Raw genomic sequence first — 230,686 nt, forward strand, 5'->3', positions numbered from 1 at the left:
GGAGCAATAATAGCACAACGAGGTAGTAATCAGAAAAGAACTCAGGGACACCCAAAGCATCGTTCTGGAGGTCACGCGCCAAGTGCGGTCTGGGTAAATAAGTTGTTTGTGTTGAGCATAATCTAAGGATTGTAAGAATGCGGTTTACGGATATTTTTATTAGAAGACCTGTACTGGCTACAGTGATTAGTTTGATGCTTTTAGCAATGGGCTTGCGCTCGATCAACTCTTTACCTGTAATGCAGTATCCGTTTACGCAAAATGCCATAGTAACTGTTACTACAACTTATACTGGTGCAGATCCTGATGTCATTGCCGGTTTTATTACTACTCCTTTAGAGAACTCAATAGCGCAGGCTAATGGTATTGACTATATGACGTCTATCAGTACTTCAAGTACAAGTACGATAACCGTAAATCTCCTCTTAAATTATGACCCCTTGAAAGCTTTGTCCGATATAACCACCAAAGTGAATGCAGTTTTGAATCAGCTCCCTGAAAACTCACAGCAACCAGTAATTACTGTTACGGTTGGGCAAACAATTGATTCGATGTACATAGGATTTTATAGTGATGAGTTACCCATTAATAAAATTACCGATTATCTGATTCGGGTAGTGCAACCGAAACTGCAGGCAGTTAATGGAGTACAAAAAGCAGAAATACTTGGAAATCAAACGTTTGCCTTGCGCGCATGGTTAGATCCGGTGAAACTGGCTGGATACGGTATTTCTGCAGCAGAAATCGGAGCTGCACTTGCAAATAATAATTTTATTTCAGCGGTAGGCCGTACCGATGGACAGATGTTTGTCCAAAATCTTACGGCAAGTACCGATCTAACCAATGTCAATCAATTTAAGAAGATGATTATTAAAGCTCAAAATGGAGCAATCATTCGCTTGGAAGATGTGGCTACTGTAGATCTAGGAGCACAAAATTATAATTCTTCAGTCAGTTTTGATGGGCGAACAGCAGTTTATATCGGTATTGTTGTGGCACCTTCGGCTAATCTTTTGACGGTAATTTCTGAAATTAAGAAAATATTTCCATCAATTCAGGAGCAATTGCCTCAAGGTTTGCGAGGACAAATTGTATATGATGCCAGTTTATTTGTTAATTCTTCCATCCAGGAAGTAATCCTATCTTTATTAGAAGCATTCTTTATTGTAACAGTCGTTATTTTCCTCTTTCTCGGATCTATTCGCTCCGTTGTTATTCCAATTATTGCTATTCCTTTATCTCTTGTTGGCGCTTTTTGGATTATGCTCATTCTAGGTTTTTCAATTAACCTGTTAACTCTATTAGCTATGGTGCTTGCGATTGGTTTGGTAGTTGATGATGCGATTATTGTGGTAGAAAATGTGCAACGCCACATAGAGGAAGGAAAAACACGATTAAAAGCTGCGATATTGGGGGCACGTGAACTGGCAAATCCAATTATTGCAATTACAGTCGTTCTGATTGCTGTTTATTTGCCTGTAGGTTTTATGGGGGGCTTGACTGGAGCTTTATTTACCGAATTTGCTTTTTCACTTGCGGGTGCCGTGACCGTTTCGGCAGTAATTGCATTAACTTTATCGCCGATGATGTGTTCCAAATTCCTTAAATTAGGGGATGGGGAGAACAAGGGACGTTTTATGACTTATGTCGATAATTCATTTGCAAAACTTGAAAAATCTTATGAACGAATTTTGTCAGCAACATTAAATCATTTGCCAGTTGTTATTGTTTTTGCTGCGATTATCCTTTTTAGTAATTATTTTCTTTTTATTACCTCAGATTCAGAGTTGGCACCACAAGAGGATCAAGGGATTATTATTGCCCAGGTTACGACCTCGGCCAATTCATCACTGGCCCAAACACAACTTTATGCAAACGCTGTGAATGAAATTTTTAAGAAATATCCTGAAACGGATCATATTTTTCAAGTTGATGGTGTTCAAGGATTAAATACATCCATAGTCGGCATGGTTTTAAAACCTTGGGATCAACGTCAACGCACATCGAATCAATTACAGCCTTTAGTTCAAAAGGAACTTGATAAGATTGCCGGGGCTAAAGTAGCTGCGTTTCAACTACCTTCATTACCAGGCGGTGGAAGTGGGCTTCCTATTCAATTTGTGATTAATACCACTGAAACTTTTGATAAATTGAATGAGGTGTTACAGCGTATTTTAGAGAAAGCTTATGCTACAGGTATGTTTGCTTATATTGATCCCGATCTCAAAATCGATAAAATTCAGACTAAGGTTAATTTAGATCGCGACAAAATATCCCAGTTTGGTCTCACCATGCAGGATATTGGTAATTTATTTGGGTCTGCATTGAGTGAGGGGTATATTAACTATTTCAATTTTGCGGGCCGCTCCTATCAGGTTATTCCGCAAGTAAAGAGGAAGACGCGTTTAAATGCGGATCAATTATTGAATTATTATATGAGGACCGCTGCCGGAGATTCAATCCCTCTTTCTACAGTTGCTACTTTGCAGCGACAAGTTGTTCCTCAATCTTTAAATCATTTTCAACAACTCAATTCTGCAACAATTTCAGCAGTTGCTTTCCCTGGAGTATCTATGGGGCAAGCCTTGGGTACTTTTGCTAATATTGCCAAAGAGATTTTGCCTCAAGGCTACTACATCGATTATGCGTCCCAATCAAGGCAATTTATTCAAGAAGGGGCCAGTCTTATTATCACGTTTTTCTTTGCCCTCATTATTATCTTTTTGTCATTAGCTGCTTTGTTTGAAAGTTTTCGTGATCCCCTTATTGTTTTGATTAGTGTACCTATGTCGATTTGTGGGGCAATGATTTTTGTAAGTTTGGGTGTTGGTAATGCTAATCTTAATATTTATAGTGAAGTTGGTTTGGTTACATTAATTGGTCTTATTAGTAAACATGGTATTTTGATCGTGCAATTTGCCAATGATTTACAAGCGAACGGGCAAAAAAAGTTAGATGCAATTAAAGCTGCTGCTGCAATTCGCTTGCGCCCTATTTTAATGACCACAGCAGCCATGGTTTTAGGGGTGATACCACTAATCATTGCTACAGGCGCTGGGGCTGAGAGTCGTTATAATATTGGTTTAGTGATTGCAATGGGTATTTCAATTGGTACTTTGTTTACTCTTTTTGTTGTTCCCGCAATGTATTTGTGGTTAGCTGAAGATCATTCCAAAAAAGCCGCAGCGGAGCATTTAGAAGATGAAGAATCTTTAGGTTAGTGATTTATCGTCTCATATAAAAGTGGAACTCTGAATTGATGACGTTTCGCTGCACTCATCTTACCGTTCAAACTTAGGGAGTTGCTATAGGCATAGTGGGCGCGTCATACCTTTTAGTTTCTACTTCTTTAGAGGTGGTGGCAAACAGACCGAAACGTTTGGTGAGCTCCCCAAGTGGAGGGGGATTTTTTAAAGCATCGTTGATTTCATTAAGAAGTTTTTGTCGGGAGGGGGTAAACAATCCCAATGCTTCAAGCAGCGAAAAAAAGCACATTTTTAAGTAAGCGAAGCTAAAAGTATTGACTTGTTTGTGAGCCAGAATAATTTGTGCATTTTTAGTAAAAAGAGGATCTTGAAATTCTTTTCCTATCTTGTCTAAACGTTCTTGAATTTTCAATGTCTTATCGTTAGCAATTTTATCCAATTTGTTAATAAGTTTTGATTTTTTATTTAAAGTTTTTTCATTTTCAAAGAAGGAAGTTTTTTTACTAAAATAAATTTTAAATCGCGCTAAGGCGACTTGTACTGCATCGAGATGATAATATTCTGCATAGTATTTTTTTTCAAATTTACTGATTTCTTTTTTCAACAGTTTTTTGATGTTCTGATCAATATCTTCCGCTGTTTTGGATTGAGCAATAATGTCATTTTTGAGTTTTAGTAAATAAACTTTAAGATCGGCCCTATATTCTTTATCTGTATATTGCAAGCCTATGGGACGATTACGCATTACTTTCTGATGTTTATCGAATGATTCAATAGTATATTTTTCGATAAAAGCGAGTTTCTCTTGTTCCTGGATTGGAACCAGGCTCTCTAGATAACCTAATTTTTCTTTTGCAGTGTCTAACCGCATTTGATGGGTTGCTTTTACGCCCAGGTAGTAATGATGACTTGCGACGATTAACGCTTCGATCTCAGTAAAATGAGGATCATAGCCTTTAAGTCCAGAGTTACATAGTTTATCAAGTTTATGATCTTCAGGATATTTACTGGGGGCGATCTCGATTTTTTTATCTTGCTTAAGTTTTGCCAGCTTAGGTAATGCTTTTTTATAAGCAGCACATAGCTCAATTTTTGCTTGCTCCAAAGGAACTCTTGGCCGGTAAGTTGCAGAAATATCAAACAGGTCAAAAGGCGTTGTCACTTCAAGATACCAGTAGTATAGGTTTTCAATAGTTTTGAAACTTTTATCTATTTGTTTTAAATATCTTTTTGTGCCCCCGATCTGTTTTCTGGTAAGTTCGATCCTTGTCTCCAGAGGTTCATTGTCACAAACTAACCGTATATGCGTGGCAGAATTCAAGTCCAGAGGATGTAGTAATCCTTTAAAGAATTCATCTATGATTTGTCTTAATGGCCCTGAGAATGTTCCTGGGACAAGTCCTAATCTGTTTTCCCAGCGATCTCCTTCAAGAAGCATTGGAGTAAATATTTTAGATCGCATCATCTCTAGATTATCCATTATTCCATCATGAGAAGTGCTCATAAATTCATTGAGTTTTGTTGTAAGTTCCTGATATAGGTAAATCATATTTGGTGTTTGCAGGAACAATTTAAAATAAGAACCAGAGTTCTTAATTAGAGCTTCTATAATCAAGGTTGCTTTTTTTGCACGCAGATGTAATTCGTTCAACTCTTCGGTTGTTAGATAATTCGTATTTTTTAAAGCTCTAATGTGTTTTGGGCCAATATAAAAAGCATTAAGAACATACCAAAGTGGATTGTACTCTACTTTTGTTGATCCATATGGAACTTGTTCGGGGGCAACCTGGTAGGCATCAGAATGTTCCTGGAAGGTTGCATAAAGATTTTGAGCTTTACCAATCAAATCACGCGCCATGAATCCTAAATGGGGGTCTGCAGCCAAACGTTTGGCTGACTTAATAATTTCATTAAGATGTCCATAGGCTTGTAACAAATAGTAAACATAACGACTTTTTGCACTTTGATTATTTAAATTCTCTAGTTCAAGGACTATCCCTTCTAAATGGAACATACTGTTAAATATGTCTTTTAAAGCACATACTTGTCTGCTTTGAGTCAATCGCTGGTTATTATCTTCCATCTCAGGGAATGGAGGTATGGAGGGAGGTATAACAACGTTTTTCAAACCGGTAACTATTTCTTTTATCGGAATTACCTCTATCACTTCAGGTTGTGGTCTGTCTGAATAAGGAGTTAACTCCCTTTTCATTGCATGATTAAACAGTTTAGTTACCTCAAATAAGGATTGCCTAAACTCATGAATGCATTTTGAATAGTTTTTGTGTTGGATGACGTAGTGTTCTCTACCCGTTTTGGGAGATGATTCTAGAACTGCTGTATTATTTTCAAGGGTAAATTTTTCTTGAGCCAAGTCATAAAAGCGTTGCGCTCTTCGATTCCACTCATCCGTGATGTGAGAAAAGAATTCTTGGAAATGTCCATCTAAATCTAAGAACATTCGAACTGAAGGGGCATCTTTTCTGTTCATTTTTCTGTTTGATAAGAGGGCAACTAAATATTTATCAAACTTCAACGCATCCTCTTTCATTTCAGGGGGGACAGCGCAAATGAAATAGGGTTGAAAAATACTATATAAATTACGACATTGAGCTTTTACTTTGGGATCTAGACGATCCAAAAGTAACATATTCCTATTAATCTGAGGCCTTGCTTGTATTTCCTTTCTGAGCAAGGTAATAAATTGAACATAAGCATTTTGCACCACCAGAAATTTGTTATGCTTATTTCTATACCATTGATAGATCTCAAGAGTTTGATCTGCAGTTAATTGCTCGGGATTTTGCAGTAATTTATCACCTTCTATTATCTTAAAATGCAGCTTTGCATCTTTTTCGCGTTTAGCCGCCAGAGCTTGGGACTCTTTTTCGTCTAGAAATTTGTTTTTGGCAAAATTATAATATGCTTGGCTTTTGTCTTCCCATTTGGCAAAAAACTCCTGAGCATGTTTGTCCAGCTGCAAAAACAAAGATGCCGGAGGTGCTTCTAAAATTTCTATTGGCCTATTTTCAAGTAACGCAGCTAAATATTTCTCAAAATTTTGAACACAATCTTTGAATTCACCCGGTATTACATATTTTAAATAGGATTGAAAAACAGGAAATAAATTACGACATTCTTCTTTTGCTTTCTCATCAAGACTTGTTAGCAGCAAGTTATTTGCGTAAAGCTGTGGTTTGTCCTCAATTTGTTTTTTTATTATTTGAGCAAATCGAGTATAGGCCCCCATTATTTTTTGAAACTCATTTTTACTAATCCACTCAAAATTGATATGGCCAAGGAAATCTTGGATATTTTTATCTAATCCCTGAAAAAGCTCTATCGATGGGATGTTGGTGATTTGTTTTTTTGCAAATAAATCGGATAAATAGTGTTCCAAACTTTTTGTTGAATCCTTAAATTCAGATGAGGCAATTGAACTTAAGTAAGGTTGGAATACCTTGAATAATTGATGGCACTCATTTTTGACTTTATCGTCAAGATTGTTTAGATTCAGACTCTTTTCATAGAGATCTGGTTTTGCTGCTAGGTGAGACTTTACTAAAAGTGTAAAACGCAAATAAGCATCTTGAACTTGTTGAAATTCTGATTTTGTGAGTCTGGCTTTTCTATCTTTATTGTGCTCGACTTGCAGGGGTATTGATTCATCAAGGGTATACGTATTCGTTTTTTCACTATATGGGAATAAAACTAGATTTGCCTTTTTATGAACTGAATCAATTAAGTCTTTATTTAAATTAATGTGAAAAAGCTGGCTATTCTCATCTTTGGTGATTAAATCAGCGAGTACTTTTTCTTTTGCTAAAACGAAACTTATATGGTCTGCAGGAAGCTGTCTCCTTATGAAACGCACAGGTCTTCCCATAAAAGAGTACCAGTCTTCTTTTTCAGGTCCTGTCAATCTTGAGATGATAAGTTCATTTAAATCGATATCAAGTTGGGTCATATAAGGCTTGAGAAGCTTATAGTATTTTGTTAGTTCTTTCTTGATTTCGGGGGGGAGTTGATACAAACGAAGGTTGTTATAACCTATGTCTTTTAATAGGGTAAAAAATTGCGTGCATGCGATAGATGCTTTTTGAATCTTGTGCAGTTTTTTATTGGCTTTATCAATCCTTTTATAAGTCATTTCCAATCTTAATTCGATAAATCGAGAGTCTTCTATCTCAAGTAACTCTTCCCCTTTTGCCTTAAAATCAATTGCTTTTTTAGGTAAATAGAGTATTTTATCATACAGGGATTTGATCTTCTCCATAAGAGGAACAGACAAAGTACCAGGCTTAAGCATGGCGTAATCTTCGATTTTATCGACTAAACCAAATAAAGTAGGTAACACCTCATATTTAAGTTGTGCTAATTTTACACGGACTAAATCTTGAGATGATTCACTAAGCTCTCCTATCTGCTCCAAAGAACTCATCGATAAAGTGATTATATTGCTAATTATATGAATGTAATTTAAAAACTTAAGTGAAACAAAAACACTGTTTCCTTTTAAGTTTTCTATATCATTCAATAAGTTAAGTGCGGCTTTTTGTAGCTTATCCAGCTTTTCTTGATTTAGCTTGGGTTCAGACTCTTTAATTTGCGAAGAAAATTGTTCTATGTAATGGGTTAATTTATCAATGTAGCTTGGTAGGACGGCACTGAATTGAGTAAGAAAATTATAATCTACATCTCCACTAAGGGGGCGTAGCTGATCTACTGCGATTCCAGCTACTTCACCTACTTTATAGGCTAGCGGCATAGGTTCAAGTGCTTTTACTATAGCTTCTTTCTCATTCGCATGTTTTTCTGCAAAAGATTGTATTTGGCTGAATATAGGCAGAAGAAGGGATAATTCCTCTTGAAACATGTCTCTGAGATCCACATCTAAATGAGTCAGCAGATAACTTGCTTTGTAAGCCAGGTCTATGGTTTTACCGTAGAGTAATTTGAGATCAGAACCGCTTCGCTTTATGTTTCTGACATCTATGTTTTCCAAATCTAAAAAGGTCAGGCGTGCATAGTAAAGCGCATTGATGAGCTTTTTAATTTGAGAAATATTATCAGGATCGAGAGAGTAATTAGAAAAAGGGGCCCACGATATATGGCCTTTTCTTGAAGTGGCTGACAGAATTCGTGCTTTAAAAGCATCCACTACAAAAGGGAATGTATGATTTCTTTTTGATGTAACCTCAAAAATCTCGGGGATAAAAGGCTCTAAGTCTTTAGGAGAAAATCCCGGGTTTAAATTAATTTTGAGTTCTTCGTTTTGGATTACAGCAGTGACTAATTTACCCGTGGGATCGAAAACTGTGTATTCAAGACCTGCTTTGACTCTACGTACATAAAAGGAGCCTTTTTCCAGTTTTTCGCCCTCAGTCATCAAAACAATTTTGTAGGTAAATGGCGATGGGGCGTCAAGCTCTTCTAAAATGGCATCTTTGATCGTTTTTTTGTCTGGCGTGATGACTGAATAGGCTATTTTTCCCAGTTGTTCCCTTATGTATATCTTTCCGGGTTTTAACTCTGTTTCATCGGACATGAAGCAAAATTCATAGCGAGGAAAATAAGGAATTATGCGAGGATTAACGTGCTTGCTGTATAGAATGTCGAAAATTTTAGTGTCAATTCTCTCCAGTAATTTAGATATCTGGTTCTGCTTAAATGACTCTAATAATTTTATATATTCTTCAAATATCATTACAGATAGCCTAATGAAGTCATAAGTTGTATGCTGTTAATATTCGCCGGCATTAAGAATATCACAGTTTGGTGATATTTTCGCCTGTTATTCTCGATAAATCAATGACTGATTTTTGGATATTTCCAGTGTGTTTTAAAAAAATCGAGTTAAGCTAAGAGATTATTTTTACTGACAATTCTAAAATAAATTCTGCTACCACTTCTGTCATGCCAGGGTAATCTGTATAAGCCTTGATCTGAATAGGTCGCGTCACTCGCTCTCCAGTTTTTTGAGACTCCTCTAACATGGTTTTGACTTTTGCTCCTTCATGACAAACGAAATAAACATCAGATTCAGGCCTACGTAAAAATTGTGCTTGAAAAGATTTAAAAACAAGGGAGACTCTAAGATGTTTTTGTGACGCATGATAAAAAGCATGTAAACCTCCTGCTAAGTCAGCGCCAGCACATAAGGCTCCGAAATACATGGAATGTAAATGATTGCGACTTCGTCTTTTTAAGGGCAGACAAACAATAATGTCAGTATCCGTGAGTTGGAGGAGTCGTGGCCGTAAATAACCGAGCATGGGTACTTTAAAATGGCTAAATGTCCAGAGAAAAAATTTAAAACGAGTTAAGGTATTCATGAATTTTCCTTTTTACCCATAGATACATTTTATTGTTACTTTATCTATCAAGAGTAAGTGGAGGTATGAAAAATATGAGCCATAACAGAATCCTTGTAAAAAACTTCATATTAAAGTCCGATTAATTTTTTAAAAAGAATAAATTAAGGTTTTCATTGTAGTATATATTTTGTAGTAAAAATATGTCTCTAACAACTTTTGTAAGGTAAAAGTTTGAAGGTTGAAATAGATTTGAATGTGATTTTTTATTTTTTTGCGTATAATTATATAGTTTTGTAGCCGCGAAATATAAAATCAAGCTCAGTTGTTTAAACCAAAATATCGAATTTTATGCAAACTATCACCATACGTGGTGCAAGAACCCACAATCTTAAAAATCTCGACTTGGATTTGCCACGTGATCAATTAATTGTAATTACGGGTTTATCTGGTTCAGGAAAGTCTTCTTTAGCCTTTGATACTTTATATGCAGAAGGGCAGCGTCGTTATGTGGAGTCATTATCCGCTTATGCGCGGCAATTTCTAGCAATGATGGAAAAACCTGACGTTGATTCAATAGAGGGCTTATCTCCGGCAATTTCTATTGAGCAAAAAGCCACTTCCCACAATCCTCGTTCCACAGTGGGTACTATTACCGAAATTTATGATTATTTACGTTTACTTTATGCTCGTGTAGGTGAGCCTCGTTGCCCTACACACCACGTTAGCTTGCATGCGCAAACGATTAGTCAGATGGTGGATCACGTTTTAGCTTTACCTACTGACAGTAAAGTGATGATTTTGGCTCCAGTTGTACGTGAACGCAAAGGAGAGCAGGTCCAGTTGTTGCAGCAATTGCAAGCTCAAGGTTATGTACGTGCGCGTATTGATGGCACGCTTTATGAGTTGGATTCTCCCCCTAAGCTTGGTTTACGCACGAAACATACCATTGAAGTCGTTGTGGACCGTTTTAAAGTCAGACCTGATATTGCTCAGCGTTTAAGTGAGTCATTTGAAAATGCTTTAAATTTGGCAGAAGGCCTTGCAATAGTGGCTTCCATGGATGAGCAATTTGACGATCTCGTTTTTTCTTCCAAATTTGCTTGTCCTGAATGTGGATACAGCCTTAGTGAGTTAGAACCCAGGCTTTTTTCTTTTAACAATCCTGTAGGAGCTTGTCCTGCTTGCGATGGGTTAGGGGTTGATCAGTTTTTTGATCCCGAACGGGTCATCCTTGATCCAACTGTGAGTTTGGCCGAGGGTGCTATCCGCGGGTGGGATAAAAAAACTACTTATTATTTTTCGATGCTTGAGTCGCTCGCGCAACATTATGGCTTTGAGACCCATACAGCATTTTGTGATTTGCCGGAAGAAGTGCGCCAAATTGTTCTATATGGTAGTGGACGTGAAATTATAGACTTTCATTACCATCGACCCAATGGCGGTTATATGGTAAAGCGACATGCATTCGAAGGAATTATTCCGAATATGCAGCGGCGTTATCGTGAGTCTGATTCGGGAATGATTCGTGAAGAGCTTGCTAAATATTTATCATCGCGTCCTTGTCAGAGTTGTCATGGTACACGATTACGCGAAGAGGCAAGACACGTATTTATTGATGATAAAAATTTGCCTGAAATTACTGCATATCCCATTGAAAGAGCTTATGTATTTTTTAAAAATTTACGGATGACAGGATATAAAGGTGAAATTGCGACAAAAATTAATAAGGAAATTGTTGAGCGATTAGGATTTTTGGTCAATGTAGGTCTGGACTACCTATCATTAACTCGTAGTGCTGAAACTCTATCCGGCGGGGAAGCGCAGCGTATTCGTTTAGCCAGTCAGATTGGCTCAGGCCTGGTTGGTGTCATGTATATCTTGGATGAACCCTCTATTGGATTGCATCAACGAGATAATGATCGGTTATTAAAAACATTGATGCATTTACGGAATCTGGGAAATACGGTCATCGTTGTAGAACATGATGAGGATGCGATTCGAAGTGCTGATTATGTCCTGGATATAGGGCCGGGGGCGGGGGTACATGGTGGTGAAATTGTTGCTCACGGCACGCCACAAGAAATTATGCAATCGCCAATTTCATTGACAGGGCAATATTTATCCGGGAAACAATCCATAGCGATACCAGACACGCGGTTAGCCGTTAATACCGAAAAAATGATTCATTTGAAAGGAGTCGTTTGTAATAATTTACTTGATGTCGATGTCAGTATTCCTTTGGGTTTGCTTACCTGCATTACGGGCGTTTCGGGGTCAGGTAAATCGAGCCTGATCAATGATACTTTATATCCCAGCGCTGCGAATCTGTTAAATAGGGCAAGTTTATTTACTCCTGGCTCAGTCAAGGAGATTACTGGTTTAAATTTATGCGATAAAGTAATTGATATTGATCAAAGCCCGATTGGCAGAACTCCTCGTTCCAATCCTGCTACATATACCGGTATCTTTACTCATATCCGAGAATTATTTGCAGCAACTCCTGAATCCAGAGCACGTGGTTATCAGCCTGGACGTTTTAGCTTTAATGTCCGTGGTGGACGCTGTGAAGCCTGTCAGGGGGATGGCCTTATTAAAGTTGAAATGCACTTTTTGCCTGATATTTATGTATCATGTGATGTATGCAAGGGAAAGCGTTACAATCGAGAAACTCTTGATATTCATTATAAAGGTAAAAATATTCACGAAGTTTTAGAAATGACTGTTGAGGATGCAAGTCATTTTTTTGCAGCGATTCCAGCATTAGCCAGAAAGTGTCAGACTTTGATGGATGTTGGTTTGTCTTATATTAAATTGGGACAAAGTGCGACTACTCTTTCCGGAGGTGAAGCCCAGAGAATTAAGTTATCCCGTGAGCTATCAAAAAGGGATACAGGAAGTACTTTATATATTCTCGATGAGCCTACGACAGGATTGCATTTTCATGATACCAAGCAGTTATTGGCAGTATTATTCCGTTTGCGGTCGCAAGGGAATACGATTGTAATTATTGAACATAATTTGGATGTGATCAAGACAGCAGATTGGATTATTGATCTGGGACCTGAAGGCGGCAGCAAAGGTGGGCGTATTGTGGCAACAGGGACGCCAGAGCAAGTTGCTCAATGCGCTGGATCTTATACGGGACAATTTTTGAAACCTATTTTGAATGCGCGATAATTTTTCGGCCTGGAATTGACGATACTATTGTCTTGACCAATGGTGCGATTTTATGTGCCTCGCTAATTAGATACTTCATTGTCTGCTTTTCGGTGCTCTAAAACCAGTTTAGCTTAATCAAGTGGATTGTCGACGGATTTTAGATGCGCGCGTTCATGATATTGCATTTCTTTAAATAGTTGTATGCATAAAAGCAAGCTGGTAAGAGTAATGCCCAAGTAATTCCCACCAAAAAATAGAATGGATAGGCGTTTTCGATAACTACTATATTGCATGCCTCGCCAATTTTATAGGCAAATGGCATTAAAAAAAGGATAAGCAGGAACCAAATAAAATAGTAATGTATCAATTTTTCATTAAGAAAAATAAGATTCAATCCGAAACTTAACCATATGCAAATCATCCATGGCGCTGTAAAATAAGAACTAAAAGGATTTGCTTTAAAATAAATATAGTTTTGATGCAGCCAAATCATATCAGTAATTGAGCCAATAAAGCCGATAAGAAGTGCAAAATATAAAGCATTTAGGTAAGGCAATCGATTAATTGACTGCCAGGCGATTTGTACAGCAATAAATAAGAACCCACTTATTGGTCCAAGATATACATTATTTTGTGCTGCGAAATAGAAACAAGCTATCCAGCATAAATAGTAAGATATAAAATGGATACACCATCCAACTTTATTTTTACTCATCGCGCTCACTCTTCCGGTTTACTTCAACAAAATCCTCAGAAATTCCCCTGTTTTTTTTATCATTTTCGATCTATAACTAAATTGTAGAAAATTTTACATAGGAAGAAAAATGAGTACTTTTTTTATTGCCCTTATCATTATTGTAGTACTTATATTTTTATGGGCTATTAGCATCTACAATACCCTAATTCAATTAATTGAGGCGATTAATAACGACAAAAAACAAATAGATATCCAACTGGATCGTCGCTTTAAGGTATTTGAGTCTTTAATCGAAGCTGTAAAAAAATACATGGATTATGAGCAGACCACCTTAAAGGATGTAGTGGCTTTGCGTAATCAAGCTCAAGCAGCTAAAGCTTCAGGGGATGAACAGGGGCGCATTGCTGCAGAAAACCAAATTTCACAGATTGCATCTGGGCTTAATTTAGTATTTGAAAATTATCCTGATTTGAAAGCAAGTCAAAATGTCATGCAATTGCAGGAAGAAATCGTCAATACCGAAAATAAATTGGCTTATTCTAAGCAGGCTTATAACGATGGTGTAGAACGTTATTACGCTAAAAAGAAATCGTTCTTTGAGTCCATGGTGGTGTCCATGTTTGCTTCTGCTCTTGATAAAGACTTTGTTTACTGGGGGCTCCCTGAAGAACAGATTCAAGCGAAAGAAGACTATACCGTAAAATTTTGAGTTTAGAATATGAGTCTTGAAGACTATCATGGCGGCGTAGCGGATTGGCGTGCGCAAATAAAATTGAATCAACGCAAGACACGTGCGGTCATCGCCTTTTTTGTTGCCATTTTTTTTGCTGTGGGTTTCGTTGCTGATTTATTTGTTTTGCAATCGACCTACCCACAGGTCCCTTTACAGCAAATTTTTCTGGCTTTGATTCGGCTGCAGGTCACTCCCTATGCGACTCTTCTTATGGTTGGTTTCGCCGTAGTATCATTGTTAATAACATATGCATTTTACGATCGCATTATGTTATTAGGTACCGAATATCGTGAGATTACACCCCAAACAGCCAAAGATTTGCAGGAACAACAATTATATAATGTAGTCGAGGAAATGAAGGTCGCTGCCGGTTTGCAGTATATACCCAAAGTTTATATTATCGAAGCAGATTATATGAATGCGTTTGCAAGCGGGTATAGTGAAAAATCAGCAATGGTTGCAATTACTAGAGGCTTAATAGAAAAGTTGAATAGGGCAGAATTGCAAGCAGTAATGGCGCATGAGTTAAGTCATATCCGTCACTATGATATTAAGCTAACCCTAATGGTTGCGGTATTGAGTAATATTCTTTTGATTGCGGTGGATATACTGTTTTATTCTGCAGTATTTAAGCGAGATGGAAGACGTGGAGACAATCGATTATTGATGGTTATTATTGTTCTTCGTTATGTCTTGCCTTTAATTACTATTTTGTTGACCTTATTCTTAAGTCGAACACGTGAATATATGGCTGATGCGGGTTGCGTAGAGTTAATGCGTGATAATGAACCTTTAGCTCGGGCGTTACTGAAAATTAGCGACGATCATCAGCAAAATGCGGAGCATTATTCAGCGGAATACGGTAATACGCCTCATGAGCAGGTAAGGCAGGCATCATATCTATTTAACCCATCGGATATTGATCCTGTGAAATCTTTAAGCAATGCTTTTGCAACACATCCTTCGATTGAGCAACGCTTAGGGGCTTTAGGATTTAAGCGTAAATGAAAAACTCTAAAATAAAACAATGATTAGAGAATCTGTGTGACTCTGTTCTTGTATAATCGTATCTTTTAAGTTTATGATTATACCCCAAAAGTGAATACCTTCTCTGAAAAGGAATTTAGATGTGATGAAAATACAATCCTTAATTTTATCAGTTTTTTTCATATGCAATGGATTCTGCGTTAATGCAAATACCTTATCAAAAGATGAAACAACAAATAACACAAAGATTGCGGAGTATCTGAAGAAAATAACACCAGAATTTCTCTATGGATATACCGATTTTAATTTTGATTCAACCTCAGGTGCAAATTTTAACCGGTATAACGGACATTCAAATCTTTATTCTGCAGGAGCTGACCACATTTCCTTGGGTCAGACTATGATGGCAGGTATTTATTATTTTAGAGTTAATAGTGCGCTTAGCTCTGAGTTTTTATTAAACCCAGGATTTGTAACAACCTCAGACCAGACCATACATAACAATACAATTTTCGGCCATATATTTAAAGTGTTCACTCCTCATATTTATGCTGATGTATCAGGAGGTTATGGTTACAATAAATTTAATACGGTAACCGAAATTGTGATGGCTCCAACCCCGTTAATCGCTCAAGCAACTAATAATAATGACAACTGGTTTATCAGCGTAAATGGAATTTATAGAAAAACGTGGAAACAGTTGCTCATGAGAGCTAATCTCGGGGTGTTGTACAGTGAAATTAATACTGGAAGGTATAATTATTTTTTCCCATCTACTGCTATATTTCAAGTGATTGAGCCATTAACAAATAAAGCTACTTTAATTTTGGAAAATATAGAGTTGGGTTATTTTGTTAAGCCCTCAGTAATGCCTTTCATTAGCGGTGGATTAATTCAAGTAGCCCAATTTTCAAATAGTCGTCCACTTATCGATCCTGCAAGCATAATAAACGGTTCTCTTCCTCAATTGAACATGGATAAAAGCGGGTTTCGTGTAGGCGGGGGTATTGCCATAACTTATAAAAATGCAACCATTCGTGTTGAGGAAAAATATTATAATGCCAGTGGAATTTTTCAGAGTTATCAAACTTTAGCTGCATTAGAATATAAGTTTGCTTAAGTCCCCCTTTAGACGATTAAGGGCCTCGCAACTCAACCTGTTGAATTGTCAACGAGGCACCTCGGTGTAATTTATCTTTGCCCACTTTTTGAGGTTTTGTTAAGGAAAGTATTTAAGGACAATATTTAGTGAAGAAGGATCATTATTTCTCACCAAGATCATTAAAATCTAAAGGGACACAAGTTCTTCTAGGCTTTTTCTGGGCAGTACTTATCTTTTTTGTTGATGTAATTCATATTCCTCTACTCAGTTCATCCATTACCCAGCTAGACTATCGAATTTATGATTACATCGTCCAATTAAACTGGCGTCCACATCAAACGATTCCTCGAATTGTTATCATTGATATTGATAATAAGTCAGTGGAACAAGAAGGACGATGGCCTTGGCCCAGAAATAAAATCGCTACTTTGATTAATAAATTAAAGCATAATGGTGTTGTGACCATAGCAACAGATATCGTTATGGCTGAGGCAGAAGTAAATTATGCAATAGGCCTCAAAAATGAGTTGCAGAAATTAATGCCTCAATTATCCCAAGGACAAAAACAGTTGCCTGATTTACTTGAGCAAATTGCCCCCAAAGTGGATAACGATCGTATTTTGGCTCAATCATTATTGGAGCAAAATGTTGTTTTGGGTTTTTTATTTCATAATGATAAAGAAATCAAGAGGGGAGAGTTACCTTCGCCTTTAACTAATCCTGAAGATAAATATTTATACAGAGATGATCTCCCTCTTTATCAATTTTCCGGATATAACGGTTGTTTGCCATTATTTCTAAAAGCGTCGACACAAGCCGGAGCAGTTACGAACGTACCAGATTTGGACGGAACGATACGACATGGGCTTATGTTAGCAAGCTATGACAACAAACTCTACGCTACGTTGGCGCTTGCAACAGCTATGAATTATTTGATGGTTAAACACGTTACCCTTAAAAAACGCCATCATCAATTGTATGGAATTCAAATGGGTAATGTATTTATACCTACAAACGCATATGGACAGATTCTTATTCCCTTCTGGGGGCAGATTGGCGCACAAAATTATTATTCTGCGACAGATATTATCCAAGACAAAATTAATCCAGAACTATTGCAAGGTGCAATTGCCATTATTGGGTCAACAATAATCCTTTTGGCTGATCTGCACCAATCTCCGGTTGCACAATCGTATCCTGGAGTTGAGATGGTAGGAAATATGGTTCAAGGTATTGTCGGGCAGCAATTAGTATCAGAATATGATTGGCGGACTCCCAAAGCTCGATTGTATTTAATACTAATCGGAGTATTTTTTACTTTTTTATTTTCTATTTTGAGTGTTTCCAGAATTTTGATCCTCGCAGTAATAAGTATTATCGGTATCCAGGCCTTATCTATTTATTTGTTCGTCTATCAAAGTTTATATCTACCTATAGCACTGATTTTAACCTTAATCGTACTTCAGACTATAACAAATTATGGCTATTTATTTATTATCGAAAGAAGACAAAAAAAGAAAATAAATCAGCTGTTTGGTCATTACGTTCCAGAGGATTATGTTAAAGAACTTATAGAGTCTCCTCAGCAGTACAGCATGGAAGGACAAGAGCGAAATATGACAGTTCTATTTAGTGATATTCGCAATTTTACAAGCATTAGTGAGAACTTGGAGGCTTCTAATGTGAAGCGCCTGTTAAATGCTTTTTTCACACCTATTACTGAAATAATTTTTAGCTTTAGAGGTACGATTGATAAATATGTGGGCGATATGATTGTTGCGTTTTGGGGGGCGCCTATGGTTGATGAAGAGCATGCAACTCATGCTATTATGTGCTCGCTTACGATGGTAAAGCAAACACCTGAAATCAATGAAAAAATACAGGAAAAAGACTTACCTGCCGTTAGTTTTGGCATTGGCCTGGCAACAGGATTGATGAATGTTGGTGACATGGGTTCAGAGTTCCGCCGTGCATATACAGTCATTGGCGATACAGTGAATCTTGCTTCCCGTTTGCAAGATCTAACGAAATTTTACCAAGTCACTATTTTAGTGAGTGATAAAACACAGGCAGGACAACATCAGTTTGTTTGGAGAACCATAGATAAAATTACGGTTAAGGGACGAAAAAGCGGATTGACTATATATCAACCTCTCGGTAAGGTTGGTGATATTTCTGAAGAGGTTCTAACTCAGTTGGAAGAGTACCATAAAGCTTTAGAGGATTATTATACTCAGAATTGGTCGTCCGCAGAAAAAAAATTTGCTATGCTAAAAACCAAATTTCCAAATGTTTTTTTATATCAGATGTACCTTGAACGCATTAAAGCATTTATGGAAACACCTCCACCTGGAAACTGGGATGGAATTTATATGCATCAGCATAAGTGATCTTTCATTATTTTATCGGAAGATTCTTAATGACAAAGGATTGTAACTACTTTGTAATGGAAAAATTGTACAGGAATATATATGAAAAAAATAATATTTACAGGATTATTCATGCTAGCAAGCCAGCTATTTGCTCAAACTGCAGCCACTGTTTTATTCACCCAGAAAAAAGTCGTAGCACGTCATAATGGTGCTGAACGAGTGATCACTCGCGGCTCCAGCGTAGGAGTCGGTGATGAAGTTGTGACTGGTGATGGTGCTGCGGCGAATCTACAATATTCAAATGGCGCATTGGTTAGTATGGGAGAAAATTCGAACTACAAAATTTTGGCTTATGCTCCTAAGGAGGCGGTACAAATTAAGGCAGAGTTAAGTAAGGGTAAACTGGAAATAAAAACACCAGAAAAAATAAAAGAATCACTTAAAACTCCAATTTTATCACTTGCCATACTTGGAACAGAAATACGTGTTTATGTAGTTGGAAACGTGACTAACATTCAAGTGATTGATGGACTTGTTTTGGCGAGGGGAGAATATCTTCGAGCAGGCGCAAGTGTACGTGTTACCGCTGATGGCATGGTAAATGCTCCTTTCCCTAAAGAGGGTGTGATTAAAAGGACGGCTATAGCTCCTCCCGTAATCGAAGCTAGGACTTACGGCATGGCTGCTAATACAGGAAGTGGTAGTGGTGCTGATAGCGTGTCATTTGTTTCTACCGTTGAGGTCACGAGTACATCAACGAGTACAGCAACAGACGCTGCTCAGGTTGCTGCTATAGCCGATATCTCATTAGTTTGTCAGACTCCTGCGACGCTTTAAGGGGTTACAGCGGCGCTAAGTAAGGCCCAATCCACAGCAAGTGTACAGCCAGGAGTTCCCTGGAATCGTATCCAATAGTTCCTGGCTGCCAAGCAGTCAGGGTACATGTATTGATAATGGTAGAGTCCTTGAAGCAAGTAGAAGGGTAGCCTGGTTGTTTGCAAAGTAGCGCCTGGGATTAAACCTGGTATTGTATTGTTCACTTTATCTTCGGTTTTAATCATTTGAATTATGATTATTCACGAAACCCTACTCCTTTTTTTAATAAAACCATATTGATGGATGTGAGTAACGCTAACATAAGAAAAATAATTCCCATGGCTAACCCGAGATCGACCTCACTTTGACCAATCATTGCTTGTCTCAGTGCGTTAACCATATATAAAATGGGATTCAACCATGATATTTTTTGCCAAAACTCTGGAAGCATATTAATGCTGTAAAATACGCCACCTAAATAAGTGAGTGGAGTGAGTATAAAGGTTGGAATAATCATAATATCATCAAAATTTCGAGCAACCATTGCATTCGTAAAACCTGCTAGTGAAAATACAGCAGAGACGAGCAATACAACCAATAGGGTCATTGGTAAGTGACTTAATTCAATGGTTAAGAAAAAACATGCAATAAGATAAACTAAAATAGCAACGATTAGCCCTCTAAAAACCCCGCCTAAAACATAGCCTAGTAGTAAGAGGCTGTTATGCATTGGACTGACAAGCATTTCTTCTATACTTTTTTGGAAGCGGACACTGTAAAGCGAAGAAGATACGTTACCATAAGAATTAACAATGACCGACATCATAATCAATCCGGGAGCAATGAACATTGGATAGCTGACTCCATCAATGGAGCCGATACGCGGTCCGATTAAACTACCGAAGATGAGAAAGTACAGCGTTGTTGTAATTACTGGGGGTAAAAAAACCTGGCTTGCAATGCGAAACATACGCACAAGCTCGCGTCTTACCAAAGTGTATAATGCAATAACTTGTTTATTGGCCATTTTTTATAAGATCCAAAAAGAGTTCTTCCAAACGATTGGTTTTATTTCGCATACTGTGAATTTTTATTCCGTGCTGGCTAAACAAGGCAAATGCATCATTTAAGTCCAAATTGTTATCGACACGGAGTTCTATAGTTGTGCTATCAATCAAAGTGGGTTTAAAGGGGTATAAATCGGGTAAAATTTCGATACGATTTTCTGTGTTAAAGATGAACGTTTGATGACGGAGTGTTTGTAGTAAAGTCTTCATCGAGGAATTCTTTATGATTTCTCCTTTATCAATGATGGCAATGTTTTTGCATAACTGCTCTGCTTCTTCCAGATAGTGGGTTGTGAGAATGATGGTTGTTCCTTCTGCATTAGTTCGAGCGAGGAATTCCCACATACTGTGTCTTATTTCTATATCTACGCCAGCTGTAGGCTCATCAAGAATGAGTACCTTGGGTTGATGAACTAATGCTCTGGCGATCATGAGCCGACGTTTCATTCCACCAGACAAGTGTCGTGCTATAGAATCCCTTTTCTCCCAAAGACCTAATTGGTGCAGGAGAGAGTTAACTCGTGGTTGTGCATTTTTTCGTGAAATTCCATAATATCCTGCTTGATTTAACAGGATCTGTACGCAGTTTTCAAAAATATTAAGGTTAATTTCTTGAGGTACAAGGCCTAAACAGGATTTGGCTTTCTCAGGTTCTTTTTCCAAATCATAACCATGAATATTGATACTGCCTGATGTTTTATTGAGTAAAGTAGAAATTAAGCCAATGGTTGTCGATTTTCCCGCACCGTTAGCACCCAATAATGCAAAAAAATCACCTTTTTGTATGGTTAAATCAATGCCTTTTAATGCTTGTACACCATTCGTATAAGTTTTATATAATTGTTTAATGTCTAAGGCATGCATAGAAGCTTAAGTGTGAAAGTAAAAGATATCATTATACACAATAATGATATTGTCGCGAGCCTGCTTTTGGTTCAATTTGATTATAAGCAGAGCGAATTGGAAAAAACACCGCGATCCAGCAAAAAATGAGAATGAGTTTTCATCCATCCAGTAATACTGTATCGAGGCTGATGAGTGGTACTCACTTCATGGGGTAATTCACTATTAAAGCAAATGAAACGATTTTCTAATGGCAAAACAGTTTCAATTAACTGATCCTGGGCGTTGTAAAGTTTTAATTCGCCTCCAAATTCAGCTTCCCAGTGTTTGTTTAAATAATATACACATGAAATTTTTCTTGTTTTTTGCGCAGCGAATTGGTCGAGATGTTTTTTATAATAAGTACCCGGTTGATATGCGGCAAAGTGCGATTCAAATTCATGCAAACCCAAAAAAAGTGATTGATTCAATATTTGAGCTAACTGCTTTATTCGTTCTAAAAAGTTTTGTATTGCCGGATTTGTTTCCTTTTCATCCAACCAAAAAATTTCATCAGTGCGGATGACTTCATTCTGATGCGATTCAAGTTTAAGGCCTATTTTAGCACTGCGAAACAATCTTTGTTCATACAATTGGCTTGCCATTGCCTGTAATGATTGACATTGAGATGATTCAAGAAAACCATCGATAATATAGAATCCCTGGTTACAAAGCTTTTGAATAAATTGGTCGGAATCAATCAAAGCACACGTCCTTCAAGCTGATATTCATATTCACGCCATTGTGGCATAAATTTACTCATTAACCCATAAAAACGTTTATTATGGCTTGGTTCCAATAAATGGATTAATTCGTGAACAAGAACATACTCAAGACAAATGGAAGATTTTTTGATTAAGTTGAGGTTTAACCAGATACGCGCAGCTTTAGTATTACATGATCCCCAACGTGTTTTCATTTTTCTTATTCCCCATTCAGCTACTTTGACCCCGATTACTGCTTCCCAGTGTTGAATGAGCTCAGGCAATAATGCCTGCATTTGCTGTTTATACCAACGCTCAAGAATGGTTTGTATTTGAGCTGGTGAACTATTCAGTTGAGTATAACAATATATCAATTCATTATTGATTTTAATTTTTGTGGGGCCGTGATGTTCTTCAATAATTAATAAATACTTTTTCCCCTGGAATGCCACGGTAGATCCCGTTTGAAAGGTGCAATCTTCCTCAATAGGACGATTACGAATCCGTTCTCTTTGCTGATGAATCCATGCAATTTTAGATTCAAGGCTTTGCCTGATAAGCTGTTCACTAAATCGAAGAGGAGCGCTTACCTTAACTAAACCATCAGGGGGGTAAATGCGTAGGTGCATATTTTTGATTTTTTTTCTTGATATTTCTATGGGAATACCATCGAACTCAATGATCATCTCATTAATCTACTTGTAGCCAGGGTGCAGCGCAGCAAAACCCCGATAGCTAAGCTTCATAAAAACCCGGGCTTCGCTGCACTGCGCCCAGGCGTTAGTGACTCCCGAAAAGTTAATTAGGGATCAAATCAAAGCTATTGTACTATCTCTGTGCTCCGATACAAGGACTGTCTATGTATTCGCCATTAATATCCAAAACCATATTCACATTGGCACGTTGATATCGAGCCAGTATGTCGTACTGCTGCTTCGTGATGTAGCCGTAGGAGTTTCCACAATATACCAGTGATGTGGCTCCAGGTTTAGGTTTAACTTGTACCGGTAAATCACATTCCCAACGAAATTGGGTTAAATCGCAATTTGCAAAGGCTAAATTAAAGGGTAAAAGAGATACAGCAAAAGTAACATACCATTTCCTTTTCATAGTGTGCACCATTTGCATGTTTATGTTTTTTAAGTATAGGATAAGATTCAAAAAAAGCATTAAAGGATCGTTATGTTCTCTTCCAGTTCTGAATACATTCAAGCCCTGCGTGAAGGCAAATATCTTCAACTCTTAGGATGGACTGATTTTCTTACCCATACTTATGCGCTTAAGGATGCAGATGACACTATCAATTTTTTGATTTTTGAATGGTTAAACAATGGTTATTTAGAAGAAGATGCTAAAAAATTGGCGGTCTTACATGCAGTATTTGATTTAGAGTCTAGACCTTTGCAAGGAAAATTAGATTATTCCTTTAAAGCAATTACCATTGCTTTGTTTGTTTGCATGGTTTTTCAGAAATCTGGCGTGGATATGATGTTGTTGCCAGAAAAAAAAGTAATGCGAAGTACAGTAAACCAGTTAATTGAAAAAACACTTGATGAGCTGAATGCGTTTACTTATAAGGAGCGATTAGAAGGGATGCAAACCCAGTTTTATCAATGGGTAGAACATGTCGATGCAAGGGAAGTGATGGACGTTTTTCAAAAAATTGATGCCATTACGAGACCGAGATATCTTCTTGAGGATTATATTTTGCACTTGGAACGCATCAAACTAAAAGACGATGAACTGTATGCTACGCGATTAAGTATGGCTAGACGTTTTCTTGGTTATTTATATGAACAAACTGAATTGACACCAGAAGTAGAGGAGGTCATTGCTACTTACGTGAACTCACTTCGTGAATTGCATCCAGGTAAAGGAGAAGTGGAATGTTTGGATGAAATTTCACCTCCTTCAACTCTGGTCCATACCTGGAGGTGGGTAGCTGGCATAGGAATTAGTTTTTTTAGTATTATTTTACGTGAAAAATCAATAAGCGAGTTAATTTCCGGAACAAATCTAACTGTTAATTCAGTTGACACAACTGAACTAAAAAAATAAATCGACGAGAATGGTTGTATGAAAATTTAGTTAAAATTCGGTAATTTTTTAATCTGGTCCCTTGGTATTTGGTGCCGTGCTGTTCATTTCTGCTACACTTAAACGTATATTTATATCTGATAATGATATGAGGAGGGGTTTATTGTGTGTGCTGGAGTTGTTTTGGATATAAAAACCACGTTTCCATTGTTTCATGGAATGTATGTGAATCCACTCATTCTAACTCGATATACAGACTCTTACCTACCTTATCTATTCACAAAGTATTGTTTTCATGTGTTTCAAAGAGGTAAAAATGAAGCTCAAATCACTAATGTTCTCCATACAGGGATGGTTTGATACCAGTTTAAAAGAAAAAAATTTAAAGCAAGGAACAATCCATTGGGCTCGCGTTTATATTTTTATACTGGTCCATTTAAGTTGTTTGGCAGTTTTTTGGGTTGGATGGAGTTACACCGCTGTTTTTACCGCTATACTTCTATTCTATCTCAGAATGTTTGCAATTACAGGTTTTTATCATCGCTATTTTTCACATAAGACTTTTAAAATGAATCGCTTTTGGCAATTTATTTTCGCCGTATTAGGTAATTCAGCTTCTCAACGCGGCCCACTTTGGTGGGCAGGGCATCATCGTCTCCACCATCGCTATACAGAAGAACAAAAAGATCCGCACTCTCCAATCCAACACGGTTTATTATGGAGTCATGTTGGCTGGATTTTTTATTCAGATAATTTTAAAACGGATTACGAATCAGTACGGGATTTTGCGAAATATCCGGAATTACTTTGGTTAAATCGACACGATAATATTGTGCCAATTTGTTTAATATTAATTCTATTTGCTGTGGGAACTCTATTAGAAAGTTATCATCCAGACCTACATACTAGTGGAATGCAGTTAGTGATTTGGGGGTTTTTTATTTCAACTGTGGCTCTATTTCATGTTACTTTTTCTATTAACTCCCTGTCACACTTATGGGGTACGCAACCATTTAAAACGGAAGATAAGAGCCGTAATAACCTTTTTCTTGCTCTGCTTACTATGGGTGAGGGATGGCACAATAACCATCACTACTATCCACGATCTGCCAGCCAAGGCTTTCGTTGGTGGCAAATAGATATAACTTATTATTTATTATGCTTCTTGGAAAAGATTAACGTTATTTATGAAATGAACAAGGTGCCATTAGATTTAAAAAAGAGCAAGTTACACGATCAAAAAATCAACTGATGGAATCGTTTGATGAAGTCAAATAAAAAAATAGTCATCCTGGTTAAACAGCTTATTTATAAAGACCAATTCGCGTCCTAATCTATAAGATCAAGAATAATTCTACATGCTTCACCAATAATAAGGCTATCGAGGTAATGCTTTAATAATCACCACATCGATAGCGTTTCAGGGGAGTTTGAATATCTATTCTTTTCGTGTCCGTATTGTTGCAAGATTAAGGGATTCGAGTTTCTTGATATAAAACCAGCCAAGATCAAATTCATCATTTCTAAAAGAAAATCGGGCGCTTGTAGGATTGGCATGGTGATTATTATGCAACTCTTCGCCGCAAGCAAAGACACCCCATCGAGTAACATTTTTGGAGGTATTATTCACTTCAAAATTAGTATACCCTTTACTATGAGCAATGCCGTTAACATAAAATGTTGCAATTAATGTTTCCATAATTAGCTGAGCACTCCATACGGGTACAGCCCAGATGCCTATGGCTAAAAACTCCAGGAAGAAATAAACAAATGGGCCTTTCTTTGCATGTTTTTCATATAAGTGTTTCTCTAAAAAGTCATTATTACGAATGTCATTGAAGTTTCGAACCATGTCATTACTCCTTGATAAATGAGTAATTTCTATGCCATAAAAAAACATATTTTTGAGTCCAAAAATAACAGGTGAATGGGGATCTTTTTCAGTATCAGTGTATTTATGATGAAGATGATGCGTTGCTACCCATTTTCTTCTTGAGATGCCTGTCGTTAACCACATCCAGAATCTAAAAAAATGGGTTACACAAGGATGAAATTTTACTGCCCTGTGCGACTCTCCTCGATGTAAGTAAATTGTCGTGATAATCTCAGTTAAGTGTAATGAAAATAAAAAGAATATTGCAATATATAACCAATTTATTCCTAAAATACCTTCTCTCAATGAAGGATATATTATGGCCAATATCCACGTACTCCCTAATACAATAATAGAGAGAAGAATTGATTCAATTAGAGCTGAATTAGATTTTTTCATGACAAACACCTTATACAACGTATAAATTTTGACAGTACCTAAAAAATTCAAGAAATTCCCTTCCTAGGCACTCTTGAGATAAACTTTAGAAATTACATATATCCAGTAGTTACCAACATATTTTTTCAGATGAACCCTCACGTTGAAATCATAATTTTTAAGTATAGTTTATTTTTGAACAATTAAAGGAAGAAAGTTGTCATTTGCCCCTGTAAGGACAGGGTAGAGGATAAATAGGTACTAGAGTTGGCTGGATCGATGCTAATTGTTCATGTCAACTACGGTGATTAATTAAGAACAAAATGAACTTATCTGGGAGATATTTTAATAAATTGGTTATATTGGCCAATAGCGGGGGGATTTTGATTTCTGCTTTTTGTCGTTCAATCCCATTTAAGATTTTTTTAGCGGCTTTTGTTGTATTGTAAAGAAAGAATTGGGGAATTTTAAGCTTTTCTGTTAATGGGGTTTTTATAAAGGTAGGCAAAATCGTTGATACAGCTATTTTTTCCTTTGCCAATTCAATTCTTAATCCTTGAAAAAAATTACGAACCGCAGCTTTACTTGCTCCATATGCTTCTGCTCTTGGCAAACAAATATTGGACATGGCGCTGCTCATGCCTACAAGATGTGGACGTTTACTTGCTCGTAAAAGAGGAAGGGCGGCTTCAACACCATAAATCATACTTAAGAAATTGGCTTGTATAATTTCTTCAACAATCATGCTGTCAAAATTTTTAACATCAACCGCTTCGTATTTACCTGCATTAAGAAAAACAACATCAACATAACCGTATTTCTCTTGTATTTTCATTCCTATTTTTAAATTTTGATTTCTTTTTCTTACATCCAACACAAAAAAATCAGCTTGAGTGCTAGAAGCTACCTGTTTCAAGGCTGTTTGATTACAGTCAGAAAGAATGAGCTGATAACCGCGAGCAAACATTTCTTTGGCTACCGCTTCACCGATGCCGGAAGCAGCACCAGTAATCCAGGCAATGGGTTTCATTTGCAAACCTATGGATAATACTGTTGATTAAAAGAAAACGAAAAAACTATAATTTAAAATTATAGATTAATAATAAGAAATTGCTTTTTGAAGTGATCGTTCTAGATAAGTTATTTATATGCACTTTGCATAACAAGGGAAGCAAATTATACATTAACCTGTTGCGGAGTATTCCACCATCCGCCTCCCAAGGACTGAAAAAGCGCTGCAGTATCATTATAACGTGCCGCTTCTGCTTTAATTACATCTAAATGAGCATGCAGATAAGCCTCCTTTGCTCTTAAAACGGATATATAATTTGTTTTTCCCAGCTGATATTGATTAGTGATGAGATTTAGTTGTTCTTTGGTATTTTGTTCGGCGGCCACTTGCGCTTGTAGAAGCTCAGCATCAAACTCAAGTGCATGCAATACATCCGCGACGTTAAGAAATGCTTCAAGAAGAATTTTTTTATATCTGGCACAAGCGTATTCATATTCTGCGATTGCCATTTTTCTTTTTGCACGTAAAGCTCCTCCTTTGAGTAAGGTGTGTGCAATTTGTCCTCCATAACTCCATACATTATTCATAGGATTAAATAAAGTACTTAATGTGGTTGAGAACCATCCATAATTAGCCAATATATTAAATTTAGGGAATAGATCTGCTGTTGCAATACCTATCTCAGCACTTGCTTTATGCAATATCGATTCTGCACTACGTATATCAGGGCGTTGCTTTACAAGTTGAGAGGGGAGACTTACTGGTAGCTCTGTAGGTAAGTGAAAACTTCGCAGATTAAAATGAGCCAGATGACTCTCGCCCGGTAATGTTCCAACAAGTACAGCAAGAGCATTGTATTTTTTGGCCAAATTACTTTTAATAGGGGGGAGCGTTGCTATAGTTTTTTTAAGACGATTTTCACGATTCAGCACATCAAGCCGAGAAATATGTCCTAAACGATAATTACTTAGTGTCATGCTCAATAATTTTTTTTGACAGTGAATGAGGGCTTGTGTCGTTTTTAACTGGTCGTTCAGCGATGCTATCGTGATACTTGTGGTGACAATATTTGCTGTTAAAGTTAAATAAGCTGCCTGTAATTCAAAAATTTCATAATCAATCGCAGCACGCAAAGCCTCCACTTGCCGCTGATTGCCGCCAAATAAGTCCAAATTATAAGATACACTAACGGACGCGTTATAAAGGTCAAATTGATTTTTAATGGAAAATGGGAGTTTTTGCCCAGGAAGAGGAGTAAGATTTATTCCTGTAGCAAGCAAAGTATTCCTCTCACGACTTCCAAAAAATTGGGTATCGGCGGTAGGTAGCAATTTAGGACCAGCAACAACGCGTAAGTTGGCTTGAGCTTTTCGTATATTTGCTTTACTCATTGCTACTGTAGGGTTGTTTCTTAATCCTTGCTTGATAAGAGCGTTTAATTCTTGAGAGTGAAACAGAGTCCACCAGGAATTGGCAATATCACGATTGTAATGCAAGTGCTGCGATTTTCCTGCTGGATTGGCGGCGCTCACGGTTTTTTTGATTATTGGGCCATTATTATAACGAATCGTCTTTGGTGCTTCAGGAGAATGAAAATTAGGCCCAACCTTACAGCCTGTAAGCAGTAGTATGGTGCATAAAAATAAAGGAGTTTTTTGCATTTGCTCTTCTTATAAAATAAGTTTCATTCATACACCAGCGAAACAGTTATACTGATTCAGTTTAAATATGTGCTGAATCATGATTCAAATAAATACTAACAGGTTGGCCAGGGTGTAGATATTTAATTGCCGAAATGACTGGCTTTGCTTCGATGCGATAAACAAATTTTGTTCTTGAGGTTTCGCTAAATATATAAGGTGGCGTGTATTCTGTTTTAGAGGATATATAACTTACAGTAGCGGAATAAGTTTCTCTACATCCATCACAACTGAGTATGACCTGATTTTTTAACTTTAGTTTTGCTAATAAAGGTTCTGGTACATAAAAAATAACTTTGAGGTTTTCAGGAGCAAGAATTGATAAAACAGGACGTTCTTTTCCCACCAGTTCGCCAACTGTAAAATAGGTATCGAATATATATCCTGAAATGGAAGAGTATATTTTTTTATTGGACTTACTCCATTGAGCTTGTGTCAATTCTGCCATAGAAGACTCAACGGCTGCTTCTTGAGCTATCAATGATGCTTTGGCATGGTGGTAATTGTTCTTTACTTCTTCAAGTTGCTCTCGACTTACTCCCCCTGATGCTATTAATTTTTGATATCTTTTTAATAAATTATTTTGATAATCAAGAGTAGTTTGTTTTAATTCACTGAGCACCCTTGCTTGTGTAAGATTTGCTTTGGCTTTTTTGAGCTGGGATTCTTGGGGTTGCACATCCAGCGTAAATAAAAGATCCCCTTTGTGCACTAAAGTTCCTTTTGTGATATCTAAGCTAATGAGATTTCCTGAAAAATTACTTGAGATGTAGGTGTAATCTGCATCAACGTATCCTTGCAGCGAGTTTTTTTCCTCTTTACAAGCAATAAGGGGTATGCATAAAATCAAAACAATCAACCATCCTGGGACGAACTTTTGCATGTTATCTCATTGTTAATGAAAGTATTCCAATTAGTAAGATTAGAAAATTATCATCAAATGATGATAATTGACAATAATCTAAACGATAAAGTATCTCATCTTCAAGGTAAATACATAAGCTTTCGCCATAATCAACAATTGTCAGTACGGTTACTATTAAGATAGGATATTCATACTGAATTCTTCTTGCTTTTGCGCAGCAAAATCAATTTTTCTTGTTTGAAGCTGAATAAAAGAATTGAACTGATCTCAGCATAATAATTTTCATAAAGTGGCTTATCATGTTGAGTTAATTTGGATGTTTTTTTATGTTCGGGATTAAGGAAAATTAATGATAGCAGATAAGTTTCTTCGAGTTTGGTCCATTGCAAAAAAAGAATTTATTCAAATTCGGAGGGATAGAGTAGTTTTTTTATGGCTATTGTTTGCTCCTGCAATACAAATTCTTTTATTTGGTTTTATCATCAATACGGATCCGAAAAATTTACCGACAGCAATTATTTCTTCAGAAGATACTCCCTTTACGCGCAGTTTATTGGAGGGATTGAAAAACACCCATTATTTTTCAATTGACACAGCAGCGAAAGATGAAAAAACAGCAGAGCGGTTGTTACTTAGTGGTAAGTCATTATTTATTATTAATATTCCACCAAATTTTTCTCGAAACCTCATTCGAGAAAAATACCCTCATGTATTAATTGAAGCAGATGCCTCAGATCCACTTACTGTGGCTAATGCATTCCGCGCTGCATCTGAACTTCCTACAAGAGTATTTCAGCATGATTTGCATGGCGCCCTTGAATATCTTGCTCCTAAGGATATGCCTTTTGACTTTGAAATCCATGCTAAATTCAATTCTGAAAATATTCCTCAGTATAATACGATCCCGGGATTAATCGCCTATTTAATTTTTGCAACATTTACTGTTCTAACTGCGGTATCCATTAACTCCGAATTTGAACGAGGCACCTTTGAAACGTTATTAATTACCCCTTTAACTCCCGGAAATATTATCTTTGGAAAAGTGATACCTCATTTTATTTTAGCCTATTTGCTTTTTTTCGTGCTCTTGGCGATTGCTTATTTTATTTTTTCAATTCCTTTTTATGGCAGTTTACCTCTTTATTTGTTGTTATTAGCACCTTATTCAATATCCAATATAGGCACTGGGCTTGCTATTTCTGCGCTAACCAAATCGCAATTTACTGCGGTCAGTTTATCAAATGCTTATATTCTTATTGCGACTTTAATTTCTGGATTTTTATTCCCCTTCAATGGAATACCTCATTGGGCACAATATTTTAGTCAAATTATGCCGCTGACTCATTTTTTAAGAATAACGCGAAACAGCATGTTAAAAGGGGCTGAGTTAGATATTTTATGGCCAGACGCTTGGCCAATAATTCTTTTTACGGTATTCATTATATTTTTAGCAATCCTGCTGTTTAGAAGAACATTAGATTAACGAGCAACGATGTTAAAACATCCGAATTTTAAAGGTACGGGTATCTATGAGGAACAATTCAGAAAATTATGAAAATCTTATTTTAAATCATCCGCTTTTTTGCCTGCTTGATTATGAGAGTGCCCATCAGTTGCTACAGTACTCGAAACCTGAATTTATGGAGGCAGGACCTATTGTTGTTGATGGAGATCCCATTGATTGTATTTACCTTATTGTCTCTGGAAGAGCAGAAGTAACGAGATCAGTTCATACCTTGGGAAAACATAGGGAAATGCGTATTGCTGAATTGAAGAAAGGGAAGATCGTTGGCTTATCTTCGGAGGGTTTTGCATCAAGTACGGGTCTGCATGCTGCCTCAGTAAAAGCGCTTACCACGATGCATTTACTTAAAATCAGTCTTTATGATTTTCTGCAATTTTTAAAAAAGCCTCAAATAAGATATCCCAATTTAAAAAAAATGAGTGAAGAGTTCCTTTTGATTCAATTTATTCGTGCCCATCATGCTTTTCAAAATCTTTCCCATGAAAAAATACAGACTATGGTAAAAACAGCGCGCAATATTAAGATTCCTGCAGGAACATGTTTGTATAAAGAAGGAGATATAGCAGATACCTGTTATTATCTCCTAAATGGTAAAGTCGTTCTTTTAAATTTAAAAGAGAGTAGTTCTACTGTTGTTCAAATAAATCAAATGTTTGGTGACAGTGAGTTTTTAACCAATATGAAAAGAAAAGAAAGTGCCTATGCGCAACATGATAGCGAGGTATTACTTATGGAAGCTGAGATTGTTAAGAAGTTGTTCGCTGTTGAGCCATCATCGCTCTTTCAAAAAATAGTTTCTAAAGTTAGAAAAAACAAATAGGATTTTTATGGATAAAAGCAATTATATCATTGACGTAAGACATCTTGCCAAAAAATTTAATAAAAATTACGCAGTTAATGATCTTGAACTGAAAGTGGAATATGGTGATATCTTTGGTTTTATTGGTCCAAATGGAGCAGGCAAAACTACTTCAATAAGGATGTTATGTGGTCTTATTACTCCTGATTCAGGGATAGGCCAATGTGTTGGTTTTGATATTTTAACTGAATCACGACAGATCAAAACTTTGGTTGGTTATATGTCACAAAATTTTGGTTTATACAAAGATCTTACTGTTTACGAAAATATGCTTTTTTTTGCGGAAATATATGGAGTCCTCGATAGAAAAAACCAGATTGAGAAATATTTGCACAAATTCGATCTATACAAACATAAACATCAAATCGCAGGTACATTATCAGGAGGTTGGAAGCAACGTCTCTCACTTGCAGTGTCTTTGCTGCATGATCCTTTGTTGTTGTTATTGGATGAACCTACAGCGAATATTGATCCTAAAGCCAGGCGTGAATTTTGGGAGCTTATGCATCAGTTATCAAGAGAAGGGATTACAATTTTATTGAGCTCACACAATTTGGATGAAGTCGATAAGTGTGACAAGATTGCATACATGTATTATGGACGAACTCTGCTGTCTGGAACTATTGAAGAAATCTTAAGAACGGTCAATTTGACTACTTGGGCCATAAAGGGGGTCAATTTACCCATGTTGGCTCATCAATTAGAAGCAACAGAGGGTGTAGATCAAGTTTTACGATTTCATAATACGTTGCATGTGAGTGGCAAAAATCGCGAAGTATTATCCCAGGCTATAAAACCTTATATTAATAATGACTTTTTTCATGGAAACGAAATTGATTCAACGTTGGAAGATGCTTTTGTTTGGCTCGCAACATTTGGTGCACAGAGATTATAAATGATAAAAATGGAACTATGGCGAGTTTTCTCAGTAGCTAAAAAAGAATTTATTCAGATTAAACGAAATATTCCTACTTTTTTATTATTATTCTTAATTCCAGTAATGCAAATACTATTATTTGGATTCATGATTAATACGAATCCTAAGCATTTACCTACTGCAGTACTCTCTACCGAAGAGAGCTCATTTACGCGCACGTTGCTTGAGGGGCTTAAACATACAGATTATTTCTCACTGAATTTTATGGTGCAATCAGAAAAAGCTGCAGATAAATTATTGCTTAGTGGAAAAGGACTTTTTGTGATTAACATTCCTCCTAATTTTTCAAGGGATTTAATACGAGGGAAAAAACCACATGTATTGATTGAAGCAGATGCATCAGATCCAATTTCGATATCCAATGCGTTTCGTGCTGCATCTGAGCTACCCTCTAAGGTATTTGAAGATAATTTGCGCGGTTCTTTAGATTATCTTGCTCCGAAGCAAACACCTTTTGTATTTGATATTCATGCTAAATTTAATCCTGAAGGCATTTCACAATATAATATTGTGCCTGGTCTCATTTCTGTATTAATTTTTACGACACTTACTCTGCTTACAGCAATGTCAATTACCTCTGAGTATGAAATTGGAACCTTCGAAACACTATTAATCACGCCGCTTAGTGCAACAAATATCATTTTTGGAAAAGTAATTCCTCATTTTATTGCGGGTTATTTTATTTTATTTATTTTACTCATGATATCTTTTTTTGTTTTCGCAGTTCCATTTTATGGGAGTATATCCCTTTATCTGTTCATCATGGCATTTTATGCTATTAGTAATTTGTCCTTGGGGCTTGTTATCTCAGCATTTGCAAAAACACAATTTCAAGTAGTTGCAGCAATTAGTGCGTGCATATTAGTTGCGGTGATGACTTCCGGCTTTTTATTCCCTTTTAGTGGAATGCCAATTTGGGCACAATACCTCGGTCAAATACTCCCATTGACTCATTTTATTAGAATTACCCGCAATATTATGTTGAAAGGCGCTGATTTTAATATTTTATGGCCCGATGTGTGGCCAATTATCTTATTTACAGTACTGATTGTAATTTTAGGTACTTTGATTTTTAGAAAGACCCTGGATTAATACTGCTCTGTTAACATTTCTACTACTTCGCCCCAAGCTAGCGAAATATAAACAGGACTTTATGAAATAGTGCACAAAATAAATCCCCGCGAGCGGGGATAAATTGAATTCAGAGCAAAGGGGAAGTAAATGTTAATCTGCTTTTTTAACGGTTAATTTTTCTTTGATACGTGCTGCACGGCCAGCCAAATTACGTAGGTAATAAAGTTTAGCACGACGTACATCACCACGTCTTTTTACAGTAATACTGTCAACAATAGGACTGTAAGTTTGGAATACACGCTCAACACCAACGCCGTGTGAAATTTTACGAACAGTGAATGCAGAGTTTAAACCGCGATTACGCTTCGCTATGACAACGCCTTCAAAAGCTTGCAAACGCTCACGGGTACCTTCAATTACTTTCACTTGAACCAAAACAGTATCACCAGAATTGAATTCAGGAATTTCCTTGCCTTGCATCTGCTCAGCGTTCAGTTGGTCAATTATATTAGTCATGGACTACTCCTCAAATTGGTTCATCCTCTAGGAATCACCGTGTTCATACTTAAACTCAGCAAGCAATTGCTTGTCTGTTTCACTTAACTGTATTTTTTCAAGTAAATCTGGACGCTTAAGCCAGGTTTTACCCAGAGATTGCTTTCTTCGCCACAGTTCTATATCTCTATGATTACCACCCAGCAAAACAGATGGCACATCTAACTCATCAACGGTTGCTGGTCGCGTATAATGAGGGCAATCCAGTAAACCATTCATGAATGAATCTTGCTCTGCTGAACCAAGATGCCCTAAGCTACCTGGTATCAAGCGAATAATTGCATCGATAAATACCGTAGCTGCCAGCTCACCACCGCTTAAAACAAAATCTCCAAGAGACCATTCTTCATCCACATAATGCTGAAGAACACGCTCATCAATTCCTTCATATCGTCCAGAAATAAAAAGCAGGGGTTGTTTGTCATTTACCACTTGATTCAAGTCATTTTGTCGAATTATCCTTCCCTGAGGACTTAGATAAATCGTTTTACAATGACTTGGCATTTGACTACGTGCCTGCGTAATAGCCCCTTTTAAGGGCTCATACATCATAACCATTCCTGGACCGCCCCCATAAGGCTTGTCATCAACCTGCCTGTAGGGCCTGGAAGACCAATCTCTGGGATTCCAACAATCAATTTTTACTAATCCCTGCTCAATTGCTCTTCCTGTAATGCCATAATTCAGGGCATTAAGTATTTCAGGGATTAAGCTGATAACGCCAAGATGCAGTCCCACTTAAAATTCCATGTCCCAATCAGCAGTAATGATTTGCTGTTTGGTATCGATATCTAATATAACTTTGCTTGGTAAATAAGGTATTAAATGCCTTTTGCTACCCTCGACAACCAGCACATCATTGGCACCTGTAGGTATTATTTCAATGACTTTTCCAAAAGGTTCACCTTGTTGGTTGATCACATTCATACCTATGAGCTGATGCCAGTAATATTCACCAGGTTCTAATTTTTCAAGTTGTTCCTGTTGAACTGCAATTTCTATATTAGTAAGGTGTGCTACATGTTCGCGTTCAGGATAACCTTCAATTTGGACAATGATGTACTTATTTTGTACTTCAGCTCGCAATAATTTGATTTGTTGCCATTTATTGTTAATAAAGGCATGCCAATCTGCGTACTTTAGAACATTGTCACGAGGCTCTGTGAAGGAATGAACCGTAACAAAACCTTTAACACCATGAGGCCGCCCAAAACGAGCAACTACTATCCAGCTTTCCTGATTATTCACGTTATTAAGCAGCTTCGCCTTTTTTATTAAATTCTTTAATTAAAGCACTGACGCGATCAGACAATTGGGCGCCTACCTTTTGCCAGTGACTTAATTTTTCTGTATCAATATGCAGACGTACTTCTTGCCCACGCGCTACAGGGTTAAAATAACCGATGCGCTCAATGTAACTGCCATCGCGGCGTTTGCGGCTGTCAGTAACGACCATATGATAAAACGGACGCTTTTTGGCGCCACCTCTTGATAAACGTATAACGACCATTGCTTTCCTCTACTTTAGAGTGGTTACGTAAAAATGCCGTGTATTGTACGAAAATTAATTCAGCATGTGAAGTAATTCTTTCGAATTATTTAAAATCATCGGGTAATATGCCTTTTAATCCAGCCATACCGCCAATTCCACGCATCATTTTTTGCATCCCACCAGGTTTTGTAAATTTTTTCATCATCTTTTGCATTTGTTCAAATTGCTTTAATAACTTATTCACGTCTTGTATTTGTGTTCCTGAACCCAAGGCAATCCGTTTCTTGCGCGAACCCACGATAAGTTTGGGGATACGGCGTTCTTTGGGAGTCATGGAGTTAATAATGGCAATAGTTTGTGCCATGGCTTTATCACTGACTTGTTTCATTGCCTGTTGCGGCATCATTTGGCTGACACCAGGTAGTTTGCTCATCATACCTGCAATACCACCCATATTATTCATTTGCAGCAATTGCTGTTTGAAGTCTTCCAAATCAAAACCTTTGCCTTTTTTCAGTTTTTTAGCCAGTTTTTCACTAGCTTGTTTGTCTGCTTTTCGTTCGACTTCTTCGATAAGGGTGAGAATATCACCCATACCAAGAATTCTCGAGGCAATTCGCTCAGGATGAAATGGTTCTAAAGCCTCTACTTTCTCGCCGCTACCTATAAATTTGATTGGTTTCCCTGTAATCTGTCTTACAGACAAGGCAGCCCCCCCGCGAGCATCACCATCGGTTTTAGTCAGAATGACCCCTGTTAATGGTAATGTTTCATGAAAGGCTTTTGCTGTATTTGCAGCATCCTGACCGGTCATGCTGTCTACAACAAATAGGGTTTCAATCGGATGGAGTGCCTGGTGTAAGCCTTTAATTTCGTTCATCATATCGGTATCGATATGTAACCGTCCGGCTGTATCGACCAACAGTACATCCATATATTGTTTTTTTGCAGTATCGAGTGCTTTTTTTGCAATAGCGAGCGGCTCTTCATTCACTTCGGCGGGGAAGAAAGCGACATCTATTTGCTCTGCTAATACTTTAAGCTGCTGAATTGCAGCGGGACGATAAACATCGACGCTGACTACCATTACTTTTTTATTTTCAGATTCTTTTAAAAAACGGGCGAGTTTTGCAGTACTGGTTGTTTTTCCCGAACCTTGCAATCCAGCCATCAGAAATACTGCAGGAGGTTGGGTTTTAAAGTTAAGTTCAGCACGTTCATCACCCATGATATGGATTAACTCATCATGGACGATTTTAATAAAGACTTGATCGGGATTTAATTCAGTTAATACTTCCTGGCCTAAAGCCTTTTGTTTTACTTGCTCAATAAATTCTTTAATAACAGGTAAGGCAACATCTGCTTCAAGCAGTGAAAGCCTGACCTCACGCAATGCGTGTTGTACATTCTCTTCAGTTAATCGGCCCTGCCCCCGTAGATTTTTAAAGGTGCGGGTCAAACGTTCGGTTAAGGTTTCAAACATGGTATGTTGCCCGAAAAAAATAGAAACTATAGCACAGAGAAGCTACGATATGAAACTGTCCAGCCCAAGGATTAAGTCCATTGCTTTTAGTATAATGGAATTTAAAAAAATTTCTGATCTCAAACGTGTTTTTTACATGACTTTTTCAGTGTGAGTTTTGATTAATTTGTTTGCAGTAAAAGTGACGCAGCTAATCAGATTTTTTCTATTTCAAACTGAAGTGAGTAGGTCTATATCTAAAAGTTTTAATTTTTTAGTAAGAAGTTTTCGATGTTGCTTACTTCTCTGATGTGAGCCAATGATTTTGTGCATAAAGACAGGAAAAAAGGCAGAGATTTTCTGATTAAATCATGTTATTTTACAGTGCACGCTAAAAGCTTGTGGGTTGATAAATAAAAATTAAGGAACATTTTGTTTAATTGTTACCCTATTATTAAGGGTTTCTTAAGCTAATTTCTATATAATTATGCTTCTGCACGCCCAAAATGCACTGAAGGAATGCGATGAGCGATAAAAAACATTCACTGACAATTTTCAGTCTGACTATGATAACGGTTGGTTCTGTAGATAGCATACGCAATCTGCCTGCAACAGCCCTATTTGGTAGTCAATTAATCTTTTATTTTGTTTTAGGTGCTTTATTTTTTCTAATCCCTACAGCCTTGGTTTCAGCAGAGCTGGCTTCAGGGTGGGCAAAACAGGGAGGTATTTACATTTGGGTGAAACAGGCTTTTGGCAAAAAAATGGGCTTTTTAGCCATTTGGCTTCAGTGGATAGAAAATGTAATTTGGTATCCCACGATTTTATCTTTTGTCGCAGGAACGATCGGCTACTTAATTAATCCGGCACTGACAAGTAATCCTTATTTTCTCTGGGCGATAATCGTGAGTTCATTTTGGGGAGCTACGATATTGAATTTGCGTGGAATGAAATCCTCGGCCACATTCAGTAACCTATGCTCTCTTGCAGGTTTGTTGTTGCCTATGTCGTTGATTATCGGTCTCGGAGTCGTTTGGGTTACTCAAGGCAATCCTTTGCAAATCCAATTTGATATTCCGAGTATCGTGCCGCATTTAGATGATAAATCAATGTGGGTTTCCCTAACCGCAATCATTATGTCTTTTTGTGGTATCGAAATTGCGACAGTTCATGCTAATGATGTCAACAATCCGCAGCATGCTTTTCCTAAAGTCTTAATTTATTCAGTAGGAATTATTTTAAGTACCTTAATCCTGGGGTCTTTGGCTATAGCGATTGTTTTACCCGGAAAGGACATCAATTTGGTAGCAGGAATTATGCAGGCATTCGAAGCCTTCTTTTCCAGTTATCACATGTTTTGGATGATGCCTGTGGTTGCTGTAATGCTCGTTTTAGGGGGGCTTGGAGGGGTGAGTAATTGGATTATTGCACCGACAAAAGGATTATTGGTTGCTGCGGAAGATGGTAATTTACCTGAATATTTCCAACGTACTAATGCAAAAGGTGCGCCTGTTATTATGCTTTATACTCAGGCAAGTGTTGTTACTATACTTTCAGGTTTATTCTTATTTATGCCTAGCGTAAATGGATCTTATTGGTTGCTGACCGCCTTAGCGGCACAATTGTACATGTTGATGTATTTCATTATGTTTGCAGCAGCAATTAAATTAAGGCTTTCCGAACCGCATCATCATCGGCCTTTTCAAATCCCCGGCGGTTTATTTGGTATGTTATTTGTTGCAGGTGTAGGCATTATTGGTGTATGCGCTACCTTAGTCGTGAGTTTTATCCCTCCAGAAGGAATTAATGTAGGCAGTTTGACGCGTTATGAATTGACTTTAATTTTTGGTTTAATTTTAATGTGTTTGCCGCCATTCATAAGTACTTGGTCACAAGGAAAAGCACCTGTATTGGACGCTGCTCTTCCAGATTAATCCGAGTAAGAAGGGTAACGCATGGCTAAACCAGAAGCATCGAATGAATTACTAAGTCAGTTAATGGAGCGCTTACCAGAATTGGAATGGAAAATTAGCGAGCTCGGTTCACTTTTTTCAAGCCACCAGTTACCTAAAGGGCTATTTCGTTTCGCTGCAGACGTTAGCGGTTCTGCCTGCGTTGCAGAAATTAAAGCAGACATCCATACGTTATCTAAACAACAAAACATGCATAGCGCTTTTTATTTGGCAGAGCGAATCAGACAGAAAATTAATGTCTTGGTTGTTTTATGCCAAATGCATCAAGGCAAAAATAAACCCAAGGAAAAAGTTTACTTTGGCATAAAGACGTTAACTACCAGGCAAAAATGGATAAACGATCTTGAATTGGAAGTTCATACGCTTATAGAACAACAGCAGGCAATGATTAAGACCTTGGAGCATTTAAAATATAATCGTAACTCAAGTGCAATTTTGCATTTGAAAGCAGAATTAGGGGAGGTTGAGCGTCGCCTAACTTTAGCACAGGAAACATTAAATCGTGCTGTTTCTTAATCAATAATCTTTTTCTAAACAAAGTAATGAGGTAAATTTAGGAACCTGTTTGTATTTCGCAAGTTTTGCAGGCAGTAGAAATGTAAATAGGCCCGAGGAGTGATTTCTCGGTATTTATAACAATAATTACTCAAACCAAACCATTTACTTGTTGTCTTAAGAATAACAAGAAAGATGAAATATAAATAAGTGGTTTTAAAAGGAGCTTTCTTAAATGTCAGATAAATTTTCTCGGATCACTAAAGATATTAGTACCCAATTAGCTAAAATGCGTAAGGAAATGCCAGAGGTAATGTCTGGATTTTCAGCGATAGCCCAAGCAGCGAGTAAAGACGGTGTATTAGATAAAAAAACCAAAGAATTAATTGCTATGGCATTAGCTGTAGCCAAACAATGCCCTGGCTGCATCGGATTTCATTCTCAAACATTAATCAAGTTAGAAACAACACGCGAAGAACTTTTAGAAACCCTGGGTATGGCTGTATATATGGGGGGGGGGCCATCTTTAATGTATGCCGCTGAAGCTTTAGAAGCTTTTGAAGAATTTAGTAAATAAATTGACTTAATGTGGTATAGCCTGGAGGTGTTAGCGAAGTAGAGTCCAGGCTATGACTCAGAATGTTCCAATTTTAACGCAAGATGTGAAAATAAAGCCTACATGACGATCAATGTTGTCCTGAAGCTGGTCCAAATGCCGCAGAAACATGTGATAGCACATTTTTATTTTGTTGGCAGGGGTAATGTTTATTCGCACCTAACCAGGCTACTTGTGAAACAGTCATGGAATCTTTATCGCTTTGTTGGCTTGATAATTCCTTATAAGTTTGCTGAATCAACTCGCAAAGGGTGGCGGCGTTGAGCTGTACTCCTGCTGGCAAGCAAAACATAGGATTACCTTGATTTTTTGCCATTTCATTTGCATGAATCATTGTTTCTGCAATACTTTCGCAAGTTATGGTTAAAACATGGCGGGCTGAGCGTGCCCATGCTTGTGCCTGATGATCTGCTTTAACTTCCATCTGTGGAATATTATCGGCAATATTCATATAGTTCTTTATCGTGTCAGCATGTATCCAATTACAGAAAAATAGAAAACTGATTAACAAGATACGCATATTATATCCTTAAAGTCAGGGTAAATTATAATGTATCCCGTATAAAATGCTTCGCATATTTACGGGATAACGTTCGTTTAGCAAAATAAAAAGTAAAAACTTTTTATTTCGAACTTACGTTAATTAAATGCCATGTGGTTTAATTAGACCCAGTTTAAAAGCAATTAATAAAAATATAAATAAACTCAGTGAAATAGTTATTCTTATAGTTAAGGCTTTAACAGTGCGTTTGGAGTCGCCTGAGTCTCGAATAAGAAAAAAAAGACCGCTTGCTAAAGAGCCGGCGATGATAATCATGACACAGATGATGATAATTTTAGTGATCATTTGTTATACTCCTCAAATTGCTGTCTTATCATGACTAACATTTGAACAATTAATAATGATGCCTAGTTTAACCTGTTTTAAATTTCGTTTCACCCCAAGCTGGCCAATGTTGATGCTCGCGGTCTTATTTTTTGCCCTATTTGTGCGTCTTGGCTTTTGGCAAATTTATCGTGCTGATGAAAAAACAAAAATGATTGTTGCACAAAAGACACAAGAGATGCAAAAACCAGTTCCTTGGACTACAAAGGAAAAATTGCCTTTGCAATATGAACGCATTGTACTCAAAGGTAGGTATTTACCTCAGGTTTTTTTACTGGATAACCAGCATCATAATCATCAATTTGGTTACAATGTATTATCACCTTTGGAGTTATCTGATGGCTCTATCATTATTATAGACAGAGGCTGGGTTCCCGGAGAGTTGACACGTCGCGTTCTCCCAAACATCCAGTTTCCCAAAGGAATGCTAGAATTGCAGGGCTCAGTATACTTTCCAAGTAAAAATCAATGGGTCTTGGGGCCTGCTTTAGAAGAAAGAGGGAATAAAATAATTATTGTGGAACGTGTGGATGATCAATTGATAAGTCAAATTTTGCAAAAATCGGTCTCTCCGTTTATTATGCGCCTCGACAAGCAAGATGCAAATGGATTTGTGCGTGAGTGGGAAACGGTATCCATGCCGCCACAGCGGCATTTAGCTTATGCTTTGCAGTGGTTTGTTATGGCATTGGTGGTACTAATTATATTTGTAGTATTAAATCTGAAGAAAAAAAATGAGAAAACAAGCTAGTAAATATTATATTTTATTGTTGTTGGTTATAATATTTCTCACTCCTGGAATAGCTGCATATCTATTTTACCAGCATCCTTCCTGGTTGGGATCTTCACGGGTCAATAAGGGGGATTTGCTGAATCCACCAATAATGCTGGATGTTTTGGATGACAAGCCCAAGTGGCGGCTCATTTTTTGGAGTCCAGTCGCTTGTGACCAAGTATGTTTGAAACATCTGGATGTCCTAGCTCGAATCCGCCTGGCATTAGGGCGTAAATTGTATCAGGTAGACCAGTGGCTTCTTCTGAGCGATAAAGCACCTCCTTTATCGCAAGAACAACAAGCCTTTTTAAAAGAAGTCGATTTTAAAGTGGCGAAATTACCTGCGGACTTTATTGCTAAAGATACTTTATTGTCTGAAGCCAAAGTATTCATCGCTGATCCAGGTAATTATTTAATTCTTAGTTATGCATCTCAGGCTAACCCTGAGGATGTGTACAAAGATTTGAAGTTGTTGCTCAATACAACCGAAAACAAGAGTGATTAGTCTGATGCAGAATAAATTATTACGCTACGCAGTATCATTTGCTGTGCTTTTATCTTTATTTGTTGTCATGCTGGGCGCTTATACGCGCTTGACGGATGCGGGCTTGGGTTGTCCTGATTGGCCTGGTTGTTATGGCCAGATGGTCCTTCCCAGCGCCAAAGAAAAATTGCAGGCTGCACAGACTCAATATCCCCAAATTCCTATTGAGTCTAGAAAAGCATGGACGGAGATGGTTCATCGTTATGCTGCCGGTTCTTTAGCATTGTTAATCTTTTTTATTTGTTTTTATGTGGTGCGTAAGCGGGTACAGGGTAATGATTTGCCTTGGCATTTGCCTGTAGCATTAATCATACTGGTTTTGTTTCAAGCCGCTTTGGGTATGTGGACAGTAACCTTAAAACTCTTGCCGGTTGTCGTTATGGGACATCTTTTAGGTGGGATGCTTATCGTTTCCTGTTTGAGCCGTTTTCGCTTGCAAATCAGTTCACTCAAACGGGAAGAGTTACCACAATGGCGTTTTTGGTTGCGACTTGGGGTGATTATCGTTTTTCTGCAAATTGCTTTAGGCGGTTGGGTAAGCTCTAACTATGCAGGAATTTCATGCATTGGTTTTCCTATGTGCAATGGAGTATGGCTGCCGGATTTGCATTTTGCACAAGGATTTAATTTATTTTCACCGGTAGGAGCTAATTATCAAGGTGGTTTACTTGATCATGAGGTCCGAGTAACGATTCAATTCATTCACCGATTGGGAGCAATAATCACAGCAGTTTATATGCTTATACTCACGTTATCGATCTTATTAAGAAGCAATTTTAATTATCTTAAAACCGCAGCAGCAGTGCTGTTATTACTCGTGTTGGTTCAATTTACTTTAGGTATCTTGAATGTAGTTTATTTACTCCCAATTGGTGTCGCTGTAGCTCATAATGGGATTGCTGCTCTATTATTAGCAACACTATTTAGTACACTGCATTTTACGCGTAAGGGGCAAAATGATGCACGCTGATCAGGTAGTTCAATCTTCTTCAGCTGCTTGGCGTGATTACCTTCAGTTATGTAAGCCGCGAGTAGTATTACTCATGTTATTGACTGTAGTTGTCGGAATGTATTTGGCAACACCAGGTTGGGTTAGGCTGTCTTTATTGCTTTTTTCATTAATCGGAATCGGATTATGCGCAGGAAGTGCTGCTGCAATTAATCATTTGGTGGATAAACGAATCGATGCCATTATGGCCAGAACCAAAAAAAGACCTGTTGCCAGTGGCCAGGTTTCCGTGCGTCAAGCTTTATTGTTTGCTTTAATTATAGGAACTCTGGGACTTACTGTTTTAGTCGTTTTTGTTAATCAATTAACTGCGGTGCTGACTTTCGTTACATTGATCGGCTATGCAGGTATTTATACAGGCTATTTAAAAAGAGCTACGTCACAAAATATAGTCATAGGTGGCTTGGCCGGGGCTGCACCCCCATTGCTTGGTTGGACCGCGGTGACTAATCAGTTGGATCCTCAAGCTTTATTGCTGGTATTAATTATCTTTATTTGGACGCCACCTCATTTTTGGGCTTTGGCTATTTATCGCTACGAAGAGTATCAGCATGCACAAATTCCAATGTTGCCCGTAACCCATGGTATTGCGTTTACTAAATTGAATATTTATTTATATACCATTCTATTACTGGTAGTCAGTGTATTGCCGTTTGTTATCGGTATGAGTGGTTTATTTTATTTAATTGGTGCGTTAGTGCTTGGTACCAGATTTTTATTTTGGTCGCATAAGCTCTATCGGACAGACAAGCCTGTGGTTGCAATGCAAACATTCAGATTTTCAATAGTGTATTTGATGTTATTGTTTGTTTTTTTATTGATTGATCATTATTTATAAGGAATCGGTATCGAATAAGCTCACAGGAACAATGTGAGTCGATATTCTTGCGAAAAACGATTTGTGAGACTTATTTCATATCCGTTCCTCTGAGGAGGCTAAATGAGTTTAAAGGCTAAAAGCGTTACCTTTACAGTGGTTATTTTGTTAGCTCTTGCGGGATTATTTTCGGGAATTTTTGTAGGACAACATGTCCATTTTAAGAAAAAAATCGATGATTCGACTTTTCATGGTACCTATCTTGAAAATCCACGGCCGGTTAATCAATTCAGTTTGACAGGAATTGATGCCAAATCATTTGATAACAAGAGCTTAAAAGGAAAATGGACTGTACTCTTTTTTGGTTTTACGAGCTGTGGTTATGTTTGCCCAACTACCATGGCAGAGTTAACAAAAATGTATCACCTCCTTGAAGATAAAGGTGTAAAGAATTTACCTCGCGTCGTGATGATATCAATCGATCCAGAACGGGATAACCAGGAGAAATTAAGCAGTTATGTAACTTCATTCCACCCTGATTTTTACGGAGCCCGAGGAGATGAAGAATCCATTAAATTGATGACTCGGGAGATGGGTATTGCTTATGCTAAGGTAATTGAGAAAGGCAATGATTCAAAAAATTATGATATCCAGCATAGCGGTGCTTTAATGCTATTTAACCCTCAAGGGGAGCTAAATGCATTTTTTACTACTCCACATCATGCTGATTTATTAGCGAAGGATTACCTGTTATTGGTTTCTTGATGCAGAGGATTATTTATAAATATATTTTCGTTTTTTCCAATGTGATTTTCCATTTTTTAGACTAGGCTTTATTTATAAGAACCAGTTGTAAATAAGGTTTTCGTTGTCCAGGAATTTCTAATAATAAAAATAAAAAAGTTGAGGAATGCGTTTTTCATGAAAATTGCAATTTTGGCCACCAACCCACATTTGTACTCTCACAAGCGTCTTAAAGAAGAGGGGGAGGCTGCTGGTCATGAAATTAGAATTATTAATCATTTATATTGTTATATGAACGTCGCTGCCTCTTGCCCTAAAGTTCATTATCGGGGTGGAGCCCCTTTGCCTCATTTCGATGCCGTAATTCCAAGAATTGGTGCCTCAAATACTTATTATGGAACCGCAGTGTTACGCCATATGGAAACGATGGGCATGTATCCTTTAAATGAATCTTTAGCGATTGCCCGTTCTCGAGATAAATTCCGTTCTTTGCAGCTCTTAGCCCGCAAAGGCATTCCGATGCCTTTAACCAGCTTTGCTCAATCACCTGATGATACTGAGGATTTGGTACGCATGGTTGGAGGTGCGCCTTTAGTCATTAAGTTACTGGAAGGAACACAAGGCAAAGGGGTAATTCTTGCAGATAGTCATCAATCAGCGGTGAGTATTATTAACGCGTTTAAAGAAATGCATGCCAATATTTTAGTGCAGGAATTTATTGAGGAATCTCGCGGAGTCGATATCCGTTGCTTTGTTGTGGGGGATAAGGTAGTGGCTGCCGTGAAACGTCAAGCAAAAGAAGGAGAATTTCGAGCCAATGTCCACCAGGGTGGAAGGGCACTTAAAGTAAAACTATCGCCACAAGAGCGTGCCATTGCTATAAGTGCTGCTAAAACAATGGGCTTAAGGGTTGCTGGTGTGGATTTAATTCGCTCGAATCATGGGCCTTTGGTTTTGGAAATTAATTCTTCACCTGGACTTGAAGGGGTTGAAAAGGCTACTGGTATTAATATCGCTGGAAAAATTATTGAATATATTGAGAAGCATGCTAAACCGATTAGCGTCAATGATCGATTCCATGGTTAATGCAAAAAGCCCAAATAATAGTCTAACTTAAGACACATGTACCCCTGTTGTTTGCAACCGGGAAAAAGAGTTTAGCCTGGTTTCAAGTAACCAGGCTAAAATTGATTAAGCGATGGAACCATTGCGCTTAACATTGTTAAGTGTATTTACTTGAATTCTGCTTTCGGCACGTTTACCTCGCCAAACTACTACGAAAGCAATGAGCGAAGAAATAAATAAAAACCCCATCACCCCAATAAAACCATTCATGAATATTTTATTAAACAATTGATGAGTTAAATCATTTTCGGGAAGTTGTAGTGAATGAGTAGGATTAGCGATGAAATCCATTAAAGTTGATGTTTGTGTTTCATTTAATCCTATTGATTTGGAGAGTACATTATCAGTTATAAAATTATAAATAATAATCGCAAGTGTTAAGCCTATAGAGCCGCCGATATTAAATAAAGTAACCATAGAACCTGTTGCTGCGCTTGCACGCGCGGGACCTACAGCTGTTTGGGCAGCAATAATGGAGACGGTGTTACCCATTGCCCACATGCTTCCAAGACAAATAAAAGCGAAAATGACATAATAGATGGAGATGTTGCTAGTAAAAAACACTTGTAATAACGCGGCGAAACAAGCCAAGAACAACCCTAATAGGATAGTACGTAATAACCCTAGACGACTAATCAGTTTTCCTACAAAGAATGCCATTAGAAAGACAGAGACGGGGATGGCGAATAAAACAAAACCAGATAATTCTGCGGATTGGCCTTTGATAATTTGTAAATATTGGGGATCAAAAAATAAAGTAACCGCACTTAGTATTCCCGCTAAAAAGCAGAGAATAGCTCCTGATGAAAAGAGTAGGATCGAATAATCTTTAAAATCAATAAGTGGATTTGGATGATTCTCTTCGGCTTTAATCAATAAGATAGCTGTGATAATGGCTATTGCAAAACAGATTAAAGTCAAAGGTGCAGTCCAGCCATAGCTTTGGCTATAAATTAAACCAAGGACTATGCCGCCCATGGTGAATGCAAGTAAAAACATACCTCTTATATCCAAAGAGAGCTTTTGGGTATTGGTTTGTGATTCGGAAATGGATTTGAAGCAAAATATATAGCCCAATAAGCAGATAGGAATATTAATGAAAAAAATCCATCTCCATCCCAGATAAGTAACAATGAGTCCGCCTAAAAGAGGGCCTAAGGCCAAGGCAATACCACCTATGCTACCAAACCATGCTACAGCTTTGCCCCGTTCTTCTTCTGGAAAAAATTGCGGTAGTAACGAAAGACCTAGAGGGAAGATAATTGCAGCTCCGACTCCTTGAAGCAACCGACCCAAAATTAACCAATGGATATCGGAAGAAATGCCCGCGATAATGGACGCAATAACAAAAATGCCCCCACCTAGATATAAGCAGCGTCGGCGGCCATATAAATCACCAATGCCTCCCATAACTGTCGCTAAAACGCATAGCGCTAGAAAGTAAATATTCATCACCCATTGCATTGAGACTAGATTTGCTTGCAGTTCATGTTGTATTGTGGGGAGGGCAACATTCACGACGGTATAGTCGAGATAACATCCAAAAGAAAGGAGGGCGATTCCAATAAAAGCATACCATTTGTGTTGATAATTATTGACTTTACTCGTTATAGACACGTTTCATCCTAGTGATTATGTTTAAAAAAAAGCTATAAAAGATAAAATTTAGCCAAAATATGCCGAAAAATTGTAAAGTAATATCTATTTTAAAACAAGAAATAAAATCCTTTTGATAATAAAATACACACAACATCCTTGTTGTATGCAATTTTATCCTGGATAACCTAAAAAGCTAGGAAATGTATGCTTAATTTGAGGGGTGTTTAACCAAATCCTTAGTAAATAACGAATGGTTTTATTTTCAGGGTGGTCAAAAGTCGTTCTTCCATGGAGAATTTCCTCATTATTAATTAAAATAATGCTGCCTGGCTTTACTTTAGTTTCAAATGCAATGTCTTCGCGCAGTGAAATCTGATCAAATAATTCCAGGGCTTCAATTTGTTGCGGAGTAAAACGTGGAAGCTCCGGGAATTTTTTTTGTGCATCATTATAAAATGGTTGATGATATTGGCAGCGCAATTCTTTGCCATGCATGGCAAAGACAGGACTCAAGTCATAAGGCGGAGTACCCGCAGCCTCATTTCCTCGGCGATCAGCATAGAACGGTCGATACAATACCTCAAGAAGATCGGGTCTTATTTTTTGGATTTCATCATGAACGGTTCGAGAGCTAGCAAGAATTGTATGGCCTCCAACATCAGCAGAGGCAAGACAATACATACCTAGAATGGCTCCTGCATCGGTATGCATGGGTAAAGCCTCTTTCACATAAGGGCCCCGTGAGTCTCTAGCATCTAAAGTCATTCCTTCAATACTTTTGACATCAAAGATAAGATCGTCATTTTTATTTTGAATTAAAGGCGAACCAAAATTCGAGCAAAAGGCTAAGAGAAATTTTTTAATTGCATCTGTGCTGTATTTATCATGCGCAGTGGGCAAACCGTTTAACGTGATAAATCCGCGAACATAGATTAATGCATGCATGATTTCATCAAATAACGGGCGTAACTTATCCCTTAACTTATTTTTTAGGGTGCTGTCATCCCAAGCGACATCACTATTTTCCAATAAGTCCAGAATCTGCAGGATTATTTGTTGTTCAGGTGCAGACAGCTCACGTGAGTTTGCTGGTCCTTCTTTAATCTCCTTGCTGTACCATTTTAACGGATTATTCATCTGCTGAGTCATTTTTGTTCCTGATATGTATAGCACTTAAGTTAATCGTTTATTTCGGGCTCATTAAAAACAAATTTATTGAATTAGTAAATACCAAAATGAATATTTTTAATGTTTAGTGAAAAAAAAATAGTGAAATAGTTCTTATAATTGATATAATCATGCGCACTCTCAAGTAGTAGACGATTTTATTTATTAAAATTAAAGAGTTAACGAATTTGAGTTGTTTCAACATACATTTTTTCAAGAGGAAGCTATAGATGTTTTCTGTCGAGCATAAAATTGAGGAACAGTGGATTCCACTCAACACGGAGGAGTTAAACACACATAAAGCGTCATTTAGATATTCCGATCTGGATATCGAAAGTGAAAATAAGAAAATGAATTTTGAAGGGAAAAAAGCGCTGTTATTTATTAGTGTTGGACAGGCGTATCATGAAAAAGGGAAGTTTCTAGCAACAATTGAATTAGTAAATAAACACCCGTTTGCACGCTGTGACATTGTATTAGCTGATACACTGCAAAAGCATAATCATTATGGCAGACTGGGTGAGGAAAAGGCTTATGTCTTTGCTAAAGAAGCAGGTGACCTCTGGTTGGAACGAAGTGCTTATGCACTGAGTAAACTTACTATTCCGCATAGTATTATTCGTTGGGACGATTTTCTATTTCATGAAGAATATGCAGAACTCAAAGAACAAATCCTTGCTGCCTACCATGAAAATGAGGAATATAAAGCTGCTCTTCATACTAATGTGTTGACTTATATTGATCGTTTAACTTTGATTAATCCTTCTACAGATACAAGTACGCTATTTAATCATGGACTGAATTATCTTATAGAGGAATGTCCTATTGTAATGCCGCTCTGGGCAAAAATGGGGTATGACTATATTATTTATCCTAAACCTTTGACTCCGGGCATGGGCAAAACGCGAGAATTATTTGTTACAGATGAATATTCTGATAAATGTCAGTGGATTTATCTGCGCTTTAAAAAGAAATAATCACATCAGGAGGCATCCTTTTAGGATGCCAAAATGCTAGGAATGCTTTTTTTACAAAAATTATTTTTGCCCTGGATCATTAAGGAATTTTTATGATAAAAGTTAGCCAAGTCCCAGTAATTGATGTTTCAGCGTTATTTACTGCTCGTTCAGTACATGATTTACGTGCATTAGCTCAGCAGTTCGAAGAAGTATATACTAATATTGGCTTCGCATATATTGTTAATCATGGCATTTCTCCGTATATGTTTGATGTGATTTTTGAACAGTCAAAACTGTTCCATCATTTACCTGAAGAAGAAAAATTAAAGATAAAGCAAAATCAATTCTTCCGCGGTTACATGGCTATTAAAGGATCTCGATTTAAATTATCCACTTTAGGTGAAACCATTATACCCAATCAAAGTGCCGCTTTTATTTTAGGCCATGAAGTATTGGAAACCGATCCAGATTATAAATCCGGTATTAACCTTGCAGGACCTAATCAATGGCCTTCAGAGCATTTATTACCGGATTTTAAACATATATTGCTACATTATCGTGAAAACCTTTCCCTTCTAATACGTAATTTAATTCGTGTTTTTGCGTTATCATTGAATCAGGATTATTATGCTTTAGATAAATTTTTTATCAACCCCACTACTTTTTTACGTCTTCAGTATTATCCTCCTCAACCCGAAGTAATACCTGAGCATCAATATGGAATTGCTCCCCATACTGATTGGGGGGCGTTGACTTTGTTGGCCCAAGACTCGGTTGGTGGCTTACAAGTCAAGCAATGTGATGATACTTGGTTAGATGTTCCCCCGTTAGATGGAGCCTTTATTTTAAATACTGGGGATATGATGCATCGTATTAGTAATGGTAAATATATTTCAACTCCTCATCGAGTTATTAATATTTCAGGAAAAGAAAGATATTCCATTCCATTCTTCTTTGAACCCGATCCTCATGCGGTTATTGCACCAGTTAATACTGAGGAAGAACCAATGTTTGCACCTATGGAATATGCTGATTTCTTAATGATGCAAATCAAAAATAATTACAGTATAGGCGCCAAGGATAAAGAAGCATTAGCAACGGTGTAGATAAAAATGTTGAATGTTTCAATGGAACAAGGAGGTTATTTATTCAATTTTTTGAGGTTAATATGTCGAGTTTATTTTTAAATCAAAATGATCAAACTGTATTGTGTAATCGATTTAATGAATTGATTCAATACGTAAAGGAAAATTTTGAATTTTATAAAAACGCCTATAAGAATCTTCCTGCTGAAATTACTGACTTAAATGATTTGCATCATTATCCAGCGATTGATAAAAAGTATCAGGGAATTTCTGTTCTCGTTGACGAAGCTCTTGCTAAAAGACCTCCTGCATATTTTGAAACGAGCGGGACTTCAGGTAATCCCTTTCCTGTGATTCCTGATTTAGGAGCAGATCGTAGTCGTGAATTTGCGAATTTTATTTATGAATGGCTTGGTTTGGATAAAACTGAAGTTAAGAGTGCGGTCATTGCGTTACCTTTTGAGATGAATCCTATTGGCTTAAAATATTTTGCAGCATTAAATCAATTAGGGATTATGGCCATTCCAACGGGAGTTAAAACTCATTTATGCTCACCTAGAAAAATGTTGGACATTTTTGCTCGCATGAAGCCTGAGTTATTAATTGCTCGTCCACTGGAAACACTTCGCTATGCAGAGGCGATGCGCGCTCAAGGTATTGATCCAGTAACTTCCTCAATTAAAAAAATTATTTTAACTGGGGAAATCATCTCTAAAGCTAAATTTGCCCGTATTAGTAAAATGTATGGTGGAGCAACAGTGCATGGAGTTTATGGCCTAACAGAACTTGATAGTGGCGGTTTAGTGTCATGCAGTAAGCATCAATATCATTTACCTTCAAAACCTTATTTAGTTATTGAATTATTAGAAGATGATTTTAAGACCCCCATAAAAAATGAGGGAGAGTTAGGCAATATCGTTTTAACCAACACACATCAAAACTATATGCCGCTGTTACGTTATAAAACCGGCGATTTTGGTAAACTTCAGCATGGCTGTGGTTGTGAATACGATACTCCTGTTATCAATGCTATGGGGCGAGCTGCTGATTTAATTCAATGTCAAACTACAGGAAATACAGCTTTTCCAATAGAAATTGAAAATATTTTATTTCAAAACGATGACATTGCTTGTGATTATCAAATTATTACAAGAAATGGTGCCGTTGAGTTGAGAATTGAATTATTAAACAATTTGGATTCAGAACAAGTTGCAGTATTAACTCAACAATTAAAAACAGAAATTTTAAAGCAATTATCTATTGCTGTAGAACATATACATGTCTTTATGCCAGGTCAATTAGCCAATAAATTAGGGATTGCGAAAACTAAAGCTGGGACTCTTTATGTGTTGGATGGTATGAGTGAAGAAGAGGCTCAAGACCGCCTAGAGTTAAATTATTGTTGTGAAGAAGGGTTATAAAGAATGATAAATTGGGAAAAATACAGAGAATTGTTTCCTGTTGTAAATCAGCAAACCTATTTTATGACTGCTGGGGGTGGTGCTTTATCAAAGCCAGCACTTAATGCGGTTAATGAGCGTTATCAATCGTTGGCCTCCAATGGGGGAAGGATTTTTGGTGATAACATTCAGTTGATGGAAACATGTCGAGAAAAAATTGCTCGATTAATTAATGCAGAAAAGGAACATATTGCATTTATTCCCAGTGTTTCATTTGGTATGAATGCACTAGCACATTCCTTGCCCCGTAACGATTCAACTTTGCTTGTGAAAAATGATTTTTCTTCTTCTATTTTACCTTGGGGAAATGCTGGGCATTCAATAAAATGGGCTGATGCAGCTGCAGATATTGCCGAGCAATTACAACAAAGCGATGAAAAATTTTCTTCAATCGTAGCGAGTTATGTCCACTATGCTAATGGCTATAAACTTAATTTGGAGCAAATTAAGGAACTAAAAAAAGATGCTCGCCTTATTGTTAATGGAACCCAAGGTATCGGTGCATTCCCTATAGATGTGGAAAAACAAGGAATTGATGCATTAGTTTGCTCATGTTATAAGTGGATGGGCTGTGGTGAAGGAATAGCATTTATCTATATTCATCCAGATTTTTTTAAAAAATTAACACCCGCTTTAATTGGTTGGAGAAGTGTCCAATCTGCGATGAGTTTTGATGGCAAGTGTCAATTTTACCAGTCTGCTCGTGTTTTTGAATTAGGCTGGGATAATATGACTATTTTTTCAGGTTTTAATGCAGCGCTTGATTTAATCGAAGAAATCGGCATTACGAACATTGCAGAACGGATTATTTCTCTCACAGATTATTTGCTTGAACGATTGCGCCAGCTAAATGTTCCCATTGTCTCTAATACTGAGAAACAATATCGATCTGGCATTATCCAGCTGGGGCCTTTCCAGGAATTGGATAGAGTAATGAAAATTTTGGAAAGTCATGACGTTTGGGTCACTCAACGCGATGGTGGTATCAGGGTTTCCCTACATTATTATAATAATGAAACGGATATAAATAATTTAGTAAAAGCACTTCAGGATTTATAATAAATCCTGAAGTTTTCCAGAAGAAATGGTTTTAGGTCGTTGGACATGCCCCAGTGCCTTCTTCATCTTGGTCGCCCAATTCTTCATTGGAATCCTTATTTATAGCTTGGTTATATTTACTTTTAAAGATCGAAGAAGTATCTGCAAGACTTACATAATAAATTGGGGTGTTCTCAATAGAAGAAGCAGCTTTATCTAGAGCAGCTGTAAATTCATCTAATGCTCTTACTGTTTTTTTAGTAAAAATGTTTTGCCATGTATCTCCAAGTTCTTCTTTTAAAAATAGAATTTGATTTTCAATATCATGTTTCATTTTCTGTATGTCATCATAATTTCCTAATTTCTCCGCTGGAAATTGAGCGAGTTTTTCTAATAAACCAAGTCTTGCGTCTAGATAACGAAGGCGTTCTTCATCACGTGGCTCTTGCATCATTGTTTTCTCTATTTTTTTATGACATGCCCCAATTCTTTCTACAACCATATTTTTTGCTATGGCAAAGTCTAGGTGGGCAGAGGTTGCAATTAGAGTTTGGGAATTTAATTTACAATAGTCGAGCAGATCAGGTTTGTGTTGTAATTTTTCCCATTGCTTAAAAAGGCCCTCAGGGAATAAACGTACACCCTCATCGCCTTGTTCTGCGGCAACCCAGTTTCCTGGTTGCGTGGGGTCGGGTTTTAGCAGGATCAAATCATTGGTTATTATCATGTGGAGGTTGTCTTTACTGTGTTTCTTAAACCAAGCTTCTGCACTTTTTGATCCACTGTCACCGAAGGAAAATCCAAAACCGTTATACTCTTTGGACTCTGCTAGTCCCTTTTTATTCAAATCTAAGTCTTGAGGGTCAAAGTCTTTTGTTTTCCAAGCTCTTCTGGAGCCCATAAAGGAAACAACTTTTCGAAAATTATCGGGGTCATTGCCATCTACACGCGTAAAAATCTGTTTTGTATTCTCCAGCAGCTCAATTTTTTTCATTAAACCTTTAATGTTGCTCAGCGGATTATTCCATTGGGAAAATGTCTCTGGAATCACTACCCCTAAGTCTGGGGTTAGGAAAGCTGCTTTACGCACCCTTTTTTTAACTTTTTCCAAAATTTTACACTCATCATGTAAATCTTTTATCCCGGTATATCCCTGATTATTAGCTAATTGAATAACGAGCTTGCGCATTTGTGACACTTCGCGGATAACTCCTCCATCAGCTGCAACAACATAATTTCCACTGAGATCATTAGAGTTAACTGATAAAAATTGATTCGCTTTGTCCACTGCTGCTTTAGCAGCATATGATTTACCAGATCCTGATGGGCCGGCAACGATGACTACAGGACGCTCTTCCCATTTAGGGCCATCAAAATGAGAGGTTGATTGAATAACGACCGCATCCCTGAATTCTTTGCTATACATTTCTTCTTCCAAAGCCAAATGAAATAATTCAAGGCCTTGTTTACCAAGAAATTTTAGCATATTTGTGGTGGCTTCTTCCGGATGGGTTGCTCGTACCTCAGGGTCTCCTTCGTATTCAGGGCAAGGATGCGTCTGAATATATTCTATGAACTTTTTTCTAAAAAATTGCGAATCGATGGAGTCAAAAAAACTGTCTTCTTCCTTATAGGTTAATTTATAGTTTCTAACTTTCTTCTGATGCACGTCGTCATAATCATTTATGCCTTTATATAGCTCGTGCTCTGCTTCGAAGCCAATACGAAATGGTCCTTCAGAATCGTATTTTCCAATTTGTTGCTGTAATGAAGTTACGGTTGAAGAATCTATTAGTGCTTGCATAATACAATATCCCATAAATTACTGCTATTTTTGATTTAATTATAGTCAATATATATATTATGCGAGTGCTAACAGCATATTTATTAATGTGATGAATCGCTTTTATCGCTTTTACCAACTAACCAATCAGCACTGACTTCGAATTCTTGTGCTAATGCGTTGAGCAGCTTTTCATCTGGGCTTGTTGCACCATTAAGTAATGCTTCTGCTTTAAATTTGGGAATTTTAACAAGCTTTGACAAGACTTCAATGCGCTCCGTGCTCGATTCTGGTGCTCCAATATTATCAAGCTCTTTATTAAGTCTTTCTGAAAATCTCTTATTAAGCATCTGCTTCTCCTAATAATGATTTAGTTAAGGTAAGTACATACAAATTACTCATCTAAGTCATCGCTCCACAGCAAAGCCATTGGATATCAGGCAGAAGCGAACGGCTATCTTATTATTTCATATAGCATAAAAAAAAGGTTTTGCAATGATCACCCTTAAAATTGAGTACATTAAACGTGTTCATGCAAATTGCGCTTCTCAATAATTTGATTGGTGTTGATCTGTACTGTCTTTCAATTTAGTATTGACCTCAAAAGATGATTGTTTAGGAGAAACATGATCGAAGATGTAACTGTAAAGTATCCTTGTGATTTAATTATATTCGGTGCTTTAGGAGATCTATCCTGTCGTAAATTATTTCCTGCCCTGTATCAGCTAGAACGTTCTCATTTGCTTCACGCCAATACACGTATTATTGGATGTGCACGTGACCTATTGACATTAACGGACTGCGCTGGGTTCATAAAATCTAAAATACAAACGTTTATTGGTGAGGAGCTGGAAGAGCAAGTTTGGTTACGTCTTGTGCAAAGGATGACCTATTGCCCGATCGATCTTGCAAATCCTGAAGAATATGCAAAATTAATGGATTATGTAAATGGTGCGGAGCGAACTACGATTTCATATTTTGCGATTCCTCCTTCATTGTATGCGCAAACCTGCCAGGGTCTTTCAAGCATTGGTTTAACCAAGCAGCCGTCACGTGTCGTTTTAGAAAAACCAATTGGTCATGATTTGCCTTCATCTATTGCAATTAATAATGAGGTTGCTCACTTTTTTGCTGAAGATCAGATTTATCGAATTGATCATTATTTGGGTAAGGAAACCGTATTGAATCTTCTAGTGCTGCGTTTTGCTAATGCGATTTTTTCCTCAAATTGGGATAATCAGGCAATTGATAAGGTTGAAATTACTGTTGCAGAAGAGGTAGGCGTTGAGGGAAGGTGGGCTTATTATGATAAATCAGGCCAAGTAAGGGATATGCTGCAAAATCATTTATTACAAATATTGTCTCTTTTGGCAATGGAACCGCCAATGAGCTTATCTGCTGAATGTATTCGTAGTGAAAAGTTAAAAGTATTAAAGTCATTACGGCCTATTTCTGATACTCATATTCATGAACACACCGTGCGCGCTCAATATGTGGGAAGTATGATTAAAGGCCAACAAATACCTGGATATCTAAATGAAGAGGGCGCACAAAAAGGGTCAACCACGGAAACTTTTGTGGCAATTAAAGCATATATAGATAATTGGCGCTGGTCTGGAGTTCCCTTTTATTTATTAACAGGGAAGCGATTATCAAAAAAACAAAGTGAGGTGGTCATTTACTTTAAGTCCCAACCTTACAATATTTTTAAACAATTTAAACAAGAACTCTCGCCTAACCAGCTCATCATCCGTTTGCAACCCGATGAAGGCGTTGAACTGCGAATGATGAATAAAATTCCTGGTCTTAGTGAAAGCATGCAATTAAGAGACAGTAAGTTGGATTTAAATTTCAATCATCTGTTCAATTCACAGCGAATTGCTGATGCATATGAGCGCTTATTGCTGGAGGTGATGTTAGGTCATCAATATCTCTTTGTCAGCCGCGAAGAAGTAGAGCAAGCGTGGAAATGGATCGATGAAATTGAGCAGGCATGGGAAAGACAAGATACTCCTCTATATACTTATCCATCAGGCACTTGGGGACCTTTGGAATTAATGCGTTTGTATAATGGCAAAGCACACGTTTGGGGTGAGCAAAATGCTGTTACGTAGTTTTAGTGAAGCCCCTTTATTAACCGATGACCTGGTTAGTCAGCTAAAGCAGATTCTTTGTGCGGCGATAGAACATCGTGATCATGCTTATCTGGCCGTTTCAGGTGGAAAAACTCCTATTGAGTTATTCAAGGCTCTTGCAAATACGCCTATCCCCTGGGATAAAATTACTGTAACTTTAACTGATGAGCGTTGTGTCCCTATTGATGATCCGGATAGAAATGAACGGTTAGTTCGACATTTTTTACTCCAGCATCATGCATCTAAAGCTCATTTTTTGAGTTTATATAAAGAAGGTCATACTCTGGAGCAGACAGAACATACAATTGCTTCTTTACCTACTTTTGATGCGGTTGTTTTAGGGATGGGGGAGGATGGACATATTGCATCTTTATTTCCTTGCGCTGACGAGCTTGCAATAGGTATGGATGATCATGCTGCGGCAGTAGTTCTCGTCAGTCCGAAGACTGCTCCCCATCAGCGAATAAGTTTGTCCAAAAAAAGACTGTTAAAAAGCCACAAGATTTTTTTTCATTTATTAGGTCAGAAAAAATTGTCGGTATTGCATCGAGCAATGGCAGAGCACGATCCTATGATTATGCCAGTTAGTGCTTTTTTAAATAACTTTAGTACTAACGTTCAGGTGATGTATGCACCTTAAGGAAATAATATGCACCCGGTTGTAGCTCAGGTTACAGATCGTATCCGTGAGCGTAGCGCGCATAGCAGAGATTCATACTTGAAACATCTAGAGAAATTGCGCATGGATGGCCCTCAGCGTAGTATGCTGCACTGCGGTAATTTAGCACATGGCTTTGCTGCGTGTACGAAGCTGGAGAAAGCAAATCTGAGCGGTATGACCAAAGCAAATATAGCTATTATTTCTGCCTATAACGACATGCTTTCGGCACATCAGCCTTATAGGGATTACCCTTCCTTAATTAAAGAAGCTATTTCTGCTGCTGGAGGTGTAGCACAATTTGCAGGAGGTGTTCCTGCAATGTGTGATGGCATTACTCAAGGCCAAATAGGAATGGAGTTAAGCTTGTTAAGCCGAGATGTAATTGCCATGTCAGCGGCTATAGGTTTGTCGCATAATATGTTTGATGGCGGTCTCATGCTGGGGATTTGCGATAAAATTGTTCCCGGTTTATTGATGGCGGCTTTGAGCTTTGGGCATTTACCGTTTATTTTTATTCCCGCAGGTCCCATGCCATCGGGTATATCAAATCAGGAAAAAGCACGTATCCGACAATTGTATGCCGAAGGAAAAGCAGATAAAAAAGCATTGCTCGCGGCAGAAGCTGCCTCATACCATTCTCCGGGTACATGTACTTTTTATGGTACGGCGAATTCCAATCAGTTAATTATTGAAACTATGGGGTTACAACTTCCTGGTTCCTCGTTTATCAATCCCGACACACCGTTGCGCGATGCACTAACTCGGGCTGCGGCACAACAAATCCTTTCTTTAACTGCTTTGGGTGAAGAGCATCTACCCATTGGTCAGCTGATGGATGTTAAAAATATTGTTAATGGGATTGTCGCATTGCTGGCATCGGGTGGTTCAACCAACCATACAATGCACCTAATTGCAGTCGCAGCCATGGCGGGTTATTCGATCAATTGGGATGATTTTGCTCAATTGTCTGCAGTAACTCCTTTAATCGCCAAAATTTATCCCAATGGATATGCAGACATTAATCAGTTTCAACGAGCGGGAGGAATGGCATATTTTATTCACGCGCTTCTGGATGCTCAATTAGTTCATGAGGACGTGCATACAGTGATAGGCTATGGTTTGCAACGATATACGCAACAACCCTTATTGGATAATGAGCGACTACTATGGATTTCTGGACCCTCTGTTTCAAGTGATGAGGGGGTATTAACTTCAACCAAAACCCCTTTTAAGGCTCAAGGTGGTTTGCAAGTATTAAGCGGAAATATAGGGCGTGCAGTGATCAAAACCTCAGGCCTTGCTGCAGGAAAAAGTAAGATTAAGGCTCCAGCGGTAGTTTGTTCCAGCCAAGAAGAATTTGAGCAGCTTTTTCAAAAAGGTATTTTGAATCAAGATTGTGTGGTTGTACTTCGTTTTCAGGGACCTAAAGCCTGTGGAATGCCTGAGTTACATCAACTAACCCCCAAACTCGGGGTTCTGATGGATAAAGGCTACCAGGTAGCTTTAGTAACGGATGGACGTATGTCCGGTGCTTCAGGTAAGGTTCCTGCAGCGATTCATGTTACGCCTGAGGCAATAGATAATGAAGTGCTATGCCGTATTGAAAGTGGAGATATGATTTTAATTGATGCGGAGCAAGGCGTATTGCAATTGTTAGTCACTGATTATGAATTAGGGCTAAGACGCAGCGCTGTTTTAAATGAAATGGAGTTTCATCTGGGGGTTGGCCGAGAACTGTTTACCAGTTTAAGATCACAGTTTACGGGAGCTGAGCAGGGAGCGTGTAGCTTGTTTCGGGGAAAAGAGTCTTGCTATGATTTTTGATGATTTAAAATCTTATGCAATCGTTGCTGATATTGGCGGAACTTTTGCACGATTCAGTCGTGTTAATTTAGAAAATTTGGTAACGGATAAAATTGAAGTTTATTCATGTGCCGCATATGACAGTCTTGAATCAGTTTTATTAGTTTATAAGGTTCAACACGGATTAGACGCAATAAAGCAAGTCGCTTTGGCTATTGCATGCCCAGTGCTTGATGATGTTATTTGTATGACTAACGCACATTGGCGCTTTTCTACTAGTGAATTAAAGCATAAATTAGGGTTGACTGAACTTAAGGTTTTGAATGACTTTAATGCGATTGCTATGAGCTTGCCTGTCTTATCCGACCAACAACTGCTCCAGATAGGAGGCGGTACTGCAGATAAAAATGGTGCAAGGGCAGTATTGGGGGCTGGAACAGGGCTAGGGGTTGCATTCCTTGCCTCAAATCAGGAAGGATATTATGCCCAGGCAGGGGAAGGTGGGCATATGAGCTGGGGTGCGAAAACAGAGCAGGAGTGGTTTATTTATTGTCATCTGAAAAAAAAATATGATCATGTATCCTATGAGCGCTTGTTGTCAGGCCATGGTTTGGAAAATTTATATCAGGCACTGGGCGCTTTCCATCAGCAAGAAAAAATGTATGCACCTGCGTCACAAATTATTACTTTGGCCTTAACACAACAATGTACTATCGCCGAAGCAACAGTGGCCCAATTTCTTGCAATTCTGGGATCTTATGCCGGGGATTTGGCATTGGTTTTTGCAGCTTTTGGTGGGGTGTATATTGCTGGTGGTATTGTGCCTCGGCTCGTTACATTGCTGGAGTGTAGTGATTTTAGATCGCGTTTTGAAGAAAAAGGTCGTTTTAAAGGGTTTAATGCAAAAATCCCGACTTATGTGATTACTGCCGAGCAGCCAGGGATATTAGGAGCTGCAGTTTATTTAAAACAATCGTGGTCTAGATAAAAATAAAGGATACCCGCTATTAGCTAGCTAATTGGGTTAGACTTTTATCCAGACTGCAGTTGACGAGAAGGAGAGGTATATGTCTTTTCCAAACTGGATGGTGCAACCGGAAATCGTATTTAGTACATCACCTGTAATTCCGGTAGTTGTAATTAAAGAAATAGAGCATGCTGTGCCTTTGGCTACTGCGTTGTTTGCAGGAGGTATTCATGTAATCGAAGTTGCACTGAGAACACCAATCGCTTTAGATGCGGTTAAATTACTGATAAAAACCTTCCCTGATGCTTTAATTGGGGTGGGTACTGTAACTACTCCAGAGCAATTAAAACAGGTTGCGGATCTAGGTGCAAAATTCGCACTAAGTCCTGGCAAAACACAGGATTTACTGACTGCTGGACTTACTTCCAGCATTCCTTTAATCCCAGGTATAGCCAGTGTTTCTGAGTTAATGGAAGGATTAATTATGGGATATACCCATTTTAAGTTTTTCCCTGCAGCAGCAGTAGGGGGAGTCAATATGTTGCGCGCAATGCATGGACCATTTCCCCAAGCAAAATTTTGTCCAACTGGCGGTATTAATGAAGTGAATTTTTCTGATTACTTGACCCTTCCGAATGTTTCTTGTGTAGGTGGATCTTGGATTGTACCCGAAGAAGCCGCTAAAAAAGGGAATTGGTCATTAATTACTGATTTATCTTTTGCTGTGCGTCAAAGTGTAAGAGGATGGGATTAGATGAGTTTCTGAAACACTGAAATCGAAGCACAGTATACAAAGTGAAAAAATACACTGCATAGCTCACAGAAATGTGTGTTTTATGTCGAGTTCGAGCAAGGAGAGTCAAAATATGACATGGATTGTTGCAATTATTGGGTCGATTGCTGGTTTTTTGTTTGGTTATGATGAGGGAATCATTGCTGGCTCTTTGGAATTAGTTAAAAATTATTTTAATTTAACTGCGACACATATTGGTGTAATGGCATCAGCTTTACCATTTGGTGCGCTTTTTGGCTCCATGCTGATTGGTGCAGTTACGGCATCAAAGGGAGCCAAACGTTTTGGCCGCCGAACATTATTGTCTTTTTCTGGAATATTGTTCTTTTTTGGTGCATTAGGAGCTGGGTTCGCGGATTCTATTGCTGTACTCGTAATCTCACGATTAGTTCTTGGCCTTGCAATTGGTATGGCTTCAGTCATGGCGCCCTTATATTTGGCTGAAACGGCAACTTATGAAACAAGAGGAGCTGTGGTTGCTATTTATCAATTGGCAATGACTGTAGGAATCGTCTGTTCTTATTCAGTCAATTATTTGTTTCTTGAGAATAATGATTGGCGTGCCATGTTTGCTTCAAGTGCCATCCCAGCTCTGGTTTTAAGTATTGGAATTTTACTCATGCCAGAATCCCCGAGATGGTTGTGCAGTGTCGGTCGTCGTGATGCGGCATCTAAAGCTTTAAAAAAACTCCGTAAAAGTCATTTGATTCAACATGAGTTAACGGATATTGAAATGACATTGGCAAATGAGCCCAGAAAGGGGACTTGGCTGTTGTTATTTAAGAGTCCTTTATTGCCAGTTTTGATGTTGGGTACTATGTTATTTTGTTTACAACAATTAAGTGGAATTAATGTAATTATCTACTTTGCTCCTGAAATTTTTAAAAACTTAGGGATGGACAGTATTACAGGGCAAATATTGGCAACGATTGGCATTGGTGTGGTTAATTTACTGGTGACTGTCATTGCAATACTTAGTGTTGATAAAGTAGGGCGTCGTAAGCTATTGCTGTATGGTTTTTCCGGTATGTTTTTCAGCTTGCTGGCTCTATGTATGTTTTCAATATATCAAGTTGCTTGGCTTCCTTTTTTGTCAGTTGCATGTTTAATTCTTTATATTTTTTCTTTCGCAGTGAGTGTAGGCCCAATACCGCATATTGCAATGGCAGAAATATTTCCTTTGCATGTGCGTGGCGCTGGAATGGGGTTCTCTGCAATGAGTAACTGGACTTTTAATACTGTAGTCATTTTTAGTTTCCCGCTTTTGGAGAACATGATGGGTATTGAATATACTTTTGCTTTATATGCAGTGATTTGTCTTTTAGGACTCATGTATACTTATTTTTATATGCCAGAGACAAAAGGCATTAGTCTGGAACAAATAGAGAACTACATTATGTCTGGTAAATCGTTACGGTTATTAGGACGTGAAGAGCTACCCTCTGCTGAAGACATTGGTAAAAAAGAATCATCCTGTTTAGCTTCTACCTAAGATGTAATGGACTGCATAAACCTCTCCAAGTACCGCGTTTTATACTCGGTATCCAGTAACTTTTGCCTCATAATAGACTACAGATAGTACATCAAGCCCCTTTCTGGATACCGCGCATAAAGCGCGGTAAGAAATTCGTTAGGCTCTATCTTGCTTTGCTCGAGGGATCATCAAATCACATATCAGTCGGCATGTAGGAGGGAGCTTAGCTATCAATTTCCATTGAAGAATGTCTCAATTTACTTGTTAGTTTATCTCTTAGCTCAATAGCACGTAAAACAGCTACATAACTCCAAGTAAGTGAAGGAGCTCCTTGTAGTATTCCAGTATTTAAATTAATTTGTTCGCTTAATTTCATATCCGGAGCATATTTTTTTACAAGTTTTAAGTAATTATCTCCAGCTTGAAGGTTTTTTGCGATCTCGCTTTGGTTTATTGAAGGTAAATTATTAGCGAGTGTGTAGTAATATTCAGCCATAGTGGCAGTTAAAATAAACCAAGGGTTGCCTATACTGTTGGTTTGATATCCATCATAAGTATCCCCCGGATAGCGCCCAAACAAAATTTCCCCCGAATGCTTATTGTTGATCGGGAACATTGAATCAAACTGCTCATATAAGGCTTTTACTGTGTTTTGGACGTAGGTACTGTTCGGAGACAAATCTCCATTCTTTTGTGGGTTAAGTAAAATGCCTAAAACGACTGAGGAATCAAGTTCTAAAGTTTTTTGGGGACCAGGATGGGGTAAAAGGGTTGCTAGAATTGTCTTATGAGCTGGATCTAAATGCAGATTCAGGCGAGTATTGATTAGCCTTGCTTGTTGTTCATAATAAACTGCAGCCTCATTATCATTGAGACGACGAGCAAGAGCTGCACCTTCAAAAAGTGCTTTCTGTTGTGCCATGGCAGTAAAAAAATGATGTCCAAAAACCTCTTCCCAAAGATCATAATTTTTATCAGACCAATGGTGCGCAGTGTATTCCAAATCCATTTTAATTACACCCATTGAATGCGGATCCAGATTGTTATTATATAGATTGTCTTGAACATATTCTGTTTCATTATTATCTAACAATTGCTGGGCAAAATGGATAAGAACAGAGGCTCTTAAGGCTGGACCGTCATTTTGAGGTCTTCCCCAAGGACCTTCAAAAGGATAGCCATCAATATAAAATTTGGGCTCTCCTAATATATCTTGACCTGGCGATGGAGCATGCTGGTGTTGAAGCTTTTGGGTCCAGGCAACATAGCTAAGTAACCGTTCTTTATATCCAAATGCCTGAGAGGATTCATACCATGTTTCAATCAAACCCATGGCAATTGCAGAGTCACGAATCCAATCATAATAATAATCTGGATTTTGTTTGGAGGGAGCGGCAACTATTGCGCCATTCGATTGAATATTTGCAAAAAAATTCTGTCTCAGTTTTTGGACATCCTCAAGACTAAATACAGAACTTATTGCTTGAGAAACAAAAAAAATCATTAAAAAACATATCCTTTTCAAAATAATCTCCCTAGTAAAAACAAACTTTTTCATAGTACCTTAAAATAGCTGAGCAGAGTATAGGAAAATTCAAGGAGTACTTATTGGGAGCAGTTCACTTGGATATAGCGAGACCGAATCTGGAATTTAACTGATCTTTTTCTAATATAATTTTAAAAATCAGGGGCCTTAGCCTGCGTCAATAACATTCACCCAAAGTAAAAACAAGATGTAAATTTGTAGAAAATTTGATTGGTTTCTTGTATCACTTAAGGGGTATATTTTGGTTGTGTAAGCAAATAGTTAATAGATCTTCAGGCTGCTTCGCCAGATAAGTTGGCTGGTGTTTTAATAGGATGTTCTCTGAGTTATAACCCCAAGTAACAGCAATTGACTGAATATTATTTCTCTTTGCGGCTTCAATATCTCGAGTTTCGTCACCTATGTAAAAAACATTGCTTTTATCAATTTTGTATTTTTTTAATGTCTTTTTTAGTAAATGTCGTTTAGAAAAACAATTCGATTCGTCATGGATAAAACTGAAAAAATGATGAATTTGATACATCTCTAGCCATATAAGAACATTATCAGTCGAATTAGAGGTTAGAATACCTAAGGGACACCCAGACTTATAAAAAATCTCTAATATTGCGGCAATATGGGCAACTGGTTTCATATTTGCCATTTGATCGTGTAAAAGATGTCTAATTTGTCGAATTAGTGATGGTATTTTGTAAAAGGATACCCCTAAAAAATTGATTAACTCTCTTGAAGAAAGATTGCGCAGATGCTCCATTTCATGTTCTTTGATCTTCCTATAGTTAAATTGTTCAGCTAATAAATTAGTTGCTTCAATGACGCAATCATAACTGTCTACTATTGTTCCATCAAAATCAAAAAGTAAATGCATGGTCAAATATCCTGAATCATCGAATCGATGAGTTTAATTTTGACATGGTAAACCGATCTGACCATACATCACAATGATTATCATTATCTTATTCCCTCTCAGTTTTTTTAATTATTTTTGAGATCATGAAGTAAACGGCAGGAAGTATAAATAAAGTAAACAATGTACCTATGCATAAGCCCCCAATAAGCACGGTACCTATGGCATGTCTGGCTTCGGCTCCCGCATCATGAGACAGTACCAAGGGGATGGCACCAAAAACCATGGCACCAGTAGTCATGAGGATAGGACGTAACCTTAATGAGCATGATTTTTTTATCGCCTCTGCTAAGCTAAAGCCTTCCTTTTGTAATTGATTAGCAAATTCAACTATCAAAATACCATGCTTACTGATTAATCCTACTAAAGTAACTAGCCCAATTTGGGTAAAAATGTTTAGGGATTGGCCAAATAAGTAAGCAAAAAGCAAAGCACCAAAACAGGCTAAGGGCACGGTGAACAGGATAATGAATGGATAAACAAAGTTCTCGAATTGTGCTGTAAGAATGGCGTAAATAAAGAGTATAGCTAAAGCGAATAACAAAACCATAGTATGCGATGATTCATTATATGCTTTCGCAGCGCCTGCCCAACTCAATTTATATTGGTTGGGAAGGTTTTCCTTTGCCTGTTTCATGAGTTTATTCATTCCTTTCTTAAATGATTGATTTTCAGGTAATTGGGCATATAAAGTTGTAGAGCGCATTTGGTTAACATGCTCCAATGCAGTTGGTTGTGCACGTCTTTTCATTTGGGCTACTGCGCCTAAAGAAACGCGTTTTCCTAAAGGAGTGGTAAGATAAAGCTCGTTTAAAGTCCAGGGTTTAGAAGATCCTTCTAAAGTGAGGTTATAAGATATGCCGTCTTTTTGAAAAGACATGGATTTATCACCACTGAAAAAAACTTCGATTGTTTTAGCCAATTGCGCCGGAGTTAATCCAAGCTGAGCTAAGGCATTTTTATCTATATTTACAGAGTATCCCATGGAGTCAAGGCGTAAGTCATAGCGAGTAGAGGCAAATTCTTTGCTTTGATCCAGTATTTTTTTAAAATGTTCTGTTGCGTTAAATAATTGACGGAAATTTTCAGTAGTAGAAATAATAAGTTCCAATTCCGAGTTATTGCGGGCATCCTCTACCCCAGGTAATCCAGAATCCCAGCTCCATACGGAGGCATCGACTGAAGGTAATTGTTCTGTTTTGGATTTTAAGGAATTTACAATTTGCTCTGCAGAACGATTTCTTTGTTTATGAGCCTCTAAAGGCATGACGATACTACTACCCCAACTTCCTAGAAAGGTTAACGTATTTTTTGCTTCGGGGACTTTACCTATGGACTGTTGCAATCGTTTTGTATTGGCTTCTAGCGTATCTAAGTTATCTCCAGATACAGGAGGAGTATAAATTCCTACTAAACCGCGATCTTCTTTTGGTGTCGTTTCACCAGGCATCACTTTATAAAAGAGCAGACTTAGGCTTAGTGATAGGGTAAGTATGAGAAGTGCGGTTTTTTTTCGATAAATAATGATACTCAGCAACTTATAGTAATACTGAGCTAGTTTACTCAGGAATCTATCTATTGCGGGCCATAAATTTTTTGTATTTTTATGGAGAAATGTTGCACACATCAAAGGGGAAAGCGTCAGAGCAACTATTCCTGAAATGAATACACTACCTGCCAGAGCAACTGCAAACTCGATAAACAATTGACCGATCATGCCATCGATTAAAGCGATAGGCACATAAACGCTAGTTAACGTTAAGGTCATGGCAACAATAGCAAAACCGATTTGCTTTGATCCTTTAAGTGCCGCATCCATAGGAGATAAATCATCTTCAATATGACGCCATATATTTTCAAGAACAATAATAGCATCATCTACAACTAGACCAACGGCCAATACCATCGCTAGGAGAGTCATTTGATTTATAGTAAAGCCTGCAAATTTTAAAAATAATAAAGAACCTAAAAGTGAAATCGGAATAGCAATTAAGGGAATTATTGTGGCGCGTATATTCCGCAAAAAGATAAAAATAATGACTAAGACTAAGAAAATAGATTCAAGAATAGAAGATTGAATGTTTTTAAGAGATGCTTTAATAAATTCGGATTGGTCAATAATGATTTTAGTTTTAATGTCGTCGGGCAGGCCTTTTTTTAAGGCATCCAACTCCTTGCGTACATTTTGGGATACTTCGATGGGATTTGCGTCGTTTGCACGGTTAATAGCAAGCACCAAACCGGAATGACCATTGACCTTTACGCGGAATTGATTATTGTCTGTAGTTAATTGAATTCGAGCTAAAGATTTAAGAAAGACAGGATAATGGTTTTGGGTTTTGATAATCAGATTTTCATAGTCTTCAGGGGTTTTTAATTCAAAATCAAGTGTAGTAGGGATTTTGTTTTGATAATTACCCGCAGGCAGAGATAAGCGGTTATTGACAATTGCATTGGCTACTTCATCGACATTAATTCCAAATGCATATAATTTCTTTTGATCTAATTGGATGGAATAAGTAAAAGGCTGTCCCCATACATCAACTGAGGCAACTCCTTTAAGACTCCGGAACACGTTTTTTAGATTCAAATTGGCATAATGTGTCAGTTCGCCAAAATTTAAAGAAGACGATTCTAGAGCAATACCTATAAATGGTAAACCATCTGTTTGTCTTTGACGCTCGATTATTGGTGCTTTTACTGTGGTAGGCAGTTGTGCTTGCGCCAAGCGTGTTGCCTCATGGGTGGCATTTAGCGCTTTGTCCATGGAAGAACCTGGACGAAAACGTAAGGTAATGTGTGATTTTTCTGCTTTAGAACGTGAAGTCATTAACTCCAATCCTTCTACGCCAGCAAGTTGGTCCTCGAGCACATTAGTAACCACAGACTCCACTAATTCTGGACTGGCATTAGGATAATGAGTATTCACAGTAATGACCGGAAAACTGATATCGGGATATTCTCTCAGGGATAATGAATGAAAACATAATATTCCCAAGAGCAGGATCATGCTATTAAGAATAATGGCAATCACTGGATGTTTTAAAAAATAGCTTGTAAATTTCATAAGAGGCTAGCTAACCTTTATAAATTGACACTTCCAGTCCTGGATATAATCGCTCCGGGCTCTTACTTACTATGTTTTCCCCTGATTTTAATCCCGAAATAATTTCTACCTGATCTTTTTCCTGTATCCCTGTTTTGACAGGAACAAGTTCTATTTTTTTATTAACAACCTTATAAACGTGTGTTTTTCCTTGTTTGAGAAATAATGCTTGTGTTGGAATGACTAATACTCCTGTTTTTTTATTCACTACGAGCCGGCCGGATACGCTGGCACCAACCAGACAGTCAGTGCATTGAATATCGACGTCTGCGGGGCACATATGTGTTTCATCATCTATCATTTTTTGTACATGGGTTAAATGATAAAGTTTGTTTAATATATAAATTGGTTGGTTTTCTTTAATTGAGTGATTATTCGTACAGGGAATATCAATTTCAACGGTTAATGAGTTAGGATCATAAATGGTGACTACCGGTGCACCTTCGGTGACTTGTGCTCCTTCCTTAATTTTAAATGCTCCAATAATGCCGTCAAATGGTGCATAAAAACGCATGTTTTTGAGCTCGATTTTGGTTCTTGCCTTTTCCTTTTGTGAGTCGATCCAGATTCTTTTTTTCTCTTCGACTTCTCTTGTACTCACAAATCCTGGTTTTTGCAAATTTTTAAAGCGTTGATATTGTGTGTTTTCCAGTTGTTCTGTTTCTTTAGAGAGTTTGTAGCTTCTTTCAATGTCTGGATTAATTATTTTAGCAATTAAATCCCCTTTTTCGACTGTTTGTCCTGAACTTATGAGTGTATCCAGCATACCCGATCCTTTGGCAACAAGAACAGTCGCATGTTTAGGACGAATAGTTCCTATGAGCCTTATTGTTTTTTCAATTGTAGTCGGTGCTACAGTCACTGTTTCGACTATTTTCGGGGCTGGGGGAGGTGAGGTTTGTGCGTGATAATAAAATAGATAATATATACTTAAGACGGTAAAAAGTATGCTCGATAAACCAATTACCTTATATTTGGAGGATAGGCTATTTCTTATTATGAGGGTGATTAAGTTCAGACTCACGAAATACTCCTCAATTGGGAGTCGGGTTGCAGTTGGGCCATTGTGATTATGGCTTTTATCCATGCAGGATCACTATTCATGCTAGGAACGATAGTTAATTCTTCCCCACCAAGTGTTATCCATTGTTTTTTAAGACGTATACCTATTTCTTCCAGTGTTTCCAAACAGTCAGCAACAAAAGAAGGACAAACAATAACCAGTCTTTTAATCCCTTTAGCAACCAATTCAGCAAGAATGTGATCCGTATAAGGCCTTATCCATGGTGTTTTACCCAATCTTGATTGAAAGGCGGTACTGTAATTATTCGTAGATAAGCCCAATTCGCTTGCTAATAGACGACTGCTCTGATGACATCGGGCTCTATAACATCCCTGGATGTTATCTGTTAAATCAGGACAGGGTTCAATGCAAATTGATGTACAACTTCTTTTTGTAATTTGGCGCTCTGGAATTCCGTGATAACTAAAAAGAACATGCGTTTGCTCTTGAAGATAAGTTTTAATGGTTTGAGCTTGTGCTTTAAGGTAGGCTGGATGTTGAAAAAAATCCCTTATTATTTTGATTGATGGGACAAAATCCCAGGAGCTGAGAATACGCATGGTTTCAGCAATGGATGAGCCATTAGCTGCTGATGAATATTGTGGATATAAAGGCAGAATAGTGATGGATTCGCAATGCTTTAACTGATTTAAAGCGTGGGCGATAGACGGGCTCCCATAACGCATTCCAAGAGCAATTACGCTTTCTGAACCCACTTCCTTTTGTACCTCGGTCACTAAATTTTGGCTATGGAAAAGTAAGGGAGAACCTTGTTCAGTCCATATGGATTGATAAGCACGGGCAGAACGTTTTGAGCGGAAAGGTAAAATAAACAGATAAACCAAGATATATCGAAGCAAGGCAGGGAGATCGATGACTCGCTTATCGGTAAGAAATTCGCGCAAATAGCTCCTGACAGATGAGGTATCTGAATTTTTAGGGGTGCCAAGATTTATAAGTAATAAACCATGCTTCATCAGCAATTTTCCGACCTTAAAGAGAATAAGGCCATCATACATGAAGACGGTTTTTAATTCATTATTTGTTCAAAATTTACTCTTATGTGGCTTATGGACGCAGCACCTCGATGATACTGCGTTAAATTTATTAAGCCGTTTCAACCTCAGCATTTTCATTTAGCACCATTACATTAGCTGCGTGTAGACCTTTGTCACCTTGTTCTACATCATAATTGACTATTTGTCCGGGAACTAATGTTTTATAACCTGTACCATGAATCGATGAGAAATGAACAAAAATATCATCGCCACCATTTTCTGGAATAATAAATCCCCAACCTTTGGCATTATTAAACCATTTCACTTCACCTTTAGCCATATATCCTCCTTTTCCGGAGTCACAGACCTAGACTCCATCGTTTCTCAATTGCTCTGACTCTTTCTGTCAGGTGAGCAATTGCATTCATCCATAAATGACAATTGAACCTATTTTCTTATAGGCAGTTTTAACATAACGTAAAATAGACTCACTACTCAATAGTATTTTTTATAAAAAAAATAATTGTGTTAATAATTCCTTAAGTTGTTTATGCTAATTTACTAGTATAGGTGTAATAAGAGGAGTTCAGATGAGTCAATACAGTACTTCTAAAATGTTAGGAAAACTGGCTGCTGGACAGAGTAATTCCCGTCATAAGGATGTCTCGCAGGAAATAGAGGAAGTTGCACAAGAATTTGCTGTACCTCAATTAACCCCCTCTGCAAAGCCATCTGAGGAATTAGAAATGAAAAAAGTCCTAAACAACATTTTAGGTCCGTCCTTTTCAAAGGGATATACTCCGATGGATAAAAAGTAATTTGTGGTCATCCGTATTAAAAATAAGCAATCATCCGTAGTCATTAAGCCCTCTTCCTATCGGGGAGGGCTATTTTTTGAATGTTAGTTCTTAGCATAATATTTAAAAATCGTTGTAAAAAATATTATTAATTTTACTAAAAACAACGATGCTAAAGCCCACATTTAGGTATATACTTTTTAGAAAGAGTATTATTTTTTTGAGGCTTGCATATGGCAGGATTTGCTGAAACTGCACATTGGCGGGATTCCGCTCGAAGCGCTCGTTTTTTTATAGTTGATGCCCGAGCCGCGTTTCCAATTTTTTTATTTCTAATGCATATCAGGGTTTGGACAGGGATACTGGTTTTAATCTCTGCAGTTTTTTTTGGCATCATTGAACATTACGGTTTTACAGTCCCGGTTTTTTTAAGGTGGATAAGGAGTACTTTGGCAGGGTCGATTAAGTCTTCAAAACCGTGGTGGCGATAGTATGGAACGTGATATTAGTAAATGCATGTCAGTTATAGCCGCAAGTTTAAATGCAAAATTTTATCTTAATGATAGATTTGTGAGTTATGAGGAGGTTTTTGCAGATACGGGTTTGTTGCCAGCAATTGCGAAAAGAGCCGATCAATTGTGTTCTCTATGCCTTGGGTATGGCTTGGGAGCTACATTTGATGAGGCAGAAGGAGCTTTGTTAGGGCTCAGAGTCGTTTTTGATGAAGTTACACCTAATGTTTTACGGTTGTTGTGTATGACTGATGTATTAAATGAGTTGATTCAAGGTGGTCCAAGCCGTGATTATACCCCTTTGGATGAATTAATGTATGACTAGGTGTGTTTTATTAAAATATATTGTAAAGAAATCGTAAGTAATGGTAGTTTTGGGTGCATTTGTAATTAATTTTGATAGACTTAGGTTAACTAAAGTTTTTATGGTTTAGGGGTAACGTTATGGGATTTTTTAAACACGATCGTACTGGTGAACAAGGAGATCCTGTTCGCGAAGTTGAGGCCCAGGTTAAAGCTGGATGCACAGGACCCATTGAGAAAATGGAACTAGTGATGTCAACCCGAGGGGTCGATACATCAGCTCTTAATGAGGCTACTGAAACACTAAAAATTATAAATAAGGTTATAGCTGAAGGCCCAGAGGCATTGCCAAAAGAGGCTCTGCAAACAATCCAAACAAACCAAGCAGACAAGCCACAGTTTAAAGAAACATTCCAACAAATGAAGGAAACTCAAGAGGTAGCTCAAGGGGTAACTCAAGAAGAAGATAACAGTACTAATTTAAAAATATAAGTACGGGTTCGAAACTTAAATTTTAATCATTCTTTTTTAAATATTCACAAAGAGCGTCTAAGCTCTTTGTGGATATTATTTTTTTATATAATCGAAATTACTGTTATACTCCATAGTACTGCACTGATTTTTTGCAGACGTTTTATTCTTAAAATTAATCTGGATTTATGGAAAAAAATAATTTCACTAAAGAGCATAATGAAGCAATTCTGAAAGCATTAGATTATGCGATTGAAAACGGACCTTGGGATAAGTCAAACTTTCTAAGGTCAATTGGTAATCGATTGATTGGAATTCGCGATAATTTTGCAAAAAAAATTAGTGCGCGCAGTCAAGCACAAATTCGAGCGGATACTCATTTAGCGAACCGTCTTGCTTTAAGGAGTGGCCAGCAAGAGGTTTTTGTTTCTTTATATTCTTCAGATGGCTCTAATCTTCAGTCTTGGGAAAGAATAATTGCCAATTTGCCTCGACAAATGATTTCTCGCCCCATTTATGCAAATGAAGATCAAGTAAAAGCTTTAATCAAATCAAAAGAAAACAAACAGAATGAGGCTTATGTCGGTATCTACATCAATCAAAATGATATTATTCGTCTTTCTGCGGATAAAACTTTGATTGACAAATTAGGCAGCCCTTTACTTACGTTAAAAGATAGGGCTTTAGATGTCGAGAACATTACCCGTTTTGTTCATCTAAGCGGTAATTATAAGTATTCACGCGGGCGTTTGAGCAAAGAACAGTGATTCTGTTTTTCCCTATTCTTTGTAGTTATCAAAAGTATTACTTGCGAATCTCTCGCAAAAATATCCTAGAGCAGTATATACTTAAAAGAAACAAACTATTTTTAAAGTAATCGCCAATGGCACAACAACCGCAACAACAAGGTCAAGATAGTGGCATGGGCCCAATATGGGTGATGGTACTATTATTCATTACTGTGTTTTTTATTTGGAAAATGGGACATCAGTACATTGTAATGTTTGTTTTTCAAATTAACATCTGGCAAGCAAAACTTGTTAATTTTTTTGTTCATAGTGAGCAACTGGCGAGTTTGATTCAAATTATGCAAACAATTGATCCCAATGCAGTAAATTGGGAGCAGCTTTTAGATACAACACGTGCTGTTGGCGACTTCATGCGTTATCCTGTAGTTCTTGTCCTACTGGTTATGGCAGTTGTTTTGTATCAGTCAAATATTACCCTGAAATTCCGTAAAACTTATGATATGAAAAAATTGCGCGAACAGGAGCAATTTAATTGGCCTGCAATTATGCCTGTAGTTAAAGAAGATTTAGTAGACCAAGATATAAATCAAGGTCCTTGGGCAATGGCACTGACGCCAATGGAATTTGCGCGTAAGTACAATTTATTAAAAAAAGAAGATGTGCTACTCGACGATCCAGTACCCGGACAAGAGATGACAGCCGGAATACGAAGAGGAGATGCAAAACGAGTTTTTACCTTGCAACTAGGTCCTTACTGGGATGGATTTGAGCATTGTTCACCCCAGGCTTATGCATTGGCGGCTGTGTTTCTTGCCCGTATTAACCGAGACAGGGATGCGGCTAACACTATTTTATCAACGTTAGACAAATCGTATGTTGCCGGAAAGCCTGATTATAGTATCGCTAGGCCTACCATAGAAAAGTATAAAAATACCGAGCTTATCCAGGAAGTTGTTACAAAACATGCCTATACTTTAAGTGTAATGGCTTCTTTGCTTGAAAAAGCCCGGATGGATGGGGTTGTTCCAAGTTCTGAATTTTTATGGTTAAGACCTGTTGATAGGCGGTTATGGTATATGCTTAATTGTGTTGGTAGACAAACACCATTTTCAGAAGTTGCAGGACCTTTCGCTCACTGGAAAGCAGAGAAAGAAATGGGACGACGCTCTTTGGTGCCTATGATAGATGAGGCGATTAAGGCTTTGGAAATTGCTATAAAAGAAGTTAAGTTATCACCTCGACAAATGCAGGAGTTAGAGCCATGATGCGCGGTATTGATTCACGTCATGAGTTAGATCCTACCCTCTTACTTAGAGATACGCGGACTTTGACACAGAGATTGGCTGATTTCTTCGCTGATCCAACGAATATTTCGATTATACTTTTCACTTTGTCAGCAATGTCCTATTATTTCTCCGAGGCAGCAACGCTCCTGATGCTTGTAGGTGCTGGAAGCTTTCTTTATAGTTATACGCGGAAACAAAAATTACCTTTCCGTCTTCCTCTAATATCTCGTGTAAAAGATTACAACGATATGAAGCCAGGCGTTAACAAGCCTAATATGGCTCGTGGAATCGCTTTTTTTGGTAATGATCGTAAAACAGGACATGAATTATGGTTTGCCAATGATGATATGCGTACCCATGCGTTAATCTTTGGCTCAACCGGTAGCGGTAAAACAGAATGTTTGGTTTCCCTTGCTTTTAATGCTTTAGTACAAGGCAGTGGTTTTATTTATGTGGACGGTAAAGGTGATAACTCACTCTATGCTAAAGTTTTTTCCATGGTCAGGAGCATGGGGCGTGAAGACGATTTGCTTTTGATTAACTTTATGACTGGTGCACGAGATATTATTGGTCCACAAGAAAGAAGACTGTCTAATACGTTTAACCCCTTTTCTCAAGGTTCTTCCAGTATGTTAACCCAGCTTGTAGTGAGTTTGATGGGTGATTCAAAAGGAGGCGGAGATGGTGATATGTGGAAGGGTCGTGCTATCGCTTTCGTAGAAGCCTTGATGCGTCTTCTAGTTTATATGCGTGATGAGGGAGCAATACTTTTGGATGCTGATACCATCCGTAACTATTTTGATTTAACGCGCTTAGAAATCATTGTTGTTGATAAAATTTTTCCGCGTGATAATCAAGAAAGTGTTAATATCGAACAGATTCCAAAATTGGTTACAGACCCTTTACGTAACTACTTAGGTACTTTGCCAGGTTACAACAAAGAGAAAAAAGGAAAGCAAGTATCACAGGTTTTGGAGCAACACGGTTTTATTACCATGCAGCTGGTAAGGGCGTTTTCATCCTTGGCTGATACCTATGGACATATCGTTCGTACTAACCTCGCAGAGGTAGATTTTAAGGACGTAGTATTGAATCGAAGGATTTTGGTCGTACTATTACCTGCTTTAGAAAAATCTCCTGATGAGTTATCTAACCTTGGTAAAATTATTGTTTCTTCATTGAAAGCAATGATGGCGGCAGGTTTGGGGGAAGACGTTGAAGGGGATTATCGAGATGTAATCTTGCGAAAACCGACAAATGCACCTACACCCTATATGTGTATTCTTGATGAGTATGGATATTATGCGGTTCAAGGGTTTGCAGTGGTTCCTGCGCAAGCGCGTTCTCTTGGCTTCTCAGCAATTTTTGCAGGGCAAGATTTACCTGCATTCCAAAAAGCATCTAAAGAAGAAGCGGCATCTATCGGTGCAAACACAAACATTAAAATATGTATGAAATTAGAAGATCCTACAGAAACCTGGGATTTCTTCACCAAAACAGCAGGTGAGGCTTATGTAACTAAAGTGGATTCATTTCAAGCTAAAGACACTAGTATGGCCAATACGTATATGGACAGTAAAAGTTCTTCGTTTGAAAAGAGGGCTCGCGTTGACTTATTGGATCTCAAAGAACAAACAGAAGGTGAAGCACATATATTCTTCAAGTCAAAAATTGTTCGTGCCCGCATGTTTTATGCGAATCCTAAACCGGTTAAGAAATTAAAGTTAAATCAGTTCTTAAAAGTAGAAGCTCCACCAGACGATTATTTAATGAGGTTACAAAAGCAATTGGCCTCATTTCAGAAAATTTTGGAAAGTGGCGATTTATCAATTAATAAAACAGCAGAAAGCGAAGAAATTACGCTTATTTCCAAATTATTGCGTGAATCACCTATAGAAGAGCCTATAGAACGTGGTGTTTCTGCTTTAATTGCGTTCCATGGCCATAATGAACCAGAACCTGTTGAGGATTTAATTGAAGAAGAAGTTGAAGGTGCGTTAACAATATTTAGTCCTTTACGAGAACGCCCAGGAGATCCTCCGGTTTTAGTTAGTGATAAGGCCGCATTTTCTGAGTCCTTGCTTCCTATTAATGACACACGTAATCAGATGATGAATATTGAACGTTTAGCTGGAGCAAAAGATAAATATGCTGGCACGGTTGCAAATGAACTTATTAAGGACTTCCAGTTGGCAACCAGTTACCCTCCTGAAGAGCGAGATTTTATTGCTCCAGATGAGTTAACTGATTTGGTAAGAACCTTGTCAGGAAAAATTGCAAGCGAACGTGAAAATGCAAAGAACAAAGGTGAAGAATAATCTATAACTTCATTGTATGTTTTTATCGTCAACACCATATACCTCAAAAGAAGTTTAGCCATGTGTATTCATGGCTAATATCTCTTCATTCCGACGTCGAGAAAAACTCACCTTTGCGCAAGACAAGACTCTTGAAATTGGCAAATTAAACACGTTGTTTTCTTAGAACCTTTTGTGAAAAAATAAATCTGAGCGATTTGTTTTTATTCAAAAGAATGTAAAGCAATAAATAAATTTTTAAAAAAATAGCTATTTTATTGAATTCATTGTAACGTAATGATTTGTATGTTTTTCTTAAAGATGGAACACACAATAAAACTACAGTCAGAATCATTTTAATTGGTCATTTGAAATATGAGGAATGTGAGTGAGATCAGTACATATTAATCTAATTCAGGCTGTTGGATTGATTGCCTTATTGACGCTGACCGCCTGTAATGGTGATTATTGGGCAATGGAGAAAGACGAGCCCAAATATCCATGTAAAGTTCTTGGTGCCTGTGATGCTACCATCATGAAGCTTGCTAAAAAATTAAATGGAAAAGGGGTTAAAGTAATTACAATAGGTCAGGATTATATGATCAGCATTCCTGCGAGCTATTTGTTTGAGCCAGAAACACCGCGCCTAAAATGGAAGTCTTATCCATTATTAAATGAAGTTGCCGCATTTCTAATACAATTTCGTAAAATTGCCATAAATGTAGCCAGTTACAGTAACAAATATGTATCGCCAAGAAGAGAGCATGCATTGACTTTAGCCAGATCGCGAGTCGTTAGCGAATACCTATGGTCTCAAGGAGTAGATAGCCGTTTTATCTTTACACAAGGATTAGGTAGTGATAAACCTATTATTGGGTACACTAAAGGTGGTGATAATTCAATAAATGCACGAGTAGAAATTACTTTCAGAAGAGCTGTGGCATAGGGGAAAGAATGAGTCGTGAAACGTGGGAAGTCATAAAAAGCAGTAAGAATTTCTATGTTAACTCATACAGGCGTGGACTAATTGCGTTAATTATTTCTCTGTTACTGAATTGCATTTTTGGACTATTAATCGTCTACATTCATTTAACAGAGCCTGAGCGAGTTTTTTATGCAACAAGTGGGGTAGCCCCCCCTATCCAGTTGCAGCCTCTTATGGCTCCGAATTATTCATCGAACGCGTTACTTCCTCCTGATCCACCCGCAGAGAATGAGGAAGATAAATTGATACCACAATAAGCAATAAATAGAGGATATTATGGCTGAAGACGCCTTAACAGTTGTTGCACTAAGAAACAAATTTTATAAAGACAGTCAGCGTAAAGTAATACTTGCGTTGTTAATTGCTCTTATTGTCAATATAGTCCTGGCAGCACTATTAGTGTACATGATTACCCATCCTCCAGCGCCTAAATATTTTGCAACTAGTATTAATGGTCGGATCACCCCACTGTTTCCTTTGAATGAGCCAAACCAATCAGATTCTGCGGTATTGCAATGGGCAAATCAGGCTGCTATTGCTGCATTTACCTATAATTTCGTTAACTATCGAGATGAATTGCAGGCTTCATCTGGGTTTTTTACACCCGAAGGTTGGGATCAATTTCTAAGTGCTTTACAACAATCAAATAATCTGGATGCAGTGAAGGCTAAAAAACTGATCGTTTCTGCTGTAGCAACACGAGCCCCTATTATCTTGCAAAAAGGCGTATTAAACGGAAGTTTTTCATGGCGAGTACAAATGCCTATATTGGTAACATACCAGAGTGCAAGTGAATTTACTCAGCAAAATAATGTGGTTACTATGTTAATCACCCGTGTTTCCACTTTAAATTCGCCAAGGGGAATAGGTATATCGCAATTTGTTGTAGGACCTGCCGCAGGTGGAGTGTCTTAATGAAAAAGCTGAACTGGTTTTTAAAGTTTTGTGTGATGTATGGAATAGCCTATTGGATTCCTGTTGCTTCTTATGCCCAGGAACAAAACGATAGTGCCCAACAAGCCTTACAACAGTTACGCTTATTGCAGCAACGTTTATCACAAAATCAACCAGCAGGACAAAATCAGCCACCAGGACAAATTCCAGCTCCCGCTCCTGGTCAAGCTCCTCCACCTGCACAAAATCAAGGGCAAAATATTCCTATCCCTCTTGCAAATAATATTTATAAACAACCTGCTCCGGCTCAAACTCCTCCACCGGCTGCAGCACCTAATCCTAATGCACCAATAACCCAAAATGATGAAGAGATTATTGACAATAAAGCATTTAAAGATATGACAAGAAATATCTATCCATTGAGTACGGAGCAAATTGTTCATTTAAGACAAATAAGTGAGACTATGGAATATGCCAAGGCTTCGCCCGCCGGTACCCCGCCAAAGCCTACAGCAACTTCTCAATTTGTGAATTTGTCCCCTGGCTCAACTCCGCCCGTCATTCGTTTGGCCCAGGGGTTTGTTTCTTCACTGGTTTTTCTTGATTCATCCGGAGCACCATGGCCTATTGCGGCTTATGATTTAGGGGATCCAAACTCATTTAATATCCAATGGGATAAAACAAGTAATACAATAATGATTCAAGCAATGAAATTATACAATTATGGTAATTTAGCTGTCCGTTTGAGAGGTTTAAATACCCCGGTAATGCTAACGCTTATACCAGGACAAAAAGCAGTAGATTACCGAGTTGATTTGCGTGTTCAAGGTTTTGGACCAAATGCTAAAACCATGCCTCTGGAAACAGGCATTCCTCCCTCAGCGAGTGAATTGCTTCTTCATGTTTTAGATGGTGTGCCTCCTCCTGGAAGTAAACGATTAAGCATTACTGGAGGAGATGCACGTGCATGGTTAGCTAACGACAGGATGTATGTTAGAACCAATCTGACAATATTGTCGCCGGGCTGGTTGGCAAGTATGACCAGCGCAGATGGGACGCATGCTTATGAAATGCAAAAATCACCGGTGTTATTAGTTTCCTGGCATGGGAAGGTCATGCAGCTCAAGGTAGAAGGGTTATAAATGGCTGGCAGAAAAGAAAATATAAAGTCGCTTTTTTCCAATACTCGGACACGGGTTATTATTATTTTTACTATGGTACTGATAGTAATCGCTATAGTGGTAGGGTATATAAAATTAAGATCGATTGGTACAGGACCCTCAGCAGTTGCAACTGTTGGGCGTACTCCGGGTGCTATCCAATCCATTCCAGGTGTTCTTAACCCAACTGCCCAATATGCTAAATTACAAGAAGAGCAAAATGTTAGCCAGGCAGCAAAAGCAGAGCAAACAGGTGGAAGCGCTATTCCAACAATTATCAGAACTCAAGCATTGGGTGAGGGTGTTGGTGTCATTGGTTCCCAAGGTGGGCAAACTGGAGTGGGTTTTGCAACACTAGCTCGTGAAAATGAGGAGGGAGCACAAAAAAGTCTTTGGCTACAAACATTACAAAACGCAGGTTGTTCCAAGACTGCAGTGAATCAAGTTGTTAGCCAAGGGGCGCAATTGGTTGATTTAAAGGGGGCATGTAGCTGCGTACAATTAAAAGATAGTGGTTATACTTTAAGGGAACTAAATCAAGTTTGTCCCTGTAAAGAATTAAAAGCTGCAGGATTTAATGCCAGGCAACTTAAAGATGCAGGATATACAGCTTCAAGACTAAGAGAGTGTGGTTTTAATGCTTGTGAATTACGTAATGCAGGCTTTACTGCGCAAGAAATGAAAGATGCTGGCTTTTCTGATGATGAATTGAAAGGAGCTGGTTATACTCCAGAGGAGATAGCGAGAGCCAGTGGTTTACCGGCCGGAATGACTGCTGCGGATGTATTAAAAGCTGGGTGTAATGTTGATGCATTAGTTAAATTACGTAAGGCGGGAGTCTCTGCTTCGGCAATTCGACGAATCAGTGGATGCAGTGCAGCACAGCTAAAAGCAGCTGGTTTTACCGCTAAAGAATTGCGTGATGCAGGATTTAGTGCAGCAGATTTAAAAAGAGCGGGTTTTACTCCTGAAGAATTAAAAGCGGCGGGGTATACAGCCAGAGATTTATTAAATGCTGGATTCACACCAGATGATCTTGCTAAGGCAGGCTATTCTGCAGCAGATATAAAAGCGGCCGAAAATGAATTGCCGCCGGGCATCACTCCTGATGATGTAAAAAAAGCGGGTTGTGATGTTGATGCATTAAAAAAAGAAAGAGCAGCAGGTGTTAGTGCCACTCTAATTAAAAGATACGCTGGATGCAGTGCTCAAGCATTAAAAGCCGCTGGTTTTACTGACGCAGAATTAGCAAACGCTGGTTTTACGCCACAGCAAATTGCTGCTGCAACTCCGCTTACTGATGCACAAATCAAAGCTGCTGGTTGTAATCCAGAGAATCTGAAAAAGCTATTCGCATTAGGTGTTTCTGCTAAGCGTATTAAAGAATTAAACGGATGTAGCGCTGAAGCATTAAAAAATGCAGGTTATAATGCACAGTCTTTACTTGATGCCGGATATACCCCAGCACAGTTGTTGGCTGCTGGGTTTAGTCCCCAGGACTTGCAAAATGCTGGACTAACTCCGGCAGATATAATTGCAGCAGGACGTGTTGCCGATTGCAGTGTTGAGTCATTGAAGAAAGCACGGGCGGCAGGAGTTAGCGCACTGACAATTAAGAAAACACTTGGATGTTCTGCAAAGGCACTAAAGGATGCCGGTTATACAGCTAAAGAGCTCAAAGATGCCGGGTTTACAGCTGCTGAACTCAAAGCGGCAGGTTTTAGTGCTAAAGATTTAAAAGATGCAGGGTTTAGTGCCAAAGAGTTAAAAGATGCTGGTTTTAGCGCCAAAGAGCTAAAGGACGCCGGCTTTAGTGCTAAAGACTTAAAAGATGCTGGCTTTAGTGCTAAGGATTTGAAAGATGCAGGTTTTACAGCTGCGCAGCTAAAAGCAGCAGGATTTAGTGCTAAAGATTTAAAAGATGCTGGTTTTAGCGCCAAGGAATTAAAAGCAGCAGGATTTAGTGCTAAAGACTTAAAAGATGCTGGTTTTAGCGCCAAAGACTTAAAAGATGCTGGCTTTAATGCAAAAGAATTGAAAGATGCAGGATTTAGTGCCAAAGAGCTAAAAGATGCAGGATTTACAGCGGCAGAAATGAAGGCAGCGGGTTTTAGTGCTAAAGAGTTGGCTGATGCAGGGTTTAGCGCCGCTGATTTAAGAAATGCTGGATATAGCGCAGCAGAATTGCAAAATATTCAGGCTGCTCCTGATGGCTCACAAGTAGCAGGCTTGGGAGCGCCGAATATTCAGCAAGGTGCATTTAACATTGGTGGAGTGCCCACATTAGGCCAGGGATCAGGTGGAGATGCTGTAACCCTCCCTGGCTCTGCTGCGAGTAATCAACAGTTGCAAGCCATTATCAACAGACAAAATCAGCAGCAAGCTGAACAAAAATACCAACAAAAAATCCAGCAAAAAACTTCTGATATGCTAACGGCTGCGAATCAATTAATTGCAGATTGGAAAAATGTACCTTCACAAAGTTATACCGCAGGAAATAAGGAAGATGAGAAAGTGGTGGCTGCCGGAGCTGGTCCTGGAGGGCCAGGTGGTGCTCAGTCTACAACGACTACTGAATCTACAACGCAAGTAAATATGATTAGAACAGGCGACGTGCTTTTCGCTGTAATTGATACTGCAGTGAATAGTGATGAGCCAGGTCCTATTCTTGCGAGTATCGTTTCAGGAAGACTTAAGGGTACCAAGCTCATCGGTAGTTTTAACTTACCGTCGAACGCCAATAAAATGGTTATTACGTTTAATACGATGTCAATTCCAGGCGCTCCAAAAACAATTCCAATCTCTGCTTATGCAATTGATCCAAATACGGCAAGAACCGCCCTTTCCAGCAAAACAAATAACCATTATTTACTGAGATATGGTTCATTGTTTGCCTCTTCGTTTCTGGAGGGCTTTGGTAATGCATTTCAGTCTGCGAATACCACGGTCACCATTGGAGGAACAGGTGGCGGCAATAATGTAACCGTTGCTAATGGTGTTGGTCGTTCTACACTAGAAAATGCTGTGATTGGTTTGGCTACCGTTGGTAAGACATGGGGGCAGCAAGCACAAGTATTATTTAATACACCTACAACTGTTGAGGTCTATGCAGGAACTCCTGTGGGGGTTTTATTTACTCAGGATGTAAAATCTATTTAATTTGATGGTAGGTAAAAATGGCAGATAATGATCAAAATGATGAGTATAAGTTCGCTGAATTAGATTCTCTTGAGAACGAACCGCTTGAGAGTTCAGAGTTTGATTCAACAAGCTCTACCTCTGTGGGATCAGGGGGGAGGGAGCCTCCCAAAAATATCAAACGCAATGCTTTAATTGCGGTGGGTATAATTATTTTTGCGATGTTGATGTATAAATTTATCGGCGGGATGTTTTCCAAGTCGACTCCTATCCCTAAAGAGACCGAAACTCCTGCTCCTATAGCGGAAATATCACCACAGCCGAAGGAAGCCGAAATTCCACCTGCACCAATTCAGCAACAACCGGAAATTCAACAACCAGTAGTCCAACAGACACCTCCGCCAGTGGTTCAAGAGAGTACGGCGTTACAACAGAAAGTAGCGTCTATTGAGTCGAGCCAACAAACAGTTCAATCTGAGGTAAGCTCAATGAATCAGCAAGTAAGCAACATCAATAATAATGTAAACACATTAAATGCACAGATTACAAAACTCAATCAGGTGATTAGTGATTTGAATAATCAGGTTGTGAAGCAATCAGAAGTAATTAATATATTAATAGAGCGGACAAAACCTAAACCTGTTAAGCGAGTAATTCATATAAAACCAGCATCTCCACAAGTAATTTACTATATAAATGCAGTAATTCCTGGTCGGGCTTGGCTAATTGGCTCAAATGGTTCTACACTTACAGTAAGAGAAGGATCAAAAATCGCAGGGTATGGGTTAGTTAAGCTTATTGACTCTATACAGGGTCGGGTTTTAACCAGCTCAGGGCGAGTAATTAGATTTAGTCAAGAAGATAGTTGAGGTGTTTGTATGGCTGATACATGTACGGGCGGAACAGTTGCTTGCTGGATATCGGGTCAGGTTAATATATTAACTAATGTCGCAAATTCGTTGATTCCTGTAGAACGTATGATTACAGGCGGCGCATACCTAATCGGCTGTGCATTTTTATTTAAAGCAGTCTATAGTTTAAAGACATATGGTGAAGCCCGGACTATGATGTCAAGTAATACGAGTATGAAAGAACCCATTGTATATTTGCTGGTTGGTGCGATATTTATTTATTTTCCATCGGCGTTTTCATCATTAATGGTAAGTACCTTTGGGTATCAAAATGTCCTCCAGTATGCTCCAGTTAACAGCAGTAATGCGGCACTTGATACATTATTTGGTACTGGAAGCGTGGTGGGGAGGCCTTTGACAATTATTATTCAGGTCATCGGTTTAATTGCCTTCGTAAGAGGATGGGTGTTGATTGCGCGCTCTGCTTCACAAGGACAACCACCAGGAGGAACGGGAAAAGGCTTAATGCATGTTTTTGGAGGAATATTGGCAATCAACATTGTAGGTACAATTGAGATGATTAATAACACTTTATATGGGACATCGTGAGACAAGGCAGGGCACGATTTTAATTTTAGTTAATTTTTTTGTAATTTAAATTGGGGAGAAAAAGGTGAAGAGTAAAGTCATTAGTAAATCTAGTTACAAATATTGGTTAAGCAGTTTCATTTGCTTAAGTTTGTTGGCATTGGTTAGTCAAGATGCTGCTGCAGGAGCATCGATAGGGACTATGGCATCAACGATTACCTCGTCATTTACAAACTTGACAAAATTAATAACTGCGGGTTCTTACCTGGCCGGATTGGGTTTCTCAATTGGTGCTATTATGAAATTTAAACAGCACAAAGATAACCCGACCCAAATTCCAATAGGTACACCAATTGCTTTAGTTTTTATCGCTGCGGCCTTATTGTTCCTACCTTCTATTTTAGGAGTAACCGGGGTAACAATGTTCGGAGGCAGTGGTGGTACAACTGCTGGACCTACAGGAACAGTTTATACAAGTGGTAGCTAATAACTAGTAGCTGCTTTTATAATAAAAATGGTAAGATTCATTTCTGATCCTCTCCCTGCTAAAGGGCAGAGGATCTTTTAGTAGGTACTAAATAAATAATTGCCAATAAAGTTTATTGTAAATGTGAGCCAATGTGAGCCAAGAAGATGGCAGTTAATCAACAACAACACAAATTAAAATTAATGGCTACGCCAGGGTCATGGCGTTTATATTCTGCCAGGAAGGTTGACGAACGATTTAAAGCGTTTGAGCAAAAAGTATTTCAAAGAGATAGATATACTTGCAGATTTTGTGGATTTCAAGCGCGCTTATTTCAAGAGGTGATTAACCTAGATAATAATTATGCCAATAATAAATTGGATAACTTAGCAACCTCTTGTTGTTTTTGCGCACAGTGCTTTTTTATTGAGTCCGTTGGTGTTGGTGGTTATGGTGGAGGAACATTGATTTATCTTCCAGAGCTAACTCAACCTGAATTAAATAGCATATGTCACGTATTATTTTGTGCGATCACTAACGATACTGGATATAAATCCAGTGCACAAAATATTTATAGAGCATTCAAGTTTCGTTCACAACTTGTGGAGGAAAAATTTGGAGAGGGAACCAGTGATCCTGCAATATTTGGTCAGCTAATGATCGATGCAGGTGTTAGTGACGAAGAGAGAAGTGCTCAATTGTTTAAAGATATACTTCTATTGCCATCGCGTGCCAAATTTCGTAAACAAATTGAAAAATGGGCTGCTAGTGCATTAGAGGAAATTTCAAGTTAGTTATTAGTTAATGTGAGGAAAGGAATGGCGCATTGGTCAGAATCATTTTTTGAAGGAATAGATACCTTCTTTGCCTGGCTAAGTACTTCGCTCAAGCAAACAACAGAATCTTATATCGATTTGGAATCAGCAGATAGTCCAACAGTATTGGTTAATCATGATGGTTCTTTAGTATCTATTTTGAAAATTGACGGGGTCTCAGCCCTTGTAGGAAGTGTAGAGTTCGACAATTTGGTTGCAGGTATCACCAACTCATTTCAAGGTGCTATGGGACGTCCAGGGCATGCTCTACAGGTTTATTTTAGCCACGATAAACAAAACATAAGGAAATTGATCCAAGATACGTACGAACCAGCAACATCCACTGCAAGACGACTTGAACTTAATTTAACGGACTTGTTTGAGGAGCGAGTCAATTATATGGCACAGTATTGCGCGGAGGAACGTGCCTATTTCGTGCTAATTACTCGGCCATTTAATTTGCCTTCTGAGCAGTTAAAGGCAGCAACTAAAGCTAAAATGAAAATGATCAAAGATATGAAGGCTCCTCCTTTCAAAAACAGCCAGACTATCTATGCAGCAATTCCAGAGTTACGTGATACCCATGATGCGTACGTACGTTCTGTTATGAATGATTTAGGTTCACTTAATGTTTTTGCTAAATTACTGGAAGTTCATGATGCAGTACATGCAATTCGCATGACCGCAGACCCAGATTATACAGCAGATGATTGGCGGGCAAGCCTACCAGGGGATAAGGTTACAGTTCGCGAAATTAATAGTTTTGAAGGCGATGCTTCAGATTTATTATGGCCTTCATTGGCAAAACAAGTATTTCCTCGTGATGCAGAAGTATTGGATTTACGTACGGTTAGGGTTGGAGATAAGATTTATTCATCAACCTACATTGATTTGTTTCCTAAAGATATAAGACCTTTTATTCAGCTATTCACACGTATATTACCCGCTCATATTCCTTGGAGAATCTCTTTTTTAATTGAAAGTGAAGGACTATCAACCATTAAGCTTAAAGGGCTTCTGGCGGCGATTCTAACTTTTAGTTCAGCACAAAATCGTTTGATCAGTGATTCGGTAAATTTATTAAAATACATCCAACTTAATACTGATGAAGCAATAGTCCGTTTGCGTGTTGTTGCCACAACTTGGGCGCCTGAAGACCGATTGTCCTTATTACGTCAAAGAAGTTCTGAACTAGTAAAAGCAATTGAAGGTTGGGGATCAACCGATGTTTCTGAAATTTGTGGTGATCCTTTTGGGGGGTTTGTTTCCAGTATGTTAGGCGCTACTCTTAACAGCATGGCAGTCCCTACAGTTGCTCCACTAAGCTCAATAGTTTCGATATTGCCTATTACACGTCCTGCATCACCTTGGACAAAAGGAGCATTACTCTTTAGAACACCTGACGGCAAACCTTGGCCTTTCCAGCCAGGATCGACAGAGCAAACTACGTGGATTGATTTGGTCTATGCGCGTCCAGGTTCTGGTAAATCAGTTTTATCTAATGCGATTAACTTAGCTTTATGCTTATCGGGGGGGTTATTACGATTACCGCGTATTGCGATTATTGATATTGGACCATCAAGTAGTGGTCTTATCTCATTATTAAAAGAAGCGCTTCCAGCATCAAAACGCCATCTGGTTGCTTATCACCGTTTACGAATGACTCCTGAGTATTCAATCAATCCTTTTGATACACAATTAGGATGTCGCTATCCCACGGCATTAGAGCGTGCATTTTTAGTTAATTTTGTAACATTGCTAACTACCCCCCTTGGAGCAGAGAGACCCTATGATGGTATGCCGGATCTGGCGGGTATGGTAGTAGATGAACTATATAAAAGTTTGGCTGATGAATTTAATCCTGCACCTTACTCCCCTGGAGTAGAAGAATTTCTTGACAGTATTTTAGAGGAAATTGGGTTTGTTCGTGATTCAAAATCAACTTGGTGGGAGGTAACAGACTCACTTTATTCTGCAGGTTTTGTGCATGAAGCGATGCTTGCACAACGTTATGCAATGCCTTTATTAGCTGATGCTGCATCAATTTGCCGTACTCCATCTATTGAAGATTTATACGAAAGAATAACAGCACCAACAGGTGAATCATTAATTAATGCGTTTTCACGAATGATCTCTGCAGCAGTTCGTGAATATCCTATTTTATCTCGCGTGAGTAGTTTTGATATTGGTGACGCGCGTGTTGTATCGCTTGACCTTGATGAGGTAGCTAAAAGTGGTGGAGATGCTGCAGACAGACAGACAGCTGTTATGTATATGCTGGCTCGTTATGTACTAGCAAGGCACTATTATTTAACTGAAGAGAGCTTAAACAATATACCGGAACAATACAAAGAATATCATCAGGAACGAGTGCGAGAAATTCGAGAAGATCACAAACGTATTGTTTATGATGAGTTCCACCGTACTTCAAAATCAGCCGCAGTGCGTGAGCAGGTTATTATCGATATGCGTGAAGGCCGTAAGTGGAAAGTACAAATTGCATTATTATCACAATCAGTTGATGACTTTGATGCTGTAATGATCGATTTTGCTACTGCAATTTATATTATGGATGCAGGACCTTCACAAGCGATTGAAAAAACCACTTCAATATTTGGACTATCCGATACTGCAAAAACTGCTTTACGCACTCGGGTGCATGGCCCAAGGCAAGGGGGAGGAACTTTTCTGGCACAATACGCTACTAAAACTGGAGTGAATGTGCAGTTACTTACCTTGACTTTAGGACCGGTTGAACTATGGGCTTTCAGCACTACGGCTGAAGATGCTACAGTGAGAAACCACTTGTATCGTCACCTTGGTCCCGGGGAAGCAAGACGCCTTTTAGCAGCATTATTCCCTAATGGTTCAGTCGCCAAAGAACTAGAAACTCGTTTAAATAGTATGAAAGAAAAAGTTGGTTTGATTGAAGATGAGCTGAAAGAAAGTATTGTTGAACAATTAATTAACGAAATTCTTGAGGCTTATTCAAAAAATCCTGATGTTAAGAGCCTACCAGCTAAATTAACGTAAGTTTCGACTAAAAGGTATAAAATAACTTATACTTTTTAGTCACTCACTACAAGTTATCCCGTAAGGATCTGAAGCATTTGATATGGGATCCATTCAAACCAACATTAAATGACATTTAATACTTCCTTAAGAGTACTTCCATATAATCGGCCTTGTTCTGAATCAGAAATCGATTTTCCTATCCAATTCATTTCTGAAAAGAATAAATACATACAACGGAATATTTATTTAGAATGAGGTCTATATGAAAAAAGTAATTGCCATTTTGTTTTCATCCTTAATTACGATCAATACGAGTTTTGCCCTTGGTAACACAGAAATTCCTGATGAGATGTACATTAAAGAACATTGGATCAGTTTAACAACGAGCTATGATATTGAAACGAAAACACGAAAACTAGGCACTTTATATAGAAAATTTCTAAGTCTCATGTTGACCTATGAGTTTTTTGATCCATTCGATAATAAATTGGCATATGCTCGGTCAAAATTTTTTTCACTGACTGCTCATTTCGATGTTTACGATAATTATGAAAATTTTCTTGGATCGGCTGATGAAAAATTATTTGCCTTTTTTCCTACGTTTGATATTTATGGGCAAGATGGCTACACAAAATTAGCTAAAGCGAGTATGAATTTTTGGGGTACAACCTTCACAATCTATGATCCTGTAACCGATAAAGAAATGGCAACCTTGTATCGACCATTTTTTAGACTGAAAAATGATTGGACTTTTAATATTACCAATAGAGCATTATTCAATCGAAAAGAAATTGATTCCCGCGTGTTGATGACTGTAATTGCATTCCAGGGAGATAGAGAATATTGGGAAAGTAATAATCAAAATTATCTAAGAGGCGTTACGAAAAAGTCTACTCAAGCGAATGAAGTTACTTCTGGACAGGTAAATGAGCTTTTGGAAAAAATTGGCGCCATCAGCAAGCAAGAAGGACTAGAAAATATAGGAAATCCTAATCCAAAAACAATTGATGCTATTGCGAGCGAGCTGGAAGAGAGTTATAAAGAATTGCATGCCCCTGATGAATCAATACAAACAAGTAAAGAAAAACTTGCTGCGTTTAGCGAATATTGTTTGAGTTTGGCACAATCAAATGCTCTTACCCGTGAGAAAAAGAAAGCGATTCTTTTCTTACTTAAGGCACGTTTGGAAGGTGCTGTAAACTTAATGTAACAGTATGTCCTATGTTAGGTGAATCGTATGGCAACCGTAGCTTGGATGATGTGATATTTCTTCACCCCAGGCTACAATGGAGTATACCCTGTTTTTTTGATTATTTTTGGAGTGCGATTTTCGCTCAAAATGTGCCAAATTAAACTTTCCTTAGAAGGTGGCCAATTAATCAGTTTTTCATCAACGTTTTAACGGACATAGCTTTGTAATGAAAAGTCATTGATTTTCTGGAACATGCCTTGCTTTTACAGTTGGATTTTTGAACAGTGTTAAGAAGATCTAAGAGGTAACGTTACAATTACCTTTAACCCACCTTGTAAATTATTAGTCAATGAAATGTCGCCTTGATGCATCTGAATAATTTCCCTGGCAATTGTTAATCCAAGTCCTGTACCTCCTGTACTACGCGAGCGGGAGCTTTCGCCACGATAAAAAGGCAAGAAAACATGTTCTAGATCAGATTCTGCTAATCCTGGTCCTTGATCGGTAATGGTAATTTCCACTTTATTTTGTAGGCAAATTAGATGAATCATTGCTTTATAGCCATAATGCACTGCGTTATTGATCAAATTATTAAAGGCGCGTTTAAGTAAATTTACCGTTCCATAACAAACCAGTTTGGGGCTTTCGCTCGTAAAACTCACATCATAATTCAATTCACTAGCATCATCCTTTAATGATGAAAGCAGTGCCACCAAATCAAATAGTTGAGGTTTTTCTTCAACATTCACATCTCTAAAATAATCCAGGGTTTCTCGGATCATAAGTTCCATTTCATTAATGTCCGTCATTATTTTGAAGTAATTGGGATCATCTTCCAAATATTCTGCGCGTAATTTTAAACGAGTTAAGGGCGTACGCAGATCATGCGAAATCGCGGTGACTACTCGAGTGCGATTTGCTAAAAGCTTATTTACTTTTTCCTGCAGATCATTAATTTTCTTAAAAATAGTTTTTTGATCTTGATTACCTGTTACTGGTATAGGTAACCAATTGTCTTGATGCTCACTGTAATGAAGACTTTGGATTAATGTATGTATTGGTTGATTTAATGATCTAACGGCCCAATAATTAATGAAAAGCAAAGCGCCTACTAAGATAAGAAACAGACTGACTATTGAGTTAGCTTGCCGCGGGAAAAAAGAAATCACTTTAATATTTAACCAATTATTTTCTTTTAGAAATACCGAAAACTCCAATTTTTTATTTTGTTTAATTAAATTAAAAAGCACAGGGGCTTTTAAGGTTAACAATGCATTTTTATTGTATAATGGTTGTGGAGATAAGGTTATTTCTGCCCAAGAAATACTTTGATTTCTGAGGATTAAAGGCCACATCGATTGAGGATTTTTTTGTAACAGTAGAACAAGATGGGTCAATGAGCGTACTGCTTTGGGAGGAAGGGGGCTACGTATGTTTTCATAATAATATTTTCCCAGCTGTATCAGTGAAAAAATTATTAATAGATTGCCTAGTATCAGTCCCACCAGTGTTTTTTTTGCCGTTTTGGTTAATTGACTCATACCAAATCAACCTTAGTTTTGAATTGATAGCCACCTCCGCGAATCGTTAACAATAATCGGGGATTACGTGGATCAAGCTCAATTTTTTTACGCAAGCGACCGATGAGGACATCAATTGTTCTATCTTGTGAATCACAGTCTTTTTCATATAACAAATCCATTAATTGATCGCGGCTCAAAATACGTCCAGGATGCTCCAAAAAAATAACCAACAATTCGTATTCTCGTTGGCTTAATGGGATAGCGACAGAATCTTTATCAATCAAAGAATGGGTATTGCGATCGAGAATCCAATTATCGAAATGTATTTGTTGTAATGGAGTGAGCTTTTTACGATCATGTTCCAGTTCGCCCTGAGTCCGTCGTATTTGTGCTTTTACTCGTGCCAGTAATTCACGAGAACTGAATGGCTTAGAAATGTAATCATCTGCCCCTAATTCCAAGCCAGCCACTCGGTCAGCAATGCTGTTTGCTGCACTGAGCATAATAATAGGCATACTGTGAGTTTGACGAATCATTTGGCATAAATTTAATCCATCAATTCCTGGAAGCATAATATCTAAGATAATTAAATCAAAGTTATTTTCTCTTAATAATTGTTTGATGTTTAGACCATTCAAAGTCCAGGTGGTTCGAAAACCATTTTTAAGCAAGTAATCATTAATCAAGTGCGTAATTTCTTGATCATCATCAATAATCAATATGTGACTTTTTCTTGTACTCATGAATCACCTGGTAAAATAATATACGCAGGCCACATTATAACAGTAAACCTCTCTATGTTGCGCATTGTAACAATGTTGTTACAATAATCACCGCATTTGTCATATTCCTATTACATTGTCTTATTACACTTACCAATGAAACCTAATAGGAGAGTAAAATGAATATTAAACGGTTCATATTAATTAGTAGCTTGGTCTTGGGTGCTTCAATTGCTACAGCGCAAACATCTGACCCTGGCGCGACGGTGGTTTCTGTAAACCAAACAGGACATTATCGTCAGCATGTTGCTAAGTTGCTTAGCCCGGAACAACGTGTTGAACTAGCTAAAATTAAGAAAGAGCTACATGCACAAATGGCCCCGCTAATTAAAGAAAAACGTGCACTCAGCATGCAAATACGAGGTAAATTGGCAACTCCTAATGCAAAATGGAGTGATATATCCAGATTAGTGGAAAAGAGGAATAGTGTTCATGCAAAAATAAGTACTTTATGGGCTCAAACCCAATTTAAAAGCTATCAAAAACTGGGTGTTTTATTACCTATTCGCCATGGCCATCATTGTGGCTTTCAAAATCAAAAGCATGTCCAAAAATCATAAATAGCGTTTGACGGTTTCGTGTCTTTTGCGAAACTGTTCAATTTTTTAACTCAATGACTACAACTCTTATTGGATGTTTACCTATGTTTTCATCTGTGTGTAATTCACCGGGAATATCTTTAGAGAGATAATATGCTTTATCTTTTTCTAATTTTAGGAAATGTTCTTTTCCTTTATTGTTAACTACTTTGATTAATCCGCTATCTAAAGCAACAATCACTCTATTACGCTCATGTCGATGCATTTTTAAAATCTGATCTTTATTCGGGTGAATTACTGTTGTCCAGACGGAGACCTTTTCATTGGATAGTTGGGGAATACGAACAGTCTTATTTGCATCTGCATAAGAATTCATTGATATCAAAAATGAAAGAATATAAGGGATCAAAGTGAGATATTTCTGCATAATGTTTTCCAAAAGTTTTTTAGGAGAACTATAATGCACGGCATTATATTTAAGAAGAGTATTTCCTAATTTTAAATTATGATTTTTCATTGTTCTTCACGGTAATCTAAACTTAAATTCTCCGGTAACTTATAAGGCCCAGTTTTTAATGCTTAGGGAGCATCATCACATTTTTTAACGACAATCTGCTTAATCAACTCCGTTAATAAAATGTAGTTCTGTGTTTTATGGGAAGTAGTGCGCCAAGCTACGCCAATTTCCCTATAAGCCTGATTTGTTTTTAAAGGAAGTGAGACTAAATCAGTTCCGGTAAGAATGCCGCTGTTAATTGCAAGATTAGGTAAAAAAGTAATGCCAGGTTGATGGCTTACCATTTGAATTAGCGTATGTAAGCTGGTGGCAAAAAAATGATTGATTTTTTTGCTCTCTTTTAATTGACATGCTTGCAGTGCGTGTCCTGTCAAACAGTGTTCTTTTTCAAGAAGAAAAATACTGTTTTCAGGGAGCTTATTGATTTCTTGGTCAAATCCTTTATGTGACCATGTTTGAGGTAAGACTAGTTTAAAATAATCTTTGCATAAAATTTGTGTTTGAAAGTCTTGGGTCTGATAAGGAAGCGCTAAGATAACAAGGTCAAGTTTTCCTTCCTTTAAATAGTTCAAAACGTTTTCTGTAGTGTCTTCTCTGATGAATAAGGAGAGCTCTGGATAGAGTTGCTGACACAGATCTTGTAGTTCACTTAAAATAAAAGGAGCAATAGTAGGAATAACCCCAAGATAAAACTTACCCTGCATTACTTTTCCTTGGCTTTGTACGTAATCCAATAAGTCATTGCTTTGTTCAATAATTAGTCGACTGCGGCGGACAATTTCTTCGCCTAAGGGTGTGAATAAAAATGTTTTATGATCGCGTTCGAGCAGTTGTGCTTCTAAAGTTTCCTCAAGATTTGTAATTGCCGCACTTAAAGTCGATTGGCTAATAAAACATGCTGTTGCAGCACGACCGAAATGCTGGTGGTCATATAGCGTAATCAAGTAATGCAGTTGTTTCAGACTGATTAATCTACTCATCGATTTTTCCGATTAAAGTTATCTATTTTATTCATTTTAAATAATTATATACCATAACTATAATTTAATTGAACTAAACGAATTGAGGAGAAATTTATGCTAACTGTTGGTCAAAAAATTCCAGAATTTTCTATTGTTGCAGCAAAACCTGGCTTTAATAATCATGAAGAAAATGGTGTGAGTGCTTTTGAAGTGATTACTGAAAAGAGTTTTCCCGGAAAATGGAAAGTACTTTTTTTCTATCCAAAAGATTTTACTTTCGTATGCCCAACAGAAATTGTGGAGTTTGCAAAATTAAATAGTGAATTTAATGATAGAGATGCAATAGTACTGGGAGGAAGTACGGATAATGAGTTCGTCAAACTCGCTTGGCGTCGAGAACACAAGGATTTGAATAAATTAGATCAATACAGTTTTGCTGATGTTTATGGAAAATTAACTAATGGGTTTGGCATTCGGGATGAAGAGAGTGGATGTGCTTTAAGGGCAACTTTTATTATTGACCCAAATAATGTGATTCAACATGTGAGCGTCAATTCACTAAATGTTGGTCGTAATCCTCAAGAAATATTACGTATTTTGGATGCTTTACAGACCGATGAATTATGTCCTTGTAACCGTCCTATTGGTGGTGAAACATTATAATCCGAACAAAAATTCAGAAGTTCTTATCAATTTGGGAACTTCTGGAAAGGAGAATTATATGTCTATAGAACAGTTGAAACAGGCGATACCTGATTTTGCTAAAGACATACGTCTTAATGTCAGTAACCTATTTGCTAATATGGCACAATCTGGCTTAACAGAAACCCAATTTTATGGAGTTGCCTTAGCTGTAGCATACACATTGAAAGATAGGCGTATTATTGGTGCCATTAAAGCAGATGGAGCACTCTATATCACTGCTCAATTGGAGCATGCAGTACAAACTGCAGCTGCTCTGATGACGATGAATAATGTGTATTATCGTGCAATTCATTTGGCAGAAAATAAGGAACTTGCATCACTTCCTGCTAATTTGCGTATGAATGGTATGGTAAATCCTGGAGTAGCCAAAGCTGACTTTGAGCTATTTGCTTTGGCAGTGTCAGCAATCAATGGTTGTGGCATGTGTATCCACTCGCACGTTAAACAGCTATTGGAACATGAGTTAAATAAAATTGCAGTTCAATCTGTACTAAGAATCGCGGCGGTTTTAAATGCATGCTCTTTTGCTCTATCCCAGAATGAATTATAGGAGGCTTGCTCTGGGAAGCTTAAATTCTTCCCAGAGATACAAAATCATCGTCCTCAATGAACGAATTTCCAGCGCAGCAGGAAGATATATCAGCCCAGCTAAAATAGATGGATTAATAAAACAAATTAATACTCTGGATGAGTTGATCCTCAAAACGCAAAAGATTCAGCCGCTAAAAGCAAAAAAGAAAATAGAGCTAATTAAGATTTTAGATAATCTATACACTCCTTTGATAAATGTTTTAAAGGAATTAGGACCAATCACTACCAGGTTGTCCACAAAAAGTGAAAAGTATATTGAGATTAGTAAAATGCGCCAAAGAATTAGTGGCTTGTTAAGTGAGGAAGCAGGCAGTCTCACTGCTCTGGATGCGAACCACATATAGGATATCCGAAAACTCATGAGCTGTACGCTAATTATCAGGCTCATTTGTCATTATTTTTGCGAGCAGAAATAATGACAAAAATGAATCCTGGAATCCTATCCTTTAATTTAGGACAGTGTAATTATACATCTTGCCAGTCTTCAGGCTCTAAAGGAATAATGAGCCAAAGCAGTAGGTATGCGATAAGTGCTGTACCTCCAACGAGGAAGAAAATCACAAAAATAATTCTCATCCATACAGGGTCGACACCAAAATAAGCCCCTAGTCCACCGCATACTCCAGCAATTTTTCGATCTTTACGTGAGCGCCATAATTTTTTATAGGGTTGACTCATTTTTTTATAAGGTTGATTCATAATTTGCCTTTTTAATAAACGTACGTAACTTATACGGTTACGAGCAGGTTAACCATTTTTTCCCTTCCACAAGACGCGCAATCATCATACTGCTTACGCTGTTGCATGTTACATTAAGCATAGTCGCAAGAGGATCAATAATAATACTAATTGCAGCTATTGCTATTAACACTGAACTAGGAAATCCATATACATTAAGTATAAGTAATTCACCAAGCATTCCTCCACTAGGAATTGCTCCCATCACTGTGCCCACCAATAAAGAGACACCGAGAGCGCTAAGCAGTACGCTCGGACTTGAAAAGTTTAAGTGAAAGATTCCGAATAAAAAAGCAATCTTGAAAACCCCGCCAATTACAGAACCATCTTTATGAATGATGGTACCCAGAGGAATTACTGTTTCATAAACTTCAGGGGGGACCCGCATTTTTTTTGCTGCTATTAAATTAGCAGGAAGACTGGCGGCACTACTGCATGTGGCGATTGATGTCACAACAGGTAGAAAAATGCTGTTCCAAAATACTTTTATTCCTTGAGTTCTTCCAGCTAAATAGGAAAATAGTGTGAAAGCAATAAAAAAATAAATGATTCCAAATGCATAATAAAGAACAGCAATTCGGAGATAGTTCGCCATCAATTGGGGACCTAAGTCATGAACCAAAACAGCGAAATAGGCAAAAAAACCAAAGGGCGCATAATACATAATCAAAGTAAAAACACGCATAAAAACCTCTTCGCCTGCTTTTAAAAAATCAATAAATGTTCTTCTTTTTTCATTGGCATTCGATGCAGCTAAACCTACCAGGATTGAAAAGATAATGAGTGCCAGAATATGCTGATGCGAAAGAAGCTTGCTAAACTCAGGAACAGTAAAAATACCCGCAATTTGATCGAAGAAACTCAATGTAGTGGTTTTTTCTGGAACATTGACTGGTAAGGCAACGCCTAGAGCTGGTGGAAATACGCTGACAATAAAAAGAGAGTAAACTGCTGCTATGATTCCGGTAAATAAAAAAACAATTGTCATATGAACAGCGATCTTGCCTAGTTTGCCCATAGAGCCGACTCGTGCTATTGCCGATGAAACACTAAAGAAAATCAAAGGAACAATTGCGGTAAAAATTAAGTTAAGGAAAATTTCTCCAAAGGGTTTTAAGTAGGGAGTAGCTATCCCAAAAAAGTAGCCTGTGAGACCCCCTAGCAAAATGGCTGCAATCAAAATAAAAGAAAAAAGATAGGATCCAAAAGTTTTATGGGTATTCATTAACTGAGGTGTCCTTAAAAATTTTTAGGAACTGTTGTTATTGTATCTCGTTGCCTAGGTAAGCACTATATGCTAATCAATGTTTTAATACATGCCTAAGGTGCTCTGGATGTTTTGGTATAAGTATGACAAATCTATAAGATTTTCATTCTCCGTTTCCCATTTTATCATCAAACTCAGCAAGATACAGTCATCATTGGGTATAAAATGCAATAATTGAATCAATAGTTCTCACCGTGTATAATCGACCTCGCTCTATAATGTAACCACTTTGCAAGGATCATTATGCCTTCAGTAAGCCCTGTTGTTTATAATTATGCGGATCTCTTTTCCTGGCAAGCAGAATTAACTCCAATCCAATTGCAAATATCTGAATACTCACAATTCATTAAAGAGAAGAGGCAAAATCTTGTACCCCTGCATAAACAGTTAAGCGCTCTAAACTCAAGCATTTCCTTAATAGAGCAACAGATGGATATGAATTTAGGCATGCCTTCAAATATCATCTATCCAAGGATTGATTATTATGGGAGTTCTATTCAGGTTTTAAATAGCTACAAATTGCAATTCAGATTAGACAGTTTACTCAAGGAGCGCGATGCGCTTAAAAGACGTATGGGGCCTTATGAGCGCGAAATTAGCGAAGCTCAAGCGAGTTTGTATGAATTGAACTCTCGTCGAGCCTGGTTAAACGAGCATATTCCTGCTGCTCAGTTATTTTTACAAACCTTGCAAGAAAATCCCTTAGCATCAGTGCAGGCTTTGAGCAATAAAATTTGGGACACACTGATTCATTACGAAGATACTCATTTAACTGGACTTTCTCCCCAGGTACGTATAGGTCTGCTCGCTGTTCGCAATTTGAATCAACTGACTTCCTATCCCGAGGGATATATCCCAGACTATACTAACCAAATCCATCGAGCTAATTACCTTCGGCTGTGTGGTTTTTTATGGGATATTTACCTTAAGGTCCAACAAGAAAAAAAGGACGCGGAGTTCGAAAGGATTTTAGGAAGTCTTATTGAAAGCACTCATGTTGCTCAATATGGTGATTTACCTTATCCAATGCAAACCAATTATAATGCGAGTGCTTGGTTTGCAAGTAATGTACAAACTATGCCCGGATATTTTGCAATTCAAGAGCAATATTTACCAATCGTAGAAGAACAAATTCTTAACAATGGATTTGCTTTTATTGCTCAAAATAAACCTGATCGGCCAACCTCACTGCAAAAGCACATAATTAATGCAGTCAATTTAATTGATGCAGAAGTGAAAATGAAAAAACAAAAAAACGAGGAAATTGATTACCATTTTTATGCGCGAGCTGTTTTTATCTTGAACGATGTTTTAGTTAATCCTACAGATAAGCAAGCCGCAAAACGTTTAGGAGAGATTGCTGAATATGCATCAGGCAATAGTTCTGTTGGGAAACAAGTTTTAGGTGGTCTTCTTATTGTGTTTGGGGCATTGCTTATTAGTGCCAGCGTTGTTGGTTTCATAACGACTTTTGGTTCGAGTTCGGTGCTTAGTGCTTGGGGTTTTGCTCTAGGTCTCAGTTTATTTGAAACAGAATTTGTTTTTGGCATTGCTTCTTCTCTAGCGGCTGCCGCAGGGATCAGTTTAACATTTTTTGCAGGTCCTAGAGCAATGGAGTCAGGAGGACGTAAAGGGTTGTCTCAAGAGCTTATGGATATTAAAGAAGGAATTGAAAATTATGATGAACCTCCACCCTATAGTGTTACTGTGTTAAATTAATCCTCAGCTTCAGGGGCGCCTTGAATAAAAGTAATAAATTATTTTTATTTGTGTATTTAATTCGGGTGTAATTCTTTATTTAATTAATTCGCTGTCAAACCCTTTCTTCATTGCATCGTTAAGACATTCTCTATAATCTAAAAGAAACGGCAAGAGTTTTTGCTTGGAGCAGAAACTCTTTTTCTCTTTACTTCCATGGGTAAATGAAGATGAAGCATAAATATTTCTTTAGAGCTAAAATCTCTCCTGAGTCGTATAAAGAAAAAACTCAAGAATGCTGTATTCAAATTCCCTCTGCTAAAGATATAGAGCAAATGCATAACATGCCGGCAGGTGCTGAGGAAGACCAATTTAAACGGCTAAAGCATATGACTCAGGTGATTGTAGAAACTCAATCTACAGATTCTTCATTACCTGTTGTCACTACAGATGTTGTGCTGTTGCCTAAGCACTGGAATCAATTATTTACCGCAATGAAGAAAGGCAATGAAGAAGTGGCATTGGCTCTTTTTGCCCAATTTCCTGAAAAGGATGAAATTCTTCGCGCGTTACTGGCAGTGCATACTCATGAATATATACAGAAACTCATTTTTTATTGTATTCAAGCGCAACATAAAGGATGGAAACAATTATCTCCCGATATTCTTATTACACCGGGAGTATTTGAGGTATTGATTAAAGATATTGCAATGACTTTATTTCACTTTGGAAAAGTACATTTTTCTTTTGGTCTGCCTTCACACCATGCGTTTAGTGATGAAGGAAATGGCTTTTGTATTTTGAATAAATCAGCAATATTAATTAAATATTTGCAAAGTTTATCGAGTAAACCACTGAAACATATTATTGTTGGAACTGATGTAAATCGTGATAATGGTTTATGCAATGTTTTATGGAATTCTGCCTCAGATATGGATATATGTCATGTAGATATTTTTGACTCAAGGGTTTATCCCCAAGAAGATGATGCGTTTATTACTGAGGCTTTCCAAAAGAGTGGAGAAGATGTCGGGCAAAAAATTCAAATGTGGCAACGAGGAAATTTAGAATATTATGCCGTAGATTTGAGCCGCACTACACGTAAACCTGGTTTAGTACATCCTGCTTTGGTTTTTGCGTTAGAGAAAATTGAGGAGCAAATAGAACAGGCTAAAAAAAATCACCAGAAAGTTGCTCTATTTTTACCCACAGGGTGGGATTCACATGAAGAAGAAACCGCTTATTGTGGAAAGTATGTTGATGGAGAATTAATGGGGGATGCTGAGGCACAAAAAACTCGTTTTAACTCAAAAGACTTAACCTATTTTTATGAAAGTTTATTTAAAGTGTATCAAGAAAATAAAACTGATATTGAAAAAATATATTGGGGTTTAGAAGGTGGATATGATCGAACTATGTATGAGCAACAAGTTCAATTGTTGATGTCACTTGTTTTGAAAGATATAGTCCACCAGGATGCAAATCAATTGCTTCCTGGTTGCCCTAAAAAAACTTAGGGGATTTGTGCAAATCCCGCAACAGTACCTAGGATATGAATCTTATTTAAGGTAGATAATAAAAGGGATTGGGTAATTTAAATACCTTTTTCGTATACCCGCCCTTAAGATCACTGCACTGATCTCCTATAGATGCTATGATAGTGTAACCTTTTTCCGTAATCATTTTTCGTGTGCTTGACTTGAATGGAATAATCGATTTATCGGAGTAATTATTAGGACGCAAATACAGGCCTGACCATTCAGAATAACCTGCTTCCTGTAGATTTTTTTCTGTTGCTTTGCGCTCAGTTTCATTTCTTCCCGTAATAAAAAATACGTTGATACCATGATTGCGGGCATCATGATACAAGGCAAGCATAGGCTTAATTACCGGAGCATTAGCCGCCATTACGTCTTTGTGAAACAGCTTACGATTTCCACCAAAATCACGTTTAATCATATACTTATAATTTGATAGGCTGGTTTCATCAATATCTAAGACCAGCGCTAATTTTTTAGGTGATCTTTCTTTTTGATTTATTTCGGCTTGTTGATCAATATATTTTTGTGCTTTTATAATAACTTGCGTAAATTCTTTTTGGTAAAGCCCTGAGTCATAATAATTTTTGAGTTCATTTTTAACTAAAGTCAGATTGGGTGGAGCTGCAAAAATTGGATTGGAAAAAAGAAACGCAGTACTAAGTAGTATTAGGGCGAGTGTTTTATTGAGTAAATGCATCATTAATCCATCCATTTTTTGTTAAATGGCAGAATTATATCTTTGTTCATTTGTTTGTCAAATTAGTCCAATAATTGCTTACCTACTTCGATGGACTTGTGAATTTTATGAGAAGAAACTTATAACTGTCTATGAGGTTTGAAAACGTTGGTTATAAATCCGAGTTCATTTGGTCCGTACCATATCGAGCTCTTGATTTTAAATACAAAACTAGACTTCGTAATAAATATTTGTCACCGTTAAATTATATTCTCCATCCCCAACCCGCAAGGTCCTGCTATCCCCAACTCTAGCTTTCAATAGTGTTTTCGCCAAGGGTGAAACCCAGCTTATTTTTCCAGCATTAATATCAGCTTCATCCAGACCTACAATTTTGACAGAACGAGATTCACCATTTTCAATGATGTAATGGACCGTGGCACCAAAAAATACCTGAGTAAGACCCACTTGAAGTTTAGGGTCGACTATCTCAGCGCTTTCCAAGCGTTTTGTCAAATAGCGAATGCGTCTGTCAATTTCACGTAAACGTTTTTTTCCATAAATGTAATCCCCGTTTTCTGAACGGTCACCATTACTCGCTGCCCAACTTACTACTTTCACAATTGCAGGCCTTTCATTACTAACTAAATCACGTAATTCAGTTTGCAGCATTGCAAAACCAATAGGGGTCATATAATTTTTGATATTTGGTAAGTCAAAGTCTGGACGCTCTGGTTCAGTATACTCATCATCTTCTTTAGTAAAAGCCTTACTCACTACAAAATCCTATGATAATAGTCGTTAATGACATGTTACTTTAATTATATCACTCTTTAAAACAGCTATGAGTTCTGCTGTATGTACCCTGCCAACCAATTTGTCCCTTATAATTAGACAAAGCAATATGCTGATTCTAAGCATTGCTTTATTTCGCATAATAAAGCTCTAAAGATTCGGTAAATGTGCTATACACCTCCAGGGGCTGATTACGTCGATCAAATGTTCTTCACTTTCCTTTTTCTTGAGGAGTCACATGACCGTATTGTTCATGAAGCGGATAATTTTCCGCGAATCTAATATTTTTAATCTTGTTCTTAACCGGAAAGAGGTTTTGTACTCTGTTCATCCTCGGTTATAATGTCCGCTTATTTTGGTTTAAAAATTACCATTTCTATGCATTTGAAGCAATTAAAATTAGCTGGTTTTAAATCTTTTGTAGACCCCACAGTGGTTCATTTTCCAAGCCAATTGGTTGCTGTTGTAGGTCCTAATGGTTGTGGAAAATCAAATATTATTGATGCGGTACGTTGGGTTATGGGGGAAAGTTCTGCAAGAAATTTGCGTGGTGAATCCATGACCGATGTTATTTTTAATGGTTCTTCTAGCCGTAAGTCAGTAGGTCAGGCTTCTGTTGAACTTGTATTTGATAATAATCTTGGACGTTTGACTGGTCCTTTTTCCAGTTATGGTGAAATCGCTGTAAAGCGTGTAGTGACTCGAGACGGTGATTCCTCTTATTATATGAATGGCAGTCGTTGTCGACGAAAAGATATTACCGATATTTTTCTTGGTACCGGTGCTGGAGCTCGTGGTTATTCAATTATTGGACAAGGTACTATTTCCCAGTTAATTGAAGCAAAGCCAGAGGACTTAAGAGCTCATCTTGAGGAAGCTGCAGGCGTTTCTAAATATAAAGAGCGTCGACGCGAGACATTACAACGTATTGAGCACACACGCGAAAATCTGACGCGCGTAGCAGACATTCGAGATGAATTGGACAAACAATTGCAACGCCTAGAACGTCAAGCTAAAGCAGCCGAACGTTATCTTATTCTCAAAGATGAGGAACGACTGTGCCGTGCGGAAATTTTGGCACTCAAGTGGCGAGATTTTATTGTCCAGCAAGAAGTCAAGCAGCACCAAATACAAGACTTGGCGGTTAGTTATGAACAGCAGCAAAGTGCATTAGCCAAAGCGAATAAAGAACGAGTCACTTTAAATGAAACACTTTATGATGTGGATGAGCAAACGCAGCAAATTCAGGCGGGTTTCTATCAATTGGGGACAGAAATTGCACGTTTGGAAGAAACCATTCAACAACAAATGCGTGAAAAGAAACGTTTGGAACTTGATCAACAGCAAATGCAGAATGATTGGCAGGTTGCACAAGAACAACTCAAAAACGATAAGGAAGAATTACATCATTGCCAAGAGAATGCACATCATCTGGAAAATCAACTGGAACTATTAAGGGAGCAATTTAAGGAACACGAAGCGAATTGGCAAAATGCACAACAACAACAGAGTGAATGGGAGCTTCGTTGGCAAGAAGTCCAGGCACATGCCAGCAATCTGAAAAGAGAGTTTCAAGTTAAACAGGTTAAAGCACAGCATTCAGAAGAGAAACATCAACAAACCCTTTTAAGACTAGAAAAGCTTCAATTAGAACAAGAAACGATTTCTAGAGCGGATTTACAACAGGCCCGAAAAAACTTAGAAGATCAGCATATTAAATTAATTGCAGATCAAGCGTTTGATGAACTCCAACTCAAACAAAGCCAGGAGAACACAGATCAATTACGCGCAAGGTTGCAGAATATAGAGCAGCAGTTGCACGAGCTGCAAGATGATTTTCACCGAGTGAACAGTGAGTATGCTGCATTGATGGCAGCACAGCGTGCGGCACGACAAGGGATACAAAACAATAAAAATCCTATTAAGGAATGGTCAGAAAAACCTAGATTGATGGATATTTTACATGTTGAAACGAAATGGCAATTTGCGTGTGAACGAGTTCTTAATGAAGCATTACATGCATATGTTTTAGAAACGTTTGATGAGTTATGGCCGCAGAGAGCAATTTGCGAACAGCAAGGAGAAAATATTGTTACTCTGAAAAAGAAAACGCTTACGGGAGCGGCTTATCCGCGCCTCATAGATAAAATAAAAAGTGATATCCCAGCAAATGCATATCCTTTGGAGCATATCTATACTGCGGAGCATTTTGATGAAGCATTAAGCTGGTTACCTGGGTTGGCAGAATACGAATCTATTATAACTCCTGACGGTTTTTGGTTAGGTCAAGGATGGGTGAAGTTTATTACACCTGAGACGCAGGACGAGTTGGGTTTACTGGCGCGACAACAAAAAATTACCGAGTTAGCTGTAGTTGTTCAGGAGTTACAACAGAAGATTGACCTCCTAAGGGCTGAACGCGATGAGACACATCAGCAGCTCCAAAAAAGCCTAAAAGAAATTGAATTACAAAAGCTCAATGTTAATGCCAGCAATGAAGCATTAAGAACCAACAGCCTTGCTTTGAATACCAATGAACAAGCGATTGTGCATGCTGAAAAACAGGCGGCTGCTTTAACCTTTGAATGTGAAGAGCTAAAGCTTGTGTTAGAAGAAATAGCAGTAGAACAATGCAATATAAAGGAGGAATTGTATTCTTTAGAAGAGCAATGTCGTGGCTCTGAGCAACGACAAGAACAGTGTCTGAATGAAAAACAAGAATGGATGCAAAGTTTGGCATTGAAAAATAAACAGGTAGAAGAGTCTCGCGCTGCACTGCATCACGCAGAGCTGGAATACGATAGAGAAAAAAATAAAATACAGCAACTCAATGAGCGCATTTTTCGAGAGCAAGAACGGTTAAATATTTTACAGGAGCGTTTGGAAAATCTGGCACTGTTGTGTTTACAAACTGAAGGGCCTGGAGAAGAACTCAAAGAGCAACTTGCCCAACATTTGCAAAAGCACAGTGAAGTTGAGTTGCAATTGAATTTAAGTAGAGAGCAATTATCACAGCTCAGGATGGAGCTTGAAGATTGTGAGAAAAATATTTTAAACTGTGATTTCGAGGTAAAACGGATCCAAGAACAAATAAGTCAGACGCGAATGGAAGAGCAGGCTTTAGTGGTGCGTGCAAGCTCCGTCCATGAGTCTCTTGATGAGTTGGGCTTGTTACCGCAAGTCTTACTGGAAAAAATACCTGCGGGTGTGACTCAAGTTTTGCGTGAAGATGAGTTAATCGCTCTTTCTGAAAAGATCAAACGCTTAGGAGCGATTAACCTCGCTGCGATTGAGGAGTTTACTGCGGAACAACAACGTAAAATGTATTTGGATGAGCAGTATACTGATTTGAATCAAGCGTTAGCAACTCTTGAAACTGCCATTGAAAAAATGGATAAAGAAACTCGCACGCGTCTGGAAAATACCTTTGAAGAGGTCAATTCATCATTCAAGGCACTTTTTCCGCGGCTGTTCGGTGGTGGAAGAGCGCAGCTTGAATTGACTTGTGATAATCTGCTGGAAGCTGGTATTGTAGTAATGGCACAACCTCCGGGAAAACGAAACAGTACAATTCATTTGTTATCTGGAGGAGAGAAAGCAATGACTGCAGTGGCGTTGGTTTTTGCTATTTTTCAGTTAAATCCTTCACCTTTTTGTATGCTAGATGAGGTGGATGCACCTTTAGATGATGTAAATGTGGGGCGTTTTTGCGCTTTAGTGAAAGAGATGTCACAATTCGTACAGTTTCTTTTTATTACTCATAATAAGGTAACAATGGAATTGGCGGATCATTTGATTGGGGTAACTATGCGTGAACCTGGAGTATCTCGCTTGGTTGCGGTTGATGTAACACAAGCTTTGGCTATGGAGTAAATGATGCAGGCAAATTGGAGCTTAATTCTTAATGTCCTGTTGTTAATAGGTGTTATCGTAGCAATTGGGCGCTTAATGAAAGCTCGAAGACAGAGCTTAAGTCCAGAACGTTATCAGCCTAGTTTGGAAAAAACAGAAAGGAATTCTGATAACACACAAAATTATAATGATGACATAATAGCTGTGCGCAAAATCAATGCTGCAGCCATGGAGAATAAAATAAAAGCAGATGGGGACTTGCAAGTATTTCAAAAACCTAATGCAAAACCATCACAACCACGTTTGATACCTCAAGAAGATGAAATCAAATTAATGGTAGAACTTGAGTCCAAACCAGAACCTAAAGTAGAAGTTGAAGCCATGGCAAAAACTGATAATCCCCTTACTGTAATGATTTTTTTAGTTGCAAAAGAAAACAGACAATTTGCTGGGTATGAATTATTACAAACTGTTTTGGCGGCTGGTCTACGTTTCGGTGAAGGCCAATTATTTCATCGCCATCAATTTTCAAATGGCCAAGGTCCAGTTTTGTGCAGCTTGGCAGCAGCAACTGCGACAGGGGTTTTTGATTTACAAAATATAGGTGCTTTTAGCGTGCGCGGCCTTTGTTTATATATGTACTCTTCAAAAAATCCCGGTATCGATGTTGAGCGATTTGCGGTAATGTTAGAAACAGCAAGACAATTAAGCGAGGGCTTGGATGCTCACTTGCTTGATGATCAGCGCCAGCTGCTGACTGAAGAGCGTATTGCTCGTTACCATCGTTTGTTGCAAATTAATCAATCTCATTTTGAGTCTGCCGTATAAATCTACACAAATTGTAGCCAGGACTTTGCGCTATGCTTCACCCTGGCTACAATTTATTACTCTAGTTTTTCCCAAGAAAATTGAATTCTCTTTTTTCTACTTGTTTAAAAGGGAATGAAGATAAGGTGGATTTTTTTTACTGAGCTTACCCCCTTGAACTCCATGCTCAAGTGTTAGTACACTAGACTTTTGGACATGTCTTAATACTATGAACCTAAATACTATTGCTGCATTACTTGCCCAACCATGTCAGATCAATGCTGAACTTACTGATATTTGTACTGATAGTCGTGAATTAAAACCAGGTAGTTTGTTTATTGCCATACGTGGTGAACGTTTTGATGGGCATGACTTTATTAAGGAAGCGGAAACGCGTGGTGCAGTAGCGGCAATAGTGTGTCATGCTCTAGATGGAGTACACATACCACAATTTGTTGTTCCGGATCCGATACAAGCGTTGGCGAAAATAGCCGCGGCGCATCGACAAAATATACATTGTCCTGTCATCGCGTTAACTGGATCCAATGGGAAAACTACAACCAAAGAGATGATTGCTGCTATTTTACCGGCCCCTTCGCATGCGACCAAAGGAAATTTAAATAATCATATTGGCGCTCCATTAAGCATCTTACAGTTAAGCAGCAAACATCGTTATGCAGTTTTTGAGTTGGGAGCAAATCATCCAGGCGAAATCGCACATACTGTGGCGATTGTTCATCCTGATGTGACTTTAATTAATAACATTGCTCCAGCCCATGTTGAGGGTTTTGGTTCTATAGATGGTGTCGCTCGTGCTAAAGGAGAAATACATCAGGGTTTATCTCTTGCTGGTGTTGCAGTAGTCAATGATGATGATGCTTATGCTCATTTTTGGGATGAGTTGTTGATTGACAAAAAGGTCCTGCGCTTTTCTTTAGAGCATGTTGCAGATATCTATGCTCAAGATGTGGTAATGGATGCTAATGGATGTGGCCAGTTTTCTTTAATCGTACCTAACGGACAAGTAGATATTCATTTAAAAGTTCCTGGCTTACATAATGTTCGCAATGCCTTGGCTGCTGCGGCGTGCTGTCATGCTGTAGGTATTTCCATAAAAGAAATTCAACATGGGCTAAATTGCTTTGGCGGTGTAAAAGGACGTTTAACGGTTCTTGAGGGAAAAAATAAATCTGTGGTGATCGATGATACTTACAATGCAAATTTACGCTCTGTATTAGCTGCTTTAGAAGTATTGGCAGAACGCCCGGGGAAAAAAATCTTTGTTTTTGGGGATATGGGAGAGTTGGGTATTTGGGCGACTCAGCACCATCAGGAAGTTGGATTTGCAGCTCGTCGCTTAGGCATCGATCAATTACTTAGCTGTGGTTCTAATAGCAAATTGGCTGCCGAGTCATTTGGTGTTGGTGGTGAGCATTTTACTAACCAAGAACAACTGGTGCAAAATCTGGTGAAACAGTTATCACCGGATACTGTTGTTTTAGTAAAAGGCTCTCGTTCCAGTGCAATGGAAAAAATTGTGCATCAACTAATATAGACTGAATGGAGCCCCAGTGTGTCTATTCTAAGTAACAACTAATAATCGAGTTAAGAGCCAAAAGAAATTTTTTTGTATGATGCTGAATGGTGTGTTGATTTATGGTATGCTTGGCCGCTTTTTTGGCCCATTATCCTGTTGGGCATCATTTAAAACTAACCCATAAGTGGGGTAAACAAGAGGAACAATTATGCTCTACTGGCTAACGCAGCTATTTCAAGGGCAATATCATGCGTTAAGAGTTTTTCAGTATCTAACTTTCAGATCTATTTTGGCTTCATTGACCGCACTCCTGGTAGGGTTGCTATGTGGTCCGGTGATGATTCGCTGGTTGCGAGGCTTGCAGATTGGCCAGATGGTACGAGATGATGGTCCCCAGACACATTTATCTAAAGCAGGGACCCCGACTATGGGGGGGGTATTAATCTTGTTGGCAATCACTGTGAGTTGTTTGCTTTGGGGTGATTTACAACAGTCCAGTTTATGGCTTGTTCTTCTGGTTACTCTCGCAAATGGAGTAGTGGGATGGGTTGATGATTATCGCAAACTAGTATTAAAGAACAGCAAAGGATTACCTGCCCGGTGGAAATATTTTTGGCAATCAGTTATTGCGCTTATTGCTGTAGTTTATCTATACATGCATGCCACTTTACCTGTCCACACCCAGCTGACTGTACCTTTTTTTAAATCCCTGACTCTAGGTTTAGGTATTTTATTTCCTGTTTTGGGTTATTTTGTAATTGTTGGAAGTTCCAATGCAGTGAATTTGACGGATGGGTTAGATGGCTTGGCTATTATGCCTATAGTCATGGTTGCTGGTGCCTTAGGTATTTTTGCTTACGCTTCCAGTAACTCGGTCTATGCACCTTATCTAGGTATACCTTTTGTTCCTAATACAGGGGAGTTAACAATCTTTTGTTCCTCCATTGTTGGCGCAGGACTCGGCTTTCTTTGGTACAATAGCTATCCGGCTCAGTTGTTTATGGGCGATGTGGGATCTTTAGCTTTAGGGGCTGCTTTAGGTATTGTCGCTGTGGTTATCAGAGAGGAATTGGTTTTATTAATGATGGGTGGTTTGTTCGTCATTGAGACAATTTCTGTTATTTTGCAGGTAGGTTATTTTAAATACACTCATGGTAAACGCTTATTCCGAATGGCGCCTTTACATCACCATTTCGAATTGAAGGGATGGTCAGAGCCTAAAATAATTGTCAGATTCTGGATTATTACTGTTGTTTTTGTGTTATGTGGATTAGCTACTTTAAAACTTCGATAAAAAGGTGCACTCATGAATCCTCCTTTGTATTTAGTTGCAGGTTTGGGTAAAACTGGGCTATCGGTAGCACGATATTTACATAGTAAAAATAAACCTTTTATTGCTTTTGATACACGCGCTCAGGCTCAGAGTGTCACTGAATTTACAAAGGAATTTCCTAATGTTCGCGTTTATACCCAGGACATTCCTGATGAAATAATAGGCCAATTGTCAGATATCATTGCAAGCCCAGGCTTACCTTTGGATACCCCTTTTTTTAAAAAGGCAATGCAAATGGGTATTGCTGTGTATGGGGATATAGAGTGTTTGGCCCGAGAGATTCATGCTCCAGTGATCGCGATTACAGGAACCAATGGAAAATCAACTGTTACTACTTTAGTAGGGGAAATGGCGAAGGCAGCAGGATATAAAGTCGCTGTGGCCGGAAATATAGGAACACCAGTTCTCGATATGCTTCATGATGAGCATCAGTATGATTTATGGGTTTTGGAGTTATCCAGTTTTCAATTGGATTTAACTTATTCGTTAACTCCAATCGCTGCGACTATTCTCAATGTGACTCCCGATCATCTGGACAGGCATCATACTATGGAGGCTTATGTCCAAGCTAAACAACGAATATATGATAAAGCCCAGATTGCATTATTTAATCGGGATGATCCTTATACTGTTCCAACTACAGAGGTTAATCGTATTTCTTTTGGTATCGATGCTCCAGAAAAAAACAATTGGGGATTGATCACTCAAAATGATAAAATATACTTGTCAAAAGGAAATACTTGCATTTTGCCTGTTGAGTCTATATTGATTAAAGGAGTTCATAATTGGCTTAATGCCCTTGCTGCTTCTGCCTTAGCTGATTCTGCAGGTATTTCACAACAACACATCATAAGTATATTGACTTCATTCGCGGGTTTAGCGCATCGTTGTCAATGGGTGCGAACTCTTGATGGCGTTGATTGGATTAATGATTCTAAAGGGACTAATATTGGTGCAACTATCTCTGCAATTAATGGAATAGGAGGTTCTATGCAAGGAAAAATTGTACTTATTGCAGGTGGGCAAGGAAAGGGAGCTGATTTCAGTGAATTGGCTCAATCTATAGCTGATTATGTAAGATCCATTGTTTTAATTGGTGAAGATGCCGACAAGATAGAAGCTGCATTAGCAAATGTAGTGCCTATAGCGCGGGCTTCCTCGTTGGATAATGCAGTTGTTATAGCGAAGTCACAGGCAAAACCAGGTGATGTTGTTTTATTGTCTCCAGCATGCGCCAGTTTGGATATGTTCAGTGATTTTAATCATCGCGGCGAATCGTTTGCTTCATTAGTGAATGGATTGTAATCGATGCGGCCAAGACATGTGAATCAAAGAGGCAAACCTGTCAGCAGACCTATTTCACTTTATGATAAATGGTTAATTAGTGTGGTCATCGGTTTGCTTATTATTGGGCTAATGATGGTAGCTTCAAGTTCGGTCATGATCTCTACCAAATACTTTCACCAACCATTCCATTTCTTAATTCGCCAGGCATGTTATTTATTTGCAGGTTTAATGATTGCCCTTGTTGTGATCAGGACGGATAGCAGTATTTGGCAGCGTATCAGTATGCCGATGTTGTTAATTTGTATATTGATGTTGCTTATTGTATTAATTCCAGGAATAGGACGAGCAGTCAATGGAAGCCGACGCTGGTTAGCCTTTGGGCCAATAGGTATCCAAGTATCCGAACTAGCCAAGCTCACGATGATTTTTTATCTTTCGGGTTATTTGGTGCGTCAACAAGAAGCAGTCAGTACAAGTATTTTGGGCTTTATTAAGCCTATGGTGATTTTGGGAGTTGTATCCTTTTTGTTATTACTTGAGCCTGATTTTGGGGCTACGGTGGTGATTTCAGGTACTGTTATGGCCATGCTGTTTTTAGCTGGTGTAAAATTACGCTATTATATAGGATTAATGATTGTAGTTATGGGGGCGCTGGCATTTTTGGCGGTTTCATCCCCTTATCGGGTTGCCCGTTTGACTGCATTTTTAGATCCTTGGGCCGATCAGTATAATAGTGGATATCAGCTGACACAATCCTTGATTGCATTTGGTCGAGGTGGGTGGTTTGGGTCAGGCTTGGGAGAAAGTATCCAGAAATTGCTCTATTTACCAGAAGCCCATACTGATTTTTTATTTGCTGTTTTGGCAGAGGAATTAGGCCTGGTAGGTATTTTGATGGTCATGACTCTATACAGTATATTGGTTATTAGAGGTTTGATTATTGCGTATAATGCTTATACACAGGAGAGGTTATTTGCCTCATATACTGCTTATGGTTTGACATTTTGGTTGGGGTTACAAGCCGCTATAAACATGGGAGTTAACTCGGGTTTATTACCGACAAAAGGATTAACTTTACCTTTAATGAGTTATGGTGGTGCAAGTATGGTTATTAATTGTGTTGTAATTGCGTTATTATTGCGCATTGATCATGAGAATCGTTGGCAGGCTCTGGGCTTAGGGCCTCTGTCAGCATAAGGGGGCATTCGTGGGTAATTCAGGACAATTTATATCTTCAAGGATGGGCTGCGTAGAACAAATACATTTTGTTGGAATTGGTGGTGTAGGCATGTGTGGTATTGCTGAAGTATTACATTACCAAGGGTATCGTATTACAGGCTCTGATTTAGGTGAAGGCAGTACGGTACAAAGGTTAAAATCTTTAGGAATTCCTGTTTATATGGGGCATAAGGCGGAACATATAAAAGGTGCTGATGTTGTAGTCCGTTCTTCAGCAGTTGGTATGAATAATCCTGAAATTGTGGCCGCTCGTGAACAAATGATTCCAGTTATCCCACGAGCAGCGATGCTTGCTGAGCTCATGCGTTTTCGTCATGGCATTGCTGTGGCTGGAACTCATGGCAAAACGACAACCACCAGCCTGGTAAGTAGTCTTTTGGCGGAGGGTGGATTAGATCCAAGTTTTGTGATTGGCGGCAAATTGAATAGTCTGGGTATTAATGCTCAACTAGGCCAATCGCCATATTTTGTTGTTGAGGCTGATGAAAGTGATGCGTCATTTTTATTCTTAAAACCTATGATGGCTATAGTGACCAATATTGATGCAGATCATATGGATAACTATGAGAATAATTTTGATAAATTAAGAACAACTTTTCTTGAGTTTTTACACCATTTACCTTTTTATGGCCTGGCAGTGGTATGTATTGATGACTTAGAAGTCCGTAAGATTCTTCCAGCAATTGAACGACCAACATTAACGTACGGGTTTACTGAGGAGGCTCATTACCGAGCAACTAATTGGACGCAAAATGAGCTAATTAGCGAATTTACGGTAGTACGCCCCATACCGCACTCCTCATTAAACATTCAATTTCAGTACCCAGGTCGTCACAATGTGTTAAATGCTTTGGCTGCGATTGCAATTGCAACACAATTAGGTGTTGATGATGCTTCAATTATACGTGCCTTGGCAAAGTTCCAGGGGGTAGGTCGTCGTTTTCAAATGTTGGGCGAGAAACAATTTGAGAATGGTTCAGCTCTTATTGTCGATGATTACGGTCATCATCCTCAAGAAATTCTCTCAACCATCGATGCGTTTAGACATGTTTGGCCAAATAAACGTCTTGTCCACGTCTTTCAACCGCATCGATATACAAGAACCCAATCCTTGCAAGAGCAGTTTGTTGATGTGTTAAGTCTTGCTGATGAATTATTCTTGTTTGATATTTACTCTGCAGGGGAACCCGAAATTCCAGGGATTACTAGTGAGAGTCTGGCGCAAAAAATTAGAGGTAAAGATAAAAAAGTAACTCTTGTAAATGAACAATCGCTTAAAGCAAAGCTGAATCAGTTGATTAAAGATGGCGATGTGATTTTGATGCAAGGTGCTGGGAGTATTGGTCAAATTGCTGTGAACCTGATGAAAGAAGTGTGAGGGCAACATGAGTCCAACTGAGAATGATTGTGGTCTTGTAGCTGAACTTCAGGGCAGTTTGCTCTATAATGAGCCTTTGGCGGAATACACGACCTGGCGGGTTGGCGGGCCTGCTAACAAGCTCTATAAACCCAAAAGTATCGCTGATCTCGCTTTATTTCTTCGCCAGCTTCCTGAAACAGAACCTCTATTGTGGTTGGGATTAGGCTCCAACTCTTTAATTCGTGATAGTGGATTTTCAGGAACAGTAATTCTTACTCAAGGATGCCTAAAAGAAATAGCTCTCCTAGATATGCAGACAGTTAAAGTCGAAGCTGGTGTCTCTTGTGCGAGTATGGCTCGTTTTTGTGCGCGCAATAATTTGTCTGGCGGCGAGTTTTGGGCTGGAATCCCAGGAACTATGGGAGGGGCATTGCGAATGAATGCTGGTTGTCACGGTGGTGAAACATGGCAGTTTGTAGTGGAACTGCAGACCATGACTCGAAATGGTGAAATAAGAATTCGTAAACCTGAGGAATATGAGGTAGCGTATCGTCATACTTCGGGACCTTCTGATGAGTGGTTTATTTCAGCCACATTTAAACTAAATCCTGGTGATAAAGAAACGTCATTACAGGTTATCAAAGATTTGTTGACTCATCGGGCAAATACACAACCAACTAATGAATACAATTGCGGGTCAGTGTTTCGAAATCCTCCAGGAAATTTTGCAGCTCGACTTATTGAGTCTTGTGGATTAAAAGGCTTCAATATTGGAGGTGCGATGGTTTCTCAGAAGCATGCTAATTTTATTATCAATTATCAAGGCTCAGCAACTGCTGCAGATATTGAAGCATTGATACATTTAGTACAAACTAAAGTTCGTGAGCAGACAACAATTGAGTTGATGCGCGAAGTTCACATAATCGGAGACCGCTAATGTCCAAACTTCTCAATCTAGTTCTGCTTTATGGTGGAAAATCAGGAGAACATGAAATCTCATTAATTTCAGCCGCTTCTGTCCTTGCACATTTAGATACGAAAGAATATAACATCATCCCTGTAGCAATGGATAAAGATGGATTATTTCATCTTCATCAATATCAGGATTTACTTGATTATAAAGAAAAACTTCCAGTAGTCACAGAACACTCAAAGCCGATGGCGAGCTTATTTATTGATGGACGCTTATCTGTTGACGCGGATGTGGTTTTTCCTGTAGTCCACGGCCCTTTATATGAAGATGGATGTTTGCAGGGAATGCTTGAGTTATCAGGTGTTGCGTATGTTGGTTGTGATGTACTTTCGTCCTCCATCGGAATGGACAAAGATATGGCAAGGCGCATCGTGTGCGTCGATGGTTTAAAATCAGCGAACTACAAGCTTTTGTCATGGCATACACCGACAACTGAAAGACAACGTTTTTGCCAAGAAGTTGCAGAACAATTTGGCTGGCCATTATTTGTTAAACCTTGTGCAATGGGTTCCAGTGTAGGTATACATAAAGCAAAAAATATGACTGAATTGTTAGTAGCAGTCGATGATGCATTACGTTATGACGAAGAGATTTTGATTGAATCATTTATTCTCGGACGAGAAATTGAATTGTCAGTATTGGAGAGTGTTGTACCTTCGGGGGAGCCAAGAGTCAGCATTGCAGGTGAAATACGCGTTAATCATCCTGATGGTTTTTATTCTTATTCAGCAAAATATTTAGAGAGTGGACAAACAGATCTAATTATCCCTGCTCCATTAAGTCCGACTTTGTATGAGCAATTAAAAAAAGCAGCCGCGGATATTTTTATCCGATTAAAATGCAAGGGTATGGCGCGCGTTGACTTTTTTGTTAATGACGAAACCGAGACAATTTACTTTAATGAGGTAAATACCTTACCTGGTTTTACTTCGATTAGCATGTACCCAAAATTATGGCAGGCAAGTGGTTTATCTTATCCTGAGTTACTGGACGAGTTGATCCGTATTGCGATGGTACATCAGAATTGCCGGCGGCATTTAGTAACCAATTATCTGTGAACACCATGAATAAAAATAGGGATGTTGATTCAGGGAATTTTCGATATATCTGTTGGTTATTGGTGCTCAGTTTAAGCGCCATATTCTTAGCTTGCCGATTGGGTTATTATTATGTGTCCGATGCTGAACGGTTCCCAATCACCACAATCAAAGTTGCTGCAAGTTATGAGCATGTGACACATAAAGAATTGGAAGGTGTATTATCAAAATACCTGAGTAATAGTTTTTTTACTTTATCGGTAAGGGCATTAGAGAGCGAATTAAATGAGCTGAGCTGGATCGATACTGCTACTGTGGAGCGTGTTTGGCCAGATACCTTGAAAATAAGGCTTGTTGAAAAAAAACCAGTGGCGATTTGGGATAATGCTCTGATGACTGAAAATGGCAGATTATTTAATGAAGGTGCTGTACCAGATGATCTTAGCTTACCAAGATTAAAAGGACCACTATCTCAACAAGCAGAAGTCTTACAAGTTTACGAAAAATTGAGTAAGATATTATCAATGTATGGTTTAAATGCCACTGGACTCTATCTAAGCGCAAACCAATCTTGGGTATTACTTTTAGGCAATGGTGTAAAAATATATTTAGGAAAGAAAGAGTTAGAAGAACGATTGCTGCGATTTTGTAAAGCATATCCTGCAGTATTTGCAGAAAAAATTGAGCAATTGTCTAGCGTGGACCTGCGTTATCCACGTGGTATGGCGGTGCAGTGGAAACAACAAACGGAACGATAATGGCAAAAAAAATAGAAAAAGAAATTATCACTGGATTGGATATAGGAACTTCAAAAGTAATTGCATTAATTGGAGAAGTTACCCCTGACGGTGCAATAGAAATTATCGGAATAGGTCGTCACCCCTCTCGTGGTTTAAAACGCGGTGTTGTGGTTGATATAGAGGCTACCGTGAACTCTATCCAACGCGCTGTTCAGGAAGCTGAGCTTATGGCTGGATGCGAGGTTAGAACTGTTTATGCAGGTATTGCTGGTAGTCATATTCGCAGCTTAAATTCACATGGTATTGTTGCCATTCGCGATAAAGAGGTATCGCAGGCTGATGTAGAGCGAGTAATTGATGCTGCGAAAGCAGTAGCAATTCCTGCTGATCAAAAAATTCTGCATGTTTTACCTCAGGAATTTATCATCGATCAACAAGGTAGTATCCGTGAACCCATAGGAATGGCGGGTGTACGACTTGAGTCGCGAGTACATATTGTCACTGGCTCAGTAAGCGCTGCGCAAAATATAGTTAAATGTGTACGTCGTTGCGGTTTAGAAGTAAATGACATCATTCTTGAGCAACTTGCTTCAAGTCATGCAGTTTTGACTGAAGATGAGAAAGATCTTGGCGTTTGCCTGATTGATATTGGTGGTGGTACCACAGATATTGCGATATTTTGTGAAGGTGCGATTCAACATACAGCTGTAATTCCTATTGCAGGAGATCAAGTGACTAATGATATCGCTATGGCTTTACGCACGCCTACAAAAGCTGCAGAATCCATTAAACTGAATCATGCGGTTGCATTAACCGAATTAGCCAATTCAGACCAGATGCTGGAAGTGACCAGTGTCAATGATAGACCAGGAAGAAAAATATCGGCAAAAGCCTTATCTGATGTGGTCGCAGCGCGATATGAAGAGCTATTTACTTTAGTACGTAACGAATTACGACGCAGTGGATTTGAAGATAGAATGGCTGCAGGCATTGTTCTGACTGGTGGTGCTGCCAATGTGAGAGGCGGGATTGAACTTGCAGAGCTTTGCTTTGAAATGCCAGTAAGAAAAGGTTGCGCCCATCATGTTTCTGGATTGGCTGAAGCAACTGAAAATCCTTCATTTGCTACAGGTGTAGGATTGTTGTTGCAAGGTTATCAACAACAGTATGAATCAACCTACAATGTACCTAAAATGAATGAAAATACCCAGAGTTTGTGGGCACGTATGAAAGAATGGTTCCAGGGTAATTTTTAGGTTACATGCAAGGTTTAAAAATGAAAACTGGTAATCGATCTGACTCAAAGGGTACTGCCGGTTTTTTGTTAAAAGATTAAACATATGAGGGGAGCAGGGTTATGTTTGAATTAATGGAAGGCCAACACAATAGTAATAATGCCGTAATCAAGGTAGTTGGTGTTGGCGGTGGCGGTGGCAATGCCGTCGAGCATATGGTCGCAGAAAATATAGATGGAGTTGAATTTATATGTGCTAATACTGATGCGCAGGCATTAAGAGGCTCAAATGCGAAAATACACATTCAACTGGGTGATGAGCTAACCAAAGGCTTAGGTGCTGGTGCAAATCCACAAATAGGTCGTGAAGCAGCTGAAGAAGACAGAGACCATATTCGCGAAATCTTAAGCGGTGCGGATATGGTGTTCATTACTGCAGGAATGGGGGGGGGAACTGGAACTGGTGCTGCGCCTGTTTTTGCAGAAATTGCTAAAGAGCTAGGCATTCTGACCGTAGCTGTTGTTACCAAGCCATTCTCATTCGAAGGTAAACAACGGGCTTTAGCAGCTGAAGAAGGAATTCGTCGTTTAGCAGAACATGTTGATTCATTGATCACAATCCCTAACAATAAATTACTTAGCGTTTTAGGAAAAAACATTAGTCTACTTAATGCATTCAAGGCAGCAAATAATGTGTTACTGGGTGCAGTAAAAGGTATCTCTGATTTAATTACCCGCCCAGGTTTGATCAACGTAGATTTTGCAGACGTACGTACCGTAATGTCAGAAATGGGTATGGCTATGATGGGTACAGGTAGCGCCGTAGGAGAACAAAGAGCGCGTCAAGCTGCCGAAGCTGCAATTGCTTCTCCTTTATTGGAGGATGTGAATTTTTCAGGTGCTCGTGGAATCTTAGTCAATATTACTGCCGGCCTTGATATGTCAATTGGTGAGTTTGAGGAAGTAGGGGATGTAGTCAAAGAGTTTATTTCTGATGATGCAACTGTAGTAGTAGGAACAGTAATCGATCCAGAAATGACGGATGAAATGCGTGTAACCGTTATTGTTACAGGTCTTGGTGATGGAAGACAACGTCATCAGCAAGCACAACCACAACACGGCCATCGTGCACGTTTGATTGAAACAACTCGTAGTGATGGCTCTTTGGATTATCAGCAGTTGGATAGACCAGCCGTTGTTCGCAAACAAGCTCAAGCAAGTATGTCTTCTGCTGCAAAACAAAATGGTGAGAGTGTTCCAGATGTAGATTATCTTGATATTCCTGCATTTTTACGTCGACAAGAAGAGGTATAAATAATCTGATCCTTCCTCTACAAGGTTGCAGAGGAAGGGCAAATTTAAATCTTTGATACAAAAATAATTAGACTAAATATTAAAATATTGATACGATCACGAAGTTTTGCGTGTAAAGTAAAAATTAAAACATGATGAGGAACAAGGTGAGCACCGAATGACACAACAAAGAACTCCTAAAAAGGTGATCCAGGCAACTGGTGTTGGATTGCATTCCGGTGAAAAAGTGCTTTTAACCTTGAGACCTGCTCCTGTGAATACAGGTATAGTTTTTAGAAGAGTAGATCTTTCACCTGTACTAGAAATACCAGCTTCTTATGAGAATGTGGGTGACACTATGCTATGCACCACGTTACATCATGGCCCCGTTAAAATCGCAACCGTAGAACATTTACTCTCCGCTTTGGCGGGTTTAGGTATTGATAATGCTTACATTGATGTGAATGCTCCAGAATTACCAATTATGGATGGAAGCGCTGCTCCTTTTGTTTTCCTGATCCAATCAGCGGGCATACGTGAGCAAAATGCTCCCAAAAAGTACATACGTATTCTTAAGCCTATTCGTGTAGAGGATAATGGCAAGTTTGTTCAATTTTATCCTTATAATGGGTATAAAATTACCTTTACCATTGATTTTGACCACCCTGCTTTTAATGATAAGCCACAAACAGTAAGTTTTGACTTTTCTACGACTTCTTATGTCAAGGAAGTTTGCCGAGCACGTACATTTGGATTTCTCTCCGATTATGAAAAATTAAGGGAATGCGATTTGGCAAAAGGGGGAAGCCTGGATAATGCCATAGTTGTTGATGACTACCGTGTTCTCAACGATGATGGACTTCGTTTTGAATCAGAATTTGTTTCTCATAAAGTATTGGATGCGATTGGTGATCTGTATCTGTTAGGTTCCAGCTTGATTGGCGCATTTGAAGGTTATAAGTCAGGACATGAATTAAATAACAGATTATTACGTGAATTAATGGTAAGACAAGACGCTTGGGAATATACTTATTTTGATACAGAAGAATATCTCCCTGCAATGCAAACTGAGTTTTATCCTGTCGAAGCGTAGGAATGTAGCCTGGGAGTAACCTGTCTCTTGTTCACATGGCTTTTCGCTAAAAGTGCTCAAGTATCAGGTGAAGACGAATCATGACCCGGGAAATTTTTGGTCACACTGGTTTCTGGTTATGGTTTTTGACTCCACCTGCTAGGTTTATTTAGATTCTTCATGAATTAACATAAATGATTAGCAAAGGAGAGTTGTGGCATGAAATTTAATGGTAGCCTTTTTGCTTTTGCCCTGTTATGCAGCTCCTCAATATATTCTGCAAACACTGAACCTCAAAAAATAACGAAACAAACACTTCATTTGAATTGGTTGGATACCAGTATTTCACCGAGTCAGAATTTTTATTCTTATGCGGTCGGCAACTGGCAAAAGAATAATCCAATTCCTCCTGATTATTCGAGCTGGGGAAGCTTTAATCTTATCAATGATAAAGTTCAAGATATTATTCACCAGATGTTAATCAGTGCATCGAAAAATACCAAAGTAAAACAAGGCAGCATAGAACAAAAGGTAGGTGATTTTTATTACAGTGGTATGGATGAAACCAGTATCAATCAGTTGGGTATTAGGCCATTACAACCTGAATTTGATCGCATTAATCGTTTAAAAAATTTAGCGGATCTACAAAGTGAAATAGCACATTTACATCAAATAGGGGTCGGTGTTTTCTTTAATTTTGGAAGTATGCAAGATTTTAAAAATAGTGAAGAGATGATCGCTGCTGCGATGCAGGGTGGATTAGGTTTGCCTGATCGAGATTATTATCTAAAAGATGATGCTAAATTTAAACAAATTCGTGAAGCTTATGTTAATCATATCGCCAAAATGTTCGAGTTATTAGGCGATTCACCAGATAAAGCAGCAGCCGAAGCTGATACTGTTATGAAATTGGAAACACAAATGGCTAAGGTTTCCCTGTCTCAAGTAGAGCAACGAGATCCCCATGCGATTTATCATATTATGGATAAAGCGCAACTTGCCCAAGTGACTCCCAATTTTTCTTGGCCTGCATATTTTTCAACGATGGGTCAAGCACAAATAAAAAGTATGAATTTAGCAACACCCGAGTTTTTTAAGGATATGGACAAACAATTAAAAACTGTTCCCTTAGAGAATTGGAAAACTTATTTGCGTTGGCATTTAATTGATGCTTTTGCTTCGTACTTATCAAAACCTTTTGTTGATCAAAATTTTAAAATGGTAGCCGTCTTGACTGGTGCTGAGAAAATATTACCTCGCTGGAAACGGGTTGTCGGTACAGAAAATGGTGCTTTAGGTTTTGCTATTGGGAAAATGTATGTGGATCGCTATTTCTCTCCAGAAGATAAAAAGCAAGCTTTGGATATACTCAAAAATATTCGCGCAGTATTACGGGAAGATATCAATACTTTACCATGGATGACCCCTCCTACGCGTAAGGCTGCATTGAAGAAGCTTGATATGATGGAAGATCGGGTTGGTTACCCTTCTAAGTGGTGGGATTATTCTAAATTGGTAGTTAATCGAGGATCATACGTATTAAATGTAATTCGAGCCAATGAATTTTTAACCCAACGCGATCTTAATAAAATTGGGAGACCTATAGATAGGACTGAATGGGTTATGACGCCACAAACGATTAATGCATATTATGATCCTTCAATGAATAATTTAAATATTCCAGCTGGCATTCTCCAACCGCCATTTTTTGATCCTAATGCACCTGCTGCTTTGAATTATGGAGCTATTGGTTTTGTGATGGGGCATGAAATGACCCATGGATTTGATGATCAAGGTGCACAATTTGATGGTCATGGTAATTTAAAGAATTGGTGGACACCAAGTGATTTAAAAAAATTCAAGGCAGCAACACAGTGTATTGTGAATCAATTTTCACAATACACTGTAGATGATGGTTTGCATGTACAAGGAAAATTAGTTGTAGGAGAGGCCACCGCTGATTTGGGAGGCATAACTCTTGCTTATAGAGCTTTCCAGCATTCTGATGCATATAAAAATGCACCTACAATTGATGGACTGACACCGGAGCAGCAATTCTTTATAGCGACAGCACATGTTTGGGCAATGAACATTCGACCGCAACAACTGCGTAATCAAGTAACTACTGATCCGCATCCTCCTGCCCAATATCGAGTGAATGGGAGCCTGGCTAATATTCCTCAATTTCAGGAGGCCTTTCATATTCCGAATGACAGCCCTATGGTAAATAAAAATCGGTGTGTGATCTGGTAATTAAGTGCTCATCCTGAATACTCAGGATTGAGCTTGATCAATTTCTATTTTAATTGAAAATGAAATTGCTTCCATTATGGACATTGGTTAGACTATCTGCACTGTTTCTTTATAATCGAAAATGTGGAGATAATAATGACTAAAGAAGAAATGATCTGCCGTATTGTACGCTATGTAACACAAAGACCAAGTACTAACAAAGCCTGTTGCGGATGATCCATTTATCCGCTCTGCTTGATTATAAAAATAAAGCAGTAATAAATCATTTTCGCCATATTCATCCTGAGTTTTCTGAACAAGAAAGCCAGGTCTTGTTTACGGATTTATTGTCCTGGATGTGGCTAAATGCGCAAAGGGCCAAACAAGGTAAAAAAACCTATCTTTTTGGCCCATTACTCATTCTTGATAAACTATGGCATTCTTTTATTCTCCATACACGCGATTACGTCGATTTTTCAATGCGTTACTTTAATGTTTATTTTCATCACGATGTTGAACCTATTGGGCAAGAGCATGTGATGGAAGAGGATGAGTTGAATGACTACTTGCAAGATTGTTTCACTTATCTTGGCCCAGAATGGGTAGAGCGTCGTTTTGCAATAGCGTTCGATTGAAATGACTGGCTAGTTTTTTCGTAAATTATCGTATAGGGTGAGAACTAAAAGGCAGCTTCACAGGACATAAAAAGCTCTCGAATTTCACTTCTAACTTTGAACATAAAACGACTCCTTTTTCCTACACCCATCTTTTATGCCTGGAATTAGGCAAATATATGATGTCATTAGATGAGCTTGGCTTGTCTATCCGTTTAATCATCACCATCAGCCAAATGCAACAATGCTTTTTGTAATGGTTCATACGTGCAGTTTTGACTTTCACTAATTATGATCGCTTTTGCTTTTTCTGATAATTCGTGTATTTGAGGGGGGCGCGATTTTTCATATTGAACTTTTGATTCAATAATTGTCACTTTAATTGAAGAAAGTTGATACATACCTGCTTCTTTACGTAATTTATCGCGTAGTTCAGGAATCGCATAACGTAGTTGCGCTGCCCAGGCAGCATCAGTAGTTGTTAATAACAAACAACCCTTATCAAAATTTCCCACCTGACATTCATTTGCTAAAGTCTCAGGAAGTATGAGTTTGATTTTATTTGTCAGCTCTTCCAATTGAACAGAGCGTTGACATAGGTCAGCAAGTTGTTTATTAAGGCAACGACTGATTGAGCGCATTTTTCAATTCTAAAAAAAATAAGAGGCTTAGTATATACTTCATACGAAGTATAGAATAGCAAATTTAAGCTAAATGCAATATTATAATTTTTTAGTAGATAATTCAGGTTAGGTGAATCCATGTTTGAGAAGCCATATGACAGTAATGTTATTTTTTTTACGAGAATGCATTGGATAATATTTCTTTGGCCAGCTCTTGCCTTATGTGGTGCTTTGGCAATTGTATCTTATGTTGAAATGGATATTTTACAAAAAATGGGGTACGGCTTGGCTGCTTTAGCCCTGCTATGGATTGGAATGACATGGATGACCTATTATTTTTCTTCGGTCACGATCAAAAAAAATCATGTTATTATTCGTACTGGAGTTGTTGTAAGACAAACGATTGATATTCCATTAAGCAAGATTGAAGCAATCGACATCCGTCAATCGATTCTAGGCAGTATGTTGAGCTATGGCATGGTATCCATTACTGGTACTGGGGGTACACGCCGCATCATTAATTTTTTGCATCACCCTCTGACTTGCAGACGTTACATTGAGCAACTGCTGGGTGAACTGCATCAAAACGAATAGATTATTTCTTGTTGTTTGACGAGTGAAAGGGAACTACAGATTTTAAACTTGAAATCTCAGATAACCATTCACTCAATGCATCAATATAGATGGGTGCCGCGGAGCGCAATCTGGTTTTCCCAGCCTGGCAGCATACAATTTGTATGCTATTGCCTAAGTAGATTATTCATGCCAAATAGATCAAACTAAATTCTTGCCAGCAATTCTGTCTTGGTTTTCTCATCAACAAAAGCAGCCTCTAAAGCCATGTGCGTGATATTGTTCATTGTCTCATCACTGTAATTATAAGACTTTTGTACACGTTGATATTCTCGCCCCAGCGTGGTACACATAAATGGTGGATCATCTGAACTGATGCTGATCTTTATACCTGCGTCATAAAATTTAGGTAAAGGATGTTCATTCATATCTTTAAACAAACCCAAAAAAATATTGCTTGAAGGACAAACTTCTAAAGTAATTCCTCGCTCTTTTACCATGGCCATGGTTTCTGGCGAATAAATTGCATTTACACCATGACCTATACGTTGAATTGGTAAATTCTCCATAGCCTCCACCATTCCGCTCGCAGGAGCGAATTCCCCTGCATGAACAGTACATTGTAAACCCGCATCGGCTGCGATATGGTATGCTTTACTGAAAAGTTTCGGAGGAAATTTTGCTTCATCACCGCCTAGACCAAAGCCTGTGACACATGGAAATCTATCTTTATGCGCTTGCTGCGCAACATGCTCTACTGCTTGTACACCAAAATGACGAACTGCAGTCATGATAATACGTCCTACTATACCAAATTGCTCTTTGGCATCGTCAATTGCTTGTTGAATTGCAGCCAAATGTTCTGCAGAAGGAATTTTACTGGAGAGCTCCGCATGATCAGGGGAATACATCATCTCCACATAAATCGTATCTTCTTGGGCGCGGGCACGTAAATAGTCTAAGGTAATATCATAATAATCCTGAGGATACCGAATCACCGAAGCTAGCGTATCATAAACTTTTAAAAAATCGAGAAAGTCTTTGGATAAATAGCTTTCCCCATCTGGAGCGACAAGACCTTCAGCCAGAACTAATTTATTGCGTGCGGCCAATTTTGCAGCTAATTTGGGAACGATAGTACCTTCCAAATGGACATGTAACTCTACTTTTTTTAAACTCATCTTCGGCCCCTAATTTTTTTGAGAGTGTGTAGGTTTCAACTACTTTTCTAGAATAATGGTATCTTAGATAAAAAAGCTATAAAATACCTGATTTAAATTATAGTCATTTTGGATTAGTTATGAGTTCAGACGATATAGATAAAGCTTATGTAAGTCCCTATGATAAATTTTTATTTGAATTTGATGCAACTCATGATAAATCTGCATCGCAAATAAAAGAGATTAACAAGCACAAACGTATCTTTTTGATGCGTGATAATAAAGATTATGAAAACAAAAAAGGTGAAATCTGGGAAGAGTTTTAAATATTAGTACCTGGGGGTGCATGGCGGAACTCAAGCTTGCATCCTTGCAATACCCCGAAATCTATTTGGTCTAGCCTATAAAGAAATGCAATAATTTGTAAGCTACAATCGTCAAGATAGACGCAGCAGGTAATGTCAGTATCCAGGACATAAAGATGTTGCGAATGACTATTAGATTTAATGCACCAATACCTCGAGCTAAGCCTACCCCAAGAACTGCACCAACCAATGTTTGTGTCGCTGAAACTGGAATACCTGTACTTGTCGCTACCACAACAGTTGTTGCGGCAGAAAGAGTGGCAGCGAATGCGCGGCTAGGAGTAAGAGCAGTGATAGCACTTCCTACAGTTTCAATTACTTTTCTACCATACATAAGCAAACCTGTAACTACACCAACACAACCCAACAATATGATCCATGCAGGATAATTATTGGCATCAAATGTTTGATGGGAATTCATAATCAAGCTGTAAATAATTGAAAGAGGACCCACGGCTAAGGCTACGTCATTCGAGCCATGCGCAAAAGCCATTGCGCATGCGGTCATCGCCATCAGTACAGCAAAATATTTTTCAACCTGGATAAATCGTTCTCTGCGTCTTATTCTATGGGGTTCCGGTATTCGTTTAATTATTACCATGCCTATAATGGTAATAATTATACTGGTTGCCAGAGTAACTGCCAGATTTTGTTTGAAATTGAGATGAATGTGAAAATGATGAAGTCCCTTAAATACCGTGATAAATGACAAAATAGAGCCAATGAGAAAAAGGTAAATCGGGATATACAATTTAGCTTTAGTGAGTGGGTTACTTTTGACAAAAATGGTTTGTTGAATACTGATAAATAACATATAAGCAGTGATTCCTGAAATCATTGGCGAGGTAACCCAGCTTATAGCAATACGGCTTACTTGGTTCCAATGAATTGCTTGCGGACCGAGTACTACAGTGCCAAAACCTACCATTGAACCTACTAAAGCATTAGTAATAGAAACAGGAACTCCAAGGTAACTTGCGAGATTCATCCAAATAGTACAAGCTAATAAAACACCTAACATTCCTTCAATTAGAATCAGTGGTTGTCCAGAGAGCTCACTGGAATTAATAATCCCATCGCGCATTGTTTCAGTAACACCAGTTCCTCCTATAAATGCACCAGCAAATTCAAAAATTATGGCGATTAACATAGCTTGTCTGGCAGTAACTGCTTTTGAGCCCATAGTAGTGCTCATGACATTGGCTAAATCATTAGCGCCAACCCCCCAAGTCATCAGAAAACACAAAATGACTGCCGCAACAAGATATATAATTGAATAATCCATAAAACTTGACTACCGAGCTATTAGAATTTGAAGACGACTACCCACATGCTGAGCACCATCGGCTAAATCATCGATTAATTGGACCAATTCGTAGAGGAATATTGCATCAATTGCAGATAAATCTTTTTCGATTTCAAAAATACGATGTCTGATATCCGCAAGGCGTTCATCGCTGTCATGTTCGATCTCATAAAGTGTTAAGATCATTTCTTCAACGATTTTAACTTCAGATCCTCTGAAACCTGCTTCTAGCAATTCATCTAATTCATTGATAGCTTTACATGCTTGTTTTGATGCATCCAGACAACGACTTAAAAAAGGCATAAAAACAGGAATGACTGGTTCTGGAATGATCATTTGTCTGCTTATGATGAGTTTTGCGATGCCTTTAGTTCTTTTTGCAATGAGATTCTGAGCACTGAGAACCTCAAGCAAGTCAGTACGAGAAACAGGTAGGAAGAGGCCAGTAGGTAAATGAAGTCGTAGGTCCCGCTTGATTAAATCAGCTTCTTTTTTTAGATAAATTATTTTTTCTGCGATTTTATTGGCAGTGGACCAGTCCTTTTTTAGCGCCGCTTCAAAAAATGGGTAGAGTTGTTTGGCACATTGATGTACCTTACGCATGTGTTGTTCTATCGGCCTTATCGGAGAAGGACCAAATATATTAAATATGCTACCCATGGTGTTTGCATCTCTTAAGCAAATTTTCGAGAAGTATACCCAAACTTTTTCAGGAACAAAACTATTGAATCAGAGTTCGAGGATTTTTTCAGTCTCTCTTTGTTCTTTTGAGATTAAAAATGAAAAATATTTATAATTTACTCCATGAATTCTTCATATTGGTCTACAATTGAAAATACTGGGGTTTACCCCTATAAATTTTCCTTAATTGGTCTAGGGAACAGGAAAGGAGCTCAGGATGCAGCGATTTTGCCTAATAGGATTATTGTTGTTAGCGAGTAATGTGTTTTCGCAAACAATCACAAAAGTAATTGAGCTACACTACGTTCCAGTCCAAAAAGTTATCCAATTAATACAACCCTTATTACAAAATGGAGAAAAAATAAGCGGCTCCGGGGAAACTTTAGTAGTTCAGGTGTCGCCGGAAACACTTACCCAGATCAGAACTGTAATACATCAAATTGATGTACCCCCAGTCACATTTAAAATTTCTATTTATCAAGGTGATCCGGATTGGCTGAGTGCGCAAAATGAAAATTCCGTGAGTTACAGTTCAAAATCCCCAGCTGAGGTAAAACGTTCACAATCCGTTAATGTAATGAGCGGCGAATCTGCCTTCGTATCTACCGATGAAGAAGTACCCATCATCACTTCTGTAGGCGTAGGATTTTTTACAACAGGAATCACTTACCAGCAGCACCAGATCAAAAATGGTTTATTGGTGCAACCTATCATGCGTGGTTCAAAGGTCCAATTAAAGCTTCGTCGAGTACGTGAACAACAAGACCCTGCGGGAGGACAACAATTTGATAATCAAAATATAGACACTACTCTAATGGTTCCATTGAATAAGTGGGTTTCTCTAGGAACTGCTGAGGGGACAGAGGATACTGACTCTACGTCCGTATCTTATACGGCAGGAAGACCATTCTCCCAGCAAGCAACACTTTATGTAAAGGTTTCAGTTGAACGTGATCTTCAATAGTAGAATAAAAATTAAACAATTGTTTATGGTATATAATTAATATAAAGATACTACCTAATTAACTGACCTTTCAGGAGGGCTCATGGCAATTATAAGCTCATTAGCTAATCACTTGCTGATCGCAATGCCTTCCCTCAATGATCCTAATTTTGAAAGAACCGTAATTTATATTTGCGAACACCACGAACAAGGTTCAGTAGGCTTAATAATAAATCGCCCAATGCAATTTCCTTTGGCAATTGTTTTTGAGCAACTCCATATTGAGCCAGTTCGTATGGAGCAAAGCCATTTGCCTTTAATGTTTGGCGGCCCAGTACAACCTGAAAGAGGATTTGTTATCCATAAACAATTTGGGGGTTGGCGTTCTAGTTTGTTTCTGCAAGATGAGGTGACGGTAACCACTTCAAATGATATTATTCGCGCCATTGCAGAAGATAAAGGACCTAAAGACGTTTTAATTACTTTAGGCTACGCTGGATGGGTAGAGAATCAATTAGAAAAAGAAATTCTCGAAAATACCTGGTTAATTTGCCCATATCGCTCAGAGATTCTGTATGAAGTACCCTTCGAAGATCGTTGGGAATATGCCGGATCCACTTTGGGGATAAAAATGAGTCAACTTAGTTCGAATATTGGCCATGCCTAGTCCTGTTTATATAGGCTTTGATTTTGGTTATAAACGCATTGGTGTAGCAGTAGGCCAGCAACTCACGCGCAGTGCTTCTCCTCTTGCAACTCTTAGTGCCCGCATTGGGATCCCTGATTGGAATGCGGTAGCTAAAATTATTGCTGAATGGTCACCTCAAGCATTAATAGTTGGTATTCCCACCTGCATTGACGGCAGTGAATTGTATACAACTTCTGCTGCGCGACGATTTGCTAAGGAATTACGTAAACGATTTTCTCTGTCAGTACATTTAGTTGATGAGCGACTCTCAACAGTTGAGGCTAGAGAGCAATTGTTTGCGCAAGGTGGATACCGTAAAATCAAACAATCTGAGGTAGATAGTATAGCGGCTTGTGTTATACTGGAGCAATGGCTCCAACATCCTGAATAGGGGTATGTTTAGTTTGGTACATTAGGGATTTATAATGCCGACGTCCTGCGTCTTGATGCGGGATTCATAGATGGCGAGAAATTACTGGATCCCACTGTCAAGAAGCAGGACGTCGGTATAAATAAAACTGTAAATGAATAAACTAGACCCTAGCCTTCTTTCGGTTAAGTTAAAAAGATAAGGGTTTTATGAATCATTTTTTAGAAATTAGCCAATTATCACGGCAACAGATCGAGTCTGTACTGCAACGCGCATTTTATTTCAAACAGCATAATCATTATCCTTCATATGCACAGCATACTGTGGCAAATTTGTTTTATGAAAACAGTACCCGCACCCGAGTGAGTTTTGAGTTAGCTGCAAATCGCTTATCAATGCAAGTAATTAATTTGAATCTACAAAGCTCTTCAGAAACCAAAGGAGAGGTTATTGAAGATACAATCCGTAACCTTGCTGCTATGGGGATTCAACATTTTGTGATTCGTCATAGGCAAGAGGGCTTACAGGAAAATTTAGCGAATCAAATTGGGGCGAGTGTTCATATAATTAATGCCGGGGATGGCACCCATGCACATCCCAGTCAAGCTTTACTTGATATGATGACAATTCTTGAACAAAAACCGCGGCTGGATCAATTAAAAATAGCAATTCTAGGAAACATTAGGCACTCACGAGTAGCTAATTCATTTCAATGCATTTGTGCACAATTAGGGGTAGGCGAGCTTGTTTTAGTCGCGCCGGAGCTTTGGCAGCCAAAAACAGTGCATTATGGACGGGTTACCCATGATTTACGTGATGGACTAACGAATGCAGATGTAGTGATTTGTTTGCGGGTACAACACGAGCGCTTATTGGAGTCTGATCATTTGGACTTAGATTCTTATCGCCGTGATTTTGCTTTAACAAAAGAAAGCCTAGCTCATGCCAACTCTGATGCGATGGTGATGCATCCAGGACCTATAAATCGTGGTGTTGAAATAGATAGCGATGTGGCAGATGGCGCAAACTCTTTTATATTGCAACAAGTCGCTAACGGTGTTTTTGTGCGCATGGCAATTTTTGATGCTTTATGTAATCAAGGGTAGTATTCTAATCCACAAAGAAAGTGCAATTTTAAAACAGGAAAAGTCCCAAGGATATCTCCATGAGTCATTGCTACCGAAACATATGCATTCTCGTGCTTCTGAGCTTCTATTGCTTGCTTTCTTTTTTCATTTTCAAGCATTATCAACGGATTGATTTTTCTTCTTTCTATTACTCGGCTCAGGCATTACTGCATGGTGAAAATCCTTATATAAATTTTTTTACCTCATATTCCCCTTCTATAAAAATATTACCCGCGAATTTAAATCCACCTTTTGCTTTATGGATCTTTGATTTTTTTGCACAGCTAAGTTTTTCCCATGCATTAATTGTTTGGTTTTGTTTTTCACTTATTTTGGGAGTAATTGGTATAACCATTACATTTCGTTTTGCGTTCTCTACCCAATCGTTACAGAAAAATTATGTGAATTTATACCTTCTTTATTTTGCTTTTTTTCCGACACTAATGAATTTTGTAACGCAGCAATTCGGCTGCATTTTATTGTTTTTCATCATGTTGGGTTATTTTTTTTATGTGAATCATCGCGATCATATTGCAGGGATATTATGGGGCATTATTATTGCGATTAAATTGTTTCCCGCATTGTTATTTTTCTATGCTTTAAAACAAGGCCGGAAGAAAGTTCTTATAACTATGTTAGCTACTCTTTTAGTGGCTGTAGTTCTTCCCGTCCTGTTTCATGGCCCAATAATTTATAAACACTATTTCAAAATGATGAATCATGTATTTTGGTATGGAGATGATTGGAATGCCTCAATGTATGGTTTCATTTTTCGTCTCTTTTTTGGGGGGGAGAGACTCCCTAATATGTCTTATTTAATACCAATTAATTTATTGTACGGCGTTCTCTTTGTTATTCTATTTCTTTGGTATTGGAGAAAACTAGGGCCAACCGAAAACAACCCAATCAATCATCAACCTTTTTGCCTCACATTGGCTATGATGTTATTTATGAGCCCATTTGGCTGGATGTATTATTTTTCTTTATTAATTTTTCCTATGATACTTATGTGGTTTGCCGCTTTAGAGGAACAAGAAAATCCTGTAAAAATAATGTTTGTTTGGCTTTTGTGTTTTTTTCTCATCAACTTCCCCATCGATTACTTGAACAGTCAAAATATGTCTGATTTATTGGTGCGGGTTAGTTTCTTCTCCAGTTTTTTTTATGGTTTAATTCTTTTAATTTATCTTTTAGGTAAAAGAAAAAAAATCTATGGAAATAATGAAATTCAGGGGGATGAAACGAAACATTATTCGATATCTGTAATTCCTATTATTTCTATACTCGGCGTGCTTGTCCCGATAATATATTACCTTGTACGTTTATTAAATCTGCATTTGAATTTAGGATTACCCTAAATTCAAATGCAAAAAAAGATGAGCTCCAACGAGAGCATACTGTTTATGTTAAACCTTTTAGGTTATAGATTTCCAGGAGTGCGTAAAGCATGTCTAAAGGACAATGCCTGTTGTAGATGAGTTTGAAAAACCTGGCTGCTTTCGTTCATATCCGCTATAGTTCGCGCAACTTTCAATAGGCGATGGTATCCTCGTGCAGACAATTTGAGTTGCAGTGTAGACTGGCGCAAAAAATTTTGTTCTTGGATGCCTAATGCACAAATTTTTTCACAATTATTGGCGCTTAATGAGGCATTAAGACACTTTTGTCGCTCCAATTGTAGGATACGTACTTTGATTACCTTTTCCCGGATAAGATCACTTTGTTTATTGGGATTAATGTTAGGGGCGATTAATTCCTCCTGAGTTAATGCTTGTACAGAAATATGCATGTCGATACGATCCAATAGAGGGGCTGATATCTTGGCGTGATAACGCTTAATTTGATCTGGACTGCATAAACAGTTTGCTTGAGGATTACCCCATTGTCCGCAAGGACAGGGATTCATCGCTGCAATCAATTGGAATTTAGCTGGAAATTCTGTTTGAGCAGCAGCTCTTGAAATACATATTGTTCCTGCTTCAAGCGGTTGTCTTAATGTCTCTAGAACTTGCCGGCTAAACTCAGGTAATTCATCAAGAAATAAAACACCATGATGCGCCAGGGAGATTTCTCCTGGTTTAGGTGGATTACCCCCGCCAACTAAAGATACAGGTGAGGCAGTATGATGTGGTGAACGAAAAGGCGGAGAGCGCCATTCATTAAAATCAGGTAATTTACCGCGTATGGAATTGATAACTACACACTCTAGGGCTTCTTTTTCAGATAATTGAGGTAAAAGCGTGTTAAAGCGTTTTGCTAACATAGTCTTGCCACTTCCAGGGGCACCACTTAGCAGAATACTGTGTCCACCGCAAGCGGCAATTTCCATTGCTTTTTTGGCGTGAAACTGACCTTTGATATCCGACCAGTCTATTGTGTAGCGTGCTGAACACGATTCCGGCTTGGGTGGTAAGGAATGTAATGAAGTTCCTTGGCAAAGATAGCTGCATACTTCTCGTAGATTGTTTGCACTATAGATGTTTGGATAGCCGGTTAAGGATGCTTCATGGGCATTCGCAGTGGCGATAATGAGTGAACTTTTGTCCTTATGTGCTGCTAATACTGCGGGAATAATTGCGGAAATGCCTCGAAGTTCACCACTTAAAGCAAGTTCTGCGATAAATTCATGGTTGGCTAATTGGTTTTGAGGAATTTGGTTCGAAGCAGCCAGAATCCCAAGAGCGATTGGCAAATCAAAACCGCTACCTGTTTTAGGTAAATCAGCAGGGCCCAAATTCACGGTAATTTTACGACAGGGAAATTCAAATTGGCTATTAATAATAGCAGAACGAACTCGATCCTTGCTTTCTTTCACTGCGGTTTCAGCAAGGCCCACTATAGTAAAGCTCGGCAAACCATTTGACAAATGTACTTCTACTGAAACGGGTTGTGCCAATATCCCAATAGTACTACGCGTTTTAGTAAACGAAAGATTCATTACTTATTCCTTTAATGTTGGACACAAAATGAGCGACAAATTTTCCTATCAGGGCTCTTGCATATACGGCAAGAGCTCTATTATCGCTTAAATTTACACTGTAATTACTTTTGCTCTTTATTAAGCTGGGCTATTAAAACATCGAGTTGCTTTTGAAGATGATCTACTTTTTCTCGAGTTCGCGCCAGAACCTTAGTTTGCACATCAAATTCCTCGCGAGTAATAAGATCCATATGAGCAAAAGCAGCTTGTAGTACATCTTTAAATTTTTGTTGGATGTCTTTTTCAATGTTTTGTAGACTTGGGGGGAGGGCGGCAAAAAGTTTTTTTGCTAAATCATCAAATTGTTTGGGGTCGAACATAATCACTCCATTTTTGTTTTTGCAAAGATACGTGCCCAGTCCCAACAGTTCGAGTGAACATCAACTTGAGGGGCTTGAGTTATTACTTGCAAAGAGTCTAACAAAAGTATAACCACAGCGGAATATATTATGAAAATGATTATGGCAATTATTAAGCCTTTTAAATTAGATGATGTTCATGAGGCTTTAATGGATATAGGGGTGCCGGGAATAACTATTTCTGAGACTCGTGGTTTTGGAAGACAAAAAGGTCATACTGAGTTATATCGTGGTGCTGAATACGTAGTGGATTTTCTCCCTAAAATCAAAATTGAACTTGCTTTGCCTGATAATATGGTTGAGGCTGCAATTGAAGCAATTTGCAAGTCGGCATATACCGGTAAAATTGGTGATGGCAAAATTTTTGTATATGAATTGCAGCAAGTGGTTCGTGTGCGTACTGGGGAAGTTAATGCGGATGCTTTAACGTAGATTATATGTTCACGGGGTATACTTTGAATCATTGGATAATGATTGATTTGAGTGTAGGTTTCGCGAAAGATGCGCACCTTTCGGTGGATAAGGCATGCAACCGCGTGAATTACCCACCATACCAATAAATAGCACGTTGGGTAATGACAGCGCTGAGCTGGATATCCCACGGTTCTGGCTCAAGATAATCATCTACGCGCTGGAATTGGTAAGCTACGCCAAATAAGGGAGAATTCTCTTTACCTTTGAAGGTACGGTCGTAATATCCTGCTCCCATACCGAGGCGATTACATCGTACATCAAAAGCAACTAGCGGAACTAAAACTAAATCCAACTTCTCCACAGGAATGGCTAAGTCGGGGCTAACATCTGGTTCAGAAATTCCGTAGCGATTTTTTTGGAAAGGAGTATCTGATGTTGCAGGTAAAAAAGAAAGAGTTAAATCCTCATTGAGAACTGGGAAGTAACAGAGTTTTCCTTGTAATAGTGCATGCTTCCAGAGTTCGTCTAAATCAATTTCACCATTGACTGCAAAATAAAGTGCTATTTGATTGGCACGTCGATACTGCTCCAGAAAGCGGATGCGGGTACAAACTTGATTTGAAGCCGTAGCACGATATGAAACAGATATCTTCGAACGTATTTGTTTCATCGTGTCTCTTAAAGCCTTCTTGGCGTGATCGGTCATACAGGTATCAGAATATTTCTCATATTAAATTATTGATTTTTTATGGTAAAAATTCAAGGTATTGCAATGCCCTAAAAAATTTGTCACTTTGAAACCTGGGGAATTGCTAAATTTTTTTAAAAAAAACTAGTCAAGAATGAAAAAATAAGGTATACAAGCCGTCCGGGTTTTTATGATCCTTTCGGATAGGATCTGGGTACAGTATAACTCATTGAGAGAATGGTATGAGTGATTTGTTTGAAGATGATGAAGATGCTGTTGTAGAAGTCGGAGAAGACTTCGTTGATGTTGACAGTGAATTGGATGTTGAAGCGGAAGTTATGGAAACGGTTCCTCGTGACTTGGATGCACGCAGGAAGTTGGAAAATATGTTAGATGAAAAACGTTTGCGTGATGAACTGGATGATTTTGGAGACTACTAACCAGATTGTCTTTAATGGCGGTTTGGAGAGAATCTCTAATAAACACTCGTAGTAAATTCAACTGACAATCAAGGTTTAAGTAGAGTTTATGAACCGGACACGAGTACATACAGAAGGGGAAAGCAGTTTTGCGTTTCCAATAGATGATCGTATCTTTTTGGGCGAGGGCTTATTTGAAACGCTTAGAGTGGAGGCAGCCACGCCTTGCTGTGCTTATTTGCATTGGCAGCGGTTAAGTGACTCCGCACAAAAATTGGGAATCCCCTTTGATCTTTCTTTTGAGCATTGGCTAGAACATCTGCTTAATAAAATTAAGCAAGATAATTTATATCACGGCGGTATTAAAGCGATATTAAGCGGCGGTTCTGCACCTAGAGGATTAGCCGTGCGAGGACAAGTAAGTCAGCTCATCTTCCAAACTTTTAATTATTCTTTGGAAACTTCTCCACTGAAATTGGTTAGTGTGCCATGGCTAAGAGATGGAACTAATCCTGTATATCAAGTTAAGTCGGTCAATTATTTAGAAGCGATATTAGCCCGTCGGCAAGCCATTGCTTTAGGTGCAGATGATGCTTTGTTTTTTAACATGCAGCATTATGCAACTGAAACTACTTGCGCTAATTTATTTTTGATACAGGATAAGAGACTGCTTACGCCTCCTTTAACTGATGGAGTGCTCCCCGGTATTGCGCGCTCAAGGCTACTTCAACATTCCAAACAACAAGGGATAAGTTGCACGGAAGTTTCTATCACTAAAGCTATGCTTAAGGAAGCGGATGGTCTTTTTATAACGAATTCATTGCAGGGTATTCGTTCCGTATTTTCCCTGGATGACATTGTTTTTAGGGTCGATCACGCATGGCTTGATCAATTGTCCTCTTTTCTGAATATTTAAAACGAAAATTATTTAGATGCAAAAACTTAATAACACACAACAATAAGAGTGCTAGAGATGCGATTAGGATCTCAGTATTTTTATAAAGGGCTCCTTGTTTTAATAAGAATTCCATGCCAGCATAACCAAAATAGGTATAAATAATTTCAGCTGGAATAAGAAAAATGAACGTGGTGATCAGATAAGATCGAAATTTTATTGCGGTCATCCCTAAACCATAATTGACTATATTAAAAGGGATAATTGGAACTAACCGTAAAAGGGCGACAATCATCCATCCTTTTTGTTCTACGGCAGAAATTAATTTGCTTAGCTTTTCTCCCTTTCTTTGAGAAAACCAGTTATAAATCAAATGTCTTGTAATTAAAAATGAGAACGCGGCGCCACTTGTTGCACCGAATAAATTGAGCAAAGTGCCAAAAAAGGGGCCAAAAAGTGCTCCTCCTGCTAAAGTGATCACCATAGTTGGCAAAAACATAATGGTTGCAAGACAATATATAATTAAAAAGAAAATGGGTGCAAGCCAACCAAGACGGTTAATCCAGTTGATGATCTCACTTGAATATTTTTGAAAAAAGAAGGCAGCAGTAATTAATGACAGCAAAGCAAACACAACGAAGAGTGATTTTACTGGATGAATGATTCGGTGTTTCATAGGATTTATTTTTATGTAGGATAAATCTGTATTAGTAATCGCTACTGTCCCTTAACAATTAATTGATTAAGAAGTCTATTACACCTAGTTATCTGTTGCAATCTTGAAAAAAAATGATTGATTGGGTATAACCAAAGCGAATTTTTATAAGAGAAACAAAAACATGGAACAGGTTACACGAGAAGAAAGACAAAACCAGCGTGCTCGCAGATGGATTAGAGCATTGTTGGCTCACTGGTTTAAAGTGGAATTGCGTGGAAATTATCAACCCGAGCCTAATTCGGTGATTATTGCCAATAGAACATCAAAAATTGATTTGCTTTTGCTCGCCGCTTTTTTACCTGAGCAATTGACCGTAGCTTTCCCTCCTCACTCATCAGGTAAACTGTGGATGAAGATAATACAGCTTTTTGCCGATGTTATTGTCATTGATTCTACAAGTGCTTTTGCGGCAAGAGCTTTAGTGAAAGCGATACGGGAAGGAAAGCGTTGTGTTATTTTTCCTCAGGGAATTGGATTACAGGAAGAGAGTTTGAAGGTTTTTGATGCTCCTGGAATGGTGTTACAAAAGGCAGGGGCCTCAGTTATCCCGATACGCATTGATGGCGCTCAGCACAGTATATTTTCTATAAGTAAGGATAAAAATCTTATTCGTTTATTCCCTAAAGTTATTTTGCATGTATTGCCAACACAATCCTACATTCAGGACGTAGATAAGCCTCTTAATCGAAATGCTATGAGTACTCGTTTGTTTGGTTTGATTAGTGAACTCACTTTTGCAAACAGTTTTCAAGCAATACCAATGTTTGAAGCGCTTATTCAAGGTGCTGCGTTAGGAGCAAAAAATAAGACAAAAATTGAAGACGCAAATCGTGTTCCATTAACTCCTAAGCAATTTCTTGCGCGTTGCTTTATTTTAGGCAGACAAATTAAAAAACAAACGCAATTAGGAGAACATGTAGGCATCATGTTGCCTACAACCATTGCGGGGATGGTCACTTTTTTTGCTTTGCATGCATATCGGCGTATTCCAGCCATGCTGAATTTTAGTTTGGGACTGCATAATTTATTGGCCACGTGTCAGGTTGCAGAAGTAAAAACTATTTATACAGCAAGACAATTTATCACTACTGCAAAACTGGAAGGTTTAGTCGAGGAATTACAGAAAGCAGGGCTAAATGTTTATTTCTTAGAGGATTTTAAGTCTTCTATCAAATTAGGCCATAAACTTTCTGGGGTACTTAAGGGGATGTTTCCATTTCGAGCTTATCAATTAATTGGAAAGCCGGTTTCTCCCGATACGACAGGTGTTATATTATTTACTTCGGGTTCTGAGGGAGTTCCCAAAGGAGTTGTCTTATCCCATTCTAATTTAGTGGCGAATTGTTGCCAACTCACTTCGCGAGTGGATTTTTCTTCTCGTGATAAATTTTTCAATTCTTTACCTATATTTCATTGTTTTGGATTGACTACTGGTTCAATCCTTCCTCTAATAAATGGAATTAATTGCTTTTTTTATCCATCTCCTTTGCATTATAAAATAATCCCTGGCTTGATTTATCAAACTGGTGCAACCATTATGCTCGGGACTGATACTTTTTTAACCGGGTATGCTCGAGCCGCAGAACGACATGATTTCAGCAGTGTGCGTTACATTTTTGCGGGTGCTGAGAAAGTAAAGCCGGAGACGATTCGACATTGGATAGATACCTTTGGGGTAAAAATTTATGAAGGATATGGTGCTACAGAAGCTTCGCCGGTGATTTCCATGAATTGCCCTTTAGCTTCATTTCCTGGAAGCGTGGGGATATTACTCCCTTTTATGGAGGGGCAAATTCAGCCTGTAGATGGTATTGCTGAAGGAGGGCGTCTCATACTGCGTGGTCCTAATATTATGAAAGGGTACCTCTCGTCTGCACAACTTGGAACAATCATAGCTCCAGAAGATGGATGGCACGATACTGGAGATATAATCACTATGAATGAAGAAGGATTCATTACTATAGCTGGTCGAGCAAAACGTTTTGCTAAGATTGCAGGAGAAATGGTTTCCCTTACTGCCGTGGAGGGGGTTGCTGCCTCAATTTGGCCTGAATTATTACATGCTGCAGTCAGCACTAAAAATTCCAAAAAAGGTGAGCAGATTATATTGTATAGCGAGGCAGCAGATGCAAATAAGGGCAGTTTTGTTAAGAAAATTCAAGAATTGGCTTACTCAGAATTACTCATACCTCATCGAATTTTTTCGGGAAGCAAGATTCCTGTTTTACCTTCAGGAAAAATTGATTACATGACCATTGAAAAAGAATTAGTAGAAACGTAGCCTGTATTCAGCGAAATGTAAACCTGGCAGTTCTTGTCACCACTCTCCCAGGTTACCGTTTGACCGTTCGTACGTTTATTTTTTCAATACATAACTACCTGGAGCATCCATTACAGGTTTTAATGGTAATTGATTCAGGTCAGGGGAAGGTATCAGTTTTCCTGAGTGGTTTTTTAACCATTTTAACCATTCTGGCCACCATGAGCCCGGATGTTCTATAGCTTGCTCCAACCATTGTTCCGCATGAGCAGGTACATGATGATTGACTTTATAGCTGTATTTTTTAGCCTCCGGTGCGTTGATAATTCCTGCGATATGTCCCGATCCACCAAGCACAAAACGTTTAGGTCCCTTCATAAGTTGAAAACCCAGATAGGTGGTTTTCCATGGCGCTATATGATCTTTTTCTGTGGAGAGAAAAAAGGTAGGTATATCAATTGTACTGACATCAATTGGAGTATGATTCAGATGGATCTTGCCCGGTTTTACCAGATCATTATGCAAATACATCCATCGTAAATATTGAGAATGCATTGTTGCTGGCATGTTGGTAGAGTCTGAGTTCCAGTACAAAATATCGAAGGGAACTGGGTTTTTGCCGCGGAGATAATTTTTAATAAAGAAAGACCAAATTAAGTCATTTGCACGTAGTGAGTTAAAGCTTGAAGCCATAAACTTTCCAGCAAGATAGCCTTTAGACTTCATTTCATCTTCCAGTTTTGCAATTTGCTGTTCATCAATAAAGACAGCAATGTCGCCAGGATCACTGAAATCAATCATTGAAGCCAAAAAGGTAGCACTATGAATTGAGTTGTCTTGATGCGCTTTATTATAAGCAAGCAACATGGATAGAAGTGTTCCACCGATACAAAATCCCATGGTATTCACTTGCTTTACATGGAGTTGTTTTTGAATTGCACTAATCGCAGTTAATGGTCCTTCATTCAAATAATCAAACAAACTTTTATGAGAGAAATTTGAATCTGGATTAATCCAGGAAATGATAAATACTGTAATTCCTTGTTTTACTAACCAGCGAATAAGTGAGTTATGTGGACTTAGGTCAAGAATATAATATTTATTTATCCAAGGTGGAATAATAAGAAGAGGAGTCGATTTTACTTTAGCAGTTTGAGGTGTGTATTGGATGAGCTCCATCATGTTGTTTCGAAAGACTACTTTTCCGGGAGTAATGGCGATATTTTTACCGAGCTCAAATGCCTGTGTATCCGTCATTTTGATCATGAGGCGTGGAGAGCCCACTTCCAGATCGGAAAGTAAATTATGAAGCCCCTGCAATAAATTTTTGCCGTGACTTTTCAATGTTTCATCCATAATTTGGGGATTCGTATGAAGAAAATTAGCAGGGGATAATGCATCTAAATATTGTTTGGTAAAAAATTGCAGGCGTTTTGCTGTATTTGGATCAGGATATTCCAGATTTTCAAATAAAGCATTCATATGCTGACTGGCTAAGAGATAGTGCTGGGTTAGCATATTAAAAAACGGATTATGTAGCCAGTCTTCTTCATGAAAACGAGGGTCATTTATGGGCATAGATGTCCCATTTAACCAATGTTGCAATTGGGTTTGTGCTAAATTAAATGCATCTTGCCAGTATGCAAGTTGCATTTCCCAGATTTTTTCAGGATTCTGTAAAAGAATACTCATTACATTTTGGAAGTGCTCCGTCAACTCAATATACTGGTTGATTATCACGGGAACTTGTAAAGGAGTTTCTTTTATCTCAGAAATAATTTGCAGACTTTTTTCGGCTATTGCTTGCAATAACTCGGCAAGTTCTTTGTCATGGGTCATCCTAACTCCTGTTAGACAAATGTAACAGGAGTATATTTTGGTTTTTTTATTGAGGATTAGCAAGCTTTATTGTTGTTGAAAAGATTTTTGAAATTTATTAACAGCATCTTCCGAGTTTTCAACATCTTCTTGGGTTTTGGTTTTTGTTGTCGTCCATATTGACCCCTTGTATGCATAGTAGGCAATAGGCACAATAAAGACGCAACTTAAGGCCCGGCAAAAGTTATAAAATTTTTCCTTAGCTCCACGATGGTTTTCAATACCATGGCCTTTAGCGTCTTCATAAGCTTGAGCAATAGCTTGAGTATCGTTTTGATCTAAATTATTTTTTGTATGAATTCGTGATGTAATGGACAGGAGCTTTCTACTGAGAGTTAGAGCAGCTCTACTGGCACCTGGGTCATCTTTTTTTATTCGATGCCCATCTAGTTCAATAGGGTAAATAGTAGCGAATACCTTATAGCGATCATTGTTTACAACTCGTTCTTTTAATGTTTCAGTAAGATCTGTTAATACCGTACAAAAAACAGCTTCTTCTTTTGGAAGCTCTTCAAGAACTTTCTGAAGAGCGGCTAATTTTTTTTCATTGATGTATATATTTTCAATTGCAGCAGCGACAAAAGCTGTTATTTGTGTATTTATTTTATCTATATCAATAGCTTTTTTATTAGATGTGCACGCTTTTCCCAGAGCCAGTTGCTGCGCTTCCATCCCAGCCTCGAAATATAATTTGGAACTTGCACTTTTAAGTTCTTTCTTATTTTTACTGGAAGAATCAAGCAAGTAGTTTAATAAAGCACAACGAAAATCAACTTTAGCAACAGTCACAATAATACTCTTATTTGAAACTACATTTAATTAAAATTATACAATAAGATTATTAAGAAACCATTAAGTGTTTTTTGAAGAAATATTATCTATTTAATGGATGTATATGATTTAAGCTGGAAAATAAAAATAAAATTACCAATCTCTAATCCCTCCTTCATGCCAAAAGTAACCACTTTCTTTTTGCTTATTGATAAGCTCGTAGAGTTCCTGTGCTGTCTTGGAAGGGAGTTTTGGCGCATTGTTGGTTCCCATATCTGTTTTGACCCAACCTGGATCGAAACTGGAGACAGTAATTCCAGATAATCTTTTTGCCAGAAGCAGGGTATACATGTTCAAGCATGACTTTGACATTTTGTAGTGCGGTACCGAGGGAGTGTCATTGGAACTGAAAGTTCCCCATCCTGAAGAGATATTAACGATTTGGGCATTGGGGTTTAACTTGGGGATGCATTGTTCGGTTAGTTCAATCGTTCCAAATACATTGATATTGAATGTATCTCTTAGTTGGCTCATGTTAATTTTCTCTTCCCGCCAATCTTCCAGGAGTACGGCGGCATTGTTAATTAACACGTCAATTTTAGGTAATTGTTTCGCAAAGTGATTAATTTGTTCTGAATCGATTAAATTAAGTGGATGAATTTTTAAGTTCTGGTGTTTTAAAGGAGTTCGCCCATTCGTTGAGGTTCCAATAACGAGCCAGTCATTTTTTAAGAAGATTCTTGCTGTTTCTAATCCTATCCCGCGGCTAATCCCTGTAATTACAAGAGTATTCACAGTTTATTTCTCCATAATATGCGTAGCCAGGGTGCAGCGAAGCGGAGCCCGGGAAATTGGATGGTCACTCAAACCCGGGTTCAGCTTCGCTGCTCTCAGGCTACAATAAATTTTTACCCGGATTTTTCCTAATGCTTAAAGTGGCGAACTCCGGTAAATACCATAATTATTCCATTTTCTTCAGCACACGCGATAATTTGTGGGTCTCTGATTGAACCCCCTGGTTGAATAATCGCAGAGATACCTGCTTTTGCAGCAATCTCTACTGTATCGGGAAAAGGAATAAATGCATCTGAAGCCATGACTGCTCCATGCGTATCCAAGCCCATGAGCTCTGCCTGCCAAAGACCAATACGAGCGCTCATAACTCGACTGGTTTGGCCGCCTCCCAAACCAATTGTCGCTGCATCTTTAGCATAAACAATTGCATTGGATTTCACATGTTTTACGGCAAGCCAGGCAAACATTAAATCATTCATTTGCTGTTCGGTTGGTTTCTTCTGAGTCACGGTTTTCAATTCATAGCTACCTAGAGAAAGGGCGTCATGTTCTTGTACCAATAATCCTCCATCGACTTTTTTCATATTCAAACGAAATGCATCGTCCGGCTTCCAAGTTCCAGTCATCAAGACGCGAATATTTTCTTTACTGGCAAGAGTTTCTCTGGCTTCATTACTGACTTCAGGCGCTACAATAACTTCTACAAATTGTTTGTCAAGAATTGCATTTGCTGTATTGCCATCTAATTTTTGGTTCAATGCAATAATCCCCCCGTAGGCAGAACTTGGATCACACTGGAATGCTTTAAGATAAGCATTTAGAGGAGAATCACTGATAGCAATTCCGCAAGGATTAGCATGCTTGACAATAACACACGTGGGTTTGTCACAAGAAAATGATTTAACGCAATCCAAAGCAGCATCAGCATCTAGAATATTGTTATAAGACAATTGCTTGCCTTGGAGCAATTGTGCAGCACCTAGAGAGCCAGATGAACTATTTTTATCTACATAAAAAGCGGCTTGTTGATGTGGATTCTCTCCATAACGCAAATCAGTTGTTTTATTAAATTGACAGGTTAGAACTTCTGGAAAACCACAGGGAATGTACTGTTTATCCAATGCAGTCAGATAATTCGTGATTGCAGCATCATAAGCGGCGGTATGGGCAAAGGCTTTTTTGGCTAAGCTGAATCCCCAGTCAGAAGGAATTTTTTGAGTTTTTAGATAGTGAATAAGTTCTGGGTAATCGTCTGGTTTTACCACCACATAAGTATGTGCATGATTTTTTGCCGCTGAGCGAATCATTGCCGGACCGCCAATATCGATATTTTCTATTGCGTCGTTGAAATTGCAGTCAGGCCTACTAATGGTTTGTTCAAATGGGTATAAATTAATTACCAGTAAATCGATGGACTTAATGGAGTGTTCTTTTAGTGTTTTTTCATCCTTCTTTTTACGTGCCAGTAAACCTGCGTGAATGGCTGGATGTAGTGTTTTAACTCTACCATCCATCATCTCGGGAAAGCCCGTACATTCACTCACATCCGTGACAGGCAATTTATTTTCTTTCAGCAATGCAGCAGTATTGCCTGTGGCAATCAGTTCAACACCCATTTGGTGGAGTACTTTTCCTAGCTCAACTATGCCTTTTTTATCGGAAACACTTAGCAGCGCTCTTTGAGGTTTAAAAGTAGAGAACGTATTTTCTTGGACCATTATAATTTCCTTAACTAATGTGGCTGAGTGCAGTTAAGCAAAACCCCAGGAAATCTAATCTCAGGATATATTCTGCACTAAGTTATGACAATTTATTCTGTCTTATGTGTAAACGCCAATAATGACCATCCATTAAGGTTTTCCTGATAAACATCAGTGAATATTGAACTGTATGTTTCAATAAGCTCAAGAGCTTGCTCTTCGAGGATGCCCGAGACAATGAGTATTCCTTTAGGATTTAACAATTGCTGAAAGCGTTCTTTCAGAAGAATTAATGGTGCTAACAAAATGTTTGCGATAATCAAATCGACTGGTTTGTGTAATGCCTCGGGCACATCAATTGACAATCTGCGTTCATCAAGTTCATTTGCTAAAGCGTTATTTTGAGTGGCCTGCAGAGCTTGCTTGTCAATATCTACCGCATGTACTTCTACAGCACCTAATTTTAATGCTGCCAAAGAAAGTATTCCTGAGCCACAACCATAATCAATAATCGATTTGTTTTTTAAATTAGCCTGTTCCAGCCAGGTTAAACATAAGGCAGTCGTAGGATGGGTGCCGGTACCAAAGGCCAATCCAGGATCGAGCATGAGATTAACAGCATCGGGGTCAGGAGGAGCTGACCAAGTTGGACAGATCCATAGGCGTTGGCCAAAACGTTGTGGTTTAAAATCGTCCATCCAAGCCCTTTCCCAATCCTTATCTTCCAGAACCTCCAGGGAGCATGTTAATCCGGGGTATGTTTGTAACACGTGATCACGTGTATGTTGTGCCTGAAAAACTTCTGAAAATAAAGCCTGAATAACAACTTCAGGCCATAATGGTGTTGTTCCTGGTTCAGGCTCAAGAACAGGATTGTCATTTTTGTCGGTGAGCATAATCGACAGCGCACCGAATTCCTCCAACTCTTCACTAAGTTGTTCTATTTCTTGGCTTGGACAATGTTCTATTTTTAATTGAAACCACACAGTATTAGCCCTTCAGCATTTTTTCCAGATAGTGGATATTAGTACCACCTGCTATAAAAGATTGATCATGGAAAATACGTTGATGTAATTCAATGTTGGTTTTTATACCATCTATGATGATTTCATCAAGCGCATTTCGCATTCTTGCGATGGCTTCAGCCCGTGTTTCGCCATAACTAATCAGCTTGCCTATCATAGAATCATAATTAGGTGGAACTGTATAACTGCTGTAAATATGGGAGTCAAAGCGAATGCCTGGTCCCCCGGGTTGATGCAATAACTTTATCATTCCTGGTGAAGGCATGAAGGTTTTGGCATCTTCTGCATTGATTCGGCACTCAATTGAATGACCACGTAGTCTTATATCTTCTTGAGTAAGCGTCATCGGAATATCACTCGCAATTTTGATTTGTTCTTTAATTAAATCGATTCCAGTGATCATTTCAGTTACGGGATGTTCAACCTGGATTCGTGTATTCATTTCAATAAAATAAAAACAGCCATCCTGATATAAGAATTCAAAAGTTCCTGCGCCGCGGTATTGCAAATCTTGGCATGCTTTGACTACAGAAGCACCAATTTTATTTCTCAGTTCAGGACTAATTCCTGGCGCGGGTGCTTCTTCTACTACTTTTTGATGACGTCTTTGCATGGAGCAATCGCGTTCACCGAGATGAATGGCTTTGCCTTTCCCATCTCCAAGCACTTGGAATTCAATATGACGAGGATTTTCCAGGAATTTTTCCATGTAAACAATGGGGTTATTAAATGCAGCTTTTGCTTCGCTACGGGTAAGTGCTATAGCATTAAGCAAACTTGCTTCACCATGAACAACACGCATACCACGCCCACCGCCGCCACCTGCAGCTTTAATGATAACGGGATAGCCAATTCTTTGGGCAATTTCTAAGTTTAAGCGATCGTCATCGGATAAGGGACCATCTGATCCAGGAACACAAGGAACTCCGGCAGCTTTCATCGCGTTGATGGCAGATACTTTATCCCCCATAAGACGAATGGTGTCTCCCCGGGGACCGATAAAGCGAAACCCGCTTTCTTCTACTACTTCCGCGAAATCAGCATTTTCAGAAAGAAATCCGTAACCAGGGTGAATTGCTACAGCATCAGTAATTTCGGCAGCGGAAATAATCGCTGGGATATTAAGGTAACTTTTTTGTGCTGGAGCAGGACCTATACATACAGTTTCATCAGCAAGACGAACATGCAATAAATCTTTATCTACATCTGAATGTACGGCTACTGTTTGAATGCCAAGTTCTTTACAGGCACGTAAAATACGAAGAGCGATTTCACCTCTGTTGGCAATAACAATTTTACTGAGCATGGATGCCCCCTCTATTCTATAACAAACAGGACCTGATCATATTCAACAGGCTCTCCATTAGCGACGAGTATTTCTACTATTTTACCGGCGCGATCCGCTTCAATTTCATTAAACATTTTCATTGCTTCAACAATACATAAAACTTCACCGGCTTTGACTGTTTGACCAAGAGTCACGAAAGGGGGGCTTTCAGGTGATGGAGAAGTGTACATGGTACCCACCATAGGCGAACGAATTTTGTGGCCAGAAACAGTCGGAACCGGCTTACTTTCTTGGTGCGAAGAAGCCATTGCGTGAGCAGGTGTATTATTTGCAGCAGGATATGGTTCCTGACGTGGTGTAGGGGGAGTGGGGATATAGTGAATCTGAGGAGATTCCGCTGCAGGCACACTGCTATGACGGCTCAATCTAAGTGACTCCTCACCCTCTTTAATTTCAATTTCAGAAATGCCAGTTTCTTCCAGCAATTCGATTAATTTTCTAATTTTACGAATGTCCATTGTTTGATTCTCTTTCAATAATTGATGTTAATGCTAATGAATACCCTTGTGCCCCTAAGCCACTGATTGTTCCTTTTGCTATATCAGAAAAATAGGAATAGTGGCGAAAAGGCTCGCGGGAATAAATGTTACTAATATGTACTTCAACAAACGGGATAGCAACAGCACATATGGCATCCCTTAATGCTACACTGGTATGTGTAAATCCTGCAGGATTAAAAATTATATAATCTACTTTGTCGATACTGGCTTGGTGGATAGCATGGATCAAATCCGCCTCAGAATTGCTTTGATAACAGCTTAATGTAAATCCGGCCTTTGTTGCCTCTTTAATTAAACGAGTGTTGATATGATCTAACGTAGTGGCTCCATAAATTGAAGGCTCTCGAGTTCCCAGGAGGTTCAAATTTGGTCCATGTAAAACCAGAATTTTTTTCATGTTTTAGTTAGTATCGAGCAATTTTGGCAGATTTTGCCTGATCTTCCTAAAGTTGTCTATATATCTCCGAGGATATCCGCATGATCCCCACTTTTTTATATTTTTTGTAATACAATATGAGTGAAAAATTGCTGGGCCTTATTGCAGAACTAGACTATTAGGTTAATTCATGATGGAATCATTTCAAGGACTAAAATAGCATTATATTCAACACTTTCCGAGAAAGGAATTTTTGATGCAGGAGAGGCTCGAGCAACAGCAGGTGGTACAAAAAGTACAACCAGTATTATATTGTGTTATTTTTATGCTGATGGTATTGGTGCAAATTTCTATTGATCAATATATTCCATCATTACCTGCTATAACTAAAGCCTTTAGGAGTAACGAATCATCAATCCAATTCACTATATTTCTTTTCATGTTTGGATTGGGGCTTTCTCATATTTTTTTTGGGCCATGGTCCGATAAAATTGGTCGTAAACGCCCATTGATTTATGGAATTGGAATCAGCGTAATAGGTTGTCTTGTCTGTTTATTTTCCTGTTCTGTCATGGTGTTAACTTTGGGACGTTTCATACAAGGATTTGGCATTGGTTCGTGCAGTTCGGTCGGACGTTCTCTGATTCGAGATCTTTTTACTGACAAATATTTATCAAAAATTGGCTCTTATGTGGGTATGGCAAGTACGTTACTTCTGATTGCTTCACCCATTTGGGGTGGGTTCATTCAAGAGCATTTTGGATGGAGAGCGAATTTTTTATTTATTTTTATTGTAGGGTTTGCATTTTGGGTATTTATTCTCTTGGTTTTGCCTGAAACCAATAAGAATCTTAATCCTGAAGCAACTAAAATAAGGGTTATACTGCGGAATTATTATGTTTTATTAAAATCTAAAGTTTTTTTAGGTTACACTCTATGTGCATGTTTTGCATGTGCTGGTTTAATTGCTTATCTTACTATCGCACCTTTTTTGTTTCAAAATGTTTTGGGATTAAGCCCTTTGGAATATGGCCAATTATCAATTTTTATTGCTAGTGCTATTTGCCTTAGTGGAATAATTAACAGTCAATTAGTCATGTCTAAAGGGGTATCCTATATGTTATTTATGGGCGTTCTGTTGATGATTGGCGGAGGTGGGAGCATGCTCAGTTTTGCGCTTTCAGGAATAATAAATGTCCCATCAATCATGATTCCGATTGCATTATTCAGTATAGGGGCAGGTTTGACTTTTATTAACGCTTTTGCAGGAGTTTTCCACCCATTTCCACAAATCGCAGGAACAGTGGCGGCATTATATGTCAGTATGCAAGATTTAACTTCTGCGCTGACAAGTGGTATTATCGCCATGACTAAGGTACAAGGCCCACTCCCCTTGGCTGTAATATTACTCGTCCTCGGCTCAAGTGCATTGGCTGCGTGGTATTATCAAGAATCAATAATCCAATAAAGCAGTTTTTTTATTCTTGAGTCACACCATTTTGGAGGTGGAGAGTAGTTTCTGTCTCTTTAATTTCAGAATTTTTTATATCGCCATTACTCAGCATGAAATAATAATTTCAAAAATACTAAAACTATGCTAGCTTGGATAAGTTTTTAGAGTTATTGGTTGTGTTCACAGGTGTGACTCACTGTTAAAACCAATCAGGTTATTCCTATGGCTTGATTTTAAGGATTAATGGTTTGGCAAGAGATGAGTTGCTTTCAATTTAGATTAAGTTGCACATAAGGAGAGGGTGTCCATGCATCATAATTACTATTTATCTCCCTTAGCCGTTGCTCTGGCTTTGGGAATAGCATCTTCTGCGAGAGCCGCAGAACCTATGCCTTTACAGAAGGCGTCTCTTGAACAAGTAAAACAAAAGTTTGCGTTGACAACACAAGGAATCGCTGTTGCTAAAGACAGTTTACGTTTTGTAAGTGAGCATACTGATGGTAATAAAGTAACTCACGTCCGTATGCAGCAACAATATGTGGGATTTCCTGTTTATGGCGGTTATGCGATTATGCATAGCATGCACACAGCAAAGTCATTAGCTAAAGCACAGTCAAACGTAGCGATGAATGGCGTGATTTATCAAGGCCTACAGACTGAGTTGGGTCAACCTGAAGCTTCTTTTGCAACAAATGCTGATATGGCGCTGCAACAATTTAAGGCGAAGTATGCTGGTAAAGAAGTAAGTGATGAAAAAGTCACACCTATGGTTTATATAGATGCTCAACATAAAGCACACTGGGCTTATAAAGTGAGTGTCCTTGTTGTTCATAGAGATCAAATTCCAGAGCGTCCAACCGCGATAATTGACGCAAAAACCAATAAACCTTTTGTACAATGGAACGATATAAAAACAAAAAGAGATTCAGTGAGTGGAGCTGGTTTTGGCGGAAATAATAAAACAGGTTTCTACCGATTCGGAGCAGATTTGCCTTACCTTGATTTAACTCGTGATGGAAGCAATGAAGTTTGCTTTATGGAGAATACCGATGTCAAAGTAATTGACATGGATCATAGATATAGTTCAAGAAATAAAGCAATGAAGTTTAATTGTCCAACCAATGACTCGACTGTGTACCTAACTGGTTATAAAGGCGATGGTTATGACAGATCTAATGGGGCCGCCTCTCCAACCAATGATGCATTATATGCTGGTCATGTAATTAGACACATGTATAAGGATTGGTATGATACTAACGCGCTGAGTAACCCTGATGGTTCCCCTATGCAGTTAGTCATGCGAGTTCATTATGGTGATGGTTATGAAAATGCATATTGGGACGGTCAGAAGATGACTTTTGGTGATGGTGATACCATGATGTATCCCCTAGTCTCTCTTGGAGTAGGTGCCCATGAAATCAGCCACGGTTTTACAGAGCAACATTCTAATCTTGAATATTATGGCCAATCTGGTGGCATGAATGAGGCTTTTTCTGACATGGCAGCCCAGGCAGCTGAGTATTATTCTGTGAATAAAAGCACTTGGCAAATTGGTGGCGAGATCATGAAGGAGGACAGCGGTTGGGAAGCATTGCGTTATATGGATAAACCAAGTCGTGATGGTGAGTCTATTGATACTGCTGATGAATATTATGGTGGTCTAGATGTTCATTATTCAAGCGGAGTTTACAACCATTTATTCTACATTCTGGCCAATAAACCTAATTGGAATACCCGCTCAGCTTTTGATGTGATGGTTAAAGCCAATATGGATTATTGGACACCTTATTCAGATTTTGACGAGGGGGGAGAAGGTTTGGTGAGTGCAATTAATGATCTAATCGCAGGTGATCCGAACCATGAAAAGTATCCTTCCACTGCTGTATGTGATGTTAAAAAGTCATTAAATGAAGTTAAAATTATTACCAATATGGATGGTTGTGCCTAATTCATTGAATTGGTAATGAATTCAGCCAGAAGTTTACTTATAACTTCTGGCTGTTCCATATGAATATGATGTCCTCCATCCATTTTTTTGAGTGTCAGTGTTTTCACCGCTTTAATCCGATCATTCATCATTTCATGATCAAAAGAAAATCCTCTGCTGGATAAAAGTAAATAAGTTTTTGCAGTAATTTCTTGCAAACAAGAGAGTATTTGGGTTTCTGTCAGCCGTAAAGGTGAGCGGACAAGTAAGCGTTGATCATGCCGCCAATAAAATCGACCTTGTTTTTCTACCAAGCTCCGCTCACAGAGAGTTTTTGCAATGTCTAAAGAAACATATCCTTTAAAGGCACGTGCAAGAGCCGCACTATTTATGCTGTCATAACCCTTAGATTTTTTGCTTTTTTTAGTAAGAAAATGTGTAAACTCCCTTAGTTGTTGGCATGCACTTTCCGCAGGATGAGAAAATGGTCCTAACCCCTCAATCAGGCTTAGAGAGATAAACCGTTCGGGGACTACGCCTCCAACCAAACTTGCCAGGCAAGCTCCCATGGAGTGCCCTAATAGATGGACTTTATCAAGTTTTAATGCATTGATTATTTCAATAACAAGAAAAATACCATCAAAAAAATGGTAATGACATCCCTCTGGAAGATGCGATGAATGACCATGCCCAGGCAAATCAACTGCTATTAAATAAAAATCATTCTCTAAGTATGAAGCAAGAGGAGCAAAACTGTTTGCATTATCTAACCAACCGTGCAGTGCAAGGATTGCCGGTTTATCAGGGTTTCCCCAAGTGGTACAGGCTATAGAAAAGCCTGGAATGATGAGATTGAATGGTTTCATTTTTTTACTATTTTTTTATTATTTATAAATAATCATTATAGCCCTACTGTAAACAGGAGGGCTATAATTCATTATAAAAATGAAAAATGATTTTTTCCTTATCATTGCAACGATTACAATTACTATTTCCACCAGTTTGGGGACGATCTACAGCGCGAGGATAGTGCAATTTTTTTATGACATTTAGTGTTATGCTTAATACAATCACTTGAAAAGAGTAAACTATGCAACAAGAAGTACAAAGCGTTTCATTAATAACTTACAATATTCATAAAGGGTTTGGTGTAGGCGGCGCTGTTCGTTTCTTGCTTCCTAAAATGCGCGATGCAATTACCAGCTTAACCCCTGATTTTGTTTTTTTACAAGAAGTACAAGGCGAACATAGAAAACGACAAAAACGGATCAATGCTTGGCCTGACTCTCCACAATTTGAGTATATTGCTGAAAATATATGGCCTCATTATGTTTATGCAAAAAATGCCGTATATGAATCGGGACATCATGGCAATGCAATTTTAAGCAAATATGCTTTTGAGCGATTTGAAAATATTAATCTTGCAAACATACGCAGAGCCTCTCGGGGAATATTGCATGCACAATTGAAACTGGATAATGTCACCATCCATTTGTTATGTGTACATTTGGGCCTTTTTAAAACAGAGCGAATGGTACAATGTAATGCTTTAATGCAACGCATAAAAGATGTAGTTCCACAAGATGAGCCGCTATTAATGGCGGGGGATTTCAATGATTGGCGTACTGTTATTTCCAAGCCCCTGGCTGAGAACTTAAATATCGAAGAGGCTTTTGTTTCAGTGGAAGGACAGCATGCGCGCTCATTCCCTGCTATAAGGCCCGCACTTTGTATTGATCGTGTCTATTTTCGGGGCATGAAAGTGCAAGAAGTTGCATGTTTACACGGTAAGCCTTGGCGAATGCTTTCTGACCATTTGCCGCTTTATGCTCGTTTTGAATTAATTAAGCATCTTTAGTATTTTGCTTATTATAATAAAATTGTAGTATGAGTCTTTTTAGGATGTATGAAGATGCAGAGGTTACAGTTTTATATGGGGATTGGCTTGTTTCAGTAAAAACCGCTCCCCAATGGTATTAATTATTCCATATTGCTGTTGTATTCGCCCATACAAGCTAAGCTATTCAAGCGGGCACGTTTTAATAAAGCTTCTTGAGCTTTGGCGATATTTGCTTTATTTCCACCCCAGGCAGCTAAACAATCTTCCTGTAATGCTCTACCGAAAGAAAAGCTTAGTAACCAAGGTTGATGGTCGATACTATTTATTGCATTTAAATTTGCTGTAGCCTGTTGCGGCGTTTGGCCACCAGAGAGGAAATTAATGGTTGGTACTGCAGCAGGTACGTTATTACGGAATACACTAATTGTATAGTCAGCAATTTCATCAGGCTCACTGAAAGGGCTATGTACTTTACCACAAGTAACCATACTAGGTTTTAAAATAATATGTTCTAGTTCAATTTGATGAATAAATAAGGCATGGAATAGTTCGTGCAGCACAATTTCACTTACTTCTGCGCAATGTTCAATAGAGTGATCTCCATCCATGAGCACTTCGGGTTCAACAATAGGAACAATCCCTGCTTCTTGGCACGCTGCAGCATAACGTGCCAGATTTTCTGCACCTGTCTTAACTGCGGTTAAACTGGGAGTAAATTCAGAAATTGAGTAAACATTGCGCCACTTGGCAAATTTTGCACCTAATTTTTTAAAGTGCTGTAAACGCTCAGCTAATCCATCCAGGCCTTGAGTTACTTGTTCATTTTCAGTATTGGCAAGATGAATTAATCCTTTATCTACTTTAATTCCAGGAACGATGCCCTTATCAGCAAATAATTTAGCGATAGGAGTTCCATGCTCATCAGTTTGACTAAAGGTTTCTTCAAATAAAATAACCCCGTTGATATATTGTTCTAAATCAGTAGTCGTAGCGAGCAGTAATCTATAATCTCTGCGATTTTCTTCGGTATTTTCAATATTAATGGAGGTAAATCGCTTACCTATTGTTGAATTGCTTTCATCTGCGGCTAAAATACCTTTGCCCTTTTGCAGCATTAGCCCCATAGTATTGGATAATTCATCATAACTCATATTGTATTTGCTCCTGATTGTTTTACGTTATCTAGATATATATTTTTCGCGAATAATGTGTTGCATGGCAAAACCCTGTTCTTTTAAAGAGTTAAAAGCTTCGTCAATCATACCGGGATTTCCACATAAATAAATAACGTCGTGCTGAGGATTTAGATTTAATGTAGGAAAGGCATGTTGTACATAGCCACTGTACTCATTTTCATTTAATTCATGTACGGGTTGTCTGCTTAAATAAGGCCTGAACGTGACCTTAGGGTATTTTTGAGAAAATGATTGGAACTCATTGGCATAGAGAATTTCTTCTCGCCGTTGAACTCCTTGTAATATGACTACCTCGAGCGATGAATGTTGCTCCATAAGTACACCTAGTTCTTGAAGCATCGATCGATATGGGGTAATTCCTGTACTGGTAGCGACCAGGATAAATCGACGGGGTATTATTTCATCTCTGATAACCAATCGGCCATATGGGCCACTGACCTGAATAATATCACCAGATTTTAAATTATAAAGCAATTCAGTACCTGGCCCATTTTCAAAATAGCCCGCTGCGAGCTCAATTTGATTATCTTGTTTTGGCGGATTGGCTATACTATAACTACGTTTTAATATTTTACCTTGATGTTCAAAATGAATGGTAATAAATTGACCAGGTAAATAATTAAAATGTGGAGTTACTTCACAAGTAAAAATGAAGTGTTTTACTTTAGGAGAAATCATAAATGATTCTTTTAAAGTAATGGGAAATGTGTTTATTTGCATGAATATTCAACTATACTGTAAAAATCAGAGATTATAACTCTGAACTAAGCTTAATATAAGCAAAAAATTATGCAATATAAGTTTTAACAGCATATAATTATATTATGAATACACCGGATCTTATTACAATTATAGGCAATCTCAGCCATTCTTTGTACCCAATACAGCATTTAATTACTGGGGGTGCTTATATTCTGGGCATTTTATTTTTTTGGACTGCAATTTCCAAGTTCAGAAAAATTGGCGATCACAGAGCGCAATCTTCATCGCAAGAAAAGATGTTTAGTCCAATAATGTATTTATTTATGGGGGCGGCGCTACTTTATTTGCCTACTGGATTGGATGTTATGGCCAATACGTTTTTTGGTGCAGGGAATGTATTAACCTATTCATCCTATAATTCGACAAATATTTATAGTTCCATGGGTTTAGTGGTGCAAACTGCAGGGATATTATGGTTTGTGCGCGGGAGTGTGTTGGTTGCACATGCCAGTCAACCGGGGACTCAGCATGGACCTAAAGGGTTGATATTTATAATCGCTGGAGTACTGGCGATGAACTTTGATAATACTATAGCAATGCTGAATTATATCATGGGTAGTATGGCAAATTGGACTATGGCAATTAAAACGAGCCAAGGGTACTAACTGCTTTTCCCTTGATTTTCCTCTCCACAGATTCTGAGATTATTGGCCTTAGCGAAATCAATAATGGACTGATACAGTAACGGACTTGATTCTTTAAGCTTTGGATCAAGTAAAATACATTGGTAGCCCTCACTATTTACACTTGGCCTTAATAGTGGAGAATAATGAATACGACTGTTTTTAAAGCTTGCCAATGAGCCACTCATACGCTCTGCCCAGTCACTGGGGCGAAAGGTTTTTCCTTGAGAAGTTATTCCTTCTATGATGATGGTTTTTTTTTCAGATGCTGCCATATCTTTTATGTAATATAAATACAGTGTGTTAATTATACCATCATATTATGAGTGCTGTACTTAAATTTATTCATTTTACAAAAATAAATTTGTGTTAAATTTGGTTTTCAAAAGTAATTTTTATCCCTATTATGTCAACATATTGTATTATGCATTTTTTTAAAGGTTATTGAGGAATGGAAAAAGAAAGTCATTCTGGTATTTATTTATTGCCTAACTTGTTTACAACGGCCAGTTTATTTGCCGCATTTTATTCCCTTGTGGCATCGATGAAAGGTCAATTTGAAGCCTCCATCATCGCTATATTTATTGGTATGATTGCTGATGGGCTGGATGGGCGAATTGCACGGTTAACTCATACACAGACTGAGTTTGGTGCTGAATATGATAGTTTATCCGACATGGTCACCTTTGGTGTTGCACCTTCATTACTGGTATATAACTTAATTTTAAGTCAGTTAGGGAAAGTAGGATGGCTGGTCGCTTTTGTTTATACAGCTGCGGTTGCTTTGCGCTTAGCCCGTTTTAATACCCAGATCGAAACAGCAGATAAGCGATACTTTCAAGGATTGCCTTGTCCATCGTCTGCTGCAGTAATAGCTTCTTTTGCTTGGCTATGCTATCAAAATGAATGGCAGAATATGTTTGTTGCTTTATTAACGGCAGTCTTGTCATTAACCACTTCAGGTTTAATGGTTTCTAACTTTCGCTATTACAGTTTTAAAGAAGTAGATTTTAAGGGCAAAGTACCATTCCTCTATGTCTTGGTAATGATTATTTTATTTGTAGCTATTGCAGCGAATCCTTCAGTGGTTATATTTGTAGCTTTTACTGCTTATGCATTATCGGGACTGGTTATGACTTTATTTGCTTTGCACAAAGTGAGGAAGCAAAGAAAGCATTCTGAGAAATGAAACTCATCATAGCTTCCAAAAACTTAATGCAGTAAGAGAAAAATACTTTTTAATTCCAAGGTTACATGGAATAGAAAACAAGGGCGTAGCCAGTATCTGAATCCATTTAAACTGTATTGTTCTCGCACGGAAATTGATAGCGCATATAAAAAGGATGGATAAGTTTGGTCAGGTTCTTTTTTGCTTAGCTGGATTGAACGAAAAAGTTCCTTTTGACTATCCAGTGTCAGTTGATTTGTTTTAATTGCGAGTTGAGTACAATAAAGGAGTTGAAGTTCATCTAATGGTGTACCTGCTTTATTCAAAGTATTTAGCATAATTTTTACACAGCAAGTATTGCTTAAACCACACTTACTGCCTTGGCTGATAGCAGATTCATTCGCATTCATACTGGTACTAGAGGAACCAAGTTTAGTTCGCATTGCCGAATACCGAACATTATTAACCTGTAAGTTTCCAACCCCGTCTCTTTGTTTCAGTGATAAATCAAATAACTCAGGTTTGAACGCAAGGATGACCTCCCCTACAAAGAGATTTACTTTATCGTTGTGTGGTGTAACCACGTTATAAGTTAGCTATATGATCAAGCATTTTGAGGTACTCTTTTTCACACCCTTCGATCACATATTTCACATATAAGTTCGTAAATCCCAAACGAACTCCATCAGGATTCGTGCGTACGGGTAAATCATGGGTCGCTAGATACCTATTTAAATTTTTTATGGCTCGTGATTGATCTCGCTGGGGATTATCGTAAACCATTTCTTCGTGTTATATAGGTTCTACTGCATAGAGAGAGGGAGCCAAAACTCCCAGAAGATGTTTAATTTATTGGATAAAACCCGGAATGGGACGTCCATGGCGTTTTATTTTATTCACCTTCACCAAAATAATTATTAATCAATTGAGTTAGCGCTTCATTCATTTGTACTTCATCAGGACCATCTATTTCCATAATGAGCTCACTCCCTTTATTGGCCGCAAGCATCATTACACCCATAATGCTTTTCCCATTAACGGTTTTTGAATTACTGGTTACATCAATTTGGCTTTGGAATTTTGCGGCAGTAGAAACAAACTTCGCTGAAGCACGTGCATGTAAGCCCAATTTATTAATTATTTTAATTTTAGTTTTAATCATAGCGCTGCAAATGTATCATGAAATAGATAATATGTGTAGCTAAGCTCAGCAAAGTGGAGCCCGGGTAGCCAGGGTTTCACTTTGCTGTCTGTAAAAACTAGTGCAAGCGATTATTCTTTAATCATGATGCTTATGGTTTTTCTCTTTATGTTTGGTGAGTTGACGCTCCAATTTATCAATCAACGTATCAATTGCAGCATACAAGTCTTCAGATTCTGAGCTTGCATGCAGTTCACCCTTAGTTACATGAATGGTTGCTTCAGCAATTTGACGTAATTTTTCTACATTCAATACCACGTTAATGGATTTGATTTGATCAAAGTGACGCTCCAGCTTATCGAGTTTTTCTTCGGTAAATGCTCTGAGGGCAGGAGTAACATCAATATGATGTCCAGTGATGTTAATTTGCATAAAAGTCTCCTAATTACATAAGGGTCTGCTTGCTAATTCTACTATCTGAATAAAATAGTGCAATTTTATGTGCTCTGATATTCCATATTTCATCAGCGCTCTAAAATTCCCCCATTTTGTCTCAATCTAGCGAATTGTCAACAAACACTAAATTAATTACAAATTGTTTTTCTTTCATTGGATGGGGCAATTCCCATTGCCTCACGATATTTTGCTACGGTTCGTCTTGCTACTTTAATACCCTGTTCTTCCAATAATTGGGTAATTTTACTGTCACTTAATGGTTTTTTTCTATTCTCTGCGGAAATTAATTTTTTTATTACAGCACGTATAGCTGTAGAGGAGCATTCATCTCCAGCATTTGTATTAACATGACTTGAAAAGAAGTACTTCAGCTCAAATACACCCCGAGGGGTATGGATAAACTTTTGTGTGGTGACGCGGGATATAGTTGATTCATGCATATCTAGAGCAGAAGCAACATCATTGAGAATTAATGGTTTCATTGCTTCTTCACCATATTCTAGAAATCCTTGCTGGTATTCCATGATGCATGCCGCTACTTTAAGTAGAGTTTCCTGGCGGCTTTGAATGCTCTTTAAAAACCAACGTGCCTCTTGCAGGTTATTTTTCAAGAACTGATTGTCTGCGCTATTATCTGCGCGTTGAATCAATGACGCATATTGGCTGTTAATACTTAAATGGGGAAGTACACTTTGATTCAGTTGAACCCTCCATTTATTATTGACTTTTTTTACAGTTAAATCAGGTATAATGTACTCTGTAATGTCTTCATGAATTAAGTTACCAGGCCTGGGGTTTAACCCTTGAATTGTCTTTAATACTTCATTAACTGTTTTTTCCGTAATCTGATGATTTTTCATTAATTGTTTATAATTATGCTGGGCAAGTAATTCAATGTCTTCGTTAATAATCTTTTTGGTCAATGCCAAATGTTTTACATCCAACGAAAGCTGCTCGAGTTGTACAAGCAGTGTTTCTGCGAGGCCTGTGGTGGCACAGCCTACAGGGTCAAATAGTTGCAAGCGATGTCGCACTGCATTTATTTCATCTAAATCGATTGGATGTTCATCACTTGTAAGACTCGCATGCAATTCAGCGATACTCATGGTTAGGAAGCCATCGCTATTCACTGCATCTATAATAGTGGTTGCTATTACTCTATCTACATCACTCATGGGGGAAAGTTCAAGTTGCCATCTTAGATGGTCTTTTAAATTAGTTGTTGTGCAATGCAAATTATCAAAATTATAGTCATTATCCTCAAAAGAGGTGCGTTTATTTGGGCTTTGATACAGTTCTGACCATTGAAAATCATAAGGTTCATCATTATTTTGCTGCTTTGTTTGATTGGGTCCAAACTCTTCTTTATCTTCATTTGGAGTTGCTTCAAGCATTGGATTTGATTCAACAATAAGTTGAATTTCTTGCTGTAAATCAATTGTTGATAATTGCAACAGTCTTATTGCTTGCTGTAACTGTGGCGTCAGCGACAAATGCTGGCCAATGCTTAGTTGCAATGATGGTTTCATGCAAATCCTCTTTGTATTTATTCATTGCTATTTACTATCAGTGTAAACGATTCGTAAGGATTATCCAGTATCTACCGGCGTTAATTTAGGAATCCTTGAAAAACTTGTACCACAAGAATTGTTCTTTTTAGAGTGCTCGAAGAAGATAAAGTCAAAGTGTTTATTGCTAACTCATAAAATTTCATTTTACTAGAGTAAACTTGTCTGCAGTTAAGGTGCTTATGCATGCAGCTATATTTTTTAGCTTTTGGAAGGGGAACGAGATGACTCTTGAAAATAAGGGGAAAAGCCCCATCAGTATGAGGCTTGAATAATTATTTTACTTTTTTCTCTTTGAAAAGAACATGCTTACGTACTTTAGGATCGTACATCATAAGCTCCATCTTTTCAGGATGATTTCTTGGGTTTTTAGTTGTAGTTTTATAGTATCCAGTTCCCGCTGTGGATTCCATTTTCACTTTAATAGTGACGGCTGCCATGGTTTATCCCCTTAGTTATACTTTTTCGCCTTTAGCTCTGATGTTATCCAGAACTGCTTTTATACCTAACTTGTCTACAATTCGCATACCTTTGGTACTGAGTTTTAATGTGACAAATCTTTTCTCTTCTTCAACCCAGAAGCTGTGATTCTGAATGTTCGGCAGAAAGCGTCTTTTGGTTTTGTTGTTAGCGTGCGACACTTTATGACCAGTCATGGGTCGCTTGCCAGTTACCTGACATACTCTAGACATTGTGTTACTCCAAAATAGGTTTTAATTTAGGTTCTGTTTCTTTTCGCGGCCAACTGACTCAGCTAGCGAAATAAAAACAAACCGTATTGGCCTTTGTAAAATTCTGGGCAAATAGCCGGATGTGAAATACAAGAGCGGTTTTATATCAAAAAAATGCATTAGTTGCAAGATTTTTGTAAGGACATATAATTCCGACTTTAACAAAATATGAGTGTGATTTATGCAGCGGAAGATAAAAAGTTATGTCTTACGTGCTGGTCGTGTGAGCAATCGACAGCGTCAGGGGTTAGATTTTTGGCTTAAAAATTATGAACTTACTGTAGATGGAACGCCATGGAATTTGTCAAAAGAGTTTGGCCGCACTGCAGATACAGTGATTGAAATAGGTTTTGGGATGGGTGCATCGCTGTTGGCTATGGCTAAAAATAATCCTGAACTCAATTATATAGGCATAGAAGTGCATCAGGCTGGGGTAGGGAGCTTGGCTGCCGATTTACATGAATATAAGTTATTAAATGTGCGTATTGTAGCTCATGATGCAGTTGAAGTATTTCGTACTAAATTGTTGGATAACTCGCTTGCTGGGGTACAAATTTTTTTCCCGGATCCTTGGCATAAGAAACGTCATCATAAAAGACGCTTGATTCAAAAAGAATTTATTCAATTATTGACAAAAAAAATTAAACCGGGCGGGTTTATCCATTGCGCAACCGATTGGCAAGATTATGCGGAACACATGTTAGAAGTTTTATCTACAGAGATGACGCTCCAGAATACACAAAAAGAAGGAGGGTATTCACCCAGACCTTTATCGCGGCCTCTTACTAAATTTGAACAACGTGGGGAACGTTTAGGGCATGGGGTTTGGGATTTGATTTTTACCAAACTGGACGTTTAATACCGTATCCGATAATCAATTTCTTGAAAAATTGGGGGAGGTCTTACTTTGCACCCGCTTGAGCAGTCCGAAATGTTTGATTCTCAAATATCAACGTAGCATCTACATAAGTATGTGTGCATTGGTACTTGAGAAGCAGGACAGTTGGCTTAGATAATTAAATCACAGGGTCCTGACGGTGTTGTAGAAAATATAACTATTCTTTTGATCTTCTATTGTCCAATGTGTAATATAAATCCGGAAGGATATTACAGGGGACGTAACATGGAATTTATCACTGAAATAAATGCAGCTATAAAATCAGGACTAGAAGGATTTAATCTATTCATTGAGCAGAAGTTGCAAATAGAAACGGACTATCTTGAGCGTCCATACTGGACGGAAGGTGGCGTTCAATTGACCGTTTTGAATTATCTGATTCAACAACACGAGGAAAGAAATAAAAACCCTGTTCATGAAGAGAACTCTTCTGATTTGATAGGTTTTATTGATGTAGTCTTAAGTAAAGTTCGCGATAAAAATATTGGTTCGCCCTTGCATCAAGCAATTGCTGCCAATAAAATTAAGCTGGCTTTTCATCTTTTAGAAAATAATGTTTTTGACGTCAACAAACGTGATGAAGAGGCTCGAACCTTATTGTCATTGGTTTTGCCCATTAGAAACCGTCAATTATTGCTAAAAATCTTAGCCTGTAAACCTGACGTGAATGCAGCGACACGTCTTACCGAAGAGCGTATTCCTTTTCAACCGTTACACCAAGCTATAGCATTGGATTTTGCCTCAGGGGTGATCAATTTGGTCAGGAGTGGGGCTGATGTGGCTAATCCTGTAGGCGAGCTGAAAGATACCCCAGTACTGTTGGCGGCACAACAAGGCAAGATAAAGGCACTTGAAGCTTTATTAGAAGAGTCTCCAGTAGAACAACTAAAACTCGAGGCGAGAAATAAAAATTTTGGGGAAGATAAGCAAACAGGCGAAAATGCAATTGAAGCACTTTGTAAAAAGTTGGTTAATAACCGAAACGACAAAGATTTGCTTCATGGGGTTGCCATGTTGCTTTGTCGCGGCGCCGAACCACCGCAAGATGAGGAACTGTGTCAATTATTAGCAGGTAAACGTGGTGATTTGCTCAAAGAAATTGACGATTATATGGATACTAGACCTGAGTTGGTCGATCCTTTTGTGAACCGCTGCCATTTAGCTAATAGCGCATTGTATAATATAATTTATGTGGATCATTCCTGGGGGAGTACCTTGCGCCAGCTTTTTGGCAGACCTAGTGACGCAGCTTTTGCTGTAGAACGGTTGGTTACGCGCAAGTACAGTCGCCGCTCGGAAGGGAGTTCTGAGGGTTGTTTATTGCCAACAGCTGCTGCGGTACCATTAAGAGGAGATGAGCCTCCATTAAAGCTCTATGCGGAATTTGTACGACGCTATAACGAAGCTTATGCAAATCAAAGAATTACCAACCCTTGGAGTACTATGCGTTGGCTGATTGCTGAGGGGAGATGTAATTGGGAAACAGTAAAAGAATATGCTCGTAACCATCCAGGAACCAGGACACAGATTATCTATGATGATATGTTTAAAACTTTGCCTAAAATGAAAGTGCATGAGGTAATTGAAAATTCTTCTGGAGAACCTACTTTTAGCAGCGAAGTTACGTTATAAGTCAAGATGAATAGCTGTTGCATGTCTTTATAATAGAGATGGAAAAACCTTAAATAGTGTATAAAGGAGCCATCTCTATATTAGGATGGATATTATAGGAACATTGAATTAAAATTGTGGGTGCGGCTCTATTTTATCGAGATGTAGTGACTATGAATATTAGCTTGTTACTTTTAATCATGATTTGTTTTATTGGCATGATAAGTCCGGGACCAGATTTTATACTTGTTACAAAAAATGCACTTTTATATCCCAAACGTCAGGCCTTAGCCACCGCCTTAGGTATTGTTACCGGATGTCTTTTCCACGCTACTTATTGTATTCTGGGATTGGCATTCATTATTACTCAAAGTATTGTTCTTTATACCATGATAAAATATGCAGGCGCATGTTACTTAATTTATCTTGGATTAAAAGGCTTAAAACTCAAGCAATCCATCAAAATAAGTCAGGACTTTTCTTCAGTAAAAAATATTACGGTTACAAAAGCTTATATTGAAGGTGTCCTGTGTAATGCTCTAAACCCAAAGCTTGCAGTTTTTTTACTTAGCTTGTTTACTCAGTTTGTCTCAATGCACGCATCAATTGGTGATAAAGCTTTAGTTGCCGGAGTGTTTGTTTCTGAGTCTGTGCTTTATTGGCCGTTGCTCGTTTTATTCCTGCAATCAGATAATGTTCGAAGAGTATTTACTCATTTTCAGTTAGCATTGAGCCGAGTGTTAGGTGGCTTGTTAGTTTATATAGGAATTCGAGTAATGCTAAGTGCAGACTAGACCTATTTCCTTTACTATCTTGGCCAAATTGGTCTCTGAAGCTCATATACCAGGTGTACGCTCTGCTTCAGTGCTTGAAAACAGCCTGATTTGGCTCATCTAGCGAAATGTAAACGGGGCCAAGTTTTTCATGAGGAATAGAATGTCAAAGACAGCCTTAGGTCTAAGAAAAACAGAGTTGGATACACCCTGTTTATTAATTGATAAAAATATTTTGAAATCCAATTTAGAGGCCATGCATCAACATTCTATTGAAAATAATGTAAATGTTAGGCCTCATTGTAAAACCCATAAGTGCTCCAAACTAGCTCGTTTACAGATTGAATATGGCGCAATAGGTGTTAGTGTTGCGAAAATTTCAGAAGCTGAAGTTTTGATTCAGAATGAAATACCCAACGTATTGATTACCTCTCCAATTGTCTCAAAAAATAAAATTTCCAGACTTATTTCATGCCTGGAAAAAGCTCCTTCTACTTTAATAGTCGTTGATAATAAAGAAAATATCATTGCTTTACATGAAGCTGCAGCACGCAATAAAAAAATCATTCATGTGTTAGTGGATGTGGATCCGGGAATAGGCCGTACAGGTATTAAACCAGAAAGCGCTTTAAATTTTGCATTGGAAATTGAGCAATTACCCTGGTTAAACTTGATGGGAATTCAATGTTATGCGGGTAACTTACAGCATATTTCTTCCTTTAGTGAACGAAGAAGGAAATCATTGCAAACGATGCAAATGGCCAGCAATCTTGTAAAAAGCTTTAGAGAAAACGGTCTTAATTGCCCTATATTAACCGGAAGTGGCACGGGGACTTATGATATAGATGTTGATGCGACGGAAGTAACCGAAATTCAACCCGGCTCTTATACTGTTATGGATGTTCAATACTCTACTATTGGTTCAAAAAAAAATGAGAAGCAATTTAACACATTTAAACCGGCAATGACACTTTTGACCACAGTCATCAGTAATAATAGGACAGAGCACGTTACAGTGGATGCAGGTACAAAATCTATTTATGTAGATCAACAAAAGCCCCAGATAATCAGTCATTACGGGCTGGAGTATGATTGGGGTGGATTTGGTGATGAGCACGGCAAAGTTATTGCTGTAAGTGGTTCCCAATTACCAGCAAATGGTGAGGTTTTAGAACTTGTTGTTCCACATTGCGACCCAAGCATTAATTTATTCGACCAATTTTTTATTACTGAAAATGATGTTGTAGTCGATATTTGGGATATTGATCTTAGAGGAAAGTGTCAATAGGAGCCTCAGGATTTAACCCTCTTATTACATCCGTTTATGTAAAGAAATTCATGCTCTGTGAAAAAAATAAGAATCCATATTGAGCTAATTACATTCGGAGAACTTGCTTAAACTTCATATACCCCATAGAATTCTAGTTTTCTTAGAATTTGCCAGGAGAGTAGTACATGGGGTGGAATGAGCCAGATAAAGGGAAAGATCCCTGGAAGGGTAAAAATCAGCCTCCAGATTTGGATGAAGCTCTTAAACGCGTTCATGACAAATTGAAGAAGTTATTTGGAGGAGGTCCAGCTAAAACAGGTAATGAACCGACCAAAAAATCAAATGGTGGTTTGATGACTCTAGTAGTTATTTTAATTGCTTTTATCCTTTGGGTACTTTCTGGCATCTTTATTGTCGATCCTGCGGAGCAAGCGGTCATTCTACGTTTTGGTAAATACGTTGAAACTGTGGGTCCAGGACCACATTGGATCCCAAGAATTATTTCTTCCAAAATCATCATGAATGTGGACAGAGTGTTGGATTACTCCTATTCTGGACAAATGCTTACCAGAGATGAAAATCTGGTTTCTGTATCTGTAGCGGTACAATATCGCATCGGTGATCTTGAGGATTATTTATTTAATGTGGCTAACCCCGAAGAAAGTTTGCAGCAAGCTACTTCAAGTGCTCTAAGACAAGTAGTGGGTACAACTACGCTAGATCAAATGATTACTGAAGGACGTGAAGTTTGGGGCAACAAAGTACAAGATACTCTAATAAAAACATTGGAGTTATATAAAACTGGTATTTTGATTGTTAATGTATCACCCCAACCAGCACGTGCACCTGAAAGTGTACAAGAGGCTTTTGATGATGCGATTAAGGCACAGGAAGATGAAAAACGCTTTAAAGAGCAAGCTTATGCCTACGCAGCGAAGGTAGTACCGATTGCTGAAGGAAGGGCAAGTCGTATCCAACAAGAAGCGGAAGCCTATTCCAAACAGGTGGTTTTGAATGCCCAGGGGGAGGTCTCTGAATTCCTGGCTTTACTTCCTCAATATACTGCAACTCCAACAATTACAGCAGAACGTATGTATTTGGAAACAATGCAACAAGTATTAAGCAAGAGCACAAAGATCATTGTTGATAGCAAAACAGGTAATTTGATGTATCTGCCTTTAGATAAGTTGTTTGAAAAATACTCAGGTTTCTCTCATGAGACTGCAAAAAACGGTAAAGTGGATGATGAATCCAGTGAGACAGAGAATTTGGTCGATGGTCGTGAGTTTACCAGACCTATTTATCGACAAGGGAGAAATGAATAATGAAAACTATGGGTAGAACCCTTGGCATTTTGAGCTTTTTAATACTTCTCTTTTTACTGACCAGTGTATTTACCATAACACAAGGGCAGCAAGGTATTCTTTTGCGTTTAGGCCGTTTGGTCGATGATGAGTCGACTCATAAATTTAAAGTCTTATATCCTGGATTGCATTTTAAAGTACCGTTTATCGAAAATGTACGCATTTTTGATACCCGTATTCAGACAATGGATATTAAATCGACCCGTATTGTTACTAAGGAAAAAAAGGACGTAATGGTTGATTATTATGTTAAATGGCAAATCACTGATTTGGCTCAGTATTTTAAATCAACTGGGGGTAGTGAATTTAAAGCAGAAACATTATTGGAACAACAATTAAATACCTTATTGCGTGCTCAGTTCGGTAAACGTACTATTCCCGAGGTAGTATCTGGCGGCCGTGACGATTTAACGGAATTGTTGCGTCAAGCTGCCCAAAAGCAAGCAGGTGGATTAGGTATTATCGTTGTTGATGTACGTATTAAAGGCATAGAGTTGCCAGCCAATACCAGTAATGCTATTTATCAGCGCATGCGTGCAGATATGCAGAAAATTGCGAACAGGCATCGTGCTGACGGCCAGGCAGCTGCTGAAGAAATAAAAGCAAAGGCTGACGCTGATGTCATGGTCTTGTTAGCAAAAACTCGCAGTAACGCACAAAAAGTAAGAGCAATTGGACAAGCACGCGCAGCATCAATTTATGCGGATGCATACAATAAAAACAAGGATTTCTTTACTTTATTTCGCAGCTTACTCGCATACGAAGAGAGTTTTAATAGTAAAAGAGATATTTTGGTATTGGATCAAAGTAGCGCATTTTTTGATTATTTTAAAGCGGCTATACCAAAAAATGATGGTGTACCTGCTAAAAAGTAACTATAATGTCAGATTTTGGTAACTATCATCCCTGCCCTTATATCGTAGAAAGCGCTCAGATTTTAAGGCAGTTTGAGTGAAAAATATTCTGAAAATGCATCACATCAATGGCTATGTGCGCGTACCTTCGGAATATTTTCATTTGAGAGCCCCACATAGGGCTAAGTAGTAAATATTTTTATTGAAATTGGTTTAGTGATTCGTAATTTAGAGCGATGAACAAGCATTGTGCAAATTAAGGTAGATCATGGGTAAAAACGTTGTTGTTTTAGGAACGCAGTGGGGCGATGAAGGCAAAGGTAAAATTGTCGATTTATTAACCCACGATGCGCAGGTTGTTGTCCGTTATCAAGGCGGACATAATGCAGGTCATACCTTAAAAATTAATGGGGTGAAAACAGTTCTCCGTCTTATTCCATCAGGCATGTTAAGACCTCATGTTACATGCTACATTGCAAATGGTGTAGTTCTTTCGCCCGATGCCCTATTGGGAGAAATTAAAGAATTAGAGCAAAGTGGAATTGATGTTCGTTCCCGCTTACGTATTAGTATGGCTTGTCCATTGATTCTTCCTTGTCATGTTGCAATGGATAAAGCACGCGAAGCGCATATGGGAGACTCAGCGATTGGTACAACCGGACGTGGTATAGGACCTGCGTATGAAGACAAAATTGCCCGCCGTGCATTAAAAGTCAGCGATTTATTTCATCCAGAGCGTTTTGAAAAAAAATTAACTGATCTTTTAGATTACTATAACTTTATTTTAACGCAATATTTCAAGCAGCCTGCTGTGGAGCTTCAACCTATATTGGATTCTGCTTTTCAATGGGCTAAAGAATTACGTCCAATGGCTTTTGACGTTTCTGCTTGTTTGCATGAGCATAGGGAGCAAGGAGATAATATTTTATTTGAAGGAGCGCAAGGAGTCTATCTGGATATTGATCATGGCACTTATCCTTTTGTTACTTCATCAAATACTTGTGTCGGGTCGGTAGTTAATGGTGCAGGATTTGGGCCCAAATATATTGATTATATTTTAGGGATTACTAAAGCCTATACTACACGTGTCGGCGGCGGTCCTTTCCCTACAGAGCTTTTTGATGAAGTGGGTAAACAGATTGCTGAACGAGGTCAGGAGTTTGGGGCTGTTACCGGGAGACCTAGACGCTGTGGATGGTTTGACGCTGTTCTATTAAAACATTCAATTGAGTTAAATAGTATTACGGCATTATGCATCACGAAGCTGGATGTTCTGGATACAATAGATGTCTTGCGCATTGCTGTTGCTTACAAAGACGAAAACGGTAATTTAATTTCTCGTCCTCCTCAAGCAGCCGCTGATTTCCAAGGTTTAGAGCCTATTTACGAAGAAATGCCTGGTTGGCACGAATCTACTGCTGATATTACAAACTTAAATGATTTGCCTGCAAATGCTCTTGCTTATTTAAAACGAATAGAAAATCTGCTCAAGGTGCCTATTGATATATTATCAACTGGTCCAGAGCGTGATTCGACAATTATTTTACGAGATCCATTCAAAATTTAATCGTATCGTTTTGAATAAATGAAAAGTGTAGCCTGGGTGCGCGTAACCCGGGTTTTTTTGCTGTAGATATAGATTTTCCCAGGGTTACGCTTCGTTAGTTTAAACCACAAAAATTAGATTTTAAAATTTATTTTCAAATGCACGTAGCTTTTGTTCTAGATCCCACTGTAATTGTGCTTTCTCGTTTGCTTTTATAAACTGCTGACAGCTTTTACTCTCTAAATTTTGGCAATCAGGGATTAATTGGGCTTTATCTGCATCGGACCAAATGCTGTTTCCAGGTAAAAATGCATAAGTTAGTACATTTCTATTGATTTGTTTTAAGGTTTGATAATCCAAATCATGATTCAATACAGCTTCTACATATTGCTGGCTTAAATTGGTCCGCAATATGCCTTCATCATCAGTGGATAAAACAACAGGAATATGGTGTTGAAGATAAAAATTCAACGGATGGCTGCGACCTGAAACCTTTAATATTTTAAGGTTACTGATTAGATTAATTTCTACCGCCTTATGGTGCTTAGCCATGTAATTTAAAGTGCTTTTTACATTATTTTCTTGGGCAATATCTACTCCATGTCCAATTCGCTGGGCTTGACCGATAAAAAGTGCATCATGAATGTGATAATCCAATTCTTCCGGAGTCACAATTTCCTGAGTTAGTTCACCTGCATGTAATGCAATATTAACCTGTGGATATACTTCGTGTAGATACTCATACATTTGCATTTGTTTGCGATAGTCACGTAAAGAAATAATGCCATCTTCGGGCTGTACCAAATTAACACCAACGAGAGCGCCCTTACTTTCCATTGATTGGCTTACCGCTTCAAAAGCATTCAGTGTTTGTGCAAAAAGGTTATCTAAAGATTGTTCTCTAAGAGAATAATACAAAAATTTAACTTTGATTTGGCATGCTTTTTTTTCTGGATTGGTATCACAGCCTAATTCCTGATGTGCTTGCTGTATTATTCGATTGGCTTCTATTGCAGTATAATTGATATTGCTTTGAAAATCCTGGTTTGCTAATAAAAGCTTTCTTTTTTGACTAAAGGAAGTAGTCTCTTTGAGAAGATCACCAAAGCTAGCTGAATGAGCGTTATCCGGTAAAATCATTAACTCCATGTAATGCTCATTTTGTTGCGCTGCAGTTTGCAGCACTGCTGCGACCAATTCAGGGTGATGATCAGCAACTATTGCATTGAACTTGTAGAATGAGCTGAAAAAATGATCATGACCAGATTCTTTTCCTGGAATAAAATCTTTCATAGACCAACTCTTGACCGTATTTGCATAGAGCTCGGGATGATTAAGCAGATCTTTGGTGTCGACACCATGACATGCAGCAGGGTTTTTACTGACCGCCCAAGTGGTTGTGTTTAAGCAATAATTATCTTTAGATGCGAGTTCCAGCATGATTTCTGGATATGCGCCTCCAGCTAAGTGATAATGTAATTCTCCACCTTTGGGCATACTCTTAAAAAAAGCATATAAGGCGTTGGAATCATTTTTTATTTGGTCAAAATACGATTGAACATTAGCTTGAGCAAAAGAGAAAAAAAATAAACCGGTCAGTAATAAAGTTGATTTAATATAGTTCATTGTATTCGAAAATATGTCAATTTTGTGGAGATTATCGCACAATTATTATTAAATCCCAACCATTGTATTTAGATTCTATTCATAGCAAAATAATTTTACTGCTCTTCTGGACAAACAAATAAGCTCTATCAGTGGAGTGTATCAAGCGGGTATTAAAGGGCGCAGCAATTTGAAGCAAATAAGTCTAATCAATTAGGATGATGAATATGAACTATTTTTTATCAAAAATTTACACCGTTTTAGGTGCTTTTTTTGTATCGCTCATAGCAGTAAGTTTTTGTGATGCGGCATCAGGTTTGGACAAAGCTCAAAATAAAACCAAAATGACAATCAATGTTGGTATTTATGCTCCTTTTTCCAAGGAATCTGCATTTATTGGTAGAAATATGCTAGGTGCAATGGAAATTGCGCGTGATCAGTTACAATCCTCAGAGATTAATTATGAGTTTTATACCCTGGATAAAATGCCGAATAATGCTCATGCAGCAAAAACCGTGCAAAAATTTATCGAGGCACATCATATTAATGTATTATTGACAGAAGGATCTGAAAGTGGGACTTTAGTGGCACCTTTGGCAAAACTAAATAATATCATTCATTTTTGTCTCACCGATAATACAATTATTTCTGATGGAAAAAATAATTTTCAGGCCCAAAGCCCCAATCACAAACATGCTGCTGTTTTGACTAAATCAATGAAACCAGAATTTATTGCTCAATACAAACAAGAATACCTTAGTCATCCTGTCAGTGAAGCAGGCTATGCTTTTGATATATTCCATCTGCTTCATAGTAGTGCTTTACTTGCTCGGAAAACGCATGCGGATTTTTCCAGTCAGGCAATTGCAACACATTTGTTGGCGCTTGAACCTGGAACTGGGGTAATGGGTACTTTTAATTTAGATAAAAATGGGGTTTCTTATAAGAAGCACATACTTACGGCCTAATTTAATTTAAATTGCTGAAAGTATTTGATGAGTAGCATCCAGGCTACAACTTTTACTCTATAAAAAAGAAGAGGAGCCAACCCCTTGGCTCCTCTTCACGTTCAGTTGCTAATTATCTGTTTGCTAAAGCCATACCTTCCAGGACTGTCAAAGCAGCATAGAGCTGATAATCATTATGCATTAAATCATCTACTTTCACCTTGATATCTTTGGTTTTAGTAGTTTCCGAATTATTTTTATTCACTAAATGTCCATTAAGACTTGCTTCACTAAAGCCTGTGAGATCAGAAGGCTTCGCAGCAGTTTTAGGGATTTCCACCTCATTAACCACGATATCAGGTATTATTCCTTGAGCTTGAATTGATGTTCCTGATGGAGTGTAATAAAGAGCAGTAGTTAACTTAATGCCTGTTTTTTCATCTAATGGTAACACGGTTTGTACTGAACCTTTACCAAAGCTTGTTGTACCAAGAATAACAGCTCGTTTATTGTCTTTAAGCGCACCGGCTACAATTTCGGCCGCAGATGCAGAACCATTATTAATTAATACAACCATTGGGGCATTATGTAAGACATCAACTCCCTTAGATATGGCAGTAAAGTCTGAGCCAGGTAGACGTCCTTTAGTTGAGACAATTGTTTCTGGCTTACCTGATTCGTCTTTACCAAGAAATGCGTCAGAAACCTGAATTGCTGAATCAAGCAATCCTCCTGGGTTGTTACGTAAATCCAGTATTAGACCTTTTAAATTTCCGTCAGATTGTTGTTTTAATCTATCAATAGCTTGCAACATATCTTTTCCAGTCAATGCTTGGAATTGAGTTAAGCGAATGTAACCATAGCCAGGAGAAAGCATTTTGCTTTGTACACTTTTTATTTGAATAATTTCTCTTATTAAATCAAAAGTTAGTGCTTTGTTAATCCCTTTACGCAACACAGTCAATTGAATAGTACTTCCAGCTTTACCACGCATGAGGTTGACCGCATCCTTAAGAGAAAGACCTTGTACGGATTCTTTTCCTAATTTAATAATGTAGTCTCCAGATTTGATTCCTGCTTTAAAGGCTGGAGTGTCAACGAGAGGAGTAACTACTTTAACAACACCATCTTCCATAGTGACTTCTAACCCTAAACCACCAAACTCACCGCTTGTTGATGTTTGCAGGTCTTTAAACTCTTCTTCATCCAAATAACTGGAATGGGGATCAAGACCACTAAGCATACCACGAATGGCATTATCAAAAAGTTCTTTATCATCAATCGGCTTAACGTAATATTTTTTAATTTCGCCTATAGCATTAGAAAATCTTTGTACATCTTCTAAAGGAACCGCTTTAGTGGTACTGGAGCTAGTAGAAGTATCTGTATTGGCCTCATCATCTGCAAAACTTGTCAGAGGTAACATAAGAGTAAACGCGTATACTATCGCAAGCGAGCGTGGATATAGTTTTCTAATCAACATAGCGATCTCCTCAGATGCAAGGCTACAAAATAAGCCATCTTCTTTATTGTAATTATTGAAATGCAATTAAGGTGCCAGGGTTTAATCTACGACAGCCAATTAAGTGGTGGAATAGCTTTACCCTTTAGTCTTATTTCAAAGTATAGACCGTTTTGTTTAATTCCGCCGGTGTGTCCTACACTTGCAATTTGCTCATTTTGCCGTACATATTGGCCTTTGCTTTTAAACAAAGATTGATTATGAGCGTATAACGTCATAAAACCTTGTCCGTGATCAATAATAAGAAGCAAACCATATCCTTTAAGCCAATCGCTAAATACTACTTTCCCAGGATAAACGGCGGTAACTACTGTTCCTTCCTCGGCAAAAAATGTCACTCCTTGGTTCATTTTGCGCAGAGAATGGCTCTGACTCTGGATCGGTACCGGCAATTTTTTGCGCATCTGACTAAAGGGAGTGCTCGTTTGGTTGAATGGTCTGTTTGTTGGGGTACTACTTTGTTGCGCTAATGACTTGAGCAAGCGTGCTAAATTCTCTTTATTTTTTTGTACCTCCCGCAAGATGTTTTGTTTATCTTGAATTTCATGATTAAGTGATTGAATTAAAGTAGTATGATAACTTTTATTCTGTTGCAGTTGTTGCTGATGCTGAGTAAGCTCTGCTTTGAGTTGTTTGTTAGCGATAAGTTCCACCCGGAGATTTTCTTTACTTTCACTAAGACTGACGCGTGTTTTATCGATTTTCTCAATAAGTTGTTGCCGTGATTTAACAATATATTGGTAGTAAGTTAGAATTCGACTCACTTTATTGGGATCGTTCTGATTAAGTAATAATTTAAGCGGTTGATATTCCCCCATTTGGTAACGAGCACGGACATGGTTGGCTAATAATTGTTGTTGGGTAATCAGTTGTTGATTTAATTGATTGACCTGTTTTTGTAAGTCCTTAATTTTATTTTCTTTATTCTTAATATCATCCTGTATGGAATGTAGCTTATGAACTCCTTCACCAATTTGCTTTTCAGTTTCTGACAATTCCTTATTTAAAACGCCTTGTTTATCGTGAGCTGAGTTTAGGTTTTGTTGAAGGCTTCTAATTTGAGCATCCAATTGCTTTAACTTATTTTGCGTTTGCAGCACAGTAGAAGCCGACTCTGCATGCACACTAAAGGAGAAAAGCATACTAAAGATGGTAACATGGGTTCTGCGCCGAATATCTCTTCGCATTTCTACCGCAAGTTTCGCAAGAGGTCTGCTATTAAATGTTAATTTTTGTCTGATCGCTATAAAACTCTGGGTGCAGTAATGCTTAACCTCAGAGCAACATAAATTATAAGAAACAGTGTAATTCCGTTTATTCATGGGTATTTTTTTCTAACAATTGATGACCTGTCATTTCCTCTGGAGGAGTAATACCAAGTAAAGCAAGCATCGTTGGTGCGATATCAATTAAGCTTCCTTCGCTCCGGGAAAAATGCCATTGACCGCCGACGTATACTAAGGGTACAGGTTCACTAGTATGAGCAGTATGTGCTTGAAGTGTTGTTTCGTCAAACATTTCTTCTGCATTGCCATGATCTGAAGTAATGAGTAATTTTCCACCTTGTTTTTCCAGCGCATTCCAGACTTTACCCATGCATTGATCAAGACATTCTATTGCGCGGATTGTCGCCTTAAAATTTCCGCTATGCCCTACCATGTCGGCATTGGCATAATTACAAATAATGACGTCATAAGCATGACTGTTAATTGCCTCGATCAAGCATTCTGTTAATTGGGGGGCGCTCATTTCAGGTTGTAAATCATATGTGGTGACTTTGGGGGATGCAATTAAGATTCTTTTTTCGTGAGTAAAAACATTTTCATTGCCACCATTGAAGAAAAAAGTTACATGGGCATATTTTTCTGTTTCTGCAATGCGTAATTGACTTAATCCATGAGCTGCGAGAACTTCCCCTAAAGTATTATTTAAAGGAATAGGAGGGAAAGCTTGGGTCGTAGGTAAGTTTTTATCATATTGAGTCATACTGACAAAATAGGATAATTGAGGTTGTGCAGAGCGGTTAAATTTTTTAAATGTTGGATCAATAAAAGCGGTGGTTAATTGCCGGGCTCTGTCCGCTCGAAAATTAAAGAAGAACACGGCATCTCCATCTTCGATTGGTTTCTTTTCGCCTATAAGAGTAGGAGGTATGAATTCATCAGACAGATTTTGCTGATAATAAGACTTTATGGCTGTTTCTGCATCCAAAAAATGATGCTCACTGTTACCTTGAGTTAATAAAGTATAGACTGGCTCAATTCTTTCCCAACGATTGTCTCTGTCCATGGCATAATAGCGCCCGCTAATCGAACATACTCGGCCAACCGGATGTGTATTTAGCTCTGCATTAAGCCGCTCTAAGCTGTGGAGCACACTTTGTGGTGGAGTATCACGCCCATCTAAAAATAAATGCAAAAACACCGAAGTAAATTTTTGTTGGGCACATAGGTTGAGCAGGGCAAATAAATGATGTTCGTGACTGTGGACTCCTCCTGGGGAAAACAACCCCATAATGTGCAAGGATTTTCCAGTTTTCTGTAAGGTAGAAATTACTTCATGGAAAACTGGGTTCTTGGCAAATTCTCCATTCTTTATGCTTTTGTTAATGCGTGTGTAATCTTGTTGTATTACTCTGCCTGCACCAATATGCATATGTCCTACTTCTGAATTACCCATTTGCGCATCAGGTAAACCGACTGCGAATCCAGATGCTTGTAAAAGAATGTGAGGACAGTTTTCCCACCATTCATCCCATTGAGGCGTGTTGGCTTGGGCAATTGCATTATGATGATTATTTTCGTTATAGCCCCAGCCATCTAAGATCATGAGCAACAAGGGTGCTTTTTTTTGCATGTAATGCTCCATAGAATACAGTCAAATTTGGTGGGTGAATTATACATTACTTGGTAGGTATTTCGTAATGTGTTTACTTTTTCATAGTTTCTTGAATAACAAATTTAAAATCATGTCCTTCACTCATTTTGGTAAATCGCTTTCTTGTGTTTTTTTCCTAAAAAAGTGCATTATATTGTTAACATACAAGGGTGAATAGTGACATTTTTGTATTAAAAAGGTTAGACTATGCACCATTTATTACATTGGGAAGAGTAGTTTGGAACAAAAAATTCCTCAGCATGTTGCCATTATTATGGATGGAAACGGTCGTTGGGCTGAAAGTAGAGGACTACCCCGTATTGAAGGTCATAAAGCGGGCGTTGAATCAGTAAAAAAAATGATTCGCTGCTGCATGACTAAAGGAATTCCTTGCCTTAGTTTATTTGCTTTCAGCTCTGAAAACTGGTGTAGACCAGCAGAGGAAGTTAATTTTTTAATGGAATTATTCCTGGAGTCCTTGCGAAAAGAAATTTTTGAATTGAATCAGCATGGAATACGCATGCGATTTACTGGAGACCGTAGTGTGCTTTCTCCTATATTGCAAAAGCAAATGCGAGAGGCTGAGCTTTTGACAGCAAAAAATCAGCAATTAATTTTAAATGTAGTTGTAAACTATGGTGGTAAGTGGGATCTGGTAAATGCGGCAAAAAAAATAGCGCGCTCCGTATTGAAGGGAGAATTGTCTGTAGAAGAGATAAACGAAACCAAATTTGCTCATTATTTGGATACGGAAGGATTGCCCGATCCTGATTTATTTATTCGTACCAGTGGGGAGTTGCGAATCAGTAATTTTTTCCTCTGGCAGCTTGCCTATACAGAGTTATACTTTAGTGAGGTTCATTGGCCCGATTTCGGTGAACAGGAACTAGAGTTGGCTTTAGCTTCATTTAACACAAGAAAAAGAAGATTTGGACAAATATCCTAATTAATTTTTAATACTAAGAAGGGCAAAATTATGTTCTTGCAACGCTTAATTACAACACTCATTTTAGTGCCCTTAGTTTTATGGCTTATTTTTTATGGCAATCAGTGGCTTTTGGCAGGAATTGTTTTGCTTGTTTTTTTTGCTGCAAGCAGGGAGTGCCTCCAATTAATTCCTTTGAAAAACTGGGCTTTTCAAGCTGGATTTTTAGTTTTGATGTTTTTTTGTTTGTGGGCATGTAATTATCTTTTTTCTTATTGGTTATTTGCTGGATTAATTATTTGGGCTTTAAATATTCTTGCTATCCTTTGTTTTCCAGGATCCCAAAAGTATTGGGGGTATCCTGTTATTGTAGCGGCTGTATGTCTGTTGCTTTTACCATTATTCGTGCAAAGTCTTATTCACTTATACTATTTGCCGCATGGTAAAGCCTTGCTAGTTTATTTATTGTTTTTAATTTGGGTTTCAGATACAGGAGCGTATATTAGTGGAAAGCTTTTAGGAAAACATAAATTAATTCCGCGAGTTAGCCCTGGAAAATCCTGGGAAGGGGTTGCTGGAGGTGTTATTTTGTCCATGCTCATTGCTTGGATTGGTTATAGTTATTTTAATCCGCTTGTCGCAGTTCATTGGTTCGTTTTAGCCATATGTACTATAATTATTGCGATCTTTGGTGATTTATTCATCAGTATCTTGAAGCGTCGTTGTCATTTAAAAGATACAGGCGCTATTATTCCTGGTCATGGGGGTATTTTAGACCGTTTGGACAGTTTAATTGCAGCTTTACCTTTATTTTATTTCGGACTTACTTTATTGGTGAGTGTGAAATAGCAGGAAAGAACTTTTACCTAAATCTCGGAGAATTTTAGGGAGTAATTCCCGAGTATACTTCATTTGGGATTGCATATGCTTTCAACATTGCTGTATTTTCTTTTGGCCTTAGTCTTGCTGGTTACAGTTCACGAATATGGCCATTTTCAAGTCGCGCGTTGGTGCGGTGTTAAAGTGCTACGTTTTTCTTTTGGTTTTGGCCCTATTTTGGCACATTGGCGTGATAAAAAAGGAACCGAGTATGCTTGGTCTTTGTTTCCTCTTGGCGGCTATGTCAAAATGCTTGATGAATCTGAAGGAGATGTTGCTGAGAACGAACGTCATCTGGCTTTTAATAATCAATCTCTTTGGAAAAGAACGGCAATTGTTCTTGCCGGTCCTTTTTTTAATTTTCTTTTCGCTTTTGTTGCTTTATGGTGGGTATTGGTTATAGGAATGCAGTCTTTAGCACCTATGATTGAGTCGGTGAAGCCTAATAGTATTGCAGCATTTGCTGGAATAAATGGCAAAGAAGAAATTGTGGCATTGAATGACACTAAGATTAACAGCTGGCGCGATTTTCAGTATGCGATCATGCCTCTTGTAGGTTCTCAGGAAACGATCCAACTAACGCTAAAATCTATGGTTGATGGACATCGACATCAAGTCTCCTTGCCTTTGGCTAATTGGCAGCTAGATAGTAAAAAGCCAGATCCGCTCGGGAGTCTAGGGATTGAACCTTTTATTCCTTCAATCCCTCCTATAGTTGGGGAAGTTGTTCCAAATTCCCCAGCAGCAAAAGCAGGATTAGAAAATGGTGATAGCATATTAAGTGTGGATGGAAAGCCTTTTGACGACTGGTTGTTTTTGGTTAGTTATGTGCAGGAACGCCCGGCGAAACAACTGATTTTATCCATTAATAGAAAAGGTACTATACAAAAAGTCGTAATACAAACTGGCAGCCAGGAAAATAAGGGGAAAGTGGAAGGGTTTTTAGGAGTACGTTCACAAAAAGTCAATTGGCCGGAACATTGGCTACGTTTAGAAAGACAGGATCCATTAACCGCTGTAGGTACTGCATTAAAACAAACCGTACAATTGACCGCTACCACATTTACTTTAATGGGTAGATTGGTTACTGGAAAATTGGGATTAAATAGTATTAGTGGACCAGTAGGCATAGCTCAGGGAGCGGGTGATTCTGCGCGCAGCGGGTTAGCTTCCTATTTATTTTTTCTTGCTCTTGTGAGCATTAGCTTAGGTGCATTGAACTTATTGCCCATACCTATGCTCGATGGTGGACATTTACTGTATTATTTATTGGAAGCCATTCGACGTAAACCTGTATCGGATAATTTAAAATCAGCAGGTGCTTATTTAGGTTTATTGCTATTAGCCGCTCTAATGTTTATCGCATTGACGAATGATTTATCGAGACTGGCAGGATAGTCAGAGATATTAATCACCCATCAATCGCAAAGTATTGGCAAAGTCAGGGAACAAAAACTTGACAGTAGTTTCTACTTCCTATAAAAAGTGTTTCATTTTTAAGTGTACAGAATTTGGTTATTAAAAGTACACGTAGTACTGGGCGTAAAATAATAATGAGAAAAATCAGTAGTAAATTAATATTAGGTGTTTGTTGCTCCTCGCTCATAGCCTGGTCTTCACAAACAATCGCAGCAGATACTTTTGTGGTTCGAAGTATTAAAGTTACCGGTTTGCAACGTGTTTCTACGGGAACGGTACTTAACTATATTCCTGTTCAAGTTGGAGAGGAGATAGGTCCAGAATCAACTGCTGAGATTATTCGAACACTTTATGATACTGGTTTTTTTCAATCTGTTTCATTGGAGCGTCAGGGCAATGTTTTAATTGTCAATGTAATTGAAAGGGCAACAATAGGCTCAATTACCGTGGTAGGTAATAAGGAAATTCCTAGTGATAAGATGAAAGATTTCCTCAAAGAAATGGGCTTAGTCAAAGGTCGTGTCTTTCAAACATCTACTTTGGAACGATTAGAAAAAGAATTAAAGCAAGCTTATAACGCACGCGGGAAATATAATGCGCGTATAGAAACTCGAGTTTCTCCTTTAACTGATAATAGAGTGGGAATTACCGTTACAGTATCTGAAGGGCGTGTCTCACGAATTAAACAAATCAAAATAATAGGTAACCACGATTTTTCTACCAACGAATTGTTACCAGAATTCGCTTTATCACGATCCGGTATCTTTACCTACTTTACTAAAAAGGATCAATACTCCAAGTCGGGTATGGATGCATCTTTAGAGGCATTACGTTCCTTTTACATGGACAGAGGCTATTTGAAGTTTAAGATCATATCGTCGCAGGTATTGCTGTCGCCAGACAGAAAAGACGTTTATATTAATGTCCATATTGAAGAGGGACCGCAATATCACTTTTCAGGCTACAAAATAGTAGGAAAGCCAATATTGCCACCGGAAAAAATTAATTCATTAGTCCAAGTCAAAAAAGGTGCAGTTTTTTCACGCAAAAAAGTCACTGACTCAATTTCCGCAATTGGTTTGGCTTTAGGAGATGTAGGTTATGGGTTCCCTGCGATTAACGCAGAGCCTCAAATCGATGAAGAGAACAAGACCGTATTCATTAATTTTATGGTGCAGCCAGGCCGACATGTTTATGTTCGCCGTATTAAATTCCATGGCAATACCAAAACGAGTGATTATGTACTGAGAAGTGTCATTCGTCAGGATGAAGGCGGACTGTTATCTCTGCATAACATTAAAGAGTCTGAACGACAATTGCGCTTATTAGGTTATTTAAAAAATGTGGATGTTAAAACCAATCCAGTACCAGAAGCAAATAATCAGGTTGATTTAGATGTGCAAGTAGAAGAAGCGCCTTCTGCTGAAGCGAGTGCTTCGATTGGCTATGGTACTAATGGTTATCAATTGAATGCTTCAGTAAACCAACATAACTTCATGGGTACTGGACGTTCGATGGGAGCTGCGTTTACTGCAAGTAAATGGGGGCAAGACTATACTATAAACTACTATAACCCTTTTTATACCGAAACAGGTATAGGGCGAGGTCTAAATCTTTATTATGCTCGTGTCGATCCCAAAAACCTTAATGTAAGTACATACAGCTCGAACCGTTTTGGTGCTGATGTGAATTATAGTATACCATTAGGTGAAACGAGCAGATGGCAATTGGGTTATGGCTATCAAGATGTAGATATCAAAAGTGTCGGAAATGTAATAGCCATTAAGAATTTTGTGCAAATGTATGGAAATCATTTCCAGGAAATTCGATTATCTACAGGATGGAATCGAAACAGTTACGATCAATTTCCATATCCAACAAGAGGGATTAATCAACAGCTGTCAGCTGTAATTGCTTTACCTGCTAGCTCGAATTCGTTGTCTTATTATAAGGGCTCTTACCAAGCACGTATGTACCAACCTATAACTCGAGGATGGATTTTCTCCGTACAAGGGTTTGCAGGTTATGGAAATTCCTTTAACAATAAAGGCTTGCCATTTTTCGAGAACTATTATGCAGGGGGTACTGCACAACCAGGGCAGGTACGCGGATTTGACAGTTTCTCTCTGGGACCATTGGATAATTTCCGTAACTCTGTGGGAGGTAACTTATTACTCAGCGGAACCGCTGGAATTATCCTGCCCTATCCTTTGAGTCGGGACAATATGCGGACAATGGCTTTTGTTGATGCGGGTAACGTTTTCGCTGTCAATACTTTGTCTACTTTGACTGGGAAGTATGAAGGCCCTATGAGATATTCAGCGGGTGTTTCTCTTGAATGGCGTTCTCCTTTTGGACCTTTGGCATTCAGCTTGGCTAAGCCATTGAATCCACAGCAATTTGATCAGAAGCAACTCTTCCAATTTGCTTTATCTTCAGGCTTCTAAAATATAATATTCAATCCATGCTCCTCCAATTCGGAGGGGGATGGAGAGAATTATTTTATTTATTACAAATTATCGAAAATCACGCTGTATATATCGCAACCTATTTCGAATTGTGCTAGCATCATGCTCTTTAATTTAGGAGATTAGTTATGAAACGGTTAGGTCTGGTCTTAGTGGCCTTTGTTTTCAGCGTGTTTGGCGCAAGCGCATTTGCTGATGCAGCAAAAATTGGTGTAGTTGATCTACAAAAGATCATGCAGACTTCCAGTCAAATAAAAGAAATCCAAAAAAAATTGGAGAAAGAATTTAAGCCACGTCGTGATAAACTCGTTGCTATTGAAGCGGGTATTAAAGCAGATATGGAAAAGTTCAAACGTGATAGTGCGATTCTAAGTGCGTCTCAGAAAAAAGATATAGAGAAGAAAATTGTTAGCGCACAACAACAATTTGAGCGTGATGGACAGCAATATCAACAAGAATTAAGCACAGCAAACAACGAAGCAATGGAAGCATTATATGCTAAAGTTCGTGCAGCAATTGCAAAAGTAGCTAAAGATGACAAGTACGACCTTATTGTACAAAAAGATGCAGCTCCTTTCAGCGCAACAACTCTTGATGTAACTGATAAAGTTGTAAAAGCAATTAATTAATTCGGCGATGTAACGTTGCTAACTTTAGCAGAATTAGCAGAGCATTTAGGTGGCGTGTGGCATGGAAATGCCAATCACGCCATTTTTTGTTTTGCTTCTCTGACCCGAGCTACATCACACGATGTCGCCTATTATGATAATTCAGTATTACGCGAATCCCTGGATACGACATTAGCAGGCGCAGTGATACTCAAAGCCAAAGATCACCATTTGTATCAGGGAAACTGTATTGTTGTATCTAATCCTTTTCAAGCAATGATGCAGGCTGCCCAGCTTTTATCAGCGCCTGGACTTTCAAGATCAGGTATTGATCCTACAGCCATAATTCATCAATCTGCTCAATTAGGTCAAGGTGTATCGATAGGCGCTTACAGCGTCATTGGTGCAAATTCTCAAATTGCTGATGGGGTTACAATAGGTGCAAATACTGTTATTGAGTCTTCTGTTCAAATTGGTAAAAACAGTCAGATTGGGCATAAAGTAGTGATCCATGCAGGGTGCCAGCTGGGGGCTGATGTAGTTATAAACGCAGGCTGTATTATTGGCGCATCCCCTTTCAATTATTTAAAAGAACATGGGCAGTGGCACCAAAGTTATAGTGTTGGTGCTGTTATTATCGCAAATCAAGTACAAGTGGGTTCTAATACTGTGATTGATAGAGGTTCTTTAAGCGATACCTATTTGGGAGAAGGGGTTTGCATTGATAATTTGGTCCAGATTGCACATGACGTATTAGTTGGTAAAAATACAATCATTGCGGGATGTGCAGCTTTAGGTGCGTATGCGCAAATTGGCGCAGATTGTATTATTGGTGGGGCTAGTTGCATTGCTGCTCATGTACATTTAGCAGATGATGTAGTAATCACCGGGATGTCCACAGTAAATAAATCTCTTGCCAAACCCGGAATTTATTCATCCGGAACCTTAGTACATGAACATCGCCGTTGGCGTCGTAATGTGGCACGATTTCGACGATTGGATGATTATATAGTGAAGCTTGGCGCTTTAGAAAAGAAGTTAAGCCATATTGAATAGGGTTTGCTTTATTTTCTACTATTTTGACTAAAATGACCTAATTTTCTTCGAACTGATGCTCTCTTTTGGCTCAAGCTAGCGAAATTGAAGCAAACTCTAATAAGATAAGGATAAGTTTTTGACATTAACAATTGATTTGAACCAGGTAAATCAGGATAATGTTTTTTCCTTTGACCTCACTTTTGGACCACAAGGCATACTTATTTAAGCGAGAAACTACGTATGAGTGAACCAGTAGATATAAAACAGATTTGTAGTATATTACCGCACCGTTACCCCATGATTATGGTAGATAGAGTACTGGACTACAAACCATTTGAACATTTGACGGCTATAAAAAACGTCACGATTAACGAGAATTTTTTTACCGGTCATTTTCCAGAAAATCCAATTATGCCTGGCGTATTGATGTTGGAAGCATTAGCACAAGCCTGTGGGCTTTTAGCAGGATTATCTCAAACACCCGAAGAAAATGCTGGAATTTTGCATTTTTTTGCAGGTATAGATAATGCAAAATTCAAACACGTGGTCACACCAGGAGATCAATTACGCTTGGAAGTAAATTTAATAGCAAGAAAAAGAGAGTTTTGGCGTATGCATGGCGAAGCTTATGTAGGTGATAAACTGGCCTGTTCCGCGGATTTATTAAGTGCTGCAAAGGAAATTCAAAAGTGATAAGTGAACGAGCGATAATTCACCCCTCTGCAAAATTGGCAAAAGGGGTATCAGTAGGTCCTGGCGCTGTAATTGGTGCTGATGTTGAAATTGGTGAAAATACTTGGATTGGTCCTTATGCTGTAATAGAAGGGCCAACAACTATTGGGAAAAATAATAAAATTTTCCAATTTGCTTCTGTAGGCGATGAGCCGCAAGATATTACTTATAAAGGCGAATCGACTCGATTAGAAATAGGTGATGACAATATCATCCGCGAATATTGCATGATTAGTCGAGGAACTGTTAAAGGCGGTGGGGTAACCCGCATAGGAAATAAAAACTTTTTAATGGCGTATTCCCATGTAGGACATGATTGCATGATTGGCAATCAAATTATTTTGGTAAGCTATGCTGCACTATCAGGCCATGTAACTGTCGGTGATTATGCAAATATAGGCGGTTATGCCGCGGTACACCAATTTTGTTATGTTGGTGCCTACGCCTTTATTGCCAGAGCTTCTTATGTAGCTAAAGATGTGCTTCCTTATTTGATGATTTCTGGCGATACAACTTCTGCATGCGGAATTAATACTGTGGGGTTACGTAGACGAGGATTTTCATCTGAAGCAATTGATGGCCTACGACGTGCTTACAAAATAATTTTCCGCAAAGGGTTAACCGTTCAACAAGCAGTTGCTGAATTAGAGTTGATGCAAAATGAATGTCCTGAAGTGGTTTTAATGATTGATGCATTAAATCAATCCACGCGTGGAATTGTTAGGTAAATAGATTACAAATAAATTAATTAGTTAGAGTGATATCCTATGCTAGACATTCAATTATTGCGGGATGATCCGCGATTTGTTGCTACGCAGCTGTTAAAGCGCGGTTTTAAGTTTGATGTCTCATCTTTTACCGCTTTAGAAGAAAAACGCAAAGCGCTCCAAGTTGCAACACAAGGATTGCAAAATGAGCGTAATTTGCGCTCTAAAGCCATTGGTGAAGCAAAAGCTCGTGGTGAAGATATAGAGCCAATGCGTGAAGATATGAATCGTCTTGCTAAGGAGCTAGAAGAAAAAAAAGCGGAGCTGGAGGGTTTATTACAGCACCTTGAAGCGATTGCTTTAAGATTGCCTAATATACCTCATGAATCAGTTCCTGTTGGTGAAGATGAGCAGCATAATCAGGAAGTAAGGCGTTGGGGTAAGATTTCTCCATTTGATTTCCCAGTTAAATCTCATGATGAGTTAGGTGATGGTCTAGGTCAAATGGATTTTGCTTTGGCTGCGAAACTTACAGGAAGCCGCTTTGTGGTTATGAAAAATCAACTGGCCAGATTGCATCGAGCCCTGATTCAATTTATGCTGGATATTCATACACAACAGCATGGTTATCAAGAAATTTATGTGCCTTACATTGTCAATGCAGACAGTTTATTAGGCACTGGTCAATTACCAAAATTTGAAGAAGATTTATTTAAATTAACTGGAGAGCATGGATATTATTTGATTCCTACGGCAGAGATTCCTGTCACAAATACAGTCCGCGATACTCTTTTAAATGAACACGTTTTACCTATTCGTTATGTCTGTCATACACCTTGTTTTCGCAGTGAAGCAGGCTCTTATGGTAAAGATACTAAAGGAATGATTAGACAGCATCAGTTTGAAAAAGTGGAACTGGTTTGGATTACGAAGCCTGAAGACTCTTATCTTGCTTTGGAGCAGTTGGTTAACCATGCGGAATCAATTTTACAGCGTTTAGAATTACCCTATCGTGTGGTAACCCTCTGTACAGGCGACATGGGGCCTAGTTCAGCAAAGACTTATGATATAGAGGTTTGGTTACCCAGCCAAAATACTTATCGAGAAATCTCATCCTGTTCTAATATGGAATCGTTCCAGGCACGCCGTATGAAAGCACGATACAGACACGAACAAACACGCGAGATTGAATTGGTTCATACTCTAAATGGCTCAGGCCTTGCTGTAGGGAGAACCTTGGTTGCGTTGATGGAAAATTATCAGGATAAACACGGAAATATTCATATTCCAATGGCCCTAAGACCCTATTTAGGGGGAATGGAATGCATTGAACGCATAATATAAAAAGCGTAATATTTTATATCGCTAATGTATACTTTGTTGCAGCTTTGCTGCAACAATAATCAATCATATTTTTTTAATAACCGGCCTTAATTTTATTTGCTGTTTCTTGTTCACAAAAATTGAAGTGTGATTCAAACGCCATAGATTGTTCATTTTTTTGTGGCGGCGAAAAGAAAGTAAGATGATAATTCATAAATGGACTGTCTTTTATATTAGATCTCTTCCCCAGCGCTAAGGAAGTGGCGGATTGCTTCGTCGATGCGGCGCTTGAACCTTCGAATGACGGCGTGCATGCTCCGATTGTCTGTTCCACGTCTCCTCGTATTTCGTATTCCTCTGCAAGTTTGGAAAGAGGCCTGGCTTCTGCTGATACATCATGTGTTTTTTCTAAGTCGACTTTATCATATAACGAATAGTCCCCCTGCACTAAATTATCTAGTTCGTCTACACGTTTCATAGAGGTAGTATTCTCATCCTTATGGTGTTTTTCTAAGCTTAATTTTTTGTATAGATTGAAAATTGATTTCATTCCTAAAACATCATGTAATTGCTTCCATGCTTGAAGTATGAGTTTAAAAGTTTTAGATGTTTGCGAATTTTGATTGATGGGCGCTGTGAACAATGCTTTATTTTTTGATGCACTTCGATGAGGCATTGTTATTTGATGTAGCAAGTTTTTTTTAAGATGAGAGTGTATATTTGGGTTGGTTTGAATTGTGTTTAAAGTTTTTCTTAAAAGCTCAATCTTGTTGATGTATACCAAATAAACAATTTTTAATCTTCTAACCGTATATACAAATGATAATTGGTGAGTTTGCTTGATATCATGGTTGAATAGGCTCATTTTCGGCAAGAAATACAGATTATGTTTCTGATCCCGACTGTGGCTCTTTGCTTTGGGTAGAAATGTTACGTTTAAGAGTGAGCTCTTTTTTTGTCTTCTCTTATAATGCTCTTTTTTAATTAAAGTGATTAAATGACAAAACTTTGTTGTAAAAGATGGGGTTTTAAATAATTTTTCAATGACATTAAATTGTCCGGTAACGGTCAAAAAAAATAATAAGTTGCGTTTGCATAAAAATCTGAACTCACGATTTTTTTGTTCATTTTGATACATCACATCGAATTGATTCGGGGTTGCCTTAATTTTTCTAAGCCATGCAAGATACGAAATGAACAATGGGTAGGTAGCTTCGGATAATTCTTGTTGTTTGAAAAAAAATCGTTGTGAGCTGGGAATGGTCCTTTTTAAATTTACATTCAGAGCTAATTGAATGGCATCCATATCACTCAATTCCTGTTCGTCCAAGTTTTAAAAGTATAGTAGTTTTTGCAAAATGTGCATTTATTTTGATCTGATTGATTTTTTGATTATCTTTCAGTGAGTTAAGTTATCTTTTGACTCAATGAATATTTATTTTTATGATGTGTTTTTTTCATTATCTTTTGGTGGCAAGTTCTTTAAATTAATAAAAATGATTTTTTAAAAGGCTCAAGAGTGGAATATAAATTTAAAAATTGTACGTGGATTAGGCATCAATTACTCCTTTTATAAATGAAATAGATGCTGAGTTTTATGACACGTGCGAGAAAGCAATATAGGAGTGCATTGATGAAAAAAGGTTTTTTTTATTCTTTAATTTTCTTTTCCTATATTGTAGTGCTTTTTTCGCAAAAGACTTTTGCATCCTGCTCCCTCATTGATTCAGCGGGGCAAACTGTTGGCCGAACCCATGATGCGTTAGGGGTATTACTTTTATCTGAAAACATATGCCCCAAGAATGTTTTTGAATTACGCCAGCTTTTCAAAAGCTCAGGTTTGCAATTGGAAACTACATTAGTTGCAAATCGAGGATTTCATAATCCTGCTGAAGGTAGCTTTAGTTTATTCGAGATGGTTTTTGGAGAATTAAGAAACCTAGATAATCATCTGCATATTAACGCGGGTGATTTTTTCTTCGGACATTTTACGGCAATCAATTCAGCTGGCGAGTTAATTGCTGATCAGAATCCGGGAAAAAATTCACTAATGATCGAAGCCTTTGCTTGGGATCCCGACAAAGAAGTATTTAATTTCTATGAACTGCGCGGTGATGGCATACAAGGCCAATGGTTTTACCGAGGAGATTCATTTGATATTGTTGCTGACAATAAATTACTCCATCGCCAACCCGACCCCCAGCATCCCCAGTTTGGCAATCGGCTCCGTTGCTCTGGTTGTCATGACGCGGGAGGTCCAATTATGAAGGAGCTTGCTAAACCTCATAATGATTGGTGGGAACCCGTTAGAGGACTGGATTTTGGAGGAAGGAAGCCCGATGCCTCATTACAAGATATTTTAGAAACCCTGGTTTCTTCAGAAGAACTAGCTAAAAATGTCCTAATTGGACTTAAAAAGTTGAAGCAAAGTAAGACTTTATATCGAAAACAATCGGGTTCACTTCAAGAACAACTTCGACCTTTATTTTGTCCTCTTGAGTTAAATTTAATGTCTGATATTTTTCCTAATGACGCATTGCGCTTTGAAATAAGTATCCCTGCTGCATTTTTTCTTGATCCAAGATTTTTGCAGGCCGAAGAAAACCAAGCAATTAAGATTTCTCGACGTTTTTATAACATCGCATTAAATGCAGTAGGCAGTTATTTTCCTGAAACCGATTTAAATGATGCTGATCATGCCTGGCTTACACCAGTCAAGGCTAAATCAGATCAATTGGCTGTAGATAATTTAATGCTACACGGAGTGATTGATCAAAAGTTTGTATTCGATGTTTTAGATGTAGATAAGGCCAATCCAGTTTTTTCATCAGCCCGCTGTGGTCTTTTGCGTTTTCTTCCTGATGCAACCACTTCCAATTGGCGCGAAGTTTTTATGAAGAATCTCCGCCAGTCTCAGGATTGGGCTGCTAAAAAATTGCTTAAAAATCTTACCTCGCCACAACAAGATGCTGAATTTTATATACGAAAAGCCAAAAGGTTTCTTCTGCAATGTCAGTTGAAACTGCAAGACAGCAAACATGTTGTGAAGATGTATCGTTTATTGATGCAAAGACGTGCCGAGGTTCGTGCATCTGAAATTTCATTGAATCCTCTCGGGCAAATTTTAGAACCTGGATTTCGTGTTATTTTTCCTGAAAATAAAATCATCCCAAGGCCAGGAGCATTAAAGCTTACCTCTACTTGTGAAGTAGTTGAGGAGACTTAACCCTCTTTTCCTACGGATTTGTTGTTTCTTAATGAAAATTTAGCTAGGACGTGCGATAACTGATCTATAGTTTTTTGATCACTCACCCCTAAACCACGTCTATTTCGGTTTTTTTGACTTTGAAAGATGGGGCAGCGCCCACGGTACTCTATTCCTATTCTCCCTGTCTTGATGCGCTTCTTTTTCTTTATGAGCTGCTCTATGGAAATGAATGGATTCCTCAACCAAAGAGTCGCTTAATTGTCGATGAAGTGAGGTAAGGTGTCGATGAGTTGGTTGTTTTATTAATGGGCAACCCCAAAGGAGTATATTGGTTTGGCACCTTATATTGAACAAGCACGTGCATTGGCTCCACATAATAATGCAACCAGCTTGCAAGGTGTTGCAGGTTATTTGCTGGAATCGTCTGGGCAATGGAGCATCCCAATCAAGGAATTCTTGAGTCTGAAGAGTTTGATCACGAGGAGACTTTTAAGCGTGCCCTACCTTATCTCGGTACAGTAGATGGATAGTATACAGATTGGACTCCATTACAAAACAGAGGACGGTTGTATTTAGAAAATATAGATGTTCATGATTCATAGCAGTTCGTCAATACTTGGGTTTAAGCCATTGAAATAAAACTGTATTAGATTTTTTGCTTTTACCATAAAAAAATTATTTCTTATCTTGTTTTCTGTACTGGATTAACACCCAAATTAATTGTAATCTTCGTAATTACCTAATGCGATGTTTCTATGAGTATTTATGCTGTTTAACTTTGATTGTAATAGGTACCCTTATCTATGTCCTGCGGGTTGTCCGCGATCCAGTTCCGGAACAACCCGCGGCGCGTAGGTAATTCGATAAAAGGGGATCTATTCACTTTGATTTTAATTTAGGGAAGAACATGGTTTTATATGAAGTAAATTTAGCCATTGATAAATCTGTTTATCCTCAATTTCAATTATGGTTAAAAAAGCATGTCAAAGAAATGCTCCAACTTCCAGGATTTATGCAAGCACGTATTTTAAAACCTGAACAAGAGAAAACAGAGCAGCAGGAGCAATTAACAGTCCAATATCAATTGGAAAATACAGAGTGTTTGGACTTATATTTTGCTGAATTTGCACCTAAGATGCGTGAGGAGGGGCTTAATCTCTTTAAAGATAAATTTTCTGCTCAAAGAAGAATTTTTAAGGTTCATGACACTATCGTTAAATAAGTAGGGATATGACAATTTATTTTGGAGATTCGCGAAATTTTTATCCATTGGATTATTAAATCAAGAATTCTTTAAGGGCTAAGGATACTTTCAATATCATGTAGATTTAATTATTAAAAAATTTGTATCGGGTATATGTTTTCATATAGCCTTCCAGTTGTGCAGAAATCATTGCACTTTGTCCTTTGGAATTAATATAGGATATAGAATGAGACAGATAATAAAATTTGGATTTATATTGGGTTTGATGGCTAGTAGCAATGCTTTTAGTTCAGATCCTGTTGAAGGGCTTTATTTGAATTTACTTGGGCAGATAAGCCATGCCTCAAGTCCTGATATTAATTTTACAATTAACAACCTGGCTTCTCTAGGAACAATCCAATTAGGCCCAGTCGGTGGTGGAGTGGGGGCTGCTCTTGGCTATAAAATAAAAAATTTTCGAACAGAAGCTGAGCTTCTCTTTAATATAAATAATTACGGCTCACTCAAGTCGGGTTCTTGTACACTTATTAGCCCTAAGGTATTAGGCCCAGAAGGAGTATGCCCTGCTGCTTTTGTGGATACAGGCTTAGGATTTAATGGTAATGTGATTGGTGTTTATGGACTGGTCAATGTGTATTATGATTTTCAGTTCACTAATGATTCCGGTGACAATTCGAATTTCGTTCCTTATCTAGGTGCGGGTTTTGGTGGGGCGTTTATCCAACATCATGCTGCCTTTATAACGAATGAGCAATGTATTACTTTGGGTACTTGTGCGCCGATCATCAACGAAAGTTTCAACACGTCAAACACAGGATTTGCTGCACAAGGGATTGTAGGGTTTTACTATTATCTTGATGATTTTACTACTCTTGGCTTAGATTTTCGTTACGTTTCTACGCTTAGCTTTAGTAAGAATAATAATTCTTCAAATTCGGTCAATGATACTTTTGGCATAAGCACCATAAACCTTACTGCTAACTTTGCTCTTACAAAGGCAGACTAATAATTCATTGGTGGTTTTAAATAAAATGCCATGATTGTCTTTAATCATGGCATCAATCCACATAGTTTTATCGGTATCTACTCTCGCAGCGAATATAAAGTACCATTTTCTCTTATCTCTTTTAATTTTTTTCTCGCGATTAATAGGACTGCTATGTTTCGAGTTTCTTATTTTGGCGCACTTTGGTACTCGAAAATTTAGCTATTTTGACTCAAGCGAATAAAAAAAGATCTAAAACCCAGGATAATGTTTCAAAATAAGATGTTTTGCTTCTATAGTTTATTAATATGCATGTTTTAATTGAATATTAAGGAAAAATCATGACATTAAAATATGATGTAATCGTTTTAGGTGGTGGTAAAGGCGGTAAAACTCTGGCTGTCGATTTAGCAAAACAGGGGCAGCGAGTTGCTATGATCGAAGACAATCAAATTGGTGGTACTTGCATCAATGTAGCATGCATACCTACAAAAACACTCGTACAATCAGCGAAGATAGCCCACTATTGTCGTTCAGCCGCAGCGTATGGTTTAGAGGCTTCCCTGGCTCCTATTGATTTTAAAGCGGTTCGTGCCCGTAAAGACGCGGTAATTAATGCGATGCGTGATGCGAATTTAAAACAATTTTTAGACTCAGGAATGGATCTTATGCTGGGTCGTGGACATTTTGTAGGGCCTAAGACGATTGAAGTGAATTTATCCTTACCACGAGAGGGTAAAAAGGTATTAGAAATTACTGCCGATAAAATTTTTATTAATACCGGAGCTTTACCTCTTATACCTTCCATTCCGGGGCTTGACAAAGTAAAACATTATACTAATGACAGCTTAATGAATGTTGATAGAGTGCCTAAGCATTTGCTTGTAGTTGGGGGAGGATATATTGGTTTGGAGTTTGCTCAGCTATTTCGTCGCTTGGGCGCGGACGTTACAGTAATCGAAGCGGACAGCAAGTTTATTGGTCGTGAAGATAGAGATATTGCTGAGCAAGTTCTTGATATGCTAACCAAAGAAGGAATTCATTTCGCACTTAATACTAAAATTAACAGTATTGAAGAAGCACAAGGCGAAGTAATCATCAATGCAAATCAAGATGGAAAATCCGAGCTTATTCGTGGAAGCGATATTCTTATTGCTGTGGGACGTGTTGCGAATACAGCCAGATTAAATTTAGATAAAACGGGAGTTGCGCTTGACGAGCGTGGTTTTATCAAAGTAAATGAATATCTAGAAACCACAACCCAAGGTATTTGGGCTTTGGGGGATGTAAAAGGTGGGGCACAATTTACGCATTTATCCTTAGATGATTATCGTTTAGTCAAGCATAATCTACAAAATCCACAGAATAAACATTCGATACAAGGGCGGCTTATTCCCTATACAGTATTCCTCGACCCAGAACTTGCGCGTATTGGAATGACGGAGTCACAAGCGCTTGCTCAAGGTTATTCTCTAAAAATAGCTCAAATTCCTGCTGCAGTTGTTCCTCGAGCAAAAACACAAGGTGAAACAACTGGTGTTCTGAAAGCTGTGATTGATGCAAAAACGGATCGTATTTTAGGTGTTTCCATTTTTTGTGCCGAGGCTGGTGAAATCCTTGGGGTAATCCAATTGGCTATGGAATTGGAGATGCCTTATCAGAAATTACGTGATGTTATGTTTGCCCATCCTACATTAGTTGAAAGTATTAATTTGTGGTTTGCAGCAGTGACGGAAAAGGGCGGCTCTTAAGCTGTCTTATTGCGCATAATTAATTCATAATGAGCCAATTAGTTCCTTGCAATCGACTACTCATATCGCTTTAAGAAAGAATTTATTTGTTCAAATTTAGTAAAAATAGAATTATATTTTATTAAATAGATTTAATTTTGCATAAAAAATACTAAAAAGTGTTGATTTCAATTTCATCTTATGTAAACCTTGCGCAACTATGAGTAGGAAATTAATTTGCATAATAATTGGTATTAGTTGTCTTACCTTCGGTATGTTTGGATTGACGCTTTATAAGAAAGCCCAGGTTTCAACAAAACCACTACATCCTAAAAAAGAAGTTCTTAACACTAAAAAAGAAATTATTAATAATACAAAAGAAGTTATTAAAACCGAAAGTGTAAGAAACGTTACGGCAAACAATAATACTTCACATAAGAGTGCTGAAAAAATAGCGAATATAGCACCTAAGAGTGCATATAAAGTCGTGGTTGCAAGAAAAAGCCCTCGGCCTAAGCACACCCCAAGAAAGGTCATTATGAAAAGCAGAAATATTGCTTTGACAAAAGTATCTTTTGAGGAATTGCCAGGTTGGGATACTGCAGATGTTAAAAAATCTTTATCAGCATTTCAGAAGTCGTGTGAGACACTTTTGAAACAGTCGCCATCCCATACGATCAGGACACAACATATCAAATTAAAAACTCGAGATTGGCATCCAGCCTGTAAGGCGGCCATAGCTCTGGATTCAGTCTCTGAAGATTCAGCAAAAGCTTTTTTTGAAAAGTGGTTTCGTCCTATTGAGTTTGCACAAAAAAAACCAGTTCATGGTTTATTTACGGGCTACTACATGCCCAAAATAAGAGGGAATTTAAGAAAAAGTCCCAAATACAATACGCCAATTTACGGATTACCGAAGGGAAAATATTCAACCTCTTATACCCGTGAGCAAATCGATAATGGAGCCCTTAAGAAAAAAGCACCGGTGATTGCCTGGATCCATAGCCCTGCTGAACGGCTTTTTTTAGAGATAGAAGGTTCGGGTGTTATTCAACTTCCTAATGGTGAAAACATATACCTAGGCTATGCAGGCGAGAATGGTGCTCCCTACACATCAATCGCCAAGGTAATGATTAATAAGGGGATCATGACTCGACATAATGCATCTAAAGCAGCGATTATACGTTATTTAGAGAGTCATCCTGCAAAAGCAAAAACGATTATCCAGAGGAATAAGTCCTTTGTATTTTTTGAGGATTTAGGGGAGCCTATGGCTCTGGGAGCCGGAGGAATGGCACTTACACCAGGCTATTCTTTAGCAGTAGACAAAAAGTGGATTCCGCTTGGTGCTCCGTTGTGGTTAGATACAAAACGCCCTGACAAAAATCAAGTGGACGAGAAACAATTTCAGCGCCTTATGATTGCGCAAGATACGGGCGGTGCAATTCGTGGTTTTATGCGCGGTGATATTTATTGGGGGTCAGGAAAGCTTGCAAAATTTCTAGGCGAACATATGAAAAATGAAGGACACTATTGGTTATTGCTCCCTAAGCATATTTTAAATCGATTGGCCAAAAAATCACTTTAATATCTTGTGTGGGATCCTCCTAATACCATAATACGAACTCCGTAATTTTCAGAATTAAATACGAGTATTATTCCACGGATGGAAAATATAATTATTTTGGACTAATTTTAATAAATAGATAGGATTCCCTCTACTCGATTTTTTCATGTTGATTGGTAGCCATGAATGAATAGTTTAGGTCGAAGCAAGTTATTTCCTAAGTAATGCGATTAATCATGGAGGATTATCAGCATGAAAAAAATAACCAATTATGATCAATTCAAGAATATTCTTCCTTATTCAAGTGAAATGTTTGGTGTCTATCAACCACTTATTGGTTGGAAATCAAAAAGAATATTGAGACGTATAGAAAAATCATCTCAACTTCAAAATGAATTTTTACTTGATCAGCTTATCAAACATTTTGTAAGCGAAACATCTATAGCAGAAATCAATTTGCGAGGTTGCGGACTAGGCGATCCTCATTTTGATTTAGGAGAATTCTTGCCTTCTGGAAAATTACTGAATCAACGTTCCATTTTGTTACAAGAGCTACGTGAAAGATTACAAAAAAAATCGGTTAAAAAAGCCGATCAATGGCGAGAATTTATTGCAAATAATGACTTAAAAAACATTCTTCAGGAACATGTTTTTAGCCATTATAAGGAAGGGTTCCGTGAAAAATGTGAGCGATTTAGTGCCTTAAGGCCAAATCCAGGTGAGACAAATGAAGGTCTATTTCAAAGGATTATGAAATATAAAGAAGAGCTTTATCAGCAACTTGTTACCCAATTGAAGACGGAATCGATTATTGCAAGAATCATTATCGAATTGGTCAACAACCAATCTGTTGATTCATTGAATAAAATCTTCTACTCCAATGCAAACTATAACAGTAAGGATGCATTTTGGAGTACCGTGAAAAACTCTTCTGAAGATTTTAAAGATCCCTATCTGACTTTTGATCCTAAAAAAGACATTAATAATGTCTCTTTATCACCGTTAGGAATTGTACATCTTTTTCGACAGTATTTTTTTGAGCTTGATACTTTTCTTGGAACACCTACAGGCCATGTCTGGTTAGCTCCTGGTTCAACAGTGGAACTTATTGAAATTAGTACAAGAAAAACAATTACTGAGAAAACCTATGAAACTGCTTATGAATCGATTACTAAAACTGAGAAAAGTACTACAGAACAAGATGAAATCAGTGAAGCTGTGAAACAAGATAATAAAAATGATTTAAAATTGGGTTTTACAACGACAGTGAATCAATCGTGGGGAACAGGCAGTGCCTCAGCGACAGGTAGTTTAAATATGGATAGAACGCAACAGACAGCAAGAGAAACAACGCATAAAAAAATGCGCGAACAAACACAAAAACTTTCTTCAGAAATTCGGGAAAATTTCAAATCGACCTTTAAAACCATTACCGAAGAAATGAATACTTCGAGCAAGCGTTATGTTCTATCAAATATTACTTCTGATTTAATTAATTACGAATTAAGGAGAAAAATGCGTCAGGTGGGTGTACAGGTCCAGGATATTGGTAGTTTTTTATGCTGGGAAACTTTTGTCGATGAGCCTGGTGAAGATTTAGGTTTAGCTACATTAGTACATATTGCGAAGCCGGTTGATTTAATTCCCAAGCCACTGATAACAGAAACAGTACCTCCTCCAGATACTTCAAACAATTTTACTGTGCAGGCCATTTGGGATTTTGGTGATAACAGGAAGAATAATCAAGATTTTCCAGAGTTAGGTTTTGTTCCTTTGACTACCTTTCAAGTCCCACCGCCTCCTGACGGCTTTGAATTACAAAAATCAAACTATCCAAATCGATATATCAATATAAAATATGTTTCACACAGTGGTGAAGATTCTGAAAATCAAGTGTGGGTTTTTAATGGCAAATTTACCCCTGATTATTCTCAAATTGAAATTGGGGTGATCACGGGGCCAGACGGATTGGAATGGGATGAACGAATTGATTTTGTTGTTGGAGGCACGCTTCATTATACGCCTTCAGCGGTAAAATTAGCGGAAATAGCCGCAGGCAATGCAGCCAAGAAAGCAGCAGCAACTGACATTGATATTGCTAATGCTGAGAAAACGAGACAAGCCTTTATAACTGCTGCTAAAGAACGAATCGAAATGGCCAGTAATATTAACAAGCGTAAATATGAAGATTTACGTGAGGAAGAGCGCATAATTGTCTATCGTCGTTTAATTAAATCCTTGATGACCGATATTCATTATCAGGTAAAAACAGAACCCAAAACATTACATATATTATCCGAATTGATTAACTCCATTTTTGATGTCAATAAAATGCTCTATTTTGTTGCGCCAGAATGGTGGAAACCGCGTAAAAAATTCAGTCAATATTTGGGTGTAGGTGATTTTCAAAGTTTGATGGCAGATTCGGTAAATTGGTCAGATAATGTGGCAAGAGAGGATAATTATTTAGTTACTGACAAGTCGCAACCTGCACCAATGGGAAGTTCTCTAGGATGGTTATTGCAATTAGATGGAGATAATTTACGCAATGCATTTCTCAATGCCCCCTGGGTTAAGGCTGTTATCCCCATTCGTCCTGGTAAAGAACTCGCGGCGATTAATTGGCTGAAAAATGTGAATGTAGAGGGGGCTGATGGATTGGATGCCGCGTATGCAGCACCTCAATCTGAATTAGATGAAATCAAAGCGAAATTATTAGCGATTGATCCGGCAGATGAAGTAGGCTCCCATTCACAGGTAACTATTAATGATGCAATTCGTTTTTTGTGTACCCAGGTTTCACAAAAGCATGAAGAATCCAATAAAACGGATCATTATCCTAAAGGGGCAGAAATTCATGATGATGATAAAGTTTCTGCAACCCCCATTGATAAGGTTTATGAATATGGTTTTTATCCTTTGCAAGGGAGTTTTCGTTATGATCCTGGCAATCCCGATCCGAATAATCCTGATAGGAATTTCCAGGTCTTTGATCAATGGGTGGAAATTTTGCCAACTGATCAGGTAGTTCCTGTTAAGGTTACTTATAATCCTCTTACGGGGAGACAGGAACCTCCCGTATAAAAAGGAACTGCTGATCCAACTGAATTAAATTTATTCAAGATTGGCGTACCACGGCTTTGTCCGTGATATTTGAAAGAGGCCTGTTGAAGAGGGAAATTATTATGGGCGGCCCTGGAGTACCTGCTGTTCGTCAAATGGATAATTATGGTGAGGATGTTAGCAATGCTTTTGATAATGCAGAAAATGAATTTTTTGCTTCCGGAAAGCATTTTAAAAAAGATGATGTCATTGATTTAATGTCAAAATCAGGATTTTTTAGAGTAGATTCTTATGAGAATACTTCACCAATTGATCGCCACTATGTTGTCTTTTTCTTTAATAAGAAAAATTATGATATGACCAAGAATTCTGAGGTATTTGAGGTGCATGGTACCCTTGCTACCCGATATATCGAACTTCATAGAAATCAACCTAATATAACTGATTTTCCCATCGATAACGATCGTCCATTAAAAGCGGATAGCAATTATGTTATTTCGGTAGAAAGCGAATCAGCACTTGTATGGAGTAATGCCACCAATAAGGTTACGCAAAGAAAATATACAGAATATAAACCGGTTAATGAAAATACTTTGGTTGCTTTTACAGAAGAATACACTATAACTGATGCGGACTTTAATTTTAAAAATTGGAAAAGCTCTAATTTACAGAATTTATCCTCCAGGGGCTCAGGCAGACCCACGCAAATCCTTTTGCATGAAACGGCGGGCATGAAAATGGATGCCTCGGCTGCCTTCAATGTCCCTGCCCACTTTTTGATTGGAAATATTAAAGATAGTAAAGGAAATATTTATCAAATGGTTGATATTGCAGCGAATGTTCCTCATGGCGAGATTACTAACAGCAGAGCGATTGGCATCGAGTTTGTTAATGCACCTTTTGACATTTGGGAGCAAGTTCAAGATCCCAATGATTCCAAAAGATCAATTGATAAAATCCCCCGGGTAAAATCCAATTTTGGGTTAACCACAAGTACTCAAGGTATCTATCTTTTCGTTGAAAAGGTAAATATTAAAGATGTGACAATTAATAAACCCGTTCAATTCATTCCCTTGGAATTTTCTGATGTCGAAGAAAAAGGATTTTTTGAAATTAAAATTCCTGAAGATAAGTTATTGAATAAGAACGCTTTACTTGCTTTTAAAATAAACGGCAAAGACATTGTGAGGGAGAAAGATAAAATTGTGTCTATCCGTTTTTGCCACCCTATGAAATTTGAAAATTTAAAATACCTTGTGGAGCTCCTATACGATAATGACTTAATTAAAGATGCCGATGTTGAAGATAGTGAGTTTTGGAAAGGGGTTTATTACGATCCTGAACAAGACAAAACCTTTTATATTTATCAACCGCTTTTTACAGAAGCAGTAACTACGACTGTAAACCCTGCAGGCAAAACGATTAGAAAAATAACCATGCATTTTACCATTAGTTTGGTAGAACCCTGTATTTTTTGCCATGCACAAATTGGTCATCATGTTGATGGATATTTACAAGGTTTGTACTTGTATCTAAGAATCTATGAAGAATTATCGGTTAAAGCCACTTTGCAATATATGATATTTTTTTTAACTTCAGCAAAAACGAGTGCAGAAAAGGTTCCTCTGGAAATAATTGAAGAAACAACGGTAATCCGCACTTCTGAAATCAATCCAACAACGCATACCGAAAGCAATATTGATGTTCAGTTTTCAGCTCCTGCAAGCCCAGCAACAATTAAAATTAATCATTTTCTGGAAATCGACCTTGAAGCAGCAAAAGCCAAGTTTCCAGATAGTACGAATTAATAATGATATTACCCAGTAAAGACTACTGTGAAATTTTTTTTAGGGCAAGTAGATAAAAGAGCTGTTTTGCATGCCCAAATCAGATATGTTCTTTCTAATCTTAGATATAGTGGATTTAAGTGATGAAAATGGAATATATATTTTGAAGAAAATCTTTTTACACTTCCTGGAAGGATTTTTTGTTGGATTCTGTTTATGGTTTTTTTTTAATGGAATCTTTAATGTAGAACTGATGCAAAGCATCATATTGTATTATTTTTGTCTTTTTTGTTATGGACTGATTATTGGATTAACCTTCAAAGAAATGTTTTTGTCCTCTTATGTTGGCATTGTTTTAGGGCAATTTATTTATATAGTTTTTTTTGGAAAAATCAGTTCCTTTATCGTTATAGAAATAATTTATATGTTCATTTTTTCACTACTTGTTATTTTGGGCAATGCGATTGGAGTTACAATTTCTACTAAGAAATAAAAAGCAATTTATTTAAAATGTATGTTTCATTGTTTATAAGGAAAGATTTTTCTTACTAGAGCTGTGTATCGTGTATTCTTTCGAATTTCATTTAAAATGGATATTCTATGATGAATAAAAATAAAGGAATATTAAAAATGGACTCCATATTGAGAAACATGATTGGATTAATATGCGCTTTTATCTTTCTGAATAATGGTTTTGCCCAGGCCTCTGCAACTCCAATTATATGCGATCAAGATTATGCACTATGTACTTCTGCTCGCTGTATTCCCACCCCTGGAAGCTTGACCAAAGCAATTTGCGATTGCGTAGTCGAAAAAGGTAAAAGTGCCGGTTATAAAACGTGCAAGGAGAGAAAGCCTGTTCAAGATAAATACAAAGTCACGTCACTCATTTCCACATTTTCATTTGCGCAATTTGAAACGAAAAGATCAATGAATTGCCCAGAAGGACTACCCTGGACGAATTGTGTTGATATGTCCTGTACCGTTGATCCGCAAAATTCAAAACGTGCTTTGTGTAACTGTACGATAGAGAGAGGCCAAACTTTTTTTACTTTTGGCGGCGATTGTAATACAAATACCTGCGCTACCGGTTTTTGGTCTGGTGCAACCCAAGCAAATAGCACCATTCTTCGTAATGCATTATTGCAAGAAATGCGTTCGATACCAGAGAAATTACCCCAGGCTTGTTCTACTAAATCATCACAAGCAAACTAGAAATAAATACTTGTCTACTATAGATTTTGGAAGCTCATTTTTATACTAAAGCAGGTTTAATTACTTAGAAAATGTGAAAAGTTTTTCTCTTTTCGTTGAAGAGAAAAGGCTCCGCTGAATACATACTCCGTTTGACGACTTAAAATTTCTTGCTTGACTCTAATCAGAAAAATAGAGAATTGATGGTTATTTTAAAAACAACAAATAAATTGACAATGCATCTACCAATAGATAGAATGGCGCTTATGAAAATTACGCCGACGCAAGAAAAAATATTAATCACAGCAGAAAGCTTAATCCAAAAAATGGGTTATAACGCTTTTAGCTATAAAGATATAGCGCACGTGGTGGGCATTAAAACATCAAGTATTCATTACTATTATCCAGCTAAAGAGGACTTAGCTGCTGCTGTAATCGATTGGCAATTGTATCGACTGTCATTTTTTTTAAATGAACTGAAATTTAATGCCTCTTTATCTTTGCAACAAAAGTTATTGAGTTTAGTGGATAAGGTCATTTCTTTAACTATGCATGATGGGATGAAAATGTGCTTAGGTGGCATGCTGGCCTCAGATGTAATTTCATTAACAGAAAAGGTTAAAGTTAAAGTCCGAACTTTTTTTAATGTTTTGGAAAAGTGGATAAAAGAAGTCATCAGTGAAGGAGTTCCTGATAAAGAAAAAATAGACATTGTTCAGCTTGAGGAACTTTCCAGGTATATTCTAGTCCAACTAGAAGGGGGCTTGTTAATGTCGAGATTGTATGAGGATATTTCATATGTTGAAACAGTGAAACAATATATTAAAAGAACATTTTAAAATTTTTTATCTAATTAATCTATCTATTAATAGATAGATTATCGGGGGCCTATGAAAATTAAACTATTATCGATTTGTGTTCTTACTTTTGGATTTATAACTTCTAACTATGCGAGTAAAACAACCATGCCAATTAACGCGAATACCATTCATAAAGCTACTTATATCAATATGGAAAGCAAACAAGAATTCATGACAAATTTTGAAGAATTTCTTAAAAAAGGAGCTCAACTTGTGCGACAAACCGAACCTAATACGGCACTTTGGTTTGCGTTAAAGGAAGATAATCATCTTGCTATTTTTGATATTTTTTTCGATGAAAAAGGAAGGGAGCAGCATTTTACTGGGCAAGTTGCTAATGCCTTAAAAGAAAATGCTTCGCAATTGGTAGTAGGAGGGTGGGCTCAAGGTGTGTTACCTCATGTAAGTAACTATGATGTCATTGCTTCTAATAATTTTAATTTGAATATGGTTTTGGCTGCTAAAGAAGCATCTTATTTTGTTTTTAAGGCAAACCCTGGCAAAAGTCATGAATTAGAACTTTTATTAAGAGAAGGTTCTCAACTTATTAATGCAACAGAACCCAAAACTTATTTTTGGGTTGCTTTAAAAACTGACAAAGATACTTATGCTATCTTTGATGCCTTTCATGATAAAGCTGCTCAAAAAGTGCATTTCTCGGGTCAGGTTGCTTTGACCCTACAAAAAAATGCGGAACATTTGATTGCAGGAGGATGGGAAGCTGGTGTTCTAGCCCATGTTCATAATTTACAAATTATAGTTTCATCCTGATTTTGCGCACTTTGGTGCGCCTTCCGTTAATCCTAAAACCATTAAGGTCCCTGGTAATTCAGTATTAATTGAATGGGGCTGAATCTTGAGTTATAGGTTGGAATGGTTGTCTTAGATTTTCAATCCTGTCTGTTCGTCAGACTTTTGTTCAGCTATTTGTCTCGCTTGCTCAGGGCACTGTTTGGCAACACCACCAATGTTATGAGTAAACAACGCTTTAACGCCTTGGTCATTTGAATGATATTTGAAGATAAATAAATCTCTCCTAGACCATTTTCCTCCATCATCGGGAAGGTATAAAACTACTCTTTCCTCATCCAGTTTTTCACTATGAAGTTCTTCAATATTATAGAGACCGCTAGCTTTATTATAAGGATTATGCCAAGTTAATGCCTCCTTAAGTGTTTTCTCTTCCCCACCCTTACCTGTGCCTTTGAGGTTGATGGCTTTGGACATACTATCGTCCCTGAAATTATCAATTAAAATTGTAATTAGATGAGTCGGCAAAGTTATTGGTAAAAAAGCGACAATTGCAACTATTCCAGAAAAAAGAAATCGCGGAGCTTGGTTAAACATAAAATTAATAACTGTGCCTACTGCAAATAATGTTAATTCCAAACTATTAGTTTTATCGTCTCTTAATAGGTCGTTAAATCGCTCTGTTATAAATACGTCAAGTCTTGCAAGTGCAGCAGGGATACCTAAAGTAAGGACATCAAATAAACCCAAGGTTGGTTCTTCCTCTTCTGTCGACATATCGCCGTTGATAACATTAAAAGAGTCTAAAAACTTTCTCCCAACAGAGGTGCGTAGCGTCCGTGCATGTGGATAAATTTCAGATTCAAAAATGAAGTGTAAGGGATTTTTCATCTCTGAGGCCGCCTTTTAATAAACGAGTATGACGAACACTTTACCGATGAGAAATGAACTGAATATTAAGTAATGTTCGTCATATGAGAATCTTTATACAAATCATCTTCTCTTTCACCGAATTCACGCTGACTTGTCCGGGAATTTTATCTTGTAGCCACCGGCACGAGCAGGGCGAATTCTTATTTACCCTGATTACTTTAAAGAATGAGTCTTGCAGAGCTGTTTAAAGCTCAATTTATTATGTGAAAATTATGGCCTGTGGTTTTTATATTCAGCTAGTAGTTTGGTTTTGCTGAAGAATGTAGTTAGGTTTCTTTCTACGCATAATAAAATAGTTTTAATTATAAGTTACTCCTCGTCGCTCATTTGCTATGAATATCAACTCCAGGAAAACCAATGCAAGATCTGCTAGTCGTTACACTCATGTTATAATCAGGTAGACTGTAGAAAACCTGAGGCGTTTATGAAAAAACCATCATCTGAATTTAAAACAGGGCGAGCACTTACTTCCAAGGATATGAAGGAGTTAGCAAAAGCAAATGCAAATCTTATTATCAAGCTAATTCATACTTATGAAGAATCAGATCCAAAATTACCTGTCTTGAATGATATTGAGAGTTTGCTCATCGGATCTATTAGATTGATGGATTCCGCGCAACGAAAACTGATTTCGGGATTTATATCAAAAAGTGAATTTGTTAAAGAGACGGATGCAAGCGTACAAGCAGCTTTAAAAAGAATTAATAATTTGTTGACTGCTACGCCGCTTCCCCCATTACCTAAACCAACTATGCCGCTTAGCGATACGGAGCAAGAAAAATTAAAAAGATATATTTTAGATAATCCTGGTGATTTTTACGGAAATAACCGTGAGGGTAATGAATATTGGGTTCCTAGCGATGGAACTGCTGGGTTGAGTTTCGAAGCGATTGACCAAGAAAATATTAAGGTTTTTGTTCATCCTTATAGGAATCTTACCTACAAACCAATTGGTGAGTTTTCTTTAGATCTAAAAACTGCGAGGGAATATATTAATAATCCCAAGAAGAAAGTTAGTGAAGGAAAAGCGGCACAGAAAAAAATTGAGAGTTTTAATGAAAGGGTAAAAATACCATCGAGACAAAGGTTAAATCTTTTTTTTGAATCAGTAGCAGCGCCACTCATGGTTTCAGAAGAAGAAAGAAGGCTAGCAGAGAAATGTATAATACGAAATTGGCGTGATTACCTAGACAAAGGAGTGAAGAGTGATGGAACATCTAAAGTGTCTATCGAATCGCAACCCAATAATCAATTTTCTCTTATTGTAAGCTATCCAGGTTGGGTTGGTCTGAAAACTCAAGTTTTTAGTATTCTTCCAGCTGAAATTAAAAATTTAGCTGCTGAAGAATTACAATACCTACAATCCCAAAAACCTAAGGTTTAGATTTATATTTGTGGGTATCAGCAAGGCTGCTACCTCAGGTCCCCTGTATTCAAAGATAGAACTAATTCAGAATAAATGGTCTTGGTTTTTGCCATCCGAGGCTATCAGGATGGGGATACGATTCAATTTATGGATAACAAAAAAAAAGCGATTACGACTTTAGTTGAGCGTAAATCGAGAATGGTTCTTATTAAAAATAATAGCAAGCTAGTAGAAATGGGCATACTCGCAGATGTCATAGCTTTTAGTTGTGCCATGCGAATACTAATAAATCCATTCCCATCTATGCGTCGAAAAAGTTTTAGATTCCCATGGTTACCCTTGAAGAAACTAAATTAATCGCCTATATCCTCACTCCATAACTTTCTATTTTGAGCAATGAATTGTCTCATCATAGTGATACATTCTTTATTCTGTAAGACCTCAAGTTTGACACCACGTGACGATAATAGCGATTCTTCACCCATAAAGGTTTGATTTTCTCCAATCACAACATAAGGAATTTTATAAAGAAGGATGGCTCCGCTGCACATGACGCAAGGAGAAAGAGTGGTGTATAAAATAGATTGCTCATACACTTTAGCTTGCTGTCTACCCGCATTCTCTATTGCATCCATTTCACCATGTAATATGGTGCTTCCTTTTTGAAATCAATAGGTTAATTGATGAATCAATTGTTTATGCTCTGAGGAAATTCACGTTCAAGCTAAAACTATTAACTTTATCCTATTCCGACATGAGAGCGCACTTCTTTAAAATCTACATCAGGTAAAGTTTCGAGTTCATTATCTCGGGCCAAAGCAGAGTGAATAAAGCGAGTCAAGGAATGACGCGTATTTCCAGATCCTTGCAACTGCTTGTTTAATAGAGATAAAAACTCCTCATTATTTAGATTAGGGGAATCACTGATTACCTTTTGCAAGTTTTGAGCTCTTAAAACCCCACTCTCACCATGAAACCAATGTGAAAAACGCGTTATGCCACGTGTTCCCGCTGCATTTTTTTTGCACCAATCTAAATAATTGCTGATGCCTACATTTACTTTTTCAATGCATTCATCAATGGATAATTGCTTAACTCTTTGGGTAAATTGATTTACTTTAATTTCATTAAAAGAAAAAAACACATCAACGCGCCTATTCCTGCCGCGAATGTCATTACGCGTAACTTGTGCATGACCATGCTTAAAATCTACATCAAGATACTCCTCTCCAACCAGATTCCTATCATGTACCGAATCATCAATTACAAGTACAGTAGCTGCTTCTTCATCTAATTTTTTTCCAATTTCAGCTGTTGAGGCAATCAAATAAGGAATGTTATGTTTGGCTAATATCTTCTTTAATGCCTCATTCGTGCTTGGGCTTAAAATTTCCTCATTAATAAGCAGAGGTTTATTTTTTGCTTTTAAAAAGGGAAGATGCAATAAAATAGAGGATAGATTTGCATTAATATAGTAATAATCATAATAAGCATGAGGAGAAATTCTCCTTTCAAATTGATGATCAAATTCATCACAATAAACGGCTGATTTTTCCCCGAGATGGGAAATGTAATTTTTTCCAAAAGTTAATAAGAATAAAGAGGAAGCAGACTTCTTTAATTCTGCATAAGCTCCAAGAAAAAGAGGACAATATTCATCGGTGAGACTGTCGCTACTCCGATATTTCAATTGTCTTTTAGAAAAATCCTTACCTACCACATTTCCGATATCATCAAAATCAATCGCGTACACTACATCGCATTCTGTTTGAGAACTATCCGTACCTGCTTTTCTTTCTTCAACAGTTTTAAAATGTCGAACTCTAATATTTGCGCCATTTTGATTTAATCGATTAATGATTGCTTGTAAAATTTCTTGCTGCGCCTGATTATTATCGGTTTCGATGCAATCTAACTTTATATTTTTGTAGCCATTATAATAAAGCTTTAAAAGAATCATTAAATCTTGAAATAAGCCACCGCTTCCTAAGCTTAATAAACGAATAGTCGAGTTTTTATCGTTGTTCTCTACTGCACTTAAAATTCGCTCCTCGTATTTAGCACGAATATTAGAAAAAGTTGATCGAGAATGTGCTTGAGTATCGGCACACCAACACTCATGGAGCCAATTATAGCTTGGTTGCATTGACCCATAAGAAGAGTTCTTGCTTTGGGTAGGATTTTTATAAAGAAATAAAAGCCAACGATTAAATGTTTCTAAATCTAATTGATCAATTTCTTGTGCTGAGTATAAATTATATCGACTCATGTTTATTTATAGAATTTATTAAAAAATAACGAAAGTATAAAATATTTACATTAAGGGAGGATTAACAAAAATATTAAAAATTTTGCCCCTGATTTCGGCAAAACCTTGTGACTGAAAACAGACCTGCCGAAAGCTCACGAGCATCCTCGCTCATGGCTAGAGATTAGAAAATCATTTTATTGCGATATTTGTAAAAAAACTATCTCTTCAAAGGGATAATCTTAATCAATTTCGATATGAATGTAAGAACCCGTAAATGATAATCAAATATAGGGTAATGGGTTGTTCCTCCCTGAGAAATGAGGAGAAACATCTTTTTGTTAGGCTAATACTTTATATAAATTAACAGTGGAGATCAAAGACCGTATCTGAGGAAACTATGTAATTATAATTATTCGAGACCCTTTGGAACTAAGCCGATAGGTGCTCTGCTTCTTGAGTCGGACAGCCTGCAACGCAGACGTGTACGGTGAGCAATGGTTCTCCCCAGATAAATTTCTTACCTAATTGGTTTGAATGAATAAGTACACTCTAATGATAGATTTTCAAGATCGTTATTAATGCAAGTTATTGTATGCAATTTTTTATAAGTCTCTACAATTTATAAATAAGCATCAATAGCCTCTAAAGCAGCTTTTGCACATAGTCCATCAAGTTCTGGAGTCGCTCCGCTAATTCCAATAGATCCTAAATGTTGACCATCTTTAGAAATAATTGGTAATCCACCTTCTAGTAATACGATTCCAGGAACAGAGGAGTAGGGTGAATTATCAAAGGATTTATTTCTTTCAGCTAAATCTTTAGTAGAAATGGGCATACTCGCAGATGTCATAGCTTTTAGTTGTGCCATGCGAATACTAATAAAACCATTCCCATCCATGCGTCGAAAAAGTTTTAGATTCCCATGGTTATCCATTATGGCCACTGCGATTTTCAATTGATGTTCAATAGCTACTTCTTCGGCACGAGTAGCCATTATTTCTGACATTTGTAATGAAAGTGTTTTTATAGTGAGTAACATAAAAATGAGCTCATCGAAAAAATGTCATAATACATTTTTAATAATATTAAGTGAATATAATATTATTTGAGATAGATAACGTACCTTATCTATCACAAATATGAGATATACTTAGATAATAATTTTTAATTCATACAATACAGAAATCAGAAAAAATTAAAAATTTTGGATGGATAATATTTTTAATTTGCTATGCTTTAGGAACAGAATTGACTTTAACTCTGCTTGCCAAACAGTTTATTTATTGGGCATTCGTTGATATGCGTATACCTGTACTTTCTATGTCTCGTACTGTGTCACCTGAGTTTGTAAAACCAAGAGAGAATCTTGTAAACCAAGAGTTTCCTGCGTCAAAACTATAGTAAACGCCAGGTATGATTTTATTATTACTCTGAAAAGTTCCGATTACAGTACAATATTTTCCTTCTTTGCTGCAACTTATGGACTTAAAGCTGCTATTAGCATAATTTGTAAATTTTTGGGTTTCCCAGCTTAAACCGCTGTTTTGAGGTAAGAGTCCATACATTGATAAAACCATCTTTCACTTCTTGAAACCAGCTAATTGCCAGCAACTAGAGTACTATTGATGGATCAAAATGGTTTATAATTTACAATAATGAAATTGGAAAGTTTAATCTATGAATGATGAAACTTTTAAAATCCCACGTGGCCAAGAGTGGTTGATTGGAAGAATGCAAAGCCTAGGATATAAAGGAAATCCTGGGGGCATGTGTTTTGGACTTTGTGAAATGGCAAGACAAGCAGTGCAATTGGGATTGAAAGAATATTCTTTATTTCAGGAGCGTCTAAAACAAATAGCTTTGATACCTATAGAAAATTTCCCTGAAGAAATGGAACGAATAAAAGCGCAAAGATTAGCTTTGTTTCAAAAAGCAAAACAACAGGCGAAAGAAGAACTAGAGGATAGAAACGAGGGCGTCGCTATCGATAAACATATGATTAATGACCTCGCTAATGATAAATTCATCAGCTTAATGGCTGATTTACCTGTTGAAGATCGAGCTCGTTTAAGTATAGATATGTTTTTAGATGGGGTTGAATTATATTTCCACCCTTCCGATTACCCTATGTTATTTCACAGTCAAATGAAGCATCAAATTTCGAATGCAGCAGCAATCCTGGTAGAACCCAATCAATTACAACAAAAAAAATTGCAGGGTGAATTACCTGCACCCCTTATTTTTAGCGGATCATATGGTACAGAGGATTTATACTCTTATTTGGCAATACTTCAAAAACAATTAAAAGATTGCAAGAATCCTATTCCTTTACGCTTAAACTCAGAAAACCATGCGCTTTGTTTAATATTTGATCCAAGTGAAGATGAAACAAATTGTTGGACACTTTTTGATCCGAATAAAATGGACAATATGGATGAACCTGGTGGAGAAGAGTCAGGAGATTATATCGAACGTGGTTTTTGTGGAGAGGAGCAAAAACCCAAAATTGAATTTGCTACTTGGATTCACTTTCCTTCCAATGAAGATAGATTAAGGTTTCAAGAAAATGCCACAGCAGAAAACGCCGAATGGAGTAATATGCATAGCCTAACAGATTTCAACAGTAATTGGTTAAACATTGCTTTATATAATGGAGATATAGAGGCAATTAAGAATTTTTTAGATATCGGCTTTAACATTCTTGAAAAAAATAATCGTGGTCTCGACTATTTAGATTTAGCTATTGTTTATGATCATCCTGATATTGTGCAATTATTTCTTCAAAAAATCCCAAAGACTGAGTTGCATTCAGGGTACCTCATTAAAGCGATAGATTGTGGAAACTTAGAGATGACAAAAATGCTATTAGAAGCAGGTTTGGATCCTATGGAAATTGATAAAAGTATAAGTAAATCACCGCTGGACTTCTCAGCACAAAAATCCCACTTACCTGACAATAAAAATACAATCCATCAGGAGATCTATAAGGCAGTACAAACAAAAGCAGAATCTTTTCATAAAAAAGAAAACACTCTTAAACAAAGGCAAAAGGAGTTAACTATATCGCCTTCTGAGAGAGTAGAGGATAGAGTTAAGCCTAAGCCTCTTCATAAGATAGATAAAGCTTATGTAAACGTTATGTCTATTGCCGCGCCAACACGAGAAGATAACATAAGGAGAGTCTTACGCTTATTAGATAGTGATCTGATGAAAAATCAAGAGAGAGCAACTCCAGATATCATTCGCGAAATAAGGGAAAAAATAGGAAAAATCAATCCTAAAGAAACTTTAAGTGTCATCACCATCCTGAACGAAATTAGGGGGGCCATTGCCAGCATGGATGAAAAAGAAGAGGAAAAGAATGATGTTGTAGTATCTGTTTTAGATGTTTTCGCGAATAAAAAAAACAGCACTTTCCAAATAATTCGTGATGAATTAGAAGCAATTCCAGAATTAAAAATGGATAACAGAAATAATCTTCCCTAACATTTTTCGTTAATTAAAGTATTATTTAGCTTGTTTAATCAACGAAATAAATGTTATTCGAAGTTTTGGCATAAAATATACGTCCCAGGAGAAAAGTCCCTTGGGAAGTAGTCATAAAATGATGGGTTTGCGGACTATACGAGAGGGCAGGGTTATTTTTCTATTTTGGTTCTAAAAGCGGTTCAGAAACTCCGTCCAAAAATCAAAGTCCCCTTTAATATAAAAAAATAAAGATAGTGAATTAGTGACCTTTGATGTTTTTTTATCTATCGGCTAGCTCTGTAATAGGAACAATTTCTTGCAAAATGGCAACATAGTATAGCTACTCGTCTAAGTCTTCTGATTCAATCCATAATGAAAAGCTACGAAAAATGTTATAGTTGAATTATAGATTACCCCTATTTGGTGGCTCCACTTACGCAATCTAAAGAATTTTTTAATTATCTTTTCAATCGTTCTTGCCAAATTCTTTTTATATCTGTGGTATCGTTCATATGCTTTTTAATAAAGTCATAGGGATGATTAGTATTTGAAAACACATAAAAAACAGACTTTTCCACCATCTTAAGATTCAAGTCTCGTATTAATCGCCTCATTGGAAATATAAAGTTATCTAAATTTTTTTTTGATTTTGTGGCTATAAAGCACTTTTTAGGAGATAAAGGAAAAGTTAAGAATATGGAAGAATCGTTAATGTCATCGAAAGCTGTGATTATTTTGTCATTTAGATTATAAATTGATACAGGCATGTCTCCTGTCAACAAATCATATGTCGATGATTCAAAATCCAATAGGAACCAATTTAATTCTAACAATAATGATTTTAGAGTGGAACGTTGATTCTTGATCTCATTTTTCATGTTCTCAATATGATAATTATTATAGAAGTGCTTATACTCTACTGACTCAATCAAAGTAGCATTAAGATCCTTTTGAAATTCTTTAATTGAACTTTCTATGTCATTTCTCGCTTCATTCATCATATAAGGGTGTCTTAAAAATAAAGCGAGAATAAAATCACACCAATCTTCTTTTTCTTTGGAATCTATACTGCTAATCCCAAAGTCTATAATTTTTCGCAATATTATTGCTGAGGAGTTATCATGAACACTTAAAAGCGCAGATTCTATTGTATGATCTAAACTACCTTCTGTAGTAACAAAAGAATTCAAATTATGTAAAAACCCCACTTCACTGGCTTTTTTATTGGTCATCAAAAATTTATGGTATTCATAGAAATAACAAAAGATTCCAAGGCTTGATTCCCAGTTTTTTAAATAAAATTTTGAATGTAATGATGCTTCATTTTATCTTTACCCTATCTTTTTTATAAATGTTTATAAATTACGACTAATTGTATTAACTATAGTCACTCTAAATAAATAAATTTAGTAGTTAATAAGAGTCATATACAATGCATCAAATTAATTGTTTGAGATAGATAACGTACCTTATCTGGCACAAACCGTTCATTAATAGCTCTTTATTCCAGCACTAACCGTTTAAGTGTGCGCGCTAAAGTTTAATGTTTGTGATGGATAAGATTATTTCATTGGCGTCCCTTGATGAAAAATCATACGCCATTGGTTATCTCTTAAGCGCCAAATAGATGATCTGGCAGCGTATTTAATTTCAGAATTTGGTGTATCTTTAATGGCACTAATATAGGTTAGTAAAATCACGTCATCAGAAATTTGACGAGTTTTGAATGAAGAACCTGAGCGTTTAGATTGATCATTGCTCTTAAGCCAGTCCACGACCGCTGTCTTATTATACTCATTTGCACTGCTTCCAATTTCAATAAACTCATCATCAATTAGATCAATTAAGGTTGATAAGGTGTCAGTCTTATCTAACAGTTTTTTTTCTTGTTGAATAATTTTATTAATTATTGAATCTTCCATATCTATTCAGATTATTAAACAATGACGTACTCCATAGTAACATAGAAATTTTTTAGGTTAATGTCCCCGAATGTGCAGATGATTTTGTTAAATGGTTAAATAAGAAGCAACTCTTCAAGAATTAATTTTCAAAAATCCGTGTTTCCTAAAAAAGTTCGGATTAAGTCTAAAATAACCACCGTTTTAATGAACTCATTAATTTTTGTATTAAAATTGTACTTTAGTGAGTTATAGTGATTTAAAAAACTGTTTCAATTAAATATTGTTTAATTTATCGCAATGGAAACGTTTTATTAAACTGAATTATTTTCTAATTTGATAGCATTTTGAGAATTTGGAATAAAGGGTTTTTGAATGGTTATAAATAATAAAATTTTGACGTACCTATATAAATTTAATTACTCTAGTATTATGGAAACAATAATCTTTTGTAGCTAGCAGGCGTAATAAAATCAATAGGTTGGGGCGAAAATAATAACTCAATGCTTTTTGCAGCAAATCTACAATGAACATAAAATAGTTAGTGAGTATAATCCGAATAATTATTGTAACCAGAGAATTTCTCCTGATTCGACATTTAAAATTGCTTTATCATTAATGGCTTTTAATCAAGGGATCATGAACCAGAAGACAGTCTTTAAATGGGATGGCAAAAAAGGTGTAATACCTGAACATGAAGGCGATCAAACCCCTAATAGTTGGCTAAAATATTCGGTACTTTGGGTATCTCAACAGATTACTCCCCAATTGGGCTATGCTCGCATCAAACATATTTTTGTAAGTAATTTAACTCTTGTTCCTAAGTTCTAGGTGCCGTTAAGTATTGACAGCACCTAGGAGGTAGATTTTATTCTAATCCGATTGATTTTGGTGGACAGAGATATGCATTTCCTAAGTTTGTGACATTAGTTTGCTCAGATCCGCCACTTATAAAGCCACCATTATGATTAAAAGAACCACTCGTAGAACCAGTAACTCCGGCACGATTGGTGACTAATTGAACGTAGTTTGCACCTAATTTTGCTGCTTTATTTTTAAGATCATTCATTGCTCCTTCTTCTAGATTACGATTAGAAGTAAAGCCTCCCGTAAAGAAATTACCTTGATTCCCAACAACTTGCCCCAGGTACTTACATCCTTTAGGTACCGAATTTGGTGAAGCAATAATACGAGTTGCTTGCGGATCAGCTGGAATAGAAGCACAGCTGCTAATCAAAATGGAAAGGGCGGTAAGCGACAAAATTTTTTTCATTTTTACAACCTTTGTTTTTGTTGATGATCAAATTGTGCGCATTCATCTTAGTTTATCCATAACATAAATTCAATAAGCAGATCTTCGTCAAAATTATCTCTAAGTCCAGGTTCAGATCTTGCTTTAAAGAGCAAGATCTGAACCTCTATCTTTTGAGAACATCATGGTTTTTAAAAATTCAATTGTTGTATTACCCTTTCGGAAAGATTGAGCGAACTAACAAGATTTTGTTTTACAGATAGAATAAACCGATCATCACCAAAATTCATTTGTACATCATTAGGGGGAAACGAATCAATTACAGCTTGTAATATTCTTTCCTCGCTTATACGAGTATCTTCGAGTTCATTAATGATAGGAGATAATAATCTATTACCCAGATAACCAATACCAAAAGAAAAGAGAGTGATTAAGCTGACATAGCCTACACGTTCCGTTATTACCTGGAAATCATCTGAAAACGTAGCAAATCTCAATACATCAAACAGTAAGTGTGTCATCCACTGTGAAGGTGACCTAAAAGAATGAATAAAAGAAAAAAGTGCTCCAAAGTAGGTTAAAGGATAGAGTAATGACACTTTAGGAAATACAGAAAAAAAAAGGTTAGTTGATTTTAAGATATGGGATTTATATCTTAATGACATATTATTCGTCTCATTGAGCCAGCTAAGTACATACTTGATATTTGCAATCTCGATATTACAACTTATTACAGTAATACGTTTTTGCAATGAATGAAGTAATTGAGTATTTCTTTCTGATATTGGCAAATTATTTCTAACATATTCCATTAAATTTACTAAAAAATATCGAGTAATTTCTCGTTGCACAACGGTCTCGTTAAATCCATTAACCAGACCTCTTCTTGTTTTACTTAGCATTTTCAAGGGATCTTTGATTTGCTCTTCATTGATTAAAAAGAAATAGCTGGATCTAACGGCTTCGTCTTGTTTTAATTCATTGATACAACAAAATACTGCCTCAGTAAAAGACGTCTCTTCTTGAAGTGGTATTTTTTCTAAATGATTAAGTATTGTATCAAGTATTTTATAGACAGTTTTTAGTTGTAATTTTTTTTCTTTTTGGGTTTTTGCCGTGCAAAAGTGGAAATTAAGGGCATTACGTATCAGTTCTTTATCTTCACTGTTTAAAAACATTATTTTTCATCCAAAATTAAAAATGTAGTCAAAGAACTGCAACGAAAATCTTGTCAGTTCCGCTTCCACATGAATTATTTAATTAATGTCAACTGTGACATGAAATAATACTTTATAATCAAAATATTGTCACCAATTATAAAAAATGATAAGCTTTTGGCCACTAAAAAAGATCTTGAGTCAGGGGGGGCAGAGCTTGCTTTTTGCCTTTATTCATATTGTACCTGTTTACGGACCCTAACTCCCGAAATCATGCTTTGATGCTTTACCCGAATATTATATAAAAGTGTTTGAAGAACCATACTTGGTGAGTTTATTGAGTTAAAAGCAACTAAAAATAAATTTGCATGTGAGCGAAACTTCATTCTCAACTGAGAATAGTACCATTATGGATTTGGAACCATAAGAAATGAGCTCAAACTTCAATGGGGAGAATTGTTTGATTCTTGCATAGACCGTTCAACTTCATTCATGAGCTTGTACATGCCAAACTCCCCAAAGTCAACCTGCAGGAAACGGTAGTTTCCTGAGGGCAATATAACCGATTACATTGATGATTTGGGCAGCGCCAAACCACATCAATATCCCGGCAAGGTATATCGTGAGTGGAATATAAAGCTATTTCGAGTTGAGGGGAAATTTTATGGTGGCATATGGGGCACTTGTCTGGTACGGCATCAACGAAGTCTGCTGTAGAACTCTTATCCTTAAAATAAACGCTCATTGAATGCATAAATTATTCTCCTGTAACACTTTAATAATTTCTTAGTGATCAATTTCCATTGTCTTTTGCATTAATATATTTATATAGGGTGGGTTTTGATATCCCAATTAGCTGACATATTTTTTGGATGCTATGTTGTCTCCCTTCATAAAGTTGAATTGCTAATTGAGCTTTATCAATTGAAAGTTTTTTTGGACGTCCTCCTTTTCTACCTCTAGCCCTTGCTGCTTGTAAGCCGGCATGTGTTCGTTCTCGAATAAGATTTCGCTCAAATTCAGCAAGTGCACCAAAAATATGAAAAATTAATTTCCCTGAACTGGATGAGGTATCTATTGATTCTTGTAAACTTCTAAGGCCAATTCTTTTTGAATCAAGTAGGGCGACCATTTCAATTAAATCTTTAAGAGAGCGACTTAATCTATCTAAACGCCAAACAACAAAAACATCTCCTTCACGAGCAAACTCTAATGCGGCCTCTAATCCTGGTCGCTGAATTTTGCTTCCAGTAATTTGGTCATCAAAGATTCGTTGGCAACCTGCATTTTCTAAAGCATCATGTTGTAAGTTTAAATTTTGATCATCAGTGGAAACGCGGGCATATCCTATTAGCATAATCGAATTTTTTGGTTAACTATCTCAATAAAATTAATCATAAATTAACTTAGAATAACTTACCATATTAATTTACTGATTTTGATATAGAAAATAAGAAATTATTATGCTAAGTGAAATAGTAAACAAAACCCCCGTTTTCAATACAGTAAAAAAACCCCAATGGGGTTGACAAATATCCCCAATGGGGTTATAGTATTCATTATGAAAATAAAAAAAATATTACAAACTGTTGTTGAGTTGCCTGAATTTATTAAGCAATCACAATCATGTATGGATGAGGAATCTAAAAAATCTTTTATAGATTACATAGCCGAATTTCCTTTACAAGGGGATTTGATTGTCGGGACTGGAGGTGTTAGAAAAATTAGATGGACTGGAGACAGTAATAAAGGGAAGAGAGGTGGGGTAAGAGTAATTTACTATTATTACGATCAAACCATTCCCATTTTTTTATTAACAGTCTATGGAAAGAACCAAAAAGATAATCTAACACAAGAAGAGAAAAATATTATTAAATCGATTATAGGCAAAATCGTTGACGCTTATAAGGAGAATAATCATGAGTGAATTAGGAAAAAGTTTAATTCAAGGAGTTGAAGAGGCTTTAGAGTATGCAAAACAAAATAAAAATGGGGCAATAACTCATAAAATAGAGGTTCCCTCTGCAATAGATGTGTCCGCGATTCGGAAAAAGCTTCACATGAGTAGGCAGAAATTTTCAGAGGAATTTGGATTTAGCATACGAACAGTAGAAAAGTGGGAAAGAGGGGAGCGATTACCTGAAGGGCCTACTCGAGCTTATTTAACTGTTATTGATAGAAATCCGCATGCGGTAATAGAAGCATTACGGAAAGCTAGCTAGCGCTAATTGGGTAAAAAATTTCGAGTTGTTTACAATCATAATGGAAGTATCAACAGCCTAAATATAAATATTTCATTGGATAAAAATGCGGATTTGCAAATTAACTGTAGAAAATGTAAAAAGTTTTTTAAATAAAGCTGAATTAATTTTGGATAGTAATATTTCTATCATTATTGGACCAAATGGTGGAGGAAAATCAAATCTGTTAGATATATTAGTTATTGTAATAAGGAAGTTTTTGTATGGCTCTCAATATCAACAAGAATCAAATACATCCCAGCAATTTGAATATCGTTTTAATGAAAAGCTTAAGGAAATGATTCTAGAGCCTCATAGCTTAGGAACAAACAGACCTCAATTTATTGAAATAGAAATTGAGTGCACCCAAGAAGATATACAAAAAATGGAGGAAATGAAGCGTAATGCAAAACGCTTAGAGGAAATTCCAGGTTATAAGTATAAAGAAGCAGGTCTATCTACCCTAACAGAAAAATGGGATTTAAATTTAATTCAACCTGGAGAAAAATTTAAATTTGAACTTAGAGATGACACGTTTATTCCTACTTCTGAAAATAAAGAAGGAGCTGGATTCTTTCACACTTATTTATCGCTTTATGAAAGATATGCGCAGATTCAGGATGAATACCATGAAAAACCTCTTGTAACTCCTTTTTTATTTTTATCAGCTAATCGAGGGTTAAATTTCAAAACTGATATAGAATTGCATCAATATGATGAATATGAATTAAATAAACAAGTTGGATCAACGACTTCCCGTTCTAATTCTCAAATCATTAATTTTGCTATTGGACAAATAATTCAAAAATATCGCCGTCTTTTAGATACCCATATAAAACCAATGGAGTATTTAAAGAAGGAAGAACATATTAAAGAACTCGATGCGTTTTTAGAGAATATGGGATATAGCTGGGATATATCTTGCATTAGTTCTAATAGAAATCATTACGATTTAAAACTTAAAAAAAATGGAATAGAGTTTCCGATAGGTTCAGCTTCTTCCGGAGAAATTGAGTTATTGACCTATTTATTCACTATTTATTTTTTAAACGTGTCTGATGCAATAATAATTATTGATGAAGCTGAACTTCACCTTCATCCACAATGGCAAAAGTCATTATTTGACCTCTTTATTAAATTGTCTAAAGACACAGGTAATCAGTTTATAATTTCCACTCATTCCCCATCCTTTATAACTCCTCATTCTATAGAATATGTATCTAGGGTTTATAATAATAAAGTTCAAAGCCAGATTGTTCGCTTAAATAAAGATGACCTACCAGAGGCCAAACAACTCTTGAAGATGATTAATAGTCAAAATAATGAAGTTATCTTTTTTGCGGATGAGGTTACTTTGGTAGAAGGACAGTCAGATCGTATATTTTTTAAGGCTCTATTTAATCATTTTAATGTAGCGAATGAGAACTCTGGATTAACTTCAAACTCTAAAATAATTGAATTTATAGACGTAGGAGGTAAATCAAGTTTTGAACATTATAGTAAACTGCTTCAACTATTGTGCATTAAAAGCAATATAATAGCAGATTTGGATTATGCTCTAAACATAGGCTCATCAGATATTAAAAAGCTTTTAACCCCAGACTATAAAAAACTTAGAGAGTCTTTGTGCCAGATTGGGAGTATGGATGGAATACAATTGATTAAAATGCTTGATGATGCGATAGATACTACAAATTTAGAAGACTTACAGAATTTTCGCGACTATTTAAATATTCGTCATCAAAAAATTAGAAAAGATTTAAACTCAGATGAAGAAAAAGTTATTGATGATTTTATAAATGAACTAAAGGAAAGTAATTGTTTTATTCTACGAAAAGGTTCATTGGAAGATTATTTGCCGACAGGTTTTAAGTGTAAAGATACTAATAAAATAATCTCATTAATTAATGAAGAGCACTTTACCTCATCACTACCTGCAGAGGGACTGAAAGAGTTAGAAGAAATCCTTAAAACAATAATTGGAATTTAAGGAAAAAATTTCTAAATTTATACAATAAAGATAAAGCATATTATATTAAATAAGTTTTTATTTTGAAATCAGGAGAATGTTGGTGGGGAGGCCATCGAATTTAAACAACCCACAATGATCTATGAAAAGTCTGATTAATTCGATACTCAGATTTTAAGGTAGTATGGCGTCGTGGTTACAAGTTATAAGTGCAAGCGCTTTTTTATAACATAGTGTTCATTTCCATCTTCATTTCATGGCGCTGATTTCTTTTATAAAAACTTCATTTGGTGATGCATAACCAAGACCTCTACGTGGTCTATTGGGTTTTACCGCATATCCAGCCCAAACTGGCAATGAGATTTAATTGATTAATTGTTAAACAATTATTCCAGTACAGGTTAGGACTGAGTATGCGCACTATGAGGTATTTCATTTTCAAAACAGCCTGTCGTCCTTTGCTGTGCATAGATAATAGAAGTTATTATTGCTCCCATGGAGGTTTAGGTGTTGTTTTCAAAGGAGTAATAGAGCTCTTATTTTCTACCTCATTATCTTCAATAGGAGTAGACGCTAGGCCTTTCATTTGCTTTAAAGTGTCTTTAAACTGATGAGTTGCTGCATCTTTGACTATTGCATTAACTGGTTTTGAGAAAATATTTTCTCTTATTGACTCTTCTAGATCATGAGCGTGTGTTCGACTACTGTTTGACAAGGTAGCAATAACTCTTCCATTACTTAAAGAAACAGAAAGCATTGCACTAGCAGAGGGGTTTTCACCTTTATGCCCTAATGTATTCTCATCAAGATGAAATTCTTGGCCATATTTTGAAAGAAGACGATCAAAATCAGTCTCTTTCGATTTATTGTAAAGCCATTGCCCAAACTTTTGCAAATCGCTAACACTGGTCCAGTAGCCTCCGCTTGGATTTGCTATAAGATGTGGGGATTCAGGGGTTGGCTCGGAGATCGTTTTACTTGTATTTACTTTTGCACCAGATGGACTTCTATCAGTTAAAGTAATCATGCCTGAAGGTTTCTGAATAAATTCTTTAAGCATCTCGTTAAAGTGCATCGGTGGAAGTTCAGAATGTATTTTTTGATACTCAGTATAGGCATGTTCGGCTGCCAAACCTACTAATAAAGATCCTAAATTGCTATATCTTGTTTTTCCTTGTTCGGATAATTCATCATTTGCGTATAATAGAAAGTCTTCAAGGTTTTCTATTTGTGGTAATTCGATTTCTTTTTCAAGCGAATGCTTAAGATCTTTTACATAGTTGCCAACGAAATCTCCAAATCCTCCTCTATGAATCATCATGTCATGCAATGTCACATCTTTTAATCGGTCAACAACTTTAGCAGGTAATTTTGCTTTAGCACTCTCACTAATTTGTATTGGCTTGTTTAAGTCCTCTTCTTGTAAAATCCCTTGCTCTACAAGACGTAAAATCAGCACACCTGTAAAAATCTTTCCAACCGAGTGTATTGAAAAAATTGATTTCTCATCGTTTCCTTCTGTACAAATCGTACTTGTCTTCCCTTCAGACAATATCGATACTGAAGCAGACATATTCATATCGGTCATGTAATCACTGATATCTCCCTCATCCTCTCTAGATAGTTGTACTGTTATTTCTTCTTTTGGTGCATTTTGTTTGGCTATATCAAACCCTTCCCCTTTATCAATACTCAAAATATCCATATCGGATATGTGTTCAAATAAATTTAAGAATTTCATTTTATTAGGATTGCTGTCTATTTCTCGAAATTCAGTATCGATTATAGATGACCATTGATCTCTATCAACAGGCGTATTATTCCATTGGATAGGTGGGCGTCCTTTGAGAAACCCTTTAATTAAATCAATGGATTGCTCGTTACGGTTTTCAATTCGATTTACCCAAAAAGTATCTAAAATTTCTGGCCTAACTACCTTGGCTTCTTGCGCATTAAGAAATTTAAGTTGTTGCCAATTCATAATAATATACTCTTTTGATTTTTAATTAATTAAAGTAAATTTTCATTACTATCTGGCCTAGAGCTCCGGAACTTGCGCCCTCATGCAAAAATTTAAAATGTCAGACTGGAAGATCTTCTATAGGGTTCATCGGGAGTGAGCTGACCGTTCCACTCACTCCTTTACCAAACGTTTATCCTTTGCTCCATAAAAATTACATTTTAGAACAAATAGTACCAATATCAGCTATTTTATCATTTTCCGGGTAGTGGATATCTTCTGCACCACTGTTTAGGAAATCGGCCCCATATGCGAAACCGCCAGCAGATCCTGCTGCAATACCTAATAAACCAAGAACCAATCCATGCGGCGTTGCTTCAGTGAGTTTACTGGTTGCTATATAGAGCAATCTCAGTCCCACACTCCATCCAACTACTATGGAACCAATAGATTTGATAAGGTCTGAGAAATAATGCTGTCTTTGGTCTAGTTGAGAAATTTTATTTTCAAGCTGGCCAAGCTGTTGCTCTGTTGCGTTTTGCAGAAAGGTATTTAACTGCTCTAATACTTGAATTTTATTCTCAGAATTACTTGCACAAATTCTTTGTACCAGTTGTGGAACCAATACATGTTCTTTATGAAGAATATCTTCTTTTAGTTTATTAATTTGTATTAAATTATCCAGGGACTTTTCATTATAATCCACTATGTTTTTCAAATTAGGGTAATTTTCCTTAAGGTGAACCACAAATTTCTCTAAAACGGTAGAAGATACCTTTTCAAAATCAGTCTTATTGTTTATTACCATTGTTGTTACGGCAGCCCTTTCACTTTCCTTCACCTCATCATTTATTGCGATAGGTCCCTTTCCATCAAGAACAACAACCCTGGCACAGTCAGGAACCAAACTGGTTGTAGTTTTTTCTTGAAAGAAATGAGGATTGGTATTTGTTTGATAACTCATCTCAATTTTAAATCGCATTTTTGAAATCTCCTTTTTATTAAAATCTGAGTGCCAGGGATTTTGAATTTCTTTAGAAAATGAAATCGTAGTAGTTCCTATTCAATTTTTGTGGTTGATATTACCACCGGTTTTAGATAGATTACAACGACAATTTTACAGAAATATAGCCTCTGAGTTCCGACTCTGGCTATTCTAGGAACTGACTTAATGAGTAAATTATGATGATAACGATGGATGCTGTTGACCTAACCCAAGATGAAATAAATTTTATAAAAACAAGAAAACCAACAAAACAACTAGCATTAGCTTTATTATTTAAATGTTACCAGGAAAGTCATAAATTTTTAGATGACTTAACCAAAATACCAGGACATATTACCAATAAGCTTGCCCAGCAAATTATAGAAGAACATGGTTTAAAAGATATACTGACAAAGGAGGATAAACGAGCATTAACTCCCCTTATTTACGAACATGTTAACCTGTATGGTTTATTTCCATTGGATTTATCAACACACCTTCCTCATCTTCATTATAAGGCAGCTGCATAATGGAACAAATATCAGCTAAAAAAATGGCTCAGAAGGTTTCAAGTCTGCTGAAAACACAAAATCCTAATTATGATTATCTTCGAGACGTATTTCGGTTCGTAAGAGAAAATCTTAATATTGAAGTAACAACGACACCCAAACGCTTACCTTACGTTCCCACTGAGGATGAAATTAGACTCTTTTATAAAACTGTTTGGGAATCTCACGATATTATACCGATGCTGATTGTTAAAGTTTTGCTTTATACGGGGATAAGAGTCAGCGAATTAATTAATATACAGTTATGCGACATTGATTTAACCAATTGTCGAATAAAAATAAATCAGGGTAAGGGAAAAAAGGATAGGGTTGTACCTTTTTCACCAGCATTTAAAGAAACATTAGCGCTTCATTTAAAACAATATAAAAATGAAAACAGGATGTTTTTATTTGAATCAGGATTTAGACGCCATTATACCGATCGTGGGATTAGAAAAATTCTTATGAGATATACTAAGCTTGCAGGTATTGAGCGATCCATATCCCCCCACAAGTTAAGACATTTTTTGTTTACTTGGCTTAAGAAGCAAAACATTGATGACGCTTTTATTCAACCTTATTCAGGCCATGCTAAAAGAGATTCTCTTGAAATATACTCCAAGTTAAGCCTAGATGATGCACAAGATAAGTATAACGATGTAATTGGGGATTTTCCGATATGAGATTTTAGATTTTGCATCTGGGCGCAAGTTCCGGAGCGCTAGGCCTATTAGGTGTTTTGAGTCTGTCCTGAATACATGGTTGCTAAGTCTGATTAACCTGCTGATCAGACTTAATGGAGTAATTATTTTATTGATGAATTAAAGATGGAATTAAGATTACGAAGAAAGCCTAATAACCCCAAGCATTACCATATATTTATTTGTAGTATTTTCTTGAAGACTAAAATTAGACTGTAATGAAATGTGAAAGAGTTAGAAGCATTTTCTCGTGAAGCAGTGAAGAGCCTACGCTGAAAAAGATCTCAATGATTCAGCCGATGGTATCTAAAAATATCAGTTGAAGCAGTATTGAATGCTCAATAATTATAGTGGTTCTACTCTTGGATTTAAACCATTAAATAGAAGCCAAGAAGAAACAAAGCGATCTCGCTATTATTTACATGCTTGAGTAATTAAATTATAGGATTTGGTTAAATCTTTATTTTCCGGTTTAGAATCAAAAAATAAAAAACGGCCAGTTTGTAGTTTATAACCTATTGAAACTGAAGAAATGATTGTACCAACTATTGGGATGAGAAATAAAATACTATGCGCTATATAACTCCAACACTTCCACTCTTCTAAATCGTCTATTTTACTGTCCGCATCGCGAATAAGATCAATACATTTATTTTGAAAAATTTTTAAATCTGTGTGTTGATTAGCTAACTCTTTTTTTAATTCTACCTTAAAACTCATAATAACAGGATTATCCTCGTTGAGAGTAAGTAAATAGGTCCCTAGAATAATTTTTTTGTGGATAATAATAAGCTCATTTTTGCTTAGTGAAAGATTCGCTTGCTGTGTTATTTCCAATATTAAAGGCATAATAGTCGAATGCTGCGATGAGTCTAAATAAGTAAACACTTCCGACACATCTTCCTTTTTTTTAATCAAAGCGGATAAGATAAATCGTAATGCTATAGGTTCATTTATATAGTTTGGTAGACACTTTGGATGAATTTTTTTATACAATAACTTAGCAATAGATCTCGGGTTCTTTAGAAAGTAGATTAGGGTTTCATCATTATCAATTAAATTTTTATTCGAGACTAATCGAGGAAGTGATTTTAGCTGCTCATCACTTGCCTCTTCGATAGCTTGAGGCAGAATTTTACTATTAATGACTCGAGTAAAGCATTCCTGAAAATTTTTTTTATATAAAATGTTAATAGTCTTAGCTAATTTCATATCACTAAAGATTTTCTTAACATTTTCGGCGGCCGCTAAGGCTTTGGAGGCGGTGATAAGAGCAAAAATGGCAGTTATTTTTTCTGCATCTAAGGAAGAAGGATAGTGAATATTGAGCATTTTGAAATGAGCAAATACACAGCATGTCTCATGGGATTGAAGATTTTGAAATTCATTTTCTTCAAAATAATCTAGATGTTTTGTCAAATTCATGAATCCAATTGTAGACATCAATTTGATTTTATTTGTAATTTTTAGACAAGCTTCCATCTCTTGTTGCAAATCCACATGACTCATATTTTGACTATGCATTTCATAAAGAGTAATAAGAGCTAAGGCTTTTGGGATATCTTTCAGTTCTTCGTTTGAGATGCTTAATTTGTATTTTGCCTTAATTAAATGCGCCGCAATACTAAATGCAGACAAACTTCGGTCTGTATCCCTTAACTCAATCATATTTTCCTTTAAAATGTCCTTTAATATAGAGATGAGATCATAGACATCTTTTTGTTCTATTGTTTCTATACTTAAGTCCTCTGGATTAAGACCTAGTGATTTTTTTTTAGGATTAGGCTCTGCCCAACCAAAGTCTATTAAATGTACCTGACCATGTTTGTCTATGGTTATATTCCCAATATGTAGATCACGATGCCCATAGGCTAATCCCCGCTGGGATTTGGATCGTTTTTGGTGCAGATCGTAGAGGGCTATGCTTATTTTAATTCCCAAATCAAACTGATCCGGTAGATCCATTGAAGATAGTTTTGGCACAAGACTTTCGCCTAAATATTCCATTTGCATGGCTGATTTTTGATAAATTTTTTCAGGATATTTAGCTTCATTATGATACTTTATGGGGTGCCTTCCTTGTGATAAGTTAAGATCTTGCAATATTGTCAACTCTTTTTCATCGATATTTTTATAATCTTCGATTTTTAGTACATATACCTTACCTTGCTCATCATAAATATATTTACACTTTCCATAAGTACCTTTTCCTATAATCGCCTCTGTTTTTCCTTGCGCGATTGCATAAATGACATTGTTTATCTTAATAAAAGAGTGAAAAGTATGATTTAAACGAGAGTCCGCACTTTTATATTTTTCAATTAAATCAAAAAAACCTCTTTTAGCCCTTGGCTTTGCTATTACTTTTCCATCTTCAACTTTTTTAATGGCTGAGTAAGGAAGTTTGGTTCCATTGGGGGAATCAGCAAGAAATATCTTAACGGTTTCCCACTCACTCTGTTCTACTTTAAATTGCATAGACACCTCGCTGGCTTACTGTACACATTTTAAAAGAGTAGACTTAAAATAAATTTATTTAATCTACGCAAAATTGCGAGATATGATAAAAGTAGAATTTAAAGTAGAGAGAATACATATTCCCATCTACAATGGATATCGGTGTAAACTCAATACCCTTTCTAAAGAGAAATCTTTTAGCAAATGAACGCATTACGGAAATATTGAATATGCATTCATTCCGTATTAGGCATAAGTTTCCCTTAAGTTCGAAAAATTAAAATGAAGGCTGTCACTATCACATAATATCGGGGAGCGAATTATGAGCATTATCGATCTTATGAAGGAACTACAATATCCCACCGATGAAGCAGGCGTATGTAAAGGATTAGCCCTCATGGCCCAAAGAGCACGTTGGTCTGGCCAATTTGATAAGTTTCAAGCAAGAATGAAATACCTAAGTTCACTTAAACCCAATCAATTGCAAGGGTTGTTACAGGAAGCCAAACAGCATGAGAAAGATTTGCGAGAAAATAAAACTATAAAACCCTTATCTCAGAATGAACAAACATTATTGACTGTAGAAGCTTTCTTTTTTCAGATTTGGGCACACTTTTCCCCCCACGAGACTCAAAAATTTTTAGACCTACACGATGGAGAATATTTCAATCAACTTCAAACTCATACGATAGAAGAAATAATGTATGATCAAGGTTCTGAGGATAAAACAATTTCTCCTTTACCACATCCAGATCGTTTTCTATTTAGAGCATCAAACGATAATTGTAATTCATTGAAAGTATTTTTAGAAACGATAAAACATTATGATGATATATCACCTGGATGCGTTATCTCGTCTGTAAATCATGATATCCATGTTTTTTATAACAAGACAAAAAATCAATGGATTTTAACCAATCATGATGAAATTTTAGAACGTGAATCAATTGATGAGATTACAGCAGAAATTATTTATGCATTTAAAAAGAGAAGGGCCTCAGACGACATCGTTAATATCTGTATAAATGTCTATGCGGATAAAAAAATTGATAAAGCACACTCACTTTCTCAAGAATTGACTAAGATTACCAATGAAGCATTTGATAAGCTACTTGAGCAAACATCAGACATTAATCAGGGTGATGTCAATGGAGATACTCTATTACATGTCGCTGCGATGTATGGTTTAGCAGATAAAGTCTTACAATTAACACACAGAAGCGATATTAATCTAAATTCAATTAATGAAGGTAAATTTTCAGCGCCATTGCTTGCTATCATGTTTGGACAAGCTGAGGTTGTACATGAGCTATTGAAACACCCTATCGATAAGACTGCTGCAATGTATGAGCAAAAATCAGCCTTGTATTGGGCTTCAGCTCAGAGCAGCGTTGAAATTGTAGATGGGTTAATTAGAAAGTTTGGCGTCCCAAATGCTTATTTAGCGGAACAAAATCCATTAGGCGTTGCAGTATTAAATAATCGATATGCAATTATAAAACGACTCCTTAAAGAACCTGATATCAGAAAAGATATTTTACCCTATGCTTTATCAAAAGGAAGTGACAACAAAACAATTAGCATATTGTTAGCTGATCCCAATATAGAATTTAATTCTCGATATATGTGTCGAGGAGCTTTGCACTTAGCTGCTGAAAGAGGGGATATCAACCTTGTGAATGCTCTATTGGCGCTAGGCAGGCAGGTCATCCCAACGAATGAAGAAAATATATTGCACTGGATGCCGTTTGAGCATTTTATCCGACCAAATTATCATGCTAATACAATTTATCTAGCCTATTCTGGTGAATACAAAGTTTTTAATATCCATGGTGAGGTACGTACAGGAGTAATCGATACTAGCACCATTAACTTATCAGGCTTGCGTCCCTATCAGTTTGCCTTGCTGTCTGATTTAAATGATGATCCTGAAAAATCTGTTAATGGACATATCTATTTATCCAAGGATGGTGACTATACAGTGCGTGACCACGAAGGAACAATATATTCAGGAAAAATACCAGAGGCATTTCTTTCTGGCTTAAACATGAAAGAATTAGCCACAGAAATAAATACATTAGAATTCCAATCTAAAGTAACTTTTGCCCTAACTCAAGCAGGTCATACACAAATCAACACTGTTCTTAAAAATCAAGAGACCAAATCGCGCATTTTTTCACAATTATTTAACGCGGGGAGTATCATTTCATTTATCGATGTTAATATAGAAGACCCTCAACGCGATAAACCCTTTAGCATTGCAGCGCAACATGGCCATTTAAATATTGTGCGTGAATTACTTAAGCACCCTGATATAGATTTAAATTATAGACAGGGATTATCTAAGCCCACTTTATTAACTCAGATTGTTCGTTCAAAAACTCCAGACGCAATAAAAACCTTGGAGTTAATATTAGACCATCCTAAAATTGATGTGAATTTGAAAGATGATACTCAGCTGAGTCCCTTGTGTACTGCAGTCAGATATGGCAACGTCAACGCAGTCAAAGCTTTACTCAAGCATAAAGCCATTGATGTAAATCAAGGAAATCCATTAGAGATTGCCATACGAGAAGGACATTTTGATATTTTAAAATTATTAATAATTCATCCAAATATCAATATGACTCAACCCACAAGTGAGGGGTTCCTTCCCTTAAATTTAGCTGCTTGGCATGCTTATCATAACTCAAGATACGATAAGTATGTAAAAGTGATGCTCAGTCAAAGCAGTGTTCTTTCTCAAGATAATCTATCTCAATTTAGTGAATTAGATTCTTATTGGCAAAATTATTATCAAGCTCAACCGTTAATACAATCAATTCAAAAAAGCATTGCATCATTAAATAAGTATCATAACGGCTATACGAAACTGTTAATAACAGATAAAGAACCTCAAGAGAATGAGATTGATAAGAATACTATTGTCCTGATAAATAATGGGAGTGAGTGGATTATATATCGCAAAATAGAGAATAAATTGGATATTTTAGTCTTAGACAAAAGTGCCTTGGATATTGATTTGATAAGAAGTGTGGATAATAAGCAGTTTAATAAAATACATAACGACCATGAACTTATTGATTACATATTGAACCAGTGCGAGTACACTTATATCAATGTAATTGATACGCTACAATGTAATTTAGGGGATTTTATTTCTGATCTAAAGCATGTTGAGTATGATAAAGAGGGGATAACTTCTGTGATTGATAATTTTTGCAACCAAACCATGCATATTTGTAACTCAGATAGACATAGTAAACAACCACTTTTCTTTAGTACAAGCCAATCCGCTATTGATTTCAATGAGCTATTCACTGTAGCGCGAGAAGAATGTCTTAAGCGGATAGAACAATATCATCATGGTATGCAACCCGCTCCGTCGCTAAATAACTGTCTCGACTAGGGTCGAAGTTTTATTTTGTTAATAGGAACATAACTTCTGAATTTTTTAGAAAAAAACGAATGCGTGTTCCAAGAGGAATCAGAAATCGATAAAATATATAAATACCATTTTCGCAATACGAACGAGTTTATTAGATCTGCCTTTATAACACCTCTTTTCATGCCCTACTCATGGTCTTGTTCCTCAACTTCACACGCTAAGTTAAGTACTAATTTTTCTTTTATTAATTTGTCAGCCTCTGGAAAAATGACACGAAACCCAGGCTCAAGAATTTGTCCTTTGGGATTTTTTAGAAAAAGTCTGATTAATCGTAATTTCAGATTCAAAACTGTAATTCTATAAATAAATCTCTGAGTAATTTGGTCATATTATATTATTATGATAAAGAGTTTAGCGAGGTCTAGACTAAACACCCTAATGTGTAACAAAAAAAGGTATAGTTGATGGTCAGAACTTCTAATAATCCACTGCACGGCATTACCCTAGAGGCTATCTTAAATAATTTGTTGATTTGTTATGGCTGGGAAGGCCTGGCGGAAAGAGTCAAAGTTAACTGCTTTTCTTCCAACCCCAGTATTAAATCAAGCCTTAAATTCCTGCGCAAAACACCATGGGCAAGGAAGGAAATTGAAACCCTTTATATTGCTTCCTTAAAAGATAAAAATTGCGACAACTCATAATTACTGGAGTAATAAATAATATGAAGGATGTTTTCATCAATAAAGAGCCTGTTGAACTCTTTAAAA

General features: G+C 37.6%; 207 protein-coding genes and 3 pseudogenes (2 of these 210 only partly in view). 127 read left to right on the plus strand and 83 right to left on the minus strand.

Annotated elements, in window-relative coordinates:
- Together Lpar_RS06280 and Lpar_RS06285 are read left to right on the plus strand one after the other, a co-directional pair.
- Positions 1–10, plus strand: partial view of an efflux RND transporter periplasmic adaptor subunit gene (locus Lpar_RS06280; protein ID WP_058519190.1) — the end only. Its footprint begins 1,139 nt before the window's first position; 10 of the gene's 1,149 nt are visible here — the last part of the coding sequence; the start codon falls outside the window, past its left edge; its stop codon occupies positions 8–10.
- A gap of 127 nt (positions 11–137) precedes the next feature.
- Positions 138–3,221, plus strand: a complete 3,084-nt coding sequence (locus tag Lpar_RS06285; protein ID WP_058517136.1) for an efflux RND transporter permease subunit — start codon at positions 138–140, stop codon at positions 3,219–3,221.
- Positions 3,222–3,294: 73 nt separating this feature from the next.
- Here Lpar_RS06285 and Lpar_RS06290 read toward each other — a convergent pair whose 3' ends face one another.
- Together Lpar_RS06290 and Lpar_RS06295 are read right to left on the minus strand one after the other, a co-directional pair.
- Positions 3,295–8,913: a hypothetical protein gene (locus Lpar_RS06290; RefSeq protein ID WP_058517137.1), complete on the minus strand. Its 5,619-nt coding sequence runs from the start codon at positions 8,911–8,913 to the stop codon at positions 3,295–3,297.
- A 154-nt stretch (positions 8,914–9,067) separates the two neighbouring features.
- The gene (locus Lpar_RS06295) at positions 9,068–9,541 is read right to left on the minus strand and encodes a DUF4442 domain-containing protein (protein WP_058517138.1); all 474 of its coding nucleotides are present in this window, start codon (positions 9,539–9,541) and stop codon (positions 9,068–9,070) included.
- Positions 9,542–9,871: 330 nt separating this feature from the next.
- On the opposite strand from Lpar_RS06295, the gene uvrA reads away from it, so the two are divergent.
- The gene (uvrA, locus tag Lpar_RS06300; RefSeq protein WP_058517139.1) at positions 9,872–12,700 is read left to right on the plus strand and encodes an excinuclease ABC subunit UvrA; all 2,829 of its coding nucleotides are present in this window, start codon (positions 9,872–9,874) and stop codon (positions 12,698–12,700) included.
- 139 nt (positions 12,701–12,839) lie between these two features.
- Here uvrA and Lpar_RS06305 read toward each other — a convergent pair whose 3' ends face one another.
- Positions 12,840–13,397, minus strand: a complete 558-nt coding sequence (locus Lpar_RS06305; protein ID WP_058517140.1) for a DUF2878 family protein — start codon at positions 13,395–13,397, stop codon at positions 12,840–12,842.
- A 109-nt stretch (positions 13,398–13,506) separates the two neighbouring features.
- Here Lpar_RS06305 and Lpar_RS06310 point away from each other — a divergent pair, with 109 nt between their 5' ends.
- The 5 genes from Lpar_RS06310 (at position 13,507) to Lpar_RS06330 (ending at position 19,410) form a co-directional block, all read left to right on the plus strand.
- Positions 13,507–14,088 carry a LemA family protein gene (locus Lpar_RS06310; RefSeq protein WP_058517141.1) on the plus strand — a complete coding sequence of 194 codons (582 nt, stop codon included), beginning with the start codon at positions 13,507–13,509 and terminating at the stop codon, positions 14,086–14,088.
- A 9-nt stretch (positions 14,089–14,097) separates the two neighbouring features.
- Positions 14,098–15,120: a zinc metalloprotease HtpX gene (gene htpX / locus Lpar_RS06315; protein WP_058517142.1), complete on the plus strand. Its 1,023-nt coding sequence runs from the start codon at positions 14,098–14,100 to the stop codon at positions 15,118–15,120.
- Positions 15,121–15,244: 124 nt separating this feature from the next.
- Positions 15,245–16,219 (plus strand): autotransporter outer membrane beta-barrel domain-containing protein, encoded by a 975-nt coding sequence (locus tag Lpar_RS06320; RefSeq protein ID WP_058517143.1) that lies wholly within the window; start codon positions 15,245–15,247, stop codon positions 16,217–16,219.
- 128 nt (positions 16,220–16,347) lie between these two features.
- Positions 16,348–18,591, plus strand: coding sequence for a CHASE2 domain-containing protein (locus Lpar_RS06325; protein ID WP_058517144.1), 2,244 nt, complete (start codon positions 16,348–16,350; stop codon positions 18,589–18,591).
- An 81-nt stretch (positions 18,592–18,672) separates the two neighbouring features.
- The gene (locus tag Lpar_RS06330) at positions 18,673–19,410 is read left to right on the plus strand and encodes a FecR domain-containing protein (RefSeq protein ID WP_058517145.1); all 738 of its coding nucleotides are present in this window, start codon (positions 18,673–18,675) and stop codon (positions 19,408–19,410) included.
- On the opposite strand, the gene Lpar_RS06335 is transcribed toward Lpar_RS06330, so the two are convergent.
- From Lpar_RS06335 to Lpar_RS06360, 6 genes are all read right to left on the minus strand, one after another.
- Positions 19,407–19,634, minus strand: a complete 228-nt coding sequence (locus Lpar_RS06335; protein ID WP_058517146.1) for a hypothetical protein — start codon at positions 19,632–19,634, stop codon at positions 19,407–19,409. The two genes, Lpar_RS06330 and Lpar_RS06335, sit on opposite strands and share 4 nt — an antisense overlap.
- A gap of 11 nt (positions 19,635–19,645) precedes the next feature.
- The gene (locus tag Lpar_RS06340) at positions 19,646–20,416 is read right to left on the minus strand and encodes an ABC transporter permease (protein WP_058517147.1); all 771 of its coding nucleotides are present in this window, start codon (positions 20,414–20,416) and stop codon (positions 19,646–19,648) included.
- Positions 20,406–21,320 carry an ABC transporter ATP-binding protein gene (locus tag Lpar_RS06345; RefSeq protein WP_058517148.1) on the minus strand — a complete coding sequence of 305 codons (915 nt, stop codon included), beginning with the start codon at positions 21,318–21,320 and terminating at the stop codon, positions 20,406–20,408. Before Lpar_RS06345 ends, Lpar_RS06340 begins: the two co-directional genes overlap by 11 nt.
- Before the next feature lie 80 nt (positions 21,321–21,400).
- Complete coding sequence (locus tag Lpar_RS06350; RefSeq protein ID WP_058517149.1) at positions 21,401–22,042, minus strand: 2OG-Fe(II) oxygenase; 642 nt, start codon at positions 22,040–22,042, stop codon at positions 21,401–21,403.
- The gene (locus Lpar_RS06355) at positions 22,039–22,728 is read right to left on the minus strand and encodes a M48 family metallopeptidase (RefSeq protein ID WP_058517150.1); all 690 of its coding nucleotides are present in this window, start codon (positions 22,726–22,728) and stop codon (positions 22,039–22,041) included. The genes Lpar_RS06350 and Lpar_RS06355 overlap by 4 nt, the downstream gene beginning before the upstream one ends.
- A gap of 142 nt (positions 22,729–22,870) precedes the next feature.
- Positions 22,871–23,152 carry a hypothetical protein gene (locus Lpar_RS06360; RefSeq protein ID WP_058517151.1) on the minus strand — a complete coding sequence of 94 codons (282 nt, stop codon included), beginning with the start codon at positions 23,150–23,152 and terminating at the stop codon, positions 22,871–22,873.
- Between the two features lie 72 nt (positions 23,153–23,224).
- Here Lpar_RS06360 and Lpar_RS06365 point away from each other — a divergent pair, with 72 nt between their 5' ends.
- Positions 23,225–24,100, plus strand: coding sequence for a helical bundle domain-containing protein (locus Lpar_RS06365; RefSeq protein ID WP_058517152.1), 876 nt, complete (start codon positions 23,225–23,227; stop codon positions 24,098–24,100).
- A 295-nt stretch (positions 24,101–24,395) separates the two neighbouring features.
- Positions 24,396–25,331 (plus strand): acyl-CoA desaturase, encoded by a 936-nt coding sequence (locus Lpar_RS06370; RefSeq protein ID WP_058517153.1) that lies wholly within the window; start codon positions 24,396–24,398, stop codon positions 25,329–25,331.
- A 186-nt stretch (positions 25,332–25,517) separates the two neighbouring features.
- On the opposite strand, the gene Lpar_RS06375 is transcribed toward Lpar_RS06370, so the two are convergent.
- From Lpar_RS06375 to Lpar_RS06390, 4 genes are all read right to left on the minus strand, one after another.
- Positions 25,518–26,351, minus strand: a complete 834-nt coding sequence (locus tag Lpar_RS06375) for an acyl-CoA desaturase (RefSeq protein ID WP_058517154.1) — start codon at positions 26,349–26,351, stop codon at positions 25,518–25,520.
- Positions 26,352–26,625: 274 nt separating this feature from the next.
- Positions 26,626–27,360 (minus strand): SDR family NAD(P)-dependent oxidoreductase, encoded by a 735-nt coding sequence (locus tag Lpar_RS06380; RefSeq protein WP_058517155.1) that lies wholly within the window; start codon positions 27,358–27,360, stop codon positions 26,626–26,628.
- Positions 27,361–27,506: 146 nt separating this feature from the next.
- Positions 27,507–29,003 (minus strand): efflux transporter outer membrane subunit, encoded by a 1,497-nt coding sequence (locus tag Lpar_RS06385; protein ID WP_058517156.1) that lies wholly within the window; start codon positions 29,001–29,003, stop codon positions 27,507–27,509.
- A gap of 61 nt (positions 29,004–29,064) precedes the next feature.
- The gene (locus Lpar_RS06390; RefSeq protein ID WP_058517157.1) at positions 29,065–29,925 is read right to left on the minus strand and encodes an HlyD family secretion protein; all 861 of its coding nucleotides are present in this window, start codon (positions 29,923–29,925) and stop codon (positions 29,065–29,067) included.
- Positions 29,926–30,256: 331 nt separating this feature from the next.
- Between Lpar_RS06390 and Lpar_RS06395 the strand changes: the two genes are divergently transcribed.
- From Lpar_RS06395 to Lpar_RS06410, 4 genes are read left to right on the plus strand one after another with little or no spacing between them, the layout of a single operon-like run.
- Positions 30,257–31,390 (plus strand): ABC transporter permease, encoded by a 1,134-nt coding sequence (locus Lpar_RS06395; RefSeq protein WP_058517158.1) that lies wholly within the window; start codon positions 30,257–30,259, stop codon positions 31,388–31,390.
- A gap of 46 nt (positions 31,391–31,436) precedes the next feature.
- Positions 31,437–32,252: a cyclic nucleotide-binding domain-containing protein gene (locus Lpar_RS06400; RefSeq protein WP_058517159.1), complete on the plus strand. Its 816-nt coding sequence runs from the start codon at positions 31,437–31,439 to the stop codon at positions 32,250–32,252.
- A gap of 7 nt (positions 32,253–32,259) precedes the next feature.
- Positions 32,260–33,186 (plus strand): ABC transporter ATP-binding protein, encoded by a 927-nt coding sequence (locus Lpar_RS06405; protein ID WP_058517160.1) that lies wholly within the window; start codon positions 32,260–32,262, stop codon positions 33,184–33,186.
- On the plus strand, positions 33,187–34,320 hold the full coding sequence (locus Lpar_RS06410; RefSeq protein ID WP_058517161.1) for an ABC transporter permease: 1,134 nt from the start codon (positions 33,187–33,189) through the stop codon (positions 34,318–34,320).
- 132 nt (positions 34,321–34,452) lie between these two features.
- Here Lpar_RS06410 and rplS read toward each other — a convergent pair whose 3' ends face one another.
- From rplS to ffh, 5 genes are all read right to left on the minus strand, one after another.
- Positions 34,453–34,818 carry a 50S ribosomal protein L19 gene (gene rplS / locus Lpar_RS06415; RefSeq protein ID WP_058517162.1) on the minus strand — a complete coding sequence of 122 codons (366 nt, stop codon included), beginning with the start codon at positions 34,816–34,818 and terminating at the stop codon, positions 34,453–34,455.
- Positions 34,819–34,845: 27 nt separating this feature from the next.
- Entirely contained in the window at positions 34,846–35,595 is a 750-nt protein-coding gene (trmD, locus tag Lpar_RS06420; RefSeq protein ID WP_058517163.1) for a tRNA (guanosine(37)-N1)-methyltransferase TrmD, read from the minus strand.
- Positions 35,596–36,105 carry a ribosome maturation factor RimM gene (gene rimM / locus Lpar_RS06425; protein ID WP_058517164.1) on the minus strand — a complete coding sequence of 170 codons (510 nt, stop codon included), beginning with the start codon at positions 36,103–36,105 and terminating at the stop codon, positions 35,596–35,598.
- 4 nt (positions 36,106–36,109) lie between these two features.
- Positions 36,110–36,367 carry a 30S ribosomal protein S16 gene (gene rpsP / locus Lpar_RS06430; RefSeq protein WP_058517165.1) on the minus strand — a complete coding sequence of 86 codons (258 nt, stop codon included), beginning with the start codon at positions 36,365–36,367 and terminating at the stop codon, positions 36,110–36,112.
- Between the two features lie 85 nt (positions 36,368–36,452).
- On the minus strand, positions 36,453–37,832 hold the full coding sequence (gene ffh, locus Lpar_RS06435) for a signal recognition particle protein (protein ID WP_058517166.1): 1,380 nt from the start codon (positions 37,830–37,832) through the stop codon (positions 36,453–36,455).
- 503 nt (positions 37,833–38,335) lie between these two features.
- On the opposite strand from ffh, the gene Lpar_RS06440 reads away from it, so the two are divergent.
- From Lpar_RS06440 to Lpar_RS06450, 3 genes are all read left to right on the plus strand, one after another.
- Positions 38,336–39,745 (plus strand): APC family permease, encoded by a 1,410-nt coding sequence (locus tag Lpar_RS06440; RefSeq protein ID WP_058517167.1) that lies wholly within the window; start codon positions 38,336–38,338, stop codon positions 39,743–39,745.
- A gap of 21 nt (positions 39,746–39,766) precedes the next feature.
- Positions 39,767–40,300: a hypothetical protein gene (locus tag Lpar_RS06445; protein WP_058517168.1), complete on the plus strand. Its 534-nt coding sequence runs from the start codon at positions 39,767–39,769 to the stop codon at positions 40,298–40,300.
- A 214-nt stretch (positions 40,301–40,514) separates the two neighbouring features.
- Positions 40,515–40,856 (plus strand): carboxymuconolactone decarboxylase family protein, encoded by a 342-nt coding sequence (locus tag Lpar_RS06450; RefSeq protein WP_058517169.1) that lies wholly within the window; start codon positions 40,515–40,517, stop codon positions 40,854–40,856.
- 109 nt (positions 40,857–40,965) lie between these two features.
- Here the strand turns inward: Lpar_RS06450 and Lpar_RS06455 are convergent, their stop codons facing one another.
- Together Lpar_RS06455 and Lpar_RS06460 are read right to left on the minus strand one after the other, a co-directional pair.
- Entirely contained in the window at positions 40,966–41,415 is a 450-nt protein-coding gene (locus Lpar_RS06455) for a hypothetical protein (protein WP_058517170.1), read from the minus strand.
- A gap of 123 nt (positions 41,416–41,538) precedes the next feature.
- Positions 41,539–41,742: a twin transmembrane helix small protein gene (locus Lpar_RS06460; protein ID WP_058517171.1), complete on the minus strand. Its 204-nt coding sequence runs from the start codon at positions 41,740–41,742 to the stop codon at positions 41,539–41,541.
- A 58-nt stretch (positions 41,743–41,800) separates the two neighbouring features.
- Here Lpar_RS06460 and Lpar_RS06465 point away from each other — a divergent pair, with 58 nt between their 5' ends.
- From Lpar_RS06465 to rimK, 6 genes are all read left to right on the plus strand, one after another.
- On the plus strand, positions 41,801–42,532 hold the full coding sequence (locus Lpar_RS06465; RefSeq protein WP_172465801.1) for an SURF1 family protein: 732 nt from the start codon (positions 41,801–41,803) through the stop codon (positions 42,530–42,532).
- On the plus strand, positions 42,516–43,061 hold the full coding sequence (locus Lpar_RS06470) for a hypothetical protein (protein WP_058517173.1): 546 nt from the start codon (positions 42,516–42,518) through the stop codon (positions 43,059–43,061). Before Lpar_RS06465 ends, Lpar_RS06470 begins: the two co-directional genes overlap by 17 nt.
- Before the next feature lie 4 nt (positions 43,062–43,065).
- Entirely contained in the window at positions 43,066–44,070 is a 1,005-nt protein-coding gene (locus tag Lpar_RS06475) for a COX15/CtaA family protein (protein ID WP_172465778.1), read from the plus strand.
- Positions 44,060–44,947 (plus strand): heme o synthase, encoded by an 888-nt coding sequence (cyoE, locus tag Lpar_RS06480; protein ID WP_058517175.1) that lies wholly within the window; start codon positions 44,060–44,062, stop codon positions 44,945–44,947. Before Lpar_RS06475 ends, cyoE begins: the two co-directional genes overlap by 11 nt.
- 102 nt (positions 44,948–45,049) lie before the next feature.
- The gene (locus tag Lpar_RS06485; protein WP_058517176.1) at positions 45,050–45,691 is read left to right on the plus strand and encodes an SCO family protein; all 642 of its coding nucleotides are present in this window, start codon (positions 45,050–45,052) and stop codon (positions 45,689–45,691) included.
- 156 nt (positions 45,692–45,847) lie between these two features.
- Positions 45,848–46,756 carry a 30S ribosomal protein S6--L-glutamate ligase gene (gene rimK, locus Lpar_RS06490; protein WP_058517177.1) on the plus strand — a complete coding sequence of 303 codons (909 nt, stop codon included), beginning with the start codon at positions 45,848–45,850 and terminating at the stop codon, positions 46,754–46,756.
- 105 nt (positions 46,757–46,861) lie between these two features.
- Here rimK and Lpar_RS06495 read toward each other — a convergent pair whose 3' ends face one another.
- Positions 46,862–48,412: an MFS transporter gene (locus Lpar_RS06495; RefSeq protein ID WP_058517178.1), complete on the minus strand. Its 1,551-nt coding sequence runs from the start codon at positions 48,410–48,412 to the stop codon at positions 46,862–46,864.
- Between the two features lie 153 nt (positions 48,413–48,565).
- Positions 48,566–49,543 carry a TauD/TfdA family dioxygenase gene (locus tag Lpar_RS06500; protein WP_058517179.1) on the minus strand — a complete coding sequence of 326 codons (978 nt, stop codon included), beginning with the start codon at positions 49,541–49,543 and terminating at the stop codon, positions 48,566–48,568.
- Between the two features lie 248 nt (positions 49,544–49,791).
- On the opposite strand from Lpar_RS06500, the gene Lpar_RS06505 reads away from it, so the two are divergent.
- The 4 genes from Lpar_RS06505 (at position 49,792) to Lpar_RS06520 (ending at position 54,124) form a co-directional block, all read left to right on the plus strand.
- A complete protein-coding gene (locus Lpar_RS06505; RefSeq protein ID WP_082650346.1) occupies positions 49,792–50,538 on the plus strand; it encodes a tRNA-dependent cyclodipeptide synthase in 747 nt (248 codons plus the stop codon).
- A 92-nt stretch (positions 50,539–50,630) separates the two neighbouring features.
- Positions 50,631–51,626, plus strand: coding sequence for an isopenicillin N synthase family dioxygenase (locus tag Lpar_RS06510; protein WP_058517180.1), 996 nt, complete (start codon positions 50,631–50,633; stop codon positions 51,624–51,626).
- 62 nt (positions 51,627–51,688) lie between these two features.
- Positions 51,689–53,026 (plus strand): phenylacetate--CoA ligase family protein, encoded by a 1,338-nt coding sequence (locus Lpar_RS06515; protein WP_058517181.1) that lies wholly within the window; start codon positions 51,689–51,691, stop codon positions 53,024–53,026.
- Positions 53,027–53,029: 3 nt separating this feature from the next.
- A complete protein-coding gene (locus Lpar_RS06520; protein WP_058517182.1) occupies positions 53,030–54,124 on the plus strand; it encodes an aminotransferase class V-fold PLP-dependent enzyme in 1,095 nt (364 codons plus the stop codon).
- Positions 54,125–54,155: 31 nt separating this feature from the next.
- On the opposite strand, the gene Lpar_RS06525 is transcribed toward Lpar_RS06520, so the two are convergent.
- Entirely contained in the window at positions 54,156–55,589 is a 1,434-nt protein-coding gene (locus Lpar_RS06525) for a P-loop NTPase family protein (protein WP_193392448.1), read from the minus strand.
- A 401-nt stretch (positions 55,590–55,990) separates the two neighbouring features.
- Positions 55,991–56,236: a hypothetical protein gene (locus Lpar_RS06530; RefSeq protein WP_058517184.1), complete on the minus strand. Its 246-nt coding sequence runs from the start codon at positions 56,234–56,236 to the stop codon at positions 55,991–55,993.
- 276 nt (positions 56,237–56,512) lie between these two features.
- Between Lpar_RS06530 and zwf the strand changes: the two genes are divergently transcribed.
- The 6 genes from zwf (at position 56,513) to Lpar_RS06560 (ending at position 63,737) form a co-directional block, all read left to right on the plus strand.
- Positions 56,513–58,000: a glucose-6-phosphate dehydrogenase gene (zwf, locus tag Lpar_RS06535; RefSeq protein ID WP_058517185.1), complete on the plus strand. Its 1,488-nt coding sequence runs from the start codon at positions 56,513–56,515 to the stop codon at positions 57,998–58,000.
- On the plus strand, positions 57,987–58,661 hold the full coding sequence (pgl, locus tag Lpar_RS06540) for a 6-phosphogluconolactonase (RefSeq protein ID WP_058517186.1): 675 nt from the start codon (positions 57,987–57,989) through the stop codon (positions 58,659–58,661). Before zwf ends, pgl begins: the two co-directional genes overlap by 14 nt.
- 9 nt (positions 58,662–58,670) lie before the next feature.
- Positions 58,671–60,506: a phosphogluconate dehydratase gene (gene edd, locus Lpar_RS06545; protein ID WP_058517187.1), complete on the plus strand. Its 1,836-nt coding sequence runs from the start codon at positions 58,671–58,673 to the stop codon at positions 60,504–60,506.
- Entirely contained in the window at positions 60,496–61,473 is a 978-nt protein-coding gene (glk, locus tag Lpar_RS06550; RefSeq protein ID WP_058517188.1) for a glucokinase, read from the plus strand. The genes edd and glk overlap by 11 nt, the downstream gene beginning before the upstream one ends.
- A 79-nt stretch (positions 61,474–61,552) precedes the next feature.
- On the plus strand, positions 61,553–62,206 hold the full coding sequence (locus tag Lpar_RS06555; RefSeq protein ID WP_058517189.1) for a bifunctional 4-hydroxy-2-oxoglutarate aldolase/2-dehydro-3-deoxy-phosphogluconate aldolase: 654 nt from the start codon (positions 61,553–61,555) through the stop codon (positions 62,204–62,206).
- 82 nt (positions 62,207–62,288) lie between these two features.
- Positions 62,289–63,737, plus strand: a complete 1,449-nt coding sequence (locus Lpar_RS06560) for a sugar porter family MFS transporter (protein ID WP_082650347.1) — start codon at positions 62,289–62,291, stop codon at positions 63,735–63,737.
- A 205-nt stretch (positions 63,738–63,942) separates the two neighbouring features.
- On the opposite strand, the gene Lpar_RS06565 is transcribed toward Lpar_RS06560, so the two are convergent.
- From Lpar_RS06565 to Lpar_RS06590, 6 genes are all read right to left on the minus strand, one after another.
- Positions 63,943–65,223 carry a glycoside hydrolase family 15 protein gene (locus Lpar_RS06565; protein ID WP_058517191.1) on the minus strand — a complete coding sequence of 427 codons (1,281 nt, stop codon included), beginning with the start codon at positions 65,221–65,223 and terminating at the stop codon, positions 63,943–63,945.
- A 265-nt stretch (positions 65,224–65,488) separates the two neighbouring features.
- A complete protein-coding gene (locus Lpar_RS06570; RefSeq protein WP_058517192.1) occupies positions 65,489–66,133 on the minus strand; it encodes an HAD hydrolase-like protein in 645 nt (214 codons plus the stop codon).
- Between the two features lie 88 nt (positions 66,134–66,221).
- Positions 66,222–69,239 (minus strand): efflux RND transporter permease subunit, encoded by a 3,018-nt coding sequence (locus Lpar_RS06575; protein WP_058517193.1) that lies wholly within the window; start codon positions 69,237–69,239, stop codon positions 66,222–66,224.
- A gap of 10 nt (positions 69,240–69,249) precedes the next feature.
- Positions 69,250–70,302, minus strand: a complete 1,053-nt coding sequence (locus Lpar_RS06580) for an efflux RND transporter periplasmic adaptor subunit (RefSeq protein ID WP_058517194.1) — start codon at positions 70,300–70,302, stop codon at positions 69,250–69,252.
- On the minus strand, positions 70,299–71,318 hold the full coding sequence (gene hemH / locus Lpar_RS06585; RefSeq protein WP_058519192.1) for a ferrochelatase: 1,020 nt from the start codon (positions 71,316–71,318) through the stop codon (positions 70,299–70,301). Before hemH ends, Lpar_RS06580 begins: the two co-directional genes overlap by 4 nt.
- Before the next feature lie 130 nt (positions 71,319–71,448).
- Positions 71,449–71,679, minus strand: a complete 231-nt coding sequence (locus tag Lpar_RS06590) for a cold-shock protein (protein ID WP_058517195.1) — start codon at positions 71,677–71,679, stop codon at positions 71,449–71,451.
- 250 nt (positions 71,680–71,929) lie between these two features.
- Between Lpar_RS06590 and Lpar_RS06595 the strand changes: the two genes are divergently transcribed.
- The 18 genes from Lpar_RS06595 (at position 71,930) to Lpar_RS06685 (ending at position 90,876) form a co-directional block, all read left to right on the plus strand.
- Positions 71,930–72,157, plus strand: coding sequence for a hypothetical protein (locus Lpar_RS06595; protein ID WP_058517196.1), 228 nt, complete (start codon positions 71,930–71,932; stop codon positions 72,155–72,157).
- Positions 72,158–72,369: 212 nt separating this feature from the next.
- Positions 72,370–72,627: an IcmT/TraK family protein gene (icmT, locus tag Lpar_RS19245; protein ID WP_058517197.1), complete on the plus strand. Its 258-nt coding sequence runs from the start codon at positions 72,370–72,372 to the stop codon at positions 72,625–72,627.
- Between the two features lies 1 nt (position 72,628).
- Positions 72,629–72,973: a type IV secretion IcmS family protein gene (locus tag Lpar_RS06605; protein WP_019233476.1), complete on the plus strand. Its 345-nt coding sequence runs from the start codon at positions 72,629–72,631 to the stop codon at positions 72,971–72,973.
- 119 nt (positions 72,974–73,092) lie between these two features.
- The gene (locus tag Lpar_RS06610; RefSeq protein WP_058517198.1) at positions 73,093–73,443 is read left to right on the plus strand and encodes a hypothetical protein; all 351 of its coding nucleotides are present in this window, start codon (positions 73,093–73,095) and stop codon (positions 73,441–73,443) included.
- Positions 73,444–73,610: 167 nt separating this feature from the next.
- Positions 73,611–74,189: a Dot/Icm secretion system protein IcmQ gene (gene icmQ / locus Lpar_RS06615; RefSeq protein WP_058517199.1), complete on the plus strand. Its 579-nt coding sequence runs from the start codon at positions 73,611–73,613 to the stop codon at positions 74,187–74,189.
- A gap of 116 nt (positions 74,190–74,305) precedes the next feature.
- Positions 74,306–75,436 carry a type IVB secretion system coupling complex protein DotM/IcmP gene (gene icmP, locus Lpar_RS06620; protein ID WP_058517200.1) on the plus strand — a complete coding sequence of 377 codons (1,131 nt, stop codon included), beginning with the start codon at positions 74,306–74,308 and terminating at the stop codon, positions 75,434–75,436.
- Positions 75,433–77,775: a TraM recognition domain-containing protein gene (locus Lpar_RS06625; protein WP_058517201.1), complete on the plus strand. Its 2,343-nt coding sequence runs from the start codon at positions 75,433–75,435 to the stop codon at positions 77,773–77,775. Before icmP ends, Lpar_RS06625 begins: the two co-directional genes overlap by 4 nt.
- Before the next feature lie 367 nt (positions 77,776–78,142).
- Complete coding sequence (icmN, locus tag Lpar_RS06635) at positions 78,143–78,700, plus strand: type IVB secretion system protein IcmN/DotK (protein ID WP_058517203.1); 558 nt, start codon at positions 78,143–78,145, stop codon at positions 78,698–78,700.
- 8 nt (positions 78,701–78,708) lie between these two features.
- On the plus strand, positions 78,709–78,996 hold the full coding sequence (gene icmM, locus Lpar_RS06640; RefSeq protein WP_058517204.1) for a type IVB secretion system protein IcmM/DotJ: 288 nt from the start codon (positions 78,709–78,711) through the stop codon (positions 78,994–78,996).
- Between the two features lie 19 nt (positions 78,997–79,015).
- Positions 79,016–79,654 carry a type IVB secretion system apparatus protein IcmL/DotI gene (locus tag Lpar_RS06645; RefSeq protein WP_058517205.1) on the plus strand — a complete coding sequence of 213 codons (639 nt, stop codon included), beginning with the start codon at positions 79,016–79,018 and terminating at the stop codon, positions 79,652–79,654.
- A complete protein-coding gene (locus tag Lpar_RS06650) occupies positions 79,654–80,775 on the plus strand; it encodes a DotH/IcmK family type IV secretion protein (RefSeq protein WP_058517206.1) in 1,122 nt (373 codons plus the stop codon). The genes Lpar_RS06645 and Lpar_RS06650 overlap by 1 nt, the downstream gene beginning before the upstream one ends.
- Positions 80,776–83,952: a type IVB secretion system protein DotG/IcmE gene (dotG, locus tag Lpar_RS06655; RefSeq protein WP_058517207.1), complete on the plus strand. Its 3,177-nt coding sequence runs from the start codon at positions 80,776–80,778 to the stop codon at positions 83,950–83,952.
- A gap of 17 nt (positions 83,953–83,969) precedes the next feature.
- A complete protein-coding gene (icmG, locus tag Lpar_RS06660; RefSeq protein WP_058517208.1) occupies positions 83,970–84,800 on the plus strand; it encodes a type IVB secretion system protein IcmG/DotF in 831 nt (276 codons plus the stop codon).
- A 9-nt stretch (positions 84,801–84,809) separates the two neighbouring features.
- Complete coding sequence (locus tag Lpar_RS06665) at positions 84,810–85,391, plus strand: hypothetical protein (protein ID WP_058517209.1); 582 nt, start codon at positions 84,810–84,812, stop codon at positions 85,389–85,391.
- 64 nt (positions 85,392–85,455) lie between these two features.
- Positions 85,456–85,857 carry a hypothetical protein gene (locus Lpar_RS06670; RefSeq protein WP_058517210.1) on the plus strand — a complete coding sequence of 134 codons (402 nt, stop codon included), beginning with the start codon at positions 85,456–85,458 and terminating at the stop codon, positions 85,855–85,857.
- 146 nt (positions 85,858–86,003) lie between these two features.
- Positions 86,004–86,630 carry a type IVB secretion system protein IcmJDotN gene (icmJ, locus tag Lpar_RS06675; RefSeq protein WP_058517211.1) on the plus strand — a complete coding sequence of 209 codons (627 nt, stop codon included), beginning with the start codon at positions 86,004–86,006 and terminating at the stop codon, positions 86,628–86,630.
- Positions 86,631–86,654: 24 nt separating this feature from the next.
- On the plus strand, positions 86,655–89,684 hold the full coding sequence (locus Lpar_RS06680) for a type IV secretion protein IcmB (RefSeq protein ID WP_058517212.1): 3,030 nt from the start codon (positions 86,655–86,657) through the stop codon (positions 89,682–89,684).
- 244 nt (positions 89,685–89,928) lie between these two features.
- Complete coding sequence (locus Lpar_RS06685; RefSeq protein WP_058517213.1) at positions 89,929–90,876, plus strand: LURP-one-related/scramblase family protein; 948 nt, start codon at positions 89,929–89,931, stop codon at positions 90,874–90,876.
- A 269-nt stretch (positions 90,877–91,145) separates the two neighbouring features.
- On the opposite strand, the gene Lpar_RS06690 is transcribed toward Lpar_RS06685, so the two are convergent.
- Complete coding sequence (locus tag Lpar_RS06690; protein ID WP_058517214.1) at positions 91,146–92,399, minus strand: sensor histidine kinase; 1,254 nt, start codon at positions 92,397–92,399, stop codon at positions 91,146–91,148.
- Positions 92,396–93,124 (minus strand): response regulator transcription factor, encoded by a 729-nt coding sequence (locus tag Lpar_RS06695; RefSeq protein WP_058517215.1) that lies wholly within the window; start codon positions 93,122–93,124, stop codon positions 92,396–92,398. Before Lpar_RS06695 ends, Lpar_RS06690 begins: the two co-directional genes overlap by 4 nt.
- Before the next feature lie 158 nt (positions 93,125–93,282).
- Here Lpar_RS06695 and Lpar_RS06700 point away from each other — a divergent pair, with 158 nt between their 5' ends.
- A complete protein-coding gene (locus tag Lpar_RS06700; RefSeq protein ID WP_058517216.1) occupies positions 93,283–93,723 on the plus strand; it encodes a Spy/CpxP family protein refolding chaperone in 441 nt (146 codons plus the stop codon).
- A 37-nt stretch (positions 93,724–93,760) separates the two neighbouring features.
- On the opposite strand, the gene Lpar_RS06705 is transcribed toward Lpar_RS06700, so the two are convergent.
- Both Lpar_RS06705 and Lpar_RS06710 read right to left on the minus strand, forming a co-directional pair.
- Complete coding sequence (locus tag Lpar_RS06705) at positions 93,761–94,129, minus strand: cupin domain-containing protein (protein ID WP_058519193.1); 369 nt, start codon at positions 94,127–94,129, stop codon at positions 93,761–93,763.
- A 152-nt stretch (positions 94,130–94,281) separates the two neighbouring features.
- Positions 94,282–95,199: a hydrogen peroxide-inducible genes activator gene (locus Lpar_RS06710; RefSeq protein ID WP_058517217.1), complete on the minus strand. Its 918-nt coding sequence runs from the start codon at positions 95,197–95,199 to the stop codon at positions 94,282–94,284.
- A 96-nt stretch (positions 95,200–95,295) separates the two neighbouring features.
- On the opposite strand from Lpar_RS06710, the gene Lpar_RS06715 reads away from it, so the two are divergent.
- Genes Lpar_RS06715 through Lpar_RS06725 form a run of 3 tightly spaced genes read left to right on the plus strand, consistent with a single transcriptional unit; the run spans position 95,296 to position 96,821 of the window.
- Positions 95,296–95,844, plus strand: coding sequence for a peroxiredoxin (locus tag Lpar_RS06715; protein WP_058517218.1), 549 nt, complete (start codon positions 95,296–95,298; stop codon positions 95,842–95,844).
- Between the two features lie 58 nt (positions 95,845–95,902).
- Complete coding sequence (locus Lpar_RS06720) at positions 95,903–96,436, plus strand: carboxymuconolactone decarboxylase family protein (RefSeq protein ID WP_058517219.1); 534 nt, start codon at positions 95,903–95,905, stop codon at positions 96,434–96,436.
- The gene (locus Lpar_RS06725) at positions 96,399–96,821 is read left to right on the plus strand and encodes a hypothetical protein (RefSeq protein WP_133133953.1); all 423 of its coding nucleotides are present in this window, start codon (positions 96,399–96,401) and stop codon (positions 96,819–96,821) included. Before Lpar_RS06720 ends, Lpar_RS06725 begins: the two co-directional genes overlap by 38 nt.
- Before the next feature lie 121 nt (positions 96,822–96,942).
- On the opposite strand, the gene Lpar_RS06730 is transcribed toward Lpar_RS06725, so the two are convergent.
- On the minus strand, positions 96,943–97,155 hold the full coding sequence (locus Lpar_RS06730) for a PspC domain-containing protein (protein ID WP_058519194.1): 213 nt from the start codon (positions 97,153–97,155) through the stop codon (positions 96,943–96,945).
- 58 nt (positions 97,156–97,213) lie between these two features.
- Positions 97,214–98,440, minus strand: coding sequence for a dicarboxylate/amino acid:cation symporter (locus Lpar_RS06735; protein WP_058517221.1), 1,227 nt, complete (start codon positions 98,438–98,440; stop codon positions 97,214–97,216).
- A 285-nt stretch (positions 98,441–98,725) separates the two neighbouring features.
- Here Lpar_RS06735 and Lpar_RS06740 point away from each other — a divergent pair, with 285 nt between their 5' ends.
- Together Lpar_RS06740 and Lpar_RS06745 are read left to right on the plus strand one after the other, a co-directional pair.
- Positions 98,726–100,201, plus strand: a complete 1,476-nt coding sequence (locus Lpar_RS06740; RefSeq protein WP_058517222.1) for a hypothetical protein — start codon at positions 98,726–98,728, stop codon at positions 100,199–100,201.
- A 209-nt stretch (positions 100,202–100,410) separates the two neighbouring features.
- Positions 100,411–101,697 (plus strand): acetylpolyamine aminohydrolase, encoded by a 1,287-nt coding sequence (locus Lpar_RS06745; protein ID WP_058517223.1) that lies wholly within the window; start codon positions 100,411–100,413, stop codon positions 101,695–101,697.
- Between the two features lie 46 nt (positions 101,698–101,743).
- On the opposite strand, the gene Lpar_RS06750 is transcribed toward Lpar_RS06745, so the two are convergent.
- Positions 101,744–102,421, minus strand: coding sequence for an HAD family acid phosphatase (locus tag Lpar_RS06750; protein WP_058517224.1), 678 nt, complete (start codon positions 102,419–102,421; stop codon positions 101,744–101,746).
- 207 nt (positions 102,422–102,628) lie between these two features.
- The gene (gene greB / locus Lpar_RS06755; RefSeq protein WP_058517225.1) at positions 102,629–103,174 is read right to left on the minus strand and encodes a transcription elongation factor GreB; all 546 of its coding nucleotides are present in this window, start codon (positions 103,172–103,174) and stop codon (positions 102,629–102,631) included.
- Positions 103,175–103,570: 396 nt separating this feature from the next.
- Between greB and smc the strand changes: the two genes are divergently transcribed.
- From smc to Lpar_RS06830, 15 genes and pseudogenes are all read left to right on the plus strand, one after another.
- Positions 103,571–107,065, plus strand: coding sequence for a chromosome segregation protein SMC (gene smc, locus Lpar_RS06760; protein WP_058519195.1), 3,495 nt, complete (start codon positions 103,571–103,573; stop codon positions 107,063–107,065).
- Positions 107,066–107,068: 3 nt separating this feature from the next.
- A complete protein-coding gene (locus tag Lpar_RS06765; RefSeq protein WP_058517226.1) occupies positions 107,069–107,872 on the plus strand; it encodes a cell division protein ZipA C-terminal FtsZ-binding domain-containing protein in 804 nt (267 codons plus the stop codon).
- A gap of 208 nt (positions 107,873–108,080) precedes the next feature.
- Complete coding sequence (locus Lpar_RS06770; RefSeq protein ID WP_058517227.1) at positions 108,081–109,406, plus strand: UDP-N-acetylmuramoyl-tripeptide--D-alanyl-D-alanine ligase; 1,326 nt, start codon at positions 108,081–108,083, stop codon at positions 109,404–109,406.
- Between the two features lie 190 nt (positions 109,407–109,596).
- A complete protein-coding gene (gene mraY / locus Lpar_RS06775; protein WP_058517228.1) occupies positions 109,597–110,682 on the plus strand; it encodes a phospho-N-acetylmuramoyl-pentapeptide-transferase in 1,086 nt (361 codons plus the stop codon).
- A gap of 12 nt (positions 110,683–110,694) precedes the next feature.
- Positions 110,695–112,026: a UDP-N-acetylmuramoyl-L-alanine--D-glutamate ligase gene (gene murD / locus Lpar_RS06780; RefSeq protein WP_058517229.1), complete on the plus strand. Its 1,332-nt coding sequence runs from the start codon at positions 110,695–110,697 to the stop codon at positions 112,024–112,026.
- A 3-nt stretch (positions 112,027–112,029) separates the two neighbouring features.
- On the plus strand, positions 112,030–113,205 hold the full coding sequence (gene ftsW / locus Lpar_RS06785) for a putative lipid II flippase FtsW (RefSeq protein WP_058517230.1): 1,176 nt from the start codon (positions 112,030–112,032) through the stop codon (positions 113,203–113,205).
- A gap of 10 nt (positions 113,206–113,215) precedes the next feature.
- Positions 113,216–114,625: a UDP-N-acetylmuramate--L-alanine ligase gene (gene murC, locus Lpar_RS06790; protein WP_058517231.1), complete on the plus strand. Its 1,410-nt coding sequence runs from the start codon at positions 113,216–113,218 to the stop codon at positions 114,623–114,625.
- A 7-nt stretch (positions 114,626–114,632) separates the two neighbouring features.
- Positions 114,633–115,599, plus strand: a pseudogene (gene murB / locus Lpar_RS06795) (UDP-N-acetylmuramate dehydrogenase).
- A complete protein-coding gene (locus Lpar_RS06800; RefSeq protein WP_058517233.1) occupies positions 115,544–116,638 on the plus strand; it encodes a D-alanine--D-alanine ligase family protein in 1,095 nt (364 codons plus the stop codon). Before murB ends, Lpar_RS06800 begins: the two are co-directional and overlap by 56 nt.
- A 5-nt stretch (positions 116,639–116,643) precedes the next feature.
- Positions 116,644–117,375 carry a cell division protein FtsQ/DivIB gene (locus tag Lpar_RS06805; protein WP_058517234.1) on the plus strand — a complete coding sequence of 244 codons (732 nt, stop codon included), beginning with the start codon at positions 116,644–116,646 and terminating at the stop codon, positions 117,373–117,375.
- On the plus strand, positions 117,375–118,613 hold the full coding sequence (gene ftsA, locus Lpar_RS06810) for a cell division protein FtsA (protein ID WP_058517235.1): 1,239 nt from the start codon (positions 117,375–117,377) through the stop codon (positions 118,611–118,613). Before Lpar_RS06805 ends, ftsA begins: the two co-directional genes overlap by 1 nt.
- Positions 118,614–118,714: 101 nt before the next feature.
- Positions 118,715–119,905, plus strand: coding sequence for a cell division protein FtsZ (gene ftsZ / locus Lpar_RS06815; RefSeq protein WP_058517236.1), 1,191 nt, complete (start codon positions 118,715–118,717; stop codon positions 119,903–119,905).
- A gap of 157 nt (positions 119,906–120,062) precedes the next feature.
- Positions 120,063–120,977: a UDP-3-O-acyl-N-acetylglucosamine deacetylase gene (gene lpxC, locus Lpar_RS06820; protein WP_058517237.1), complete on the plus strand. Its 915-nt coding sequence runs from the start codon at positions 120,063–120,065 to the stop codon at positions 120,975–120,977.
- A 198-nt stretch (positions 120,978–121,175) separates the two neighbouring features.
- Positions 121,176–123,209, plus strand: coding sequence for a M13 family metallopeptidase (locus Lpar_RS06825; RefSeq protein ID WP_058517238.1), 2,034 nt, complete (start codon positions 121,176–121,178; stop codon positions 123,207–123,209).
- A 212-nt stretch (positions 123,210–123,421) separates the two neighbouring features.
- Positions 123,422–123,823: a glycine-rich domain-containing protein gene (locus Lpar_RS06830; RefSeq protein WP_058517239.1), complete on the plus strand. Its 402-nt coding sequence runs from the start codon at positions 123,422–123,424 to the stop codon at positions 123,821–123,823.
- Positions 123,824–124,017: 194 nt separating this feature from the next.
- Here the strand turns inward: Lpar_RS06830 and Lpar_RS06835 are convergent, their stop codons facing one another.
- The gene (locus tag Lpar_RS06835; protein WP_058517240.1) at positions 124,018–124,443 is read right to left on the minus strand and encodes a DciA family protein; all 426 of its coding nucleotides are present in this window, start codon (positions 124,441–124,443) and stop codon (positions 124,018–124,020) included.
- Positions 124,444–124,563: 120 nt separating this feature from the next.
- Between Lpar_RS06835 and Lpar_RS06840 the strand changes: the two genes are divergently transcribed.
- Complete coding sequence (locus tag Lpar_RS06840) at positions 124,564–125,019, plus strand: PH domain-containing protein (protein WP_058517241.1); 456 nt, start codon at positions 124,564–124,566, stop codon at positions 125,017–125,019.
- Between the two features lie 185 nt (positions 125,020–125,204).
- Here Lpar_RS06840 and Lpar_RS06845 read toward each other — a convergent pair whose 3' ends face one another.
- Positions 125,205–126,179, minus strand: coding sequence for an adenosine deaminase (locus tag Lpar_RS06845; protein ID WP_058517242.1), 975 nt, complete (start codon positions 126,177–126,179; stop codon positions 125,205–125,207).
- 119 nt (positions 126,180–126,298) lie between these two features.
- Between Lpar_RS06845 and Lpar_RS06850 the strand changes: the two genes are divergently transcribed.
- Positions 126,299–126,484 carry a CBU_0585 family protein gene (locus Lpar_RS06850; RefSeq protein ID WP_058458658.1) on the plus strand — a complete coding sequence of 62 codons (186 nt, stop codon included), beginning with the start codon at positions 126,299–126,301 and terminating at the stop codon, positions 126,482–126,484.
- Between the two features lie 70 nt (positions 126,485–126,554).
- Here Lpar_RS06850 and Lpar_RS06855 read toward each other — a convergent pair whose 3' ends face one another.
- Positions 126,555–127,808, minus strand: coding sequence for an inorganic phosphate transporter (locus tag Lpar_RS06855; RefSeq protein ID WP_058517243.1), 1,254 nt, complete (start codon positions 127,806–127,808; stop codon positions 126,555–126,557).
- Between the two features lie 9 nt (positions 127,809–127,817).
- Complete coding sequence (locus Lpar_RS06860; RefSeq protein ID WP_058517244.1) at positions 127,818–128,489, minus strand: TIGR00153 family protein; 672 nt, start codon at positions 128,487–128,489, stop codon at positions 127,818–127,820.
- Positions 128,490–128,727: 238 nt separating this feature from the next.
- Here Lpar_RS06860 and Lpar_RS06865 point away from each other — a divergent pair, with 238 nt between their 5' ends.
- The 5 genes from Lpar_RS06865 to Lpar_RS06885 all read left to right on the plus strand — a co-directional run bounded on the left by Lpar_RS06865 (position 128,728) and on the right by Lpar_RS06885 (position 132,996).
- Positions 128,728–129,474, plus strand: coding sequence for a type II/III secretion system protein (locus Lpar_RS06865; RefSeq protein WP_058517245.1), 747 nt, complete (start codon positions 128,728–128,730; stop codon positions 129,472–129,474).
- Between the two features lie 82 nt (positions 129,475–129,556).
- Positions 129,557–130,120 carry a YqgE/AlgH family protein gene (locus Lpar_RS06870; RefSeq protein WP_058517246.1) on the plus strand — a complete coding sequence of 188 codons (564 nt, stop codon included), beginning with the start codon at positions 129,557–129,559 and terminating at the stop codon, positions 130,118–130,120.
- Positions 130,113–130,532: a Holliday junction resolvase RuvX gene (gene ruvX / locus Lpar_RS06875; protein ID WP_058517247.1), complete on the plus strand. Its 420-nt coding sequence runs from the start codon at positions 130,113–130,115 to the stop codon at positions 130,530–130,532. The genes Lpar_RS06870 and ruvX overlap by 8 nt, the downstream gene beginning before the upstream one ends.
- A gap of 188 nt (positions 130,533–130,720) precedes the next feature.
- Positions 130,721–131,617, plus strand: coding sequence for an aspartate carbamoyltransferase catalytic subunit (locus Lpar_RS06880; RefSeq protein ID WP_058517248.1), 897 nt, complete (start codon positions 130,721–130,723; stop codon positions 131,615–131,617).
- Positions 131,618–131,676: 59 nt separating this feature from the next.
- Positions 131,677–132,996, plus strand: a complete 1,320-nt coding sequence (locus Lpar_RS06885) for a glycosyltransferase family 87 protein (RefSeq protein ID WP_058517249.1) — start codon at positions 131,677–131,679, stop codon at positions 132,994–132,996.
- A 62-nt stretch (positions 132,997–133,058) separates the two neighbouring features.
- On the opposite strand, the gene Lpar_RS06890 is transcribed toward Lpar_RS06885, so the two are convergent.
- On the minus strand, positions 133,059–134,576 hold the full coding sequence (locus tag Lpar_RS06890; protein ID WP_058517250.1) for a YifB family Mg chelatase-like AAA ATPase: 1,518 nt from the start codon (positions 134,574–134,576) through the stop codon (positions 133,059–133,061).
- 104 nt (positions 134,577–134,680) lie between these two features.
- Positions 134,681–134,938, minus strand: a complete 258-nt coding sequence (gene ubiK / locus Lpar_RS06895; RefSeq protein WP_019233537.1) for a ubiquinone biosynthesis accessory factor UbiK — start codon at positions 134,936–134,938, stop codon at positions 134,681–134,683.
- Between the two features lie 129 nt (positions 134,939–135,067).
- Here ubiK and Lpar_RS06900 point away from each other — a divergent pair, with 129 nt between their 5' ends.
- A complete protein-coding gene (locus Lpar_RS06900) occupies positions 135,068–135,409 on the plus strand; it encodes a P-II family nitrogen regulator (protein ID WP_058517251.1) in 342 nt (113 codons plus the stop codon).
- Between the two features lie 109 nt (positions 135,410–135,518).
- Here the strand turns inward: Lpar_RS06900 and Lpar_RS06905 are convergent, their stop codons facing one another.
- Entirely contained in the window at positions 135,519–136,097 is a 579-nt protein-coding gene (locus Lpar_RS06905; RefSeq protein ID WP_058517252.1) for a 5-formyltetrahydrofolate cyclo-ligase, read from the minus strand.
- Positions 136,098–136,321: 224 nt separating this feature from the next.
- On the opposite strand from Lpar_RS06905, the gene Lpar_RS06910 reads away from it, so the two are divergent.
- Both Lpar_RS06910 and Lpar_RS06915 read left to right on the plus strand, forming a co-directional pair.
- Positions 136,322–136,519, plus strand: coding sequence for a PA3496 family putative envelope integrity protein (locus tag Lpar_RS06910; protein WP_058517253.1), 198 nt, complete (start codon positions 136,322–136,324; stop codon positions 136,517–136,519).
- 88 nt (positions 136,520–136,607) lie between these two features.
- Positions 136,608–137,414, plus strand: coding sequence for an aminotransferase class IV (locus Lpar_RS06915; RefSeq protein ID WP_058517254.1), 807 nt, complete (start codon positions 136,608–136,610; stop codon positions 137,412–137,414).
- Here Lpar_RS06915 and Lpar_RS06920 read toward each other — a convergent pair.
- The gene (locus Lpar_RS06920) at positions 137,362–138,069 is read right to left on the minus strand and encodes a TVP38/TMEM64 family protein (RefSeq protein WP_058517255.1); all 708 of its coding nucleotides are present in this window, start codon (positions 138,067–138,069) and stop codon (positions 137,362–137,364) included. The genes Lpar_RS06915 and Lpar_RS06920 overlap by 53 nt on opposite strands.
- A gap of 163 nt (positions 138,070–138,232) precedes the next feature.
- Between Lpar_RS06920 and Lpar_RS06925 the strand changes: the two genes are divergently transcribed.
- Positions 138,233–140,392, plus strand: a complete 2,160-nt coding sequence (locus Lpar_RS06925; protein ID WP_058517256.1) for an AMP-binding protein — start codon at positions 138,233–138,235, stop codon at positions 140,390–140,392.
- Between the two features lie 75 nt (positions 140,393–140,467).
- On the opposite strand, the gene Lpar_RS06930 is transcribed toward Lpar_RS06925, so the two are convergent.
- From Lpar_RS06930 to aroQ, 8 genes are all read right to left on the minus strand, one after another.
- Positions 140,468–142,210: a PHA/PHB synthase family protein gene (locus Lpar_RS06930; protein WP_058517257.1), complete on the minus strand. Its 1,743-nt coding sequence runs from the start codon at positions 142,208–142,210 to the stop codon at positions 140,468–140,470.
- Positions 142,211–142,276: 66 nt separating this feature from the next.
- A complete protein-coding gene (locus tag Lpar_RS06935; protein ID WP_058517258.1) occupies positions 142,277–143,038 on the minus strand; it encodes a hypothetical protein in 762 nt (253 codons plus the stop codon).
- Positions 143,039–143,173: 135 nt separating this feature from the next.
- A complete protein-coding gene (locus tag Lpar_RS06940) occupies positions 143,174–143,815 on the minus strand; it encodes an SDR family NAD(P)-dependent oxidoreductase (RefSeq protein WP_058517259.1) in 642 nt (213 codons plus the stop codon).
- A gap of 128 nt (positions 143,816–143,943) precedes the next feature.
- A complete protein-coding gene (purH, locus tag Lpar_RS06945; RefSeq protein WP_058517260.1) occupies positions 143,944–145,533 on the minus strand; it encodes a bifunctional phosphoribosylaminoimidazolecarboxamide formyltransferase/IMP cyclohydrolase in 1,590 nt (529 codons plus the stop codon).
- A gap of 92 nt (positions 145,534–145,625) precedes the next feature.
- On the minus strand, positions 145,626–146,501 hold the full coding sequence (gene prmA / locus Lpar_RS06950; RefSeq protein WP_058517261.1) for a 50S ribosomal protein L11 methyltransferase: 876 nt from the start codon (positions 146,499–146,501) through the stop codon (positions 145,626–145,628).
- Between the two features lie 4 nt (positions 146,502–146,505).
- Positions 146,506–147,846, minus strand: coding sequence for an acetyl-CoA carboxylase biotin carboxylase subunit (gene accC, locus Lpar_RS06955; RefSeq protein ID WP_058517262.1), 1,341 nt, complete (start codon positions 147,844–147,846; stop codon positions 146,506–146,508).
- An 11-nt stretch (positions 147,847–147,857) separates the two neighbouring features.
- Positions 147,858–148,346, minus strand: a complete 489-nt coding sequence (gene accB / locus Lpar_RS06960) for an acetyl-CoA carboxylase biotin carboxyl carrier protein (RefSeq protein WP_058517263.1) — start codon at positions 148,344–148,346, stop codon at positions 147,858–147,860.
- The gene (gene aroQ / locus Lpar_RS06965; RefSeq protein WP_058517264.1) at positions 148,333–148,785 is read right to left on the minus strand and encodes a type II 3-dehydroquinate dehydratase; all 453 of its coding nucleotides are present in this window, start codon (positions 148,783–148,785) and stop codon (positions 148,333–148,335) included. The genes accB and aroQ overlap by 14 nt, the downstream gene beginning before the upstream one ends.
- Before the next feature lie 235 nt (positions 148,786–149,020).
- On the opposite strand from aroQ, the gene Lpar_RS06970 reads away from it, so the two are divergent.
- Positions 149,021–150,232 (plus strand): multidrug effflux MFS transporter, encoded by a 1,212-nt coding sequence (locus tag Lpar_RS06970; protein ID WP_058517265.1) that lies wholly within the window; start codon positions 149,021–149,023, stop codon positions 150,230–150,232.
- A gap of 292 nt (positions 150,233–150,524) precedes the next feature.
- Positions 150,525–152,165 carry a zinc metalloprotease ProA gene (proA, locus tag Lpar_RS06975; RefSeq protein WP_058517266.1) on the plus strand — a complete coding sequence of 547 codons (1,641 nt, stop codon included), beginning with the start codon at positions 150,525–150,527 and terminating at the stop codon, positions 152,163–152,165.
- Here the strand turns inward: proA and Lpar_RS06980 are convergent.
- Complete coding sequence (locus Lpar_RS06980) at positions 152,162–153,010, minus strand: alpha/beta fold hydrolase (protein WP_058517267.1); 849 nt, start codon at positions 153,008–153,010, stop codon at positions 152,162–152,164. The genes proA and Lpar_RS06980 overlap by 4 nt on opposite strands.
- 224 nt (positions 153,011–153,234) lie before the next feature.
- On the opposite strand from Lpar_RS06980, the gene Lpar_RS06985 reads away from it, so the two are divergent.
- Positions 153,235–154,002, plus strand: coding sequence for an endonuclease/exonuclease/phosphatase family protein (locus tag Lpar_RS06985; protein WP_058517268.1), 768 nt, complete (start codon positions 153,235–153,237; stop codon positions 154,000–154,002).
- A 122-nt stretch (positions 154,003–154,124) separates the two neighbouring features.
- Here the strand turns inward: Lpar_RS06985 and Lpar_RS06990 are convergent, their stop codons facing one another.
- Both Lpar_RS06990 and Lpar_RS06995 read right to left on the minus strand, forming a co-directional pair.
- Positions 154,125–155,135: a class I fructose-bisphosphate aldolase gene (locus Lpar_RS06990; RefSeq protein ID WP_058517269.1), complete on the minus strand. Its 1,011-nt coding sequence runs from the start codon at positions 155,133–155,135 to the stop codon at positions 154,125–154,127.
- Between the two features lie 27 nt (positions 155,136–155,162).
- The gene (locus Lpar_RS06995; RefSeq protein WP_058517270.1) at positions 155,163–155,900 is read right to left on the minus strand and encodes a ferredoxin--NADP reductase; all 738 of its coding nucleotides are present in this window, start codon (positions 155,898–155,900) and stop codon (positions 155,163–155,165) included.
- Between the two features lie 104 nt (positions 155,901–156,004).
- On the opposite strand from Lpar_RS06995, the gene Lpar_RS07000 reads away from it, so the two are divergent.
- Entirely contained in the window at positions 156,005–156,547 is a 543-nt protein-coding gene (locus Lpar_RS07000) for a hypothetical protein (protein ID WP_058517271.1), read from the plus strand.
- Here Lpar_RS07000 and Lpar_RS07005 read toward each other — a convergent pair.
- Complete coding sequence (locus Lpar_RS07005) at positions 156,544–156,840, minus strand: DUF3579 domain-containing protein (RefSeq protein ID WP_058517272.1); 297 nt, start codon at positions 156,838–156,840, stop codon at positions 156,544–156,546. The two genes, Lpar_RS07000 and Lpar_RS07005, sit on opposite strands and share 4 nt — an antisense overlap.
- A gap of 176 nt (positions 156,841–157,016) precedes the next feature.
- On the opposite strand from Lpar_RS07005, the gene pssA reads away from it, so the two are divergent.
- A complete protein-coding gene (gene pssA, locus Lpar_RS07010; protein ID WP_058517273.1) occupies positions 157,017–157,754 on the plus strand; it encodes a CDP-diacylglycerol--serine O-phosphatidyltransferase in 738 nt (245 codons plus the stop codon).
- A gap of 23 nt (positions 157,755–157,777) precedes the next feature.
- Here the strand turns inward: pssA and Lpar_RS07015 are convergent, their stop codons facing one another.
- The 6 genes from Lpar_RS07015 to rpmB all read right to left on the minus strand — a co-directional run bounded on the left by Lpar_RS07015 (position 157,778) and on the right by rpmB (position 161,590).
- Positions 157,778–158,176, minus strand: coding sequence for a hypothetical protein (locus tag Lpar_RS07015; RefSeq protein ID WP_147287699.1), 399 nt, complete (start codon positions 158,174–158,176; stop codon positions 157,778–157,780).
- Positions 158,177–158,625: 449 nt separating this feature from the next.
- Positions 158,626–158,895 (minus strand): HPr family phosphocarrier protein, encoded by a 270-nt coding sequence (locus Lpar_RS07020; protein WP_058517275.1) that lies wholly within the window; start codon positions 158,893–158,895, stop codon positions 158,626–158,628.
- 117 nt (positions 158,896–159,012) lie between these two features.
- Positions 159,013–159,306, minus strand: a complete 294-nt coding sequence (hpf, locus tag Lpar_RS07025) for a ribosome hibernation promoting factor (protein ID WP_058517276.1) — start codon at positions 159,304–159,306, stop codon at positions 159,013–159,015.
- 152 nt (positions 159,307–159,458) lie between these two features.
- Positions 159,459–160,859 carry an RNA polymerase factor sigma-54 gene (locus Lpar_RS07030; RefSeq protein ID WP_058517277.1) on the minus strand — a complete coding sequence of 467 codons (1,401 nt, stop codon included), beginning with the start codon at positions 160,857–160,859 and terminating at the stop codon, positions 159,459–159,461.
- A gap of 314 nt (positions 160,860–161,173) precedes the next feature.
- Complete coding sequence (rpmG, locus tag Lpar_RS07035; RefSeq protein WP_003635328.1) at positions 161,174–161,338, minus strand: 50S ribosomal protein L33; 165 nt, start codon at positions 161,336–161,338, stop codon at positions 161,174–161,176.
- 15 nt (positions 161,339–161,353) lie between these two features.
- Positions 161,354–161,590 (minus strand): 50S ribosomal protein L28, encoded by a 237-nt coding sequence (gene rpmB / locus Lpar_RS07040; protein WP_058517278.1) that lies wholly within the window; start codon positions 161,588–161,590, stop codon positions 161,354–161,356.
- A 220-nt stretch (positions 161,591–161,810) separates the two neighbouring features.
- Between rpmB and trmB the strand changes: the two genes are divergently transcribed.
- From trmB to Lpar_RS07075, 7 genes are all read left to right on the plus strand, one after another.
- Positions 161,811–162,488, plus strand: a complete 678-nt coding sequence (trmB, locus tag Lpar_RS07045; RefSeq protein ID WP_058517279.1) for a tRNA (guanosine(46)-N7)-methyltransferase TrmB — start codon at positions 161,811–161,813, stop codon at positions 162,486–162,488.
- A 264-nt stretch (positions 162,489–162,752) separates the two neighbouring features.
- Complete coding sequence (ankC, locus tag Lpar_RS07050; RefSeq protein ID WP_058517280.1) at positions 162,753–164,159, plus strand: Dot/Icm T4SS effector AnkC/LegA12; 1,407 nt, start codon at positions 162,753–162,755, stop codon at positions 164,157–164,159.
- Positions 164,160–164,275: 116 nt separating this feature from the next.
- On the plus strand, positions 164,276–164,932 hold the full coding sequence (locus Lpar_RS07055; protein ID WP_237759358.1) for a LysE family translocator: 657 nt from the start codon (positions 164,276–164,278) through the stop codon (positions 164,930–164,932).
- Between the two features lie 142 nt (positions 164,933–165,074).
- On the plus strand, positions 165,075–166,199 hold the full coding sequence (locus Lpar_RS07060; protein WP_058517281.1) for a DSD1 family PLP-dependent enzyme: 1,125 nt from the start codon (positions 165,075–165,077) through the stop codon (positions 166,197–166,199).
- Positions 166,200–166,366: 167 nt separating this feature from the next.
- Positions 166,367–167,506, plus strand: coding sequence for an FtsH protease activity modulator HflK (hflK, locus tag Lpar_RS07065; protein ID WP_058517282.1), 1,140 nt, complete (start codon positions 166,367–166,369; stop codon positions 167,504–167,506).
- Positions 167,506–168,420, plus strand: a complete 915-nt coding sequence (hflC, locus tag Lpar_RS07070; protein ID WP_058517283.1) for a protease modulator HflC — start codon at positions 167,506–167,508, stop codon at positions 168,418–168,420. Before hflK ends, hflC begins: the two co-directional genes overlap by 1 nt.
- Positions 168,421–168,667: 247 nt before the next feature.
- A complete protein-coding gene (locus Lpar_RS07075) occupies positions 168,668–169,966 on the plus strand; it encodes an adenylosuccinate synthase (protein WP_058517284.1) in 1,299 nt (432 codons plus the stop codon).
- Between the two features lie 120 nt (positions 169,967–170,086).
- Here the strand turns inward: Lpar_RS07075 and Lpar_RS07080 are convergent, their stop codons facing one another.
- Complete coding sequence (locus tag Lpar_RS07080) at positions 170,087–171,571, minus strand: adenosine deaminase family protein (RefSeq protein WP_058517285.1); 1,485 nt, start codon at positions 171,569–171,571, stop codon at positions 170,087–170,089.
- A 206-nt stretch (positions 171,572–171,777) separates the two neighbouring features.
- Between Lpar_RS07080 and Lpar_RS07085 the strand changes: the two genes are divergently transcribed.
- A complete protein-coding gene (locus tag Lpar_RS07085) occupies positions 171,778–172,518 on the plus strand; it encodes a type 1 periplasmic-binding domain-containing protein (protein WP_058517286.1) in 741 nt (246 codons plus the stop codon).
- A gap of 112 nt (positions 172,519–172,630) precedes the next feature.
- Here Lpar_RS07085 and Lpar_RS07090 read toward each other — a convergent pair whose 3' ends face one another.
- From Lpar_RS07090 to gpmI, 3 genes are all read right to left on the minus strand, one after another.
- On the minus strand, positions 172,631–173,980 hold the full coding sequence (locus Lpar_RS07090) for a S41 family peptidase (RefSeq protein ID WP_058517287.1): 1,350 nt from the start codon (positions 173,978–173,980) through the stop codon (positions 172,631–172,633).
- An 86-nt stretch (positions 173,981–174,066) separates the two neighbouring features.
- Complete coding sequence (locus Lpar_RS07095) at positions 174,067–175,206, minus strand: murein hydrolase activator EnvC family protein (protein WP_420324266.1); 1,140 nt, start codon at positions 175,204–175,206, stop codon at positions 174,067–174,069.
- 127 nt (positions 175,207–175,333) lie between these two features.
- Positions 175,334–176,875 carry a 2,3-bisphosphoglycerate-independent phosphoglycerate mutase gene (gpmI, locus tag Lpar_RS07100; RefSeq protein WP_058517289.1) on the minus strand — a complete coding sequence of 514 codons (1,542 nt, stop codon included), beginning with the start codon at positions 176,873–176,875 and terminating at the stop codon, positions 175,334–175,336.
- 259 nt (positions 176,876–177,134) lie between these two features.
- Between gpmI and Lpar_RS07105 the strand changes: the two genes are divergently transcribed.
- From Lpar_RS07105 to serS, 9 genes are all read left to right on the plus strand, one after another.
- Complete coding sequence (locus Lpar_RS07105; RefSeq protein WP_058517290.1) at positions 177,135–177,842, plus strand: isoprenyl transferase; 708 nt, start codon at positions 177,135–177,137, stop codon at positions 177,840–177,842.
- Positions 177,843–177,872: 30 nt separating this feature from the next.
- Positions 177,873–178,670: a phosphatidate cytidylyltransferase gene (locus Lpar_RS07110; protein ID WP_058517291.1), complete on the plus strand. Its 798-nt coding sequence runs from the start codon at positions 177,873–177,875 to the stop codon at positions 178,668–178,670.
- A gap of 75 nt (positions 178,671–178,745) precedes the next feature.
- Positions 178,746–180,098 carry an RIP metalloprotease RseP gene (gene rseP, locus Lpar_RS07115; RefSeq protein ID WP_058517292.1) on the plus strand — a complete coding sequence of 451 codons (1,353 nt, stop codon included), beginning with the start codon at positions 178,746–178,748 and terminating at the stop codon, positions 180,096–180,098.
- A 155-nt stretch (positions 180,099–180,253) separates the two neighbouring features.
- Positions 180,254–182,566: an outer membrane protein assembly factor BamA gene (gene bamA / locus Lpar_RS07120; protein ID WP_058517293.1), complete on the plus strand. Its 2,313-nt coding sequence runs from the start codon at positions 180,254–180,256 to the stop codon at positions 182,564–182,566.
- Between the two features lie 149 nt (positions 182,567–182,715).
- Positions 182,716–183,216 carry an OmpH/Skp family outer membrane protein gene (locus Lpar_RS07125; protein WP_058517294.1) on the plus strand — a complete coding sequence of 167 codons (501 nt, stop codon included), beginning with the start codon at positions 182,716–182,718 and terminating at the stop codon, positions 183,214–183,216.
- A 15-nt stretch (positions 183,217–183,231) separates the two neighbouring features.
- Positions 183,232–184,251 (plus strand): UDP-3-O-(3-hydroxymyristoyl)glucosamine N-acyltransferase, encoded by a 1,020-nt coding sequence (lpxD, locus tag Lpar_RS07130; RefSeq protein WP_058517295.1) that lies wholly within the window; start codon positions 183,232–183,234, stop codon positions 184,249–184,251.
- 222 nt (positions 184,252–184,473) lie between these two features.
- Entirely contained in the window at positions 184,474–184,926 is a 453-nt protein-coding gene (gene fabZ / locus Lpar_RS07135; RefSeq protein WP_058517296.1) for a 3-hydroxyacyl-ACP dehydratase FabZ, read from the plus strand.
- A complete protein-coding gene (lpxA, locus tag Lpar_RS07140) occupies positions 184,923–185,693 on the plus strand; it encodes an acyl-ACP--UDP-N-acetylglucosamine O-acyltransferase (protein ID WP_058517297.1) in 771 nt (256 codons plus the stop codon). The genes fabZ and lpxA overlap by 4 nt, the downstream gene beginning before the upstream one ends.
- Before the next feature lie 39 nt (positions 185,694–185,732).
- Positions 185,733–187,016 (plus strand): serine--tRNA ligase, encoded by a 1,284-nt coding sequence (serS, locus tag Lpar_RS07145; RefSeq protein ID WP_058517298.1) that lies wholly within the window; start codon positions 185,733–185,735, stop codon positions 187,014–187,016.
- A 73-nt stretch (positions 187,017–187,089) separates the two neighbouring features.
- Here the strand turns inward: serS and Lpar_RS07150 are convergent, their stop codons facing one another.
- On the minus strand, positions 187,090–188,301 hold the full coding sequence (locus tag Lpar_RS07150; protein WP_058517299.1) for a hypothetical protein: 1,212 nt from the start codon (positions 188,299–188,301) through the stop codon (positions 187,090–187,092).
- Positions 188,302–188,628: 327 nt separating this feature from the next.
- Between Lpar_RS07150 and Lpar_RS07155 the strand changes: the two genes are divergently transcribed.
- The 10 genes from Lpar_RS07155 (at position 188,629) to Lpar_RS07210 (ending at position 203,364) form a co-directional block, all read left to right on the plus strand.
- Positions 188,629–190,221: a hypothetical protein gene (locus Lpar_RS07155; RefSeq protein WP_058517300.1), complete on the plus strand. Its 1,593-nt coding sequence runs from the start codon at positions 188,629–188,631 to the stop codon at positions 190,219–190,221.
- Positions 190,222–191,110: 889 nt separating this feature from the next.
- Positions 191,111–191,425 carry a DUF4286 family protein gene (locus Lpar_RS07165; protein ID WP_058517302.1) on the plus strand — a complete coding sequence of 105 codons (315 nt, stop codon included), beginning with the start codon at positions 191,111–191,113 and terminating at the stop codon, positions 191,423–191,425.
- Between the two features lie 208 nt (positions 191,426–191,633).
- Complete coding sequence (locus Lpar_RS07170) at positions 191,634–192,413, plus strand: outer membrane beta-barrel protein (RefSeq protein ID WP_058517303.1); 780 nt, start codon at positions 191,634–191,636, stop codon at positions 192,411–192,413.
- Positions 192,414–192,733: 320 nt separating this feature from the next.
- On the plus strand, positions 192,734–194,143 hold the full coding sequence (locus tag Lpar_RS07175; RefSeq protein ID WP_058517304.1) for a mercuric reductase: 1,410 nt from the start codon (positions 192,734–192,736) through the stop codon (positions 194,141–194,143).
- Between the two features lie 199 nt (positions 194,144–194,342).
- Entirely contained in the window at positions 194,343–195,710 is a 1,368-nt protein-coding gene (gene mltA, locus Lpar_RS07180) for a murein transglycosylase A (protein WP_237759359.1), read from the plus strand.
- A gap of 231 nt (positions 195,711–195,941) precedes the next feature.
- Entirely contained in the window at positions 195,942–198,773 is a 2,832-nt protein-coding gene (locus Lpar_RS07185) for a hypothetical protein (RefSeq protein WP_058517305.1), read from the plus strand.
- A gap of 101 nt (positions 198,774–198,874) precedes the next feature.
- Complete coding sequence (locus tag Lpar_RS07190) at positions 198,875–200,560, plus strand: N-acetylmuramoyl-L-alanine amidase (RefSeq protein ID WP_058517306.1); 1,686 nt, start codon at positions 198,875–198,877, stop codon at positions 200,558–200,560.
- Positions 200,561–201,169: 609 nt separating this feature from the next.
- Complete coding sequence (locus Lpar_RS07200; RefSeq protein WP_058519198.1) at positions 201,170–201,754, plus strand: hypothetical protein; 585 nt, start codon at positions 201,170–201,172, stop codon at positions 201,752–201,754.
- A gap of 182 nt (positions 201,755–201,936) precedes the next feature.
- Entirely contained in the window at positions 201,937–202,572 is a 636-nt protein-coding gene (locus Lpar_RS07205; protein WP_237759360.1) for a TetR/AcrR family transcriptional regulator, read from the plus strand.
- A gap of 51 nt (positions 202,573–202,623) precedes the next feature.
- Complete coding sequence (locus Lpar_RS07210) at positions 202,624–203,364, plus strand: hypothetical protein (RefSeq protein ID WP_237759361.1); 741 nt, start codon at positions 202,624–202,626, stop codon at positions 203,362–203,364.
- A gap of 111 nt (positions 203,365–203,475) precedes the next feature.
- Here Lpar_RS07210 and Lpar_RS07215 read toward each other — a convergent pair whose 3' ends face one another.
- On the minus strand, positions 203,476–204,234 hold the full coding sequence (locus tag Lpar_RS07215) for a hypothetical protein (protein ID WP_058517308.1): 759 nt from the start codon (positions 204,232–204,234) through the stop codon (positions 203,476–203,478).
- Between the two features lie 466 nt (positions 204,235–204,700).
- Between Lpar_RS07215 and Lpar_RS07220 the strand changes: the two genes are divergently transcribed.
- Both Lpar_RS07220 and Lpar_RS19665 read left to right on the plus strand, forming a co-directional pair.
- Positions 204,701–205,660 (plus strand): hypothetical protein, encoded by a 960-nt coding sequence (locus Lpar_RS07220; RefSeq protein WP_058517309.1) that lies wholly within the window; start codon positions 204,701–204,703, stop codon positions 205,658–205,660.
- A 99-nt stretch (positions 205,661–205,759) separates the two neighbouring features.
- Positions 205,760–205,867, plus strand: a pseudogene (locus Lpar_RS19665) (IS30 family transposase); the annotation flags it as partial.
- A gap of 128 nt (positions 205,868–205,995) precedes the next feature.
- Here Lpar_RS19665 and Lpar_RS07230 read toward each other — a convergent pair.
- The 4 genes from Lpar_RS07230 to Lpar_RS07245 form a co-directional block, all read right to left on the minus strand.
- Positions 205,996–206,292 (minus strand): deaminase, encoded by a 297-nt coding sequence (locus Lpar_RS07230; RefSeq protein ID WP_272947104.1) that lies wholly within the window; start codon positions 206,290–206,292, stop codon positions 205,996–205,998.
- Positions 206,293–206,381: 89 nt separating this feature from the next.
- Complete coding sequence (locus Lpar_RS07235) at positions 206,382–207,911, minus strand: hypothetical protein (RefSeq protein WP_058517311.1); 1,530 nt, start codon at positions 207,909–207,911, stop codon at positions 206,382–206,384.
- Positions 207,912–208,512: 601 nt separating this feature from the next.
- Positions 208,513–208,932 carry a GlcG/HbpS family heme-binding protein gene (locus tag Lpar_RS07240; protein WP_202814066.1) on the minus strand — a complete coding sequence of 140 codons (420 nt, stop codon included), beginning with the start codon at positions 208,930–208,932 and terminating at the stop codon, positions 208,513–208,515.
- 241 nt (positions 208,933–209,173) lie between these two features.
- Positions 209,174–209,470 (minus strand): hypothetical protein, encoded by a 297-nt coding sequence (locus Lpar_RS07245; protein WP_058517312.1) that lies wholly within the window; start codon positions 209,468–209,470, stop codon positions 209,174–209,176.
- 100 nt (positions 209,471–209,570) lie between these two features.
- Here Lpar_RS07245 and Lpar_RS07250 point away from each other — a divergent pair, with 100 nt between their 5' ends.
- Positions 209,571–211,379 carry an ankyrin repeat domain-containing protein gene (locus Lpar_RS07250; RefSeq protein ID WP_058517313.1) on the plus strand — a complete coding sequence of 603 codons (1,809 nt, stop codon included), beginning with the start codon at positions 209,571–209,573 and terminating at the stop codon, positions 211,377–211,379.
- Between the two features lie 440 nt (positions 211,380–211,819).
- Here the strand turns inward: Lpar_RS07250 and Lpar_RS07255 are convergent.
- Positions 211,820–212,653: pseudogene (locus Lpar_RS07255) on the minus strand (DUF4238 domain-containing protein); the annotation flags it as partial.
- A 270-nt stretch (positions 212,654–212,923) separates the two neighbouring features.
- Positions 212,924–213,283: a nuclear transport factor 2 family protein gene (locus tag Lpar_RS07260; RefSeq protein ID WP_058517315.1), complete on the minus strand. Its 360-nt coding sequence runs from the start codon at positions 213,281–213,283 to the stop codon at positions 212,924–212,926.
- A 489-nt stretch (positions 213,284–213,772) separates the two neighbouring features.
- Between Lpar_RS07260 and Lpar_RS07265 the strand changes: the two genes are divergently transcribed.
- Entirely contained in the window at positions 213,773–214,093 is a 321-nt protein-coding gene (locus Lpar_RS07265; protein WP_058517316.1) for a penicillin-binding transpeptidase domain-containing protein, read from the plus strand.
- Positions 214,094–214,130: 37 nt separating this feature from the next.
- On the opposite strand, the gene Lpar_RS07270 is transcribed toward Lpar_RS07265, so the two are convergent.
- From Lpar_RS07270 to Lpar_RS07280, 3 genes are all read right to left on the minus strand, one after another.
- Complete coding sequence (locus Lpar_RS07270; protein ID WP_058517317.1) at positions 214,131–214,535, minus strand: DUF4156 domain-containing protein; 405 nt, start codon at positions 214,533–214,535, stop codon at positions 214,131–214,133.
- Between the two features lie 170 nt (positions 214,536–214,705).
- Positions 214,706–215,692 carry a hypothetical protein gene (locus Lpar_RS07275; RefSeq protein ID WP_058517318.1) on the minus strand — a complete coding sequence of 329 codons (987 nt, stop codon included), beginning with the start codon at positions 215,690–215,692 and terminating at the stop codon, positions 214,706–214,708.
- Between the two features lie 772 nt (positions 215,693–216,464).
- A complete protein-coding gene (locus tag Lpar_RS07280; protein WP_058517319.1) occupies positions 216,465–217,028 on the minus strand; it encodes a recombinase family protein in 564 nt (187 codons plus the stop codon).
- A gap of 204 nt (positions 217,029–217,232) precedes the next feature.
- On the opposite strand from Lpar_RS07280, the gene Lpar_RS07285 reads away from it, so the two are divergent.
- From Lpar_RS07285 to Lpar_RS07295, 3 genes are all read left to right on the plus strand, one after another.
- The gene (locus tag Lpar_RS07285) at positions 217,233–217,598 is read left to right on the plus strand and encodes a type II toxin-antitoxin system RelE/ParE family toxin (protein WP_058517320.1); all 366 of its coding nucleotides are present in this window, start codon (positions 217,233–217,235) and stop codon (positions 217,596–217,598) included.
- Positions 217,591–217,893 carry a helix-turn-helix domain-containing protein gene (locus Lpar_RS07290; RefSeq protein WP_058517321.1) on the plus strand — a complete coding sequence of 101 codons (303 nt, stop codon included), beginning with the start codon at positions 217,591–217,593 and terminating at the stop codon, positions 217,891–217,893. Before Lpar_RS07285 ends, Lpar_RS07290 begins: the two co-directional genes overlap by 8 nt.
- A gap of 85 nt (positions 217,894–217,978) precedes the next feature.
- Positions 217,979–219,901 carry an AAA family ATPase gene (locus tag Lpar_RS07295; protein ID WP_058517322.1) on the plus strand — a complete coding sequence of 641 codons (1,923 nt, stop codon included), beginning with the start codon at positions 217,979–217,981 and terminating at the stop codon, positions 219,899–219,901.
- 463 nt (positions 219,902–220,364) lie between these two features.
- Here the strand turns inward: Lpar_RS07295 and Lpar_RS07300 are convergent, their stop codons facing one another.
- A complete protein-coding gene (locus Lpar_RS07300) occupies positions 220,365–221,861 on the minus strand; it encodes a serine hydrolase domain-containing protein (RefSeq protein WP_058517323.1) in 1,497 nt (498 codons plus the stop codon).
- A 193-nt stretch (positions 221,862–222,054) separates the two neighbouring features.
- Positions 222,055–222,822 (minus strand): hypothetical protein, encoded by a 768-nt coding sequence (locus tag Lpar_RS07305; RefSeq protein ID WP_058517324.1) that lies wholly within the window; start codon positions 222,820–222,822, stop codon positions 222,055–222,057.
- 200 nt (positions 222,823–223,022) lie between these two features.
- Between Lpar_RS07305 and Lpar_RS07310 the strand changes: the two genes are divergently transcribed.
- Both Lpar_RS07310 and Lpar_RS07315 read left to right on the plus strand, forming a co-directional pair.
- Entirely contained in the window at positions 223,023–223,355 is a 333-nt protein-coding gene (locus Lpar_RS07310) for a DUF4158 domain-containing protein (protein WP_058517325.1), read from the plus strand.
- Positions 223,355–224,056 carry a tyrosine-type recombinase/integrase gene (locus tag Lpar_RS07315; protein WP_058517326.1) on the plus strand — a complete coding sequence of 234 codons (702 nt, stop codon included), beginning with the start codon at positions 223,355–223,357 and terminating at the stop codon, positions 224,054–224,056. Before Lpar_RS07310 ends, Lpar_RS07315 begins: the two co-directional genes overlap by 1 nt.
- 432 nt (positions 224,057–224,488) lie before the next feature.
- Here the strand turns inward: Lpar_RS07315 and Lpar_RS07320 are convergent, their stop codons facing one another.
- Positions 224,489–226,552, minus strand: coding sequence for a protein kinase domain-containing protein (locus Lpar_RS07320; protein ID WP_058517327.1), 2,064 nt, complete (start codon positions 226,550–226,552; stop codon positions 224,489–224,491).
- Between the two features lie 301 nt (positions 226,553–226,853).
- On the opposite strand from Lpar_RS07320, the gene Lpar_RS07325 reads away from it, so the two are divergent.
- Positions 226,854–229,940: an ankyrin repeat domain-containing protein gene (locus tag Lpar_RS07325; protein ID WP_058517328.1), complete on the plus strand. Its 3,087-nt coding sequence runs from the start codon at positions 226,854–226,856 to the stop codon at positions 229,938–229,940.
- Positions 229,941–230,104: 164 nt separating this feature from the next.
- Here Lpar_RS07325 and Lpar_RS18805 read toward each other — a convergent pair whose 3' ends face one another.
- Entirely contained in the window at positions 230,105–230,266 is a 162-nt protein-coding gene (locus tag Lpar_RS18805) for a hypothetical protein (protein ID WP_156416192.1), read from the minus strand.
- 117 nt (positions 230,267–230,383) lie between these two features.
- Between Lpar_RS18805 and Lpar_RS07330 the strand changes: the two genes are divergently transcribed.
- Both Lpar_RS07330 and Lpar_RS07335 read left to right on the plus strand, forming a co-directional pair.
- Complete coding sequence (locus Lpar_RS07330; RefSeq protein WP_058517329.1) at positions 230,384–230,620, plus strand: VF530 family protein; 237 nt, start codon at positions 230,384–230,386, stop codon at positions 230,618–230,620.
- A gap of 20 nt (positions 230,621–230,640) precedes the next feature.
- A protein-coding gene (locus tag Lpar_RS07335; RefSeq protein ID WP_058517330.1) for an RNA-binding S4 domain-containing protein crosses the window boundary here: on the plus strand, positions 230,641–230,686 show its start. Its footprint extends 173 nt past the window's final position; only the first 46 of its 219 coding nucleotides appear in the window; it begins with the start codon at positions 230,641–230,643; the stop codon falls past the right edge of the window.

The organism is Legionella parisiensis (genome assembly GCF_001467945.1).
Lineage (GTDB): Bacteria > Pseudomonadota > Gammaproteobacteria > Legionellales > Legionellaceae > Legionella > Legionella parisiensis.

Coding starts and splice junctions, on each gene's coding strand:
- Lpar_RS06285 (WP_058517136.1), top strand. CDS start 138: ATGCGGTTTACGGATATTTTTATTAGAAGACCTGTACTGGCTACAGTG.
- Lpar_RS06290 (WP_058517137.1), bottom strand. CDS start 8,913: ATGATATTTGAAGAATATATAAAATTATTAGAGTCATTTAAGCAGAAC.
- Lpar_RS06295 (WP_058517138.1), bottom strand. CDS start 9,541: ATGAATACCTTAACTCGTTTTAAATTTTTTCTCTGGACATTTAGCCAT.
- uvrA (WP_058517139.1), top strand. CDS start 9,872: ATGCAAACTATCACCATACGTGGTGCAAGAACCCACAATCTTAAAAAT.
- Lpar_RS06305 (WP_058517140.1), bottom strand. CDS start 13,397: ATGAGTAAAAATAAAGTTGGATGGTGTATCCATTTTATATCTTACTAT.
- Lpar_RS06310 (WP_058517141.1), top strand. CDS start 13,507: ATGAGTACTTTTTTTATTGCCCTTATCATTATTGTAGTACTTATATTT.
- htpX (WP_058517142.1), top strand. CDS start 14,098: ATGAGTCTTGAAGACTATCATGGCGGCGTAGCGGATTGGCGTGCGCAA.
- Lpar_RS06320 (WP_058517143.1), top strand. CDS start 15,245: ATGAAAATACAATCCTTAATTTTATCAGTTTTTTTCATATGCAATGGA.
- Lpar_RS06330 (WP_058517145.1), top strand. CDS start 18,673: ATGAAAAAAATAATATTTACAGGATTATTCATGCTAGCAAGCCAGCTA.
- Lpar_RS06335 (WP_058517146.1), bottom strand. CDS start 19,634: ATGATTAAAACCGAAGATAAAGTGAACAATACAATACCAGGTTTAATC.
- Lpar_RS06340 (WP_058517147.1), bottom strand. CDS start 20,416: ATGGCCAATAAACAAGTTATTGCATTATACACTTTGGTAAGACGCGAG.
- Lpar_RS06345 (WP_058517148.1), bottom strand. CDS start 21,320: ATGCATGCCTTAGACATTAAACAATTATATAAAACTTATACGAATGGT.
- Lpar_RS06355 (WP_058517150.1), bottom strand. CDS start 22,728: ATGATCATTGAGTTCGATGGTATTCCCATAGAAATATCAAGAAAAAAA.
- Lpar_RS06360 (WP_058517151.1), bottom strand. CDS start 23,152: ATGAAAAGGAAATGGTATGTTACTTTTGCTGTATCTCTTTTACCCTTT.
- Lpar_RS06365 (WP_058517152.1), top strand. CDS start 23,225: ATGTTCTCTTCCAGTTCTGAATACATTCAAGCCCTGCGTGAAGGCAAA.
- Lpar_RS06370 (WP_058517153.1), top strand. CDS start 24,396: ATGAAGCTCAAATCACTAATGTTCTCCATACAGGGATGGTTTGATACC.
- Lpar_RS06375 (WP_058517154.1), bottom strand. CDS start 26,351: ATGAAAAAATCTAATTCAGCTCTAATTGAATCAATTCTTCTCTCTATT.
- Lpar_RS06380 (WP_058517155.1), bottom strand. CDS start 27,360: ATGAAACCCATTGCCTGGATTACTGGTGCTGCTTCCGGCATCGGTGAA.
- Lpar_RS06385 (WP_058517156.1), bottom strand. CDS start 29,003: ATGCAAAAAACTCCTTTATTTTTATGCACCATACTACTGCTTACAGGC.
- Lpar_RS06390 (WP_058517157.1), bottom strand. CDS start 29,925: ATGCAAAAGTTCGTCCCAGGATGGTTGATTGTTTTGATTTTATGCATA.
- Lpar_RS06395 (WP_058517158.1), top strand. CDS start 30,257: ATGATAGCAGATAAGTTTCTTCGAGTTTGGTCCATTGCAAAAAAAGAA.
- Lpar_RS06400 (WP_058517159.1), top strand. CDS start 31,437: ATGAGGAACAATTCAGAAAATTATGAAAATCTTATTTTAAATCATCCG.
- Lpar_RS06405 (WP_058517160.1), top strand. CDS start 32,260: ATGGATAAAAGCAATTATATCATTGACGTAAGACATCTTGCCAAAAAA.
- Lpar_RS06410 (WP_058517161.1), top strand. CDS start 33,187: ATGATAAAAATGGAACTATGGCGAGTTTTCTCAGTAGCTAAAAAAGAA.
- rplS (WP_058517162.1), bottom strand. CDS start 34,818: ATGACTAATATAATTGACCAACTGAACGCTGAGCAGATGCAAGGCAAG.
- rpsP (WP_058517165.1), bottom strand. CDS start 36,367: ATGGTCGTTATACGTTTATCAAGAGGTGGCGCCAAAAAGCGTCCGTTT.
- ffh (WP_058517166.1), bottom strand. CDS start 37,832: ATGTTTGAAACCTTAACCGAACGTTTGACCCGCACCTTTAAAAATCTA.
- Lpar_RS06440 (WP_058517167.1), top strand. CDS start 38,336: ATGAGCGATAAAAAACATTCACTGACAATTTTCAGTCTGACTATGATA.
- Lpar_RS06445 (WP_058517168.1), top strand. CDS start 39,767: ATGGCTAAACCAGAAGCATCGAATGAATTACTAAGTCAGTTAATGGAG.
- Lpar_RS06450 (WP_058517169.1), top strand. CDS start 40,515: ATGTCAGATAAATTTTCTCGGATCACTAAAGATATTAGTACCCAATTA.
- Lpar_RS06455 (WP_058517170.1), bottom strand. CDS start 41,415: ATGCGTATCTTGTTAATCAGTTTTCTATTTTTCTGTAATTGGATACAT.
- Lpar_RS06460 (WP_058517171.1), bottom strand. CDS start 41,742: ATGATCACTAAAATTATCATCATCTGTGTCATGATTATCATCGCCGGC.
- Lpar_RS06465 (WP_172465801.1), top strand. CDS start 41,801: ATGCCTAGTTTAACCTGTTTTAAATTTCGTTTCACCCCAAGCTGGCCA.
- Lpar_RS06470 (WP_058517173.1), top strand. CDS start 42,516: ATGAGAAAACAAGCTAGTAAATATTATATTTTATTGTTGTTGGTTATA.
- Lpar_RS06475 (WP_172465778.1), top strand. CDS start 43,066: ATGCAGAATAAATTATTACGCTACGCAGTATCATTTGCTGTGCTTTTA.
- cyoE (WP_058517175.1), top strand. CDS start 44,060: ATGCACGCTGATCAGGTAGTTCAATCTTCTTCAGCTGCTTGGCGTGAT.
- Lpar_RS06485 (WP_058517176.1), top strand. CDS start 45,050: ATGAGTTTAAAGGCTAAAAGCGTTACCTTTACAGTGGTTATTTTGTTA.
- rimK (WP_058517177.1), top strand. CDS start 45,848: ATGAAAATTGCAATTTTGGCCACCAACCCACATTTGTACTCTCACAAG.
- Lpar_RS06500 (WP_058517179.1), bottom strand. CDS start 49,543: ATGACTCAGCAGATGAATAATCCGTTAAAATGGTACAGCAAGGAGATT.
- Lpar_RS06505 (WP_082650346.1), top strand. CDS start 49,792: ATGTTTTCTGTCGAGCATAAAATTGAGGAACAGTGGATTCCACTCAAC.
- Lpar_RS06510 (WP_058517180.1), top strand. CDS start 50,631: ATGATAAAAGTTAGCCAAGTCCCAGTAATTGATGTTTCAGCGTTATTT.
- Lpar_RS06515 (WP_058517181.1), top strand. CDS start 51,689: ATGTCGAGTTTATTTTTAAATCAAAATGATCAAACTGTATTGTGTAAT.
- Lpar_RS06520 (WP_058517182.1), top strand. CDS start 53,030: ATGATAAATTGGGAAAAATACAGAGAATTGTTTCCTGTTGTAAATCAG.
- Lpar_RS06525 (WP_193392448.1), bottom strand. CDS start 55,589: ATGCTAAAATTTCTTGGTAAACAAGGCCTTGAATTATTTCATTTGGCT.
- Lpar_RS06530 (WP_058517184.1), bottom strand. CDS start 56,236: ATGCTTAATAAGAGATTTTCAGAAAGACTTAATAAAGAGCTTGATAAT.
- zwf (WP_058517185.1), top strand. CDS start 56,513: ATGATCGAAGATGTAACTGTAAAGTATCCTTGTGATTTAATTATATTC.
- pgl (WP_058517186.1), top strand. CDS start 57,987: ATGCTGTTACGTAGTTTTAGTGAAGCCCCTTTATTAACCGATGACCTG.
- edd (WP_058517187.1), top strand. CDS start 58,671: ATGCACCCGGTTGTAGCTCAGGTTACAGATCGTATCCGTGAGCGTAGC.
- glk (WP_058517188.1), top strand. CDS start 60,496: ATGATTTTTGATGATTTAAAATCTTATGCAATCGTTGCTGATATTGGC.
- Lpar_RS06555 (WP_058517189.1), top strand. CDS start 61,553: ATGTCTTTTCCAAACTGGATGGTGCAACCGGAAATCGTATTTAGTACA.
- Lpar_RS06560 (WP_082650347.1), top strand. CDS start 62,289: ATGTCGAGTTCGAGCAAGGAGAGTCAAAATATGACATGGATTGTTGCA.
- Lpar_RS06565 (WP_058517191.1), bottom strand. CDS start 65,223: ATGATTTTTTTTGTTTCTCAAGCAATAAGTTCTGTATTTAGTCTTGAG.
- Lpar_RS06570 (WP_058517192.1), bottom strand. CDS start 66,133: ATGCATTTACTTTTTGATTTTGATGGAACAATAGTAGACAGTTATGAT.
- Lpar_RS06575 (WP_058517193.1), bottom strand. CDS start 69,239: ATGAAATTTACAAGCTATTTTTTAAAACATCCAGTGATTGCCATTATT.
- hemH (WP_058519192.1), bottom strand. CDS start 71,318: ATGAAGCATGGTTTATTACTTATAAATCTTGGCACCCCTAAAAATTCA.
- Lpar_RS06590 (WP_058517195.1), bottom strand. CDS start 71,679: ATGGCTAAAGGTGAAGTGAAATGGTTTAATAATGCCAAAGGTTGGGGA.
- Lpar_RS06595 (WP_058517196.1), top strand. CDS start 71,930: ATGAGTCAATACAGTACTTCTAAAATGTTAGGAAAACTGGCTGCTGGA.
- icmT (WP_058517197.1), top strand. CDS start 72,370: ATGGCAGGATTTGCTGAAACTGCACATTGGCGGGATTCCGCTCGAAGC.
- Lpar_RS06605 (WP_019233476.1), top strand. CDS start 72,629: ATGGAACGTGATATTAGTAAATGCATGTCAGTTATAGCCGCAAGTTTA.
- Lpar_RS06610 (WP_058517198.1), top strand. CDS start 73,093: ATGGGATTTTTTAAACACGATCGTACTGGTGAACAAGGAGATCCTGTT.
- icmQ (WP_058517199.1), top strand. CDS start 73,611: ATGGAAAAAAATAATTTCACTAAAGAGCATAATGAAGCAATTCTGAAA.
- icmP (WP_058517200.1), top strand. CDS start 74,306: ATGGCACAACAACCGCAACAACAAGGTCAAGATAGTGGCATGGGCCCA.
- Lpar_RS06625 (WP_058517201.1), top strand. CDS start 75,433: ATGATGCGCGGTATTGATTCACGTCATGAGTTAGATCCTACCCTCTTA.
- icmM (WP_058517204.1), top strand. CDS start 78,709: ATGAGTCGTGAAACGTGGGAAGTCATAAAAAGCAGTAAGAATTTCTAT.
- Lpar_RS06645 (WP_058517205.1), top strand. CDS start 79,016: ATGGCTGAAGACGCCTTAACAGTTGTTGCACTAAGAAACAAATTTTAT.
- Lpar_RS06650 (WP_058517206.1), top strand. CDS start 79,654: ATGAAAAAGCTGAACTGGTTTTTAAAGTTTTGTGTGATGTATGGAATA.
- dotG (WP_058517207.1), top strand. CDS start 80,776: ATGGCTGGCAGAAAAGAAAATATAAAGTCGCTTTTTTCCAATACTCGG.
- icmG (WP_058517208.1), top strand. CDS start 83,970: ATGGCAGATAATGATCAAAATGATGAGTATAAGTTCGCTGAATTAGAT.
- Lpar_RS06665 (WP_058517209.1), top strand. CDS start 84,810: ATGGCTGATACATGTACGGGCGGAACAGTTGCTTGCTGGATATCGGGT.
- icmJ (WP_058517211.1), top strand. CDS start 86,004: ATGGCAGTTAATCAACAACAACACAAATTAAAATTAATGGCTACGCCA.
- Lpar_RS06680 (WP_058517212.1), top strand. CDS start 86,655: ATGGCGCATTGGTCAGAATCATTTTTTGAAGGAATAGATACCTTCTTT.
- Lpar_RS06685 (WP_058517213.1), top strand. CDS start 89,929: ATGAAAAAAGTAATTGCCATTTTGTTTTCATCCTTAATTACGATCAAT.
- Lpar_RS06690 (WP_058517214.1), bottom strand. CDS start 92,399: ATGAGTCAATTAACCAAAACGGCAAAAAAAACACTGGTGGGACTGATA.
- Lpar_RS06695 (WP_058517215.1), bottom strand. CDS start 93,124: ATGAGTACAAGAAAAAGTCACATATTGATTATTGATGATGATCAAGAA.
- Lpar_RS06700 (WP_058517216.1), top strand. CDS start 93,283: ATGAATATTAAACGGTTCATATTAATTAGTAGCTTGGTCTTGGGTGCT.
- Lpar_RS06705 (WP_058519193.1), bottom strand. CDS start 94,129: ATGCAGAAATATCTCACTTTGATCCCTTATATTCTTTCATTTTTGATA.
- Lpar_RS06710 (WP_058517217.1), bottom strand. CDS start 95,199: ATGAGTAGATTAATCAGTCTGAAACAACTGCATTACTTGATTACGCTA.
- Lpar_RS06715 (WP_058517218.1), top strand. CDS start 95,296: ATGCTAACTGTTGGTCAAAAAATTCCAGAATTTTCTATTGTTGCAGCA.
- Lpar_RS06720 (WP_058517219.1), top strand. CDS start 95,903: ATGTCTATAGAACAGTTGAAACAGGCGATACCTGATTTTGCTAAAGAC.
- Lpar_RS06725 (WP_133133953.1), top strand. CDS start 96,399: ATGCATGCTCTTTTGCTCTATCCCAGAATGAATTATAGGAGGCTTGCT.
- Lpar_RS06730 (WP_058519194.1), bottom strand. CDS start 97,155: ATGAGTCAACCCTATAAAAAATTATGGCGCTCACGTAAAGATCGAAAA.
- Lpar_RS06735 (WP_058517221.1), bottom strand. CDS start 98,440: ATGAATACCCATAAAACTTTTGGATCCTATCTTTTTTCTTTTATTTTG.
- Lpar_RS06740 (WP_058517222.1), top strand. CDS start 98,726: ATGCCTTCAGTAAGCCCTGTTGTTTATAATTATGCGGATCTCTTTTCC.
- Lpar_RS06745 (WP_058517223.1), top strand. CDS start 100,411: ATGAAGCATAAATATTTCTTTAGAGCTAAAATCTCTCCTGAGTCGTAT.
- Lpar_RS06750 (WP_058517224.1), bottom strand. CDS start 102,421: ATGATGCATTTACTCAATAAAACACTCGCCCTAATACTACTTAGTACT.
- smc (WP_058519195.1), top strand. CDS start 103,571: ATGCATTTGAAGCAATTAAAATTAGCTGGTTTTAAATCTTTTGTAGAC.
- Lpar_RS06765 (WP_058517226.1), top strand. CDS start 107,069: ATGCAGGCAAATTGGAGCTTAATTCTTAATGTCCTGTTGTTAATAGGT.
- Lpar_RS06770 (WP_058517227.1), top strand. CDS start 108,081: ATGAACCTAAATACTATTGCTGCATTACTTGCCCAACCATGTCAGATC.
- mraY (WP_058517228.1), top strand. CDS start 109,597: ATGCTCTACTGGCTAACGCAGCTATTTCAAGGGCAATATCATGCGTTA.
- murD (WP_058517229.1), top strand. CDS start 110,695: ATGAATCCTCCTTTGTATTTAGTTGCAGGTTTGGGTAAAACTGGGCTA.
- ftsW (WP_058517230.1), top strand. CDS start 112,030: ATGCGGCCAAGACATGTGAATCAAAGAGGCAAACCTGTCAGCAGACCT.
- Lpar_RS06800 (WP_058517233.1), top strand. CDS start 115,544: ATGTCCAAACTTCTCAATCTAGTTCTGCTTTATGGTGGAAAATCAGGA.
- Lpar_RS06805 (WP_058517234.1), top strand. CDS start 116,644: ATGAATAAAAATAGGGATGTTGATTCAGGGAATTTTCGATATATCTGT.
- ftsA (WP_058517235.1), top strand. CDS start 117,375: ATGGCAAAAAAAATAGAAAAAGAAATTATCACTGGATTGGATATAGGA.
- ftsZ (WP_058517236.1), top strand. CDS start 118,715: ATGTTTGAATTAATGGAAGGCCAACACAATAGTAATAATGCCGTAATC.
- lpxC (WP_058517237.1), top strand. CDS start 120,063: ATGACACAACAAAGAACTCCTAAAAAGGTGATCCAGGCAACTGGTGTT.
- Lpar_RS06825 (WP_058517238.1), top strand. CDS start 121,176: ATGAAATTTAATGGTAGCCTTTTTGCTTTTGCCCTGTTATGCAGCTCC.
- Lpar_RS06830 (WP_058517239.1), top strand. CDS start 123,422: ATGATCCATTTATCCGCTCTGCTTGATTATAAAAATAAAGCAGTAATA.
- Lpar_RS06835 (WP_058517240.1), bottom strand. CDS start 124,443: ATGCGCTCAATCAGTCGTTGCCTTAATAAACAACTTGCTGACCTATGT.
- Lpar_RS06840 (WP_058517241.1), top strand. CDS start 124,564: ATGTTTGAGAAGCCATATGACAGTAATGTTATTTTTTTTACGAGAATG.
- Lpar_RS06845 (WP_058517242.1), bottom strand. CDS start 126,179: ATGAGTTTAAAAAAAGTAGAGTTACATGTCCATTTGGAAGGTACTATC.
- Lpar_RS06850 (WP_058458658.1), top strand. CDS start 126,299: ATGAGTTCAGACGATATAGATAAAGCTTATGTAAGTCCCTATGATAAA.
- Lpar_RS06855 (WP_058517243.1), bottom strand. CDS start 127,808: ATGGATTATTCAATTATATATCTTGTTGCGGCAGTCATTTTGTGTTTT.
- Lpar_RS06860 (WP_058517244.1), bottom strand. CDS start 128,489: ATGGGTAGCATATTTAATATATTTGGTCCTTCTCCGATAAGGCCGATA.
- Lpar_RS06865 (WP_058517245.1), top strand. CDS start 128,728: ATGCAGCGATTTTGCCTAATAGGATTATTGTTGTTAGCGAGTAATGTG.
- Lpar_RS06870 (WP_058517246.1), top strand. CDS start 129,557: ATGGCAATTATAAGCTCATTAGCTAATCACTTGCTGATCGCAATGCCT.
- ruvX (WP_058517247.1), top strand. CDS start 130,113: ATGCCTAGTCCTGTTTATATAGGCTTTGATTTTGGTTATAAACGCATT.
- Lpar_RS06880 (WP_058517248.1), top strand. CDS start 130,721: ATGAATCATTTTTTAGAAATTAGCCAATTATCACGGCAACAGATCGAG.
- Lpar_RS06885 (WP_058517249.1), top strand. CDS start 131,677: ATGAGTCATTGCTACCGAAACATATGCATTCTCGTGCTTCTGAGCTTC.
- Lpar_RS06890 (WP_058517250.1), bottom strand. CDS start 134,576: ATGAATCTTTCGTTTACTAAAACGCGTAGTACTATTGGGATATTGGCA.
- ubiK (WP_019233537.1), bottom strand. CDS start 134,938: ATGTTCGACCCCAAACAATTTGATGATTTAGCAAAAAAACTTTTTGCC.
- Lpar_RS06900 (WP_058517251.1), top strand. CDS start 135,068: ATGAAAATGATTATGGCAATTATTAAGCCTTTTAAATTAGATGATGTT.
- Lpar_RS06905 (WP_058517252.1), bottom strand. CDS start 136,097: ATGACCGATCACGCCAAGAAGGCTTTAAGAGACACGATGAAACAAATA.
- Lpar_RS06910 (WP_058517253.1), top strand. CDS start 136,322: ATGAGTGATTTGTTTGAAGATGATGAAGATGCTGTTGTAGAAGTCGGA.
- Lpar_RS06915 (WP_058517254.1), top strand. CDS start 136,608: ATGAACCGGACACGAGTACATACAGAAGGGGAAAGCAGTTTTGCGTTT.
- Lpar_RS06920 (WP_058517255.1), bottom strand. CDS start 138,069: ATGAAACACCGAATCATTCATCCAGTAAAATCACTCTTCGTTGTGTTT.
- Lpar_RS06925 (WP_058517256.1), top strand. CDS start 138,233: ATGGAACAGGTTACACGAGAAGAAAGACAAAACCAGCGTGCTCGCAGA.
- Lpar_RS06930 (WP_058517257.1), bottom strand. CDS start 142,210: ATGACCCATGACAAAGAACTTGCCGAGTTATTGCAAGCAATAGCCGAA.
- purH (WP_058517260.1), bottom strand. CDS start 145,533: ATGGTCCAAGAAAATACGTTCTCTACTTTTAAACCTCAAAGAGCGCTG.
- accC (WP_058517262.1), bottom strand. CDS start 147,846: ATGCTCAGTAAAATTGTTATTGCCAACAGAGGTGAAATCGCTCTTCGT.
- accB (WP_058517263.1), bottom strand. CDS start 148,346: ATGGACATTCGTAAAATTAGAAAATTAATCGAATTGCTGGAAGAAACT.
- aroQ (WP_058517264.1), bottom strand. CDS start 148,785: ATGAAAAAAATTCTGGTTTTACATGGACCAAATTTGAACCTCCTGGGA.
- Lpar_RS06970 (WP_058517265.1), top strand. CDS start 149,021: ATGCAGGAGAGGCTCGAGCAACAGCAGGTGGTACAAAAAGTACAACCA.
- proA (WP_058517266.1), top strand. CDS start 150,525: ATGCATCATAATTACTATTTATCTCCCTTAGCCGTTGCTCTGGCTTTG.
- Lpar_RS06980 (WP_058517267.1), bottom strand. CDS start 153,010: ATGAAACCATTCAATCTCATCATTCCAGGCTTTTCTATAGCCTGTACC.
- Lpar_RS06985 (WP_058517268.1), top strand. CDS start 153,235: ATGCAACAAGAAGTACAAAGCGTTTCATTAATAACTTACAATATTCAT.
- Lpar_RS06990 (WP_058517269.1), bottom strand. CDS start 155,135: ATGAGTTATGATGAATTATCCAATACTATGGGGCTAATGCTGCAAAAG.
- Lpar_RS06995 (WP_058517270.1), bottom strand. CDS start 155,900: ATGCAAATAAACACATTTCCCATTACTTTAAAAGAATCATTTATGATT.
- Lpar_RS07000 (WP_058517271.1), top strand. CDS start 156,005: ATGAATACACCGGATCTTATTACAATTATAGGCAATCTCAGCCATTCT.
- Lpar_RS07005 (WP_058517272.1), bottom strand. CDS start 156,840: ATGGCAGCATCTGAAAAAAAAACCATCATCATAGAAGGAATAACTTCT.
- pssA (WP_058517273.1), top strand. CDS start 157,017: ATGGAAAAAGAAAGTCATTCTGGTATTTATTTATTGCCTAACTTGTTT.
- Lpar_RS07015 (WP_147287699.1), bottom strand. CDS start 158,176: ATGCGAACTAAACTTGGTTCCTCTAGTACCAGTATGAATGCGAATGAA.
- Lpar_RS07020 (WP_058517275.1), bottom strand. CDS start 158,895: ATGATTAAAACTAAAATTAAAATAATTAATAAATTGGGCTTACATGCA.
- hpf (WP_058517276.1), bottom strand. CDS start 159,306: ATGCAAATTAACATCACTGGACATCATATTGATGTTACTCCTGCCCTC.
- Lpar_RS07030 (WP_058517277.1), bottom strand. CDS start 160,859: ATGAAACCATCATTGCAACTAAGCATTGGCCAGCATTTGTCGCTGACG.
- rpmG (WP_003635328.1), bottom strand. CDS start 161,338: ATGGCAGCCGTCACTATTAAAGTGAAAATGGAATCCACAGCGGGAACT.
- rpmB (WP_058517278.1), bottom strand. CDS start 161,590: ATGTCTAGAGTATGTCAGGTAACTGGCAAGCGACCCATGACTGGTCAT.
- trmB (WP_058517279.1), top strand. CDS start 161,811: ATGCAGCGGAAGATAAAAAGTTATGTCTTACGTGCTGGTCGTGTGAGC.
- ankC (WP_058517280.1), top strand. CDS start 162,753: ATGGAATTTATCACTGAAATAAATGCAGCTATAAAATCAGGACTAGAA.
- Lpar_RS07060 (WP_058517281.1), top strand. CDS start 165,075: ATGTCAAAGACAGCCTTAGGTCTAAGAAAAACAGAGTTGGATACACCC.
- hflK (WP_058517282.1), top strand. CDS start 166,367: ATGGGGTGGAATGAGCCAGATAAAGGGAAAGATCCCTGGAAGGGTAAA.
- hflC (WP_058517283.1), top strand. CDS start 167,506: ATGAAAACTATGGGTAGAACCCTTGGCATTTTGAGCTTTTTAATACTT.
- Lpar_RS07075 (WP_058517284.1), top strand. CDS start 168,668: ATGGGTAAAAACGTTGTTGTTTTAGGAACGCAGTGGGGCGATGAAGGC.
- Lpar_RS07080 (WP_058517285.1), bottom strand. CDS start 171,571: ATGAACTATATTAAATCAACTTTATTACTGACCGGTTTATTTTTTTTC.
- Lpar_RS07085 (WP_058517286.1), top strand. CDS start 171,778: ATGAACTATTTTTTATCAAAAATTTACACCGTTTTAGGTGCTTTTTTT.
- Lpar_RS07090 (WP_058517287.1), bottom strand. CDS start 173,980: ATGTTGATTAGAAAACTATATCCACGCTCGCTTGCGATAGTATACGCG.
- Lpar_RS07095 (WP_420324266.1), bottom strand. CDS start 175,206: ATGCGAAGAGATATTCGGCGCAGAACCCATGTTACCATCTTTAGTATG.
- gpmI (WP_058517289.1), bottom strand. CDS start 176,875: ATGCAAAAAAAAGCACCCTTGTTGCTCATGATCTTAGATGGCTGGGGC.
- Lpar_RS07110 (WP_058517291.1), top strand. CDS start 177,873: ATGTTCTTGCAACGCTTAATTACAACACTCATTTTAGTGCCCTTAGTT.
- rseP (WP_058517292.1), top strand. CDS start 178,746: ATGCTTTCAACATTGCTGTATTTTCTTTTGGCCTTAGTCTTGCTGGTT.
- bamA (WP_058517293.1), top strand. CDS start 180,254: ATGAGAAAAATCAGTAGTAAATTAATATTAGGTGTTTGTTGCTCCTCG.
- Lpar_RS07125 (WP_058517294.1), top strand. CDS start 182,716: ATGAAACGGTTAGGTCTGGTCTTAGTGGCCTTTGTTTTCAGCGTGTTT.
- fabZ (WP_058517296.1), top strand. CDS start 184,474: ATGAGTGAACCAGTAGATATAAAACAGATTTGTAGTATATTACCGCAC.
- serS (WP_058517298.1), top strand. CDS start 185,733: ATGCTAGACATTCAATTATTGCGGGATGATCCGCGATTTGTTGCTACG.
- Lpar_RS07150 (WP_058517299.1), bottom strand. CDS start 188,301: ATGGATGCCATTCAATTAGCTCTGAATGTAAATTTAAAAAGGACCATT.
- Lpar_RS07155 (WP_058517300.1), top strand. CDS start 188,629: ATGAAAAAAGGTTTTTTTTATTCTTTAATTTTCTTTTCCTATATTGTA.
- Lpar_RS07165 (WP_058517302.1), top strand. CDS start 191,111: ATGGTTTTATATGAAGTAAATTTAGCCATTGATAAATCTGTTTATCCT.
- Lpar_RS07170 (WP_058517303.1), top strand. CDS start 191,634: ATGAGACAGATAATAAAATTTGGATTTATATTGGGTTTGATGGCTAGT.
- Lpar_RS07175 (WP_058517304.1), top strand. CDS start 192,734: ATGACATTAAAATATGATGTAATCGTTTTAGGTGGTGGTAAAGGCGGT.
- mltA (WP_237759359.1), top strand. CDS start 194,343: ATGAGTAGGAAATTAATTTGCATAATAATTGGTATTAGTTGTCTTACC.
- Lpar_RS07185 (WP_058517305.1), top strand. CDS start 195,942: ATGAAAAAAATAACCAATTATGATCAATTCAAGAATATTCTTCCTTAT.
- Lpar_RS07190 (WP_058517306.1), top strand. CDS start 198,875: ATGGGCGGCCCTGGAGTACCTGCTGTTCGTCAAATGGATAATTATGGT.
- Lpar_RS07200 (WP_058519198.1), top strand. CDS start 201,170: ATGGACTCCATATTGAGAAACATGATTGGATTAATATGCGCTTTTATC.
- Lpar_RS07205 (WP_237759360.1), top strand. CDS start 201,937: ATGGTTATTTTAAAAACAACAAATAAATTGACAATGCATCTACCAATA.
- Lpar_RS07210 (WP_237759361.1), top strand. CDS start 202,624: ATGAAAATTAAACTATTATCGATTTGTGTTCTTACTTTTGGATTTATA.
- Lpar_RS07215 (WP_058517308.1), bottom strand. CDS start 204,234: ATGAAAAATCCCTTACACTTCATTTTTGAATCTGAAATTTATCCACAT.
- Lpar_RS07220 (WP_058517309.1), top strand. CDS start 204,701: ATGAAAAAACCATCATCTGAATTTAAAACAGGGCGAGCACTTACTTCC.
- Lpar_RS07235 (WP_058517311.1), bottom strand. CDS start 207,911: ATGAGTCGATATAATTTATACTCAGCACAAGAAATTGATCAATTAGAT.
- Lpar_RS07240 (WP_202814066.1), bottom strand. CDS start 208,932: ATGTTACTCACTATAAAAACACTTTCATTACAAATGTCAGAAATAATG.
- Lpar_RS07245 (WP_058517312.1), bottom strand. CDS start 209,470: ATGGTTTTATCAATGTATGGACTCTTACCTCAAAACAGCGGTTTAAGC.
- Lpar_RS07250 (WP_058517313.1), top strand. CDS start 209,571: ATGAATGATGAAACTTTTAAAATCCCACGTGGCCAAGAGTGGTTGATT.
- Lpar_RS07260 (WP_058517315.1), bottom strand. CDS start 213,283: ATGGAAGATTCAATAATTAATAAAATTATTCAACAAGAAAAAAAACTG.
- Lpar_RS07270 (WP_058517317.1), bottom strand. CDS start 214,535: ATGAAAAAAATTTTGTCGCTTACCGCCCTTTCCATTTTGATTAGCAGC.
- Lpar_RS07275 (WP_058517318.1), bottom strand. CDS start 215,692: ATGTTTTTAAACAGTGAAGATAAAGAACTGATACGTAATGCCCTTAAT.
- Lpar_RS07280 (WP_058517319.1), bottom strand. CDS start 217,028: ATGCTAATAGGATATGCCCGCGTTTCCACTGATGATCAAAATTTAAAC.
- Lpar_RS07285 (WP_058517320.1), top strand. CDS start 217,233: ATGAAAATAAAAAAAATATTACAAACTGTTGTTGAGTTGCCTGAATTT.
- Lpar_RS07290 (WP_058517321.1), top strand. CDS start 217,591: ATGAGTGAATTAGGAAAAAGTTTAATTCAAGGAGTTGAAGAGGCTTTA.
- Lpar_RS07295 (WP_058517322.1), top strand. CDS start 217,979: ATGCGGATTTGCAAATTAACTGTAGAAAATGTAAAAAGTTTTTTAAAT.
- Lpar_RS07300 (WP_058517323.1), bottom strand. CDS start 221,861: ATGAATTGGCAACAACTTAAATTTCTTAATGCGCAAGAAGCCAAGGTA.
- Lpar_RS07305 (WP_058517324.1), bottom strand. CDS start 222,822: ATGCGATTTAAAATTGAGATGAGTTATCAAACAAATACCAATCCTCAT.
- Lpar_RS07310 (WP_058517325.1), top strand. CDS start 223,023: ATGATGATAACGATGGATGCTGTTGACCTAACCCAAGATGAAATAAAT.
- Lpar_RS07315 (WP_058517326.1), top strand. CDS start 223,355: ATGGAACAAATATCAGCTAAAAAAATGGCTCAGAAGGTTTCAAGTCTG.
- Lpar_RS07320 (WP_058517327.1), bottom strand. CDS start 226,552: ATGCAATTTAAAGTAGAACAGAGTGAGTGGGAAACCGTTAAGATATTT.
- Lpar_RS07325 (WP_058517328.1), top strand. CDS start 226,854: ATGAGCATTATCGATCTTATGAAGGAACTACAATATCCCACCGATGAA.
- Lpar_RS07330 (WP_058517329.1), top strand. CDS start 230,384: ATGGTCAGAACTTCTAATAATCCACTGCACGGCATTACCCTAGAGGCT.